The organism is Stenotrophomonas sp. STK17_22, from assembly GCF_051983905.1.
GTDB lineage: Bacteria > Pseudomonadota > Gammaproteobacteria > Xanthomonadales > Xanthomonadaceae > Stenotrophomonas > Stenotrophomonas maltophilia_A.
The window spans coordinates 4163405-4394090 of sequence record NZ_CP197010.1 but is presented as its reverse complement, the minus strand read 5'-3'; the positions used below and the strand labels follow the sequence as shown (position 1 = coordinate 4394090).

The window sequence follows — 230686 nt, the reverse complement described above, 5'->3', positions numbered from 1 at the left end:
GCGCGCGCAGCTGGACAGTGGCCGCCGCGCAGCGATGTGGCCGTGGCGGCCTGGCGCAATCTTGATGGCCAGCCTGGCGTCGAATCGTTGCTGCGCCTGCTGGCGCAGCTGGATGAACGGATCAACAAAGGCATCCACGCCGCGCGTGGATAAGCCGACCAAGGTCGGCATCTACCAGAAGCACGCGTGCGCTGACGCGCCGCGCAGGAGAGCACCATGGAACGTATTGAACACCGCGCCTGTTTCGGCGGCTGGCAGGACGTCTACCGGCATCATTCCACCACGCTGGGCTGCGACATGCAGTTCGCCGTGTACGTGCCGCCGCAGGGGGAAACGCAGAAACTGCCGGTGCTGTACTGGCTGAGCGGGCTGACCTGCACCGAGCAGAACGTCATCACCAAGGCGGGCGCGCAGCGCTACGCGGCCGAGCATGGCGTGATCATCGTCGCGCCCGATACCAGCCCACGCGGCGATGACGTGGCCGATGCCGAGGGCTATGACCTGGGCAAGGGGGCGGGGTTCTACCTCAATGCCACCCGTGCACCGTGGGCGAAGCACTACCGCATGCACGACTACGTGGCGCAGGAACTGCCGGCACTGATCGAGGCGAATTTCCCGGTCACCGATGCGCGCGGCATCAGCGGCCACTCGATGGGCGGTCACGGTGCGCTGGTGATCGCGCTGCGCAACCCGGGGCGCTACCGCAGCGTGTCGGCGTTCTCGCCGATCGTTGCGCCCAGCCACGTGCCGTGGGGGCAGAAGGCCTTCCACGCCTACCTGGGCGACAACCCGGCGGACTGGGCGCAGTGGGATGCCAGCGAACTGGTCGCCGTGGCCACTGAGCGCCTGCCGTTGCTGGTCGACCAGGGCGAGGCGGACGAATTCCTGCAGACCCAGCTGCAACCGCAGCGCCTGCAGCAGGCCTGTGATGCCGCCGGCCATCCGCTGACCCTGCGCCTGCAGCCGGGCTACGACCACAGCTACTACTTTATCGCCAGTTTCATCGGCGAGCACATCGCCCACCACGCCCGCGCCCTGCACGGCTGACGGCTTTCCGGTAGTGCCGGCCGCTGGCCGGCAACCTGCAGCCCTGTGATTCCCCGGGATTGCCGGCCAGCGGCCGGCACTCCCATGGGGGGGGCACGCGACGTGTCGTATTGCCGTATTGGATCACGTGGCCGTGGCGCGGGCGGGGCTATCGTGCGTCCATACGGCCTTGCGGATCGGGGGATGCATGCCGGTAGTGCTGGCGCTGCTGTATGTGCTGTGCCACGGCCTGGTCGTGGCCCTGTGGCCTGGCCCCGCCGGGGTCGGCTCCTTCGTTTTCCTGACCGGCGCCCCGTTGCTGGCGGCGGCCGCCTGCCTGTGGCGGGCCCGCCGCGACCGCGCGGCACTGGGGTGGCGCGCCACGGCATTGGCACTGCTGCTGTGGGCCGGCGGCATGGCGTTCAACATGATCGACGCCTTGGGCGCCGGGCGTGCTGATTTCACCCCGCGCGCAAGCCTGTTCCTTTACGTGCTGTATGGCGTGCCCCTGGTGTTCATCCTGGCGCGGGCACGCCGCGAGCGTCTGAGCATCAGCCTGATCGACGCGGCGATGGCGGCGCTGCTGGGTGTGCTGTTCTTCGTGCACACCGCATCGTTCGCCGCCCGTGTCGACATCGACGCCCATGCGATGTCCAACATGCAGCGCATGTTCGACATCCAGAACCTGTGTATCGCCGCGTTCGCCGTGGTGCGATGGCTGGCCGGCGACGTGCCCGAACGGCGCAGGTTCTTCCGCGCACTGGCGCTGTACGCACTGGCCTATCTGCTGGTGGCCTACTACATCAACCACTACACCTCCGATGATGCATTCGGTGCGTTCAACGATCTGCTGATCGACGTACCTTTTCTGCTGATCGCCTGCCTGGCGCTGGACACGAGGCCGGACACAGGCACCACGGCACACCCGCGGCTGGCGAGGACGGTGCAGGCCGCCGGTCCGATCATCCTGCCATTGCTGCTGCTGGTGGTCGGCACGCTGGTGGTCGATCATGCGCGGCCGTTGGCCGTTGCCGGCTTCGTCGTAGCCACCCTTGGCTTCGGCCTGCGCAGCGTCCTGCTGCAGACCGATCTTCTGGAACGCCAGGCAGCACTGGATCAACTGGCGCGGCAGGATGGCCTGACCGGCGTGGCCAACCGCCGCGAGTTCGACGCACGGCTGACGTCCGAGTGGAATCGCGCACGGCGCAGCGGCACCGAGCTGGGCCTGCTGCTGGTGGATATCGACCACTTCAAGGCCTTCAACGACCAGCACGGCCATCCGGCCGGTGATCGTTGCCTGCAGGCGGTGGCCGGGGTGCTGAAGGCCATAGCCGGTCGCGGTGGTGACAGCGTTGCGCGTTATGGCGGTGAAGAGTTCGCCGTCATCGTGCCCGGAAGCCCGTTGTCGGGCGTGCTGGCGCTGGCCGAGCGGCTGCGCGAAGCGGTCGAAGCGCTGCCATTGCCGGAAGGCCCGGTCAGCATCAGCGTCGGCGTGGGTTACCTGCATCCGCCGGCTCTGGCCAGTGCCGATCAGTTGCTGGCAGACGCCGATGCCGGCCTGTATGCCGCCAAGCGGGCTGGCCGCAACCAGGTGATCCTGCATGCGCACGTGCTGGATGACGAGGGCAGCACGCACGGAACGATGGACTGCTGAGCAGCTCTCTGCATGCGATCACACGGGGGGCGCGACGGCTTATCGCTGCCGCAACCAGCCGGTGGGATCGAGCAGCCTCAGCCCGACCGGTGACAACGAGCGCTGGCGCAACGGCAGGTTTGCCGCCTGCACGGCCATCGCACAGCGCGCCAGCTGCTGGCGCAACGGTGCCAGCGTGTCATCTTCGCGCGGGCGTGCATGCCGCCACTGGGCGATGCGCAGCAGGCAGACCAGCAGGTCCAGTTCGCTGGCCGCGATGAACGGTGAACCAGCGGGCAGCAGGTCGATCGGGGCGGTGGGCGTGGCCAGCAGCGGCAGCAGGCCGACGAACGCGTCGCAGCCTTCGGGATCAATACCGAGGCTGCTCAGCTGGGCGAGTCCATCGGCCTGTTGATCAGGATCGTGCAGCTGGCGTATCGCCGCCAGCAGTGCCTGTTCGCCGCGGCCGAACTGGCGGCCGAAGGCGCGGTAGTTGACGCGGGTGGGAAACAACGGGGAACGGGAGGCCATGGTTGCTAGGGTCGTGGGTCGCGGGTTTCCACCAGCACGGGACAGGGCGCGTGGTCGATGGTCCATTGCCCGATCGAGGGTTCGAACAGGCGTTCCAGGCGGGACAGGTGGCGGTGGCCGATGACGATCAGGTCGCACTTCAGGCGCCGGGCCTGCTCGCTGATCACTTCGCCCGGGTCACCCGAGGGAATCTGCGCGATGGCGTCGACGCCGCGCTCGCGCAGCTCGGCCAGGGCTTCGGCCAGCACCGCTTCGGCCCGCGAGCGCTGCCGGGCGGCTTCCGGGTACTCGATGCGGTCGGCTTCGCTGGCATCGGCCGCCAGCGCGAATTCGGGGTCGAGCACGCACAGCAGGTGCAGGCGGCTGTGGGGGCCGGCGATGGCTGCGGCCAGGTCCAGCACGCGTGCGTGCTGGGGGCCACCGTCCAGGGCGACCAGCAGGGTATTGAACATGGATGTCTCCTTGGCAGGCCGGGGATGGTCGCCGATGTCACTGCGCGCACCCATGCCGTGCGCGGCAGTCAATGAATGCGTAAAACGCAATCCGCTGTGGTTACAAGTGTCGTAGAGTCATCTGATTTACTGGAGACTGTCATGCCCCTGCCGGACCTGAACCTGTTGCTGGCACTGGACGTGCTGATTGACGAATGCAGCGTGGCCGCCGCCGCGCGGCGGATGAACCTGAGCGCGCCGGCGATGAGCCGTACCCTGGGCCGGATCCGCACCGCGCTGGGCGACCCGGTGCTGGTGCGTGCCGGCCGCGGTCTGGCCCCCACGCCCCGCGCGCTGCAGCTGCGTGAGCAGGTCCGCGATGTGATCGAGCAGGCCCACCGTGTGTTCAACGCCGGTCGCGAGATCGACCTGCGCACCCTGGAACGCACCTTCAATGTCCGCGCCAACGATGTCTTCATCGGTGGATTCGGCGGACGCCTGCGTGAACTGTTCCGCCAGCAGGCGCCGCGCGCGGTACTGCGCTTCGTGCCCGAGGGCGATACCGACGACGACGCGATGGCGCAGGGCCGGATCGACCTGTACATCAGCACCGCCGGCAAGCATGCACCCGATACCAAGGTGCAGAACCTGTTCAGTACCTCGTTCATGGGCGCCGCGCGCGAAGATCATCCGTTGTTCGATGAGGAGATCAGCGCCGAGCGTTTTGCTGCCTGCGACCACATCGCGGTGTCGCGGCGGGGGCTGCCGCGTGGCCCGATCGATGACGACCTGGCCACGCTGGGCCTGCAGCGGCGGGTGGCGCTGATCAGCCCGACCTTCCACGGCGCGATCTTCGCTGCCGCCGAGTCGGACCTGATCCTGCCGCAGATGCCGAGCGTGATGCTGGAGCGGATCGTCAGCATGCGCCTGCCGCTGCGCCTGTTCCCGCTGCCGATCCCGGTGCGCACCGCCGCCATCGTCCAGGCCTGGCACCCGCGGCTGGACAACGATGCTGCGCACCAGTGGCTGCGGCGCTCGATCAAGACCATGTGCGAAAGCGCAGGGGAGGCTCCGCGCTGACACTTTCATGCGTGCGCGTGACGCACGCCTAGGATGCGGGTTGCGCCATTTTTCGCAGGGTACCAGCTCCCTAGACTGCGCTCCCCGGAGTTTCACTGAGCGCATTTCAATGACCCCCAACATGCCGTGCACTGCACGGATCGGTGCCCGGCGATGAGTACGCCGGCCGCCGCTGTCCCGGCCGCTGCTGCGCCTCGTCCTGCCGCCGCCCCCGGGCTCGACCGCCGCGTTCTGGTCGGCCTGTGTGGCGTGCTGCTGGCGGTGCTGGTGTCGGGCTTCAACGAGAACATCACCAAGGTCGCCCTGGCCGACATCCGCGGTGCGATGGGTTTCAGCGTCGATGACGGCAGCTGGATCGTCGCCCTCTACAGCGCGATGTCGGTCAGCGCGATGGCCTTCGCCCCGTGGTGTGCCGCCACCTTCTCGCTGCGCCGCTTCGCGCTGGCGATGATCGGTGGCTTCATGGTGCTGGGCGTGCTCTGCCCGCTTGCCCCGAACCTGCAGGTGTTCCTGCTGCTGCGCGCGCTGCAGGGGCTGTGTGGTGGTGCGCTGCCGCCGCTGCTGATGAGCGTGGCACTGCGCTTCCTGCCGCCGGGCATCAAGCTGTATGGCCTGGCGGGTTACGCGTTGACCGCTACCTTCGGCCCGAGCATGGGCACGCCGCTGGCCGCGTTCTGGGTCGAGCAGGTGGGCTGGCACTGGGCGTTCTGGCAGATCGTGCCGTACTGCCTGGCTGCCATGGCGATGGTCAGCTGGGGCCTGCCGCAGGACCCGCTGCGGCTGGAGCGTTTTGCCCAGTTCGATGGCGTGGGTCTGGCGCTGGGCCTGCCGGCGCTGGTGCTGCTGGTGCTGGGCCTGGTGCAGGGCCCGCGCCTGAACTGGTTCGACTCGCCGATGATCACCCTGATGATCGGTGGCGGCGCCGGCCTGATGGTGCTGTTCATGATCAATGAATGGTTCCACCCGCTGCCGTTCTTCAAGCTGCAGCTGCTGGCCAACCGCAACCTCAGCTACTCGCTGGTGACGCTGGGCGGCGTGCTGTTCGTGCTGCTGGCAGTGATCTCGATTCCCTCCGGTTTCCTGGCCAGCGTGCAGGGCTACCGGCCATTGCAGACCGCACCGATGCTGCTGTGGGTGGCGCTGCCACAGGTGATCGCACTGCCGTTGGTGGCGGCGTTGTTGAACATCCGCGCAGTGGATTGCCGCTGGGTGCAGGCCACCGGCCTGGCGATGCTGGCGCTGGCCTGCTGGCTGGGCTCGCACCTGGATGTGGCCTGGATCCGCGACAACTTCCTGTGGGTACAGCTGCTGCAGGTATTCGCCCAGCCGATGGCGGTGTTGCCGCTGCTGATGCTGGCCACTGGCGGGCTGGCACCGCAGGACGGTCCGTTCGCCTCGGCGTGGTTCAACACGGTCAAGGGCTTTGCTGCCGTGCTCGCCAGCGGCGTGCTGGATGCCGTCGCCCAGGGCCGCCGTCATTTCCATTCCACCGTGCTGGTCGACCGCCTCGGCGAGCAGCCGTGGCTGGCCGAGGGTCCGCAGCTGGGTGCGCGCCTGCATGCACAGGTGCAGGCGCTGACCTCGGCTGACCTGTACTGGGTGGTCGCGCTGGTGGCGCTGGCCTTCATTCCCCTCATTGCCTGGATGCCCACCCGCATCCATCCGCCACGTGCCGTGGCCTGAACCTTTCGCAGGAACCCCCTCATGACGATCAATCGAACCACTCTCAATACCGGCCTGGGCCTGGGCGTGCTGGCCCTGGCCATCGGTGCCTGGCTGCTGCTGCGCGACGGCGGTCACCAGACCACCAACAATGCCTATGTCGTGGCCGACTACACGCTGGTTGCGCCGAAGATTCCCGGCTTTGTCAGTGCCGTGGAAGTAGAGGACAACCAGTCGGTGAAGGCTGGCGACGTGCTTGCCCGCATCGACGACCGCGACTACCAGGTGGCCCTGCAGGCGGCCCGTGCCGACCTCGCCAACGCCCGTGCACAGCTGGCCAACGCGCAGGCCGCACTGGCCCAGCAGGACTCGCTGATCGAACAGGCCAGGGCCAGTGTCGATGTCAGCCGTTCCGAACTGACCCTGGCCAGTGCCGACCAGCAGCGTTACCGCGAACTGGCCCGTGACGGCGCCGGTACCGTGCAGAACGCGCAGCAGGCGCAGTCGAAGCAGGCCGTGGCCAGTGCGCATCTGCAGCAGGGCCAGGCCGCGCTGTCGACCGCACGCCAGCGCACCGACATCCTCAGCGCGGGCGTGCAGGCTGCACAGGCGGCGGTGCAGCGTGCGGAAGCGGCGCAGGCGCGCGCCGAACTGGATCTGTCGCACACCGTGCTGCGCGCACCGATCGATGGCATGGTCGGTCGCCGCGCGGTGCGCGTGGGTGCCTACCTGACGCCGGGTACGCCGGTGGCCGCGGTGGTGCCGCTGAAGCGCGCCTTCGTGGTCGCCAACTTCCAGGAAACGCAGATGACCCGCATGCAGGCCGGCCAGCAGGTCGAACTGAAGGTGGACGTATTCCCGGGCAAGCCGCTGCGCGGGCACATCGACAGCATTGCACCAGCCACCGGCGTCACCTTTGCTGCAGTCGCACCAGAGAACGCCACCGGCAACTTCACCAAGGTGGTGCAGCGCATTCCGGTGAAGATCGTGCTGGAGCCGGGCCAGCCGCTGCTGGACCAGCTGCGTGCCGGCATGTCGGTGGAAGCCAGCGTTGACCTGGGCGGCCGCGCGCGCGCGCAGAGCGTGCAGCACAGTCCGGGCCACAAGAGCGGGGAGGGCGCATGAGCGCAGTCACCGTGTTCCGCACCTTCGTTGCGGCCAGCCTGTGCACGGCCTTGGCTGCCTGCACGATGGGGCCGGACTTCGTACGCCCGCAGGCGGAACTGCCCAGCCACTGGCAGGGTGAGGCCGTCGCCGGCAACGCCATCGACCAGGACGCGGCCTGGTGGGCCGGTTTCGACGATCCGCTGCTGGGGCAGCTGGCCAACCAGGTGCTGGCGGCCAACCTGGACCTGCAGCTGGCGGCCAACCGCGTGCAGCAGAGCCGTGCTGCACGCGGCATCACCGCCGCCGATCGCCTGCCCAGCGTCAGCGCGAGCGCCAGTGGCGTGCGTGCACGCAACAGCGAGGTGGGCCTGAATGATCCGTCCGGCAACGGCGGCCGTGATGACTACGGGCTGTTCCAGGCCGGTATCGGCCTGAGCTGGGAACTGGACCTGTGGGGCCGCGTGCGGCGGCAGGTGGAAGCGGCCGACGCGCGCGTGCAGATCGCCGAGGAGGATGCACATGCAGTGCGCATCGCGCTGCTGGCGGAAACCGCGCGTGATTACCTGCAGCTGCGCGCGACGCGGCAGCTGCTGGCGATCACCGAGGATAACCTCAGCATCGCCCACGACATCAAACGCCTGACCGAAGCACGCCAACGCCAGGGTGTGGCCAGCACGCTGCAGGTGTCCAGCGCGGCCGCGCAGGTGGCATCGCTGCAGGCACGCATCGCGCCGTTGCAGCATCGCGAATCGCAGCTGCGCAATGCGCTGGCGTTCCTGCTGGCGCAGCCGCCGCAGGCGCTGGACGCGCAGCTGCAGGATGCACGCCGTGACTGGCCGGCGTTGCCGGCCGTAGCGGTGGGGCTGCCCAGTGAACTGGCCGAGCGTCGCCCGGACATCCGTCGTGCCGAAGCGGCACTGCATGCGGCAACGGCAGGCATCGGCGTGGCCAAGGCCAGTTTCCTGCCGCGCATCACCTTGAATGGCGACGCCGGCTTCCAGGCCAAGCAGCTGGATGATCTGGATGGCTGGAACGCGCACCGTTTCAGCATCGGTCCGTCGATCAGCCTACCGATCTTCCAGGGCGGACGGCTGAAGGCCAATCTCGCGCTGAGCAGGCTGCAGCAGCAACAGTCGGCCCTGCAGTTCCGCCGTACCGTGCTGCAGGCATGGCACGAAGTGGATGATGCCATGGATGGCTACAGTGCCGAGCAGCAGCGCACGGTGCAGCTGCACGTGGCGGTGGATGAGAGCGAGACGGCACTGGGGGCGGCGCGCCGGCAGTACCAGGCCGGCGTGGTCGACATGCTGGACGTGCTGACCACCCAGCGCATCGCACTGGACAACCAGGCCGCGCTGGCCAACAGCCAGGCCACCGCCGCGATCGCGCGTGTAGAGCTGTACCGCGCGCTGGGTGGAGGCTGGTAGCGATAGGGAAACGCCGGGCCATGCCCGGCGGTTCGTCGGTAGTTGCCAACCTTGGTCGGCAGTTCTTTTGGAGCGCCAACCAAGGGTGGCGTCTACCAGAGCCCGTCGTGCGCCGGGCCACGTGCTGTGGACCCGGTGGACGCATCAACACCGGTCCGCTACCTCGCCGTAAAACCAGTATTCCTGTTCCAGACCGTCATCGTGGTCGGTGGGAGGAATGCTGACCTGCACACCTCGCTCCTCAACGCCTTGGGGTAGGACGAGCTGCCATTCGGCGGAAAGACTGCGCGAGGTGATGGCGGTGACCTGGCCATCCGCTGTCGAGGCGACGTGGCCCTGGAAGTACGCTTCGTCCAGGTAAAGGCAAATCTCGCTGGAGAACATCCCTGGCTGGGCGATGCAGCAGGTTACCCGCACAGTAGCTTGTGAAGCGGGCCGCGACTGGATCAGATTTGCGCAGGCGCTGATGAGCGATTGGGCGCAGGCACGCTGGATTCTCAGGGTGGTGGCCGGGCCTTCGATCAGACCGGCTCGGGTCGGAACCTTGTAGTTCCAGTAGCGAGCTTGACTGCCCAACTCCTCTGGCGAGGGAAACGCACCACTGAAGCAGTCAGCCCAATGCTGCAGGTCGCGTAGTCGGCGTGGGGCATCGCGCAGCTTCTTCTCGCCGCGCGTACCCGGCCGGGTGATGGCATCTCTGTTTCTCATTCCCACAGTGTGCCAGCCACATGCGCGGCGGGTTGGAAAGCGCCAACCGAGGTTGGCATCTACCGGAGCAGCCCTCGGAAGCGCCGGGCCATGTCCGGCGGCGCGTCAGTAGTGGCCAACCTTGGTTGGCAGCCGTTTGTGCAAGCGCCAACCAAGGTTGGCGTCTACCAGAGCATGGTCATCGGCACCGGGTCGATCACGACACGGGCACGGTAGCGCCGGGCCATGCCCGGCGGGCGGGTGCCTCAACGCACGTCGCGCAGTTCCCAGTGGCTGCCGGCCAGCAGGCGCAGGCGCTGCTTGAACACGTCACTGTCGATGCGGGTGGTGGCGACCAGGTTGATGCGCAGGTCCTTCTGCTCGCCGGTCACGGTGGCATCCGGATCGGTCACGCCCCACTGCGGTTCCACCGCGTCCGGGTCAGGCTGCTTGGCCTTCCAGCGCTCGAACAGCGTGCCGCTGCGCAGGGCGTCCTGCAGCTCTTCGGCGAAACCGGCGGCGCCCTGCGAATGGAAGGACAGGTCAGGATCGTTGCCGCGGGCCTTGGACGGGTCGGGCAGGCTGATGTGGTACTGCGCAGGCATGGAGTTCTCCTTGAAGTGCGGGAAGACTGGCATAACCGCGGTGGAATCGATGTGCAGATCCGCGCCGCGTCGGGGCCTCACTCGAACCGATGCGGCCCATCGGCGAAGCCCACGGTGACCGCGCCCTTGCCGACGTTGACCATGCCGGTCAGGCTCATCACCGATTCGTACACGGTCACGCCATGGGTGGCGCAGACCTCTTTCAGCTGTGCATAGCCGGGCAGGGTGCGCAGTTCTTCCAGCTCACCGCCGTAGCTGACGCACACCGTCGGTGTCATCAGCCCGGCGCGTACGCGCTGGCCAACTACCGCGAACAGCTTCTGCACGGCGTTGTCGAAGCCCTTGATCTTGGCCACCGGTCCGGTCTCGCCGCGGTAACCGTGCAGCACCGGCTTGATGTCCAGCGCACTGCCCAGCGCCGCGCTGAGCAGGCCGACGCTGCGGTCGCCCTTGTGCCGCGCACGCGCGCGCATGTAGTACAGGTCACGGGTGACCATGTAGCCGTGCACGTTGCTGGCCAGCTCCTCCAGCCGCTCGCGGATCTGCTGCACGCTGGCGTTGCTGTCGCGCAGGCGCACCGCTTCCACTGCGGTCACCGCCTGCGCGGCGAACAGGTTCTGGGTGTCGAGCACGCGCAGCGCGAACGGCGAGTTGTAACCCGCTGCCTGCCGCACCGGCTTGTAGTCGTTGAGGATGGCGAAGCTGGCCTGCAGCGCGTTGTCATGGATCGGGCTGCGGGTCTTGGTGATGGTCATGCAGAACACGTGGTCGTAATCGATCACCAACTGCTGCAGGAACAGGTCGCGGATCTGGTTGACGCTGAAGGGGATGGTTTCCGCTTCAGCACCGTGTTCGGCCACGTGCGCGTGCAGGAAGCTCAGTGTGGCCTGTTCATCGCGATGATCGGCCAGCACCGCTTCGCCGATGCGTACGGTGATCGGCAGCAGCACGATGTTGTGGGTGGCGATGAAGTCCGGCGGCAGGTCGCAGGCCGAGTCGACGACGATTCCGATGCGCATCCGCGGCTCCCCCTCCAGGGCGGTTGTAGGTTCGGAAACGTGAAATCTATCTCAAATCCCAGCCAGGCGCGCGAGGGAAACGCGCCACGCCCTGTTCAGCGACTGCGCTGCACCGCCACCGGCAGGGTGGCCAGGCGCAGCCATTCGGGCTGCCGCAGCAGGTCAGGATCGGCCAGAACGGCAGCCATCAGCGGGTGCGCGTCGTTGCCCCAGAACAGCTCCTCATCGATAGCCAGGGTCGGCACACCGAACACCCCGGCGCCAATTGCGGCCTCGGTGTTACGGCGCAGCTGCTCCTTCACCGCCGGGTCGGCGATGGCGCTGGCGACATCGTCAATACCCAGCTGTGCGGCCGGTTCGCGCAGGGCGTCAGGGCTGTCGGCCGCGTTGCCGTCGCGCCAGATCCAGTCGAACAGGACGTCCACCGCCTGCACGCTGGCACCGGCGGCCAGGCACAGGCGCAGGGCGGGCAGCGGGTTGAACGGATGGCCGGGCGGGAATCGCAGCGGTGTGCCCTCGGCCTGCGCGGTCCACAACAGCTGGCGGTAGATGAAGCGGCGCTTGGCCGGAATCTCGGCCGGCCCGAGGTTGCCCAGGTGATGCAGCACCGCACCGAAGGCGATCGGCACGGTCTGGATCTGCGCGAACTGCGGCAGCTGCTTCAGCTTCTGCCAGTGCAGGTAGGAGTAGGGCGAGATGAGGTCGAAGTACCAGCGCAGTATCGCCATCGGTGTGTCCTCGTGTGCGGTCATGGCTGCGCGTTGCGCTGCAGGTAGCGGTCACGCAGTTCGGTCTGGCGCGAGCGCATCGGCATCGCACGGCCGCCCAGCCAGACCTGCTCGGCATAGTGCGCCACGTCCAGCGGATCGCCCTCCCACAGCACCAGGTCGGCGCGCTTGCCGGGCTCGATGCTGCCGATCTGGTCGGCCACGCCGAACGCCTGTGCGGGTACCCGGGTCAGCCCGGCCAGACCGTCAGCCCAAGGCAGGCCGTTGGCCACTGCATTGCCAGCCAGCTGGCGCATCTTGCGCGCGTTGTGGGTGGCGTCGCCGCGCTGCACGAAGGAAACCGCCACGCCGGCACGCTGCAGGCGCGCGGTGCTTTCCAGGGTGGCGCCGATCTGGTCGAAGCTGGCCGGCAGGTTGGCCAGCACGTCAACGAACACCGGCACCTGTGCGGCGGCCAGCTCCGGCGCGACCTGCCAGGCTTCGCTGGCGCCGGCGATGGCGATCTTCACTTTCTCGCGGGCGGCCCAGCGCAGCAGCTGGCGGATATCGGCGGCACGGTCCACTTCCACCACGATGCGGCCCTGGCCGGCCAGGTAGCGGCTGAGCGTGCGGCGCCCGGCCGGGGTCAGCAATGCATGCGGCGAGTCCGCAGCCACCTGGCCACGCGCCTCGTCGATCATCTGCTGCAGCAGCATCCACTGTGCGGCACGCGAATGGCCGGTCAGTTCTGAGGCCGCTGCGCCGATGCGCAGGAACAGGGCACGCGGGCCGATCGGATCGGTGCTGCCATCGAGCCGCATCACGCCGCCCTGGCCGGCCACGAAACCACCGCCGGTGGCAGCGCCCAGCGCGGTGAAGCCGATGCCTTCCAGGCGCGTGACCGGAATCAGCACTGAGGCCGGGTTGTAGGCGAGGGTGACGTCGAATTCCGGGCGCAGTGGCTGCTCACCGAGCTTCAACGAACTGTCCACCGTGCTCGATTCACCGGAAACTTCTTCGATGCCAGTCTCGGTGATGCCACCGAACAGTGCCGGTGTCAGGGGACGGCCATTGGCCTCGACCACGCTGGCGCCGGCCGGCGCCGACAGGCCGTTGCCCACCGCGCGGATGATGCCGCCCTGCACCAGCACATCGGCGTTCTGCAGGCTGCCACGTGCGCTGGCGGTGTGCACCGTTGCGTTGCGCACCAGCAGGTCCTGCGCCGAGGCTGCGGTTGTCATCAACAACAGCGCAACCAAGGTAGCGCCGGGCCATGCCCGGCGACGCTTGCTCAACACGCCCATCAGCGCACCTCCTGGCCAAGCTGGAAATCGGAACGCGGCGTCGCTGCCGGTGCACTGCGGTCGTACAACCTGCGGCCATCAATGAAGACCTGCTCGGCCAGCGCATACGAACTGAAGGGGTTGCCGTTCCAGACCACCACGTCGGCCATCTTGCCGGCCTCCAGGGTGCCGGTCTGGCCTTCAATGCCCAGCGCCTTGGCGGCGTTGGCGGTCATCCAGGTGATGGCGTGTTCGGGCGTGATCTCCGGCATGCGCGCGCGGCGCGCGGACGCCATCACCTTGGCTGCTTCCTGGTTCAGGCGCTGGATGCCCTCGGGTGAATCGGAGTGGACGATGGCGCAGCTGTTCTTCGGCCGGTCGACCAGCGCGATGTTCTCCGGAATGCCGTCGAAGGCTTCCATCTTGAAGCCCCACCAGTCGGCCCACAGCGCACCGCAGACGCCGTCGGCGGCCAGCCGGTCGGCCAGCTTGTAGGCCTCCACGCCGTGGTGGAAGGCGGCTACCTTGAAGCCGAATTCCTTGGCCAGATCGAGCATGGTGGCCATCTCGTCGGCGCGGTAGCAGTGGATGTGCACGCGGATGTCGCCTTCGATCGCACCGGCCAGCGTGTCCAGCTTGAGATCGCGCTTGCCGCCGGCATCACCGGCGCTGTCGCCCTTGTCGCTGCCGAACCAGCCCTTGCGCTTGGCCGGCTTCGGCTTGTTCTTGGCGATGTAGTCGGCGGCATCGATGAAGGCGGCGCGGTAGCCGGCCACGTTGCCCATGCGCGTGACGGGGGCAACGCCCTTGCCTTCGCCATAGACGCGCTTGGGGTTCTCGCCGCAGGCCATCTTCAGGCCCCAGGGCGCACCGGGGAACTTCATCGCCTGGTAGGTCACCGCGGGTACGTTCTTGAGGGTCACGCCGCGGCCACCCACCAGATTGGCCGAGCCCGGCAGCACCTGCATGCTGGTCACGCCGCCGGCCAGCGCGGTGGCGAAGCCCGGGTCCTGCGGCCACACCGAGTGCTCGGCCCAGACGTTGGCGGTGACCGGTGCGGTCATCTCGTTGCCGTCGCTGTGCGCGCCGACGCCGGGGCTGGGGTACACGCCCAGGTGCGAGTGCACGTCGATCAGGCCAGGGGTGACCCACTTGCCCTGCGCATCGATGCGGGTGACACCGGCATCGGACTGCAGCTGGCGGCCGACGGCGACGATGCGGCCCTCGCGCAGCAGCACGTCGGCATTGTCCAGGCGCTGGCCGGTGCCGGTCAGCACGGTGGCGTTCTGGATCAGCACCGGCGCATCGGGATGCGCCTGGTAGGTGCTGGGGTAGGGATCGGCGACGAAGCGCGAGGCGCCCACCGCCGGAGCCGTGCTCAATGAAAGCAGTGCCAGGGCTACCCCAGCGCGCAACAACGTCGATGCCATGCAGTTCCCCTTGCAGCCTGGTCCAACCGTCGACGCTAGCCCGGAGGCGGCGGGCTTGCCAAGTGACCTTCTTCACAGGCCTGCCGACGGTGGCTCGACGGCACCGGCCGGGTGGCTGAAAATACCCGGTCCCCCGCCGTACCGGACTGCCCATGAAGAGCAAGCAGGAAATCGTCGACAACTGGCTGCCGCGCTATACCGGCGTACCGCTGGACCAGTTCGGCCAGCACATTCTGCTGACCAACTTCGGCGGCTACCTGCATACGTTTTCCGAGCTGACCGGCGCGCCGGTCATCGGCCTGGACCGGCCGATGGCCAGTGCCACCATCGATGGCATCACCATGATCAACTTCGGCATGGGCAGTCCCAATGCCGCGATCATCATGGACCTGCTGTCGGCGGTGATGCCCAAGGCGGTGCTGTTCCTGGGCAAGTGCGGTGGTCTCAAGCGCAAGAACCAGCTGGGCGACCTGGTGCTGCCGATCGCGGCGATCCGTGGCGAGGGTACCTCGGGCGACTACCTGCCGCCGGAAGTACCGGCGCTGCCGGCCTTCGCGCTTCAGCGTGCGGTTTCGACCATGATCCGCGACCTCGGCCACGATTACTGGACCGGCACCGTCTACACCACCAACCGCCGGGTCTGGGAGCACGACGAGGCCTTCAAGGAGCGGCTGCGGGCGATGCGCTGCATGGCCATCGACATGGAAACGGCCACGGTGTTTGCCGCCGGCTTCGCCAACCACATCCCCAGCGGCGCGCTGCTGCTGGTTTCGGACCAGCCGATGATCCCGGACGGGGTCAAGACCGAGGCCTCCGATGCCAAGGTCAGCTCCCAGTTCGTGGAAAACCATATCCAGATCGGCATCGAGGCGCTTAAGCTTATCCGGCGCAACGGCAAGTCGGTCCGCCACCTGCGCTTCGACGAATGATGATGAAGGCCGGGCGCGGGGCGTCCGGGCTTGGGAGTAGGTAATGGACGTTGCCGCGCAAGTGGTGGAATTCTGGAAGGAGGCGGGCCCTGCGAAGTGGTTCGCCCGCGACGACGCGTTCGACGCGCAGTTCCGCCAGTTGTTTCTGGATGAGCATTTCGCCGCCGCTTCGCGCGGGCGCGAGCATTGGCTGGGCAGTGCCGAAGGGGCGCTGGCCCTGATGCTGCTGCTGGACCAGTTCCCGCGCAACTGCTTCAGGGGCACTGCCCATTCCTACGCCACCGATGGCCTGGCCCGGCATTACGCCATGCGTGCCATCGAGGAGGGCCTGGACCTGCAGCTGGTGCCGAAGCTGCGCGCCTTCATCTACCTGCCGTTCGAGCACTCCGAGGATCCGCTGGACCAGGACCGCTCGGTGGCGATGTTCGACGTGCTGGGTGACAAGGAATACCTGGAGTACGCCGAACTGCACCGCGACATCATCCGCCGTTTCGGGCGCTTCCCGCATCGCAACGCCGTGCTGGGCCGCATCCCCACGCCGGAAGAACTGGATTACCTGGCCGAAGGCGGGTTCGCCGGCTAAGAAAAAGGGGACGGAGGGGATTAAGTCGTTTTTGCCACAAACGACTTAATTCCCTCCGTCCCCTTTTTCAGTACCGATCAGTACTTCGGCACGCCGTTGTCGACGTCTTCCGACCAGGCGTTGATGCCGCCGGTGACGTTGAACACCTTGGTGAAGCCGAGGGCGCGGAACTGCTCGGCGGCCTGCGCGCTGCGGCCACCGTGGTGGCACATGAAGGCCAGCGCGGTGTCCTTCGGCAGGGCTTCCAGCGCGGCGCGGCCGTTGCCGTCGAAGCTCTTGAACGGCACGCCCACGGCGGCAATTTCACGCTCGTCGGCCGGGCGCACGTCCACCAGGGTGATGTTGCCGGCACGCACCAGGTCGTCGGCGTCGCGCACGCTGATTTCCTGCACCGGCTTGGGCGCGTTCGGGTTGTCGATCGCCAGGCCCTTGCCGCGGATGTCGTCCACCCAGTCGATGGTGATGCCGTTGGCGCGACGCGCGCTGGCCAGGTCGAACTGCACGCGCAGGCCGTTGGACTCGGCGGCAATCGCGCCTTCGTCGTGCGGGGCCAGCTGGAAGTTCGGCTGGAAACCGGCGTCGATGGACAGCTGCAGGGCAGCGCCTGGAGCATCGGCCAGCGCGCCCTTGAGCATTTCCACGGCGGCAGGAGTGACGGTGATGCTCGGCGGGGTACGGTCCGGCGCAGCCAGGCCCAGCACGCTGCTCAGCTCGCCGCTGGCGGCCATCTGCAGCACGATGTCGCTGCCGCCGACCAGTTCGCCGTCGATGTACAGCTGCGGGATGGTCGGCCAGTCGCCGTAGGCCTTGATGCCTTCACGGATTTCCTGGTCGGCCAGCACGTTGACGTGGGCGAACTCGACGCCGAGGTCCTGCAGGGCGCCCACGGCCTTGGCCGAGAAGCCGCACTGCGGCATCGACGGCTGGCCCTTCATGAACAGCACGACGCGGTTGGCGTTGAGGATGGATTCGATGCGCGAACGCAGGGCGGGATCGAGGGACATGGACGTCGGGTTTCCGGGAATTCGAATCATCAATTCTAACCCCCATGGCATCATGGGGGATGAGCAACGCAGGAACATTGCATCGCATCCCGGCCCGCCCCTGGCGCTGGCTGCCCTGGCTGGTGGCGTCGCAGCTGGTCGTGATCCTGGTCTGGGCCCTGGACGGCTGGCATTGGGGTCTGCCGCTGATGGTGGCCAGCCACGCATTGTTCATGGTGCCGGTGTTCCTGCCCAACAGCCGCTTCTATGCGCCGGTGCTGAGCCGACTGCCGGAGGCCGGCAACACGGTATGGCTGACCATCGATGACGGCCCCGGTCCGGAAACCCGCGCCGTGCTCGACCTGCTGGACCGCCACCAGGCACGCGCCACCTTCTTCCTGGTGGGCGAACGTGCGCTGGCGCAGCCGGAACTGGTCGCCGAGATCCTGCGCCGTGGCCACGACCTGGGCAATCACAGCCACAGCCATCCGCAGGCACGCTTCTGGCGGCTGGGCCCGGCGGCGATGCGCGCCGAGATCGAGGGCTGCCAGCATGCCCTGCAGGCGGTAAGCGGCCAGCCGGTGCGCTGGTACCGCTCGGTGGTGGGCATGACCAATCCGTTCGTGGCGCCGGTGCTGCAGCGGTTGGGGCTGGTCCGGGTGGGCTGGAGTGCGCGCGGCTTCGACGGCATCGACTGCACGGCGCAGGGCGTGCTCGATCGGCTGCTGCCCGACCTGCGCCCGGGCGCCATCGTGCTGCTGCACGAAGGTGCCGCCCATGGGCACAACCTGGTGATCATCGAGCGCGTGCTGCAGGCGCTGCACGAGCGCGGGCTGAAGGCGCAGCTGCCGGCCGGATAACCGGTAGCGCCGGGCCATGCCCGGCGAGCGCAGCGGCATGGATGGAATCCGCCGGGCATGGCCCCGCGCTACCGGATGCGGTGCGCCACCAGCAGCCAGCTGTTGAACGGGGTACGCCCGTGCAGCGGCCGGGGCGACGTCACCTGCAATCCGGCCTCGATCAATGTCGCCTGCAACACCTGCGGATCGGGATAGTGGCGCGGTCGTGTGCCCATCCAGCCGATCAGCCAGGCCAGCCGGTCGGCCACCCGCGTGGTGCGGTCGCGGCCATCGCCGGTGGCCAGCGGTGTACGCAGCAACAGGCGGCCGCCGTGGGCCACCTGTGCGCTGGCCGCGCGCAGCAGTGCCTGCTGTGGGCCCGCGTCCAGGTACTGCAGCACGTCCAGCAGCAGGACGTGCCCGGCCTGCGCCGGCAGCGGCGCCTGCACATCCAGGCAATCGAAGCGCACGTCATGCAGGTCGGCGGCAGCACGCTGCGCGCGGGTGATCTTGCCGGCATCCACGTCCACGCCAAGGTAGCGCTGGGTACCGCCGCGCTGGCGCAGTACATGGGCGAACAGGCCCAGCCCGCAGCCCAGGTCCAGCACCGGCTGCCCATCGTCAGGCAGATGCTGCAGCACGCCGTCGTACAGCGGATCGCTGCCGAGCTTGCCGCGGGTGTAGTAGTAGTCGCGGCGGCTGCCCCAGGCCTGCGCCGGGCGGAAGGCCTCGGCAATCAAGCGGGCCTGCGGGGCCGTCAGGGGAGTGCAGGGCAGGGGCGGGCCGTTCCGTGGCGTGCCGTCCATCGCCTCAGTCCGTGCCGCCGAGCAGGTGCGCGGCCACCGGAAGGGCGCGTGCGCTCCACAGCGCGTACATCCGCGCCGAAGGGTGCAGGCCATCCTCGGCGATCATCGTCGGGTCTTCGCCCTGTGCGCGGCTGATATCGGTGATGTCGACGAAGGCCACGCCCTGCTGGGTGCTGATCACCTCGGCTGCCGCGTTGAACTCGTCGGTCTCGATCTCGATCGCGGCCAGGTCGCGGCCACTGCCGGCGCCGAACGGGGTTGCGCCCCAATCGGGGAAGGACAGCACCAGCACGCGGCCGGCATCACCGCCAGCGAAACCGATGGCCCGCTGCAGCAGCGCCTGGAACTGGCTGCGGTATTCGTCCAGCGGACGCCCACGGTACTGGTTGTTGACGCCGATCAGCAGGCTGACGAAATCGAACGGCCCCTGCGGCGCGGCCGCATCGATGCCCGCATCGAGTTCGTCGGTGGTCCAGCCGGTAGTCGCAATGGTCTGCGGATCGGACAGCTCAGTGCCCTGTGCACGCAGCGCGGCAGCCAGCTGGTGCGGCCAGCGGCCTTCGACTGCAACCGCTTCACCGATGGTGTACGAATCGCCCAGCGCCAGGTAGGACAGGGTCACAGGTCAGGCCACCGAACGGCGCGGCTTCAGCGGCACGACCTTGGTCGCGTCCTCGGCACGGCGGGCCAGGGCACGGTCAATGCGCGCGAATACATCGCGCATCACCGAGGCTTCCGGCATCAGGGTCACGCGGAAATGGTGGCGGTAGGGCACGTTGAAGCTCGAGCCCGGCACCACCAGCACGCCCTCGTTGTTCATCAGGTCCAGCGCGAAGTTGTGGTCGTCGAAGCCCTTCGCCGCAGCGCCGACCACGGCCGGGAACGCGTACAGCGCACCGGCCGGCGCGACCAGCGACAGGTGTTCGCTGGCTTCGCAGGCTTCGATCACCGCACGGCGGGTTTCGTACAGGCGGCCGCCCGGCGTGCACAGCTCGGAAATGGTGTCCGGGCCGTTCACCGCTGCCTCGATGGCGTACTGGCCCGGCACGTTGGCGCACAGGCGCAGCGCACCGAGCAGGTCCAGCGCCGCGCGGAAGTCACCCAGGCGGGCATCATCGCCGCTGAGGTGGGCCCAGCCCACGCGCCAGCCGCAGGCGCGGTGCACCTTGCTCAGGCCGCTGAAGGTCAGGCACGGATGATCACCGGCCAGCGGTGCGACCGGCTGGAACACCGCGTCGTCGTACAGGATCTGGTCGTAGATCTCATCAACCAGCAACAGCAGGTTGTGGCGGCGCGCGATCTCCACCACGCGCTCCAGCAGTTCGCGTGGGTAGCTGGCGCCGCTGGGGTTGTTCGGGTTGATCAGCACGATGGCGCGGGTGCGCGAGGACACCAGCGTCTCGATCTCGCTCGGGTCCGGCTGGAAGCCGTTCTCCGGTGCGCAGCGGTAGTACACCGGGCGGCCATCGTTGAGGATGGTCGAGGCCGACCACAGCGGGTAGTCGGGCGAGGGCACCAGCACTTCGTCGCCGGGATTGAGCAGCGCACGCAGCGACAGGTCGATCAGTTCGCTGACGCCATTGCCGAGGAAGACGCGGTCCGGGTGCGCATCGGGCGCGCCACGGCGGGCGTAGTAGCTGGCGATGGCTTCACGCGCGACCGGCAGGCCCTGCTGGTGCGTGTAGGGGTCGGTGCGGCCCATGTCGTCGGCGATCGCACGCTGAAGGTGCTCCGGCGCGCGGAAACCGAAGGCGCCGGGATTGCCGATGTTGAGCTTGATCAGCTTGCGGCCCTGCGCCTCCAGCTCCCGGGCTCGCCGCGCCAGTTCTCCGCGGATTTCGTAGCGCACTTCGGAAAGGCGCTCGCGGATGGCCAGGGGCTTGGGCGAGTTGGTGGACATGGGAGCTGGGCCGTCAAAAGGCATGGGGCTTCCATCCTACCGGAATTGCTGCAATGCATGGCAAGGGCTCCGGGCCCGTCATTGCTGGGCTGGCAGGGCGCCGGCACAGGTAGAATGGCGGCGATGACCCAGACCCCCGATTTCATCGCCCTGCAGACCATTGGCTGGCCCTGGCCGGGCCCGGCGCAGCAGGCCGACTGGCAGGCCGCGATGGCCGCACATCCGCAGGCCCGCCCGGCACGGGTGATCGAACAGCACCGCACCCATTACGTGGTGGCCGATGGCCCGGATGCGTCGATCAAGGCCGAGTCGCTGCCGGAATGGCAGCGACCGCGCTTCCCCAGCCATGAACGGCCAGCGGTGGGTGACTGGGTGCTGCTCGATGGCATCCGCATCGTCGCCCTGCTGCCGCGGCGTACCGCGATCAAGCGCGGTGCGGCCGGCGAGCATTACCACCAGCAGGTGATCGCCGCCAACATCGATACGGTGTTCATCGTCTGTGGCCTGGATGCCGACTTCAATCCGCGCCGCATCGAGCGCTACCTGCTGCTGGTCGGTGGTGGTGGTGCAGAACCGGTAGTGGTGCTGACCAAGGCCGACCAGACCGAGTACAGCGAGGATGCGCTGGCGGTGCTGGAAGAGCTGGAGATGCAGGGCATCGCGCTGCATGCGATCAACGGCCTGGATGCCGACAGCGTGGCGGTGCTGCAGCCGTGGCTGGGCCCGGGCCGCACGGTGGTGCTGGTCGGTTCCTCCGGTGCCGGCAAGTCCACGCTGACCAACACCCTGCTCGGCGAGCAGCGGATGAAGACCAACGCAGTGCGCGCCAACGATTCGCGTGGACGCCACACCACCACGCACCGCGCGCTGATGCCGCTGCCGACCGGCGCCTGCCTGATCGACACCCCCGGCATGCGCGAGCTGAAGCCGACCGGCGAAGAGACCCTGTCCGAGGGTGGGTTCGCGGACATCGAAGCGCTGGCCGCACAGTGCCGTTTCAACGACTGCAAGCACCAGCAGGAGCCGGGCTGTGCCGTGCGTGCAGCGATCGAGGCTGGCGAGATTGAAGAGAGCCGGCTGCTGAACTACTTCAAGCTGAAGGAAGAAGTGGCCGCCGCTGCCGCCAAGCTGGCAGTACGCCAGGCCGAGACCGCGCAGGAACGCGGTGGCAAGAAGGGCAAGGGCCAGCAGTTCCGCCCGGCAGGCAAGCCGCGCAGGCGTTGATCGGTATCGCGGGGTCGGATCCCATTGCACCGCAATGGGCTCTGCCCCCTGCAATGAACCTGCGTCTGCCTGCTTCGGGTGGGTGCCAACTGCCCGCTCCTGGTAGGTGCCAACCTTGGTTGGCACGGATGTATCCGAAGTCCGCCTTCGGCGGATGCCAATCAAGGTTGGCACCTACCCGATCCATTGCACCTACCAACGTGCGGGCAGGGCGCTATAGTCCGCGCATGGAACCGACTGCGACGCTGGACCGTGACGTGGCCCACCATGCAGCGCTCGATGCGCGCCTGGTCGAGGCCGTGGGAGGCATCCGCCTGCTGGGCCTGACCAGCTGGCCAGCCACGGTGCAGGCACCGTTCCTGGACAGCGTAGCGCGCGGCCAGCCGGTACTGCCGAAGGTGGACTACCCGGAGCTGGACTTCAGCGAAGAACGCCGCGCGCTGGCCGCGATCGCCGCCGACTGTGACGACAGCCATCCGCTGGGCCACTACGTGCGGCAGTCGGCACAGAGCTGGGACCTGGCCGCACAGCTGCTGGAAGGGCTGGGCACCGCCGCCGTCGATACCTGTTCGGTGCAGCTGTTTGGCGCACCCGAGCAGCCGCTGCCGGGCAATGGCCCGAGCACGCGCGAAGCGGCGCGCCACTTCATCCAGATTGCCGCCGAACTGGACCACGAACTGCTGGCGCCGGAAGAGCAGGTGCCAGTGTCGGCCATCGCCCTGCAGCTGCAGCTGCAGAACGACCTGGATGCCTTCTTCGAATCGCGCATCATCCAGGTACAGCTCGACCCGGAACTGGTGTCCAAAGCAGCTGCCGGCCCGACCCGCATCCGCCTGCGCACCAGTGCGCGCTTCAGTGCCTACGACCGCGCGCAGCTGTTCCACCACGAAGCGCTGGTGCATTCGCTGACTGCATTGAACGGCCGCGAACAGCCGGTGCTGCCGAGCCTGGCATTGTCTTCGCCGCGGGTGACCGCGACACAGGAAGGCCTGGCCACGTTCGCCGAGCAGATCACTGGCAGCATCGACATCGAGCGCCTGAAGCGCATCAGCCTGCGTACCGAAGCGATTGCGATGGCCCGCGAAGGTGCTGATTTCATCGAAGTGTTCCGCTATTTCTGCGATGCCGGGCAGAACGCGGAAGAGAGTTTCGCTTCGGCGCAGCGCGTGTTCCGTGGGGTACCGCCGAGTGGCGGCCTGGCCTTCACCAAGGACACGGTGTACCTGCGCGGCCTGGTGTCGGTGCACACCTTCTTCCGCCACATGCTGGCCGAGGACCGCCTGCAGGTCTGCCGTTGGTTGTTCGCGGGCAAGATGAGCCTGACCGATGCGATCGCGTTCGCGCCGTTGTTCGATGCGGGGGTGCTGAAGCCGCCGCGCTGGCTGCCGCACTGGATGAGCCGGGCGAACGGCCTGGCCGGCATGCTGGCGTTCTCGCTGTTCGCCAACCGGATACGGATGGACCAGCTGGCGCCGGAATGAAATGCGTTGGCGGACCCGCCAGCGCCTGCCTGCTATCGGTGGGGAGGAGGCGGGGCACCCTGGCCAGGACACGCAAAAGCCCCTCCATGGTGCTCGATGGCGCCTTGCTCGCGTGCGCTGTCCTGCGCACACGGCAAGACCGGGGTTGAGCGTCCTGCCCAACCCGCCAGTCGCATGCGACTGGCCCATGGCGCCAACGGTCCTGACCAGGGTGCCCCGCCTCCTCCAGACAGTTTCCTGCGGGCGCGGTAGCAGGTCCACCAGAGGGATTGCGCTTGAAAAGCAAAGAGCCGGGCAATGCCCGGCTCTTTGCTTTTGCTTTTCATTGCCTCCGCGCCGGCGCAGGAAATTGTCGAGCGCGGTGGGACGGGCCGAGGCAGGACCGTGAGGCGCATGGATGCGCCGACCGAGCCTTATCTGATCGGAATCTGGCAGCGTAGGCGTCGAGAGCCGGCGTGGGCCGCCGTGCGAGCCTAGATCTCGACGATCCGTAACCAGGATCGCGACGATCGCCATGTAGCTTGGCGCCCACGCCGGAATCTCCCTTGATCCGCCCGAACAGTTGCTTGAGCGACCACTCGAAGCGATAAGACTGGGCAAGCGGGGGAGCTCTCGACCCTTCCAGACTATACGGAGTCAGGTGATGAACGGGATCGGGATTGATGTCAGCAAGCGTCAGCTGGATATCGGTACGACGGACGGAGAAACCCTGCAGGTCAGCAACAACCGCTCCGGGTTTTCTGAGCTGGATGTTTGGCTGAAGAAGCGTCCGACCCGCCAGATCGTGCTTGAAGCCACGGGTGGCTATGAGCAGCCGGTGCTGGATTTCCTGCACAAGGCCGGTCATCCGGTGGCCCGTGCCAATGCCTTGCGCGCCCGGAAACTGGCTCAGGGGTTGGGTCAGATTGCCAAAACCGACCGTTTGGATGCCTACGCGTTGGCGCAGATGGCCGCCCTGGTGAAGCTGCCTCCCTATCAGCCGCTGCAGTCTTGGCAGCAGAAGATGCGGGAGTTCGTTCGGGCACGTCGGCAGGCGATGGACGCCCTGACCATCGCGCGGCAGCAGCAGGAAATGGTGCTTGATCGTGAACTGCGCCGACTACTGCAGGGCAACATCACCCGCCTACAAACGTTGGTTGAGCGTCTGGGCAAGCAGATCGTCGAGCAGGTTGGTCAGCAGCCTCAACTGAAGATGCTGAAGTCGATAAAGGGCGTAGGGCCTGTGCTGCAGGCAGTTCTAGCCAGCTATCTGCCAGAGCTTGGCAGGATCACTGGCAAGCGCATCGCCAGCCTGGTCGGGGTAGCCCCGATGTCCCACGACAACGGCACGATGAGAGGAAAACGAAGCATCCACGGTGGAAGAGCCGAAATCCGGCAAGTGCTCTACATGGCGGCAATGTCGGCCATGCGGCATGAACCTCGGCTGCGCGATTTTTACCAGTCGCTACGAGCCCGCGGCAAGGAAGGCAAGGTGGCCATCGTGGCAGTGATGCGGAAGATGCTGGTCATCCTCAACGCCCGTGTGCGCGACGCTAAAAGCGGGGTAGTCCCCGCCTGAGGCGAGCCAGGGCGAAAGACCAAAGGCTGCCGGCCAGCGGCCGGCACTAACGTGCCCGTTTACCTGACGGGCCTGAGACTCTCCAGCAACACAGTTGCTACAGGGACGTACTTGCAGCGTGTCCTGCCTCGGCCCGTCCCACCTCGCCCCGCTGCGGTACTGATGCGCCGCAGCGCCCGCTTCTGACTTAGAACTCCGCCGCCACCGTCATGAACAACTGCCGCGGCGCGCTCGCGTGGATCGCATAGCGCTTGCCCTCCGGATCAGTCGGTGCGAACGAACTCAGCTGGCCGGCATAGCGCTTGTTGGTCAGGTTGGTCGCATTCAACGACACCCGCACATTGCGCAGGCCCAGGCCCGGGCCGAAATCGTAGCCCGCACCGGCGTCGAAGGTGGTCACGCCCGGCACCGACTGGTCGTTGGTGTAGGTGTAGTAGCGCTTGCCGGTGTACTTGGCACGCAGGCTGGCGAAGAAGCCATCGCGGTTCCAGCTGATTTCACTGGAGGCCATGCGCTGCGGCGTATCCACCGTGATCTTGCCAGCCACCGGCACCACAGCGCCGCCGGACAGGTAGTCGTCCTCGTAGGTGGTCTTGTTCCAGGACAGCGCGTTGTACCACTGCAGGCCATCGATCGGCTTGAGAATGAAGGTCAGTTCCGCGCCGTAGCTCTTCACCGAACCGACGTTGATGAAGCGCGTCACGCACTCCGGACGCGTGCCGACTTCGATGCTCGAGCACGGGTTCAGCGACAGCAGGCGGTTGTCGAACTTCACGTTGTAGCCCGCGATCGACGCCTGGTACTTCTCACCGAAAGTACGGAAGCCGGCTTCCAGGCTCTTGGACTTCTCCGGCTCCAGCCCGGCGCTGGCCGCGAACGATTCTGGCGACACCTGCAGCGGGCCGCCGCTGCCCCCACCGACGAAGGCGGCGATGTTCTCGGCGTAGGAGGCGAACAGCTCGTTGTTGGCGTTGAGCTTGAAGCCCAGGCCCAGCTGCGGCAGCACCGATTCCTTGGCGGTCAGCGTGCCCGAGGCGATGCTGGTTTCCACGCCGGGGTTGGCGGTGGCGCGCATGCGGGTGTTCGGGCTCTTGATGCCCACGTCCACGGTCAGGCGCTGGTCCAGGAAGCGCATGCGGTCCTGCACGTAGAACTGGCGCGTGCGGATGTCGAAGTCCTGGTTGAACAGCAGGCGGTCCGGGTTCTTCAGGTACAGGTCGTCCAGGAACGGGCCGCTGATGTAGTAGAAGTTGCGCGACACGTTATGGTCGTTCTGCTCGTACCACAGGCCGGCTTCCAGTTCGTGGATGCCCACCGTCCACGACAGCGCGGCGGTCAGGCCATCGCGGTTGATCGTGTAGTTGGTGCTGCGGATCGAGATCGGCAGCATCTTGTCGGTGCCGGGGTAGGACGGCTGGCCCGGTGCCCACCAGTGGCCCTGGCCACGGTTGTCGTGGTGATAGGCCAGCAGCTTCAGGCGCCCCTGCTCACCCAGGCGCAGGTCGGCATCCACCGAGTACAGGTTGTCGTCACGCAGTGCACGGCTCTGGTAGTAGGCGTCGTCGATGCTGGTGACGCCACCGCTGAACCTGCACTTGCTGCGGTCCAGAGTGCCCGGCGCGCAGTACGCAGCAGCCACGGCTCGATCCCAGTCCGGTGCGTAGATGTTCCAGTCATAGCCCAGGCCGCGGGCCAGCATGTCCTTGGACAGGTAGGCGTAGTTGGCCTGGCTGGCGCGCGAGGTGGCCACGAACGCACCGAAACGATGGTCGCCCACGTTCCACACCGCCTTGGCGTTGAACTGGCGAGTGGTCTGGTTCTGGTACGGCGCAGCCCACATGTCCTGGTCCTGGTGCACGCCGGACACGTAGGCCGAGAAGCCGTTGATGTCGCCGGTATCCACGCGCAGGTAGCCACGGCGCTGGCTGTTGTCGCCAACGGTGACGCTGGCGCGACCGCCGAATTCGGTGGACGGGTCCATCGAGAAGTACTGGATGGTGCCGCCCAGGTTGCTGGTCGAGGCCACGCCCAGCGAACCGATGCCCTGCGACAGCTCGGCACCGGCCAGGTTCTCGGCGATGATCGCGCGGGCGATGCTCAGGCCGTTGTAGTTGCCGTAGCTGTTGTCGCCCAGCGGGATGCCGTCCAGCGTGTAGCCCAGGCGGCTCTTGTCGAAGCCACGCAGGCTGATGGTCTGCGATTCCTCGTTGGCACCGAAGGCGTCGTTGGACTGCACCGACACGCCCGGCAGGCGATCGAGGATCTTCTGGCCGCTGGTGCCCGGCGGCAGCACCTGCTTGTCGACGGCGGTGATGCGCTGCACCTGGCGGGTCTCGCCCTGGCCGATCACGGAGACGGTATCCAGCGTCTGCGCGCTCAGCGCGGCATCGGTGCTGGCGCCGGTATCGGCGGCGGTGGCAGCATGGGCGCTGGCGGCGGCGGAAAGCGCGATCGCCACGGCGATCGTCAGGTGTCGGGTCTGCATGGTGGTCCGTTGCATTGGGGGTGGTCACCGGCACGGGTGCGCGGTGCATGGCCACTATGCGAACGGAACATGAAACCTTCTTTACTAAAAACCAACGAACGATGCAGGGCAGTGGTGCGTGTCCTGCAACATGTTCGTCATGGTGGTAGGCCGGTGGGAATCAGAAGCGCTCCCCAGGCCAGCTCAATTTGAGCTGGTCCATGCAGTCACGGTCATGTTCGGAGAATGAGAACCCGATCTGGATGCCGTTCAGTACCGTGCCGAACACCGTCGACTCGTCCAGGCTATGCCCTGACGGCACGGAAAGGACATTGAAGTCGGGGTAGCGACGACCCATCTGCTTTCGCGAGATGCAGGCGCCGCTCAGCCGCAGCGTAATGCCTTTGATGATTCGCCCCGACGCGTCGGTGTAGATCTGGCCAGAGGGCCCCTTGATCCTCCCAGCGACCGCGAATGGCGCCAGATCGATGGTGGCGCTGTCGCCCCGGCCCATTCTTGCCTCCGAACGCGAGCCGGCCGGAGCCAGGGGTGATAGCTGCGCGACAAGGTCAGAGCGTGACAGCTGCAAGGACCAGCGCTCCACGAGCCGCCAGGTTGCATCCGCCTCTTCCGCAGTGGCAGCGGACGTGGCTGCTGTTGCAGAACCGGCAACCAACAGGCTCAGGATCAGAAGAAGTTCAGGGACGGGCTGCGATCGCTTCATCGTAGATTCTTCCGTAGAAGTCGTTGTAGTTCTCGCCGGTGGTTGAAGTTACGTTGTTGTCGCAGAACAGCTTACCTACCTGCCGGTCCAGGTCTTCACCGCCGGCATCGGCCTGTGCGATGAGGCCAGGACCGTTGGACGCAGCTACGCCGATGTCGTAGTACCCCAGGCTGGTCACCAGAAGCTCACTGCGCGCGGTGAGGTTGTTGAGTACCGCTTTCCCCTCCATGGTGCAGAAGTGCTGGATGAACGCACCTCGGGTGCTCAAGGCGATACCTTCGAAATACAGTGCGTGTCCCACTTCATGGGCAATGGCTGCGATCCGGAAGTAATAGCCTGCAATGTCGGAGGAATCGCAGTCGAAGGACTGGATGTAGATCCGGATGGGATCGCGATTGGTATAGGACGCGGGAGCCCAGGCGAAGGTCCACTCCGGATGGCCGGTGATCTGCGCGTCGAGCGTGGGCGCGCCTGGGATCAGCCAGTCGGGGCAGCCCAGGCCCGTGATCACCCGCATGGGCGGGGGCTCCGCGCGGGTCGGTGTCGCCAGCAGCGTAGTGGCGACCACGAGAAGCGCAATCAGCAATGCACGCATGCCAACCTCCTTGATCCGCGATTCCAGCCGTTCATCCATCGGGCTCGGCGAGCGCTGGCAGGTATAGCACCGGTTCTGCCGATGTATCGGGAAGTGCGTCTCAGAAATGCAGAAACAAAAGGGGCCGGATCACCTTCACAACTGAAGGTGATCCGGCCCCCGCGCACTCCGTGGGGGAGGGCTTAGCCCATGTACAGACCACCGTTGACCGGATAGTCGGCACCGGTCACATACGAGGCTTCATCCGACGCCAGCCACGCGCACAGGCCGGCCACTTCATCGGGGCGGCCCAGGCGGCGCACTGGTACCGAGGCGGCCAGCCGGTCCAGCACATCCGGCGGGAAGCTGCTGATCGCCTGGCTGGCGATGTAGCCCGGCGACAGCGTGTTGACGGTGACCCCGCGTGAGGCCACTTCGGCGGCCAGCGCACGGCTGAAACCATGCATCGCGGCCTTGGCGGTGGCGTAGTTCACCTGGCCGATCTGGCCCTTGTGGGCGCTGACCGAACCGATGTTGATGATGCGGCCCCAGCCCCGCGTGGCCATGCCGTCCACCACCTGCTTGGTCAGGTTGAACAGCGCATTGAGGTTGGAGGCGATCACCGCGTTCCAGTCCTCCACCGTCATCTGCCGGAACAGCAGGTCGCGACTGCCACCGGAGTTGTTGACCAGCACGTCCACTTCACCGACTTCGGCGCGGACCTTGGCAAACGCCGCGCTGGTCGAGGCCCAGTCGGTCGCGTTGCCTTCGGAGGCGATGAAGTCGAAGCCCTGTTCGCGCTGCTCGCGCAGCCAGTTGGCCTTGCGCGGTGAGTTCGGCGCGCAACCGGCGACCACGGTGTGGCCGCTGCGGGCCAGGCTCTGGCAGATGGCAGTACCGACACTGCCCATGCCGCTGGTGACGTAAGCGATTCGAAGCGTCATTGCAGAAGGCTCCTTGGTAAGGGGTCAGGCCGCGAGCGGGTACAGGCCGAACAGCAGGCTGCCGACCATCAGCAGCATCGAGATGGCGATGGCCCACTTCAGGGTGAACTTCTGGTGATCGGCGAACTCGACCTTGGCCAGGCCAACCAGCAGGTAGGTGGACGGCACCAGCGGGCTGAGCAGGTGCACCGGCTGACCGGCCAGCGAGGCGCGCGCCATTTCCACCGGGGTGATGCCGTAGTTGCCGGCGGCTTCGGACAGGATCGGCAGCACACCGAAGTAGAACGCGTCGTTGGACATGAAGAAGGTGAACGGCATCGACGCCACCGCCGTGATCACCGCCAGGTACGGCCCCCACGATTCCGGGATCACCGCCAGGAAGCTGTGCGACATCGCTTCGACCATGCCGGTGTTGTTGAGAATGCCGGTGAAGATGCCTGCAGCGAAGATCAGCGACACCACCGACAGCACGTTACCGGCGTGGTTGACCACGCGGCGGCGCTGCTCGGCCAGGTTCGGGTAGTTGATCACCAGGGCGATGGCGAAGCCGACCATGAACAGCACCGGCATCGGCAGCACGCCGATGATCAGCGCCGTCATCAGCGCCACGGTCAGGGCCAGGTTGACCCACAGCAGCTTCGGGCGCTTGATGTCCTCGGCGTCTTCCACGGTCGGCAGCGCATTGCTGTCGTCGGACACGCTGTTGTCCATCCAGCTGCCACCTTTGGGCAGGGTCACCACGCCCAGGCGACGGCGTTCCTTCAGGCCCAGGTACCAGGCCAGCAGCAGCACGCCGGCACAGGCGATCACCATCGACGGGATCAGCGGCACGAACACATCGGCCGGGTCCACGTGCAGCGCGGTGGCCGCGCGCGCGGTCGGGCCGCCCCACGGGGTCAGGTTCATCACGCCGCCGGCGAGGATGGTCACGCAGGTCATGTTCAGTGCGTTCATGCCCAGCCGCTGGTACAGCGGCAGCATCGCCGAGACGGTGATCATGTAGGTGGTCGAGCCATCACCGTCCAGCGAGATCAGCATCGCCAGCACGGCGGTGCCGAGCACGATCTTCATCGGATCGCCCTTCACGAAGCGCAGGATCACCCGCACCAGCGGATCGAACAGGCCGGCGTCGATCATCACCCCGAAGTAGAGGATGGCGAACATCAGCATCACACCGGTCGGCGCGATCTTCTTGATGCCCTCCAGCATCATCTCGTCGATGTTGGCGCCGAAGCCGCCGATCAGCGCGAACAGGATGGGGATGGTGATCAGGGCGACGAGCGGCGACAGGCGTTTGCTCATGATCAAGTACATGAACGTAATGACCATGCCAAAGCCGAGGATGCTCAGCATCATCTGCGGACTCCTTGCGGAAACAGGACGTGGGGGAGTGGAAGGGGCCCGGGCGGCGTGCCCGGAATGCCGGGCTTAGAAGTCGTACTGCAGGCGGCCGGTGACGGCGCGCGTGCGGTCCACCGTGACCCCGGCCAGGCGGTCGCGGTTGCGGCTTTCGATCACGTTGAGCATGAAGCGAAGGTTGTCGCGCAGGTACCAGTTGCCGCCCAGCGTCCACGCTTCGGTGCTGCCACGGCGCAGGTCGGGTGCACCGTCGAGGTGCTGCGCGCCCCACATCTGGTCGTAGCGCAATGCCACTTCGAAGGCACCGGCCTTGTGGCGGATGTCCTTCACCCGCGCGAAGCGACCGGTCTTGCGGTCATACGCGCGGCTTTCGCCGGTGACGAACCAGCTGAGCATGCCGTAGGCCGCCATCACGTCACCGCGCTGCGCGCCGTCATCGAAGGTGGCACCGCTGAATTCCCCCTGCCACGACAGCGGGCCGCGCACCTGCGCGTATTCCAGCGACCACTTGTTGACGTCGGTATCGCGGCCGGCGGAGAAGTCGACCAGGGTCAGGCGGCTCTCGTCGGACAGGTGGCCGGCCGGGCGCGGGCGGATGCGCAGGCCGGGCACGCCGTTGGCGCCCGGGTTGTCATAGGCCTCGCGGGCCAGCGACAGGCCCAGGTGCAGCACGTCGCCATCGCTGGGCGAGGGGGCCCAAGTGACGCGGCCACCGGCGGCGCGGCCCTTCACCTGCCAGGCGTCGATGCTCTCCAGGCTGTAGAGGCTGGCCGCCCAGGTGAAGTCCCCCGGGTTGGCCTGCCACGACGCACCCAGGCGGTACAGCGGCGCCAGCGTAGTACCGGCGTTGCCGCGCTCCAGGAAGCTGCCGTAGTTGGAGCTGGTGCGGTCATCCAGCGAGAAGTACTGCTTGAACTGGCCCACGGTCAGCTTGCCGGCCTTGCCGAAGCTGCGCGCCAGGTACACGTCCTTGGCCTCGACGCGGTCGCCGGAGAAGTCCGCTTCCAGCTTGTAGTCGACCACGAAGAACTTGCCGGACACGTCCAGCCAGGCGCGGCGGATCTCGGTGTCGTCCTTGTTCGGGGTGCCGCGGTTGTCGTTGTCGAAGGTGGCGAAGTCCAGGTGCAGGCGGCCACCGAGGCTGGCGGTGACCGGGCGGTCGTCTTCGGCGGCAAAGGCCGGCGCCGACAGTGCAGCCAAGGCCATCATGGCGGCAGGACGCCGCCAGGCAAACGTGAATTCCACAAACCCTCCCAGGTGCGCGCCAGGCGCGCGGCAATCGTGGGCACCGGACGGTGCGCGGCCGCAGTCTGGGTCGGGCAAGCTGTCATCGTCCTGTCAACGGTTTGTGCGGTGCAGCGTAAAAGCGGCCGCTGCGCTCCCTGGGCCACGCCCGGCAAGCGCGGCGGCGGCATGCGGTAGCATTCGTTTCCCCTCCCACCCCCGTGCCCATGCGCCTGCTGCTGGTCGAAGACAACCCGGATCTGGCCGATGCGATCATCCGCCGCATGCGCCGCAGTGGGCACGCCGTGGACTGGCAGGCCGATGGCCTGGCGGCCGCCAGCGTGCTGCGCTACCAGAGCTTCGACTTGGTGGTTCTGGATATCGGCCTGCCCAAGCTCGATGGCCTGCGCGTGCTGGCCGGCATGCGCGAGCGCGGCGACAGCACACCGGTGCTGATGCTGACCGCGCGCGACGGCATCGAAGACCGTGTGCAGGCGCTGGACGTCGGCGCCGACGATTACCTGGGCAAGCCGTTCGATTTCCGCGAGTTCGAAGCGCGCTGCCGCGTGCTGCTGCGACGCGCGCGCGGCCAGGCCAGCGAAGTGGTGCAGATCGGTGGCTTCCAGTTCGACAATGCCGCGCACCGGGTCAGCCTCGACGGCGAACCGATCGAACTGCCGAACCGCGAGTACCGGCTGCTGGAGATCCTGGTCGGCCGCCTCGGCCAGGTGGTCGGCAAGGACGAAATCGGCAATGGCCTGTTCGGCTTCGACGATGAAGCCGGCCCGAATGCCATCGAGCTGTATGTGGGGCGCCTGAGAAAGAAGCTGGCAGGTGCACCGCTGCGCATCACCACGGTGCGCGGCGTTGGCTACCTGCTGGAAGCCAGTGATGACAGCGCCGACGCCGATGGCTGACGCGCGTACCGCGAACGCCGCACCGGGCTCGCTGCGGCGCACGCTGCTGCTCTACCTCGGCGCGTTGCTGGCGGTGTTCGCGGTGGCTCTGCTGTTTGCCGCGCGCGGCTATGGCCAGCGCGCCGCCAACCGTTCCTACGATCATCTGTTGGTGTCCTCGGCGTTGTCCATTGCCGATTCGGTGGCCCTGGTCGATGGCCAATGGCAGGTCGATCTGCCCTATGCGGCGCTGGACCTGCTGGCGATGGCCCCGGAAGACCGCGTGTTCTATCGGGTCGCCGACAGCCGCGGCACGCTGATCACCGGCTACGGTGACCTGCCCGCACCGCCGCGCCGGCCTGGTACCCAGCCGCAGCTGTTCGATGCGGCGTACAGCGGTGAGACCGTGCGCTTCGTGGTGGTCGGCCGCAGTTTCGCCGCCGCCTCGGCGCAGGGTGAGGTACAGGTGCAGGTCGGCCAGACCCGGCGTGCGCGTGAAGCGGTCGCGCAGGACATGGTCAATCGTGCATTGCTGGCGATCGGTGTGTTGTCCGGGCTGCTGCTGGCACTGGTGGCGTTCGGCGTGCATCGTGCGTTCCGGCCGCTGGTGCGGGTGGAGCGCGAGCTGTCGCGCCGCGAACCGTCCGACCTGAAGCCGCTGGATGCCCGTGTACCGCGCGAGATGGACCAGATGGTGGCAGCGTTGAACCGCTTCATGGAACGGCTGTCCAGCAGCAACGAGACCTTGCGTGCGTTCATGGCCGAGGCCGCGCACCAGATGCGCACGCCGTTGGCGGCATTGCGTGCGCAGGCACAGCTGGCGCTGGATGACGACGATCCCGAAGACATGCGGCGCAGCCTGCAGGCGATCGAGCGCAACGCCACCCACATGAGCCGGTTGTTGAATCAGTTGCTCAGCGATGCCAGCGTGATCCATCGTTCGCATCTGCAGCGCTTTGCTGCAGTGGATCTGGCCGAGACCGTGCACCAGGCCCTGCATGAAGCGCTGCCGCAGGCCGGCCCGGCGCCGCGCGTGCAGCTGGCGATGACCGCCGAGCCGGTACAGGTGCATGGCGATGCGCTGCTGCTGCGCGAGGCGATCAAGAACCTGGTCGACAACGCGTTGAAGTACGGTGGTGATGGGCCGTTGCAGATCGCATTGACCGTGGAAGGCGGGCAGGCCGTGCTGACCATCGCCGACCACGGTGCCGGCATTGCCGCCGCCGATGCCGAACGCGTGTTCGAGCGCTTTGCCCGTGGCGAGGGCGCGCCGTCCGGCGGCGCCGGGCTTGGCCTTGCCATCGTCAAGCGTGTGGTCGACAGCCACGGTGGCCGCATCGACCTCAGCAATCGTCCTCAGGGCGGGCTGATCGCCACCATCCGCCTGCCCCGGAGCAGTCCATGATCCGTCTTTTCGCTGCTGCCCTTGCCTTGCTGTTGGCCCTGCCGGTGCTGGCTGCGCCCGGCGATGTGCGCCGTTTTCCCGCACAGGCAAAGACCACGGCGCAGCTGCGCATCCACGGCACCACCGACATCGAAGTGTTCGCGGTGGTCATCGCCGACTACCAGCGGCTGCACCCGGGCACCGAAGTGGTGTACGAGGACATCATCACCCAGGACCTGTACGCGCGGTACCTGCACGACCGCGGCGGACCGGCATCGCCGGACCTGCTGATCTCCAGTGGCATGGACCTGCAGACCAAGCTGGTCAACGATGGTCATGCACTGCCGCACCGCTCCGCGCAGACCGCCGCGCTGCCGGCTTGGGCGCAGTGGCGCAACGAGGCATTCGGCATCAGCTACGAGCCGGTGGTGATGGTCTACAACACCCGCGCGCTGACGGCTGCGAGGGTGCCGCACACGCGCCGGCAACTGCTGGACCGGTTGCGCGCCGAAGGCGCACCGCTGCGCGGCAGGGTCGGCACCTATGACATCGAACGCAGCAGCGTCGGCTACCTGCTGTCAACGCAGGATGCGCAGCGTGGCAGCATCGCCGGTGCGCTGCTGGGCGCGCTGGGCGACAACGACGTGGTGCGCGAGGAGCGCACCGGCGTGCTGCTGGACAAGGTCGCCAGCGGACAGCTGTCGCTGGTCTACAACGTACTCGGCTCCTACGCGCAGGCGCGCATCGACGCGGGTGCGCCGCTGGCGATCGTGGAGCCCGAGGACTACACGCTGGTGGTGCTGCGTACCGCGGTGATTCCACGTACCGGCCCACATCCGGAAGAAGCCCGGCGCTTCCTCGACTACCTGTTGTCGCCGCGTGGCCAGCAGGTGCTGTCGCGCGAGGCACGCCTGATGCCGATCGTGACCGGCAACGCACGTGGCGACGATGCGCCCGGCCGCAGCCGCCGCCCGATCCAGCTCGGCCCGGGCCTGCTGGTGTACCTGGACGCGCTCAAGCGCCGCCAGTTCCTGGATGCCTGGCGCAGCAGCGTGGAGCCGGCGGGGCGCTGAGGCTCCGGCCTGCCCGTACAATGGCGGCATGAGCGAATACACCATCCTGATCGCCGATGACCACCCGCTGCTGCGTTCGGCGGTGGTGCAGTCATTGCGGCAGAGCCTGCCGCTGGCGCAGGTGCGCGAGGTGGCCAGTGCCGATGCCCTGGCCGAAGCGCTGGATGCCCACCCGGATGTGGACCTGGTGCTGCTGGACCTGACCATGCCCGGCGCGCACGGTTTCTCCGCCCTGCTGCACGTGCGCGGCTCGCATCCGGACATTCCGGTGGTGATCCTCTCGTCCAACGACCACCCCCGTGTGATCCGCCGCGCGCAGCAGTTCGGTGCTGCCGGTTTCATTCCGAAGTCGGCCCCGGCCGAGACCATTGGCGAGGCCGTGCAGGCGGTGCTCGATGGTGGACTGTGGTTCCCGGCGATGGCCGCCGAGCGCTCGGAGGCCGATGCGCTGCTGGCCAGCCGCCTGGCCCAGCTGACCCCGCAGCAGTTCCGCGTGCTGCTGTGCCTGGCCGATGGCCTGCTCAACAAGCAGATCGCGTATACGCTGGGATTGGCCGAGAACACGGTGAAGGTGCATGTCACCGCGATCCTGAAGAAGCTCGAATGCCATAGCCGAACGCAGGCGGCAGTGCTGGTGAAGGCGCTGGAGCCGGAAGGCGACGCGGGGATCGGGTTGTAGTTTCCAGCCAACGGCGCAGCCCCTCGTGGGTGGGTTTGGGTTGGTCGCTGAAAGCAGAAGCCGCGAGTGGGCCGGTCGGGTCGGGTGCGCGGGGGACGCCGTGAATCCGTCCCTGGAGGCTTGGCAGCCGCTTGCTCGTGTGCGCAGTCCTGCGCACACGGCAAGACCGGGGTTGGGCGTCCTGCCCAACCCGCCGAGGCATGCCTCAGGCCCATGCGGCTGACACCCCCGCGCACCCAACCCGACCGGCCTCTGACAGATTTCGGTGGCCTGCCACCCACGGAGAAGAAAAAAGATCAAAAGCAAAAGCAGGCTGTCAGGCCGCCTTTTGTAGAGCCGAGCATGGGCTCGGCTTTACACGAGCAAGCGCAGCGCGCGATCCGCTTCTGATCTTCTTTTTCTTCTCCGTGGGCGGACGCGCACGGAACTTGTCCGTGGTCGGGTAGATGGGCTGCGCAGGGGCGTGAGCCGCATGGATGCGGCGACCGAGCTTACAGGGACGTACTTGCAGCGCCCCCTGCGCAGCCCATCTACCCGGCCTCACCCATGAACCGCGTTACGCCTCCACCCACGAGGGGCTGCGCCGTTGGCTGGAAACTACCCGCGATGCCGGATCAACAACTGACTCATCAGCGCCCGCAGCGCCGGCGGTTTCACCGGCTTGGCCATCATTCCCCAGCCACGCTCGGCGGCCATCTCACGCAATCCCGCATCGCGCTCGGCAGTGACCAGCACCACCGGCGGGCGGGCCTGCCACAGCTCTGCCAATGTCTCGTACAGCACCGGGCCGTGGTGGTCACCCATGCGCACATCCAGCAGCACCAGCTCCGGCACGGTTGCCGTCGTGGCCAACTGCAGCGCTGCCTGCGGGCCATCGGCCAGCAGCACCTCGCAGCCCCAGCGCTCCAGCAGCGCGCGGCTGGCCGCGCACACGTGCGGATCGTCGTCGATCACCCACACCCGGCGCCCACGCAGCGGATTGTCCGCCGCCGGTTCCTGCACCAGCACGGGCGCGGGTGCCGTGGCGGGAATCGCGCTGGCGTCGCCGATCGGCACACCCACCGCGAACACGCTGCCCCGGCCAAGCTGCGAGCGCAGCCGGATCGGGTGGCCGAGCAGGCGACCGATACGGTCGACGATCGCCAGGCCGAGGCCGGCACCGCGCTGCTGGCCGTCGTGCAGGCGGCGGAATTCCTCGAAGATTTCGCCCTGCAGCGCATCGGGAATGCCGGGGCCCTGGTCGTGCACTTCGATCCACAGCAGGCCTTCGCGGCGACGGCAGCCCAGAAGCACGCGACCGCGCTCGCTGTAGCGCAGCGCGTTGGACAGGAAATTCTGCAGGATGCGGCGCAGCAGCGCTTCATCGCTGACCACCACCGCATCGGTATCGACCCAGTCCACCACCAGGCCACGCGACTGCGCGGCGATGCCGAATTCGCGCGCCAGTGTCTGCAGCAGCGGCCCGAGCCGGAACGCCTGCACACGGGTCGGCAGGCTGCCCGATTCCAGCCGCGCGATATCCAGCAGACTGTTGAGGATCGCATCCTGCGCGGCCAATGCAGCGTCGATGTGATCGCTGGTCTGCTGCTGCGCCGGGTCGCTCAGCTTGCCGCGCAGCACCGAGACGAACATGCGTGCTGCGTTGAGTGGTTGCAGCAGGTCGTGCACGGCCGAGGCGACGAAGCGGGTCTTGTAGCGGTTGGCCTGTTCGGCCTCGCGGCGTGCTTCGTCCAGGTCGTGGGTACGTTCGGCGATGCGGTGTTCCAGTGCATCGGCCAGCGAGCGCAGTTCGCGTGCAGCATTCTTGTAGCTGGTGATGTCGGCGTAGCTGGTGACGAAACCGCCGTCGGGCAGCGGGTTGCCGCGGATTTCCAGCACCGTACCGTCGTCCTTCTCACTTTCGCGCATGTGCGGACGGCCGCTGCGCAGATGGTTCAGGCGACGCTCGATGGCCTCGTCGACCGGGCCGGGACCGAGCAGGCCACGGCGTGCGTTGAAGCGGAACAGTTCCTCGATGGGCCGCCCCACGCGCACCAGGTCCAGCGGGAAACGGAACAGTTCCAGGTAGCGCGAATTCCATGCGACCAGACGCAGGTCCCGGTCGATCACCACCACGCCCTGCGGCAGGTGTTCGAGGCTGCGGCTGAGGCCGCTGTCGGCATCGGTGGCGGCCTGCAGCAGGCCATCCTGTGCGGTGCGCAGTTCCTGTGCATGCTGCTTGAGCAGGGTTTCCAGCTCGCGGCGGCTGCGCAGGCGATGCTTGGCCAGGCGCCGGCGCTGCTGTATGAACAGCACCAGGAAGCCCAGCGCCAGCCATGCGGCACCTCCGGTAAGCGCGGCCGCACGGCCGGCGGCGGTGGCGGCACTGGCGTCGTGCAGCAGGTGCAGGTTCCAGTCTTCGGCCGGCAGCGCAAGGCTCTGCCACAGCATCGGCTGCGGCAATGCCGGATCCAGCAGGCGCACCATGCGGCCGCCATCGGCCAGTACATCCTCGGTACGTGCGCGCAGTGGCTGGAGGGTGCGATCGGCGTACTGGCGGGCGTCCAGCATTTCGCGGCGCTCATCGGCGCCCAGCGGTCGCAGCAGGCGGTAGCGCCAGCTGTCACGGTTGGCCAGGAACACCACGTCGTGGTCGTCACTGGCGAGCACCACGTCAGGGCTGCTCAGCCACTCCTGCTCCAGTGCCGACAGCTCGACCTTGATCACCACCACGCCGAGCCGCTTGCCGTCTTCCTCGATGGCCTGCGACAGGTAGTAGCCGGGCACACCGGTGGTCATGCCGATGCCGTAGAAGCGGCCGCGGCCCTGGGCCAGCGCCTGGCGGTAATAGGGACGATAGCTGTAGTTCTCACCGACGTTGGTGGTCGGCTGGTCCCAGTTGCTCGCCGCCACCGCCACGCCATCGTGACCGACCAGGGTCAGGGTCGAGGCACGGGTGACTTCATTGGCGCGTTGCAGCTTGAGGTTCAGCCGCTGCCGTTCGGTGGGCGAGGGCTGCACACGCAGGGCGTGTAGAAGATCCGGATCCAGTGCCAGTACCTGCGGCAGCGTGCCGAAGCGGTCGATGCGCTGCTGCAGGCCCTGGCCATACAACTGCAGCTGGCGTTGTACCTGGCTGCTTTCCTCACCGAGGGCGCGCCGCCAGGCGTAGTGGCCGGCGGCGACCGCACACAGCACGGTGCCGCCGACCATCACCGCGATGGTCAGCAACAGCATCCGGTGGCGGCTGAGCCAGTACATGGCGGCAGTCTACGCAGGGCCGGCGGGCGTGGCGTACACGCCCGCCGGGATCTGACGTGGAAGGGGTCAGAAGTGCATCTGCGCGCGCAGTTCGAAGATCTCCGGCGTGCTGTGCACGCCGCGACGGCTGGCGTCGACCTTGACGTAGTTGGCCTGGAACTTGAAGTGGCTGGTCAGGTACCAGTTCGCACCCAGAGTGAGGTCGTGCTGGCGGCCGCCGAGGATGCTGCCATCGTCGAGGTCCATGCGGCTGTAACGGGCCACCAGTTCCACCGCGCCGTAGTCGTGCGCCGGCTTGATGTTGGCCACCGCACCGGCGTTGTACGGGCGCGATTCGCCGGTCAGCACCCAGCTCGCCATCGCGTACTGGCCGCTGCCGGTGTAGTCGGGCTTGCCGTCATGGCGGGTGACCGTGGCGCGCAGGGCTTCGGCCTGCACCGAGAACGGGCCGCGGATCCAGATGCCTTCCAGGCCGGTGCGGCGGATCTGGTCGGCGGTGACCAGCGCGCCGGAATCGACATAGCGAATGTCGGTCAGGCCGGCTTCCGGACGTGCGCGCAGGCGCGCGCTGGCCTCGTGGTGCACGTCGCGGCCATCGCTGTAACCGCGCGGATTTTCCTGCGAGTAGGCCAGGCCCAGGTGGATCACGTCACCCGGCGCCTTCACCGGGGTCCACACCGCACGCACGGCCTGGGTGGTGCCCGGGTTGTCACCCTGCAGGTCCTTGCCGCCATAGGCGCCGGCCTGCAGCAGGTACTGCGGGCGCTCCAGCACCCATTCCACACCCGTGCGGCGGCCGGCGTAGAAGGCCTGCACGGGCAGCGCGGTTTCCAGGAAGCTGCCGGCGCGCGAGGACGTGTTCGCGTCCAGACCGACCGGGGTCTTCATGTAGCCGAAGCGGAAGCGGCCGATGTCGCGGCCGAAGAAGGCCTTGCTTTCGAAGCGCACGAACACGTCCAGCCAGGTATCGGACTGGAAGTCGTAATAGACCATCGCGTCGTAGACGCCCTTCTTCTTCAGCGTCGCACCGAACTCCTTGCGGCGCACGGCGTCGTCGTCCTCAAGGCCGCTGCCCGAGGAGAAATCGTTGTAGTCGTAGGCGATGTTGGCGGTAGCGGCCAGCTCGGTGCCGTCGCCGAAGGCGTACTTGGTCGGCCAGTTGTCGAAATCGGCAGCCGAAGCGAAGGCGGGAAGCGCGGCCAGCGACAGGGCCAGCAAGGTGGGAATCGGGCGCATGTTGGGTGCGGCTCTCTCAGATTGCGTGTGGACAGGACAACAACGGCCGCAAGGGCCGGAACTTTCGCAATGACGCGCCCGGCCGTTCAGCTCGGGCCACCGGCCTCCCCGTGATCGGGCGGTGCGGCGCCAGTGTAGGCATCGCGGCCACCTGAACCGGGGGGCTAGTACCAATAGGTTATCTGCGCCAGCGAGCCCGGCGCGTACAAAGGCGTCCATTGGTCGCACCCCCTGCGCGTGCTGCACAGGGCCTGCGGTCAGTTTCCACGGTAACGGTTCCCGTGCAGTCCCGGGGCCGTACGTGCCTGAAAATGCCCCTTCCGGAGTCCGCCATGCACATCCCGACCGCAGCACCGGTGCCTGCAAAGCCGTTGCCGATCTATCGCCAGCTGTACTTCCAGGTGATCGTGGCGATCGTCCTGGGCGCCATCCTCGGCCACTACGAACCGTTGATCGGCGAGAAGATGAAGCCACTCGGCGATGCCTTCATCAACCTGGTGAAGATGATCATCGCACCGGTGATCTTCCTGACCATCGTCACCGGCATCGCCGGCATGACCCACCTGCGCACGGTGGGCCGCGTATTCGCCAAGGCGATGGCGTACTTCCTGTTCTTCTCCACGCTGGCGCTGATCGTCGGCATGATCGTGGCGCACGTGGTGCAGCCCGGCGCCGGCATGAACATCAACCCGGCCGAGCTGGACCAGACCGCGGTGCACAGCTACGTCGAGAAGTCGCATGACCTGACCCTGGTCGGCTTCCTGATGGACATCATCCCGAAGACGCTGCTCAGCGCGTTCGTCGATGGCAACATCCTGCAGGTGCTGTTCGTGGCCGTGCTGTTCGGCATCGCGCTGGCATCGGTGGGCGAGAAGGGCAAGCCGATCGTGAACTTCCTGGAGGCGCTGGTCGCCCCGGTGTTCAAGCTGGTGCACATCCTGATGAAGGCCGCGCCGATCGGTGCCTTCGGCGCAATCGCCTTCACCATCGGCAAGTACGGCGTTGGCTCGCTGATCAACCTGGCCTGGCTGGTGGGTTCGTTCTACCTCACCGCCTTCCTGTTCGTGGCGGTCATCCTGGGCCTGGTCTGCCGCCTGTGCGGCTTCTCGGTGTTCAAGCTGGCGCGCTACCTGAAGGCCGAACTGCTGCTGGTGCTGGGCACCTCCTCGTCGGAGTCGGCGCTGCCGTCGCTGATGGAGAAGATGGAACGCGCCGGCTGCAGCAAGTCGGTGGTGGGCCTGGTGGTCCCGACCGGCTACTCGTTCAACCTGGACGGCACCAACATCTACATGACCCTGGCGGCGCTGTTCATCGCCCAGGCCACCAACACCGAACTGACCCTGGGCCATCAGATTGCCCTGCTGCTGGTCGCCATGCTCAGCTCCAAGGGCGCGGCCGGCGTCACCGGCGCCGGCTTCATCACCCTGGCCGCCACCCTGGCCGTGGTGCCGGAGGTGCCGGTGGCCGGCATGGCGCTGATCCTGGGCGTGGACCGCTTCATGAGCGAATGCCGCTCGCTGACCAACTTCATCGGCAATGCCGTGGCCACCGTGGTGGTCTCGCGCTGGGAGGGGGCGCTGGACCGCAACCGCCTGAAGCTGGCGCTGGATGGCCGCGAAAGCGAACTGCCGCCGCTGATCGATGCCGTGCCCGAGGCGCTGCCGGCCAGGGGCTGATCCAGGTGTGTGGTACCGCGGGGCCGATCACGACAGTGGTACGGCCCCGCGGCGTTTCAAGGCGTCCCATGGCTGTCATGGGACGCACCGAAGCTGGTGTCGCGGTACCGTCGCATACGGCACGGAATTGTGCGGTCGCAGCATGCCTGCGACAGGATAGCGACAGGTCCAGACGCTCCAACGGGGGTATCATCCCCTGTCCCTTCTGCCCATTCATGTAACCCACATCGATGTCCAACGAAGATTTCAAACAGGCCGCCCTCGATTACCACCGGATGTCCCCGCCGGGCAAGATCAAGGTTTCCGCTACCAAGCCCATGCTGACCCAGCGCGACCTGTCGCTGGCGTATTCGCCGGGCGTGGCGTATGCCTGTGAAGCGATCAAGGCCGACCCGCAGCAGGCCAGCGAGCTGACCGCCCGCGGCAACCTGGTGGCGGTGATCTCCAACGGCACCGCGGTGCTGGGCCTGGGCAACATCGGCGCGCTGGCCGGCAAGCCGGTGATGGAAGGCAAGGGCGTGCTGTTCCAGAAGTTCGCCGGCATCGATGTGTTCGACATCGAAGTGGATGAAACCGACCCGGACAAGCTGGTCGACATCATCGCCTCGCTGGAGCCGACCTTCGGCGGCATCAACCTGGAAGACATCAAGGCGCCGGAATGCTTCGTGGTCGAGCGCAAGCTGCGCGAGCGCATGAAGATCCCGGTGTTCCATGACGACCAGCACGGCACGGCGATCATCGTCGGCGCAGCGGTGCTCAACGCCATGGCGATCACCGGCAAGAAGATCGAGGAAGTGAAGCTGGCGACCACGGGCATGGGCGCGGCCGGCATTTCCTGCGTGAACATGCTGGTGCAGCTGGGCCTGAAGCCGGAGAACATCCTGGCCTTCGACCGCGAGGGCGTGATCCACACCGGTCGTACCGACCTGGACCCGGAAAAGCAGCGCTATGCGCGCGACACCGACAAGCGCACCCTGGCCGAGATCGTCGACGGCGCGGACATCTTCCTGGGCCTGTCGGCGCCGGGCATCCTGACTGCCGACATGGTCAAGACCATGGCGCCGGATCCGGTGATCTTCGCGCTTGCCAACCCGACTCCGGAAATCATGCCGGAACTGGCGCGCGCCGCCCGTCCGGACGCGATCATCGGCACCGGCCGTTCGGATTACCCGAACCAGGTCAACAACGTGCTGTGCTTCCCGTACCTGTTCCGTGGTGCGCTGGACGTGGGCGCGACCGCGATCAACGAGGAAATGAAGATCGCCTGCGTGCGCGCCATTGCGGCGCTGGCGCGTCGTGCGGCCACCGACATGGGTTCGGCCTATGGCGGCGAGACCCCGAGCTTCGGTCGTGAATACCTGATCCCGCGCCCGTTCGACCGCCGCCTGCTGGTGGAGCTGTCGGCCGCCGTGGCCCAGGCCGCGATGGACTCGGGCGTGGCCTCGCGCCCGATCGACGACATGGGCGCTTACCGCGACAAGCTGGCCCAGTTCGTCTACCGCACCAGCCTGATGATGAAGCCGGTCTACGACCGCGCGCGCAGCGACAAGCAGCGCGTTGTGTATGCCGAGGGCGAAGAGGAAGTGGTGCTGCAGGCGGTGCAGAACGTGGTCGATGACGGCCTGGCGCACCCGATCCTGATCGGCCGCCCGGAAGTGATCGAGTCGCGCATCGAGCGCCTCGGCCTGCGCCTGAAGATCGGCGAGAACGTTGAAGTCACCAACATCAACGACGACCCGCGCTTCAACGAATACTGGCAGTACTACCACGGCCTGACCGGCCGTCGTGGCGTGACCGTGGCCGCGGCGAAGAACCTGATGCGTTCGCGCCCGACCCTGATCGCTGCAGTGATGGTGGCCCGTGGCGAAGCCGATGCGATGCTGACCGGCATCGTCGGCCGTTTCCACAAGAAGCTGGGCTACGTGCGCAGCGTGCTGCCGCTGGAGCCGAAGGTCACCTCGACCTCGGCGATGACCGGCGTGATCAACCAGCAGGGCGTGTTCTTCTTCGTCGATACCCACGTGCAGGAAGACCCGACCGCCGAGCAGCTGTGCGAAGCGACCCTGCAGGCGGCCTACCGCATGAAGCTGTTCGGCATCGAGCCGAAGGTGGCGTTGCTGTCGCACTCCAACTTCGGCAGCCACGATTCGAAGGACGCGCTGAAGATGCGCCAGGTGCGCGAGCTGCTGCTCAAGCGCAACCCGCGTCTGAACGTGGACGGCGAAATGCAGGGTGACACCGCATGGGACGAAGCGCTGCGCCAGAAGCTGCTGCCGGGCTCGACCCTGCAGGGTCGCGCCAACTTGTTCGTGCTGCCGAACCTGGAAGCGGCCAACATCGCCTACAACCTGGTGCGTGTGTTCACCGACGGCGTGGCGATCGGCCCGATCCTGATGGGCGTGAACAAGCCGGTGCATATCCTGACCACCAGCGCGACCTCGCGCAGGATCCTGAACATGACCGCCATTGCGGCGGTGGATGCGCAGATCCGCAAGCAGCTGGAAGCGGAAAAGAAGGCGTAAGCCTTCTTTCCAGCGTCAGCTGCAGAAGCGCGCCCCCCGGGGCGCGTTTCTGTTTCCGCAAAGCGGAAACGGGTAGTGCCGGCCGCTGGCCAGCAACCGCAATCATGTCCACCACCACCGCAGCCGGCCAGCGGCCGGCTCTACCGCCCGCCGGCCTGTGCCACACGCGCTACGCCGCCCGGTCATGTCCCTGCAACGCCGTTGCGGCCCAATACGCCCACGCGGCCCGGCCGTGGGAAGGGACCGGACCGGCCTTCCCACCCTGGGCCCGACCAACTTTTCATGGGCGAGGGTGTCATGCGCAATCGAGTGACGCGGCGGTACTTTCAGCAGCTGTTCGCGCTCTACGCCGGCTTCGTGCGGTCGCGCTGAGGCAGCGATGTGGTAGCGCCGGGCCATGCCCGGCGAGCGCGCAGCGTGGCGAATCAGGCATTTCGCCGGGTGTGGCCTGGCGCTACTGAGCGAACGTGGCAACCAAGGTGTGCCGCAGTGGTAGCTATTGAGCTACCGAAGTAGCTCCGATGGTCACCCTTCCGCCGCCACCGCCACCGCCACCGCCACCGCCACCATATCCCCAGCCACCTCCGCCACCAAAACTGCCGCCTCCGTCGCCACCGCCACCTCCTCCACCTACGTTGGAGCCAACCCAGTTGCTGCTGTACTCAGAGATCTTTTCCCACAGCACAGTTCCTTTCCCGTAGCGATACTTCGCGCAGACGCTGCCGTTGCAGAGCTCCACAGTCTTGGGGGATCCTTTCGCGTCAATCCAAGAATCAACTTTTGGATTGATCGTTGATCGGAGGAATCCATGTGCTTCACCGTCCTGTAGGTAGGGTCCATCGAAACTGCAAGACTTGCCGCAGTAGAATTTCCCAACCGACGCTGCGATTGCTGCGCCTCCCAGGCACGCGACCACGATCATCAGCCAGCGATTGCGTTTCGACTTTCCTTTCATTTCATTTCTCCTTTTCTTCGATTCGATATCTCGATATGCCATCGGTTCGATTCCCGTTGCTGGTCCGGTGAGAGTTGGCTCCAGAGCCGCTCGGCATAGCGAAGCCCCTTGCCGCCACTGGCCTGGCTGAATGCGCGCGCATAGGCGTGTGCGCGTGCTGCATCGCGAGGCACATGCAGGCCATCCTCAAAGGTGGCCGCAAGAAGCATCAGGGCATTGCTGTCACCCGAGTCCGCGGCTTCGTTGAGGAATCTCACTGTCGCTTCCTTGAATCGCTTGACGAGCTCTTCATCGAACATGGAGTGCTCATCGTCGAACTGATGAGACGCCAGTCCCGAGAACATCAATTTCGCAGTGGAGTCGCCGTCTGACGCCGCGTAGTAGGCGAGGTCATAGATGGAGTGTTCTGATTCAAGAGCGGAGCAGTCTGAGTCACCCAGAACGTTTTCCCGGAACTCACGCTGCTGGTCGGGAGTCAGTCCCGTCGGAATGTCTGTTTCCGCCAAGCTTGCGGCGTTTGTGCAACGCGCTATGTCCTGCGCCAGCAGAAGGGCCTGCTGGGGCGACAACTTTCGGCGAATTGCAATCAACTGAGTCCCGGCGGCGGCAACGCTTGCGGCCTGCGTCGTCTCGATCGCAGCATCTTTTCCGTTGATACGAACCCGTACGGTCTGCTGCTCTTGGGGGGCAACAGCGAGAACGCTCGGCGTGTTGCTTCTCGTCCAGATCGCGGTCGTAATCAGTGCAATGGCTGCTCCTGTCACCAGCACAACGACCGCTTTGCGCCTACCGACCTTGGTTCTGATTTTCATGCAAGCAAGGTTAGCGACCCTCGCTCAGTCACGATGTCGGTTGCTGCCGCGTGCTGTTGTGAACAGGCGCCTATCCGACTTGTCGGATTACTCCGCGCGAGATCGTAATGAGATCCCGTTGGGCAGGTCGTGCCGGGCCATGCCAGGCGAGCGCGCAGCGCGGCGAAACAGGCGTTTCGCCGGGCAAGCCACGGTGCTACCTGCGGTCAGCGCTTGCCGCGCCGTGCCGGCGCCGGCGCCGGTGCATCCGAACGCGGCTTGGCGTACTGGGCCCACAACGCCGGCAGTGCCTTGCCGGTGTGCTTCTGCCACAGCGCCGGTGCATAGCGGCCGTCGCGCAGGGCCTTGTCCAGTGCCAGCACCAGGCCGGGATGTTCCGCCTCCGCCCACTTCAGGAACGCACCGGTCACCCGGTAGCCGCTGTCGACGTTCTGCCCCTTCTCGACCTTCACCGGCAATGCCCAGCCAGCAGCGGCGTTGTCCATGCCGTAGCGGTCGCGCGCGTAGTCGGCGATGCCTTCCACCAGCCAGCCCGGTACCCGTGCATCGCCGTAGCCGGGATACCCCTGCACGATGTGCATCGCCTCATGGGTGACCAGGTCGATGTCGTTCGGATGCTGCGCCAGCCAACCCGGATTGATGGTGATCGTCGCTGCCTGGTCCTTGTCGCCGACGAAGGCGATGCCGGTGTAGGCCGGATCGATCACGATGCGCACCATTGACGGCGCAGCGGGATGGAAGTCCGCACGTTCGCGCAGGTACGCGAAGAAGAACGTATCGATCACCCGCTTGCGCTGCGGTGCGGCCAGGGCGCCACGGGCGTCCTGGTAGTTCAGCGTCACGCCGTCGCGGGTCAGCTGCGTATCGAACGCCTGGGTCTGGCCGAAGCTTGAGAAGGACAGGGCAACTAGGGCCAGAGGCAGTAGACGGAAGCGCATGCAGTTCATTGTACGGTGCCGGGCGCCAGCAGTTCGATCTCCGCCAGCGGCAGCCGTGCCGGTGCCGCCAGGCGCAGGCGGTACTCGCTGTAGCGGCCAGGCTTGGCGATGCGGAACGGACGGGTCTGGCGGGCGGATGCGAAGTCTTCGCCGCTGCGCTGGTCGAGCACGGCCCAGCTGCCGCCGCCGTTGCGCGCCTCCAGCGTCCACTCACCGCCCTGGATGCGGCCGTCACCGCTGGTCAGCGTGTACATCGTCGGGGTGCCCTCGGCCAGGCCGGTCAGCGCGATGGTTGCACCGGCGCCCAGACCCACCGTGGTGCCGGCATCGTCATCGACCAGCGCGGGCAGGGCACGGCCATCGGCCAGCGTCGCCTTCGCGCCGCTGCCGAGCAGGTCGTGCAGCAGCTGCGGGTGCTGGCCGCGCGCGGTCAACGAGCGCGGCACATCGTCCACGCCGCTGCCCCAGCGCGAGGGGCGGGGTCCCATCACGAAGTCGAGGGTCGCGCCCTTGGCGATCAGGTCGTGCGGCACCCAGGTCTTCGTCCACGGCGTACCGTTGATCTTCAGCGACTGCACGTAGACGTTCTCACGCGAGTTGTTGGCCGCGTTCACGGTCAGCACCGCGCCACCCTGCAGCTCCACCCGTGCATGCTCGAATGCCGGCGAGCCGATCACGTACTCCGGGGCGCCCATGCGCAGCGGGTACAGGCCCAGCGAGGCCAGTACGTACCATGCCGAGGTTTCACCGTTGTCCTCATCACCCGGGTAGCCCTGGCCGATCTCGCTGCCGACGTACAACCGCGACAGGATCTCGCGCACGTGCTGCTGGGTCTTCCACGGCTGCCCGGCGTACAGGTACATCCACGGGATGTGGTGCGCCGGCTGGTTGCTGTGCGCATACATGCCCATGCGCACGTCGCGCGCTTCGGTCATCTCGTGGATGGTGCCGCCGTACGAGCCGGCCAGTGCCGGGTCCGCGGTTTCCGGCGTTGCGAAGAAGGTATCCAGCTTCGCCGCCAGCTTTTCGCGGCCGCCATACAACGCGGCCAGGCCTTCGCCGTCATGGGCGGCGGTGAAGGCGAAGGTCCAGCCATTGGATTCGGTGTAGTCGTGGCCCCACACGCGCGGATCGTAGGCCTTTGCGTCCACGCGCCAGCGACCATCAGCCTTGCGGCCCTGGAAGAAGCCTGCCGCCGGATCGAACATCGTCGCGTAACTGGCGGCGCGATGGCGGAAGTAGTCGGCCTCGGTGCTGTAGCGCTCGCGTGCGGCGGGCGCGGTCGCGCGCTTGGCCAGGGCATCGGCCATGTTGGCGATGCCAAAGTCATTGAGTGCGCCTTCCATCGTCCACGACATGCCTTCGTGCACGTCGGCACTGGCATAGCCGCGGAAGGTCGAACGGTTCATGCCCTTGCGGCCGACATGGCGGTCCGGCGGCACCACGGTCGCGTTCTTCAGCGCGGCGGCATAGGCCTCGGCCGGATCGAAACCGCCGACGCCCTTCAGCCATGCATCGGCGAAGGCCACATCGGAGCTGGTGCCGACCATCAGATCGGCGTAGCCCGGCGACGACCAGCGTGCGATCCAGCCGCCGGCGCGGTACTGCTCGATGAAGCCCTGCACCAGCTGCCCGGCATCGTCGGGCGTGAACAGCGCATAGGCCGGCCAGGTGGTGCGGAAGGTGTCCCAGAAGCCGTTGTTGACGAACACCTTGCCGTCGCGCACGGCGGCATAGCTGCGGGTCGCGCTGCCCTCGGTGTTGTCATCGCTGGCGCTGGCCTGGTTGGCGTAGCGCCACTCCGGTGCGGCGGCGCTGCCCACGTTCTCATGGCCGGAATTGGGGTACAGGAACAGCCGGTACAGGCTGGAGTACAGCGTGGTCTTCTGGTCGTCGCTGGCATCGCCGATGTCGAAACGGGCCAGGCGCGCATCCCATGCATCCTGCGCACGGCCGGCCACGCTTTCCAGCGTATCGGCTGCGGCGATTTCCAGGGCCAGGTTGTGCCGTGCCTGCTCCATCGAGATCAGCGAGGTGGCGATGCGCATGGTCACCCGCCGGTCGCTGCCGGCATCGAACTTGATGTAACCGGTCGGTCGGCCGGTGTTGAGGCGCCCACTGCTGCGCCACGGCCTGTCGAAGCTGGCCACCACGTACATGCGGCTGGCGCCGTTGGACAGGCCGCTGCGCGTATCGGTGTAGCCGGACAGTGTCTGCGTGGCAGCGTCCAGGGTCAGGCCACCGCGTGCATCGACATTGTCGAACAGCAGGTTGGCGTCGCCGCCCTCGGGGAACTCGAAGCGGAACAGCGCGGCATGATCGGTCGGCGCGATGGCGGCCGCGATGCCGTTGTCGAAGCGCACGTCGTAGCGATACGGGCGCGCGCTTTCATGGCTGCGCTCGAATGACAGCGCGCGCTTGCGACGGTCGGCCTCCGGCACGCCACGGCTGGCCGAGGGCATCACCTGGAAGGTCTGGCGGTCGCCCATCCACGGGCTGGGCTGATGGCTCAGCGCAAGCGCCTGCAGCTGCGGACGGTTCTGTGCGTCGTTCTGTTCGTTCCAGCGGTACAGCCAGTTCAGTGCGCCAGCATCGGTCACCGGGGTCCAGAAGTTGAATCCGTGCGGTACCGCGGTGGCCGGGAAATTGTTGCCGCGCGAGAAGGTGCCGTTGGCATGGGTGCCACGGGTGGTCAGCACCCAGTCGGAGACGCGCGCTGGCTGCTGACGTGGCACTGTGTCCAGGCGCACGTCATCGATCCAGCCCGAGACCGGTGCACCGTCGGCACTGGCCACCTCCAGTTCGATCGCCACCACGCGGCGGCCCTTCAGCGCGGGCACGTCGCCCAGCCGCACCGCCTTGCGCACCCACTGCTGCGGATACAGCGTCTTCGAATCGCCCTGCGCGCGCGCACCGATGGCCATGCCATGCTGGTCGCGTGCAGCGCTGGCCGAAACGCGGCTGCCATCGTCCAGCAGCAGGTCCAGTGACACATAGGTCGAGGCCACGGTGTCCTTGCCGACGATCTCCGGCAGCACCAGCCACGACAGGGTGGTATCGGCCTCGATGGTCATATCCGCCTTGAACAGCTCGCGTCGCGCGCTGCCGCCTTCGCTGCTGTAGCGCAGTGCATGCAGGCCGCTGTAGCCCGCATTGCGCTTGGCGGCGTAAGGCGCAGCAGGGCCGTTGCCGATCGTGACCTGCAGTGCGCCTGCGGCCGGTGCCGGAGCCGGCTGGCCCGGTTCGAACGAGGTCTGCAGTCCCTGTGCCAGCACCGGCATCGCGGTAGTCGCACAGGCCAGGGCCAGGGCGAGCGGAAGCAGGGCGCGGCGTGGATCGGACAGGGTCATGCAGGGGTCTCCCGGAAGGGCAGGCGGCGGGCAGAACCCGCATCGGCGGACACCACGGACAGCATCGCTCCGCCCGCCGGGATGGCAGTGGAAGAAGCGATACCGGTCCGGTGGGGGCGGGCCATGCGATCGGGTCGGATTGGAGTGGGCCGGTTTACGACCTGGCCCGATCCTGCAACAGCCGTGGCAACCTGACAAGTGCCATTTAGTTCGATCCAAATGCGGGAAATATCGTTGTCGGCGGATTTTCGGCGTGAACCTGCAGGATCGATCGGGAATTTCCGCCGGCACCCCGTCCCGAGGTGGCATGCAAGGCCGCAGGGAATCGTCCCGGTACGCGCAAAGACCCGTTGCGGCGCAATGTCGGGGCGGCCCAGATGCTAGAATCACAGGCCTCGCAACCCGTTCATCGACATCCGCCATGAGCCATACCGCCACTGCGCCCGCCAACGCCGAGAAGCGCTACACCGTGCACCGCAGCGATCTGCCGCTGAGCTGCCCGACCCCGGAAATGGCGCTGTGGAACTCGCATCCGCGCGTGTACCTGCCGATCGAAGACGAGCCCAACGGCGAAGCGCAGTGCCCGTACTGCGGATCCGTGTTCGTGCTGGCCGACTAAGCGGCCGCCCCTTCGATGCGCCGATTGACCGTGGTGCAGTTGCTGCCGGCGCTGCACTCCGGCGGTGTCGAGCGCTCGACCCTGGAAATCGCTGCGGCCCTGGTCGCTGCCGGCCATCGTGCGCTGGTGGTCTCCGCCGGTGGCCGCCTGGTGCAGCCGCTGCTCGATAGCGGTGCCGAGCACCTCACCCTTGATATCGGCCGCAAGTCGCTGCTGACCCTGCGCCACCTGCCGACCCTGCGCCGCCTGTTCGCTGAAGTTGGCGCCGACATCGTGCATGCCCGTTCGCGGCTGCCGGCCTGGCTGGGCCTGTACGCGATCCGCGCGATGACTGCCGCACAGCGCCCGCATTGGGTGACCACCGTGCACGGGTTGAACTCGCCCAGCCGCTACAGCGCGGTGATGACCAGCGGTGAACGCGTGATCTGCGTGTCCAATACCGTGCGCGACTATGTGCAGCGGCACTACCCCACGGTTCCCGAAGCGAGGCTGCAGGTGATTCCGCGCGGCGTCGATGTCGCACAGTTTCCCCGCGTGGCCCGCGCCGACCGTCGGCCACGACTGGCGCTGGCAGCCGATTACCCGTGGCTGGCGCAGGTTGAGGGCCCGCTGCTGCTGCTGCCGGGGCGGGGCACCCGGCTGAAGGGGCATGCTCATGCGCTGCAGTTGCTGGCGGATGTGCGCGCGGCCGGTGTGCCGGCACAGCTGTGGATGCTGGGCACCGATGAACCCGGCCGTGAAGCCTACGTGGCCGACCTGCGCCGGCAGGCGGCTGCTTTGGGCGTGACCGACGTCGTGCAGATCAGCACGCCGACCGCGCGCATCGCCCAGGCCTATGCGGCCAGCGATCTGGTGCTGCAGCTTTCGGACAAGCCCGAAGCGTTCGGCCGCACCGTGGTAGAAGCGTTGTCGGTCGGTCGCCCGGTACTGGGCTGGGACCATGGCGGCGTCGGCGAACTGCTGCAGCAGCTGCAGCCGGCCGGCGCCGTGCCGCTGGGCGATGCACGGGCGCTGGGTGAACGTGCGCTGGCCCTGCTGGCGCAGCCGCCGTCCTTGCCGACCCGCATCCCGTTTACCCTGCAGGCCATGCAGCGCGACACCCTCCGCCTCTATGCCGACCTCGCCGGCTGACCCCGCAACCCTCGTGCGCGAGGACCGCGCCGGACGCTGGGCGCCGTGGTGGGTGCTGGCCTACGTGGCGCTGTGGCCGTTGCCGGGCATCGCTGAAACCGTGCTGGGTCTTGGTGCGCTGTATGCCGCGGTGCGCATGATCATGCGCCGCCTGCAGCGCCGCCCGCACCTGCTGACACCCGCCGCGTGGGCGCTGACCTCGATCCTGTTCCTCGGTTACTGGCTGCCGCAGGCGTTCTCCGCCTTCGATGCGATCGATCCGGCGGCGTCGTGGACCAAGGCGGCCGCCGGCCTGCGCTATCTGCCCTTCATGTGGCTGGTGGCGATCGCCGTGGCCACGCCGGAACGCCGGCGGCTGACCTTCGGTGGCCTCGCATTGATTACCGCTGCGTGGACGCTGGATGCACTGGTGCAGGCGGTCGTGGGTACCAGTCCGTGGTTCTGGTCACTTGAGCAGCTGAAGTTTGCAGTAAGCGGTCACGTGTTGTGCCCGGCCAGCGAGGCAGCATGGGTCGATCGCCTCAGTGGCGCGCTGGGGCCGTGCAACCTGAAGTTCGGCCAGGTCCTGGCCAGCCTTTCACCGTTCCTGCTGCTGCCGCTGGCGCGCCGCTTCGGCAATCCAGGGTGGGTCCTGGCTGCGGCGGCGCTGGGCTGCGTGCTGCTGCTGGCCGGCTCGCGCGCGTCGTGGATCACCTTCGCGCTGGTGCTGGCCTACAGCGGCGTGCGCCAGTTCGGCTGGAAGCGGTTGCTGCTGCTGGCGCTGGTCGCTGTGCTCGGAGCGGGTGTGCTGACCGCCAGCGTGCCGCAGCTGCGTGAGCGCTTCGCACGTACGGCGATGGCCTGGGAGGGGAGCGAACGCGGTGTCGACGAGGCGTTGTCGGGGCGCGCGCGGATCTGGGACGCCGCGGCCTGCATGATTGAAGAGCACCCGATCAACGGGGTCGGCGCGCGCGGTTTCCGCGATGCCTATCCGGCCTGCGTGTCTGGCGACGAACCGGCGGTGTGGGGCGATGCCCCGGCGTTGCATGCCCATCAGATCGTGCTGGAGATCCTGGCGGAAACCGGTGTGCTCGGCCTTCTGCTGTGGTTGGCTGCGGTGGCCCAGGCCTGGCGGGCCTGGCGATATGCACCGGCCGCCGCCCGTGAGCGTGCGCGCCCGGCGATGCTGGCGCTGGCGGTCACCGTATTCCCGCTCAATACCCATCTGGCGTTCTATTCCGCGTTCTGGGGGGGGCTGACGGGGATGCTGGCCGCGTTGTTCGCCGGCAGCCTGTTGGCCCGCGAAACGGACGACACGCCGACGGTGGTGTGATCGTCCATCCACGCATGGCGTGGCTCTACTCCACGTACCGAACAAACGTCCCCATGGTGGATCCACGCCATGGCGTGCATGGGGCGGTCACCGAACGAACGTCGCCGTAGTAGATCCACGCCATGCGTGGATGGGGCTTTACCGACGCAAACACGCGCCAACCTCCACTAGCCGTGCCTCCGTGTGTATCGCACGCTGAGGCCATGGCCAGCCCAAGACTCCGCTACGGTCGTTACTCCTGCACCGGTAACGTCTATTCATTGACTACGGTAACCCTCAATCGTGAACCCTTCTTTGCCGATGCTTCCAACGTAGCGATTCTGGTTGAAGCACTGCGCTTCGTAGAGCGCAAGGGCGTGAGCCACAGCTTCACCTGGGTGGTGATGCCCGACCATCTGCACTGGTTGATGGAATTGCGCGGGGGAACCCTGGCCGAGTGCATGGCCCTGCTCAAATCACGCAGCAGCCGGCTGCTGAATCGGCGATTGGAGCGGCGAGGGTCGCTGTGGCAGCACGGTTACCACGATCACGCCGTACGCAGCGATGAATCCCTTCACGAGAAGGCGATGTACATCCTGGCCAATCCGATCCGTGCGGGCTTGGCGTGCGTGATGGGGGAGTACCCGTACGCCTGGTGCTGCTGGCCGTTGTGAATCCCGGCACGGAATCGAAGAGCATCCACGCATGGCGTGGATCTACTTCAGAATGCCCCACGTCATTGAATCCACGCCATACGCGGATGAAGCCGCACAAGGCAGTAGATCCACGCCATGCGTGGATGAAGCCATCCCTCCCACCGCTACTTGTAGAAATCGCTCCGGCCGCCGGGCTGGCGCTTGAACCGCCGATGGATCCACAGGTACTGGTCCGGGGCTTCGCGCACCATCTCTTCGATGGCCTGGTTGACCCGCGTGGTATCGGCTTCCACATCCTCGCTGGGGAAATTCTCCAGCGGTGCGCCGATCTTCAGGAAGTACTTTCCGCCCTCGCGGCGGTGGAAGTACGGAATCACCGCGCAGCCGGTCATCCGCGCCAGCTGGTGGGTGGCGGTAATGGTGGATGCGGTATGGCCGAAGAACGGCACGAACACGGTGTCCTTGCCACGCATGTCCTGATCCGGCGCATACCAGAGGAAGCCGCCCTTCTTCAGGTGGCGCACGGTCGCGCGGATGTCCTCGTTGGCGAACATCGCCTTGGCATAACGCAGGCGGCCAAACTTCACCGCCCATTCGTACACCGGGTTCTTGTGCTTGCGGTACATGCCTGAAAGATCGACGTAGTCGCACAGCAGGCGGCCGCACATCTCCAGGGTCATGAAGTGGCCGGAGACCAGCAGCACGCCGCGGCCTTCGGCCTGCATCTGCCGCAGATGCTCGAGGCCTTCGATCTTCACCTGCGGGCGGATGCGGTCGATGCTGCCCCACCAGGCGCGGATGCACTCGAGCACGCCCACGCCCAGCGCGTCGAAGCTGTCGCGCACCAGGCGCTGGCGCCAGGCTTCGTCCTTCTCCGGGAAGCACAGCTGCAGGTTGACCTCGGCGGCGCGACGGCGGCTACCGAGCAGGCGCCAGCTGATCCAGCCGACGCCCCGGCCGAGCGCACGCTGCAGCATCCACGGCAGGCGGGCGATGGCGAAGGCGCCGAGCATGGCGGCGAACATCGGCCAGTTGCGGGGATCGCGCAGCGACGGGCGGACGGCGGTGGTGGCATCTGACATGGCGCCATTCTACCAACCCGGCTGCGTGTCTTTCCCGGGGGGCTCCCGTATCCTTGCCGCATGCGTAAAGACCCTGTCGAATGGATCCTGCGCGGCCTGTACTCGGCCGTGCTCTACATCCTGCTGCCGATCACCGTGTACCACCTGGTCTGGCGCGGTTTCCGGGTCCGTGAATACTTCCGGCGCTGGGACGAGCGTTATGCCTCGTATCCGCAGCCGACCGGCCAGCCGCGGGTCTGGCTGCACGCGGTCTCGGTGGGCGAGGTCAATGCCGCCGCGCCGCTGGTGAATGCCCTGCGCCAGCAGCGTCCGGACATCCGCTGGGTCATCACCACCATCACCCCGACCGGCTCGGAGCGCGTGCGCGCGCTGTGGGGAGACGCGCTGGACCATGTCTATCTGCCGTACGACGTACCGGGCAGCGTCAACCGCTTCCTCGGCCATTTCCAGCCCAGCCTGGCACTGATCCTGGAAACCGAGCTGTGGCCGAACATGCTGTTCGGCTGCCGCGACCGTCGCATCCCGGTCTACATCCTCAACGCCCGCCTGTCCGCGCGTTCGCTGCGCGGTTACCGGGTGCTGGCGGCGCTGATCCGCCGTGCGCTGCGCACCGTCACCTGCGTGGCCGCGCAGTCGCAGGACGACGCCGAGCGCTTCGTGCAGCTGGGCGCTGCGCGTGAACAGGTGCAGGCGCTGGGCAACCTCAAGTTCGATATCGCCACGCCGGATGTGCAGGGCTTCGTCGAGCAGTTCCACGCCTGCGTGCCCGCCGGGCGCCCGGTGTGGATCGCGGCCAGTACCCACGATGGTGAGGAGCAGGCGGTGATCGACCTGCATCGGCGCCTGCGCCAGCAGCACCCCGACCTGTTGTTGCTGTGGGCGCCGCGGCACCCCGAGCGCTTCCCGAAGGTGGAGGCGCTGGCGCGCGAGCAGGGCTGGAACGTGACGACCCGTCGCGCGAAGCAATGGCCGGAGGCCGGCACGGATGTATTCGTCATCGACACCCTGGGCGAGCTGATGCCGTTCTATGCCTGCGCGCAGGTCGCTTTCGTCGGCGGCAGCCTGCAGCCGATTGGTGGCCACAATCTGCTGGAACCGGCGGCGATGGGCACTGCCGCTGTGACCGGTCCGCACCTGCACAACTTCGCCGAGATCTCACGGCGCATGCGTGAGGCCGGTGCCTTGCTGATCGGCGAGGACGTGCAGGCGGTAGGTGACCTGCTGCAGCACCTGCTGGGCGACGCAGCGGCGCGCGAGGACATGGCCCGTGCTGGATGCACGCTGGTCAGCAATGGCCGTGGTGCCCTGCAGCGCACGTTGGCGCTGGTCGCGCCACATCTGCCGCCGCCGCGCAGCTGAGCCGGGCAGCAACACCGCCGGGGCGGACACTACGTGGACCGACTGACGTGATCGACTGCATCAATTCTGCTTAGCAGCCGGATTCCTGTCGCAGCAGGACCGGATGCGTGGCTGCGAACGTGTTTGTGGTCACATCGCGATGCGCACGGTACGGATTCTGATACCGCCCTTTGGCGCAGGCTGCCAGCCTGCTGTCGACCGCGCTTGGGCGGAATCAAGAGGGCTTGCGATGGACTGCGACAACCGCCGTGGCCGGCACGCGCTGCTGGGAATGGATCACTTCGCGTTGGTGGCGTTGACCCTGTTGCTGGGGGGCAGCGTGATCGCCCTGGTCGGCCAGTACACCGCCGCCCAGGCCGGCCCGGCCATCGTACTGAGTCTGCTGCTGGCCGCACTGGGCACAGCGCCGATGCTGTATTGCCTGCACGTGCTGAACCAGCAGCAGCCGGAAGCCGATGGCCTGCACGGCCCGCTGCGGGCCGCCTGGGGCCCGGCAGTCGCGCGCCTGCTGGGTGCTGTGCTGCTGCTGGAGCTGGTGGTGACCAGCGCCGGCGTGGCGCAGTCCATGGCGGGCCACGCGCGTGCGGTGTTTGCCAGTCGCGGTATTGAAACCGGCAGCGCATTGCCGGATCCGGTGATGGCCGTCACCAGCCTGCTGGTGCTGGGTGCGTTCGTGTTGCTGCCTCCGCGTCGCATCGCGCTGATGGTCTGCGTGCTGTTGACGGTGAAGATCGGTGTTGGGCTGTTGCTGCTGGCGCTGGCGGTCCGCCACGTGCACTACGCGAACTGGATCCCGTGGCTGCCGGACGCCACCGCGCCCTATCGGTTCGGACCCGGCGGGGTGCTGGCGGCAAGCGTGCCCTTGCTGGCGGTGTTTGCCAGTGTGGGTCTGGCATTGGGGTTTCCTGGGCGTGGCCCGCAGGTGCGTGCGCGGTCACCAGGGCTGCTGGCGGCCGCGCTGCTGCTGGCAATGCTGCTGCTGATCGTGCTGGCGGCGTTGCAGGCCGGCCTGGTCGAGTTCCCGGCATTGGCCAGTACGCGGCCGTTGTCGGTGGCATTGCAGGGCCATCCGCAGTTGCAGTGGCTGCTGCCGTTGCTGCCGCTGGCGGGCATGGCTGGGCTGGCAGCACTGCTGCTGGTGCTGTTGTCGTTGGCCACACAGCTGGCAGCGCAGCTCTGGCCTGTGGCCGTGGATGAAGCGCCCGGGTTCCGGACACGGCTGATACCGGTCACCGTGGTGCTGGCGGCGCTGCTGGCGTTGGGAACGCCCGTCGATGCATTGCCGGTGCTGCCAGGTCCGGCAACCCTGCTGGTGATGGCGGCTTTGTGCCTGGCAGTACTGCGTGTGCGCGCGCCGATGCCGGGTGCTGCGATGGTGCTTGCGCCGCTGGCCGCGGCGCTGTGCGTGCTGGCCGCAGTGGAGCGGGCAGGCGCGTGGCCGGGCTGACGGCCGGCGGATCTGCGCCATGTCTGGGTGGGGCCGTACGCGCTGCCCACAAAAAAGCCACCCTCCCGGGTGGCTTCTTCGTTGCCGGCAGGGCGACGACTCAGTGCGTGGTCGTCGACGGGTTGCCCGCGTCCTGGGTCAGCAGGCGGTTCACGTCCTGCAGCTCGGCCACGTCCAGCGCACCCAGCGACTGGCTCAGCAGCAAGCGGTTCTGCAGGAAGGTGTAGCGGGCCTGTGCATAATCCAGCTGCGCCGAGAACAGGATGCGCTGGTTCTGGATCACGTCCAGCACGGTACGGGTACCGACTTCCAGGCCGACCTGCGACGCGTCGTACGCGCTCTGCGCCGAGACCACCGCCAGGCGGCGGGCTTCCACTTCGCTGATGCCCTGCACCAGGGTCTGGTAGGCATTGCGGGTGTTGCGGTCCAGGGCACGCTTCTGCTGCTCGTAGCCGTCCTGGGCGATGTCGCGCTGGGCCAGTGCCTGGCGCACGCCGGACTGGGTGGCACCACCGGCGAAGATCGGCACGCTCAGGGTCAGCCCGATGCTGTTGGTGCGTGCATCCGGCGACAACGAGCCGGCACCGGTGCTGTCGCCCCAGGTGGCGGTCTTGCCCCAGCTGCCGCCCAGCGACAGGGTCGGGTAATGGCCGCCACGAGCGGCCTGCACGCCAGCCTCGGCGGCGCTGACCTTCAGTTCCTGGGCCTTCAGCGCCGGATTCTGGTTGGTGGCCTGGTGCACCAGCTCATCGATGTTGCCACGGTTGGCCGGCACTTCCGGGCGGAAGTCCGCCGGCAGGCCGCGCAGGTTGACCACCGGCTGGCCGGTCAGTTCGGTCAGGGCCTGGTAGTTATCGGCCAGGGTGTTCTGCGCAACGATGGTGTTGGCACGTGCCTGGTCGTACTGGGCGCGTGCTTCGTGCACGTCGGTGATCGGCGCCAGGCCCACTTCCAGGCGCTTGTCGGCGAAGTCGAACTGCTTCTTCGCGGCCGCTTCATTGGTCTGTGCGGCGTTCAGCGATTCGATCGCCACCAGCACGTTGAAGTAGGCCGCCGAGGTGCGCACGATCAGGCTGTCGTTGGCCGAATCGAGGGTGAAGTCCGCCGCCTTGCTCAGCTCGCGCTGCGAACGCAGGTTGTTGATCTGGGTCCAGTTGAACAGCGTCTGGCTCCCTTCGATCGTGTAGTTGCGGCGCTTGCTGGTCACGGTGCCGGAGTTGGCGTCATGGTCCGCCTCGCTGCGCGAGCGGTTCAGCGTGGCCTGGCCGTTGATCTGCGGCAGCAGGGCAGCGCGGGCCTGCACGGCGCCTTCCTTGTCGTACAGCCGGGTGGATTCGGCGGCGGACAGCTGCGGATCGCCATTGCGCGCCATTTCGTAGACCTGCAGCAGGTCGGCGGCATGGGCGGACAACGGCAGCAGGGCAGTGGCCAGCGCAACAGCGAGGGATCGGCGGATCATTGCGGCTTCCTTGGACTCAGAGGTGGAACTGGGGGGCCGGGGCGGCACCACGCAGGTAATCAATATCGGTCTCGAACAGGGACTCGCTGCTGCCGTCGGCCTTGACCAGCAGGGCCTCCATCGCCGGCGAACGGCCATGGATCACGAACAGGCGACCACCCGGACGCAGCCACGAGGCGAACTGTGACGGCACCACGTCGACCGCACCAGTGACACAGATCACGTCAAAGCGGCGTTCGGTCTGCCAGGACAGGGCGTCGGCCACTTCCACGCGGACGTTGGTGCCCAGGCCGGAAGCGTCCAGGCGGGCACGCGCGGCGGCGGCCAGTTCCGGGTCGATCTCCAGGCTCAGCACGTCGCGCGCCAGCGCGCCGATGCAGGCTGCCAGGAAGCCGCTGCCGGTGCCGATTTCCAGCACTTCGTCACCCGGCTGCAGGTCCAGTGCCTGCAGGGTACGGCCCTCGATGACCGGCTTCATCATCTTCTGGCCATGGCCGATCGGGAGTTCAACATCGGCATAGGCCAGTGCCCGGTGTGCATCGGCGACAAAGGCCTCGCGCGGCAGGCGGGCCAGGACGTCGAGCACCTTGATGTCCAGCACGTCCCAGGGACGGATCTGCTGTTCCACCATCAGTTCGCGGGCGTGGGCGTAATCAATCGTCATGAGGTTCAAATCCAGCGCAGTGGGCCGGCCATTTTACCGGTGCCGGAGGCCGGCGGCGCGCCCAGAGCATCAGCTGCCGGGTGGCCGGGGTCGCAGTGCCGGAAGTCATCGCGACCTCCGGTTCGTTCAGTTTTGGTTATCCGGCCGTCCCGGCCCCTCTTGGCGCGTAGGCGCGCAGGAAGAAGTCGATGCTGGCGGTCACATGGGCAAGAGGGTCGCACTCCACCGGTGACAGTGGCATGCCGCACATCATATGCATGTGCACTTCGCCCTTGACCAGGGTCAGGAACTGCTGGCCAGCCAGGTAATAGTCGGGGATGTCCAGTTCGCCGCGTTCGCCGCGCGCGCGCAGGAAATCGGCCAGGGCCTCGCAGGTACGTTCCGGGCCGGCCTGCCAGAACAGCTCGCGCAGGCGTTCGTCGGTCTCCGGCGCCATCATCATGCGCTGGATCGAGATCGCTGCGTCGGAGGTGATCAGCTCGAAGAAGGCCAGGCCGATGCCGATCAGCTGGTCGCGCAGGGGGCCGTCCGCGTCGGCCACGAACAGCGCATCAGGCAGCATTTCAATGCATTTTGACTGCACGGCCTCGGAGAACAGGGTCTCCTTGTCGCCGAAGTGGCTGTACACAGTCAGCTTCGAGACGCCGGCCTGAGCGGCGATGGTGTCCATGCTCACGCCGGTATAGCCCTGTTCGATGAACAGTGCCTTGGCTGCTTCAAGGATCGCCGCGCGCTTGCCGAGGTCCTTGGGACGCCCGGGTCCGGCGGCCTTGGCAGCGGGCTTGGCCGACGGCTTGCGGGAAGTGTGAGAACTCATCACGACAATACTAGACCAAGCGGTTCGATATTTATACTATACCGGCCGGTTTATTAAATTGGGCCGGCAGTCGCGGCTCCCCCCTTAGTTGCAACCCTGCGTTTTCAGGACGTTGACCGATGAAGATCGTGCGCTGGATGGGCGGTATGGTGTGGATGGCTGCGCTGGCAGCCTGTTCGGGACAGGAACAGGCGCCGCAGGCGGCCGTGCCGGTGCTGGTGGTTCACCCCGGCGAGCAGGCCGGGCAGGCGCCGGCGGCGTTCCCGGGCACGGTGCGTGCACGGCAGGAAAGTCCGCTGTCGTTCCGCGTCGGCGGCAACCTGGTCAAGCGCCACGTCGATGCCGGGCAACGGGTGAAGAAGGGCGACGTGCTGGCCGAGCTGGACGTGGCCGACTTCGCGCTGCAGGCGCGCGCCTCGCAGGCGCAGCTGGCGGCGGCCGAAGCCGATCTGGTGCGTGCCCGCGATGACCTCAAGCGCTACCAGGTGCTGGCCGACCAGCAACTGGTCAGCCGTTCGCAGCTGGACCAGCAATCCGCCGCTTTCAAGGCCGCGCAGGGGCAGGCCAACGCGGCCCGCGCCAACCTCGATGTGCTGCGCAACCAGGCCGATTACGCCCAGCTGCGCGCACCGGCCGACGGCGTGATCGCCAGCCGCGAGGCCGAGGCCGGGCAGGTGGTGTCGGCCGGCCAGACTATCTTCAACCTGGCCGCCGATGGCGGGCGCGAAGTGCTGATCGACCTGCCCGAGGCCACCATCCGCGACTATGCGGTGGGCCAGCCGGTCGAGGTGGAGCTGTGGAACCGTCCTGGCCAGCGCCTGCCGGGCACGATCCGCGAGATCGCCGCCGCCGCCGATCCGCAGGCACGTACCTACGCGACCCGGGTCAGCCTGGCCGCCGATGCGCTGGCCGATGTCGAACTGGGCCAGAGCGCACGCGTCTACAGCAGCGCCGGCCGCCACGGCACCCTGCAGCTGCCGCTGGGCGCGCTGCAGCGCGGTGCCAACGGTACCGCCAGCGTGTGGCTGGTCGACCCGGCCAACAGCACGCTGAAGGCTGCAGCGGTCACCACCGGTGCGTTTGGCAGTGAGACCGTGCCGGTGCTGTCCGGCGTGAGCGCAGGTGACTGGGTGGTTGCTGCTGGTGGCCATCTGCTGCGTGCCGGTCAGCCGGTGATCGCCGTGGACCGGCAGAACCGTCCGGTGCTGAAGCCGGCCGCGCCGGCCGCTGCCGCCAAGGCCAAGGAGTAAGCCGGTGCGCCGCTTCAATCTCTCCGAGTGGGCGCTGGCCAACCGACCCCTGGTGCTGTTCGCGATGCTGGCGTTCGCGCTGATCGGCGCGTGGTCGTACAAGCATCTGGGCCAGTCCGAGGATCCGCCGTTCACCTTCAAGGCGATGGTGGTGCGCACGCTGTGGCCGGGCGCTACCGCCGAACAGGTCTCGCGGCAGGTGACCGAGCCGCTCGAGAAGGCGCTGATGAATACCGGCGAGTACGAGTTCATCCGCTCGTATTCTCGGCCGGGCGAGTCGCAGATCATCTTCATGGCGCGCGACAGCCTGCGGTCCAAGCAGATCCCCGACCTCTGGTACCAGGTGCGCAAGCGTGTGGGGGACATCCGCCCGACACTGCCGCGTGAAATCGTCGGTCCGTTCTTCAACGATGAGTTCGGCGACACCTACGGCAACATCTATGCGTTGACCGGCAAGGGCTTCGACTACGCGGTGATGCGCGACTACGCCGACCGCATCCAGCTGGAACTGCAGCGCGTGCCCGATGTCGGCAAGATCGACCTGGTCGGCCTGCAGGACGAGAAGGTGTGGATCGAGCTGTCCAACACCCGCCTGGCCACGCTGGGTGTGTCGATGCAGCAGGTACAGCAGGCGCTGGCCGACCAGAATGCGGTCACCGGCACCAGCTTCTTCGAGACCGCCACCGACCGCGTGCAGCTGCGCGTGACCGGCCAGTTCAACGACATCGAAGCGATCCGCCAGTTCCCGATCCGCGCCGGTGACCGCACCGTGCACCTGGGCGACATCGCCGAGGTCAAGCGTGGCTTCGCCGATCCGGCGTCGCCGAAGATGCGCTTCATGGGTGAAGAGGCCATCGGCCTGGCAGTGGCGATGAAGGATGGCGGTGACATCCTCAAGCTCGGCGCCAATCTCGATGCCGAGTTCGGGCGCCTGCAGAAGACCCTGCCGGCGGGCATGCAGCTGCGCAAGGTGTCCGACCAGCCGCAGTCGGTGGAAGAGTCGGTCGGCGAGTTCGTGCAGGTGCTGACCGAAGCCGTAGTGATCGTGTTGCTGGTCAGCTTCTTCTCGCTGGGCCTGCGCACCGGCCTGGTGGTAGGTGTGACCATCCCGCTGGTGCTGGCGATGACCTTCTTCGTCATGCACTACTTCGACATCGGCCTGCACAAGATCTCGCTGGGCGCGCTGGTGCTGGCGCTGGGCCTGCTGGTGGACGATGCGATCATCGCGGTGGAGATGATGGCCACCAAGATGGAGCAGGGCTACGACCGCCTGCGTGCGGCCAGTTTCGCCTGGGAGTCGACCGCGTTCCCGATGCTGACCGGTACGCTGATCACGGCGGCCGGCTTCCTGCCGATCGCCACGGCGGCATCGAGCACGGGTGAGTACACCCGCTCGCTGTTCCAGGTGGTGACCATTGCGCTGGTGGTGTCGTGGATCGCGGCGGTGCTGTTCATCCCGTACCTGGGCGACAAGATGCTGCCGGACCTGTTCAATCCGCAGCCGCCGAAGCCGGGCAGCCTGTCCGCGCGCTGGCTGGCCAAGCGCCAGCAGTGGGCCGACCGCTATCCGGCGCTGGCCAACCTGATCGCGCCGCCGCAGCACGGGCACGACCATGATCCGTACCAGCGCCCGTTCTATCGCAGCTTCCGTCGCTTCCTCGATGGCTGCCTGCGCCACCGCTGGTGGGTGATCGCCGCGACCATCGCCCTGTTCGTGTTCTCGCTGATGATGTTCCGCTTCGTGCCGCAGCAGTTCTTCCCGGATTCGACCCGGCCGGAACTGATGGTGGACATCGAGCTGGCCGAGGGCGCGTCGCTGCGCTCGACCCAGGCCCAGGCCGAGAAGCTGGAGAAGCTGCTGTCCAACCGCGATGGCATCGCCAACTACGTGTCCTACGTGGGCACCGGTTCGCCGCGCTTCTACCTGCCGCTGGACCAGCAGCTGCCGGCCACCAACTTCGCCCAGTTCGTGGTGCTGGCCAAGGACATCAAGTCGCGCGAAAGCACCCGCGACTGGCTGCTGCATGAGGTGATCCCGAAGTTCCCGGACGTACAGATGCGCGTCACCCGCCTGGAGAACGGCCCACCAGTCGGCTATCCGGTGCAGATGCGTATTTCCGGCGAGCACATCGAGAAGGTGCAGGCGATCGCACGGCAGGTCGAGGCCAAGGTGCGTGAAAACCCGCACGTGATGAACGTCAACCTGGACTGGAGCGAGCCGAGCAAGGTGGTGCGGTTGGTGATCGACCAGGAGCGTGCGCGCGCGCTGGGTGTGAGCAGTGCCCAGGTCAGCCAGTTCCTGTCCAGCTCGCTGGCCGGGCAGTCAGTGAGCGTGTATCGCGAAGGCAACCGCCAGATCGAGATGCTGCTGCGCGGGCCGGCCGATGAACGCAACCAGCTGGAGCTGCTGTCCAGCCTGTCGATGCCGACCGCCAACGGCGGCAGCATCACGCTGTCGCAGGTGGCGACGATGGAGTACGGCTTCGAGGATGGCATCATCTGGCACCGTAACCGTCTGCCGACGGTGACCGTGCGCGCCGACATCAGTGATGGCATGCAGCCACTCGACGTGGTGCATCAGATCCTGCCGACGCTGGATGGCATCCGTGCCGAGCTGCCGAATGGCTACCTGCTGGAAACCGGCGGTACCGTGGAGGATTCGGCACGTGGCCAGAACTCGATCAAGGCCGGCATGCCGCTGTTCCTGATCGTGGTGGCCACGCTGCTGATGCTGCAGCTGCGCAGCTTCTCGCGCGCGGCGATGGTGCTGGTGACCGCGCCGCTGGGCATCATTGGTGCCACGTTGTTCCTGCTGCTGTTCCGCGCGCCATTCGGCTTCGTGGCGCTGCTGGGCACGATCGCGCTGGCGGGCATGATCATGCGCAACTCGGTGATCCTGATTGACCAGATCCAGCAGGACATCGATGCCGGGCATGACCGCTGGCATTCGATCATCGATGCGACCGTGCGCCGTTTCCGCCCGATTGTGCTGACCGCGCTGGCGGCCGTGCTGGCGATGATTCCGCTGTCGCGCAGCGCGTTCTATGGCTCGATGGCGATCTCGATCATGGGTGGCCTGATCGTGGGCACCGTGCTGACCCTGGTGTTCCTGCCGGCGCTGTACGCGGCGTGGTTCCGGGTCAAGCCGGACGAATCCGGGGCGTAACGCCCCGGGTTCTGCGGCCACTGCCCTGGTAGGTGCCAACCTTGGTTGACACTGATGCACGCATCCACGCATGGCGTGGATTTACCGCAGCGGGTCTTGGCCCTGGTAGGTGCCAACCTTGGTTGGCACTGATGCACGCATCCACGCATGGCATGGATTTACCGCAGCGGGTCTTTGCCCTGGTAGGTGCCAACCTTGGTTGGCACTGATGCACGCATCCACGCATGGCGTGGATCTACCGCAGCGGGTCTTGGCCCTGGTAGGTGCCAACCTTGGTTGGCACTGATGCGTGCATCCACGCATGGCGTGGATCTACCGCAGCGGGTCTTGGCCCTGGTAGGTGCCAACCTTGGTTGGCACTGATGCGTGCATCCACGCATGGCGTGGATCTACCGCAGCGGGTCTTGGCCCTGGTAGGTGCCAACCTTGGTTGGCACTGTTGCACGCATCCACGCATGGCGCGGATTTACCGCAGCGGGTCTTCACCCTGGTAGGTGCCAACCTTGGTTGGCACTGTTGCACGCATCCACGCATGGCGTGGATTTACTGCAGCTGCAGGCCGCTCCGCAGCACCGGCAGCAGCCATTCGATGAACACCTGCACGCGTTGCGCGCGGTGCTGCCGATGCGGTTGCAACAGGGTCACCGGCAGCGGTTGCGCCACGTGCTGTGGCATCACTTCCACCAGCGCACCGGATTGCAGTTCGGCCTGCACGTCGTAGCGCGGAATCTGCAGCAGGCCGAGCCCCGCCAAGCAGCACGCGATCGAGGCCTCGGCGCTGTTTACCCGTACCCAGCCAGGCATTGGCAGCGTGCGCAGCTGGCCACCGTCCTGCCATTCCCACGGTTCCACCCGCGCCGTGGTCGGCGATGCGTAGTTCACCGCGCGGTGCTGCTGCAGGTCGGCAGGATGCTGCGGTACGCCGTGTTCGCGCAGGTAGGCCGGCGCGGCGACGTTGACGAAGTCGAGCTGTCCCAGCATGCGGGCCACCAGGCTGGAGTCACCCAGCTGGCCGACCCGCAGCACCGCATCACAGCCGTCTTCGATCAGGTTCACCGCGCGGTCGGTCATGCCCAGGTCCACTTCAACCTGCGGATGGCGCGCGAAGAAGTCGGGCAGGGCCGGGGCGAGGATGCGGCGGCCGATCCGGCTGGGCACATCGATCTTCAGCAGGCCCACCGGCTGCGCATCGTCTTGCCGGAACAGCGATTCGGCGTCTTCAACTTCGGCGATCAGGCGCAGGCAGCGGGCATGGAACACGTCGCCGTCGTGGGTGGTGGAGACCCGCCGGGTCGAGCGCTGCAGCAGGCGGGTACCGAGCCGCTGCTCCAGCTCGGCCACCGCCGCGGAAACGGTGGAGCGGGGCAGGCCGAGCTGGTCGGCGGCGCGGGTGAAGCTGGCGCATTCCACCACCCGGGTGAAGATGCGGAAGCGATCGATCCGGTCCATTGTTCGCCTACTCTGGAAAGTTAAGTCAATGTGGCGGGCTTTATCCGCATTTTCTGCACGATATCGTCGTCAGGGCAGGGTTGCCACCCCGGGCAGCCCCCTCCTGAGACAAACGCCATGACCGACCATTCCCTCAAGGGCAAGACCGTGCTGATCGCCGGTGGCGCCAAGAACCTGGGCGGACTGATCGCCCGCGACTTCGCCAGCCAGGGCGCCAAAGCCATCGTCATCCACTACAACAGTGCCGCCACCCAGGCTGATGCGGAAGCAACGGTCGCCGCCGTGCAGGCCGCTGGCAGCAAGGCGGTGGCGCTGCAGGGCGACCTGACTTCGGCCGCAGCGATGGAGCGCTTGTTCGCCGATGCCGTGGCTGCAGCCGGCCGGCCGGACATCGCCATCAATACCGTCGGCAAAGTGCTGAAGAAGCCGATGCTGGAGATCAGCGAAGCCGAGTACGACGAGATGAGCGCGGTCAATGCCAAGGCTGCCTTCTTCTTCCTGAGGGAGGCCGGCCGCCACGTCAACGACGGCGGCCGCATCTGCACTCTGGTCACCTCGTTGCTGGGTGCGTTCACGCCGTTCTATTCCAGCTATGCCGGCACCAAGGCACCGGTCGAGCATTTCACCCGCGCGGCGTCCAAGGAGTTCGGTGAGCGTGGCATCTCGGTGACCGCGATCGGCCCCGGTCCGATGGACACGCCGTTCTTCTATCCGGCCGAGAGTGCCGATGCGCAGGCGTACCACAAGACCGCGGCGGCACTGTCGCCTTTCACCCGCACCGGCCTGACCGACATCGCCGACATCGTGCCGTGGATCCGCTTCCTGGTCACCGACGGCTGGTGGATGACTGGCCAGACCATCCTGGTCAATGGCGGTTACACCACCAAGTAGAGACGAATCACCCGCGATTGCGGCGGACCTGAAGCGTCGCGCCATGCTCGACGCTTCATCCTGTAGGCCGTCCACGGGCACAATAGCCGGCTGTTCTGGGCCCGGAGTGCCAGCATGTTCCCTCGCACGTTCCAAGCTTTCACGTTGATGTTGATTGCCTCCAGCGGCGTTGCCGATGCAACGCCCGCAGGAACCGATGCCCAGCAGTTCCAGCAGAACCTGATCGCAGTGCTGGAATGCCGCGCGACACCTGCGGTGCGGCAGGCACTGGGCAGCCAGCTGCGGGTCGTCCGCTATGGCTCTGCAACGGAACGACCGGCGCACCTGCGTGGCTGGCGCTTCATCGCAGCCGATCACCCCGAGATCGAGAGCGCGGTCACGCGCATCGAACTGCCTGCGCCCATCACCGCCAACGGCATCACCACCCGCGAGCTGCTGGCTGACGACCTCGGTCTGGGCATGTTCCTCGATGCGGTGCAGCGTGAGCGCATCGTGGCCGAGGACGGCCTGCAGATGCGGACCAGCACGCTGCACGAGCCGTTCCGGGCCTGGTGGCGACCAGCGTCGGATGTTGCTGCGGCGGCACAGGCCTGGCGGGTGATACGAAGCGAGGGCGCAGGCAACCGCCTGTCGTGTGATTACCGGGAGCGATATCAGAAACTGGACGACCAGCAGGCGGCCGACCGCCTGCGCGAGGACCTGGTAGCGGTTCTGGAGTGCCGCGCGGACGCGGCGGCCTGGCAGCGCTTTGGCGAATTCTGGACGCGTGTCAGCGCGCACAGCCCGCTTGGGTGGCCGGCGCAGGTACGCGCGCTGGACGCACCTGCATGCATGGCTCGCGAAGGCGGCTCCCGTTGTGAGCGGATGACGCTCGATGCGCCGATCACCGTGCATGGCCTGACCGTGTCTTCGGTGATGATCGAGCCCAGCTACGCGTCAGGCCATGTTGCAGCGGACCTGGGCATGGTGCCCGTCGACGATGCACTTCAGGCGGCGATTCCAGGTGCTAAGGCGGCCGGGGAAATCATCTGGACCTTGCCGGCATCACCTCTGCAGGAGCGGCCGCGCGAGCGCTTCGTGGTGCGCACCGCCGATGGGCGCACACTGATGGGGTGTGCGACGTCCAAGGCGGTCCACAGAGGACGGTAGCCCTATGCGTGCGCGCCGGTGCCGGGCAATGCCCGGCACCGTCATGCATCAGCCCAGCTTCGCCAGCACCGCATCTGTCGCGGTGGCGGTACTCACCGCCTGGCCCTTGGCGGCCAGGTCGGCAGTGAACACACCATCATCCAGCACGGCGTGCACGGCGGCTTCCACCGCGGCGGCTTCCGCTTCCAGCCCCAGCGAATGGCGCAGCAGCATCGCGGCGCTGAAGATCGTCGCGTATGGGTTGGCGATGCCCTTGCCGGCGATGTCCGGGGCCGAACCATGGATCGGCTCGTAGATGCCGACCGCACCGGGTTCGCCGAGCGAGGCCGAGGGCAGCAGGCCCAGCGAGCCGGCCAGCATCGACGCCTCATCGGTGAGGATGTCGCCGAACATGTTCTCGGTGACGATCACGTCGTACTCGCGCGGCTTGGCCAGCAGGTGCATCGCCATCGAATCGACCAGCTGGTGCTCCAGCGCAACGTCCGGGAACTCCTCGCGGCCGATGCGCGCGGCCACGTCACGCCACAGGCGCGAGGTTTCCAGCACGTTGGCCTTGTCCACCGAGGTGACCTTGCCGCGACGCTGTTGCGCCAGGCGGAAAGCGCTGCGCAGCACGCGCTCGATCTCGGCTACGGTGTAGCGGCACAGATCGCTGGCGCTGTCGGCGTCGCGGGTCTTGTCGCCGAAGTAGATGCCGCCGGTCAGCTCGCGCACGACCACGAAGTCCACGCCCTGCAGCAGCTCGGCCTTGATCGGCGAGGCGTGCAGCGCGGCTTCATGGGTGCGCACCGGGCGCAGGTTGGCATACAGGCCCAGCGCCTTGCGGATCGCCAGCAGGCCCTGTTCCGGGCGCACCTTGGCGTTGGGATCGGACCACTTCGGGCCGCCGACCGCACCCAGCAGCACCGCGTTGGCGGCCTGGCAGGCGGTCAACGTAGAGGCCGGCAGCGGCTCGCCATGGCGGTCGATGGCGATGCCACCGATGTCGTGCTCGCTGAAGGTGAAGGTGTGGTTGAAGCGTTCGGCGACGGCCTTCAGGACGGCGACTGCCGCGGCGGCCACTTCCGGGCCGATGCCATCACCGGGCAGGACAACAATTTCAGCGTGCATGCTCACTCTCGTAGCGTTCGATTTCAGGGACACGGCCCAACAGATACCCCAACTGGTCGACGCCTTCCAGCAGGCAGGTCTGCGAGAAGCCATCCAGCGGGAAGGAATAGACGCGCCCATCGGGCGTGCGCAGCTCGCGCGCGGCCACGTCGATGGTCAGCTCGTCGTCCGGGCGCTGCATCAGCGCCTGCACGTCGGCTTCGTCCAGCACGATCGGCAGCAGGCCGTTCTTCAGCGAGTTGCCGCGGAAGATGTCGGCGATCTCGCTGCTGACAATGGCGCGCAGGCCCAGGTCGGTCAGTGCCCACGGTGCATGCTCGCGCGACGAGCCGCAGCCGAAGTTGCGGCCCGCCAGCAGGATGCTGCGGCCGGCGTTGTGCGGCTGGTTGAAGGCGAAGTCGGCCACCGGCGAGCCGTCGGCCTGCCAGCGCCAGTCATTGAACGCGTTGCGGCCCAGGCCGGCGCGTTCGGTGGTGGACAGGAACCGCGCCGGAATGATCTGGTCGGTGTCGATGTTGGTCTGGCGCAGCACCACGCTGGCCGAGGTCAGGGTACGGAAACCGGCCATCACGCCACCTCCTGTGCGAACAGTTCGCGGGTATCGGCGACGTGCCCGTTCACCGCGGCCCACGCCGCGCTCATCGGTGAGGCCAGCAGCGTGCGCGAACCGGGTCCTTGGCGGCCTTCGAAGTTGCGGTTGCTGGTGCTCACGGCCAGCTGCCCGGGCGCGACCAGATCGCCGTTCATGGCGATGCACATCGAGCAGCCCGGCTCGCGCCACTCGGCACCGGCCGCGCGCACGATCTCATGGATGCCTTCGGCCTCGGCCTCGCGCTTGACGATCTCCGAGCCCGGCACCACCAGCATGCGCACCCGCTCGGCGACGCGGCGACCGCGCAGCACCTGGGCCACTTCGCGCATGTCGCTCAGGCGGCCGTTGGTGCACGAGCCGACGAACACCACGTCCACCGGCGTACCTGCCAGCGCCCTGCCGGCCTGGAAATGCATGTAGTCCAGGCCTTTCTGTGCGGCAGCATCGTTGGCCGCCGGAATCGGCGCATCCACTGCGATGGCGGTGCCCGGATGGGTGCCCCAGGTCAGGGTCGGGCGGATATCGGCAGCGTCGATGTGCACTTCACTGTCGAAACGCGCGCCCTCATCGCTGCGCAGCTGCTGCCAGCGCGCCACGGCAGCGTCGAAGTCGGCGCCCTTGGGACCACGTGGGGTCGCGGCGACGAAGTCGAAGGTGACCTGGTCCGGCGCCACCATACCGGCGCGTGCGCCGGCCTCGATCGACATGTTGCACAGGGTCATGCGCTGTTCCATGTCCATCGCTTCGATGGTGCTGCCACGGAATTCGATCACGTGGCCGGTTCCGCCGTTGACGCCAATCACGCCGATGATGTGCAGGACCACGTCCTTGGCGCCAACGCCGGGAGCCAGCGGCCCATCAACAGTGATCGCCAGCGTCTTCGCCTTGCGCTGCAGCAGGCACTGCGTGGCCAGCACGTGGCCGACTTCACTGGTACCGATGCCGAACGCCAGCGAGCCGAAGGCCCCGTGGGTGGAGGTGTGGCTGTCGCCACAGACGATGGTCATGCCGGGTTGGGTGAAGCCTTGTTCCGGCGCGATCACGTGGACGATGCCGCGATTGTCCGAGGCCATGTCGAACAGCTCGATGCCGTGCTCGGCGCAGTTGCGTGCCAGCGTGGCGACCTGGGCTTCGGAGGCGGCGCTGGCATAGGGCAGCGTGCCATCGGCGGCAGCCGGCAGGGTCGGCGTGGAGTGGTCCATCGTCGCCTTGGTGCGATCCGGGCGGCGCGGCGACAGGCCGCGCTCGCGCAGTTCGGTGAACGCCTGCGGCGAGGTCACCTCGTGGATCAGGTGCAGGTCGATGTACAGCACGGCGGGCGCGCTGGCGGATTCAGGGACAACCACGTGGGCGTCCCACAGTTTGTCGTACAGGGTGCGGGGTGCGGAAGTCATGCGTGTGCCTGGCAGAAGTACGAAGGTGCGGACATCAGGAAAGATAGCGAAAAGGTCATGTCAGCGACGGCGGGCGAGCACCCGCAGCCGCACGTAGTCGGCCAGCGGCTGGCCGGCGGCATTGCGCGGCAGCTCGGCCAGCAATGCGGTGGCGGCCTCGCGCACGGTGGCGCGTGCCTCGGCCGGCAGGTCGTCCAGCAGCGGCGCAGCGAATACCCGCAGCCAGCCGGCAACGCCGGTAGGCAGTGCGGTCGGGCGCGGCGTGCACTCGATCAGCTGCACCTGGAAACCATGCTGGCGCAGGCGGTCGGCATAGGCATCGGCAGTGGGGAAGTACCACTGGAAGGCACTGGCGCCGTGGCCGTGGGCCACGCGCGCGGCCTGCACCGCCGCGATGATGGTGGCCACGTTGCCATGGCCGCCGAATTCGGCGACGAAGCGGCCGCCGGGGCGCAGGGCGCGGCGCACACCTTCCAGCACCTGGTCGGGGTTACCCATCCAATGCAGTGCCGCATTGCTGAACACCGCATCGAACTCGCTGTCGAACGACAGCGCGTGCCCATCCATCACCTGCGCATCGACACCGCGCGCGCGGGCGGCGATCACCAGTTCCGGTGAGGCATCCACACCGTGGATGTGCGCGCCGCTGAGCGCCAGCTCGGTGCTGAGCACGCCATCGCCACAGCCCAGGTCGAGGATGCGTTCACCGGCGCGCGGGTCGAGCAGGCGCGATACCGCGCCGCCGAGCAGCGGCACGAAGCTGGCGTCGATCGCATAATCCTGGGCGTTCCACTGCTGGCCAGCGGCGCTGGCCGGGGTGGGGGTGTCGAAGGCGCTCATGGCGGGGTCCTCAGGCGGTGGCGGGGGTGGCAACGTCGGTGTTGCTGTGGGCGGCAGCCTGGCGCTGGCGTAGCAGGCGGTTGGCCACATCCAGCCAGGCCAGCGCGGAGGCTTCGATGATGTCCTTGCTGGTGCCGGTGCCGTCGTACTCCACGCCCTCGTGGCGTACGCTCAGATTGGCTTCGCCGCGCGCATCGGCGCCGATGCCGACGCTGTGCACGTGGTAGCTGTCCAGCATCAGCTGCACGCCGGTAGCGGCCGACAGCGCGCCGAACAGTGCATCGACCGGGCCATCGCCCTGCGCGGTCTCGGCCACGCGGTTGCCGTCCGGGTCGGACAGTTCGACCAGTGCATTGGCGCGGCTGCCGACGTCGCTGATGGTCATCGACGCCAGGCGGTAGCCCTGCGCGTTGGAGCCGCCCTGCATCAAGGTTTGCAGGTCGGCATCGGTGACCACGCGCTGCTGTTCGCACAGACCCTTGAACTGCTCGAACACCAGCTTCAGTTCGTCTTCGTCCAGCCAGAAGCCCAGCGCACGCAGGCGCGCTTCGACGGCGGCGCGGCCACTGTGGCGGCCCAGCACCATCTGCGAATCTTCCCAGCCCACGTCTTCCGGACGCATGATTTCGTAGGTGCCGCGGTGGCGCAGCATGCCGTGCTGGTGGATGCCCGATTCGTGGGCGAAGGCATTGGCACCGACGATGGCCTTGTTGCGCTGTACCGGCATGCCGACCAGGCGCTGCAGCAGCTGCGAGGTGCCGACGATGCGCGGGGTGTTGATCGAACTGTCCTGCTCGTAGAAGGCCTGGCGCACCTTCAGCACCATCGCGATCTCTTCCAGCGAGCAGTTGCCGGCGCGCTCGCCGATGCCGTTGATGGTGCATTCGACCTGGCGCGCGCCGCCTTCGATGGCGGCCAGCGAGTTGGCCACGGCCAGGCCCAGGTCGTTGTGGCAATGCGCGCTGAAGATCACGTTGGCGGAATTCGGCACGTCGGCGACGCCGGCGATGACCTGCTGGAACATCGCGCGGATCTCTTCCGGCGTGGTGAAGCCGACGGTGTCGGGCAGGTTGATGGTGGTGGCGCCGGCAGCGATGGCCACGCGCGCGACTTCGATCAGGTAGTCCAGCTCGGTGCGGGTGGCATCCTCGGCCGAGAATTCGACATCGTCGATATAGGACCGGGCCAGCGATACGTGCTTGCGTACCGACTCCAGTACCTGCTCGCGGGTCATCCGCAGCTTGTGCTCGCGGTGCAGCGGGCTGGTCGACAGGAACACGTGCAGGCGCGGGTTGGCAGCGGCCTCCAGCGCACGTGCCGAGGTTTCGATGTCGGCCTGCAGGCAGCGCGACAGCACCGCCAGGGTCAAGCTCGGGCGGCGCAGTTCGCGGCCGATCAGTGCCATCGCCTCACGGTCGGACTGCGAGCTGGCCGGGAAGCCGGTCTCGATGATGTCCACGCCCAGTTCGTCCAGCGCACGCGCCATCACCAGCTTCTGCGGCGGGCTCATGCTGCAGCCGGGGGACTGCTCGCCGTCACGCAGGGTGGTGTCGAAGATGCGGATGCGCGGGGTGGTAATTCGTTCGATGGTGGTCACAGGGAAATCTCCTCGACAGCGGGTGCGACGGCTTGCAGGGGGGAAGGGGAAGAGGTGGGGGAAGCGATGGCGCTGGGCTTGGCGGGCGAGCGCGGTGTTTCGCTGCGCCGTCGCCGTGGTTTGCGTGGCGGGCGCGGGCGGATGTCGGTGAGCAGGCCGGCGAGGACGCCGGCATCGATGTTGCCGCCGGAGACCACCGCACACTTGCGGCGGCCGGCGACGCGGCGGCCGGCGGCCAGTGCCAGCGCACCGGCGCCCTCGGCGATGATGTGTTCTTCCAGTGCCAGGCGGACCAGGGTTTCGCGCAGTTCGGCTTCGCGCACGATCACCACATCGTCCAGCAGCGAGGTGCACAGGCGGCGGGTCAGGAAGCCGGGAATCTTCACCCGCACGCCGTCGGCCAGCGAAGCAACGGGGGCGATCTCGCGCACGTCACCGTGGATCGCGCGGGCCATCGAATCGACGCCTTCCACCTGCGCGCCAACGACGCGGACGCCCTGCGATTTCAGTGCCAACGCAACGCCGGAGGCCAGCCCGCCGCCGCCGATCGGCACGATCACCACGTCCGGCGCGTGTGCGGCCAGCTCGATGCCGACCGTGCCCTGGCCGGCGATCACGTCGGCATCGTCGAACGCGGACAGGAAGCGGTAGCCGTGGCGTTGTGCCAGTTCGACCGCGAAGGCGTAGGCCTCGTCATAGCTGGTGCCGTGCTGGCGCACGGTCGCGCCCCAGTGGGCGACGCCGGCGATCTTGGTGGCGGGCGCGCCATGCGGCATCACGGTGATGGCCGGCACGTCCAGGCGGTAGGCCGCCCACGCCACGCCCTGGGCATGGTTGCCGGCCGAGGCGCAGATCACTGGCCGGGTATCGCCGCGCTCGCGGCCGGCCAGCAGCGCATTCAATGCGCCGCGTACCTTGTAGGAACCGGTGCGCTGCAGGTTCTCCAGCTTCAGCCAGGTACCGAAGCGTTCGGCATGGTGCAGCGGGGTGGGCGGCAGGAAGCGGCGCAGACGAGCCTGCGCCGCCAGTACGTCGGCGACGCTTACGTCGCCGACATCGCTTTCCTGGCTGGTGTCAGCGGCCGGCATGGGCCACCAGCGCAGTGCAGAAGACCGCCGCATGCGGGCACGGGCGGCGAAGAAGACGCCTCCGTACCGGCACCGTGGTCGCTACGGTACGGGTGTTCATACGGATGCTCCTTCCACGGCGGTGACCTGCACGGACACGCAGTCGTAGATCTTCTCGATCTGCCGGCACAGCGTTTCCGCCGGACGCTGGCCATCCACCACCAGCTGCAGGTGCCAGCGGCCATCGTCGGCGGCCACCGGCGCACCACTGATCGCACGCGGCGCGAAGCCACGGCGTTCGGCCATGCCGATCACGCGCAGCAGCGCGCCTTCGGCCGGGTGCAGCACCAGGTCAAGCCGGTATTGCATTGGGGGTCTCCTGGCGGGCATGGGCGGGGTTGCTTTCCAGCATCGTGCTGTTGGCGGTGTTCGGCGGCACCAGCGGCCACACGTTGGCGCGTGCATCGATGGCCACGTGCAGCAGCGCCGGGCCTGGTTCGGCCAGCAGTGCGGCCAGGCCGCCTTCCACGTCGTCGCGGTTGTCGATGCGGGTGGCGGCGATGCCGAACACCTGTGCCAGTGCCACGAAGTCCGGGTTGTCAGACAGGTCGATCTCGCTGTAACGCTCGGCGAAGAACAGCTCCTGCCACTGCCGCACCATGCCCAGCGAACTGTTGTCCAGCAGCACGATCTTCACCGGCAGGCGGCAACGCGCGATGGTGGCCAGCTCCTGCACGTTCATCATGAAGCTGCCGTCGCCGGAGACCAGCACCACGGTGCGCTCGGGGCATGCGAACTGCGCACCCATCGCGGCCGGCAGGCCGAAGCCCATGGTGCCCAGCGCGCCACTGGTCAGATGATTGCGCGGGTGGTTGAAACGGCAGTGCTGGGCGACCCACATCTGGTGCTGGCCGACATCGCAGGCGATCACTGCATCGGCCGGTGCCAGCTCGCTCAGGCGCTTCAGCAGCGCCGGGGCGTAGATATGCTGGCCGGGGGCGTCGTAACGCGCAGCGAAACGATCACGATGCTGTGCACAGCGCTTGCGCCATGCGTCCTGGTGGGCCTTGGGGGAGGGGAAGGCCGCACGCAGGGCGCGGATGGCATGGCTGACGTTGCCGGGCACGGCGACGTCGGCGCTGCGCAGCTTGGAGATCTCGTAGGCGTCGGCGTCGATGTGGACGACGCGGGCGAACGGTGCGAACTCGGCCAGCTTGCCGGTGGCACGGTCATCGAAGCGCGCACCCAGCACCAGCAGCAGGTCGCTTTCCTGCACCGCCATGTTGGCCGCGCGGGTACCGTGCATGCCCAGCATGCCCAGCGACTGCGGGTGGTGGGCCGGCAACGCGCCCAGCCCACGCAGGGTCATCACCGTGGGGATGGCGCTGGCCTCGACGAAGTCGCGCAGGTCCTGCACCGCGTCGCCCAGCGCGATGCCACCACCGGCGTAGACCACCGGCTTTTCGGCGGCTGCCAGTGCGGCGATGGCCTCGGCGATGGCCGCTTCGGCCGGCGCAGGCGGCGGCTCGATGCTGCTCGGCACGTGCGCTGGCAGATGACTGGCATCGGCCAGCTGCACGTCCTTGGGCAGGTCGATCAGCACCGGGCCGGGCCGGCCTTCGCGGGCGATCCGGAATGCATCGGCGACCACGCGCGGCAGGTCATCGACGCTGCGCACCAGCCAGCTGTGCTTGACGATCGGCATCGTCAGGCCGAACACATCCAGTTCCTGGAAGGCGTCGGTGCCCAGCAGCGGCGTGCCGACCTGACCGGTGATGCAGACCATCGGTACCGAATCCAGCATCGCATCGGCAATGCCGGTGACCAGGTTGGAGGCGCCCGGGCCGGAGGTGGCCACGCAGACACCCGCCTGGTTGCTGGCGCGGGCAAAACCGTTGGCGGCCAGCGCCGCGCCCTGCTCATGGCGTACCAGGATGTGCTTCAGCGACGAATCCACCAGCGCGTCGTAGAACGGCATGATGGTGCCACCGGGATAGCCGAACAGCGTGCGGACGCCTTCGGCCTCCAGCGCCTGGGTCAGCCAGCGCGCGCCGTTGGGCGGCGCGCTGCGATGTGTCGAAGAGTTCATGGGGGAACCTTGCAAAGCGGGTGGGGGAGGGCCGCGCGGTTACGCGGCCTGTCCTTGCAACCAGACCATCTTGGCGCGCAGTTCCTTGCCTACCTTCTCGATCGGGTGCTCCAGGTCGGCCTGCTTGAACCTGTTGTAGTTCGGCAGGCCCGCTTCGTACTCGGCCACCCAGTTCTTGGTGAAGGTGCCGTCCTGGATGTCCTTCAGCACTTCCTTCATGCGCGCCTTGGTGCCGGCGTCGATCACCCGCGGGCCGCTGACGTAGTCGCCGTACTGCGCGGTCTCGGAGATGAACTCCAGCATGCGCGAGATGCCGCCTTCGTAGAACAGGTCCACGATCAGCTTCAGTTCGTGCAGCACTTCGTAATAGGCGATCTCCGGCTGGTAGCCGGCTTCGACCAGGGTTTCGAAACCGGCCTGCACCAGCGCCGAGGCGCCGCCGCACAGCACCGCCTGCTCGCCGAACAGATCGGTCTCGGTTTCTTCCTTGAAGGTGGTCTGGATCAGGTTGGCGCGGGCGCCGCCGAGGCCGGCCGCATAGGCCTGCGCGTGCTGCGCAGCCTTGCCGCTGACATCCTGGTAGACCGCCCAGATGCACGGTACGCCGCGCCCGATCTCATACTCACGACGCACCAGCGCACCCGGGCCCTTCGGCGCAACCAGCACCACGTCCAGGTCGGCGCGCGGCTCGATCATGCCGTAGTGCACGTTCAGGCCATGCGCGAACAGCAGGCAGGCGCCCTGCTTCATGTTCGGCGCCAGCACGTCGTTGTAGAGCTTCTTCTGCACCATGTCCGGGGTCAGCACGGCGACCAGGTCGGCGTCTTTCACCGCTTCAGCGGGCGCGATCACGGTGAAGCCATCGGCCTGCGCCTTGGCTTCGGTCGGGCCGCCCGGACGCAGGCCTACCACCACATCGAAGCCGGATTCACGCAGGTTCAGCGCGTGGGCGCGGCCCTGGCTGCCGTAGCCGATGACGGCGATCTTGGTCTGGGGCAGGTCGTTGGTGCTCATGGGGGAGGTTCCTTGCGGTGGGAAGAAAAAGAACGGCCGGTCGTCGAGGTGACGTGCCGGCCGGTCAGGGGAAAGCGGTGGAGGAGGCGCCGCGCGTTGCACAGGCACAGCCACCACGAGGCGTCGCGGTGGTGCAGGTCCGGGTTGTGCGATCGGCGTTGTGCATGGTGGTTGCGTCTGAAACCAGGTCCTGAAATGAAAAAACCCGCACCGGGGCGGGTGCGGGTTTTTGAAGAGTTCCGGTGTGTTTGTTGCTTACACGCTGGCTCGTCCCGCACCTGTTGGTTGGGTAATAAGTACGAGCACAAGAATCGAACGCAGCGAGGCGGCGCCGGTGTCGGCGGCTTCGATGTGGGTTCGCGGTGGCGTGTTGTGATGCAACATGTGATCGAGAGGAACACAACCGTTTCGGCGCTGTCAACCCTCGCAACGGATTTTCCATCGGTTTCCGCTGCATCCAGCGCAATCGCTTGCGGCACAAGGATGGTTGCCACTGAAAGTGTTTCGGTGAACCCGAATTCACTCCTTTCAGGGCAGTTTTTGCGCGGAATTAGGCGGATTTTCGCCTTGGTGGGGGCGGACCTTCCGCACCCACCCCAGGATCAACGTCCATGACCTCTGCCCGATACCGCATGCCGGCCGCAGCGGCGAAGATCGAGGGACCACCCTTCCATCGGAACCCGACCGTGTCCCGACGCCTTGCCCGTTCCCTGCTGGCCGCTGCTCTGCTGGCCGCTGTGCCCGCACTGTCTTCCGCCGCCGACCGCATCACCGGCCACACCTTTGCCACGCGTTCGGAGGTAATCGCCCCGCATGCGATGGCTGCCACTTCACAGCCGCTGGCCACCCAGATCGCGCTGGACGTGATGAAGGGCGGTGGCTCGGCGGTGGACGCGGCGATCGCCGCCAACGCCGCGCTTGGCCTGATGGAGCCGACCGGCAACGGCATCGGCGGCGACCTGTTCGCCATCGTCTGGGACCCGAAGACGCAGAAGCTCTATGGCTACAACGGTTCGGGCCGTTCGCCGAAGTCACTCACCCCGGCCGAGTTCCAGCGCCGTGGCCTGAAGGACATCCCGGCTACCGGCCCGCTGCCGGTCTCCGTGCCCGGCGCAGTCGATGGCTGGTTCGCGCTGCACGACCGCTTCGGCCGCAAGCCGATGGCCGACAACCTGGCGCCGGCGATCCGCTACGCCCGCGAGGGCCATCCGGTGGCCGAGGTGATCGCCTACTACTGGGACCGCTCGGTGCCCAAGCTGTCGCAGTACCCGGGCTTCAAGGAACAGTTCACGATCAACGGCCATGCCCCGCGCAAGGGCGAGATGTGGAAGAACCCGAATCTGGCCAGCACGCTGCAGAAAATCGCCGACGGCGGTCGTGATGCCTTCTACAAGGGCGATATCGCCCGCACCATCGGCGACTACTTCAAGGCCAACGGCGGCTTCCTGAGCTACCAGGACATGGCCGACCACCACGGTGAGTGGGTCGAACCGGTCAGCAGCAACTACCGTGGCTACGACGTGTGGGAGCTGCCGCCGAACAGCCAGGGCATCGCCGCGCTGCAGATCCTCAACGTGCTGGAAGGCTACGACTTCTCGAAGATTCCCTTTGGTTCACCCGAGCATGTGCACCTGTTCGTGGAAGCGAAGAAGCTGGCCTTCGCCGACCGCGCGCGCTTCTATGCCGACATGGCGTTCCAGCCGGCGCCGGTGCAGAAGCTGATTTCCAAGGACTACGCCGCACAGCGCCGCGCGCTGATCTCGATGGACAAGGCGCTGAAGGAAGTGCAGCCGGGCACGCCGAAGCAGCTGGAAGAAGGCGACACCATCTACATGACCGTGGCCGACGCCGACGGCATGATGGTGTCGCTGATCCAGTCCAACTACCGCGGCATGGGCAGCGGCATGGCGCCGCCCGGTCTGGGTTTCATTCTGCAGGACCGTGGCGAGATGTTCGTGCTGCAGAAGAACCATCCCAACGGCTACGCACCGGGCAAGCGCCCGTTCCAGACGATCATCCCGGGGTTCATCACCAAGGGCGGCAAGCCGTATGCCAGCTTCGGCGTGATGGGTGGCGCGATGCAGCCGCAGGGCCACGCGCAGATCGTGATGAACCTGGTGGACTTCGGCATGAACCTGCAGGAGGCCGGTGATGCACCGCGCATCCAGCACGAAGGCTCGACTGAACCGACCGGGCAGGCCACGGCGATGACCGACGGTGGTGAAGTGAATCTGGAAACCGGCTTCCCGTATGAAACGGTGCGTGCGCTGATGCGCAAGGGGCATCGCATCGTGTTCGCCGATGGTCCGTATGGCGGGTATCAGGCGATCATGCGTGATCCGGAATCCGGCGTTTACTACGGTGCGTCTGAGAGTCGAAAGGATGGGCAGGCGGCGGGGTATTGAGGTTTCCCGGCCACCGGGCGGAGCCCCCTCTGCGGTGGATTCCGTAAAGCTGGGTTTGGCCGGGCGGGTGGATTGTCTGGGGGCCGCTGCAAGTACGTCCATGTAAGCTCGGTCGCCGCATCCATGCGGCTCACGCCCCCAGCCAATCCACCCGCCCGGCCACGGACAGTTTCCTGTGGCTGCCACCGCAGGAAGAGAAAGAAGAAGATCAAAAGCAAAGGCAACAGCAACAGCCGCGTGCTGTGGGTTGGGGGCGGATCCGTTTTCCACAGGAAAACGAATCCGACCCCTTCTTGTTTTCCGATACACCTCATCCACGCATGGCGTGGAAGACCAACCGTCACCGAGAAATTGTCGGAGGCGGAGAGGGGGCAGATGGCGGGACCGTCCACGGCATGGATGCCGTGGCCGAGCCTACAGGGACGTACTTGCGGCGTGTCCCGCCATCTGCCCCCTCTCCGCCAAACCAGCAGCAACCCAGAGCCGCTTGTGAAGTTGCTGTTGCAGTTGCCGTTGCTTGAGAAAAGCGGTGCAGCCGCAGGCTGCAAAACCCCCTCAATCCTGATCGTGCGCGCGCGCCGCCTCCGCCTGGGTCTCCTCCTGCGCCGCCATCTCGCGCGCGATCCACGCATCGATCATGTGCCGCTGGCGCTGCGCCTGCCGCCGCTCGCGCGTGTACTCCTGGTCCAGCACCCGGTACAGCGACACCATCACCAGCACCATCAGCAGCGCGAATGGCAACGCCGCAATCGTGATCATGCCCTGCAGTGCATCCAGGCCACCGGCCAGCAGCAACGCCGCTGCGATCAGCGCCACCGCGATGCCCCAGGCCAGCTTGCGCTTCAACGGCGGATCGCCTGCCTCGTCAGTGGACATGCTGGCCAGCACCAGCACCGCCGAATCGGCTGATGTCACGAAGAAGATCATCAGCAGCACCAGTGCGATGCAGGAAAGCAGCAAGGGCAGCGGCATGCTGTCAAACAGGGTGAACAGCACCGTTTCATAGCCGTTGCCCAGCGCCTGCACCAGGTCGGCGTGGCCGAAGATCTGCGCCCACAGCGCAGTGCCACCAAACACCGCGAACCAGAAGAAGCCCAGCACCGTGGGGGCCAGCACGACGCCGATGACGAACTCGCGGACGCTGCGCCCACGCGAGATGCGCGCGATGAACGAGCCGACGAACGGGGCCCAGGAAATCCACCACGCCCAGTAGAAGATGGTCCAGTCCGCTACCCATGTGCTGCCCGAGAACGGCGACATGCGCAGGCTCATCGTCACCAGCTGGTTGAGGTACGACCCCAGTGTGGTGGTGAACGTATCGAAGATGAATCCGGTTGGACCCAGCACCAGTACGGTGGCCGCAAGAAGCGCGGCCAGCGCAAGGTTGAAGTTGGACAGCCACTTCACCCCGCGCTCGACACCGCTGGCGGTGGAGGCCATGTACAGCACGAACGCGATGGCGATGATGGTCAGCTGCAGTGGCACACCCGCGTGCAGGCCGAACACGCGTTCCATGCCGGCAGCGATCTGGATGGTACCGAACCCCAGCGTGGTGGCCACGCCAATGGCAGTGGCAACAACCGCGGCGATGTTGACCACGCGTCCGATCCAGCCGCGATGGTGCCGGCCGATGATCGGTTGCAGCATGTCACTGACCAGTCCACGGCCATTGCGGTTGAACTGGAACCAGGCCATCGCCAGGCCGATCAGCGCGTAGATTGCCCATGGATGCAGACCCCAATGGAAGAATGCATAGCGCATCGAAGCCCGCGCCGCGTCCATGCTCTGCGGTGCGAGGCCTTCTGGAGGCTTGGTGAAGTGGGAAATCGGCTCGGCGGCGCCCCAGAACACCAGGCCGATGCCCATGCCGGCGGCGAACAGCATCGACATCCAGCTGGCGCGCGAGAACTCCGGCTCGGCATCTTCACCGCCGATGCGCAGGTTGCCGAAGCGACCGAATGCCAGGTACATCAGGAAAGTCAGCGCCAGGAACACGACCAGAAGATAGAGCCAGCCGACACTGCGGATGACATCGGCCAGTACCGACTGCACCACGGTATTGAAGGGGCCGGGTGCAACACCGGCAAGCAGCACCAGAAGCAGAACCAGTGCGATGGAAACGCGAAACACCATGAAGGAGCTTCTCCGATCAAGGGATTGAGGGGAGCGAGCAGAGCTTGCTGCGAGGGGCCGGCGACATGCAGCACAGACCGGGCAGGGGCCGCGAAGGCGGCGGGGAAACACCGACCGCAGCGGCACGATGCGCGTGCACGTTACTGAATGCGATGTCACGGTTCTGTTAATACAGAAACAGCAGATCCACGCCGTGCGTGGATGGAACCACCAGGAGCTGCAGTGCGTTCTATGCTCTAATGCACACCAAGAAGCGGGGGTACCGCGGCCATGTGGCCACGGTTGAGACAGTCCCTTGGAACCTGATCCGGCTCATACCGGCGTAGGGAAGCTTTGCAGTGCAGCCATGCCCGGACTCCGCCCAAGGACCGTCCGGGCGCGGCAGCAGTGCGCCGCCGCTTCGTCCCTGACCTTCCTGGACGATGCCCGATGAACGCACAGCTCTCCGCCCTGCAGCAACAGGCCCAGCAACTCTCCGAATCCGTGACCCGGCCCATTCCCGGCTCGCGCAAGATCCACGTGCCCGGTTCACGCCCGGATCTGCAGGTGCCGATGCGCGAGATCGCGCTGACCCGCACGCCGACCTTGTTCGGCGGCGAAGAGAATGCACCGGTGACCGTTTACGACACGTCGGGCCCGTACACCGATCCGGAGGTGCGCATCGATCTGTCCGCTGGTTTGCCGGCACTGCGTCGCGGCTGGGTGGAAGAACGCGGTGATACCGAGCGGCTGGAAGGACTGAGTTCTTCGTTCGGTCGCGATCGCGAGCATGACCCGAAGCTCGATGCGGTGCGCTTCCCCGCGCGCAGCCTGCCACGCCGTGCGCGTGCAGGTGCCAACGTCACCCAGATGCACTACGCGCGCCGCGGCATCATCACGCCGGAAATGGAATTCGTCGCCATCCGCGAGAACCAGCGGCTGGACGCGATCCGCGATGCCGGGCTGCTGCAGCAGCACCCGGGCGAGGCGTTCGGCGCTTCGATCCAGAAGATCATCACCCCGGAGTTCGTGCGCGACGAAATCGCCCGCGGCCGTGCGGTGCTGCCCAACAACATCAACCATCCGGAAAGCGAGCCGATGATCATCGGCCGCAATTTCCTGACCAAGATCAACGCCAACATCGGCAACAGCGCCGTGTCCTCGGGCATTGCCGAGGAGGTGGAGAAGCTGGTGTGGGCGATCCGCTGGGGCGGTGACACGGTGATGGACCTGTCCACCGGCAAGCACATCCATGAGACCCGCGAGTGGATCATCCGCAACTCGCCGGTGGCGATCGGTACCGTGCCGATCTACCAGGCGCTTGAGAAGGTCGATGGCCGCGCCGAAGCACTCACCTGGGAGATCTTCCGCGACACACTGATCGAGCAGGCCGAGCAGGGCGTGGACTACTTCACCATCCACGCTGGCGTGCTGCTGCGCTATGTTCCGCTCACCGCCAAGCGGGTCACCGGCATCGTCAGCCGCGGTGGCTCGATCATGGCCAAGTGGTGCCTGGCACACCACAAGGAGAACTTCCTCTACACGCATTTCGAAGACATCTGCGAAATCATGAAGGCCTACGACGTGACCTTCTCGCTGGGCGATGGCCTGCGCCCGGGCTGCATCGCCGATGCCAACGATGCCGCGCAGTTCGGTGAGCTGGAGACGCTGGGTGAGTTGACGAAGATCGCCTGGAAGCACGACGTGCAGACCATGATCGAAGGCCCCGGCCACGTGCCGATGCAGCTGATCAAGGAGAACATGGACAAGCAGCTGCGCGAGTGTGGCGAAGCGCCGTTCTATACGCTGGGCCCCCTGACCACCGATATCGCACCGGGCTACGACCACATCACCAGCGCGATCGGTGCGGCGATGATCGGCTGGTTCGGTACGGCGATGCTCTGCTACGTGACGCCGAAGGAACACCTCGGCCTGCCCAATCGCCAGGACGTGCGCGACGGCATCATGGCCTACCGTATCGCCGCGCATGCGGCGGACCTGGCCAAGGGACACCCCGGCGCGCAGGTACGCGACAACGCGCTGAGCAAGGCGCGCTTCGAGTTCCGCTGGGAAGACCAGTTCCATCTCGGGCTGGACCCGGAGAAGGCCAAGGAATTCCATGATGAGACCCTGCCGAAGGATGCGCACAAGCTGGCGCACTTCTGCTCGATGTGCGGCCCGCACTTCTGCTCGATGAAGATCACCCAGGACGTGCGCGACTACGCCGAGGCCGGCATGAAGGAGAAGTCGGAAGAGTTCCGCGCCGCCGGCGCCGAGGTCTATCACCAGGGCTGACGTGTAACGGGTAGTGCCGGCCGCTGGCCGGCATTCCGTCGTGCGTGGGACCGGGGAGAGTGCCGGCCAGTGGCCGGCACTACCGCTCATCACGCCGCTCCCGGCTATCCTCCGCCCATCACCCTGGGGAAAGGACGCCATGCCCGTTGCCATCACCACCCGCTGGCTGGCCATTGCCCGCCGCCATCCTTCGGCCTGGCTGCTGGGTGCCCAGTTGATCGCGGTGCTGCTGTATCCCGCACTTGATGACACCGCCGGCGGCCGTGCGGCACTGGGCATGTTCGGCATGGCGGTACTCGGCCTGGCGCTGTGGGTGGTCCAGCGCAGTCCGCTGGGCACCTGGCTGGCACTGCTGCTGGCCATTCCTTCGGTGGTGTTCTCGCTGGCCGGCGCACTGCTGGATCGCAGTGCGCTGGTGACCACCGCGCAGCTGCTGGAAAGCCTGCTGTACTTCTATACGGCCGGTGCGCTCATCGCCTACATGCTCCAGGACCATAAAGTCACCCGCGATGAACTGTTCGCAGCAGGTGCGACATTCACGTTGCTGGCGTGGGCCTTCGCGTTTGCTTTCGCCGTGTGCCAGCAATGGTATCCGGGCAGTTTCCAGGGCACCGGTGGTGGCGCGCAGCGCACCTGGATGGAGCTTCTTTATCTGAGCTTCAGTTTGCTCTCGGGTGTTGGCTTGAGCGACGTCGTGCCACTGCATCCGCAGGCGCGCGCCTTGGTCATGCTGGAGCAGTTTTCAGGCGTGATGTACGTAGCTTTGGTGGTTTCGCGACTGGTTGGATTGACCATGCTGCGGCGCATGTGAAAATGAACGCCAGATAAAAATTTCGCGCCCCGCAGGGCGCGAATGGTGCAGCAAATTATGTGAATGCGTCGGCGAGAGAGAGCCTGGATGTCGACCACGCGATAGGCGAGGTAACCCGCATAGGCTAGTATTCGCCCGCTTCATTGTTTTTGCGGTATGCGCCGATGCTTTGTGCGGAGTCTGGCTTTTTGCTGTTCCCAGGACGGGAGGGTATCGAAGGCAAACGCTGCCCCGGACCTGTCTCTACTGTGTAGCGGAAAATGAACAGCAGTGAAAACCAGCCCCCCGGATTCGATCGGATCCGGATAGGAGAGTGCACTGTCACTCTGTCCTCGCGTGAAGTCGAGGTCGTGGGTGCGCGTCGCCCGCGTCGGCTGACGCCGAAGGCGCTGGGCGTGCTGCGTGTGCTGCTGCGCCAGCCGGGGCGTGTTGTCACCCGCGATGAACTGTTCGCGGAAGTCTGGCCGGACACGCTGCCGACCAATGATGTGCTTACCCAGGCCGTCACCCAGCTGCGCAAGGCGTTCAGCAACGACGACGACAACGGCCAGGCCTATATCGAGACCATCGCCAAGACCGGCTATCGCCTGCTGGTGCCGGTGCAGGTACTGGACGATGTCGAGCCGGCGCCGCCGGCGGGAGCCGATGACGAAATCGTGGACATGCAACCGGCGATGGCCATCGCCGAGATGATGCCGCCACACGTGCAGGCATCGCGCCGCCGCTGGCGCCACGTCCGCCGGCGCGTACTGCTGGTGCTGGGCGTGCTGATGCTGACCACGGTGGTGGTGCTGACCGCGCTGCTGCTGCGGCGGGCACCGGCCAGCAGTTCAGCTGTGGACGCGGCCGTGGAGAACGGCACGCGGGTGATCGGCAGCCCGCAGCGTCCCTATCGGTTGATCACCGCGACCAGCGGCTTTGAAACCTATCCCACGCTTTCACCCGATGGTTCATTGGTGGCCTATGAGGGCGCCAACGAAGACGGGCAGGGCGGTGGCGCGATCAAGGTGCAGACCTCCGGCAACGCGCCTGCGCGGCAGCTGCTGGCTCCGCCGGCCGGCTCGGTCGATCGCTTCCCGAGCTGGTCGCCGGATGGACGCGAGATCGCCTTCGCGCGGTTCAGCAACAACGGCGGTTGCCAGGTGCTGATCGCCAGCGCGACCGGTGGTGCCCTGCGCCAGGCCACACGGTGTGATGGCACCGAGCTGCTCAGTTTCGACTGGACGCCGGACGGCCGTGGTCTGGTGTTCGGCAGCATGGTGGGGCGCTATGCGCATCGCGGCATCCGCAAGCTTGATCTGGCCAGTGGCCAATGGGAGGCGCTGGACTACGGTGTCGCCGAGGATGACTTCGACTATGCGCCGCGCTACTCGCCTGATGGCAAGTGGCTGGTATTCGTGCGCAATCCGCAGCTGGGCGACCTGTGGCGCATGCCGGCCGCGGGTGGCACGCCCGAGCAGCTGACCAACGAGGCCGCTGAACTGCGTGGCTGGGCCTGGTTGCGTGATGGCCGGACGATCGTGTTTGGACGCCGTGTCGACAGTGAGGTGCGCCTGTACTACCTGGACGTCGAGAGCCGCACGCTGCGCGACGCCGGGCTCGACGACGCACAATGGCCGGCGACGGCGCGCCGCGCGGGCATGCTGGCCTTCGTTCACCGCCGCGCGCAGTTCGGCATCTTCAAGGTGCCGATGGAGGGCGGTTCACCCCCGCAGCGCCTGTTTGCGTCCAGCGGCCGGGATGGGCAGCCGATGGCGGCGCCGGATGGACGCCAACTGGTGTTCACGTCCGATCGTTCAGGCAGCTTCGCGCTGTGGTGGGCGGACATGGAGCGCCCCGATTCGCTGCGGCCTATCGAAGGATTGCGGCCTGAGGCACGCCAGGCACCGGACTGGTCGGCCGACAGCCGGCGGTTGCTGGTGGTCGGGCGCGACGAACACGGACGCACGGTGGTCTATGAGATCGCCCCACGTGACGAACGCGTCCAGCCGTTGCCGGTACCGTCGGAGCAGCCGCTGCAGGCACTGTACGGCGCAAACCCGGACCAGCTGCTGGTAGTCGAGCGCGATGACCAGCAACAGACCCGGCTGAGCCTGTTTGATCGAAGCGTGCAGCCTTGGCGCCGCCTTGCCAGCATCGAGGGCGTGTCTCAGGCGCGGTTCGATCGCAGCAGCGGGCGTGTGCTGTTCACCCGCCTGGCCGCAGGTGGCCTGTGGTCGGTGGATGCGGCGCTGGCGCCAGGCAGCGTGCAGCAGATCAGCGATGACCAGCCCAGCCGGTGGCGGTACCGGGCCTGGACCGTGGCCGGCAACAGTGCGATCGGCTATCTCGGTACGTCCACCCGCTGCGGTACGACACTGGTGCTGATCCAGGCCGGGCGCGAGGAACCGGAACGCTGCCTGGATGCGGAACGCCTCAGTGCCGGCAACGGGCTGAGCGCCGGCGCCGATGGGCGCACCCTGTTCGTGGCAATGGCGGTCAGCGACGGTGCCGACATCGGTGTGATGCGTTTGCCCGAGCGCTCGCCGACGCTGCTTCCGGCGTTCTCCAAGTTGTTGCTGTTCAACGGAAATGGGCCTTCGTAATTTCTTCGTGGCGACCTCGCCGCGAATTCGTGGCGATCTCGTCTGACTTTCCTGACGTGGTGCCGCCTGATTTGGCAAAACGGAGGCCTGTACTAGGCAAATCCGTGGTGCCCCCATGCGTCAACTCTCGCTGGCCGATCGCGGCCAAACCGTCTCTCTGGACCGGTCGCTCGACGATGCTGCGCCGACCTGCCTGGGCGTGGCCCGGCTCGGCAGCCTGCAGACCGCAGGCAGCAGCTTCACTGTGTGGATGCAGGTGCGCGGCAGCTCCTGGGTGGAAGCCAAGGAAGGACGCTTCCGCTTGCGCCAGGGCGAGTGGATCGCCTTCGAGAAGGAGTCGCGGCCGCTGGTGCAGGCCGGTCGCAACGGCTTGTGCGTTGGCCTGAACCTGACGGTCGAAGCGCTGCGCGTGCTGGCCGAGATGGCCGATTGCGGTCTGTATGCCGGGCGTGGCCGCATGAACCGTGGCGATGCCCGCGTTGCGCTGCGCCTGTGGCGCGATGCGCTTGCCAGTGGCCAGCCGGCACAGGCACTGCGCCCGCTGCTGCTGCACCTGGCGGGCCTGCAGCGTGGGCTGGCCGACAACGTGCAGCGTTGCCCGGGGCGCTCGCGCAGCCGCAAGCGCCAGGTGTTCGGCCGCATGCAGCGCGCCCGCCTGTACCTGGAAGGCAACAGCCACCGCGTGGTGCGCATCGGTGAACTGGCCGAGCTGACCAACTTCTCCAGCTGGTATCTCTCCAAGACCTTCCAGAGCCTGTACGAGGAAAGCCCGCAGTCGCTTTCGGCGCGGCTGCGCCTTGAGCGCGCTGCCGACCTGCTGCGTGACACTGACATGATGGTCGGCGAAGTTGCTGCAGCCAGTGGCTTCGACAACTGCTGCAGCTTCGCGCGTGCGTTCCGCGCCCGCTACGGCCAGTCCGCATCGCGCTTCAGGGAGAACGGCGGCTTGCTGCCGCCACAATCTGCAAAGTCTCCGGTTGGTTCGCGCAAATACAGCGCTGCAACGCAATCGTAACGTGCTGGGGTGTTTTAACACGCTGCTAACACGTACCTTGGAGAGATAGATGAACGTTCGTAATCCCGCAGTGCGGCTGGGCCTTCTGCCGGCTGGCATTGCGTTGGCGCTGACGCCCGCCTTTGCTTCTGCACAGGAAGCAAAGGATGCGACCACCCTGGATCGCATCGAAATCACGGGCTCGCGCATCCGCGGCGCCTCGATGGAGACCCAGCAGCCGGTCCTCACCCTGAGCCGTGAGAACCTGGAAAAGCAGGGCTACACCACCGTCGCCGATGTCCTGCAGAACCTGACCTCGGCAGGTTCGCCGGCCATTTCCCGTGCGGACTCGCTGTCCTCCGGCGAAAACGTTGGCGGCTACTACGTCGACCTGCGCAACCTGGGCGCGCAGCGCACCCTGGTGCTGATGAACGGCAAGCGCCTGGGCGCGACCACTGCCGGCTACCAGGATCTGAGCCAGATTCCGATGGCCGCCGTCGAGCGCATCGAAGTGCTGAAGGATGGCGCCTCCGCCATCTACGGTTCGGACGCCATCGCTGGCGTGGTCAATGTGATCACCCGCAAGCGCTTCGACGGTGCTGAAGCCAGCGTCTACGTCGGCCAGTACGGCCGCGGCGACGGCGACACCAACACCTACTCGTTCACCCTCGGCTCCGAAGGCGAGCGTGGCGGCGTGACCTTGTCGGCCGAATACTCCAAGCAGGATCCGGTGTGGGCGAAGGATCGTTGGTTCAGCCGCGACGGCGGCCTGGGCCCGAACACCACCTCCGGTGATTGGAGCCCGCTGAGCCAGAACAGCACCTGGTGCGACCCGCGCGTGTGGGGCGACTGCAAGCCGCGCGCTGCAGGCCAGCCGCAGCCGGAGTGGATGACCCTGAATCCGGGCGGTGACCCGAAGAATGCGGCCGACTACCACCAGCTGACCCCGGCCGAGTACTCCAATGCCAACCAGCAGATGATGGTGCAGACCGGCATCGAGCGTAAGTCCGTGTACGTCAACGGCAGCTACGATCTGGCCGACTCGATCACCTTCAATGCTGACGTGCTGTACAACCAGCGCACCACCGACCAGCAGATCGCGGGTTACCCGTACCAGTCGCTGTCGTTCGGTACCCCGCTGTCGAAGGACAGCGCGTTCAACCCGATCGGTCAGGACGTCGAGTTCCGTCGCCGCCTGTGGGAAGTGCCGCGTACCACCAAGAGCGACCTCAAGACCCTGCGCTTCGCGCCGAGCCTGAGCGGCTTCTTCGAATTCGCTGGCAAGACCTGGGATTGGGACGTCGGTGCGCTGTGGAACCGCAACGAGCTGACCAAGACCGGCTACGGCGACATGAGCCTGATCGCATCCGAGCAGGCACTTGGCAAGTCGTTCATCAACGGCCAGGGTGTTGCCCAGTGCGGCACCGCCGCCAACCCGATCCCGCTGAGCCAGTGCCGTCCGTGGAACCCGCTGCTGCCGTATGGCGTCAACGGCCAGGGCTCGCTTGCCGACCGTGATCTGCAGAACTTCCTGTTCCCGACCTACACCGACACCGGTGTGACCAAGACCACCAGCTACACCGCCAACCTGTCCGGTTCGCTGTTCGAGCTGCCGGCCGGTGACCTGGGCGTGGCCATGGGCTACGAGCACCGCAAGGAAGAAGGCCGCTTCGTGCCGGACGCCTTCCGTCAGTCGGGCCAGTCGACCGGCCTGGCGTCGACCACCACCTCGGGCAACTACTCGCTGGATGAGTTCTACCTGGAACTGAACGTGCCGATCCTGTCGGACCTGCCGTTTGCCAAGGAACTGACCTTCAACGTCGCCAGCCGCTACTCCGACTACAGCAACTTCGGTGACACGATCAACTCGAAGTTCGGCCTGGTGTGGCGCCCGATCGAAGAGCTGCTGGTCCGCGGTACCTACGCAGAAGGCTTCCGCGCGCCGACCGTCGACGATCTGTACGGCGGCACCAACTCGAGCTTCGAGCGTTACACCGATCCGTGCGGTTCGACCTCGCCGGGCAACGTCGCTGGCAATGCTGCCTGCGCCGCGGCTGGCGTGCCGGCCAACTACGTGCAGGTCGGCCAGGGCTTCGCGCCTTGCAGCACCTTCCCGTGCGCGACCCCGGACCAGTTCGTCAGCGGTTCGAATTCGGCTCTGAAGCCGGAAACCTCCAAGAGCAAGACGGTTGGCCTGGTCTGGAGCCCGCGTTGGGTGCAGGGCCTGGACATCTCGCTCGACTGGTACCGCTACGAGCTGAAGAACATGATCATCGCTGACAGCGTTGATCGCATCCTGCGTGACTGCTACGTGCTGGGCAACGCAGCTCGCTGCGAAGGCGTCACCCGTGCCGCCGATGGCCATATCGAGGCGCTGACCTACGGCCTGGCCAACCTCGGCTCGATGGAGACCGAAGGCTACGACCTGGGTGTCAAGTACCGCCTGCCGGAACTGTCGATCGGCAAGTTCAGCATCGACTGGCAGACCAGCTACCTGGCCAAGTACGACGAAGCCGGCCAGAACAAGAAGGGTGAGAACATCACCATCGGTCGCGTTGGTGAGCCGGGCCTGTTCCGCGTCCGTTCGAACCTGGGCGTGAACTGGGAGCTGGGTGACTTCGGTGTCAACTGGACTGCTCGTTACTACTCGGGCATGAAGGAAAGCTGCATCGACGACGCATGGTGCGACGCCCCGAACCACTACGCCAATGGTGAGCCGGATCCGCTGCGCCACACCGGCTCCAACACCTTCCACGACGTGCAGGTCAGCTGGAAGGCTCCGTGGGATGCCACCATCGCCCTGGGTGCGAACAACGTGTTCGATCACCGCGGTGCGCTGCAGTACTCGGCGCCGAACTCGAGCTTCGCCTACTACGGTGGCTTCGACGTCGGTCGCTTCCTGTACATGAAGTACACCCAGCGCTTCTGATCGTTCGAAGTGCGATAGCAATACCGGGAGGGCGGACCGCAAGGTCCGCCCTCTTTTTTTTTGTAGGGGAATTCCGAAATGTCGTGGAAGGTGAGCAGAGTCACGTTCCTGTCGTGTCGTAATCAACACAGTTGCTGGGTCCACTTGCGGACACTTGCACATGGAGAGAGCGATGAAGAGCACGCTGTTGCACAAACTGTCTGCTGCTGCACTGATCTATGCAACATTGGTGGGTGCGGTGTTCGCCCAGACCGGTGGCGTCTGTGGGGGCGGGCTGTACTGCGAAGAGCTGCGCCAGCAATGCCTGGCTGCAGGCAATTCGAAGGTCATGTGCGATCTGCAGTATCGCCACTGCGTGCAGGACGCCTGCGGCGCGCGCTGATGCAAAAAAAGGCGCGCCTTTGGGCGCGCCTTCGAGGTTGTTCCTGCGTTGACAGCTCAGGCCTCGCTGGGTACCAGTCCCATCAACGCATTGGCATGCTCGCGCCACTGCGGCAGCCTGTTGAGTACACCTGCGCGCTGCAGGTAGTCCTCATCCACCGGATCGCCGTTGACCAGCGCCAGCGCCACATGCACCGCACCGGTCACCCAGAAGCTGCGCGTATTGGCGCGCTGCGGCTGCAGGTGGAAGGCAACCGCTTCGATGATCGGCATCGGCAGGCCCCACAGGCCCAGCAGGTAGGCGCCGGCCTCGGCATGGCCGGGGCGGGTGTCACCGGCCAGCGACGGTTCGCTGCGCTCGTTGCGTACGCCGGGCAGCAGCAGGCCGATGTCGGCCAGCAGAGCGGCGGTCGCGCCCAGTTCGGCACTGGATTCGGGCAGCAGGCGCGCGGCCAGGCGCGAGGCGAGCAGGGCGCGCTGCTGCAGTGAATTGCGTTCGGCGGTGGACAACGTGGGTGCGGAAAACACCTCGCTGGCCAGCACCAGGTCGCGCAGCGTCGACAGGCCCAGGCGGGTCACGGCCGTGCGCAGGTCAGCGATGGTGCGTCCCTGGCTGAAGAACGCCGAGTTCGACAGCTGCAGCACCTTCGCGGCAATGGCCGGGTCGGCCGCCACCAGCTTGGCGACGTCGGCGCTGTCGGCGTCGTCGTCATGCTCCAGCGCCTGGGTCAGGCTCAGGTACAGGTGCGGCGGCGAGGGCAGCTTCTCGATACGGCCGATGGCATCGCGCAGGCGTGGGCTGTCCAGTACTTCGCGCAGCTCTTCCAGGCTGGTCAGCGCTTCCAGCAGCACTTCCGGTGCCAGTGGCAACGGCAGGAAACGGTGAGCGACACCGATCAGGCGTGCCGGCGGCGGCCGGTTGCCGTGCTGGGCATCGATCAGCGCGATGCGGATGGTTTCCGGGCGCAAGGTCCGGATCTGACCCAGCAGCGTGGTGGCATTGAGATCCGGCAGCTGCGGGCAGACGATCACCGCATCCACGCCCTGCGTGGCCACCGCAGTCATCGCGGTCTGGCCATCGGTGGCGGTCAGCGGCTGCCAGTCTTCCCCAAGATCGGCAATGAATTCGGTCAGCTCGGCCGGCAGGCTGGCTGCATCCCCAACAAGCAGAATACGCACGACACATTCCCCTGGCTGTCTCGACGATGGATGTCGACGACGTGTGAAGTGACGCAATTTACCTAATACGGCGGCACGTGTGATGTGCCGTCGTCATGAAACGTGACCCGCATCGCTCCGGCGGGGTGCCGCCGGAGCGATCCGGTTCAGGCTCAGGCCTTGCTGTCGAGATGGCGCTGGTGCGCCTCGATCAGGATCTGCTTGGCCTCAGCGGCGCCGCCCCAACCGTCCAGCTTGACCCACTTGCCCTTCTCCAGGTCCTTGTAGTGCTCGAAGAAGTGGCCGATGCGCTCCAGCCAGTGGCTGGACACCTGGGCGATGTCTTCGACGTGGGCATAGCCACTGAAGATCTTCGACACCGGCACGGCCAGGATCTTCTCGTCGCTGCCCGCCTCATCGCTCATCTTCAGCACGCCGACCGGACGGCAGCGCACGACCGAGCCCGGCACCAGCGGCAGCGGCAGCACCACCAGCACGTCGGCCGGATCGCCGTCGCCGCACAGGGTGCTCGGCACGTAGCCGTAGTTGCAGGGGTAGCGCATCGGGGTGGACAGGATACGGTCGACGAAGATCGCGCCGGTTTCCTTGTCCACTTCGTACTTCACCGGCTCCGAGTCCTTCGGGATCTCGATGATGACGTTGATTTCTTCCGGCGGGTTCTTGCCGGGCGAGACGAGTTCCAGACCCATGGTCGTGCTCCAGGTGGGGGATATAGACGGATAGCCCCCCATTTTATGCCTTTGCCGGGCGCTGTGCAGAGGGATGGGCCGACGGCGCTGTGGGGCGGGGGCCTACCTGGCAGGCCGGGATTGGCTGATGGGGGCGGCCGGCATGGGAGCGCAGGCTGGACCAATCTTCCCAAGGAGTCTGCCCATGAACGTGTCTGCCCTGCCGTTTGGCCTGACCTGCATGCTGCTGGTTGCGCCTTTGGCCCAGGCGTCCCCTTATGTCGACCTGATCGACTACCCGCACCAGGAGGCCAACTGGGACCGCTTTTTTGCCCTGGAAGGCCGTTTGCAGCATGGCTTCGACGCGATCTGTGGCGACACCTTCTGCGAGGGCGAATACAGCGACATCCGGGCGCTGCGCCTGCGCTGTTCGGTGGATGCGGTGCGGGGAACCATCCATGAGTGCCTGTGGGCATTCGCCGCCAGTGATCTGGAGGTGTCCCGCAACGATGGCGCGATCGTTGCCCGGCAACCGACCTGGCTGTGCCGCCTGCCGCTGGTGGCGGGAACGCCGGTGGAAGCCTTCCATGCCGCGCTCGCCGCGCGCATTCCACTGCATGACCCGCTGCCGGGGACCTCGCAGAGCGTCTATGACGGGCTGACCGGCTGCATCCATTGATGAGAACGTGACTGATTCTCATTAACGGAGTAGCATGCGCGGCGCCTTCCGTCTGTCGTCCCGGTTCCGCGCATGTCCTCCAATGCCGCCTCCCTCACCGAACTGCTGATCCGCGAGCGGCCTGCGTTGCTGCGCCGGGTGCAACGCATCCTGGGGGGCGACAACGGCGCCGAGGACGTGATCCAGGCGGTGTGGTTCAAGGCACGTGGCGTCGATGACAGCCAGGCCATCGACAACCCGCGCGCCTATCTGTACCGGCTGGCCGCCAACCTGGCCACCGACCATGGCCGCGAATCGACCCGGCGCAACCGTCTGCTGGCCGACCACTACCTGTGGGGGCCGGACGAGGTGATCTCGACCGAAGAGCAGGCGATGGCACAGGACGAGCTGCAGCGGGTGCTTGACGCGGCGGGGCACCTGCCGGAGCCGACCCGCACCATCTTCCGGCTCAACCGCCTGCAGGGCCTGACCCAGGCTGAGATCGCACGCCGTCTGGGGGTGTCGGTGACTACCGTCGAGAACCATGTGCGCACGGCGCTGCAACGCCTGGCCTGGGCGCGCAGCGGCCGATGATCGCCCCGCCTTGGGGTTGGCCCTCGCTGAAACGTCTTGATCACTGGACCGCGGATGCGGTCTAGTTCCTCCGCCCGCGCTTGAATGCGCCTGTCCGCCAGCCGATGAGCCCGCCGAACACGCTGCCCGCCGCCAATGACGATGCCCTGGCCGAACAGGCCCGGGGCTGGATCGCGTGGCTGGCCTCGGGTGACATCGGCGAGGGGCGCATGCATGAGTTCGAACGCTGGCTGGCACAGCCGGGGCACCGTCGGGCCTTCGAGCACGAGCGCGCGCTGTGGCGCAGCGTCGGACCACGCCCGCAGGCCCGGCCCGTCGAACGCCGGCGCCCGCGGCGGCTGCGCTGGGCAATGGCCGCTGCAGCTGCGCTGGCGATGCTGGTGGCATGGCCGGAGGCCTGGTTGCGGCTGCAGGCCGACCATCGCAGTACGCATGTCGTGCAGAACGTGCAACTGCCCGATGGCAGTCGAGCCGTGCTGGATGCGGACAGCGCGATCGCCGTGCGGTTTGATGCCGATGCACGCCGGATCGAGCTGTTGCGCGGGCGCGCCTGGTTCGAGGTCAGCCCGGATGCCCAGCGGCGTTTCAGCGTGCGCGCGGGCAATGGCGTGGTCGAGGACATCTCGACCGCGTTCTCCGTCGCACGCGACAACGATCAGGTGGAAACCCAGGTCGGACAGGGCAGGGTGCGCGTGGCCAGCCCGGCCGACGGTGGCTGGACCTACCTGCAGGTGGGACAGCGCGCGGCCTATGGCGAGCGCAGTGGCGTGACGCGTCTGCAGGATGTGGCGGCCGACAGTGTGGGCGCGTGGCGGCAGGGTGAACTGCTGCTGGAGCAGGCCAGCGTCGCCGAGGCCGTGCAATGGGTCGGGCGCTATCGCGCTGGCCCGACCTTCGTGCGTGGCGATCTGTCGCAGCTGCCGGCCGTCAGTGCAGCGTTGCGCATTGATCGCCCGGAGCAGGCGCTGGATGCGTTGGCGGCAACAGCAGGTCTTCGGGTTACTCGTCTTCCATTCGGCGTCGCCATCGTGCAGTAGATCCACGCCATGCGTGGATGATCCGTGCCTCTGTGCCGACCAACGGTCGGCACCCACCACTGCAAGCAGCCGACCAACGGTTGGCACCCACCGCGGCAACCAGCCGACCCACGGTCGGCACCTGTCGCGGCCGCAAATCGCTCTTGGGGTTGCCGCGCTTTCATCCGTCTTACTCCGCGAACGTACCCGCCGCCGCCAGTACGTCGCCGTGTCCGCCCGTGTTGCGGATGTCGCCGCGCCCGCGGCACCGATTACCTGACAGGTTCCCCCATGTTCGATCTCCATCGTCCGGGCCGCATGCCGCGCCCGTCCCGCCTGTGCATCGCCCTGCTGGCGGCCGGCCTGGCCAGCGCCGCGCCCTCCGTACTCGCGCAGGATGCCAGCGGTGACCACGCTGCCGTGCAGCGCTTCGATATCCCCGCGCAGCCACTGGACGAGGCGCTGCGCAGCTACATGCGCCAGTCCGGCGTGCAGGTCGTGTACCCGGCCACCCTGGCCCGGGGTGTGACCTCGCGTGCGGTCAGCGGCAGCCTGTCGGCCAGCGAGGCTTTGCAGCACCTGCTGCAGGGCAGTGGCTTGGCGGTGCGCCGGGTCAGTGCCGATGCGGTGACCTTGGAAGCGGCAGCGTCGGCGCAGGCCGACAGCGGTGTGATCGTCACCGATACGCTGAGCGTGGCCGGCGACCGTATCGACAGCGGCGCAACCAGCGACGAGGCGCGCCTGCTCGACGGCTATCGCAGCGTCGGCTCCACCACCACGCTCAACCGCACGCACCTGGAGCGATTCCGCGGTACGTCCAACGGCGACATCGTCAAGGGCGTGGCTGGCGTCACCGCCGGTGATCCGCGCGTGGGCAACGGCTTCGACGTCAACATCCGTGGCATCCAGGGCCAGGGCCGTGTGCCGGTGATCATCGACGGTGGCCAGTCCAGCATGGATACCTACCGTGGTTATGCCGGCCAGTCGCAGCGCACCTACCTCGACCCGGACCTGATCTCCAGCCTGACCATCACCAAGGGCCCGAGCCTGCAGGCCAATGCCTCCGGTGGCATCGGCGGCGTGGTCGAGATGGAGACGCTGAAGATCGGTGACGTGCTGCGCGAAGGCCGGGACTTCGGCGTGCGCGTGCGTGGCGGCCTGGCCAACAACAGCGCCAACAACCTGCCGTCCTACAGCGCCGCGCCGCGCACCGACCGCAGCGCCACCGGTAGCCAGTTCTTCAACGTGGCCGCTGCGGGACACTGGGATCGCTTCGATCTGGTTGCCGCCTACGCCTACCGCGACAACGGCAACTACTTCTCCGGCAAGCATGGCTACGATGACTTCCCGCAGACCCGGCGCACGCTGGCGCCGCTGAATCCGCCGCGTACCGAGGTCTTCAATACCTCGGCGCGCTCGAAGTCGGCGCTGCTCAAGGGCACCTGGCGCATCGACGATGCACAGACCCTGGAAGCGGGCTACCGCCGCTACGAGGGCACCGCCGGCGAGATCATGGCCTCGCAGATCATCCGTGTGGATCGTGACCGCATTCCGCAATGGGACCCGGGCCACGTCGACATGGACAGCTACACCCTGCGCTATCGCTTCAACCCGGACAGCGAGCTGGTCGACCTGCGCGTCAACGCCACGTACACCGATACCGACAGCGTGATGTACAACAGCCTGACCGGCATCACCCCCTGGTACTTCGATCGCCGCACCGAGTGGTACGACGCGCCCAGCTTCAGTGGCGACCCCGGTTACAAGGATGCCTACCGCAATCCGCTGCGGCAGAAGCGCTTCGGCCTGGATGCCAGCAACACCTCGAAGTTCGATACCAACGCCGGTGCATTCACCCTCGACTACGGCCTGTCCTACAGCGATGAGGACATTGCACCGGGCAGTTCGGGGCCGGTCATGCACGATGACCTGATCAACAACCGCTTCCTGCGCAACGCCGAGCGCAAGGAATACAGTGCCGTGGCCTCGCTGAAGTGGCAGCCCGATGAGCATTGGGAACTGCTGGCCGGCGGCCGCTGGAACCGCGTGGATGTGCATGACCGCAACCGCCTGGCCACGCCCGATGCCTACGAGGTGCAGGGCCAGTACCGCTACACCGAGTTGCTCAATGGCAACCCGGCGCTGCCGTCGTGGCGGGCCAAGCGCATCGCGCTGCTGAACTGGTATCCGGATGCCAACGGCAACTTCACCCAGGAATCGCTGCTGGCTTCACCGTACAAGAAGGGTACGGTGGGCGACATCGGTGGCTGGAACTTCTACGACGCCGGCAAGGCGCAGGACCTGGAGGTGCCGGTCAGCTGGACCTGGTCGCAACCGATCCGCCGTCGTGACACCGCGTTCTCGCCGACCGCCAGCGTGGCCTACCGCTTCAGCGAAGACACCATGGTCTACGTGAAGTACGCCGAAGGCACCAAGCTGCCGAGCCTGTTCGAGACCACGCTGGGCCTGTTCACCGCCGCCAAGCCGGTGGGCGAGCTGAAGCCGGAGCGTGCGCGCAGCTGGGAGATCGGTGCCAGCACCATCCGCTATGACCTGTTCACCGCCGGCGACCGCCTGGCGCTGAAGCTGGCGTACTTCGATACCCGCATCGACGACCTGATCACCCGTGACTACCGCACGCTGTCGGCAGGCCTGATCCGCAACGTCGACCAGTTCAAGGTCTCGGGCATGGAGTTCCAGTCCAGCTATGACAGCGGCAAGGTATTTGCTGATCTGTCCGCGCACTATTACTTCAAGGCCAAGACCTGCGCACCGGACATCGCCGCCGAGCGCCGTGCCTATGGTGCACAGCGCAGGAACGATGAACTGGCCAACACGCCCAACTGCGTGGACGGCGGCTTCGAGGGCTCGTACACCAATACCCAGAACCCGCCGCGCTACATGGTCAACCTGACCCTGGGCTCGCGCCTGTTCGACGAGCGCCTGACCTTCGGTACCCGCGTGGTCCACAACGCCGGCCCGATCAGCAAGCTGGACAAGGACTGGAACGTGGGCCTGTCGGCGATCCAGCAGCTGTACCGGCCGACCACCCTGGTCGACCTGTTCGCCAGCTGGAGCTTCAACGACCAGCTGTCGGTGGAGGCGGGCGTGGACAACGTCACCGACCGCTACTACCTGGATCCGCTGGCGCTGGGCGTGATGCCGGCCCCGGGCCGCACCGCGCGCCTGGCGTTGACCTGGAAGTACTGATCGTCGGGGTCGGATCCCTTTCCTGCAGAAAGGGCTCTGACCCCAGCGGGAGACAACGGTAGCGCCGGGCCATGCCCGGCGCCTTCCTCCAGCCAGTTACAGCCCGGTCGCCGCCTTCACGGCATCTTCGTGCAGCGACTCGTTCAGCTCATCCACCACCGTGGTCCATGCCGCATCGGCCTGCAGCGACTCGGACAGGAACTGGCGCTGGGCATCGTTCCAGTACGGTGCTTCGACCACTTCCACATCGGTGGCCAGCTGGTGTTCGCGGATGAAGCGGGCGATGCCCTCGGCGCTGGCATCCAGGCCCAGCTGCAGGAACAGGTTGGTCATGCGCGGTTCGGTGGTGATCATCGTCGGTTCCTGCGGGAAGAAGGGATACGCCATTATCGGTGCACATGGCCTTGGGGAAAGCCCCATGGCGAACGTCTACAGCAGGACGACCCCCTTGGCATTCCCCATGAACGCACACATCGCCCCTGAAGACAGCCGCAGCCTGCGGCTCAAGGCCGCCACCCGCGACAGCCATGGCGCGCTGGACAAGCGCATCATGGCCGGCGACATCTTCGCCGACCGCAGCAACTTCGCCCGTTTCCTGCGCGTGCAGTATCGCTTCCACCGCAGTATCGATGCGCTGTATGCCAACCCTGCGCTGGATGCACTGCTGCCGGACCTGGGCGAGCGCCGCCGCCTGACCCAGGTGGCGCGCGACCTGCAGGATCTGGGGCAGACCCTGCCGGGGGCCGACATCGCGGCGTTGCCTTCCGATCTGGACCTACCCGCCGCATTGGGGTGGCTGTATGTGGCCGAAGGCTCCAATCTCGGCGGCACCATTCTGTACAAGATGGCTGCCAAGCTCGGCTTGGACCGCGATTTTGGTGCCCGCCACCTGGCCGCACACCCGGATGGCGCGGCGCGCCACTGGCGTGAATTCACCGCAGCGCTGGATGCGGTGCCGCTGAGCGCCGAGCAGGAGCAGCAGGTGATCGATGCTGCGGACGCCGCCTTCCGCAGCGTGCACGGCCACGTCGAAGTGGAATTCGCCTGATGCACGCCTCCCGCCTATCGGCGCAACGCTGATGCGCTGGCTCTGGTTCGCGCTGGGCTGGCTGATGGTCGGCCTCGGGGTGATCGGCGCGCTGCTGCCGGTGATGCCGACCACCATCTTCCTGATCCTGGCCGTGGGCTGCTTCGCGCGCAGTTCGCCGAGGTTCGAGCAACGCCTGCTGGCGCACCCGCGCTACGGCCCGTCACTGCGGCTGTGGCGCGAGCAGGGCGCGGTGTCGCGCAAGGGCAAGGCGTTTGCCAGCGCCGGCATGGCGGTGGGCTTCGCGCTGTTCTGCTGGGGCGCACATCCGTCCTGGCGGCTGCTGCTGGGCGTGGGCCTGTTCTTCGCGGTCAGCGCCGGCTACGTGCTCAGTCGGCCCGCACCGCGGCTGGAGCCCAACCCGGTCGTGGAAGTGGACGACGCCAATGATCCGCGCACGACACGCCGCCGTGCAGCGACCCCTGATGCTGATGGAAAACGAGACGATGCTGCCTGCTGACCTGGCCCCCGTGGCTGCCCCTGCACTGACGCCCTGGGGCATGTATCTGGCCGCCGACGTGGTGGTGAAGACAGTGATGATCGCGCTCGCGCTGGCGTCGCTGGCCACCTGGACCGTGCTGCTGGCCAAGGGCTGGGAACTGGCCCGGCAGGCACGGCAGCTGCGCGCAGCGCGTGCGCTGCTGCTGCAGGCGCCGAGCCTGCCCGGCGGGAGCGTGGAGGCCAGCCTGCAGCAGGGCACCGCGCTCGCCATGCTGGACGCAGCGCGCACCGAACTGCGCCTGTCGCAGGAACTGGATAGCCGCGACGGCATCAAGGAGCGCGTGGCCTCGCGCCTGGACCGCATTGAACTGGAAACCGCGCGCGTGCAGCGACGCGGCATCGGCGTGCTCGCCAGCATCGGCGCGGTGGCGCCGTTCGTCGGCCTGTTCGGTACGGTGTGGGGCATCATGAACAGTTTCATCGGCATCGCCCAGAGCAACACCACCAACCTGGCGGTGGTTGCGCCCGGCATCGCCGAGGCTCTGCTGGCGACCGCGCTGGGTCTGGTCGCAGCGATTCCCGCCGTGCTGGTCTACAACCACTTCAGCCGTGTGCTGGCCGGCCTGCGGGGTCTGCTCGGCGATCTGTCCGCGGCTGTGCAGCAACTGGTCTCACGCGATCTCGATCGTGCCGTTCCGCGTACCGCAGCGGCGCCGCTGCGTGCGGTGCACTGAGGCGCGACGATGGCGATCAGGACCGCGTCCGACCGTGACGATGCGCCGGAAGAAGCGCATGAGATCAATGTCACGCCCTTCATCGACGTGATGCTGGTGCTGCTGATCATCTTCATGGTGGCCGCACCGCTGGCCACCGTGTCGGTGCCGGTGCAGCTGCCGGCCAGCAGCGCCAGCGCCACGCCGCCGGAACAGGCACCGGTGTATGTGACCGTGCAGGCCGATCTGTCGCTGCGCGTTGGTGAACAGGCCGTAGCGCGCGACGGGCTGGCGGCTGCATTGCAGGCGGCCACTCACAGTGACACCACGCAGCGCATCTTCCTGCGTGCCGATACCCGTGTGCCCTATGGCGAACTGATGGCCACGCTGGATGCGCTGCGCGCGGCCGGCTACCTGAAGGTGGCACTGGTCGGCCTGGAGCAGGGCGCACGATGAGTGGACTGCGGCGCTGGGCGACCAGCCTGGCGATCGTGCTGCTGGTGCATGCGCTGTTGATCGGCGCGGCCTGCTGGTGGGCGGCCCGTGCGCCGGCGCTGACGGCTGCGGTTCCGCCTGCGGCGCTGATGCTGGAACTGGCGCCGATGGCACAGGCACCGCCGGTGCCGCCGCGCGAGGTCGCGACCGGGCCGCTGCAGCAGCAACAACAGCGGCAGGCGCCGACGCCGGCCCTGCGTGAACAACCCAAGGCGCCGGTGCAGCCGCAGGGTGACCTGCCACCGCCGCGTACACCGGAGCCGACGCCGTCGCCGGACACCGCTGACGCCAACGTCGCGCAGACCAGCGCACCGCCGCAGGTGGCGGCTGATGCGGCTACACGCTACACCGCACCGCAGACCACGGCGGGTGAGCGCAGTCGTGCCGAGGCGACCTGGGAAGGACGCCTGCTCGGGCACCTGCAGAAACACCGCCGCTATCCGCGCCAGGCCGAGCGGCTGCGCCAGCAGGGTGTGGTCTACGTGCGCTTTGCGGTTGCCCGCGATGGCGCGGTCTCGGGGTTGAAACTGGGCCGCAGCAGTGGCTTCGCGCTGCTCGACCAGGAGACGCTGGACACCGTGCAGCGGGCCAGCCCGGTACCGGCGCCGCCGGCCGAAGTGGCCGGCGACCCGGTGGAAGTGATGGTGCCGGTGTCGTTCTTCCTGCGCGGGCGGTGACCGCTTTGGTAGACCCGGCCCCATGCTCGACTGCTCTGCTCTTGCTGCCCTTGTAGAGTCGAGCTTGCTCGACTGCTCCTGCGGTGCGGGCCAGAAGCAGTCGAGCAAGCTCGACTCTACGGGTTTGCGCAAGGCGTGGATCTACAGCAGGGGCACCAGCAGCAGTGCCACGATGTTGATGATCTTGATCAGCGGATTGATCGCCGGGCCGGCGGTGTCCTTGTAGGGATCGCCGACGGTATCGCCGGTCACCGCAGCCTTGTGCGCCTCGCTGCCCTTGCCGCCGAAGTGGCCATCTTCGATGTACTTCTTGGCGTTGTCCCAGGCGCCACCGCCGGTGGTCATCGAAATGGCCACGAACAGGCCGGTCACGATCGTGCCGATCAGCAGGCCGCCCAGTGCGCGCGGCCCCAGCAGCAGGCCGACCACCACCGGCACCGCCACCGGCAGCAGCGAGGGCACGATCATTTCGCGGATCGCCGAGCGGGTCAGCATGTCCACCGCCTTGTCGTACTGCGGCTTGCCGGTGCCCTGCATGATGCCGGGGATCTCGCGGAACTGGCGGCGCACTTCTTCCACCACCGCACCGGCGGCGCGGCCGACCGCTTCCATCGCCATCGCACCGAACAGGTAGGGAATCAGGCCGCCGATCAGCAGGCCGATGATCACCGTGTGGTCGCTGAGGTCGAAGCGGAATTCCTGCCCCGGATGTGCTGCCTGCAGGTTATGGGTGTAGTCGGCGAACAGCACCAGTGCCGCCAGTGCCGCAGAGCCGATCGCATAACCCTTGGTCACTGCCTTGGTGGTGTTGCCCACCGCATCCAGCGGATCGGTGATGTCGCGGATCTCCGAGGGCAGCTCGGCCATCTCGGCGATGCCACCGGCGTTGTCGGTGATCGGTCCATAGGCATCGAGGGCGACGATCATGCCGGCCATCGACAGCATCGCGGTGGCGGCGATGGCGATGCCGTACAGGCCCCCAAGCGCGAACGCGCCCCAGATTGCCGCACACACCGCCACCACCGGTAGCGCGGTGGACTTCATGGAAATGCCAAGGCCGGCGATGATGTTGGTGCCATGCCCAGTGGTCGAGGCCTGTGCCACGTGCTGCACCGGCTTGTACTGGGTGCCGGTGTAGTACTCGGTGATCCACACGATCAGGCCGGTCAGCACCAGCCCGATCAACGCGCAGCCATACAGCGCCATCGGCCCATGCACGTTGTCACTCATCAACCCGGTGGTGATCGGGTAGAACGCGATCGCAGCCAGCACGCCCGAGACGATCACGCCCTTGTACAGCGCGCCCATGATCGAACCGCCCGGCTTCACCTTGACGAACAGCGCGCCGATGATCGAGGCGATGATCGACACGCCGCCCAGCACCAGCGGATACAACACCGCATTGGCGCCGGCCTCGGCCAGCATCAGGCTGCCCAGCAGCATGGTGGCGATGACGGTGACCGCATACGTCTCGAACAGGTCGGCGGCCATGCCGGCGCAGTCGCCGACGTTGTCACCGACGTTGTCGGCGATCACCGCCGGGTTGCGCGGGTCGTCCTCGGGAATGCCGGCTTCGACCTTGCCAACCAGGTCGGCACCGACGTCCGCGCCCTTGGTGAAGATGCCGCCGCCCAGGCGCGCGAAGATCGAGATCAGCGAGGAGCCGAAGGCCAGGCCGACCAGGGCATGCAGCGCCTGTTCCATCGGCAGGCCCATGCGCAGCAGCAGCGCGTAGTAACCGGCCACGCCCAGCAGGCCCAGACCGACCACCAGCATGCCGGTGATCGCACCGCCGCGGAAGGCGACGTCCATCGCCGCGCTGATGCCGTGGCGGGCAGCTTCGGCGGTGCGCACGTTGGCGCGTACCGACACGTTCATGCCGATATAGCCGGCCGCGCCGGACAGCACCGCACCGACCGCGAATCCAATCGCGGTGTACCAGCTGAGGAAGATGCCGACCAGCACGAACAGCACCACACCGGCCACGCCGATGGTCAGGTACTGGCGGTTGAGGTAGGCACGCGCACCTTCCTGGATCGCGGTGGCGATCGCGATCATGCGTTCATTGCCGGTGGGTTGGCGCAGGATCCAGCGCGCCGAGACGATTCCGAACAGGATCGCGAGAATGGCGCAGCCCAGCGCCAATGACAGCCCGTGACGTTCCAGCATTAGACCCCTCCGCAGAATGGATGTAGGCATCCAGTGGCGATGAACGGCACCACGAGGGGGACGACGGGCTGCAGCCTGGAACCAACCCGTACCGACCTTGGTGGTCGTCCGACGTATGGCGGTGTTCAGCATTCCCTGGTGCCCGCAGTATGCGTGCCGCCACCTGTAGAGTCGAGCTTGCTCGACTGGTTTTTACGAGCCCCGCCGCATGCCGCCAGTCCATGGGCATGATTCGAAAGCCACAGGCCTTTGCACCCCGTTAAGCCAGTCTCTGCAAGCCTGCGCACAGTCCCGTAGGAGATCCCCCATGCGCCTGTCCTTGTTGATGCTTGCCGCCCTGGCCCCGGCCCTGCCGGCACTCGCCGCGGAAACCCCGGAACTGCAGCGTGCCGTGGGCGCGCCCCAGGCGGTGGGCGCGGTGCATACCCTGCGCCAGATTCCCGAGGCCTGTGCGCGCCTGGAAGGTGCGTTCACCGGCGACGCCGCTGCGCCGTACCGCTTCTCCGCCGTGCGTACCAGCGAGCAGTGCCAGCCGCGCGCGCGTTTCGTCGATTACACCAAGGCACAGCCGAGTACCGACAAGGGCTGGAAGCTCAATGATGTGATCCGCGTGCCCAGCGCCGCCTGCCCGGCACAGCAGGCCGTGGTGCGCGTGTGGCGCCTGCCGTCGAGCAACAAGGTCGAGCTGGACGGGCAGGGCCAGTCGCGCATCTATCTGGAAGAGGCCAAGAAGCAGGCCGCCGCCGGCCAGATCCCGCAGGTGACGATGTTCGCCGCGCAGCTGCAGATGGAAGGCAAGGCCTGCAATTGAGGCCGTCCAGCAGCGCGCATCCACGCACGGCGTGGATCTACTGACGTTCCCGGCGCTGCGCATCCACGCATGGCGTGGATCTACTTCGCTGCGCATCGGTAGTGCCGGGCCATGCCCGGCGGGCAACCTGGTAGTGCCGGCCGCTGGCCGGCAACCCTGCAATCATCACTCCGCCAGCGTCGCCCCGCGCGCCACCAGCAGCTCTCGCAGGGCCCTGCGATGGCAATGCGCTTCATCCTCGCAGTAGCATCCCACGCTGATGTCGCTGTGCTGTGACATCGCGGCCAGAAGATCCAGCGCGTGGGCCGCGTCCGGCGCCTTCATCTCGGCCTTGTAGTGGCGGAAGAACGCATTCCAGTCGGCCGCGGTTTTCGCTTCGTGCGCCCGCTTTACCAGTTCCGCGCTGGGTGACAGGGTCGGGAACCAGACGTCGTACCAGTCCTGTGTCGCGAATTCGCTGCGTGGTACGCCGCGCGGTGGTCGCCGCACGGTACCGATACGCAGCCCTTCGCCAGGGTGGCGCGGCGTACCCAGTCGAACAACACGCAGTGCCATGATGACCTCCGGACGGGGTATCCATCATCCTGCGATGCACGTGCGCCAGGTGTGAACCGCTGTGGAAACGAAAAGGCCCGGGCGCCTGCGCACCCGGGCCTTTTCCCATGCTGGCAGCGATCAGTTGCCGCGGCAGTCCTTCAACCACAACACACGACCAATCTGGTCGTAGCTGTCGACCACGCCGGTCAGCGTCACCTTCTCGCGCGGGCGCAGGGCCAGCGCATACGCGGCCTGATTGGCTGCAAACGAGCAGGAAATGGCCACGCGCTCAAAGTCGATGCTGCCATCGCTGGGCAGGTCGAAGCTGGTGTTGTAGGTGCCGCCACTGCGCAGCACGGAGGTGATGCGACCGGTGATGGCGTAGGTCTTGCCCTTGTAGCGCGGCTCGACCGCGGCCGGGTTGTCCTTGTTCTGGTTGCGCAGCTGGAAGCCGAAGCGGTCGGCGGCAATCGTCACCACCGACGCCTGCGGAGTGGCCTTGGCCGCCTGTTCGCCAGCCTTGCCCGGCTTGATCTGGTTGAGCAGCTTGCACATTTCTTCGCGCACGCCGTCGGCCGAGGCAATGGCGCCCTTGTTGACCTTCACCACCATGCCGACGGTGCCCTGGCCGCCTTCGGAGGTGGCACTGATGATCATCGGAATCGGCTTGTGGGCCATGGATTCCGGCTCTTCGATCAGCATCGAGCCGCCTTCCACGTCCTCGCTGAGGACGTCCATGTTGGCGTTCTTGGCGATCACCCGCATCTGGCCGATGGCACTGGCCACGGTCAGGTCCGGATGGGTGACCGATGAGGTGAAGGTCGTGCCGACGAAGGGATTGCCCTTCTTCTGGAAGTTGCTTTCGCAGGTCGCAGCGAAGGCCGGCGCGGCGGCACCGGACAGCAGCGCGGCGATCAGGATCGGGTGCTTCATGGTTACAGTCCTTGTGAAATGGCAGCACAGGCCCGGGCCTTGAAGGCCGGGCAGCGTCGAATCTGGCTTGCGGCGGCCCCTTTGCCCCGGGCCGGAGCCCGATTGTGGGGTGCTTCGGCGGCCGCCGCAATGTGCCCTGCGCTCCGCACAGGGCTCAGCACAGAGGGGCGTATGCGACTTAATCCCCTCCGTCCCCTTTTTTGGCTCAGCCCTCGAAGGCCGGCAGCTTCTGCTTCACGGCCACGTTCTTCAGCGTCACGTACTTCGGCAGGCCGTCGGTGCCGTACGGCAGCGGGGCTTCGCCCTTGATCAGCGGCGACAGGTAGGCCCGCGCCTTGGCGGTGATGCCGAAGCCGTCGCGGCGGATGAAGCCGGCCGGCATCTTCTTCTCGTGGTTGGCGATCTTCGACAGCGGCGCCGCTTCGATCTTCCAGCGATAGGGCGCATCGCTGCTGCGCACGATCACCGGCATCACACCGTTCTGGCCCTTCAGCGCCAGCTGCACGGCGGCCTTGCCGACCGCCTGCGCCTGCTCCCAGTCGGTCTTGCTGGCCAGGTGGCGGGCCGAGCGCTGCAGGTAGTCGGGCAGCGCCCAGTGCACCTTCAGGCCCAGCTGGTCCTTGACCCGGCCGGCCAGGTGCGCCGCCACGCCGCCCAGCTGCGAGTGACCGAACGAGTCCTTGCCGCCGCCCGCGTCGGCGACGAAGCGGCCATCGGCGGTGGCGATGCCTTCCGACGCCACCACCACGCAGTAGCCGACGCGCTCGACCACCGCCTTGACCTTGGCCAGGAACGCCGCTTCGTCATAGGCGCGTTCGGGCAGCAGGATGATGTGCGGCGCTTCGACATCGCCGTTGCCGGCCAGACCGGCGGCCGCAGCCAGCCAGCCGGCGTGGCGGCCCATGGCCTCGTAGATGAAGACACGGGTGGAGGTCTCGGCCATTGCTGCCACGTCCAGCGCCGCCTCGCGCACCGACACGGCGGTGTACTTGGCCGCCGAGCCGAAGCCCGGACAGGTATCGGTCACCGCCAGATCGTTGTCGATGGTCTTGGGCACGCCGATGCAGGTCAGGTCGTAGCCGGAGGCCTTGGCCAGCTGCGAGACCTTCAGCGCGGTGTCGGCCGAGTCGTTGCCGCCGTTGTAGAGGAACCAGCGCACGTCGTGCGCGCGCAGCACTTCCAGCAGGCGGTCGTAGCGGGCACGGTCGGCGTCCAGCGATTTCAGCTTGACCCGGCACGAACCGAAGGCGCCGCCCGGGGTGTGGGCGAGGGCGCGGATGGCCGCAGCACTCTCCTTGCTGGTGTCGATCAGTTCCTCGCGCAGCGCGCCGAGGATGCCGTTGCGGGCGGCCAGGACCTTGATGCCCTTGGCCCGGGCCTGCTCGATCACCGCCGCTGCCGTGGCGTTGATGACCGCGGTGACACCGCCGGACTGGGCGTAGAGGAGAGTACCGTTGCGCATGCTTCTACCTGCTCGGGCGAGGGGACATTGCAGGGACATTACCCGGATGCGGTAAAGTGGCGCTATTGCGGTGCAGCGATACCGGTCCGTCCGGGACGCGAACCTTCTTTGTTTTCAACACGTTGGAGTCAGGTCAATGCGATTGGTTCTGTTGGGACCGCCCGGTTCGGGCAAGGGGACACAGGCGACGCGCCTGAAGGAAAAGCTGGGGATCGCCCACATTTCGACCGGTGACATGCTGCGCGCGGAAATCGCCGCGGGCACGGAGCTGGGCAAGCAGGCCAAGACGGTGATGGATGCCGGCAACCTGGTGTCGGACGACATCCTGCTGGGCATGCTGGAGTCGCGCCTGACCCAGGCCGATGTCGCCAAGGGCTTCATCCTCGATGGCTACCCGCGCAATGTGGCCCAGGCCAATGCGATGGACGGCCTGCTGGCCAAGATCGGCCAGCCGCTGGATGCCGTGGTGCAGCTGGACGTGGCCACCGAGCTGCTGGTCGAGCGCATCGCCGGTCGTGCCAAGGAACAGGGCCGCGCCGATGACACGCCGGAAGCGGTGCGCCAGCGCCTGCAGGTCTACAACGACCAGACCGCCCCGGTGGTCGACTTCTACGCCGGCCGTGGCACCCTGGCCCGCGTCGACGGCGTCGGTGAGCTGGACGAGATCGAAGCCCGCATCCTGGCGGCGATCAAGGGTTGATCCTGCAGGGCCGGTGCACTGCCGGTCCTTCGGGCGCAAAAAGCACAGGCCTGGTCCGCGAGGACCAGGCCTGTGTCGTTTGATAGGCGCCAGCAGAGGGCTTGCTCAGGGCCCCGCAGCATGAGCTCCCTTGGGGATGGCCTCTTGGGGAGTAGGACCGGTTCGGGTACTGCGGCTGGCAGTTCGAATTGTGTCCGGGTTCACAGAACATCGCTATCGGGATTTCCCTGACAGATGATTGGAGTTTTCTCACATCCTGTGTAGGACTTGTCTTACCCCGGATCGGACATTGGCCCTATACAGCCGTCATCGGTCACAATCCTCGGTCATGAGCAGCGTACATATCCTTGCAATCGCCGGCACCTTCATGGGCGGCGTGGCCGCCCTGGCGCGGGAACTGGGCCATACGGTCAGCGGCAGCGACCAGGCCATCTATCCGCCGATGTCGACCCAGCTCGAACAGCTGGGCATCACCCTGGACCAGGGTTACCGCGCCGACAGCGTGCCGGCCGGCACCGACGAGGTGGTGATCGGCAACGCGCTCTCGCGCGGCAACCCGGCCGTGGAGGCCGTGCTCGACGCCGGCCAGCGCTACATCTCCGGCGCCCAGTGGCTGTCCGAACAGGTGCTGCCGGGCCGCGACACCCTGGCCGTGGCCGGTACCCACGGCAAGACCACTACCACCACCATCCTCACCTGGCTGCTGGAAAGCGCCGGTCGTTCACCCGGTTTCCTGATCGGCGGCGTCGCCGAGGATTTCGGCGTCTCCGCCCGCCTGGGGCAGGGCCGCGAATTCGTGGTCGAGGCCGACGAGTACGACACCGCCTTCTTCGACAAGCGCAGCAAGTTCGTGCACTACCGGCCGCTGGTGGCCATCCTCAACAACCTTGAATACGACCACGCCGATATCTTCCCCGACGTGGCCGCGATCCAGCGCCAGTTCCACCATCTGGTGCGCACGGTGCCGGCGCGTGGCCGACTGATCGTCAACGGCGAGGATCAGCAACTGGCCGAAGTGCTGGCGATGGGCTGCTGGACGCCGGTCGAACGCTTCGGATTCGATCCGTCGCTGGAATGGCATGCCGAGCTGCTGGCCGCCGATGGCAGCGCGTTTCGCGTGCATCACCGCGGGCAGGCAATGGGCGACGTGCAGTGGTCGTTGCTGGGCCGCCACAACGTGCTCAACGGCCTGGCTGCGCTGGCCGCCGCGCATGCAGTGGGCGTGGCGCCGGCCGAGGTGATTCCGGCGCTGGCGCGCTTCCGCAGCGTCAAGCGCCGCATGGAAGTGATCGGCCAGCATGACGGCATCACCATTTACGACGACTTCGCCCATCACCCGACCGCGATCGCCACCACATTGGAAGGCCTGCGTGCCAAGGTGGGTGATGCGCGCATCGTGGTCGCGATGGAGCCGCGCAGCAATTCGATGCGACTGGGCGCACACGCGCAGGCGCTGGCTCCGTCGCTGGCGCTGGCCGATGAAGTGGTGTTCCTGCATCGCCCGGAACTGGCCTGGGATGCCGCTGCGGTGATCGCCGCGGTGCGTGGCGAAGCGCACGCGGTGCCCGATACCGACGCGTTGCTGGCGCAATTGCAGGCCAGCGCGCGCAGTGGTGACCACGTGGTGTTCATGTCCAATGGTGGCTTCGACGGCGCGCCGCGCCGTTTCCTGGCCGCGCTGCAGGCCCGATGAGCGTCGACGGTTCGCTGCCGCTGTTTCCGCTGCACACCACGCTGGTGCCGGGTGCGGCGGTGGGCCTGCGTGTATTCGAGCGGCGCTACCTGGACCTGGTCCGCGACAGCGGCCGCAGTGGTGAGGGGTTTGGTGTCTGTCTGATCCTCGATGGCGAGGAAGTCGGCGCACCAGCGACGCCGGCCGCCTATGGCGTGCAGGTACGCATCGAAGACTTCGATGTCGGCGCCGACGGCGTGCTGCAGTTGCGCCTGCGTGGTACCCGCCGCTTCCATGTCGAGCGCACCCGCGTACGCGACAACGGTCTGGTGGTAGCCGACGTGCGTTGGTGCGACGAAGATCCGGACGATGAGCTACGGCCGCAGCATGCGCTGCTGGCCACGGTGCTGGGGCACATCATCGAACAGGCCGGCGAGGCCTATGCGCCGGCCAACCCGGCGTTGCTGGACCAGGCCAGCTGGGTCGGCTGGCGGCTGGCCGAACTGCTGCCACTGAGCGAGCAGCAGCGCCTGCAGCTGCTGCAGATGGATGACCCGCACCAGCGGTTGCAGCAATTGCTGGGCTGGATGCCGTAACCGGAAAACGCCAACCAAGGTTGGCCACTACCAAGGCGCAGCGGAACCGGGAAACGCCAACCAGGGTTGGCGACAGCCAGAGCGCGCCGGAACCGGGAAACGCCAACCAGGGTTGGCGACAGCCAGAGCGCACCGGAACCGGTAGCTGCCAACCTTGGTTGGCGACGGCCAGAGCGCGGCGGAACCGGTAGATGCCAACCTTGGTTGGCGACGGCCAGAGCGCGCCGGAACCGGTAGATGCCAACCTTGGTTGGCAGCCTTCACCCGAAGCGCCAACCAAGGTTGGCGACTACCAGAGAAGCACCGGCTCGATCACGGCATGGTCTTCAACCGCAACACCGGCAGCCCGGTTTCGCTGTGCACATCCTCCCGCTGCGGCAGGTCCTGCACGGCGTCCTTCACCGCGTTCAGCGCCGGGTCGACACCCCGCAGCGGGTGCCACATGCCGATCCATTCGAAGTGGCGCTCGTAACGCAGGGTCTGTGCACTGCCCAGCCACAGCGGCGTGTTGCCCGGCTGCAGCTGCGCGGGTGCCGGCCACAGGCGCAGCACATAGCGCTCATCCGGCTTCGCGCCCTGGCGCACCATCAGCAAGGCTTCCACGCGGGTGTCCAGCGTTGCCGGCAATACCGGCAGCTCATCGGCGCCGGTGTTCTTGTCCAGCATCAGCAGCGCCTGCTGCCAGCCGGCCTGCTCCTGCCGCTTCCAGCCGCGGGCTTCCAGCTGCGCCTGCAGCGGCGCCAGCGGGCCCGCCACCTGCACGTCCAGCGGCCAGCGCTGGTCGTCGTCGAACTCGTTGCGGCGCGCCGGCAGCGTGGCCCAGTCGTGCTGCCACCAGGCTTGCGCATCCATCGCCTGCGGTGCCGGCAGGGTCGGCTCGAACCGCTCCAGCTTCACCGGAATGTGGCGCGGCGCGTACCACATCGCCGCCATGGCGAAGACGCCGTAGAACAGCCAGGCCACCGGCTTCACCCAGAACGAGCGGTTGAAGCGGCGGCGATAGGCGATGCCCAGCACCAGCAGCCAGAACGTGCCGAACAGCATGCCGCCGATCACATCGCTCAGCCAATGCGCGCCCAGGTACAGGCGCGAGAAGCCGATCAGGCTGACCACGATGCCCGACACCAGGTACGGCCAGACGCGGGTGCGACCGGGCATCTCGCGGGCGATCAGCACCGCGAAGAAACCGAAGGTGATGGTGGCCATGGTCACCGACACCGACGGGAAGCCAAAGCCGCTGCTGGCATCGACCGGGCGCACCACATCCACGGTGGCGCCGAGCAGCATGGTCAGGGCCAGGCCGAAGGCAAGCGCGGCCAGCCAGTGCGCGGCTGCCATCCAGCGCCGGCGCCAGATCAGATAGCCCATCGCCGCCGCGGTGGCCGGCAGCAGTACCTGCCAGGCGCCCAGCGATGCCAGCGCGGCCATCGGGTAGTCGGCCAGCGGATTGCGCAGCGCCAGCATGGCCTGGTGCACCAGCAGGTCGATCGCCAGCGGCTCGCCGTGTGCGACCACCACGGTCAGTAACGCGAACCAGCCCCAGCCCAGTACCAGCAGCATCAACGCCAGCATCGCCAGCGGCACCGATTCGCGGCGCTTGGGATCAAGCACGCCGACGGTGTAGCGACCCAGCGTTGGGTGGCGGTTGGACCAGTCCAGCAGGCGTGCCAGCCAGTTGTCCATGCGCGCGGCCGACCAGCGATAGCCGTACAGCACGATGGCCCAGACCAGGCCGAGGATCACCGCCAGCAGGCCGACCACCACCACCAGACGCCCGGCCACCGCCGCGACTGCGTCGTAAGCTTCGCCAAGAATCCAGCCCGGCGCCAGGAACAGTACGGCCCAGGAGATGCTGGCGATGCCGCTGGCCTGCACGTAGCGGCTGGCCGGCATCTTCATCATGCCGGCGATGGCCGGCACGAACGGGCGGATCGCGCCCACGTAGCGTGCGATCAGGATGCTTTTGAAGGCGTTGCGGCGGAACAGGTTCTCGCCGCGGTCGAGCAGCTGCGGGTAGCGGCTGAACGGCCAGATGCCGCGCAGGCGGTCGCCCCAGCGTCGGCCGATCCAGTAACTGATACCGTCGCCGGCAAATGCGCCCAGGGCTGCAGCCGCCACCGCGTACGGCCCGGAGATCTGGCCCAGGCCGATGAACACGCCCACCGCGAACAGCAACGGCAGCGCCGGCACGATGGCGCCAAGAATGATCACCGCATCGCAGAAGGCGATGAGGAAGATAACGGCACCCGCCAGCACGGGGTGAGCGGCAATCCACGCGAGCGTGGCGTCGATCCATGAAGAGTCCATTGCCCGATTATAGGGGCGTGAAGGTGACTGGTTCCCAGCCGCTTCGTGACCGTTTGCAACCGGCGCCTTCGCCTAGAATGGCCCCATGCCGCATACGCCAGACGCTCCATCGCATGCTTTGAAGGCCGACAGCTTCGGCCAGATCCTTCTTGTGAAAGGGCCCGATGGCCCCTTCGTGCGCCGTGATCTGGGCGCCACGCCGCTGTGGCTGCGGCTGCCGGCCTGGTGGCTGGCCCGCCGCGAAGCACGCGCGTTGCAGCACATCCACGGCATGGCCGATGTGCCGCAGCTGCTGGCGTGGGATGGCCGTCACCTCGACCGCAGCTTCATGGCCGGCGATGCCATGTACCAGCGTCCACCACGCGGTGACCTGGCTTGGTTCCGCTCGGCGCGTCGGCTGCTGCAGCAGCTGCACCGCAATGGCGTGGCCCACAACGATCTGGCCAAGGAAGCCAACTGGCTGGTCACCGAAGACGGTCGTCCAGCGCTGATCGACTTCCAGCTGGCGGTGATAGGCAACCCGCGCTCGCGCTGGATGCGGCTGCTGGCCCGCGAGGACCTGCGCCACCTGCTCAAGCACAAGCGCATGTATTGCCGCGAGTCGCTCACCCCGGTGGAGAAGCGCGTGCTCAAGCGCACCTCGTGGGTGCGCGAACTGTGGTTCGCTACCGGCAAGCCGGTCTATCGCTTCGTCACCCGCCGCATCCTGCATTGGGAAGACAACGAAGGGCAGGGGCCGAAGCCGTGAGCAGTGCGTCCGTCGTGAGCAGGCCGCCAACTGCCTGCAGCGTGCTGCATGCGCAGTTGCCCGGTGCCGACTTCGTGCACGCCTGCCAGGCGACGACCCGTCGCGATGGGCGCTCGGCCCTGCAGGCCTATCGCGATATGGCGGCGACCATTCCCGGCTGGTTCGATGGGCTGATGGCACTGCGCAATCGCGGCATGCGCCTGCTCGGCATGAAGCACCTGGGCTCGTTGCGTGCGGTGCAGGATGTTGCGGATCCTCAACCCGGCCAGCGGCTGGGCATCTTCACCCTGCAGTCGCTGGACGACGATGCCATCGTGCTGGAAGACGACGACCGCCACCTGCGCGTGCAGCTGGCGCTGCAGTGGCAGGGCGACGTGCTGGAAGTGGCGACGGTGGTGCATACGCACAACGCGTTCGGGCGCGTCTACATGCTGCCGGTTGCGCCCGTGCATCGGCTGATCGTGCCGCATCTGCTGGAGAAGCAGGTGCGGTTGTACCGGTAGATCCAGGCCATGCGTGGATGTGGTTTGTGATCCGTGGGCTGCTTAACGGCTAAACGGCTCATTGCCAAGTGCCGCATAAATGTGGATTCCGCTGGCAGCAGAAGGCTCGCGACATCCAAACCAGGGACAACCCGCAAAGGAATCATTGAGGTGATGCATGTGGTATTGCGCACACGCCATTTTCTACTACGAGAGTCCAGGACAGGGGGCGTTCCGGGTGCATGAGAACGTGTATCTGATCAGTGCCGACAACGATGAACACGCTCTTGAGAATGCAGAAGCGCTTGCTTCCGGGTATGAGGATCTGACCGGTCGCCTGGTGGGTGAAGACGGTAGGCCTTCCCTCTATCGATTCGCCGGAATTCGCAAGCTGATATCAGTGGCGAGTGATGAGGACACTGCCGAGGGACGCCTGCACTCGGGTGTGGAGGTCACGTACTCCGTCATGGCGGTGGATACGTTGGACCAGGTGAAGCGGCTTGCCCGTGGTGATGGCGTGGCAGTGCTGTACCAGGAATAGAAATGTAGAGCCGAGCCATGCTCGGCTCTATAGGGGGCGGTGGCTTTACGGCGTCGCCGGCACCACCTGCTGGCCAATGAAGTTGCGCTTGGCATCGAAGTCATAGGCGATCTGCAACTGCCCCACATCCGGGCAGGCGTGGCAGTCGCGCAGCGGCGTGCGGTACAGCAGGCGGATGCCGCCGTTGTCCAATGGCGAAGCGCCTGCCGACTGTGCCGGCGCGAACGGCGTGGCCTGCGGGTTGGCCTTCAGCAGCTCCTGCACAGTGGGGTCGGCACGCAGGGTGTCGTCCAGCTGCACCGCATCCACGTCGATGCGCTTGCCACCGGCATCGACCAGTCGCGTGCCTTCATTGGTGTTGGCGCGGAACGGATACTCGACCGTGGCAATGCCCAGTCCTTCGTTCTCGTGCCAGGCGGTCACATAGGCCAGCTCACCGCCGCTGGACAACTGCTCGGCGGCGGTAACGGCATCGGTACTGGCGCCACCGGCGCGCATCGCATCACGCAGGCAATCGCGGGTCGCAGCATTCTCGCCCTGGCGGCAGGCGTTGAGATCGCCATCCCAGACCACCGCCTCGCTCCAGCGCATCTTGCCGTCGGCGGCGGCCTTCTCCGCGCTGGGCGCGTCACCGGCGGGCGGCTCCTTTCCGGGTTCCGGCGAACGGCCCTGGCAGGCGGTCAGCAGGGCAAGCCCCAGGGCAGGCAGCAACAGGCGGAAACGGCGCATGGCGTGGACCTCGTGCGTTGTCTGGAGGCCCGAGTATCGTCAAGGACAGGTGAACTCCGCGTCGGCGCGGCATACTAGCGGCTCATTGCATACGCTGGAGTGTGGAACGTGGGCAGTCTGCAGGGCAAAACGCTTTTCATCACTGGTGCCTCGCGCGGCATCGGCCTGGCCATCGCACTGCGCGCTGCGCGCGACGGCGCCAATGTGGCCATTGCAGCCAAGTCGTCGGTGCCGAACCCGAAGCTGCCGGGCACCATCCATACCGCGGCCGAAGCGGTAACGGCGGCTGGCGGCCAGGGCCTGGCCCTGAAGTGCGACATCCGCGAGGAAGAGCAGGTGCAGGCGGCGGTGGCGGCCACGGTCGATACCTTCGGTGGCATCGACATCCTGATCAACAACGCCAGCGCGATCTGGTTGCGCGGCACGCTGGATACGCCGATGAAGCGCTTCGACCTGATGCAGCAGGTCAATTCGCGTGGCAGCTTCCTGTGTGCGCAGGCCTGCCTGCCGTACCTGCTGCAGGCGCCGAACCCGCACATCCTCACCCTGGCGCCGCCGCCGAGCCTGGAGCCGAAGTGGTGGGCACCGCACACCGGCTACACGCTGGCGAAGATGGGCATGAGCTTCGTCACCCTGGGCCTGGCCGCCGAATTCGGTCCGCAGGGCGTGGCGGTGAATGCGCTGTGGCCCCGCACGGTGATCGCCACCGATGCGATCAACATGATTCCGGGCGTGGATGCGGCTGGCTGCCGCACGCCGCAGATCATGGCCGATGCCGCACATGCGGTGCTGGTGCGTGAAGCGGCCGGCTTCCACGGCCAGTTCCTGATCGACGATGAAGTGCTGGCACAGGCCGGTATCACCGATCTTTCCGGATACGCGGTGGATCCGTCGCGGCCGTTGCTGCCGGATCTGTTCCTGGATTGACCGCGCGTCGCTGGAAGAGGCCGAGGGCTGCGACCCTCGGCCTGCTGCGCTAGAATGCGTGGCTGTAATCGTTTTCAACAAGGATGTGAGCACATGTCACGCACTCTTTCCGTGGCGGCGCTGGCCGCTTCGCTGTCGTTGATCCTGACCGCCTGCGGTGGCAAGGCACCCGCAGCTGCGGGCGGCGCCTCTGCCTCCGGCACGCCGGACGCCAGCACGGCCCCGTCCGATACACAGCAGCAGTTGACCGCCAAGCTCAACGCCTACATCGGCTGCTTCAACGCGCTGGATTCGAAAACCCACGGCAGCATCCAGTCCTACACGCGCTGGATCAAGGATGTCGACGCTGGCCCGACCGGACGCGAGACGCACGTGTACGGCCCGTTCGAGATCAGCGACTACGACATGAAGCAGTGCGACGCCCCGGTGACCGAGGCGATCGCTGCCAAGCCGGCGCTGGCCGAACTCGATGCGGCTGCAGGTCACTACCAGCAGGCGCTGAAGGCGCTGGTGCCGGTCAGCAAGGACGCGCATGACTACTACGATCGCCAGGACTACGAAGACGACCAGTTCGCCAAGGGCAAGCAGCTGCACGCGCCCTTGATGGCCGCCTTCAAGGATTTCGTGGCTGCCAGCGAAACGTTCAATGCCGAGCTGGAGCGCCAGAACGACGCCGCCCAGCGCGAGCAGCTCAAGGCGCTGGAACAGGCCGAGGGGCGCACGCGCGAGTACTACCGTCTGGCGATGATGCTGGAAGCCAAGGCGATCATGGATCTGATGAGCGAGGATGATTTCGATCAGGCCAAGGCCCGCGAACGCCTGGATGCCTTCAACCGCATTTCCGATGAAGCGCACGCCAAGGTTGCCGACCAGGAACCGGGCAAGTCGGACTGGGAAGGCTTCGAGCGTGGGGCCGAGAATTTCCGGCGCGAAGGCAAGGAGCGGCTGCAGCGCGTCAGCGAGAAAAAGCCTTACACCGATTTCGAACGACGCATGCTTGATTCGCCGTCGATGGCGCCGCGTGGCTCTGCCAGCAAGCTCATGCAGGAATACAACACGCTCGTTTTCCAGAGCAACCGCCAGTGACCGGCGCGCCAGCACCCATGCGAGAGACCATGACGACTTCCTGTCTGCGTATCGCGCCGCTGCTGCTGATCGGCGCTGTGGCTGGCCTGAGCGGCTGCAACAAACCGGCAGGGTTGTCGCTGGCCGACCCCAGCCTGGAGAAGGTGAACGCCTACATCGAGTGCTACAACGGCGTTGAACAACCCATTCACGAGGGTTTCCAGACCTACACCAGCTGGATGAAGGACCCTGAAGCCGGCCCGACCGGCAAGGAAGCGCAACCGCGTTCGCCCGGTAAGGTGCTGTCGCACCGCGTCGAGTACTGCGGCCAGCCACTGACCGACGCGCTGGCGAAAACCCCGGCCCTGCCGATGGATGGCCCCGCGCGTGACTATCAGCAGGCCTTCCAGGCATTGAACACCCTGGTCGAGCGCGCCGATGGTTACTTCACCCGCGAGGATTATCGTCGTGATGGCGGTGAAGGGATGCGCAGCCAGCATGCCCCGCTGATGCAGGCCTATGCTGATTTCTTCAAGGCCAGCGAAGCGATGGATGTGGCGCTGGAAAAGAACGAGAACGATCGCCGTGCCGCGCAGCTGAAGCAGATCGAGGAGAGCGAAGGGCGCTCGCTGGCCTACTACCACCTTCGCCTGCTGGGCGATGGCAAGCTACTGGCCACGGCGTTCCAGGACGACGCACCGGACGTTGCGGCGCTGCGCGTGCAGCTGGCTGACTATCAGGCACTGGTGACGGAAATCCAGAACGGCGGTGTCGGCAAGGACGACCCGATGTGGGGCCACGTGCAGCGTTCGGCGGACAAGCTGGTGCGTACTGCGGGACGTGGCGTCGAGCGCCTGGAGCAGCACAAGCCGATCACCGCCGAAGCACTGGCGGCAGAGCGGAAGGCGTCGGGCAGTTGGCTCACCACCGACCCGGAAGGGGCGCAGTCAACGATCCTCGCCGCATACAACGATCTGGTGACCACCAGCAACCGCATGCGGTGAGCAACGGCACACGCATCCATGCGTAACCGCCGAGAGGTAGTGCCGGCCGCTGGCCGGCATCTGCCTCAATGGTTGAACGCATCCGGCAGCTTGCCGCCGCACTTGCGGCAGTGCAGTGCATCCGGTTCATGGCCTTCCAGCCCACAGTCCGGGCAGCCACGCGCATCGCGGCGCGCGGCCTGCTCGGCTTCACGCATGGTGCTGGCCAGCTCGGCGGTATAGATGCCGGTGGGCACGGCGATGATGCTGTAGCCGATCAGGATCAGCACCGAGGTGACGAAGCGGCCGAGCACGGTCTGCGGCACGATGTCGCCGAAACCGACCGTGGCCATGGTCACCACCGCCCAGTACATGCTAGCGGGGATGTTGGTGAAGCCGTGTTCGGGGCCCTCGATCACGTACATCAGCGCACCGGCGATGATGGTGATGGTGATCACCGTGAACAGGAACACCAGCACCTTGCGCCGGCTGCGCCACAGTGACGTCATCAATACGCCGCTTTCCTCGATGTAGCGGGTCAGCTTGAGGATGCGGAACACGCGCAGGATGCGCAGCGCACGCACCACCAGCAGGCTCTGCGCGCCGGGGATGAACATCGACAGGTAGGCGGGCAGGATCGACAGCAGGTCGATGATGCCCCAGATGCTCACCGCGTAACGCAGCGGGCGCTTGACCACCGCCAGACGCAGCAGGTACTCGGCGGTGAAGATGATCGTGAAGCCCCATTCCAGGATGTACAGGCCGGTGGACCATTCGGCATGCAGGTGCTGCACGCTGTCGATCATCACCACCAGGATGCTGGCGATGATCGCCACCACCAGGATCAGGTCGAAATTGCGCGAAGGCCGGGTGTCGTGGCGGTAGATGATGTCGAACCACCGACGGCGCCAGCCGGTCTCGGTGGCGGGGTTCAGCTGGGGGGCGGAAAACGGTCGCATGGGCGCATTGTGCCGCAGGGGTTCCGGCGCGAGAATGGGGATTCCTGAACCCTGCCGACTGCCATGACCGCCGCTACCGATCCGCTGATCTCCCTTTCGCACTATTACCTGCCGGTCTACAAGCCCCGCCAGGTGGTACTGGAACGAGGCCAGGGCGCCCGCGTGTGGGACAGCCAGGGCCGTGAGTTCATCGACCTGGCCGCCGGCATCGCCGTGTGTGGCCTGGGCCACAACGATCCGGACCTGGTCGCCGCGCTGGTCGAGCAGGCCGGCAAGCTCTGGCACACCAGCAACGTGTTCTACAGTGCACCGCCGCTGCACCTGGCCGAGGAGCTGGTGAAGGCCAGCCGCTTCGCCGAGCGCGTGTTCCTGTGCAACTCCGGCGCCGAAGCCAACGAAGTGGCGATCAAGATGGTCCGCAAGTGGGCCTCCAGCCAGGGTCGCCCGGCCGACAAGCGGGTGATCATCACCTTCCGTGGCAGCTTCCACGGCCGCACCATGGGCGCGGTGACCGCCACCGCCCAGCCGAAGTACCAGGAAGGCTACGAGCCGCTGCCCGGTGGCTTCCGCTACATCGATTTCAACGATGAGGTGCAGCTGGAAACCGCGATGGCCGCCGGCGACGTGGCTGCAGTGATGCTGGAGCCGATCCAGGGCGAGGGCGGCGTGATGCCGGCCAAGTCCGGTTTCCTCAAGCGCGTGCGCGAACTGTGCGACCAGCACAACGCGCTACTGGTGCTGGACGAGATCCAGGCCGGCATGGGCCGCACCGGCACGCTGTTCGCGCACTGGCAGGACGATGTGGTACCGGACATGGTCACCCTGGCCAAGGCGCTCGGCGGTGGCTTCCCGATCGGCGCGATGCTGGCCGGCCCGAAGGTGGCTGAGACCATGCAGTTCGGCGCGCACGGCACCACCTTCGGTGGCAACCCGCTGGCGGCCGCAGTCGCGCGCGTGGCGCTGCGCAAGTTGGCCTCGGCGGAGATCGCCGCCAACGTCAGCCGCCAGTCGAAGGCGCTGCGCGATGGCTTCGCCCGCATCAACGACGAGTTCGGTGTGTTCAGCGACGTGCGTGGCCGTGGCCTGATGCTGGGCGCGGTGCTGAGCAAGGACTTCGCCGGCCAGGCCGGTGCGATCCTCGACCACGCCGCCGAGCAGGGCCTGCTGACCCTGCAGGCCGGCCCGGACGTGCTGCGCTTCGTGCCGTCGCTGAACATCACCGACGAAGAAGTGGCCGAAGGCCTCAAGCGCCTGCGCGCGGCGATTGCCGCGTTCATCGCCGCGCGCTGAATCTGCTGAGGTCGGACCCCTCTCCTGCGGAGAGGGCTCTGACCCCGATCAGCTCACCGCGTAACGCTTCAACACCTTGCCCAATCCCCGGCCATCGCGCACGGTTTCCGCGTGCAGGCCGGCGGCGCGTGCGCCGCGCACGTTGGCGAACAGATCATCGACGAACAGCGTGCGCGCAGGTGCCACGCCGAGTACCTCAAGCGTGCGCAGGAAGACTTCCGGCGCCGGTTTGCGCAGGCCGAAATCGGCGCTGCAGAACACGCGGTCCTGCAGGGCAGGGAACAGTTCCGGTAGCAGGTTGGGCAAGGCCTGTTGCATCAGCGCGCCGTTGTTGGTCAGCACTGCCATCGGCAACTGCAGGGCCTGCAGCCGCTGCAACACGGCAGCCTGCGGATGGCTGGCGGCCCGCCGCGCCGCGGTCCAAGCAGTCACATCGACCGTCGTGCCTAGAAGCTCTCCCAGCTGCGCCAGATAGGCCGGGCCATCCAGCGTGCCATTGTCATGTGCCGCTTCCAGCCCGCTGTCGTACAGCGCGGCCTGCACGGTTTCCGGCGCGACGTCCAGCGCCTGCGCAAGGTGCAGTACGCGCTGCGCGCGCTGGTACTGCACCAGCACGCCATCCACGTCCAGCAGCAACAGGTCGATCCGCATTGGTCGAGCATGCCATTGCAGTGAACACGCGGGAAACCCTGGAGCAGCCATGCGACAGACGGTCGCAGACGCGGCCGCAGGGGCCTGCCTAGAATGGCGCTTGAATCCGCAGGAGACGCAACGATGAAGGCTTGGATGGTGGCAGTGGGACTGGGCGCGCTGATGCTGGCGCCGTCGGCGATGGCGCGGGTGTGTGCGGTGAGCATCGACAGCACCGACCAGATGAGCTTCAGCAGCCGCGAGATCAAGGTGGCCGCTGATTGCACCGCCGTGGATCTGACCCTGCGCCACACCGGCAAGCTGGCCGCTACCGCGATGGGCCATAACTGGGTGCTGACCCGCAGCGCGGATTACCAGCCGGTGGCGATGGCCGGCATGCGCATGACCCTGGCCGACAGCTACCTGCCGAAGGCCGACAAGCGCGTGCTGGCGCACACCAAGGTGATCGGCGGTGGTGAAACCGCGCGCGTGCGCTTCTCTACCCAGGGCCTGCAGAAGGGTGGGGATTACACCTTTTTCTGCTCGTTCCCCGGTCACTTCGCGATGATGAAGGGCAAGTTCGTCTTCGGTTGAGCAGCCACGCATGGCGTGGCTCTACCAGGAAAAAAAGGGGACGGAGGGGATTAAGTCGTTTGTGCACAAACGACTTAATCCCCTCCGTCCCCTTTTTTGTGCAGAGCGGGCTCAGCCCTTGGCGGCCTTGAATGCCATGCGTGCGGCGGCCAGCGTGGCCTCGATCACGGCGTCATCGTGAGCGCTGGACAGGAAGCCGGCCTCGTACGCCGACGGTGCCAGGAACACGCCCTGGTCCAGCATCGCGTGGAAGAAGCGGTTGAACGCCGGGATGTCACAGGCGGTGGCCTGCGCATAGGTCTCCACCTTCTCGCTGGTGAAGAACAGGCCGAACATGGCGCCCACGTGGGTGGTGGTCACCGCCACGCCGGCGTCGGCAGCGGCCGCTTCCAGGCCGGCACACAGGCGCGCGGTGCGCTCGGCCAGGTCGGCGTGGAAACCCGGCTGCTGGATCAGTTCCAGCATCGCCAAGCCGGCGGCCATCGCCACCGGATTGCCGCTCAGCGTGCCGGCCTGGTAGATCGGGCCGGCCGGGGCGATCTGCTGCATCAGTTCGCGGCGGCCGCCGTAGGCACCCACCGGCATGCCGCCGCCGATGATCTTGCCGAAGGTGGTCAGGTCCGGGGTGATGCCGTAGTGCGCCTGTGCACCGCCAAGGGCAACGCGGAAACCGGTCATCACTTCGTCGAAGATCAGCAGCGCGCCATGCTTCGTGCACAGTTCGCGCAGGTGCTGCAGGTAGCCTTCGCGTGGCGGAATGCAGTTGGCGTTGCCGACCACCGGTTCGATGATCAGGCCGGCGATGTCGTCACCCTGCTGTTCGAACAGGGCAGTGGCCGCTTCGAAGTCGTTGTAGGGCAGGGTCAGGGTCAGTTCGCTCAGGCCGGCCGGGACGCCCGGCGAGGTCGGCACGCCCAGGGTCAGCATGCCGCTACCGGCCTTGACCAGGAACGAGTCACCGTGGCCGTGGTAGCAGCCTTCGAACTTGACGATGCGGTTGCGGCCGGTGGCGCCGCGCGCCAGCCGGATCGCCGACAGCGTGGCTTCGGTGCCGGAGTTGACCATGCGCACCATCTCGCACGACGGCACCAGTCGGGTGATGGTCTCGGCCATGGTCACTTCGGCAGCGCAGGGCGCGCCGAAGGACAGGCCATTGTCGATCGCCTTCTTCACCGCCTGGCGGACGGCCGGATGGTTGTGGCCGACGATCATCGGGCCCCAGGAACCGACATAGTCGATGTAGCGGTTGCCGTCGACGTCGTACAGGTAGGCGCCGTCGGCACGCTCGACGAAGAACGGTTCGCCGCCGACCGATTTGAACGCGCGCACCGGCGAATTGACGCCGCCCGGCAGCAGCTGCTGGGCGCGGGAGAACAGGGCGTGGGACTGGTCGTGGTTCATGCGGATTTCCTGGGCATTACGCGAACTGGGCGAGGTAGGCGCGCTGGATCGCAACCGGGTCTTCGGCGGCGAACACGCTGCTGACCACGGCGACCAGATCGGCGCCGGCGTCGATGATGGGACCGACATTGTCCGGCGTCAGGCCGCCGATCGCCACCCGCGGCACGCCCAGTGCGGCGCTTTGCCGCAGCAGGTCGGTATGGGCGCGGCTGCTGGTGATCTTGGTGGTGGTCGGGAAGAAGGCGCCGAAGGCCACATAGCTGGCGCCGGCCGCCACGGCCTTCTCGGCATTGGCCAGCTGGTCGTAGCAGGAGGCGCCGATGATGGCCTCGGCACCGAGCAGCGCGCGCGCGCTGGGGATGTCACCGTCGGTGCCGCCCAGATGCACGCCGGCGGCGCCGACCGCCTTGGCCAGCGCCGGGTCGTCGTTGACGATCAGCGGCACGCCGTGTTCCGCGCACAGCGCCTGCAGGGCGGTGGCCTGCTCCCGCCGCAGCGCGTCACTGGCGGTCTTGTTGCGGTACTGCAGCCAGGTGGCGCCGGCGGCCAGCAGCGGCGCGGTGCGGGCCAGCAGGCGTGCGGTATCGGGCTCGTCCGGGGTGATCAGGTAGACGCCGCGGGGCGCCGGGGAAGCAGAAGTCATCGATGGCTACCGGTGAGTGGACCGCGATGGGACAATGGCGGCCCGTGAATCCAGCCCTGATTATCTGATGAGCGATGCCACCCCCACCACCTTGCGTACCTGGATGTGCGTGGTCTGCGGCTTTCTTTACAGCGAAGCGGAAGGCTTGCCGGAAGAAGGCATCGCGCCGGGGACGCGCTGGGAAGACATTCCCGAGACCTGGACCTGCCCGGATTGCGGCGTGACCAAGGCCGATTTCGAGATGGTCGAGGTCGATTGATGGCGGGGCCTGCAGGCCCTTCTGTGGGTGCGGACCGTTGGTCCGCACACCGGACACCCTCAATGCAGCCGCGGCACTGGCCCGCCGAGGTCGATCAGCTTCTCGCGCAGCCACTGCGCATCGCTGGCTTCCGGGTTGCGCTTCAGATACTGCCCCAGGTCGTGGCGGGCACCGGCCAGATACTCCAGCTGCAGGTAGGCCAGGCCACGGTCACGCAGCGCGTCGTCCTGCTCCGGGGCCAGCTTCAGCAGGCGGTCGGCACTGCGTGCGGCACGGTCCCATTCGCCCGCTTCGGCATACACACCGTGCAGGTTGCGCAGCATCCGCATCAGGATCGCGCGCGCAGGGGCCGGGTCGAGGATCTGCGCCAGCACCTGGTCGTCGGGCATCTGCCCGCCCAGGTGTGACTTGGCCCGCTCGCGCAGTTCGTCCACGTCCAGCGGGCGGCCGCCATTGAACGGGTCCATCACCAGCACACCGTCGTCCACCGGCAGGCGCACCAGGAAGTGGCCGGGGAAGGACACGCCGTCGAGCGGGATTCCCAGCCGGCGCGCGACTTCCATCTGCACCAGTGCCAGCGAGATCGGGTTGCCCAGGCGGCGCTCGAATACCTGGTTGAGGTAGCTGTTGCGCGGGTCGTAATACTCGTCGTGGTCGCCGCTGTAGCCCAGCTCGTCGAACAGGTGGCGGTTGATCGCCGCCATCTTCAGCGGGCTGTTGTCGATGCTGTCCACTTCCGAGCGGAGGTGGTCGACGTGGCTCTGGATCAGCGCGACGTAGGTGGACGGCTGCAGATCGGGGTATTCATCGCGCGCGATCAGCAGCGCGGTCGGCAACAGTGGCAGCGCCTCGTCTTCGAGGTCGGCCAGTGCATCCCAGTCGGGGAGTGAGATCTGGTCCTGCATGACCACAGACTGGCGGCAATTGCAGGCGGTTTCAAGCGGTGTCGCGTGAAAAATCCGGGGGGCAGATCCCTTTCGCGTGCGAAAGGGATCTGACCCCTGCAGGGTTGCCGGCCAGCGGCCGGCACTACCGCGGGCAGAACCCTGTTACTCGATGCCTGGGCCGAATTTCAGCTCCGTGCCGTCCTTCAGCTTGAGCTTCTCGGCCTGACCGGCGTTGAGCTCCAGCACATAGCGCGCCGGTCCACCGCTGGGGTAGGGCGGGCACATGTCGCCGGCCGAGCACGGCGGCACATCGCGCTGCTGGCTGACCAGCTTGCGCTGGCTGTCGAAGTACAGGATGTCCAGCGCAAGCTTGGTGTTCTTCATCCAGTACGCCTGCATTTCCTCGCGGTCGTGGATGAACAGCATGCCGTGATCGGCGGCCATCTGGTCGCGGAACATCAACCCGCGCGCGCGGGTTTCATCGTTGGTGGCCAGCTCCACCTGGTAGCGGGCGCCATCCAGCTCGACCCAATGGCGGGCCGCGTCGGTAGCACAGCCGGCCAGGGCCAGCAGCGGAAGCATCAGCAGCGAACGCAACAGCGACATCGTCAGGATCCTTCGGAAGGGTCAGAGCACGACCGGTGGCTCGCCGCCGACGATCACCACATCGGCGCGACGGCGCGCGAACAGGCCGACGCAGACCACGCCCGGCAGCTGGTTGAGCTCGCGCTCCAGCTTTTCCGGATCGGTGATCTGCAGGTTGTGGATGTCCAGGATCTGGTTGCCGTTGTCGGTGACCACGCCTTCGCGCCAGGTCGGCTGGCCGCCGGTCATGTCGCGGATCTGGCGGGCGACCAGGCTGCGCGCCATCGGGATCACTTCCACCGGCAGCGGGAACTTGCCCAGCACCGGCACCTGCTTGCTCGGGTCGACGATGCAGATGAAGCGCTCGCTGGCCTCGGCGATGATCTTCTCGCGGGTCAGTGCGGCGCCGCCACCCTTGATCAGGCACTTGTTGGCATCGCACTCATCGGCGCCGTCCACGTACAGCGACAGGTTGCCGCTGTGGTTCAGCTCGATCACCTCGATGCCGTGCTGCTTCAGGCGCGCGGTGCTCTGTTCGGAGCTGGACACGGCACCCTTGATGCGGTGCTGGATGCGGGCCAGGGCATCGATGAAATAGGCCACGGTGGAACCGGTGCCGACACCGACGATCATGCCGTCTTCAACGTACTCGATGGCTTTCTCGGCGGCCAGGCGCTTGGCTTCGGACATGGGAGAACTCTCAGGCAGGGAATCAGGATTTCTTTTCCAGCGACAGCAGCAGCTTCCACTGCGCGGCGGTCACCGGGAACACCGACAGGCGGTTGCCCTTGGCAACCAGCGGGAAGCCCTCGCCGAGCTCCTCGGCGTGCAGCTTGATCTCGTCCAGCGCGATCACCTGCTTGAGCTTGCGGTCGAAGGCCACGTCCACCAGCATCCAGCGCGGGTTCTCGCGCGTGCTCTTGGGGTCGTGGTAGTCGGATTTCGGGTCGAACTGGGTGTCGTCCGGATAGGCCGGGCTGGCGACCGTGGCCAGGCCGACGATGCCGGGCACCTTGGTATTGGAGTGGTAGAACAGGATGCCGTCGCCCACCTGCATGCCATCGCGCATGAAATTGCGCGCCTGGTAGTTGCGCACCCCGTTCCAGGGTTCGACCTTGACCTTGGCCAGGTCATCGATGGAGAAGGCGTCCGGTTCGGACTTCATCAGCCAGTAGCGCTTGCGGGCGGTCATGCGTTCACGGGGGCAGCGGAGGGGAACAGGGGGCCGTCTTCGGTGCAGATCGCATCCACCGGCACGTCCCACGACGCCACCGGCAAGGACTCGACCTGCTGCACCGCGAACGCAGCACCGACCAGCCAGGGCGGCGCCGGCCGGTCGTGGCGGAAGGCGAAGCTGCGATCATACCAGCCGCCCCCCATGCCCAGCCGCCGGCACTGTGTGTCGAAACCCACCAGCGGGGTCACGACCAGCGCCATCTGCGCCGGTTCCAGGGTGTCTTCCACCGCCACGTCCGGCTCGGGAATGCCATAGCGGTTGCTGGTCAGCGGCTGCCCGGGGCGCCACGGTGCGAAGCGCAGCACGTCACCCGCCAGTACCGGCAGGCAGTAGGTCAGTGTGTCGGGTAGCTGCAACTGCCAGCGGTGCAGGGCAATTTCGCCATCCAGCGCCCAGTAGCCGGCCACGGCGCCTTCGCGCGGGGCGAACGGCAGGGCCAGCAGGGCATCGGCAAGCGATTCGGCGGCGGCGATGCGCTCAGCGGCGGAAAGGTCGCGGCGGCGTTGCCGCAGGTCGTGGCGCAGGGCCTGGCGCGGGTCGGTCATGGCAGCGTGCGGCAAGGATCAGCCGTCATTGTGCCGGAAAGAACAAGGGCGACGCCCGAAGACGCCGCCCTTGCTGGAATATTGCATTCTCCGCAATGTCGATGCATGCGAAACGACCTTGAACCCGGGGGCTCAAGTGGGAACGCTGGAGAACCATCGGGCTTCCCGCTACAAGGCGGACCTGCACTCCCGGCGCTGTCGCGCTCCCGGTGTCGTTCTTAAGGGACAAGGCGAATGTTTGCACATGCCGTCGAGTACCGCAGAGAACGCGTGGCCATTATAGCCAGCACGCAGGATCTGGATAGGCCGTTCGTCGGCAACAGTCCGTGCCAATTCAGATATGAGAAAAGGGGACGGAGGGGATTAAGACGTTTCCGGCACGGAAGGGGCGAATGCGCCTTGATTCCCTCCGTCCCCTCTTCTACGGGGTGCCGTCGATCGCGCGGTCCAGGCGCCGGTTCAGGTCGGCCAGCGTCTGCTGCAGGGCGACTGCCTGGCGGGCGTTCTCGTCGCGCAGCAGTTGCAGTTCATGGGCCAGGTTCAACGCCGCCAGCACGGCGACGCGGTCGACCGCGGCCATGCGGTTGCTGCCGCGGATTTCGCGCATGCGCGCATCGAGCAGGCGCGCGGCCGCCATCAGGCTGTCGCGTTCATCGCCGCCGACACCCACGGTGTATTCACGATCGAGGATGCGGACACTGACCGGTTCGGCGCTCATGTGTGCTGCTCCAGGGATTTGAGCCGGCTGATCATTGCTTCCACCCGCGAACGTGCCTGCTCATTCTTCGCCAGCAGCGTCGAGCGCTCGGCCACCAGCTGTTCCTGCTGGTGGCGCAGGCTGCGGTTCTCCTCGGCCAGGCGCTGGTTGCGTTCAAGCAACGCTTCCACGCGGGCAGCGAAGTCCTGCAGCTGGGCAAGGGGATCGGCGGGTTCCATACGGGCACGATAGGCAAGCCGGGTAAGGGCGGTCAAGCGTTGTCGCAGCAAGGCCTGACGGTCGCAGAGAGGATGCCGTCGGGTTGCTACACTACGGGGTCTCACGGGCGCGCGCGTGCGCGCCCCGGGTTTCCTTTCCGAACGAGCCGCACGATGACCGAACTTCCCTCCGTCGACGACGTTACCCGCGCCAGCCAGGAACTGGGCCTGGGCGCCACCGCTGCCGAGCTGCACGGCGCACTGTGCGGCTGGCTGGCCGCCGGTGGTGCCCCCGGCAATGATTGGCCGGCGCGTGTGCTGGCCGACGACAACCTGCCGCCGGTGGCCGCCGACAGCGTGCTGGGGCAGCTGCTGCAGGTCACCATCAAGCAACTGGAAGACCGCGATTTCGCCTTCGAACTGCTGCTGACCGATGGCGACGACGTGTCCGCGCAGGCTGATGCCATGTTCAGCTGGACCCGTTCCTTCCTGGGCGGCTTCGGCCTGGGCAGCGGCGGCCGCCGCCCGACCCTGTCCGAAGAGGGCGAAGAAGCGCTGACCGACATGGCCAGCCTGGCGCGTGCCTCCAGCGAGGATTTCGAGGCCGGTGGCGATGACGATGACGAAGCCCTGTCCGAGATCGAGGAATTCATCCGCGTGGCGGTACTGCTGCTGCACGGTGACGTGGTGCTGGCCTCGCGCCATCGGCAGCGCCTGAACTGATGGACATCAAGCAGCGCACCGGCATCGCGGCCGGCGAATACAAGCGTCGGCGCCGCCAGCTGATGGACATGGCCGGCGAGGATGCGATCCTGGTGCTCCCCGCCGCGGCCGAGAAGGTGCGCAGCCTCGATACCCATTACCCGTTCCGGCAGGATTCGGACTTCCAGTACCTGAGCGGCTTCCCGGAACCGGAGGCGGTGCTGGTGCTGATCCCGGGGCGACGCCACGGTGAGGCCATCCTGTTCTGCCGTGAGCGCGACGCCGAGCGCGAAGCCTGGGACGGCAGCCGCGCCGGCCAGGAAGGTGCGGTGGCGCAGTACGGCATGGACGATGCGTACCCGATCGACGATCTGGACGACATCCTGCCGGGCCTGCTGGAAGGGCGTTCGCGCGTCTATTACCACTTCGGTCGCGACGCCGATTTCGACCTGAAGCTGATCGGCTGGGTCAACCGCGTGCGTTCGCAGGTGCGCCACGGCGCGCAGCCGCCGCATGAGTTCCTGGAGCTGGGCCACCTGCTGCATGAGCAGCGCCTGTTCAAGTCCGGCGCCGAAGTGGCGCTGATGCACCACGCCGCGCAGATCAGCGTGCGTGCGCATCTGGCGGCGATGAAAGCGGCGAAGGCCGGCATCCACGAATACGAACTGCAGGCGGAGCTGGAACGCGTGTTCCGCGCCAACGACGCGGTGCCGGCCTATTGCAGCATCGTCGGTGCAGGTCGCAACGGCTGCATCCTGCATTACCGCGACAACAACGCACGTTCGCGCGATGGTGAGCTGGTGCTGATCGACGCCGGTGCCGAATACCGCGGCTATGCCAGCGACATCACCCGCACGTTCCCGGTGAACGGCCGCTTCAGCGCCGAGCAGCGCGCGCTGCACGACCTGGTCGGTGACGCGCAGGCCGCTGCACTGGCCCAGGCCAAGCCGGGCGTGGCCTACGAGATGGGTCACCTGGCGGCGGTGCAGACCCTGACCGAAGGCCTGCTGCGGCTGGGTCTGCTGAAGGGCACGCTGGAAAAGAACCTGTCCGAGGGCCTGTACCAGCGTTTCTACCGGCACAAGACCGGGCACTGGATCGGCATGGACGTACACGACGTGGGTGACTATCGCCTGGCCGGCGATTCGCGCCTGCTGGAGCCGGGCATGGCATTCACCATTGAGCCGGGGCTGTACATCGGTGTGGACGATACGACGGTGGAGCCGCGCTGGCGCGGTATCGGCATCCGTACCGAGGATGACGTGCTGATCACCGATGACGGGCATCGCGTGCTGACCGAAGGCCTGGCGCGCAGTGCCGACGAGATCGAAGCGGTGATGGCGGGGTAAAGGGTTTCGGCAGGGCTTGCAGCCCTGCACCTGCTGCAATCAACGGCAACGTCAAAAACCGAAGCGGCATTCCGTGGGAGGGCGGGGCACTGTGGGTTTGCGGGGACGCCGCAAGTACGTCCCTGTAGGCTTGGTCGCCGCATCCATGCGGCTCACACCCCGCAAACCCACCGTGCCCCGCCTTCGACAGGTTCACGCGGCTGTTGGTGGGTGCCGACCGTTGGTCGGCACATCTGTCAGATATCGAATGAATCCTCCACGCATGGCGTGGATCTACTGGCGACTGCGGCCGTTGGAACGCGCGGCTGTTGGTAGGTGTCGACCTTGGTCGACACAGAGCGAGCGCAGCGAGCGACCCGCTTCTGCTTTTCTTTTTCTTTTCCGTGGTTGAACGCGGCAGGAAACTGTCAGAGGTGGGGCGGGTGGGCCATGCAGGGGCGTTGGCGCCATGGATGGCGCCATCGAGCTTACAGGGACGTACTTGCAGCGTCCCCTGCATGGCCCACCCGCCCCGCCAAACCCATGAACCGCTTTCCGCGACCAACCACGAGGGGCTCAGCCGTTCGCCGCCGCAAACTCCGGCCGCGTCAGGTTGTCCGCCTCGCCTTCAGTGCACAGCACTTCGTCTTCAATGCGGATGCCGCCATACGGACGGAAGAAATCCACGCGGTCCCAGTTGATCGCATCGCCATGGCCGGCATCCTTCACTTCATTCAACAGCATGTCGATGAAGTACAGGCCCGGTTCGATGGTCACCACCATGCCGGGCTCCAGCACGCGGGTCAGGCGCAGGTACGGGTGGCCCGCCGGGCGCTCGATGCGGCCACCCTCGTCGCTGGCCGCGAAACCGGCCACGTCGTGCACCTGCAGGCCGATCAGGTGGCCGATGCCATGCGGGAAGAACGCGGCGCTGACGCCGGTTTCCACTGCGGTCTGCGGCGAGACCTTGATCACGCCGAAGTCCTTCAGCACGCCCATCAGCGAAAGATGTGCGTCCACGTGCAGCTGCTTGTAGTCGAAGCCCGGGCGCACCGCCGCGCACATCTGCTGCTGGGCAGCGTCGACGGCGGCGATCATCGCGGCGAACTCGTCGTGGCCGTGCGCGGCGTAGGTGCGGGTGATGTCGCTGGCGTAGCCGTGCGCGCTGGCACCAGCATCGATCAGGAAGCTGCGCAGCGGCTGCGGTGCCTTGCGGCCCAGCTCGGTGTAATGCAGCACGGCGGCATGTTCGTTCAACGCCACGATGTTGCCGTAGGGCAGCTCGTTGGCGTCCTGGCCGACGGCCTGGCAGTACGCCATGTGGATGCTGAACTCGTCGGCGCCGTTGCGGAACGCGGCTTCGGCGGCACGGTGGCCGCGCACGCCCAGCACCTGCGCCTGGCGCATCAGCGCGATTTCATACGGCGTCTTGCTGCCGCGGTGCCATTCCAGGTAGTTCACCACCGATGCCGGGTTGTTCGGCACGTAGTTGCCCTGCGTGCTCTGCGGCTCGCCGAGGATCGCGCAGCGCGACGGGTCGGCCGGCAGCAGCGCCAGCGCCTCTTCGGGCTTGCGGATGATGTGGATGTCGAAGTGCTCCACCCACCAGCCACTCGGTGCGTCCGGTACCACGTGCCAGTAATCGAACGGCTGGTGGAAGATCACCGCCGGGCGCTTGCCGGGGGTGAACACGATCCAGCTGTTGGGCACGCGGGTCAGCGGCAGCCAGGCCTTGAACTGCGGATTCACCGCATACGGGTAGTCGCGGTCGTCGAACACCTGGTAGTGCAGGGTGCCGCTGGGCACCACCAGGTGATCGAAGCCGCCGCGGGCCAGCGCCTGTTCGGCGCGTCGGCACAGCACGGCCAGGTGGTCGGAATACAGGGCGCCGGGGTCTTGCTGGATCATTGCGGTGGCTCGACACGGAAAACGGCCCTAGATTCTGCCGCATACCGCGAAAAACCGCTGTGCCGGAACCGGCACTCAGGCCGTCGAAACCGGTCCCTCGTCGCTGTCCTCGCCCACCCACTGGCGCAGCAGCTGCCGATGTTCGCGTGACAGGGTCAGGAAGCGGAAGCCGGTCCAGCTCTGGCCGGGTGCGTGTGCGGGCTCGCTCCACAGCAGGTGCACGCCCACATCGATGGCCTGCTGACGGCCATCACCCAGTGGCAACGGGAAGCGCAGCTGGTACAACGCATCCTCGCGCAGCGGCACGCTGGCCAGCATCAGCATGCCGGTTTCGGAGACATTGCCGAGGCGTCCGACCACGCACTCGCGCATCTGGTCGGTGACCGGCACCAGGTCCGAGACCTGGCGGCGCGGCGCGCGGCGGGTGTCCTGCGGCGGTACGGCTTTCATGCGGGGGTCTCCTGTGCGCGGCCCGTGGCCAGTGCGCGCAGCGCACCAAGGCTGGCTTCCCAGGCACGGTCGACCAGCCGGCCCTTGTCTTCGGTGACCAGTTGCGCGCGCCCGGCACTGATCTGCCGTGCCAGCGTATCCAGGTCGGTATCGGTGATCTTCTGCCCGCGTGGATTGACGAACAGGGCGTGGCCGGTCAGCAGGCTGTACCAGGACAGGCGCTGCCGGCGCAGCGTGCCATCACCGGTATCGATGTCGAACCAGCTGCCGAACGGCAGCGTGGACAGCTGCTGGTAGGCGGCTTCCTCGGCACTGCTGCGGGGCGTTGCAGGCGCCGTGCCGGTGGGCGCGCCGGCGTGTTCGCCCAGGCGCGCACGTGCCTTCAGGCGGGCACTGAGTTCGGTACGCGAGGTGCTTTCATCCTCGCCGCCGGGCGTGGCCAGCCTGCGCGCGACGGCGGCGGCTTCCTCGGCGTGGTAGCCGACCTGCAGCAGTGCGGCCTCCACGTCCGCTGCCAACGCGGTATCGGTGCCGCCGGGGGCGTCGATGGCCTGTGCGGTGATGGCAGCGATGCGCTCGGTCTGTTGCAGGCGTTCCTGCCACTGTGGCGAATCATCGCCATGGCGCAGGCGGGTGAGGGTCAGTGCATCGGCCCAGGCCTGGCGCAACAGGGTCTGCACGAAGCGCGGTGGCGACTGCGTGTCGCAGCACTGGTCGATCTGTGCGGTGGCCTGGCGGCGGGCCAGTTCCAATCGTTCCTTGCCGCGCGCGGCTTCCACGTGGCGGCGCTCGGCCAGTTCGGCACGATGGGCCGCCGCGCGCTGGTGCTGCTGCACGTCTTCGTTGGCAGCGGCGAAGGCTTCCGGCGCGCGTGCATCCTGGCCGAGCAGGTCCTGCACGCTCTGCGCCATGCGCTGCAGCAGCTGCGGGTCGACATCGTCGTCGCCCAGCCAGTTGGCGCCGACTTCGGCAATCTGGTTGAGGAGCTCGCGCGCGGGATGTTCGTCGCGTACGAAGAAGCCCGGATCGGCCATTGCCGCACGTGCCAGGGGCACCTGCAGGCGGGCCAGCAGGGCGGCCGGCACCGGATCGGGACGCTGCTGCTGTTGCACCTGCTGCATCAGCATGCGCAGCAGGTCCAGGTTGTCCCGATCGTGACTGCCCAGCTGGGCCTGCGCACCATGCTCGCTGCGCAGCTGCGCGACCACGGCGGCCTGCAGGTCGGCCACGCCGGTTGCCGCGCTGGACTGAGCCTGCAGACGCGCGAGTACCGCGTCGACTGCCGCACTGGGCACTGCGCCGCTGTCCGCCGGGGCAGGGTTGGCGTGCCGGGCCTGCTGCAGCAGCTCATGCAAAGCACTGCCGGTGGATGTGGTCACGCCCGGCGTGGCGGGGCCGGCTGCGCCACCCTCGTGGAAGGCGTCCTGTACCAGGCTGGACCAGGAGCCGGCCGGTGCCGAACCGTTCCAGCCGGTCAGTGGGGCCGCGCTGCGCTTGGCCGGCTGCGTGGTGCGGCCGCCACCCACCGACTGGGTGATGATCCGCCGCGTGCTCGACGAGCGTGCCAGGTAGGGGGTGTAGACCAGCCCCGGCAGTACGCCGGACTGGGCCAGCAGGGCATTGGCACGGTCAAGGATATCGCCCAGCCGTTCCAGCACCTGTCGTTCGAAACTGCGATACAGCGCCAGCTGTACCTCGACGCTCAGCGCGTCCTGTTCGGCAATCCGGCGCACCATCGCGCACAGTGCCTGCGGCGCCAGCGGCAGGGTGTCGGCCTCGAAGGCCGGCGCCGCCGCCAGTACCCCCAGGCGTTGGCCGAGCAGGTTCAGTGTGTTGGTTGAACGCAGGGTTTCCCGCCGCACCATCTCGGTCAGCAGCAGGTCGCGATCCACTTCGTGCTCATCAACCAGCGACAGCCCGAGCATGCCCGGCAGCGCTGGCGGCGTAGCGCTGGTGCTGACACCGCTACCCGGTTCGCGCAACCGTGCGAGGGCGTCGGCAACGGCATCGAGCATGCGGTCGGCGAAGTGGCCGGCGAAGGCGTGCAGCTGTCCACGCTGGGCCATCAGTTCGGCCTGCTGCTGCGGATTGCGTGCGCGATCGGCGTCGTGCAGCAGGGTCTGCTCCAGCGCTTCGACAGTCAGGATCAGGGGCGCGGCCAGCGTCTGCCGGCACAGGCCGATCAGCGCGCCCAGCAACTCACGTACCCGCGGTGGCAGGTCGCTGGCGGCCAGGCGGTTCTTGTCGGCAGGAGTGATGGAAAAGACAGCTGACATCGGCAGGCGGTATCCGGATTCCCGCGGATCGATCTGGTGAATCTACCGTGTCGGCCGCTGTCGGCGCTACTTTAGGGCGAATGTGCATCCCGTTCGCCAGGCATGGCCCGACCGATGAACGGTAGTGCCGGCCGCTGGCCGGCAATCCCCACCGATCGAGCTGCCGGCCAGCGGCCGGCACTACCCGTTACTGCAGGACGCTCACTCCTCCAGGAACAGGCTCACCACATCGTTGGTGAATCGGCGGCCCAGCTCGGTCGGCTGCACATGGCCATCCGTCACCTCCAGCCAGCCGCGCTGCACGGCCTCGGCCAGCGGTGCATCCAGCACGCGGCGCGACAGCCCGGTACGCGACTCGAAATCGCGCAGGCCGAAGCCTTCGTGCAGGCGCAGCAGATTCAGCATGTACTCGAAGGGCAGGCGCTCAGGCGCGATCACATCGTCACCCCCGAACGAGGCCGGGGTGCCCGCGCTGTCCAGATAAGCCTGCGGATGCTTCAGCTTCCAACGTCGCAGCACGTGTTCCTCGGCGCCCGAGCTGATCTTGCCGTGCGCGCCGGCACCGATGCCCAGGTAATCGCCGAAGCGCCAGTAGTTCAGGTTGTGCGCGCTCTGCCGGCCAGGGCGTGCGTAGGCGCTCACCTCGTACTGGCCGAAACCGGCCTGCGCCAGCAGCGCCTGGCAGTGTTCCTGCATGTCCCAGGCGTTGTCTTCATCGGGAATGCCCTGCGGCGGCCGCGCGAAGAACACCGTGTTCGGTTCCAGGGTCAGCTGGTAGTGCGAGATGTGTGCCGGCTGCAGCGCGAACGCGCGTTCCAGATCAGCCTCGGCACCGGCCAGGGTCTGTTCCGGCAGCGCGTACATCAGGTCGATGTTGAAGTTGTCGTAACCCGCGTCCTGCGCCATCTTCACCGCGCGCTCGGCTTCGCCACTGTCGTGGATGCGGCCCAGGCGCTTGAGCATCGCATCGTCGAAACTCTGGATACCGAAGCTGAGGCGATTGACGCCGGCCGCGCGATAGCGGTCGAAGCGGCCATGCTCGGCGGTGCCCGGGTTGGTTTCCAGGGTGATTTCGGCGTTGGGCGCGAAGCGCAGGCGCGCGCTGGCCTGCTGCAGGAAGCGGTCGATCGCTTCCGGCGGGAACAGGCTGGGCGTGCCGCCACCGAAGAACACGCTGTGCACCACCCGGCCCCAGACCAGCGGCAGGTCCTGGTCCAGGTCGCGCAGCAGCGCATCGATGTAGGCATCGAACGGCAGTTCGCCCTTGGCCTGGTGCGAATTGAAATCGCAGTACGGGCACTTGCGCACGCACCACGGCAGGTGCACGTACAGCGACAGCGGTGGCGGTACCAGCCGCGGCGAGGTGTCGTGGTCAGCGGAGCAGGCTTCGCCGGGCAGGTGGTTGCAGTGGTCGTGGGCGTGCGGCATGGGCTTCATCGGTAGTGCCGGCCGCTGGCCAGCTTCCCTGGTTCGATCGGGTGGCGTCAGTACAGCGTCGCCAGCTGCTGCTTGAGCTGTTGCAGGGCAATGGCACGGTGGCTGATGGCGTTTTTCAGGGCCGGCTCCATCTCCGCGGCGGTCAGGCCGTGGGTGGTGTCCAGGAACACCGGGTTGTAGCCGAATCCATTCGTGCCGCGCAGTTCACGGATGATCTGGCCCTCCCAGCGACCTTCGCAGATCAGCGGCTGCGGATCGGTGGCGTGGCGCAGCAGCACGATCACCGCATAGAAGCGGGCGCCGCGCTGGCCATCGGGAACGTCGGCCATCGCCTCCAGCAGCTTGGCGTTGTTGGCCGCGGCATTGGTCGGGTGGCCGGCATAGCGCGCGCTGTACAGGCCCGGTGCACCGCCGAGGGCATCGACGATCAGGCCCGAATCATCGGCCAGCGCCGGCAGGCCGGTCGCTTCGCAGGCCGCGCGCGCCTTCAGCAGCGCGTTCTCGACGAAGGTCAGGCCGGTTTCTTCCACGTCGCCCAGGCCCAGCTCGGCGGCCGAGGTGATCTGCAGCGGCAGGTCGGCGAGGATCTCCTGCATCTCCACCAGCTTGCCGGCGTTGTGGCTGGCCAGTACCAGTTTCTTCATTGACGGGGCTCCAGCAGGTCCCAGGTGTTGCCATACAGATCGCGGAACACCGCGACCGTTGCATAGGGTTCTTCGCGCGGCGCTTCCAGGAATTCGACCCCGGCGGCCAGCATCGCCGTGTGGTCGCGGTGGAAGTCGTCGGTGTTGAGGAAGAAGGCGACGCGGCCACCGGTCTGGTTGCCGATGCGGCTGCGCTGTTCCTCGTCGCTGGCACGGGCCAGCAGCAGGGCGGCAGCGCTGCCGTCGGTCGGCCCCACCACCACCCAGCGCTTGTGGCCCTGGTCGATGTCCTCCAGCAGCGCGAAGCCGAGCTTGCCGGTGTACCAGGCAATGGCTTCGTCGTAGTCGGCCACCACCAGGGTGGTCAGGGCGATGCGCCGGTTCATGCCGACAGCGCCGCCTGCTGTGCGTCCAGCAGCTCGCGCACGCCCTTCTCGGCCAGGCCCAGCAGCGCGTCCAGTTCATCGCGGCGGAAGGCATGGCCTTCGGCGGTGCCCTGCAGCTCGATGAAGCCACCGCCGTCGTTCATCACCACGTTCATGTCGGTGTCGCAGTCGCTGTCTTCGGCGTAGTCCAGGTCCAGCACCGCGGTGCCGCGGTAGACGCCCACCGACACCGCTGCCACTGCACCCAGGATCGGGTTGCGCTTGATGTCGCCGCGCTTCATCAGCACATTCACCGCATCGACCAGGGCCACGTAGGCGCCGGTGATGGCGGCGGTGCGGGTGCCGCCGTCGGCCTGCAGCACGTCGCAGTCGAGGGTGATGGTGCGTTCGCCCAGCGCGTTGCGGTCCACGCACGCGCGCAGGCTGCGGCCGATCAGGCGCTGGATCTCCAGCGTGCGGCCGCCCTGCTTGCCACGGGCCGCTTCACGGTCGCTGCGGGTGTGGGTGGCGCGCGGCAGCATGCCGTATTCGGCGGTCACCCAGCCTTCGCCCTTGCCGCGCAGGAAGCCCGGCACGCGGTTCTCGACGCTGGCGGTGCACAGCACACGGGTTTCACCGAAGCACACCAGCACCGAACCTTCGGCGTGGCGGGTGAAGCCGCGTTGGATGACGACCGGGCGGAGCTGGTCGGGCTGGCGGCCGCTGGGGCGGGAATCGGACATGGTGCGGGTTCCGTAATGGCGAGGGAGTACGCCGCCACGCCCGCGGCCTTCACGGGGCGGGCAAGGGGGCTCTGGTGAGGACGCTAGGGTACCATTCCCCCTTTGCACGCACCGGACACAATCCATGATTCGAAGCATGACCGCCTATGCCGGCGGCGAGCGGGTCACCCCGTGGGGCACGCTGGGCTGCGAGCTGCGCTCGGTCAACCACCGCTTCCTGGAGGTCGGCACCCGCCTGCCCGAGGAACTGCGGGCGCTCGAGCCGCAGCTGCGCGAGCGTATCGCCGCGCGCCTGAGCCGCGGCAAGCTGGATCTGGTGATGCGCCTGCGCGCGCCGGAAGCGGCCGCCAACCTGCAGGTGGACGAGGCCCTGCTGGGCCAGCTGGGCCGCCTGGCGCACCGCCTGACCTCCGATTTCCCCAATCTGCAGGTCAGCTTCACCGATCTGCTGCAGCTGCCGGGCGTCACCCGTGGCGAGGCCACCGATGCCGCCGCCCTGCAGGTCGAGGCGCTGGCGCTGCTGGATCAGGTGCTGGATGGCTTCGTCGAGGCCCGTGAGCGCGAAGGCGGCAAGTTGGCTGCGGCCATCAGCGAGCGCGTGGACGGCATCGAACGCATCGCCACCGAAGTGCGCACGCTGATTCCGGCCATTCGCGACGGCCAGCGCACCAAGCTGGCCGCACGCCTGGCCGACCTGCCGCACCCGGTCGACCCCGGCCGCGCCGAGCAGGAACTGGTGCTGTGGCTGCAGAAGCTGGACGTGGATGAAGAGCTGGACCGCCTCGGCAGCCACATCGTCGAGATCCGCCGCGTGCTCAAGCAGCGCGAGCCGGTCGGCCGCCGCCTGGACTTCCTGCTGCAGGAGTTCAACCGCGAAGCCAATACGCTGGGCTCGAAGTCGGTGGACAGCCGTACGTCCAATGCCGCGGTGGAGCTGAAGGTGCTGATCGACCAGATCCGCGAACAGGTGCAGAACATCGAGTGATAGGGCGTGGCCGGGCGTGCCGTCAGGTCATCGAAGATGCGTGCCCTGGCGGTTGGGACGAGCGTGTGATGGGTGATCATTGATCCGCCTGGGTACGCATTTGGGGGATATTCAACGTCTCCCCTTCGATGCGCGGGCTGCGCCTACCTCCCTAGCGCTGCAGCAGTTCGGTGTATTGCTTGTAGCTGAACTGCTGGTTCCGTTTCTGATTCCCGGTACCGACAAGGACGTCAACGCTTTGCAGGACTTTGACAGCCGCGCTGGCGGTGGGAAATGTCACCCCCAGCCTTTCAGCTGCAAATGTAATGGTGAAGCGCGGCATCGTAGGCAGCATTTCGAACAAGCGGATCGCCTGCACCGTGCCGTCTTTCGCAGCCATGACCTTTCTCCGGTCGGCTGCGATGAGTGAGGCGATGTCGATGATGTTTCTTTGGGCGTTCTCGGCGGCTTCGGTCGTGCAGTCGAGGAAGAAGCGGATCCAACTCTCCCAGTCGCCATCGGCGCGGATGGCCGACAGGAGCCGGTAGTACTCGTCTTGATGTTTCTTGAGTTCGCCAGAGACATAGAGCAGTGGCTCCGGCAGCAGCTTCCAGTCTTCCAGCAATGCTGCAATCAGCAAGCGGCCTATGCGCCCATTGCCATCAAGGAACGGGTGGATCGTTTCGAACTGTGCATGGATCAAGGCAATGCGGACCAGAGGAGGAAGGTCTGTCGTAGGCTCGTGGATATAGCGCTCCATCTCACCCAGCAACCGTCCGACTTCCATGTGAGGAGGGGGGACGTAAAGAGCATTGCCTGGCCGGGTACCTGCGATCCAGTTCTGGGAGCGGCGCACTTCACCAGGTAACTTCTGCTCGCCGCGCGCACTGTTCAAAAGGATGCTATGTGCTTCGCACAGCAGGCGCGTTGAGATCGGCAGGCCCCAATCGTGTTTCAGCTGGTCTCGCACATACGCGAACGCTTGCAGGTAATTCGTCACGTCGCTGACGTCTGTGGTACTGGCCACGTCGATTCCGGATTCTTGATCCAGCAGATCCGTCAGTGTCGCCTGAGTGCCCTCCATCTGGGAGGTCAACAAGGCCTCCTTGCGGATGGAGCTGTAGATCAGCCATTCAGCAGAAGCGACCAAACCTGACATGGCGGAGAGCCGTCCCAGCGCCGCCTCGGCTGCCGCATTGGCCATGTAGCAAGCAGGATCAAGGGGCGGCATCGTGGGCGGCAATGGATGGGGCACGAAGGCCTTGACAAGCTCGCCGCCCGAATCGGTGGTGGTGTAAGTGCCGGTGGTCCTGGGCATTTGCGCTCCTGGCGAGGCGTTGTTAAAGGGATCTTTAAGAATCCCGGCCGCTATTAAAGCATGCTTTAATAGTGCTGAGGTTGCTCCCAGTGGCACGTTATCCGAGCAAACCGATGAAGTGGTGCCGCCGCCATGGCTGCGGATCTCAACGACGGGGGATGCGCGCCCGAGGCAAGAACATCTCAAACCACCCTGACGCCCGCCGCTCCCTCGCTCAAGCGCCCCAGCACGGCCGCCTGGCCGAACCCCGCATCGTTGAAGCAGGCCAGCACTGCATCCACCGCCTCCGGAGCGCACGACACCAGTAGTCCGCCGCTGGTCTGCGGATCGGTCAGCAGTGGCTGCCAGTGTGCCGGCAACCCATCGGCGAAGCGCACCTCGGTGCCATACGAGGCCCAGTTACGGTTGGAGGCGCCGGTCACGCAGCCACGCTGCAGCAGCTCCAGCGCCTGCGGCAGCAGCGGCACCTGTGCACTGTCCACCTCGGCAGCGACACCACTGGCGCGGCACACTTCCAGCAGGTGGCCGAGCAGGCCGAAGCCGGTGACGTCGGTCATGGCATGCACGCCGTCCAGCGCGGCAAGGGGCAGGCCCACGCTGTTCAGGCGGGTGGTCGACTCGACCATCTGCCGGTAGCCCTCGGCATCCAGCACTTCTTTCTTCAGCGCCGACGAATACACGCCCACGCCCAACGGCTTGCCCAGCACCAGCACGTCACCGGCGCGGGCATCGGCATTGCGCTTGAGCCGTTGCGGGTCGAGCACACCGATCGCGGCCAGGCCGTAGATGGGTTCCACCGAATCGATGCTGTGGCCACCAGCGACCACGATGCCGGCATCAGCGCAGGCACGTTCGCCGCCCTGCAGGATGCCGCGGATGGTGTCCTGCGGCAGGTTGTTGATCGGCATGCCGACGATGGCCAGCGCGAACAGTGGCCGCGCGCCCATCGCATACAGGTCCGACAGCGCATTGGTGGCAGCGATGCGACCGAAGTCGAACGGGTCGTCGACAATCGGCATGAAGAAGTCGGTGGTGGCGACGATCGCCTGCCGGTCATCGAGGCGATACACCGCGGCGTCGTCGCTGGTCTCGCGGCCGACCAGCAGTTCGACCGGTGCGGGAAGTGCCGGAACCCCGCGCAGCAGTTCGGTCAGCACACCCGGCGCGATCTTGCAGCCGCAGCCACCGCCATGCGCGAGAGACGTCAGTCGTTGCGGGGCATCGGCCGTTGAGGGGGCGGGGGACTGCGCGTGCGTGGCCATGCCGACATCTCCTGCGGAAACACGAATGGCGGAAGGCAGCAGGAGTCGAACCTACCAGGGAACGATCGACGCCCCCTACTGGGTTTGAAGCCCAGCCGCATGCCCGGATGCGCATGCCTTCCGAAAGTATGGCGGTACCGGTGGGCTCAGTCGCGGGCTGCGTTCCACTGCAGGTCGCCGCGCGGCCGATGCTGGTCACCGACGCGTCGAGTGTAGCCAACGCGATTGAAGAACTCCAAGATCTGGATGCTGCGTTTGCGGCCCAGACCGATGGCATCGCGGAAGGCCGCCGCATCCACCGTGCCGCTGGCCTGTGACAGCTGCGCGACGATAGCAGCGAGTTCCCCAATGCGCGCGGGTGAATAGAACAAGTCCGGTATCACCTGGAACATTTCACCACGTGCCGCGGCGCGGCGCAGGACGGCGCGGACCTCGTCTTCGGCCAGTCCGGCGTCGGCGGCCAGGGTGCGCACCCACGGTGGATTGAAGCCACCGGCATGCAGTTGCGGCAGCACGCGTTCCAGCAGAAGGCGTTCGCGTTCCGGAGGCGCATGGTCATGGCCGGGCAGGCGCCACCATGCGCCCACGCGCTGCACCGTGCCATCGGCCAGCAGGTCCTGCAGCAGCGCATTCCAGAGGCTCGCTGCAAGCGAGGGCAGGGTACTGCGCTGCAGGCGCCCGCTGTCGACACCGGGTTCGTCCGGGCGTCGCTCGTGCCAGCCGCGCAGCGAGGTGATCACCTGCTCGCGCAGTGCCTGCCAGTGCGGTGCGAGGATGATCACTGTATCATCGCGGGTCGCGATGCGTCGCGCGTCCTCGGGCAGGTCGATGCGGTCGGCGGCGCGTCGGCAATAGCGTTGCAATGCGGTGAGGGGAATGCCGGCAGGTGCCTGCTGCAGCAGCGGGACAACTCCGGCACCGGCCGCCAGCTGCTCCAGTGCCCCCAGCCAGGCCAGCCGCGCAGGACTGCGCCGACGCCGCTGCGGAGGATCCGGATCGAGCACGACGCCACCGCCCAGCGTGTGGGTCGCGGCGGAATCGCGGGCGATGAAGCGATCGCCACACATCGCGCAGACCTCTGCATCGAACACCAGCTGCACCAACTGACCATCGCCTTGGTCGTGGTCTTCCAGCAGCACTACATGGGCCTGCCGGTGCATCGTGCCCCAGTGGATGTGCAGCGGTGACCAGTCGCGCAACGGTGCGGCCAACGCGGACAGCCGCAGTCGCACATCAACGCGGGTAGTGGCCAGCAGTCCGCGCGCGTCGGCAATCCAGTCGCCACGGCGGATGTCGTCGCGGGCGATGGCGGCCAGGTTCAGCGCGCAGCGTTGCCCAGCCATCGCGTGCTCGCTGGCCTGGTTCTGCGCATGGATGCTGCGCACGCGCACGTCGGTGGCGGCTGGCATCAGCTGCAGATGCTCACCCACCGCGGCGATGCCGCCATGTACCGCGCCGGTCACCAGCGTGCCGTGGCCGGGCAGCGAGAACACGCGGTCCACCGGCATGCGGAACAGTTCGCTGCGCAGTTCGGCCTGGCGTGTGCTGGCATCGTCCGCCGCCCACGCGTGCAGCTGGGTACGCAGTGCGCTGATGCCGGCATCGTCGGGTGCGGTGCTGTTGCAGGCGAACAGAGGGGAATCCTGCAGCGGTGTCGCGGCCAGCAGCGCGGCAATCTCGATCTCGACCCGGGCGAGGCGCGCCGCATCCACACGGTCGATCTTCGTCAGGGCCACCGCACCACGATCCACGCCCAGCAGCTGCAGGATGGCCAGATGCTCGCGGGTCTGTGGCATCACGCCGTCGTCGGCAGCGATCACCAGCAGGGCGACATCGATACCCGTGGCGCCGGCCACCATCGTGTGCACGAAGCGCTCATGGCCTGGCACGTCGACGAAACCCAGCGTCGCAGCCGGGCCTTCGGCGTCCCTGCTTTCCACCGGGACATAGGCGTAGCCCAGTTCGATCGATATACCGCGCGTTCGCTCTTCCTGCAGGCGATCGGTTTCGATGCCGGTCAGTGCGCGCACCAGACTTGTCTTGCCATGATCGATATGCCCGGCGGTGCCGACGATCATGCCTGCAGCGTGCTCCACTGGGCGAGGAAGTCGGCTTCGTCGGCCGGTTCCAGGCAGCGCAGGTCCAGCCACAGCGCGTCATCGGCAATGCGGCCCAGCACGGGCCGCGGCAGCTGACGCAAGCGCTTGGCCAGGCGATCCAGTCCGCCACGGCGCGCGCTGGTAATGCGCAGTCCGGCGCTGGCCAGCTGCGCCTGTGGCTGGGCGCCGCTGCCGATCTGGCTCTGCATTGGTGACCGTTCAAGATCGTAGTCGGCCGCGAGCACGGAACGCATCGGCTGCAGCAGGCGCTGGGCCTGCACATCGAGGTCCTCCTGCGTGCGTGACAGGGTGCGCAGGGTCGGCAGTCGCTGTGCCAGCAGCTCCGGCTCGCGGTACAGGGCCAGCACCGCTTCCAGTGCGGCCAGGCCCATCTTGTCCATGCGCAGTGCCCGCTTCAGCGGGTTGCGGTTGATCCGCGCGATCAGGTCGGCGCGGCCGGCGATGATGCCGGCCTGCGGACCACCCAGCAGCTTGTCGCCGCTGAACGACACCAGGTCGGCGCCGGCCGCCAGCGTTTCCTGCACGGTGGCTTCGTGCGGGAGGCCGAACGTGGCCAGATCGCACAGGCTGCCGCTGCCCAGGTCCACCACCAGCGGCAGGCCATGCTCGTGCGCGATCGCGGCCATCGCCGCGGTGTCGACCTTGGCGGTGAAGCCGGTGATCGCGTAGTTGCTGGCGTGCACCTCCATCAGCAGCGCGGTGCGCGTGCCGATGGCATTGGCGAAGTCAGCCGGATGGGTACGGTTGGTGGTGCCGACTTCCAGAAGCCGCGCACCGGCACTGCGCATCACGTCGGGAATGCGGAAGGCGCCACCGATCTCCACCAGCTCGCCGCGTGACACCACCACGTCGCGGCGGTTGGCCAGGCTGTTGAGCAGCAGCAGGACCGCCGCCGCATTGTTGTTGACCACAGTGGCGGCTTCAGCGCCGGTCAGTTCGCAGATCAATGCCTGCACCCTTGCATCGCGGTCGCCGCGACGGCCGCGGCTGATGTCGAATTCAAGATCCACCGGCGCGGTCATCGCGCGGGTGACCGCGTGCACGGCGGCATCCGGCAGCAAGGCGCGGCCGAGATTGGTGTGCAGCACGGTGCCGGTCAGATTGAACATCGGCTGCAGATCCTGCCGTGCGTCAGCGGCCAGTGCGGCCTCGACTGCTGCCACCAGCGCCGGGCCGTCAACCGCTTCCTGCAGCTGCGTGGCCGAGAGCTGGCCGGCGCTGATACGGTCGCGCAGCACCTGCAGGTGCGAACGCAGCAGCTGGGTGATACGGCTGCGGCCGTGGCCCTCGATCAGTGCTGCCAAGGCAGGCAGACGCAGCAACCGGTCCAGCGAGGGCAGGGCGGAAACCGATGCCGGGGTGGGGGGCGTGGCTGTCATCGCCTCACTCGCCGTCGGATTGCCACAGCAGCGGATTCTGGCTGGCGCGCGCATACCCTTCCTCGCCCAGCAGCAGGTCCAGCGCCAGCGTGCCGAGGTCGTCGGCCACCGGCTCCAGCGACGGGTCTTTTTCCAGATACAGGATCTTGCGGTAGCTGTGGCAGTGGTCGCAGGTCTCGGCACGGACCGCGCTCTCGCGCACCGCCTCGCCGCTGTCGCCGTCCACATCGGCCAGGGCGCGATAGGCGATGTCCTTGCCGGCGGCACCACACTGGCTGCACTGCACGCGTACGTAGTGCCACTGGCAGGCACACAGCGAGCACGACAGGTAGCGGTAGGAGGCATAGGGCGGCCGCGCCTGCACCACGCTGACCACCGGCAGGGTGCCGCACAGCGGGCACAGCCCCGGTGCATCGGCCAGCGGCTTCAGCTCGGTGGGGCGGAAGCTGTCCGCCAGCACCGCCCAGTAGACCTGCAGCGCGTTCATCACCAGCAGCGCAGCCACCGCATCCACCGACGGCGCGTCATCACGCTCCAGCACCGCATGCGCCTGCGCATCCAGCCACCCGTCATCGGCAGCAGCAACGCGCTGCAGTTCCTGGCGGGTTTCCGCCGGCAGGCCGGCTTCTTCAGCGCAGTGCTGGCATAGCGTGCGCAGCCAGCCGCGCCAACAGCCATCCAGCTGAAGTGTGTTGGCCGGCCGCAACGGCATCCCGGCGCCGGCCGCCGCACTCGACTGCTGTGCACGCGCCTGTGCCTGAAGTTCCTCGCGTTGCTGCGGTGTCAGATCCTCCAGCAGCGCCTGCTGCGCATCGGCCAACGCCGCCAGCAGCTGCAGGTAACCACCGATGGCACTGTGTGCAGCCAGACTGCGCAGGCGGTCCGCACGTCCGGCAAACAGGGTCGTGACATCGGGCAGGATGATGCGCGGAACATCGCGCGAGGCCAGCGTCTCGATCTCACCGGGTTCAAGGATGCGTTGCGCCATGCAGGGCCAGCCAGAAGAACCAGGCTCCATCCTCGCCGTTGTCGTCGCTGGCGTCCAGCGTGTCGAGGCAAAGCAGTCGAGCATCGCTCGACTCTACAAAAGCCGGTTTCGATCATTGCCATGTTCATCGTGTCGACCAAGGTCGACACCCACCAAAAGCACCGGGGACCTGTCGAGGGGGACCGGACCCACCCCGCCATCCCTCAGGAAACCCGCTCTTGACGTTGATGTTGACGTTGATCCAGCGGGTGCAGGGCCGCAGGCCCTGCCGCTACCCCTCTTCCCGCCGTCCGCGCAGGATGTCCCGGAACCACTGCCGGTGATGCTTGTACGCCCACCCGTAGGTCACCTTGCCCTGGGTCATCGCCCGCACCGAGCCCTTGATCCAGATCGCTGCATAGATGTGCACCACGATCGCGCACACCAGCACCCAGCCGAACAGCGCATGGGCCAGCATCGCGAAGCGGATCACCCCGATCGGGAAGAAGTGGCTGAAGTACTGCCGCCAGATCACGAAGCCGGTCAGCAGCAGCGCCGACAGGCAACCGATGATCGCCCAGAACAGCAGCTTCTGGCCGGCATTGAAGCGACCCACCGGTGGCAGCTTCTCGTCCTCGTTGCGCAGTACATCGCGCATGCCGCGCATCCACTTGCCATCGTCGGCGGTCGGCAGATTGTCGCGCCACATGCGGAACGCCAGCAGCGCAAAGCCCACCACCATGGCCAGGCCGATGAACGGGTGCAGGATGCGCGTCCATGGCCCACCGCCAAACAACTGGGTCAGCGGGAACAGGGCAGGGTGGAACAACGCCAGCCCGGACAGCGCGGTCAACACGAAGCAGATCGCCACAATCCAGTGATTGATGCGGGTCGGCGCGCGGTAGCGGATGATCTGCCGCGGGTGCGGGGCGTACTTCATGGCCGCTGCTCCTCTTCGATCTTCTTCGCCTCGTGCTCGGCTTCCTCTTCTTCCTCGTCATTGACCGTGTTGCGGCCGATGCCGATGTAATGCAGGAAGCCGGCGAAGGCGGTAGCGGCAATCGCCAGCACGCCCAGCGGCTTGGCCACGCCCTTCCACACCTCCACCATCGGGCTGATGCGCGGGTCCTTCGGCAGGTCGGCATACAGTTCCGGCTTGTCCACGTGCTGCAGCACGTACATCACATGGGTGCCGCCCACACCCTGCGGGTCGTACAGGCCGGCGTTCTCGTAGCCGCGCGATTTCAGGTCTTCCACGCGGCCGGCGGCATGCTCGGTCATTGCCTGCTTGCTGCCGAAGGTGATCGCGCCGGTCGGGCAGGTCTTCACGCAGGCCGGTTCCTGGCCCACCGCCACCCGGTCCGAGCACAGCGTGCACTTGTAGGCCTTGTGGTCCTTCTTGGAGATGCGCGGCACGTCGAACGGGCAACCGGTCACGCAGTAGCCGCAGCCGATGCAGTTCTCTTCCTGGAAGTCGACGATGCCGTTGGCGTACTGGATGATCGCGCCCGGCGACGGGCAGGCCTTCAGGCAGCCCGGATCGCTGCAGTGCATGCAGCCTTCCTTGCGGATCAGCCACTCCAGCTTGCCCTTCTCGTCCTCGTACTCGCGGAACTTCATCACCGTCCACGACTGTTCGCTCAGGTCGGGCGGGTTGTCGTAGCTGCCAACGCAGCTGCCGACCCCGTCGCGCAGATCATTCCACTCCATGCAGGCGACCTGGCAGGCCTTGCAGCCGATGCACTTGCTCACATCGATCAGCTTGGCGACCTGGCCGGTGTGCGCGCCACGCGCCTCCGGCGAGGGCGTGGTGGTGGCCGAGCGGCGGATGATGTCCAGGGATTGCAGTGACATGGCGTGTCTCCTACACCTTCTCGACCTTGACCAGGATGCACTTCGATTCGGGCGTCTGCGAGTTGCCGTCACCGATGGCGTTGGTCAGCGTATTGGCGATGTATCCGGGCTTGGCCGCACCGAGGAAACCCCAGTGGATCGGCACGCCCACCTGGTGCACGGTTCTGCCATCAATCTGCAGGGCCTTGATGCGCTTGGTCACCATCGCCACCGCTTCGATGTGCCCGCGCTTGGAACTGACCCGCACGCGGCTGCCGTTGTTGATGCCCAGCTCATCGGCCAACGCCGCGCCGATCTCGACGAACTGCTCGGGCTGGATGATGGCGTTCAACTTGCCGTGCTTGGTCCAGAAGTGGAAATGCTCGGTCAGGCGGTAGGTGGTGGCTACATGCGGGAACTCGTCCGGCGAACCGATCTGTGCGCGATCGCTGGCGAACACGCGCGCCGCCGGGTTGTTCAACGTCAGTGCCTGGCCCGGGCTGAGCGGGTTGCTGCGCAGCGGGGTATCGAACGGTTCATAGTGCTCCGGGAACGGGCCCTCGGCCATGCCGGCCTTGGCGAAGAAGCGGGCGATGCCTTCCGGATTCATGATGAACGGGCCCATGCCCCCAGCGGGATCTTCATCGGCCTTGAAGTCCGGCACGTCCACGCTGCCCCAGTTCTTGCCGTTCCAGGCCAGCAGCGTGCGCCGCGGATCGAACGGCTGGCCGGCCACGTCACACGAGGCGCGGTTGTACATCACCCGGCGATTGGCCGGCCACGCCCAGGCCCAGCCCAGCGTGTTGCCGATGCCGGTGGGGTCGCTGTTGTCACGTCGCGCCATCATGTTGCCGGTCGGGCCCCAGGCGCCGATGTAGATCCAGCAACCGGAGGACGTGCTGCCGTCGTCGCGCAGGTCGCCGAACGCCGCCAGCTGCTCGCCGGCCTTGCGCACCAGCTTGGTCGGGTCCTTCGGATCGAACACGTCGGCCAGTGCCTTGCCGTTGTATTCCATCGCCAGTTCTTCCGGCGTCGGCAGTTCCGGGTTGGAGTACTTCCAGGCCAGGTCGCGCACCGGCTCCCACCACGCACCGCCGTCCTTCTCGTACATCGCTTTGATGCGATGGAACAGCTCGGACATGATCTCGATGTCGCTGCGCGCTTCGCCCGGCGGGTTGGCCCCCTTCCAGTGCCATTGCAGCCAGCGCGAGGAGTTCACCACCGCGCCGTTTTCCTCGGCGAAGGAAGTGGTCGGCAGGCGGAATACTTCGGTCTGGATCGTGCTCGGGTCGACGTCGTTCAACGCACCGTGGTTCTGCCAGAAGGCAATGGTCTCCGTCTCCAGCGGGTCCATGCTGACCATGAACTTCAGCTTGGAGAACGCGCTGATCAGCTTGCCCTTGTTCGGCGCCGAGGCCAGCGGGTTGAAGCCCTGGCAGATGTAGCCGTGGATCTTGCCCTCGTTCATCAGCTCGTACGCCTGCAGCATGTCGTACGGCTTGTCGAGCTTGGGCAGATGGTCGAAGCACCAGTTGTTGTCGGCGGTAGCGGCGTCGCCCCACCACGACTTCATCAGGCTGACATGGAACTTCGGGTAGTTCTGCCAGAACGACATCTGGTTGGCGCGCAGCGGCTTCTGCGTGCGCTTGGCGATGTAGGCGTCGTAGTCCTGCTCGTCCTGTTTCGGCAGCGTCAGGTAGCCGGGCAGCAGGTCGGACATCAGGCCGATGTCGGTCAGGCCCTGGATGTTGGAATGCCCACGCAAGGCGTTCATGCCACCGCCGGCCACGCCGATGTTGCCCAGCAGCAGCTGCACCATGGTGCCGGCACGCACGTTCTGCGCACCGATCGAATGCTGCGTCCAGCCCAGCGCGTACAGGATGGTCATCGCCTTGTCCTTGCCGGCGGTGGACGCGATCATCTCCCAGACCTGGCGGATGCTGTCGGCCGGCGTGCCGCAGATGCGTTCGACCATCTCCACGGTGTAGCGCGCGTAGTGCTGCTTGAGCAGGTTGTAGACGCAGCGCGGGTCCTTCAGCGTCGGGTCGCTGCGCACGAAGCCATCGTCACCGTAGGCGTAGTCCCAGCTGGAGCGGTCGTAGCTGCGCTTCTCTTCGTTGTAGCCCGAATACAGGCCGTCCTTGAAGGCGAATTCATCCTTCACCAGGAACGACATGTCGGTGTAATTCAGCACGTACTCGTGCTGGATGCGGTCCTCGGTCAACAGGTAGTTGATCAGACCGCCCAGGAACACGATGTCGGTGCCGGTACGGATCGGCGCATACACGTCGGCCACTGTGGCCGAGCGGTTGAAGCGCGGATCGACCACGATCAGCCGGGCCTTGTTGTGTGCCTTGGCCTCGGTCACCCATTTGAACCCACACGGATGCGCCTCGGCGGCATTGCCACCCATGATCAGGATCAGGTCGGCATTCTTGATGTCGACCCAGTGATTCGTCATCGCACCACGGCCTAGCGTCGGGGCAAGACCTGCCACCGTCGGGCCGTGTCAGACACGTGCCTGGTTGTCGAATGCCAGCATGCCAAGGGAGCGCACGACCTTGTGGGTCAGCACCGCGGTTTCATTGCTGGTCGCCGAGGCGGCGAGCATGCCGGTGGTCAGCCAGCGGTTGACCGTCTGCCCGGCCTCGTTCTTCTGCACGAAGTTGGCATCGCGGTCTTCCTTCATCAGCCGCGCGATGCGGTCCAGCGCATCGTCCCAGCTCAGCCGCTTCCACTCGTTCGAGCCCGGCGCGCGGTACTCGGGGTAGAGCAGGCGCGACTTGCTGTGGATGATATCGGCCAGGCCGGCACCCTTCGGGCACAGCGTGCCGCGGTTGACCGGATGGTCCGGGTCACCCTCGATATGGAAGATGCTCGGCTCGGCGTTCTTGGCGCCATCGCCGAGGCTGTACATCAGGATGCCGCAGGCCACCGAACAATACGTACAGGTGTTGCGGGTCTCGGTCGCACGGGTCAGCTTGTACTGCCTGACCTCCGCGAGCGCGATGCCGGGCGCGAAGCCCATCAATGCCAGGCTGGAGCCGACCAGGGTTGTCCCGGTCACTTTCAGGAACTGGCGGCGGCTCATCGATGGCATGCCGTTCTCCTGGGATGGCGGGGAGGCGCAGGCCTCCGGGCTGTCGTTGGGTACGGCCCGGTTATAGCACAGGCCCCCGCACGCCCATGTGGCACAAGGCCCGGCGCCTGCCGGACGGGCGCGCAACGCGGCCGCTCTGGTAAAGTTGCGTGCCCGCCCCCCGGGGAAGCGTCTGCCGGGCCTGGTTCCAGGATGTTCCGCGCAGCCCCCGCCGTCCTGGCGCGATCCTCCGCGCCGGATCTGGAACACCGAGGAAAAATTTTGCGAAATCAACCCGTTGGACTCCGCGCATGAGCGCCCCGTCGAAGCCGTCGGACGCCGTTGCGCGCGGCACGCTGTACATCGTTGCCGCCCCGTCCGGTGCCGGCAAGAGCAGCATCGTCAATGCCACCCTGGCGCGTGACCCGCAGATCGCCCTGTCGATCTCCTTCACCTCGCGCGCGATGCGCCCGGGTGAGGTGAATGGCCAGCACTACCATTTCGTCTCTGCGGAGAAGTTCGAGGAAATGATCGCCGCCGGCGACTTCTTCGAGCATGCCTGGGTGCACGGTGACTGGAAGGGCACCGCCCGCCAGTCGGTGGAGCCGCAGCTGGCCGCCGGCCAGGACGTGCTGCTGGAAATCGACTGGCAGGGCGCGCAGCAGGTACGCCAGCTGGTGCCGGGCACGGTCACCGTGTTCATCCTGCCGCCGTCCAAGCAGGCCCTGCAGGACCGCATGCGCAAGCGCGGCCAGGACAGCGAGGCGGTCATCGCCCAGCGCCTGGGCGCGGCCCGTGACGAGATGCTGCACTTCAACGAGTTCGACTACGTCATCGTCAACGAGGTGTTCGACACCGCCGTGGACGAGCTGTGCGCCATCTTCACCGCCAGCCGCCTGCGCCGGGAGGCCCAGAAGGTCCGCCACGCAGGCCTGATCCAAGCCTTGTTGACCCCCGATCCGGGCGCAACTGACTGATTCCAAAAGAATCGGGTAGGGGTTGGCTTGATTTTGTCCAGCCCCTGCCAGTACACTCCGTCCCCTTTCCCTCATTCGACTGAGCGGCCGACCGGTCGCCGGGAGCCCGTATGGCCCGCATCACCGTAGAAGATTGCCTGGAAGTCGTTAACAACCGTTTCGAACTGGTCATGATGGCTTCCAAGCGTGCCCGCCAGCTCGCCAACGGCGTGCAGGCCACGCTGGACAACAGCGAGACCGAGGACAAGCCGACCGTGCTGGCGCTGCGCGAAATCGCCGCCCGCAAGATCGACAACGCGCTGATCGACGAAGTCGAGAAGGCCGAGCGTGAGCGCGCCGAGCGCGAAGCGCTGGAGTGGGCTGCCGCGGAAGTGGTCGCCGACGAAGACATGTCCAAGAACGACGATTGATCGCATCGATCAACGTAATCGTTGGATGTGCCGAACAGCCCGCCCCGTGCGGGCTGTTTCGCATTCAGGATTTGCCGTAAACGTCGCGCTGGAATAGGCTTCGGGCATGAACCCAGGCCCCACTGCCAAGGTCGCCGCAGCCCCCGCTGCCGCCGTACCCGACTACGTCCTCCAGCTTGAACGCGCCGCCCATTACCTGCCGCCGGAACAGCTGCCGCTGTTGCGCCGTGCCTGGGAAGTCGGAGCCGCCGCACACGCCGGGCAGACGCGCAAGTCGGGCGAGCCCTATATCACCCATCCGGTGGCCGTGGCCCAGGTGCTGGCCGAGCTCGGCTTGGACGTGGAGGCGCTGATCGCCGCGATCCTGCACGACACCATCGAAGACACCCCGCTGACCCGTGAAGCGCTGGCTGCCGAGTTCGGCGAAGCCGTGGCCGAACTGGTCGACGGCGTGACCAAGCTGGACAAGCTGAAGTTCCGCGACCGCCAGGAAGCGGCCGCCGAGAGCTTCCGCAAGATGCTGCTGGCGATGTCGCGCGACCTGCGCGTGATCATGATCAAGCTGGCCGACCGTCTGCACAACATGCGCACGCTGGGCGCGCAGAGCCGCGAAGCGCGCGGCCGCATCGCCCGCGAGACGCTGGAGATCTACGCGCCCATCGCCCAGCGCCTGGGCATGAGCCTGGTCAAGAGCGAGCTGCAGAACCTCGGCTTCAAGGCGCTGTATCCGTGGCGCCACGCGATCCTGGAAAAGCACATTCGCAGCCAGCCGGTGGTCCGCCGCGAAGCGCTGGCGCAGGTGGAAGTGCAGCTGTCGCAGCGGTTGGCGAAGGAAGGCATCGAGCACCGCCTGGTCAGCCGCATCAAGACCCCGTGGAGCATCTACAACAAGATGCGCGACGAGAACAAAACCTTCGACCAGGTGATGGACGTGTTCGGCTTCCGCCTGGTGGTGCGCAGCGTGCCCAGCTGCTACCACGCGCTGGGTTCGGTGCATGCCACGTTCAAGCCGCTGGATGGGCGTTTCCGCGATTTCATCGCCATTCCCAAGGCCAACGGTTACCAGTCGCTGCATACGGTGCTGTTCGGGCCGTATGGTTCGCCCATCGAAGTGCAGATCCGCACCGAAGAGATGGACCTGATCGCCGAACGTGGCGTGGCCGCGCACTGGACCTACAAGTTCGGCGGCGATTCACCGAACAGCGCGCAGAGCCGCGCACACGCCTGGATCGTTGAGCTGATCGACTCGCAGCGTGCCGCCGGTTCCTCGCTGGAGTTCCTCGACAACGTCAAGGTCGACCTGTTCCCGGACGAGGTCTACCTGTTCACCCCGAAGGGCAAGATCCTGGCCCTGCCGCGCAATTCCACCGCGCTGGACTTCGCCTACGCCGTGCATACCGACGTCGGCAACATGGCCGTGGCCTCGCGCGTGGACAAGAAGCTGGTGCCGTTGCGCACCAAGCTGGTGTCGGGCCAGTCGGTGGAGATCATCACCGCACGCTCGGCCACGCCGAAACCGCAGTGGCTGGAATTCGTGGTTACCAGCAAGGCGCGCACCGCCATCCGCCACCAGCTCAAGCAGCTGGAGCATGAAGACGCCGTGCAGCTCGGCCACCGCATGCTCGACCGTGCGCTGGAGGCGATGGATTCCTCGTTGGAGCGGCTGCCGAAGGGGCGCCTGGATGCGTTCCTCGCCGAGCACCGCTTCCCGCGCCTGGAGGCGCTGCTGGCCGAGGTCGCACTGGGCAACTGGATGCCGACGCAGGCTGCACAGGCGCTGATGGCCTACGCCGAACTGCGTGGCGGCCCGCATTCGCGCCACCACTCGCAGGAAAAGATCCTGATCAACGGCAGCGAGCGCGGCGTGGTCACCTTCGCCGGTTGCTGCCAGCCGATTCCCGGCGACGAGATCATGGGCTACCACACCGCCGGCAAGGGCATCGTGGTGCACCGCATGGACTGCCCGAACCTGGCCGAGCTGCGCAAGTCGCCCGAGCGCTGGGTGCCGATCGGCTGGGACACCACCGTCTCCGGCGACTACGACACCTCGCTGGTGGTGGAAGTGGAGAACGGCACCGGCGTGCTGGCGCAGCTGGCCGCGGCCATCGCGCAGAGTCACTCCAACATCGAGCGCGTGGACTATCTGGACCGCGACTTCAACGCCGCCGTGCTGGCGTTCAACATCCAGGTGCGCGACCGCAACCATCTGGCCGAAGTGATGCGCCGCCTGCGCCGCCTGTCGGTCGTGCAGTCGGTACGCCGCCAGTAACGCGAACCCGGTAGTGCCGGCCGCTGGCCGGCAACTTCGCGGTGCTTCCGACGTTCATGGATTTGCCGGCCAGCGGCCGGCACTACCGAAGCGGCGCGGTAGATCCACGCCATGCGTGGATGCGCCCCCACCCGGTACAATCACCGCTCTGTTTTCCCCCAAGCACCGGAGCGACCCATGTCCCGCCAGATCATCAACACCGAAAAGGCTCCCGCCGCCATCGGCCCGTACTCGCAGGCCGTGCGCGCCGGCAACACCGTGTATTTCTCCGGCCAGATCCCGCTCGACCCGGCTACCGGCGACGTCGTCGGCGCCGGTGACGTCGAAGCGCAGGCCCGCCGCGCCTTCGACAACCTCAAGGCCGTGGCCGAAGCCGCTGGCGGCTCGCTGGACAAGGTCGTGCGTCTGGGCCTGTACCTGACCGACCTGGGCGAGTTCGCCAAGGTCAACGCCGTCATGCAGGACTACTTCCAGGCCCCGTACCCGGCCCGTTCCACCATCGAAGTTTCCGGCCTGCCGAAGGGCGCCAACTTCGAGGTCGACGCGGTGATGGTCATCGACTGACCGCCACGTGGCACGCAAGGCGGCGGTCACCCCGGTCCTGTCACCGTCCGGCGAAGCATCCCTGGCGATGCTTGCGGGCGTGGGCCCGGCCGTGGCCGCCAAACTGCAGGCGCGTGGCCTGGCCACCCTGCAGGATCTCTGGCTTCATCTGCCGCTGCGCTATGAAGACCGGACCCGGCTGACCCGCATCGAAGACCTGCGCAACGGCGTGCCGGCGCAGGTGGAAGGGCGGGTGGTCGCGGTCGAGCGCGGCATGCGCTACCGGCCGATGCTGAAGGTCGCCGTGGAGGATGAAGGGCAGGGCACCCTGGTGCTGCGCTTCTTCCATTTCCGCCAGCAGCAGGTCGGCCAGTTCGCGGTCGGCAACCGGCTGCGCTGCTTCGGCACCCCCAAACCCGGCCATCTCGGCCTGGAAATCGTCCATCCCAGCTACCAGGTGCTGGGCCGCAATGACGATCCCGAACTCGGCGACCGCCTCGACCCGGTGTATCCCACCGTGGAAGGCGTTGGCCCGATGACCATGCGCAAGCTGATCGGCCAGGCGCTGGACCGCCTGCCCGAGGAAAGCACGCTGGAACTGCTGCCCAGCGGCTGGCTGGATGGCCTCGGCCTGCCGTCACTGCGCAGCGCGCTGCTCACTGTGCACCGGCCGCCGCCGGATGCCGATCTGGCCGCGCTGGCCGCAGGCACCCATCCGGCGCAGCGTCGTCTGGCAATGGAAGAGCTGCTGGCCCATCACCTCAGCCTGCGCCGCCAGCGCATTGCCTTGCAGGCGCACCATGCGCCGCCGCTGGCCGGCCCCGGCAAGCTGGCCAAGGCGCTGCTGAAACAGCTGCCGTTCGCGCTGACGGGTGCACAGGCGCGTGTGTTCAAGCAGATCCGCGAAGACCTCGCACGGCCCAGCCCGATGCTGCGGCTTGTGCAGGGCGACGTCGGCTCCGGCAAGACCGTGGTCGCCGCACTGGCCGCGATGCTGGCAGTCGAGCAGGGTAAGCAGGTCGCATTGGCAGCGCCCACCGAACTGCTGGCCGAACAACACCTCAACAACCTGCGCGGCTGGCTGGAACCGCTCGGCGTGCGTATCGCTTGGCTGGCCGGCAAGGTCACCGGCAAGGCGCGCGCCAAGGTGATGGAGCAGGTCGCCAACGGCGAGGCGCAGGTGGTGGTCGGCACCCACGCGCTGATGCAGGAGGCGGTGGTATTCCAGGATTTGGCCCTGGCCATCGTCGACGAACAGCACCGCTTCGGCGTGCACCAGCGGCTGGCCCTGCGCGACAAGGGCGCGGGCGGCAACAGCGTGCCGCACCAGCTGGTGATGACCGCCACGCCGATTCCACGCACGCTGGCGATGTCCGAATACGCGGATCTGGATGTCTCGGCCATCGACGAACTGCCGCCGGGCCGCACCCCGGTGCAGACCGTGGCACTCAACAACGACCGCCGTCCCGAACTGATCGAGCGCATCGCGCTGGCCTGCCAGGAAGGGCGGCAGGTGTACTGGGTGTGCACGCTCATCGAGGAAAGCGAAGAACTCGACGCCACGCCGGCACAGGCCACCTACGAATCGCTGCAGGCGCTGCTGCCGGGTGTGCGCGTGGGGCTGGTGCATGGCCGCCTGAAGGCCGCCGAGAAGCTGGCGACGATGGTGGCGTTCAAGGCCGGTGAGATCGACCTGCTGGTGGCGACCACCGTGATTGAAGTGGGCGTGGACGTACCGAATGCCTCGCTGATGGTGATCGAGAATGCCGAGCGCCTCGGCCTGGCCCAGCTGCACCAGTTGCGCGGCCGCGTGGGCCGCGGTTCGGCGGTGTCGCGCTGCGTGCTGCTGTACCAGGCGCCGCTTTCGCAGATGGCGCGCGAGCGTTTGCAGACCATGCGCGAAACCAACGATGGCTTCGTCATCGCCGAGAAGGATCTGGAGCTGCGTGGCCCGGGCGAACTGCTGGGCACCCGCCAGACCGGCCTGGCCGGTTTCCGCATTGCCGATCTGGCCCGCGACGCCGGCCTGTTGCCCGGCGTGCATGACCTGGCCGAGCGCCTGCTGGACCAGCAACCCGCGCTGGCCGATCGCGTGGTGCAGCGCTGGATCGGCACCGCCGTGCGTTACGCCTCGGCGTAATGCCGCATTGGTGGGTGTGGACCCTGGTCCACACATCCACGCATGGCGTGGATCTACTGCGCGCCGCGCGCGTGAGTCGAGCATGGCTTGTATGTTCCTCCCGGCTCCTACGCGGTATGTAGGAGCCAGGGTGGAGGGACCGTCAAGCATGCATCTGCGGATACTAGCCGACAGACGAGTCGAGCGATCCCCATCCCGCACACGAACGTCGATAAAGGATCGTACGGCCCCCAAAGGGGATCGTCGATGTAGGCAAGCTAACGTCGGTGCGGTACCACCCCAGCCCCTTAAAGATAGCTGGGAGCCGTACAAATGTCTGATTCTCTCGATATTGGCGTGGACGTGGACTCCAAGGAGTTCGTACCGGCAGTGGCCGACCGCAAGGCCGGCGACAGGATCGCCAACACCCGGGCCGGCATAGCCCAGTGGCTCAACACCTTGCCCCAGCGATGCCGGATTGGCATGGAGGCGACGGGGCGGTACTACGAGTTGTTGGCTCGGATGGCTGGCCAGGCAGGCCACGTTGTCTATGTGATCAATCCACGTCTGATCAAGCACTACGGCCGGGCGACGGGCTCGCGTGGCAAGACGGACGCCATGGACGCCGAAGCGATCGCCCGGTACGTGAAGAAGGAGAACGATCGCCTGCGTGAATACGTACCGCGTACCGATGAGCAGCAGCAGATGCACGATTTGCTGCGCAAGCGGCAGACGCTGGTAAAGACACGCGCGCGCCTGGAGCAATCCTTCGGGGTAAGCAAAAGTGCCCCCGGGGAGCTGTCAGATCTGTTCTGCGCTCTGGCTGGGACGCTGTCCGAGCTGGAAAGCGAACTGCAGCGCTTGGGTCGCGATGGAGAGCATGGCACGCTCTACAAGCGCCTGTTGACCATCCCTGGTATCGGCCCCGCCGTCGCCGCTCACCTGATTTACTACATGACGCGCTGGCCGTTGGCCAACGCCAACGCGTGGATCGCCTGCACCGGCCTGGATCCCCGGCCTAACGAGTCTGGCGGCAGAACGGGACGGCGTCGGCTGTCCAAACAGGGCGCGCCAGTGCTGCGCCAGATGCTCTACATGGCCGCCATGGGGCTCAAGCGGTGTCGTCGGGGGCAACCGCTCTACGACGAGCTGTCAAAACGCGGTCACCCCAGCACCGCCGTCTTCAACATCCTGGCCAGAAAGCTGGCCAGGATCGCCTGGGGTGTCTTCAAAAGCGGCCGGGACTTCGATCCGGCGATGCTGAAGGTGGGTCAAGCCTGCTTCCAGCAGGCTTGACCACGAACATAGGATCTCGACTCTACAGACAGCGCTTTCGATCACCTTCCCGTCATCCCCGCATGGCGTAGATCTACAGCGCCAAACGTTCCGACAGACCGGGTAGCACGAGATACTCGGACGCCTTCCCGACGCGCTCTTTGCTGACAAGCCCGGAAGCCACCAATCCGTTCAGATCCTTCAACGCGGTCGGATAGGTAATGTTGTGTGCCGCCTGGTGGCTGGCGACGGTGTAGGTCCGGTCAGGATCCTTCAGCGCGTTGGCCAGCAACGCGCGCTGACGATGATTGAGAGGCACACCGCCAAGCCGGGCGGTTCGCAGCACGCGTCGCGCTGCCTGATCCTCCGCATGCTTCCTGGCGATGTAGGCATGCAAACCCTGGATCGATTGCTCAATCGCCTCCAGTTGTTGCGCCACGAAGTAGCCAAGATCCCGGTTGTCGCTTTCGGTGTAGAGGTAGGCCCGCATGTACTTGCCTGGCGACTTCTTCAACACGCTGGAAATGGAGAAGTACTCGGTCATCCAATATCCGGCATTCATCATCGCCCAGTAGAACAGTGCGCGTGCCGTACGGCCATTGCCATCCACGAAAGGATGGTCATAGCCAATCTGGAAATGCAGTGCGATGGCTTTGGCGACAGGATGGATGAACGGTGTGCTTTCCTCATTGATGAACGTGCACAGCCGCTCGATCCGTGCGGGCACTTCCTCGGCCGGAGGAGGGATGTGCAGCAGCGTAGGTGGTGAGCCTCGATCGAAGATCGCAACGTTGTCTTCGGCGGTTCTGAAACGCCCGCTGTCGGTTGGAAGCTCCAGCGTGCCGTCGGTGAGGATGCTGTGCAGCTCCAGAATCTCGCCGGGAGTGATCGGGCGTATGCCGCGCTCGCGGATCACGTTCATTGCCACGTAGTTGTTGTAGATCATGCGCTCGGACTGGTCGCGCGGCGCACGGCCTGTGCTCAGCATTTCCTTTGCCACCGCCCGCGTGGTCGAGGCGCCCTCCAGCTGCGATGAGGTCATCGCTTCCTCGATCAGCGAGCGGATCAGGAACCGTCCTTGGCCGCTGGCAGCATCCACACCCTTCACCGAGCCTGCGGCCTCCCGATCAATGTAGTGCAGGTGCCGCTGCATTGAATCGGTAAGTGCCAGCTTGAAGGGTTGCTGCGTCTTGTCCAGCAACAGCGGTAGCGGCTTCAGCAATGCTGCGCGCGTCCACGTGATGCCCAGCCACCACTGCTCCGCGTTCAGGCCCGCCGGTGGCGCTCTGTGGCGGACTTTGTCCCAGTGCTCATAGGCGCCGTTCACCTCGGGCCCGATCCGGGCGTCCAGGATGGTACCGAAGGTCTCCATGTACTTCCGGGTGAGGGTTGCCAGATCGGGAGCTGGCGCGGGCAGCTTCATGGTTGTTTTCTATAAAATGTTCAACACTTTTTATAGCAAATGATGTTGGGCGCTCCAAGCGACCCGAACTAGAATCTGTTCATGTTCGTGAGTGCGTTGGGCGGGGGCGTTGGTGGGGGCAACGGATCCAACCCTCTCCACTACATCTTTGCCGCCGGGGCAGACCGGTATTGCAACGGTCATCATCCCGGTCCACACTTCGTTGCCGATCTGAAGACGGCAACGATGACCCACAAGATCCCCCTGTTGATCGACACCGACCCCGGTGTGGACGACGCCCTGGCCCTGCTGATGGCCTTTGCCGATGAACGGCATGACGTGGTCGCCCTGACCATCGCCGCCGGCAATGTCGGCCTGCAGTACACCGTCCGCAACGCCCTCAAGCTCTGCGACATCGTCGGCCGCGCCGACGTACCGGTGTTTGCCGGTAGCCCGGATCCGCTGCTGCATCCCTCCGTTGACGCCGCCCACGTGCATGGCCGTGACGGCTACGGCGACGTGGACCTGCCGCCGCCGAGCCGCCAGGCTGAAGCCGAGCACGCCGCACTGGCCATCCTGCGCCTGTCGCACGAGCACGCCGGTGAACTGATGCTGGTGATGCTTGGCCCGCTGACCAACCTGGCCCTGGCACTGAAGCTGGACCCGACCCTTCCCGAGCGCATCAAGCGCATCGTGGTGATGGGCGGTGCGGTCACCTGCCACGGCAACATCACCCCGGCGGCCGAATTCAACATCGCGTTCGATCCGGAAGCGGCGCACGTGGTGTTCACTTCGTTCAAGCACCTGCTGGTGTCGGACTGGGAGGCCACCGTCGCCCATGGCCTGCCGCTGCAGGATGCTGAAAAGTGGCTGCAGGCTGATTCCGATCGCGCCCGTTTCTACGAGCTGATCTCGCGCAAGACCCGTGGCCTGTCCGAAGACAGCAAGGGCGGCCGCTGGTACACCGCCGACGCGGTCGCCATGGCCTGGGCGCTGAACCCGGAAGGGCAGCAGCAGGTCGAATCACGGCCGCTGAACGTGGAGCTGAACGGCACGTTCAGCCGCGGCGCCACCATCGTCGACTGGAACCGCCAGACCGGCCAGCCGGACAACTGCGATCTGCTGATGGCCTACGACCAGCAGCGTTTCGAGGCCCTGGTACGCCAGGCCCTGGGCGCGGACTGAAGCCGATCGACCGGCACCGGTTGCCCCGGGCGGCAACCGGTGCTTATAATGCCGCTCTTGACCACCAGCCCATTTACGGTGTGAGCCCATGAAGGCCGATATCCATCCGAACTACCGCGACGTCGTCTTCCATGACGTCACCTCCGATTTCAAGTTCCTGACCCGCTCGACCATGGGCACGAAGGAAACCATCCAGTGGGAAGACGGCAACGAATACCCGCTGGTCAAGGTTGAAATTTCCTCTGCTTCGCACCCGTTCTACACGGGCAAGCACAAGGTCATCGACACCTCGGGCCGTATCGACAAGTTCCAGAAGCGCTACGCGCGCTGATCTGTCGATCCAGCTTCGAACCGACGGCCGCGCTCTGCGCGGCCGTTTGTTTTTCCCCAACGCCAACCCAACAGGCGTTTGGATGGACGGAACACTGCGTTCGTGTGACAACACTTTTGCCGATCCGGGCCGCTCAACGGCCGGCGTCTGGCCGCCTGTCGTATACGACTTCTGTCTAGCGCCGGGCAAATGCTGCTGTGCGATAATGACCTGATCCCCGGCACAGGCCGAGGACGTCATTCACGTGCCTGACCAATGCGCTTGGGCAGGCGCCTTCCCATGAAGGAGCGCACACAGTGTCCGATCTTGATCAGGTCACGCTCAACGCCGGCGATAAGTCGGTCGTTCTGCCCGTCATCAAACCCACCCTTGGCAACGACTGCGTCGACATCGCGAAGCTGACCAAGGAAACGGGGTATTTCACCTACGATTCCGGCTTCACCGCGACGGCCAGCTGCAAGTCCGCCATCACCTACATCGACGGCGACAAGGGCGTGCTGCTGTACCGCGGCTACCCGATCGAACAGCTGTCGGAAAAGTCGAGCTACGTCGAAGTGGCCTACCTGCTGATCAACGGCGAGCGCCCGAGCGCCGAGCAGCTGAAGGCCTTCACCGACGAGCTGGCGGCTGAAGCCAACGTCGATCCGTCGATCAACACCCTGATCGGCAGCTTCGCCAAGGATGCTCATCCGATGGCCATCCTGACCGCCGCCATCGCGCAGCTGTCGGGCATCTACCACGCCTCGCTGGACCTGTCCGACGCCGAACAGCGTCGCCAGGCCGCTGTGCGCCTGATCGCCAAGGTGCCGACCCTGTCGGCGCTGATCTACCGCCACGGCAAGGGCCTGCCGGCCAACAAGCCGGACACCTCGCTGGACTACGTCAGCCGCTTCCTGAAGCAGACCTTCGAGTCGGCTGATGGCCAGTACGATCTGAACCCGGACGTGGTCAAGGCGCTGGACCTGCTGTTCATCCTGCACGCCGACCACGAGCAGAACGCCTCGACCTCGACCGTGCGCCTGGTCGGCTCGACCGGTGCCAACCCGTACGCGTCGGTCGCCGCTGGCGTCACCGCGCTGTGGGGTCCGGCCCACGGCGGTGCCAACGAAGCCGTGCTGAAGATGCTGGAAGAGATCGGCAGCGCTGACAACGTCGAGTCCGCCGTGGTCAAGGCCAAGGACAAGACCTCCGGCTTCCGCCTGATGGGCTTCGGCCACCGCGTCTACAAGAACTTCGATCCGCGCGCCAAGGTCATCGGCGAGATGACCAGCAAGGTGCTCAAGCAGCTGGGCGTGCAGGATCCGCTGCTGGACGTGGCCGTGAAGCTGGAACAGGCCGCGCTGCAGGACGAGTACTTCGTCGCCCGCAAGCTGTACCCGAACGTCGATTTCTACAGCGGCATCATCTACAAGGCGCTGCAGATCCCGACCGAAATGTTCACCGTCATGTTCGCCCTGGGCCGTACCTCCGGCTGGGTCTCGCATTGGCTGGAACAGCAGGTTGACCCGGAAATGAAGATCGGCCGTCCGCGCCAGGTCTACACCGGCAGCGACGTGCGCGACTACCAGGGCTGATCGCCCGCGTAGGTTGTGCCGAGAACGCCCCGCATCCGCGGGGCGTTTTTTTGCTTCGGCTCTGGTAGCTGCCAACCTTGGTTGGCACGCTTTCGACACTCGTGAAAAATCATCCACGCATGGCGTGGATCTACTTTGTCCTCGCCCTTGGTTGGCACGCTTCCCCATCCACGCATGGCATGGATCTACCGCGTTCCCGCTTTTTGGTAGGTGCCAACCTTGGTTGGCACGCTCTTCACCGCGCCAAGACCGCGTGATTCAAGGGTCTCGCCAGCTTCACAAGCGCTCGCGCAGCCTCAGGACGCCAGCTGCATCCGCAGCATCTGATCCGGAGCGTCCGTCCCATGAGTACCCGATTCGACCCACCCGAGCGCGGCCCGCTCGGCCCTGACGTCGCCACTGTCGTCGCCGCCCCCATCGTTGCCCCGCCAAGCGAAAGCGCCGTGTCCTGGGGTGCAATCTTCGCCGGTGCCGCCGCCGCCGCCGCGTTGTCCCTCATCCTGCTGATTCTCGGCGTGGGCCTGGGGCTGTCCTCGGTGTCGCCGTGGTCGTTTGAAGGCGTCAGCAAGGAAACCTTCGGTTGGTCCAGCATCATCTGGCTCACCTTCACCGCGCTGGCGGCTTCGGGTCTGGGTGGCTATCTGGCAGGACGCCTGCGTACCAAGTGGACGCAGATCCATGGCGATGAAACCTACTTCCGCGATACCGCACATGGCTTCGTGTCGTGGGCGGTGGCCACGCTGCTCACCGCCGGTCTGCTCACCTCGGCCATCGGCGGCGTACTCGGCACGGGCGCGAAAGTGGCCGGTGCCACTGCAGGCGCCGCTGCCTCCACGGCAGGCGTTGCCGCCGCGAGTGCCGGTAGCGCCGCCTCGGCTGCGCCGGAAGGCGACCTCAACTACTGGGTGGACTCGCTGTTCCGAAGTGCCACCAGCGCAGGGCCGTCTGATCCTGCAACGCCGCCTCCGCCGGGTGCGCCGATGGATCCGAATGCGGCCCCGTCGCCGCCGGTCGCAAGCGTCGGCCCGCGCGACGCGCGCATGGCCGCACCGCCGCGTCCGATGCCAGGCAATGGCCCGGTGGCTGACCGCCGTGAAGTGCGTGCCGAGGTGAATCGCATCATCGTCAACAGTCTGCAGGGAGATGGCCTGGATCCGGCCGACACCCAGTACCTGTCCCAGCTGATCGCGCGCGAGACCGGCATGAGTCAGGCCGAAGCGCAGGCGCGCGTGACCGATGTGCAGACGCGCATGCGTGCTGCGCTGGAGAAGGCCAAGAACACTGCCAAGCAGGCGGCCGACGATGCCCGCAAGGCAGCAGCGTATGCCGCGCTGTGGCTGTTCATCACGCTGCTGATCGGCGCGTTCTTCGCCAGCCTCAGCGCCACCTGGGGCGGCCGCCGTCGCGACCTGTAACCCCGTTCCATGCAAGGAGACCTGCCATGAAAATGATTCTGCTCTGGTTGTTGGGCGTACCGATTCCGCTGCTGATCCTGTACGCGATCTTCTTCTGATCACGCGCCAACGCGAAGTCCACGCATGCGTGGATGGGTATTTGTAGAGTCGAGCCGTGCTCGACTCTACAAAACCTTGCTTCAGGATCTGAACGAATTCTGACACTGAGTGTCGCTTTCACATCTCTCGGATCTATTGCATAGGCATCACATCCGGGGCGATAGAACCTGAGGGCACTTACTCAGCCACGGAGAACACCATGAACCGACTGCTTGCCATTGCCCTCATCGCCACGCCGCTCACCCTGTTGAGCCCGCAGGGGTTTGCGCAGTACACCGGCCCAGGCGCAGGAGTCGCTGCCAGCACCGTGGCCGATGCGCGCGCCCAGCGGGATGACCACCCGGTGGTGCTGCGTGGCACCCTGGTCGCCAAGCTTGGCCACGAGCGTTACCAGTTCCGCGACGCCAGTGGCCAGATCGAAGTGGAGATCGATGACGACGACCTGCCGCCGCAGGCCATCGGTGCGGACACCGTGGTGGAACTGCACGGCAAGGTCGACACGCATCGGCTCAAACCGACCGACATCGATGTTGATCGCGTGACCGTGGTGCCCGCAGGCTGAGGCTCGCGGCAGCCGAGCATGGGCTCGGCTCTACAGTAGAGCCACGCCGCGCGTGGATGGCGTGGAAATGACCGGAGAAGCTGTCTCTACAAAGGCGATGCAATGAGGTTTTTTGCATTCAACGAATGAGGGAAATTGCATAACCCTCAAACATTGAGCGCCTTCAAGAATCCTTCTTAACGTTCAACGTTTTAGGAATGCTTGAATGGCCTGCAGGACAATGGGTTCCTAACATTCTCTCCGTCGCCCGTAACCACCTCTGCGGGCGGCGCCTCCCTCCCTTTCTCCTTAGGGGAGGGGGGCTTTCTCATTCCCCCTTGTCCGAGAGAGACAACCCATGAACGCCATTCTCAAGAAGGCCGCGCTCGCTGCAGCGCTGGCTACGGCTTCGCTGTCCGCGCACGCCGTGGAAACCAAGATCACCGTCTATGCCGACGTCGACCCGACCCTGGCCCTGCTGCGTGATGACGGCAGCGCACTGCCGGACGCCGTCACCCTGACCCACGATCCGCTGCGTGGCCTGATTCCGGATACCCAGCACGTGCGCATCCACTCCAACGATGACGCCGCCGATATCGAAGCCAAGATTGGTGGTGCATTCGTGCTGGCCAACGGTGACGGTACGGTCACCGTGCCGATGAAGGTCAGCCTCAACGGTCGCGATCTGGGCCTGACCCCGATTGAGTACGCTGCGGCCGATCTGTTCACCGGTGCCGGCTCCACCCCGGGCGCGTCGATCTCGATGCCGCTGGTCATCGCCCAGACCGCTCCGGCACCGCTGACCACCCAAGGTCGCTACACCGGCGTCGTCAATATCGTGCTGAACCAAAAAGCCACCACGCCGTAATCCCCGCGCCGGCCCGCACGCCGGGCCGGCTGCCTTTCCAGCGGTACCCCCATGACCCCACACGCCCCCGCCATCACCCGGCTGGCGGTCGCGCTCGCCCTGGCGCTGGCAACGCCGCTGGCGGCGGCGCGCGGCGTCCCGCCCGGCTTTGAGGATCTGGTCGAAGGCCAGACCGAACAACTCGACATCCAGCTGTTCGGCCGCTCGGCCGGGCTGTCGCCGGTGCGTGTGACCCTGGAGCACGTACAACTGGAAGATCCAGCAAGCGTGCTGCAGGCGCTCGACCTGCCCGCCGAGGCGCAGGCCACGCTGCTGCCCGCATTGTCGCAGCCCATGCCGCGCAACAGCCATCTGGCCTGCCGCTTCGGTGGCGCCACCGCCGGCTGCGGCTATCTCGATCCACCGGAAGACCCCGCCGCCGTGCGCGCGCTGTACGACGAAGGCGAGGGCGCGGTGCGCCTGTTCGTCGCCCGCCAATGGATTCCCGGCAAGCCGGCCGCAGAGCGCTTCCACACCGTCAGCGCCAACGCCGAAAACGCCTTCCTGCACCAGCAGGTGATCAACGTCAGCGGCAGCCGCGACTACCAGACGCTGTCCGCGCGTGGCACCGGCGTGCTGGGCCTGTTCGACCGCGGGCATGTCTCCGCCGAATGGAACTTCAACCAGCAGCGCTACCGCAGCCGTGGCAGTGACAGCACGTTCCAGTTCGACAACGTCTACTACCGCCACGACCTGGGTCAGGCGCACTACCTGCAGGCCGGGCGCATGGACCGCCGCAACCTGTCCAGCCCGCAGGGCGGCACCTTCAGCTTCAGCATGCTGCCGCTGGACCGCCTGCAGGGCCTGCGCGTGGGCACCACCCAGGCCTATGTGGATGCCGATGCCGCCGTGCAGGCCACGCCGCTGACTGTTCTGCTGGCGCGCGACGCACGCGTGGATGCCTACGACGGCACGCGGCTGCTGCAGACCTCCTACCTGCAGGCCGGCATCAATCAGATCGACACCCGCAACTTCCCGTTCGGCAACTACAGCGTCACCCTGCGCATCTACGAAGACGGCGTGCTGGTGCGCAGCGAAGACGCGCCGTTCGACAAGGGCGGCGACTGGACCAACAGCCAGTGGCAGTGGTTCGTGCAGGGCGGCAAGCGCAACGAGCGCCGCAGTGATCGCTTCGATGGCGAACGCGTGGCCGTGGCCGGCATGCGCGTGCCGCTGGGCCGCGACGTGGCGATGTTGGCCGGTGCCGCCGACCTCGGCGGCTTCCGCTATGGCGAGCTGCGCGTGGACCTGCGCCGCCTGTACGCCACCCAGGAACTGCGCGCCAGCTTCGGCGGCATGCGCGGCAACGATGGCAGCACCGGCCAGCAGCACCAGCTGTCGTACCGCCGCACCGCGTCCTGGAACATCTACCAGCAGCGCATGCGCGGCAAGGCCTGCCAGTTCGAGGCTGAAGCGCGCGACCAGCTGGGCTGCGCCAACTCGCTCAGCGCCTCTATGGCGCTGCCGCTGGCCGGTGGCAGCGCCTATGTGGGCTACACGCGGCGTCAGACCTGGCGCGCGGGACGGATCCTGCCGGGTGCGGAAGACGATCCGCTGGCCGGGCTGGACCCGTTGCTGCCGCCGCCGGCGCCATGGCAGCCACGACGCGAGCCGCAGCTCAGCCGCACCTGGCAGGCCAGCTTCAGCCGCAGCCATCGCTGGCAGGATTTCAGCGTCTCCACGCGCGTGGGCGTGTGGCAGCAGCGCGCCAGCGACAGCCTGCGCGGCAGTGACCAACGCGACCGCGGCATCTACTTCAACCTGAGCTTGACCCGTCTTGTCCGCGGCACCGCCGGCGGTGGCCAGCGCCGCTACAGCGTGGACGTGCGTCAGCCGCAGCACCAGCGTCCGGACATCAACTACAGCGTCGGCCACAGCCTGCGCCAGGACGTGGACGCACAGTACCGCGAGATGTCCGCCGAACTGCGTGCCAACAACAGCGACCGCTACAGCGCCACGCTCAGTGGCCAGTTGCAGAACAGCCTGGGCCAGAGCGGCGCCACGCTGGCGCACTACCAGCAGCGCGGCCGCAGCGAGACCGCTTACAGCGGCATGCACAGCTCCGGTTTCGCACTGGGCAAGCGCGGTTTCTACTGGAGCGGCAGCAGCGGTGCCGACGCCGGCCTGGCCGTGCAGGTGGCCGACACCGACGATGTCGACCTGCGTGGCGTGGCGGCCGAACTGCAGGTGGGCGGCCTGCGCCATCAACGCCTGCAGATCGGTGAGCGCCGGTTGCTGCCGTTGTCGTCGTACCAGTCGCACCGTGCCGAAGTGCAGGACGCCAGCACGCTGGACAGCATCGCCGCCATCCGCGTGACCGGCGTGGGCGGTGCACGGCCGATGTTCCTCAGCCCCGGGCGGCTGATGCGCATGCCGGTGCCGATCGAGGTGACCTACACCTTCATCGGCAACGCCAAGGATCTTGCCGGAGCGCCGCTGGGCGGTGCCCGCATCCTCAACGCGCCGGTGCCCGGCACCAGCGCCAACGGCGGCTTCGTTGCCGATTTCCCGCGTCGCGAGACAACGCTGTACCTGCTGCAGGACGACCGCCTGCTGCACTGCCCGCTGCAGGTGCGCGAGCGCCGCCAGGTGGTGCTGCTGGTGGGCGCCGAGCATTGCGAGCCGCTGGCCGTGGCCCAGCTGCCGGCCGAGATCCGCCAGCAGGCCCGCGTGACGCGCCTGCTGCAGGAACGCGCATTGATTGCCGCAACGCCCCAGACCGCTGCTGCAGGAGGAACGCCATGAACCGGCGTGTGTTGTTGGTGTTGATGCTGGTGTGTGCGCTGCTGGTGCTGGCGCCGAGGGCGTGGGCGCAGTGGCCGCCGGAAACGCATCCGGCGGATCAGAGCCGGGACATCGTGATGTCGTGGGATCGCTCGGCGGTGCCGGGTGATGTGGAGCTTTGGGCGCCGCGGACGGTGTTGGGATTCAGTCACGACCTGGCGATGAAGTATGGGCAGATCCATGTGGTTTGTGGGTCTGCTTCTGATCCTGAGTTTGGACGGTGTCCGACGGAAGGAACTCCGGCGATATCTACAGGAACAACTGAGATCGCATTGCGCCTTGTAGAGCTGCGGACGGGGCTGCATGCGGAGATTCGGGCATTGGGAAGCCTGCAGCGGGCTATGTCGGGCTATCGCTGTGGTTTCGATTACTGGGACGGTGAGCAGCGCAAGCTGAACGCAACCTACTGGTACCGATGTGGAGCGGATGAACCGATCGGTACAGGTGCGGCTATGACTGTTCCGGCGTCTGAGCTTGCGAGGCTCGTCGCAGGCCACTGGAAGGCCACGATGCGCCTGAACGTCAAAGCCGACCCCGCCGCCGCACCGGTAGCCACAGCCACCTTCAACTTCGACTTCACCGTCACCGACTACGACGCGATTTCAATCTACTTCCCCGGCTTCGACGGCGTTGCACCCCTGGTCAACATGGACCTGCGCTACGACCCCATCCGCAAGGTCGTCGCCGGGCGCAAGGAAGTAGACATGTGCCTGTACGACGGCGTGGGTTCGCAGAGCGAATTCCTCGGCGTCACCGTGCGTGATAGCGGGCCTCGGCCACCGCCCGGGCGGGACTTCGCGGTCTGGCATCAGGACGGCGGCAGCGACGACACCCAGCGTCTCGACTACCAGGTCGGCCTGAACTACGGCGGCAACCTGCTGGCGATGAAGCACGGCGAAGAACAGCTGCTGCGCGGCATCGACAGCGCACAGCTGCGCATGGTGCTGCTGCCGGGCATCAGCCAACCCGTGTACTGCGTGCCCACGCCACTGACGCTGGAAACACCGCCTACGCCCATCGCCAGCAAACGCCCCGGTCTCTACGACGGCGAGCTGACGGTAGAGCTGCGCGTGCCGACCGCCAAACCCTGATCCCCCCGGAGGCTCATCATGAAGAAGCTGCTGTTCTGCCTGTTGCCGTTGAGTGCACTGCTGGCTCCGCCGGCACAGGCCAATCTGTCCATTCATCCGATGCGCGCAGCGGTGGATGCCAAGCACGGCACGAAGATCCGCGTGTACTCGCAATCCACCCAGCCGCAGTACGTGCAGGCACGCCTGCTGCGCATCACCAACCCGGCGCAGGTGGGTGAAGAAGAGATCGAAGTAGAAGCCGCCGATGCGGCGATTGCCATCACCCCCGGCAAGTTCGCACTCAGCGGTGGTGGCAATCGCCTGATCCGGGTGATTCCGCTGCAGTCAGTCGAGAAGGAGGCGGCCTACCGCATCTACTTCGAGGGCGTGAATGGCCCCGACGGCGCCATTCTGGAAGGCGACGAGCAGGCGGCGCAGGCCAACGTCGGCGTCAGCCTGGTCTGGGGGGCGCTGGTGAACGTCGTACCTGCCAAGGGCAGCGTGGATCTGAAACTGCAGGGCAACACCCTGCGCAATACCGGCACGTTGCGCGTGGGCATCACCGGTGCGTCCGAGTGCAATGCCGGTGGCGTGTGCACGCCGCGCGAGCTGTCCACAAGTCTTTACCCCGATGCCGCGCTGACCTTGCCGTTCCAGCTCCAGCCGGGCAGCAGCCTGCAGTTGCAGTACCGCCTGTCGAACGACGGATATCGCGATCACGTAACGACCCTGGCGCCGAGCGCCTGACCTTCTATCGCCCCGCGTAAGCGCGGGGCTTCACTTCCCTTTGGTGTTAAGGAGAACAAGCATGAATCGAATCTATCGACGTATCTGGAGTGTGGCCAAGCAGTGCTGGGTGGTGGGCAGCGAGTTGAGCAGTCCACGCGGGAAATCCTCCCGGACCAAGCCGCGGTTGCTGGTACTGGCGGCTGTTGCATCGGTCGGGATGTCTGCATCAGCCCAAGAGCGCCCGAAGGATGAGTATGAGAACGGAGAGCCTCAGGAAGAGGTGACCAGGTTCCTGGCCAGCTCTCCCATGATCTCTTCGCTGTTCGCTGCGCAACCGCGCAAGATCGTGGTGCAAGGCGCCATCGTCAATGATGCCTACTACAAAGACTCAACCCTCAACGGTGACATGCAGATGATTCTGGGCTCGAGATCCAGCATCAGCGGTTGGGGTTCGGTGGCCGTCGGCACCGCGTCGGCGCTGTCAGGGAAGGGGAGCGTACTCCTCGGAAATGAGGCGATTGCAAAGGGTGACAGGAACGTGGTGGTTGGGTACAAGTCGGAAGCCACAAGCGGCTACTCGACGGTGCTGGGTGCGAGTTCGGTTGCGTCGGGCGTCGGCACCACTGCTATCGGTCACGATGCTCGCGCCTACGCTCAGAACTCCATAGCAGTAGGTAGTGGCGCCCGCACAGTTGAAAGCACGGCGGGTGTGTCCCGCATCGCGATCGGAGGGAATGCATTTGCGGGAACCGCTGGCTACTCGGGAGCAATCGCCTTGGGCGGAAACTCGCGTGCAGAGTTCAGCGGCGTTGCGCTCGGTCATCATGCGAAGGCACTGGCTGATGGATCGGCCGCCATCGGCGCCAACTCTGAAGCGACCGAGGCGAACTCGGTCTCCGTTGGCAACGCGTCGACCAAGCGACGAATCGTCAACGTGGCTGATGCGCGCTTGAGTGCGACAAGCACGGATGCCGTTACCGGCAAGCAGCTGTTTGCAACCCAAACCCTTGCGCAATCGATCAACAATCGGGTGGATGCGACAGCACTGGCGCTTGGCAAGGGGGCATTGGTAGAGTCGAATACCACCTATGGCGCAAGCACGGCAGTCGGCAACAACGCCAAAGGCTACAACGGAGCGAGCGTTGCGCTAGGCGATGACGCGCGCGCCGGCGTCGATGTGGCTGGAAACAAGGCCAATGGCAGTTCAGGCGGTGTCTCGGTAGGTTCCGGCACCCGCAGTGCGCACGGCGCCGTTGCCATGGGTCACAAGGCCGTTGCGGGTGGCAATTTCTCCGTTGCGATCGGCTCCGATGCCGTCGCCAATGAGGAGTTGAGTACCGCCTTTGGAAAAACCAGTGTCGCAGGTGCCCAGCAGACGACGGCCTTGGGGAGAGGGACACAGGCAACGGCGAAGTTCGCCACCGCAGTCGGCAATCTTGCCAGGGCAACGGGCATCAATTCGCTGGCACTTGGAAACAGTGCACATGCAGGTCACGAGGACGCTGTTGCGATTGGCGCCGGGTCGGTGACCGCATCGGCCAGCTCCGTTTCGGTCGGCAGCGCCAGCAGGAAGCGGAAGATCCAGTACATCGCCGATGGTGTGGTGGGTGCCGGCAGCACCGATGCCATCACTGGAAACCAGTTGTTCCAGACCAATACCCGGCTCACGGCCGTGGAAAAGATCGCAGGCGATGTCACGGGTGAGCTGGCCGCAGTGAAATCAGTTGCGCAGGCCGCCACGAACCGCATAGATGCGACGACCTTGGCTTTGGGTAGGGGGGCCACCGCAGAGAACGGCAGCTTCGGTATCAGTACAGCACTCGGCAACAATGCCAAGGCCTACAATGGCCGTAGCGTAGCGCTGGGCGACGATGCGCGCGCTGGTGTTGATGCGGACGGCAACAAGGTGGCCAACCAGAACGCAGGCGTCTCGGTCGGCGCCGGAACCCGTAGCGCCAACGGCGCCGTTGCAACCGGCTTCCGTGCAAACGCAAGCGGCAACTTCTCCATTGCCATAGGCGGCGACGCCAAGGCCGAGGCAGAGCACGCTACGGCGGTCGGTTATCTGAGCAAGGCCAGTGCCAGGCAAGCCACCGCACTGGGGCGCGGCAGCGAGGCGACGGCGCAGTTCGCCAGCGCACTGGGCAATCTGGCCAAGGCTACGAACACCAGCGCCGTGGCGCTGGGTGACCGCGCTCAGGCCTCGCATGAGAATGCCGTTGCGCTGGGTGCAGGTGCAGTGACCGCCTCGGCCAATTCGGTATCGGTTGGCAGCGCCAGCAGGAAGCGGAAGATCCAGTACATCGCCGATGGTGCGGTGGGTGCCGGCAGCACCGACGCCATCACCGGCAACCAGCTACATGCGACCAACCAAGCCGTGACCAAGGCCCAGACAGCAGCTGACGGCGCGACGTCCACCGCCAATGCCGCAAAGCTGGAGTCGGGCAAGGCACTGGCCGAGACGGTGGTGCTGGGTGGCCTCGTCAACCAGGCCGCTGTCAATGGCAGTGTTCGTCTGGGTGAGAAGAACAGTGGCACGCAGCTGGATGTGCGCAACAGCGCCAATGCGAATCGCAGGATCATGGGCGTCGCCGACGGGGCCATCAGCGCCACCAGCAACGAGGCCGTGACCGGCAAGCAGCTCCATGAAACCAACGCGAACGTGACTGCGGCACAGACGACAGCCAGCGCAGCGAAGGTCAGTGCGGACAAGGCGTTGGCTGAAGCCGGAGTGCTAAGTGGTCTTGTCGGTCAAGTCGCTGTCAATGGCAACGTGCGTGTTGGCGAGAAGAACAGCGGCACCGTGTTGGATGTACGTAACAGCGCGAATGCGAATCGGAAGCTGACCGGCGTAGCCGATGGAGCGGTCAGTGCCAGCAGCTATGAGGCCGTCAACGGCAGGCAGCTCAACGCGACCAATGACAAGATGGCGACGGTGGAGGGCATTGCCAGGGCTGCGGGCACGGAGGCTGCCGTGGCAAAGAGGGATGCAGCCACGGCGCTGGGCGAGGCTGCAGTGCTGGGCGGGCTGGTGGCGCAGGTATCCGCGACTGGCAATGTGCGCCTGGGTGAGAAGAACAGTGGTACGACGTTGGATGTGCGTAACAGTGCCAATGCCAATCGGAAGATCAGTGGTGTGGCGGATGGAGTCTTGAGCGCCAGCAGTGCCGAAGCTGTGTCTGGTAGGCAGCTGTATTCAACCAATTCACGGGTCTCAGATCTTGAGGGTGTCGCGCAGTTTGTGAGTATCGGGTCAGCTCCCATCAGTGAACGCGCACAAGCGGGTATGGCAGGCGTTGCGGTCGGAAATTCAGCAAAGACGGGCCTGGAGGGAGGAACCGCGGTGGGTACTCTTGCAGAAGCGATGGGCAGGAACTCCACTGCGATTGGTCGAGGGGCAACTGTGTCCGTTGGCTCCGAGAATGGATTTGCAATGGGAGCCGGCGCAGAAGTTGGCGGAGCCGCTGGCGGCGCGAGTGGTGGCGTCGCGATCGGTGCTGGCGCAAGAGTTGAAAGCGGGGCTCACGGCTCGCTGGCACTTGGAAGTAGCTCTCAGGCGAATGAAGAAGGTGTTGCGTCATTTGGGAATGCAGGCATGCAGCGCCGGCTTGTAAACATTGCCCGAGGCACCGCCGATCACAATGCCACCACCGTCTCCCAGCTCAAGGATTCCCTCGCCACCCTCGGCGGCGGCGCAGGCATGGATGCCAGCGGCAACATCATCGCCCCGACCTACGCGGTGCAGGGCGGAACGCAGAACACCGTCGAGGATGCACTGATGGCACTCGATGGCGCGGTTGTCACCGCCGGTCGTCGCGCGGACAAGGTGGAAGGTCAGCTGAGCTCGATCTTCCAGGATTCACCTTCGGCCCGCGCCGACGGCATGAACCAGATCGCGCTGAATGGCGTGAACGGCATGGTGCTGACCAATCTTGCCGATGGCCGAGTGGCACCAGGAAGCCGCGATGCCGTAACAGGCAACCAGCTGTACGCCGCAGAGCAGAAGATCTCGCAGAATCGGAATGATCTGGACGCGATGCGCAAGGAGCGGGAGATGGGGCAGCAGGCAATGCGTGGGTTGGATGCAAACGGCCCAATCGACTTCGGTGGTGCGCTCTTGACTGGCGTGGCCGATGGCTCCATTTCGGCAGATAGTCGAGACGTAGTTACTGGGCGCCAGTTGTTTGGCGTCAGTGATCGGGTATCCAATATTGAGCATCAAGGACGCTTCCTGAAGATCAATACGGATGAGCTAAGTAAAGATGCCTTTGCTGGCTTCTTGGGCGTGGCAATCGGCGATTCTGCAATGACTGGGGTCGACGGTGGTACGGCACTGGGGGCCTACGCGAGCGCGCTTGGCGTTAGCTCTGTCGCTCTTGGTCGTGGCTCGGGCGTCTCGGCTGACGCTCCTTACGGTTTTGCGGTCGGCACTGGATCTCAAGTGCACTCCGCACGAGGTGTTGCGATTGGCAGTGGCTCGGTAGTTGACTCAGATGCAGCAGGATCTCTCGCTTTGGGCGCCAACTCTGCGGCTACAGAAGTTGGAGTTGCTTCCTTTGGCAACGCGACCGCGCGGCGCCGCCTCGTAAACATCGCCAACGGCACCGCCAACCACAACGCCGCCACCGTCGGCCAGCTGCGCGGTGCGCTCTCCGCCCTTGGCGGCGAGGTGGATGCCAACGGCAACATCGTCGGCCCGCGCTTCAACGTGCAGGGCCAGGCGCGGTCCACGTTGAATGGTGCACTGGAGGCGCTGGATGGCGCGATCGTCACCAACACCTCGCGCGTGGACAAGGTTGAAACCCAGCTCCGCTCCGTCTTCCAGGACGCCCCCTCGGTCCGCGCCGATGGTGTCAACCAGCTCACCCTCGCCGGTGCTAATGGCATGGTCATCTCCAACGTGGCCAACGGCCTGATCGCGGCCGGCAGCCGCGATGCGGTCAACGGTGGCCAGCTGCATTCGATGCAGCAGCAGCTTAACGGCCGCATGGATGGGCTGGAGCAGCGCATCGACGATGCCCGGGCACCGCGTGCACTGGCGTCTTCCTCGGTGCCGAAGCCGCAGGCCGAGGAAACTCCGGTGGTACCGGAAGGCAAGGACTCCCAGCAGGTCGCCTCGGTAGGCGAGGGCGACAAGCCCGCACCGCAGCCGAAGGCCAACAAGGACGACTCGCCGAAGCCGCAGGTCGACACCGCCGAGCTGGAGAAGATGCTGGCCCGCGCCAACGAGTACACCGATGGCGCGATCAGCAACTTCGAGCGCCGCCTGGATAAGATGGACAAGCGCTTCAACCGCATGGCGGCGATGAGCAGCGCGCAGACGGCGATGGCGATGAACACCGCCGGCCTGGCCACCTACAACCGCCTCGGTGCGGGTGTGGGCTACAGCGAGGGTGAGTCGGCCATGGCGGTGGGCTACCAGCGCGTGCTCAACGAGAAGGGCTCGGCCACCTTCAGCCTCAATGGTGCGTTCACCAACAGCGGTGAGCGCAGCATGGGCGTCGGTGTGGGCATCGGCTGGTAAGCCATGGAGCCCCGGCGTGACGCGCGTAATCCACCCCGCCGCGCCGGGGTCCTCGCCCAGGAGATGGCGATGTACAGATGGGTAAAGGGAATCATCAGCTATCGCACGTTCTACATCTGGCGGGCGCGCTATCGCTACTACACACGGAACCTGGATCTGTGGACGCTGATGAGCGGGCTGTGCATCGCCGGTCTGTTGCTGGTGCTGTGGTACATGTGGCGGATGCTGAGCGTGCCGACGCCGCGCGTGCACCCGGAGACAGCGGCGCTGCGCATCGAGGGTGTCACCAGGGAGGCGATCCATCGCATCGTGCTGGTGCGCCACGCGGGTAGCACGCCGGGTGCTCCGTTCACTACGCCGGAGGAGGTGCGGGCAAGCACGCTGCGCACGATACGGGTACGGCAGGTGATGGACAGCGAAGTGGTGTGGCGGCTGAAAGCCGACATGCTGGCGGACATCGCTGACTACATCATGGCCACAGGTGGGTGCTTTCCCTACGATTGCCGGCGGGTGCTGGATCGGTTGGACTACGTGCGCCAGGCGGGTGTTGAGAATGCGCAGATCAACGCGGCGCTGGCGACGATCCTGGAGGTGTCGTTGGACCAGATGCCGTCGTTGGAGGCAGACGAGCATGAGCGGGTGAAGAGTGGTTGGTCGGATGGGTTCAACGACATCTACTACCAGTCCTGGGTGTTGCGGGACCTGCAGGCCATGCACGCACAGATGATGCGGGAGTATCCGCAGCGTGCCCCCGCACCGTGGTTGCCGCGGCTGCTCAGCGACCCGCTGCGCGATACCCGTTTTGTCTGGTAGCGGGAGCAAGATGGGCATCATCTGCCAGAGCAGGTAACACCGCTTTTGTAGAGTCGAGCTTGCTCGACTGCTCTCCGCTCAGCCATCGAAATGCACGAAGCACAGTGCGGACCAGCGGTCCGCACCTACCAAACACGGGTGCAGCGCCCCTGTAGAGTCGAGCCATGCTCGACTGCTCTCCGCTCAGCCATCGAAATGCCCGAAGCACAGTGCGGACCAACGGTCCGCACCCACCCAAGGCAGGCACCGCTGCGCTCGCCGGCCATGGACCGGCGCTACCGTCACCCGCCGATATACGCGGTGATCTCCGCCTCGGCCAGCACCTGCCGCAACTGCGCCACCGACGCGCGCCGCATCGGCTTCTCATCCACCGGTGACAGTGGTGCCTGGCGCAGGGCGTCGTACGGCAACACCGCCAGGTCGAAGGTCAGCTCCTCGGCACTGAACACCCACACCGGCACATCCAGGCAGCGCTCGCGGTCCATGCGCAGGCGGCGGGTTCGCGATTCGGCGGGGATGCCGTGTTCGTCCAGGAAGCGGTGCACGGCTTCCGGGTCGTCACTGTGGAGGTGCAGCTGCACGGGGCTATTGGCGTCGGCGGTGCCGTCCAGTACGGGACCGGCCAGGCGCGGGGCGAAGCCGTGCAGGAACTCCAGAGCACGCATGGCGGCTTCGCGGCGGCGCTGCAGTTCGTTGCCGTGCTGGGGCCCGGAGAACAGCCGCTGGTACTCGCGCAGGGCGTCTTCGATCTCGGTATTGCGGGGCAGGGAGGCATCGTCGTGGATGCCGAGCCGGCTGGCGGCCTTCAACTTGGCCTGGTGGTAGTCGCGGATGCCGCCTTCGGCCATCAGGCGGGCGGCTTCGTGGGCGAGGCGGTGGCGCCGCTCGCGGGTCTGGCTGGCAGCATGCTGACGGGCGCGATGCATGCGATGACTCCTTGTTGCGACCTGGCTACAGACTAGCGCACGGATGTGACATCTGCGTGGGTATGGCGGATGCAACCGCTTTGGTGGGTGCCGACCTTGGTCGGCACGGGGCGCCAACCAAGGTTGGCAGCTACCGGGGCCGCATCGGTGCCAACCAAGGTTGGCCCCACCCACGCTTTGGTAGATGCCGACCTTGGTCGGCACAGGGCGCCAACCAAGGTTGGCAACTACCGGGGCGGCATCGGCGCCAACCAAGGTTGGCATCTACCAGAGCGGCACCCGCCGAACCCTTCCTCAGAAGATATCGAACGCGGCGGCGTCGGCCTGCGGCGTATTGAGGTTCAGGTCGTAGTCGGTCAGGCGGTCCATGTCTTCCACCTTCACCCACTCGGTGGCGCCGTTGAGGGTGGCCTGGACCATGCCGCTGGGCGGTTCGTTCTGCGCGATCGGGGTGTCCTTCAGCGCGGTGCGCATGTAGTCGATCCAGATCGGCAGCGCGGCCTTGCCACCGTATTCGCGGTAACCCAGCGAGCGGAAGTCGTCGCGGCCCACCCACACGGTGGTCACGTACGGGCCGCCGAAGCCGGAGAACCAGGCGTCACGGTGGTCGTTGGTGGAGCCGGTCTTGCCACCCACGTCCTCGCGGCCGAGCACCTTGGCCTGGGCACCGGTACCGCGCTGGACCACGTCGCGCATCATCGACACCAGCTGGTAGGCGGTGCGGGCGTCGATCGCGCGCGGGGCGGTGCGGGCATCGGGGTTGACCGGCGCGGCCGGGGTTTCGGTCTTGGCTTCGGCCTTGGCGGCAGCAGCCGGGTCCACCTTCGGGGCCGGGGCACCGAAGTTGAAGCCGTCCACCACCTGGTTGACCGGCTGGTCGCTGCTGCCGGCGCAGTCGCGGCAGGCCAGCGCCGGGTTTTCTTTGAACACCAGGTTGCCGTCGCGGTCATTGACCTGGTCGATCAGCCACGTATCCACGCGCGAGCCGCCGTTGGCGAACACGGCGTAGCCGCGGGCCACCGACAACGGGGTCAGCGAGGCGGTACCCAGCGACATCGACAGGTTCGGCGGCAGTTCCGATTCGGCGAAACCAAACTCGCTGATGTACTTGCGCGCATAGTCCACGCCCATGCCATCAAGCAGGCGCACCGAGACCAGGTTGCGCGACTGCACCAGCGCTTCACGCAAGCGCATCGGGCCGCGGAAGCCGCCACCGTCGTTCTGCGGGGCCCAGGTCTTGCCGCGGCGGTCGCGGAACACGACCGGGGCGTCGAGCACGATCGAGGCCGGGTTGTAACCCTTGTCGAAGGCAGCCGCGTAGACGAACGGCTTGAAGCTCGAACCCGGCTGGCGACGGGCCTGGGTGGCGCGGTTGAACTTGTTGCCGGAGAAGCTGAAGCCACCCACCAGCGCCTTCAACGCGCCGTTGTGGGCATCCAGCGAGACCAGTGCGGACTGGCCGCGCGGGATCTGGTCCAGCAGCCACTCACCTTCCTTGGCACCGGCGCGCACGCGCACGATGTCGCCGCGCTGTACCAGCTTGCCCGGGGTCTTGTTGGTCCACTTGGCGGCGCCGGCCGGCAGCACGATCTCGCTGCGGTTGGCCAGCACCACCGTTGCGCTGCCATCGGCACCGGTGCTGGCGACGATGGCCGGCAGCAGGCCGGCCTGGCCGTACATGCCACGCAGGTGCTCGGCCAGGGCGGCAGCGTCTTCGCCGGCACCCACCTGCACCTGCTTCTCCACGCCGTGCCAGCCGTGGCGGTGGTCGTACAGCAGCAGGCCGTCGCGCACCGACTGGTTGGCGGCGGTCTGCAGGGTGGCATCGATGGTGGTGGTGACGTGGTAACCCTTGTTGACCACATCGCCGCCGAAGCGGGCGATCATTTCCTGGCGCACCAGCTCGGCCACGTAGGGGGCATCGACCTGCACCGGCGGTTCATGCGCGGTGGCGTGCATGGGCACGGCCTTGGCCGCGTCGGCCTCGGCCTGGCTGACGAACTTCAGGTCGGCCATGCGCTGCAGCACGTAGTTGTCGCGGCGCTGGCGGGCACGTTCCGGGTTGGAGATCGGGTTGCCCGAAGACGGGAACTTGGGGATGCCGGCCAGCGAGGCCATTTCATCCAGGTCCAGCTCGTTCAGCTTCTTGCCGTAGTAGAACTCGGCGGCGGCGGCCACGCCGTAGGCGCGGTTGCCGAAGAAACTCTTGTTCAGGTACAGCTCGAAGATCTCGTCCTTGCTCAGCTCGGACTCGATCTTCCGCGCCAGCAGGATCTCGGCCAGCTTGCGGGTGTAGCTGTACTCGGAGCTGAGGAAGAACTGGCGGGCCACCTGCTGGGTGATGGTGGAGCCACCCGGCACGCGCTTGTCGTTGGTGGTGGCCAGCAGCCACACCGCTCGGCCGATGCCCATGTAGTCCACACCGCCATGCTCGTAGAAGCGGGCATCCTCGGTGGCCAGGAACGCCTGCTTCAGGCGCTCGGGCACGTCCTTCATGGTGATGGGGGTACGGCGGGTCTCGCCGAACACCGCCATCAGCTTGCCGTCGGCAGCATAGACGTACATGGGCTCCTGCATTTCCACGTCGCGCAGGGTCTGCACGTCGGGAAGCTTGGAGGACACGGCGTAGTACAGACCGCCCACGGCGGCCGCGCCGATCAGCGCCAGGACCAGGACAATCAGGAAGATCCAGCGCAGCCAGCGGCGGAGTCGAGTCATCGGGTTCAGATTCCGATTGCGAATTTCGTGGTCGCAGAGTATAGATTACGCAAGGTGGCGGCTGGGGTCGGCACCGGGGAGCGCAAGGGGAACAGTCAGGGGCTGCATGGTGAATCCGTGAGGGACTTCACAGCAGGGCCGTTGCCATTTGCTAAGAATACGTTATTAATGCTCGGGCGCAGGTCTTGCGTCCAAGTGCCCGTCGGCAGGGGAGAAACCGTGGGGCTCATCCCAAAAAGTCAGTCGCCGCTTGTAGGCGTCGACATCAGTTCGACTGCGGTAAAGCTTTTGCAGCTGTCCCGCAGTGGCAATCGTTTTCGTGTGGAACATTACGCTGTGGAACCTCTTCCGCCGAATGCGGTGGTGGAGAAGAACATCGTGGAAGTGGAGGCCGTGGGTGAGGCCATCCGCCGCGCGATGAACCGCTCGGGGAGCAAGGCCAAGCTGGCCGCTGCCGCCGTCGCTGGGTCGGCGGTGATCACCAAGGTGATCCCGATGCCGGCCGAGCTCGACGAGAACGACATGGAAGCCCAGATCGAGCTGGAAGCGGTCAACTACATTCCGTACCCGATCGAGGAAGTGAACCTGGACTTCGAGGTGATCGGGGCGATCCCGAACAACCCGGAGATGGTCCAGGTGCTGCTGGCCGCGTCGCGTTCGGAGAACGTGGAACTGCGCCAGTCGGCGCTGGAGCTGGGTGGCCTGCAGGCCAAGGTGATGGACGTGGAGGCCTTCGCGGTCGAGAACGCCTATGCCCTGGTCGCCAGCGAGCTGCCGGTATCCATCGAGGGTGTGGTCGCGCTGGTCGACATCGGTGCCACCATGACCACCCTCAATGTCCTGCGCGGCGGCCGCAGCCTGTACAGCCGCGAACAGGTGTTCGGTGGCAAGCAGCTGACCGACGAGATCATGCGCCGCTACGGCCTGAGCTACGAGGAAGCCGGACTGGCCAAGCGCCAGGGCGGGCTGCCGGAAAGCTACGAGATGGAAGTGCTGGAGCCGTTCAAGGAAGCCACGGTCCAGCAGATCAGCCGCCTGCTGCAGTTCTTCTACGCAGGCAGCGAGTTCAACCGCGTTGATCACATCGTGCTGGCCGGTGGCTGCGCCGTGCTGGGCGGTCTGCCGGAAATGGTCGAGGAGCAGCTGGGCGTGCCGACCGTGGTCGCCAACCCGCTGGCGCAGATGACCCTGGGGCCGAAGGTGAACGCGCATGCGCTGGCCCAGGATGCCCCCGCGCTGATGATCGCAACCGGTCTGGCGCTGAGGAGCTTCGACTGATGGCACGCATCAATCTATTGCCCTGGCGCGCCGAGCGGCGCAAGCAACGCCAGCGCGAGTTCTACGCAATGCTGGGCATGGCCGCGATCGGTGGCCTGCTGCTGTCGCTGGTGATCTGGTTCTACTACGACCGCCAGGTGAGCGGCCAGATGGACCGCAACGCCTATCTGGAAGCCGAGATCGAGAAGGTCAAGGAACAGAACAAGGAGATCGACCGCCTCGACGCGCAGAAGGAACGCCTGCTGGCCCGCAAGAAGGTGATCGAGGAACTGCAGGCCAAGCGCTCGCAGATGGTGCACCTGTTCGATGCGCTGGTGCGCACGATTCCCGATGGCCTGGTGCTGACCGCGCTGAAGCAGGAAGGCGACGTGCTGACCCTGGAAGGCCGTACCCAGTCCAATGCCCGTGTTTCGGCCTACATGCGCAACCTGGAGACCTCCGGTTGGATGACCAACCCGGAACTGTCGATCATCGAAGCGCGTGATCCCGAGAAGGACAAGGACGGCAAGGTGGGCCCGCTGGCCGACATCAAGGCGCTGCCCTATGTGTTCGTGGTCAAGGTGAAGCTGCCGGCTCAGAGTGAGGAAGTGGCCGGTACGCCAGGCCTCAACGCCGATGGTTCGGTGGCAACGCCGGCTCCGCCCGCAGTGGCACCGCTTGCAGCCGGCCCGGATGCAGCGGCACCTGCTGCACCGGCCGCAGGCCAGCCCGCTGCTGCACCGGCTGCACCCGCACCCGCCGCCGCGCCGGTCAACGCACCTGCTGCCACCCCGGCCCCGGCTACGCCGAACCAGCCGGCAGCCCCGGCTGCAAAGCCTGCGCCGAAGCCCGAGGGCAGCCGCCTGGCGCAGCCGCCGCAGGCCTTCAACGCCCCGCTGCAGGGGGATCGCGCATGAGCCAGAAAATCGATCTGAAGAACCTGGATTTCAATGACATCGGCAACTGGCCGCAGAAGGCCAAGATCGTCTTCTGCTCGCTGTTGGCGCTGGTGATCATGTTCGTGGCGTGGATGCTGCTGATCAGTGGCAAGCGCGAGGAACTGGCCGGCCTGGAATCGAAGGAAGTCGAGTTGCGTTCGGAGTTCACCAAGCAGCAGGAGCGTGCGGTGAACCTGGCGCCGCTGAAGCAGCAGCTGGCACAGATGGAACAGGTGCTGCAGCAGATGCTGCGGCAGCTGCCCAGCAAGACCGAAATGCCGGACCTGATCATCGACATCTCGCAGACCGCGCTGTCCAGCGGCCTGACCAACGAGCTGTTCGAGCCGGAACAGGAGCAGGTCAAGGAGTTCTACGCCGAGAAGCCGATCAAGCTGCGCATGGTGGGCAGTTACCACCAGTTCGGTGCCTTCGTCAGTGGCGTGGCGTCGCTGCCGCGCGTGGTCATCCTGACCATGCACGACATCAACCTCAAGCCCAAGGACAAGACCAGCGGCAACGCCCGCAGCGGTGCGCTGGAGCTGTCCGGCACGGTCAAGACCTATCGCTATCTGGATGAGACCGAAGTGCAGGCACAGCAGGCGGCTGACGCCGGCAAGGAGGAGAAGAAGTGATCCGTTCCCTCTTTGCGCGTTGTGGGATGGCTGCCGTCGTGCTGATGCTGGCCGCGTGCGGCCGCGATGTGACTAGCACGCCGGGTGATGCACCGAATCTTGAAAAGTGGGTGGAAGGCGAGCGTGCGCGACCGGCGCAGCCGCTGGAGCCGCTGCCGGTGATGCAGCAGTTCGAAACCTTCGAATACTCCGCACAGGGTCTGCGCGACCCCTTCACCGATGCCTGGACCAATCCGCAGCAGGGGAATGGCGGATTGCGTCCGGATCCGAACCGGCGCAAGGAGCCGCTGGAAGGCTTCCCGCTGGACGCACTGGACATGGTCGGCACCATCGGCACCGGAGCCGCCACCGTGGCGCTGGTGATGGGGCCGGACAAGGTGACCTACCGGGTACGCCCGGGCGGCTACCTGGGGCAGAGCGACGGGCGGGTCACGGCGGTCTTCGAAGACCACGTGGAGCTGATCGAACTGGTGCCGGATGGCGCGGGTGGCTGGCTGGAACGGCCGGCAACGCTCTCGCTTGAAGATCAATGATCGTTTACTGGGGATAGCACGATGACCTTTCACCAAGCCAAGGGGCTGCGTCCCATCCGGCGCTTTACCTTGAACCGTGTCAGCGCGTTGGGAGTCGCGCTGATGCTGGCCTGCGCTCCGGCGCTGGCCGCCGCACCGGCGGAAAAGCCGGTGGGCGCCACCGTGGCACCGGCGGCAGCGCCGGCCGGCCTGTCGGTGGCCAAGATCGATTTCAAGCGCGGCGATGATGGCGCCGGGCGCCTGATCGTCCAGTTCGACGGCCAGGGCGCGGTTCCGGACCTGCGTACGCAGGGCAACAGCGTGGTGGTCGATGTCGGTAACGCCCGACTGCCGGCCAACCTGCAGAAGCCGATGAACGTGACCGACTTCGCCACGCCGGTGCAGCGCATCGACGCCAAGCCGTCCGGTGCCGGTACCCAGCTGGTGCTGAGCACCGGCGGTGCGGTCGAATCACTGGCCTACCAGAGCGGCAACGAATACGTGGTCGAGATCAGCCCGCGGCAGGCGCCGGCCGCTGTCGGTGCAGTCACCGCCGGCAGCGTCACCCAGGCTGCCAAGGCTGTTGGTCAGCGCGGTTTCACCGGCAAGCCGGTGACCTTCAACTTCCAGGACGTGCCGGTGCGCACCGTGCTGCAGTTGATCGCCGAGGAATCCAATCTCAACGTGGTGGCCTCCGATTCGGTACAGGGCAATGTGACCCTGCGCCTGGTCAACGTGCCGTGGGACCAGGCGCTGGACATCGTGCTGCGTGCCAAGGGCCTGGACAAGCGTCGCGATGGCAGCGTGATCTGGGTCGCTCCGCAGGCTGAGCTGGCCAAGTTCGAGCAGGAGAAGGAAGACGCGCGCATCGCCATCGAGAACCGCGAAGACCTGGTCACCGATTACGTCCAGATCAACTACCACAGCGCCACGCAGATCTTCAAAGCGCTGACCGAGGCCAAGGGCATCGGTGGCGGCAGTGGTGGCGGCAATGGCGGTGGTGGCGGCTCGTCGCAGGAGGAGAGTGGCTTCCTGTCCGGGCGTGGCCGCATCGTCGCCGACGAGCGCACCAACACGCTGATGATCAGCGACATTCCGAAGAAGATCGCGCGCATGCGCGAGCTGATCAGCGTGATCGACCGCCCGGTCGACCAGGTGCTGATCGAAAGCCGCATCGTCATCGCGACCGACACCTTCGCCCGCGAGCTGGGTGCGAAGTTCGGCATCAGCGGCAGCCGCGACAACGTGTACTTCAGCGGCAGCCTCGCTGCCAACGAGGAAACCCGCAAGTCGCAGGTCGATACCGCACTGGCCAACGCCAAGGCGGTCCGTGAGTGGCAGGCCGGTGGCAGCGTCGGCCCGGCGCCGGTTCCCAGCGGCCCGACCATCAAGCGTGGCCTGAACTGGAACCTGCCGGTGGCTACGGCCAGCAATCCGGGTTCGCTGGCGCTGTCGATCCTCAACGCAGGCTACCTGCTGGACGTGGAGCTGTCGGCCATGCAGGAAGAGTCGCGGGGTGAGGTGATCTCCAACCCGCGCGTGGTCACCACCAACCAGCGCGAGGCGATGATCAAGCAGGGTAAGGAAATCGGCTACGTCACCATCAGTGGCACCGGTGCTGCCGGTGGCGCCGGTTCCACCCCGAACGTGCAGTTCAAGGAAGTGGTGCTGGAACTGCGGGTGACCCCGACCATCACCAACGACAACCGCGTGTTCCTCAACATGCAGGTGAAGAAGGACGAAGTTGACCGCCTGATCGAACTGCAGGGCTACGGCACGGTACCGTCGATCAACCGCCGTGAGGTCAACACCGCGGTGCTGGTCGAGGATGGGCAGACCGTGGTCATCGGTGGTGTGTACGAGTTCACCGACCGCAGCAGCATCAGCAAGGTGCCGTTCCTGGGCGACGTGCCGTTCCTGGGCAACCTGTTCAAGAAGCGCGGCCGCAACAAGGACAAGGCCGAGCTGCTGGTGTTCGTGACCCCGAAGGTGCTGCGCGTGGCCAAGCAGAACTGAGCCCGCGCCTCTGCGAAACGCAGAAGGGCCGCCCTGCGCGGCCCTTCTGCGTTTCCGCCCGTAGATCTACGCCGCCCATGTCCAGTGGATCCACGCCATGCGTGGATGGGCCGTTCAGCCGTTCTTGATGCCATTCGCAGGGCACCCTGCGATGATGTCGGGAACCCGTGCCGTCCCGCGCCGGTCAAAGGCCACCATGAACCTGCCACCGCCGATGCCCGAAACCGTCTCGCCGCCGTCCGCGCCGGCCACCTCCCGCCTGCATGCCGCTTTCAGCCAGCTGCGCGACGCATTGTCGGCCGAGATCGTCGGCCAGGCCGCGCTGGTCGAACGCCTGCTGATCGCGCTGCTGGCCGATGGCCACCTGCTGGTGGAAGGCGCTCCGGGCCTGGCCAAGACCACGGCGATCCGCGCGCTGGCCTCGCGCCTGGAGGCCGACTTCGCCCGCGTGCAGTTCACCCCGGACCTGCTGCCGGCCGACCTGACCGGCACCGAGATCTGGCGCCCGCAGGAAGGCCGCTTCGAATTCGTACCCGGCCCGATCTTCCATCCGATCCTGCTGGCCGATGAAATCAACCGCGCGCCAGCCAAGGTGCAGTCGGCACTGCTGGAAGCGATGGGCGAGCGCCAGGTCACCGTGGGCCGCCACACCTACGCGCTGCCGCCGCTGTTCCTGGTGATGGCCACGCAGAACCCGATCGAGCAGGAAGGCACCTTCCCGCTGCCGGAAGCGCAGTTGGACCGTTTCCTGATGCATGTGCGCATCGGCTACCCGGACCAGGCCGCCGAATCGGAGATCCTGCGCCTGGCCCGCGAGCGAGCCCGTGGTGCGTTGGGCGAAGCCGCACAAGCGCCGGACAAGCTGCCGATGCAGGATGTGTTCGATGCCCGCCGCGAAGTGCTGGACCTGCACATGGCGCCGGCGCTGGAACGCTACCTGATCGAGCTGGTGCTGGCCTCGCGTGATCCGTCGCGCTATGACGCCGGCCTTGGCCGCCGCATTGCCTGGGGCGCCAGCCCGCGCGGTTCCATCGCGCTGGAACGCTGTGCACGCGCGCGCGCCTGGCTGGCCGGCCGCGACTTCGTCACCCCCGATGACGTGCGAGCGGTTGCTGCCGACGTGCTGCGCCATCGCGTGCTGCCCAGCTACGAAGCCACCGCTGAAGGCTGGGATGGCGAACGCCTGGTGCAGGAGCTGCTGGCCCGGGTGCCGGCACCCTGAGCCTGCGCATGACCGATCCATCCCTGCACCACGCCTCCTCCGTCAGTGACGGTGACGGGCTGCGCCCGCAACTGTCCGAACTGGTGGCGCTGCGCCGCCTTGCACAGCGACCGCCGCCGCCACGCCGTGGCCGTGCCGGCAACGCCGGGCAGGCGCCGTCGCCGCTGCGCGGGCGTGGCATGGAATATGCCGAGTCACGCGAGTACGTGGCCGGTGATGATGCACGGCATATCGACTGGCGGGTGACCGCGCGTACCGGACGTGCCCACACCAAGCTGTTCCAGGCCGAACGCGAGCGGGTCAGCCTGATCGTGGCCGATACCTCGCCGGCCCTGTACTTCGGCACCCGCGTGCGCTTCAAATCGGTGCAGGCTGCACGCGCGGGCGCCGTCGCCGCGTGGTCGGCGCAGCGTCGCGGCGATCGCATCGGCGCCCTGCGTGGCAGCGACCGTGAACCACCGATTGCACCGGCAGGCGGCCCGCGCGGCGTATTGCGCGTGCTGGACGCGCTCACCCGCTGGTATGCGCAGCCCCCGGCCGATGACCTTGGCCTGGAACGTGCGCTGGACCATGCCGGTCGCGTCCTGCGCCCGGGTGCACGTGTGCTGGTGCTGGCCGATCCGCAGCAGGCCATCCGTATTCCGCCGGCGCGCTGGAGTGCGCTGGCCCAGCACCACGACCTCAGCCTGGTGCTGCTGGTGGATCCATTGGAACTGCAGCCTCCGTCAGCCGCGCTGCAGTTCCAGACCCTGCAGCAGCGCATCGGCCTCGACCTGCGCCGCAGCGAGGTCCAGGCCCATTGGCAGGCGCATTTCGTCGAACCGCTGCAGGACCTGCGGCGCCAGCTGGGAGCGCGCCGCGTCGATGTGCAGGTGCTGTCCACCGACGCGCCCAGTGATGCCTGGCTGGCGCCATCCCCGACCGAGGTGCCGGCATGAGCGCGAACCTGCCGCTGCGCGATGTGCAGGTGCCACCCGCCCCATCATGGTGGCCGCCGGCACCGGGCTATCTGATGATCGGCGGCGTGGTGCTGCTGTTGCTGGTGGTGGCGGCCTTCTTCTGGTGGCAACGTCGCCGTCGCCGCCAACGCTGGTTGCAGCTGTTCGATCAGGAGCTGGCATCTACCGCCGATGCTGCTGCGGAACTGGCAGCCATCGCCGGACTGCTGCGTCGCGCCGCACGCCAGGCGCAGCCCGGCAGTGAATCCCTGCGCGATGACGCCTGGTGGCAGCGCGTGGATCCGAAAGGCACGCTGCCCGCGGCACGTCGCAGTCTGCTGGCGGAAGGCGCCTATCGCCCACGGGTGGACGCCAACGATGTGGCGGCGCTGCGCAGCTGGGCGCGCGAGCGCTACCTGGGCATGCTGCTGGAGCGGCGCCGATGAACCTGCTGGCAAGTTACTGGCCATGGCCGGACCTGCAGCTGGCGTGGCCGCTGGCCCTGCTGGCGCTGCCGTTGCCGTTGCTGATGCGCTGGTGGAAGCGTCGTGCCGATCCCGGCGCTGCGCTGCGGGTGCCCTATGCGGCGACGGAACTGCAAGCGCTGTCCGGTGGCGGCCGCGTTGATGTGTCGTGGCTGCGCACGCTGCTGTTGTGGCTGGGTTGGTGCGCGCTGTGCGTCGCACTGGCTCGCCCGCAACAGCTGGGTGAAGCGATCACGCCGCCGCAGGAGGGCCGGCAGATGATGCTGGCGATGGACGTGTCCGGCAGCATGGGCGAGGGCGACATGGTGCTGGGCGGGCAGGCGGTGGATCGCCTGACCGCGGCCAAGGCCGTGCTGGCCGATTTCCTTGATCGTCGTGCCGGTGATCGCATCGGCCTGCTGATCTTCGGCGACCGCGCCTACACGTTGACGCCACTTACGGCCGATCTGGCCAGCGTGCGCGACCAGCTGCGCGACAGCGTGGTCGGCCTGGCCGGGCGCGAGACCGCCATCGGTGATGCCATCGGCCTGGCGGTGAAGCGCCTGCGCAGCCAGCCTGAAGGCCAGCGCGTGCTGATTCTGCTGACCGACGGCGTCAGCAATGCCGGCGTGCTGGAACCGCTGCGTGCCGCCGAAGTCGCGCGTGCCGAGGGCGTGCGTATCCACACCGTCGCCTTTGGCGGTGATGGCAGCATGCGCCTGTTCGGTATCCCCATTTCCGCCGACCAGGATCCGGTCGACGAGGCTACCTTGAAGAAGATCGCGAGCATGACCGGCGGCCAGTTCTTCCGCGCCCGCGACACTGCACAGCTGGCCGGCATCTATGCCGAACTGGATCGGCTCGAGCCGATCGCTGCGAAGGGACCAAGCCTGCGACCGCGCGAGGAACGCTATGCATGGGCGCTGGGCCTGGCCTTGCTGCTGGGCGCATTGGCCTGGCTGTGGCCGGAGCGTCGCCGATGATCGCGCTTGCTTCGAATCTTCCCGACTGGAACGCGCTGCACTTCCTGCGTCCGGAATGGCTGTGGGCGTTGCTGGCGCTGCCGTTGATCATCGCTGTGGCGTTGTATCGGCAGCGGCGCAGCGACGTGTGGCGAACAGCGGTGGATGCCCACCTGTTGCCGCATCTGCTGGCTGCGGGCACGCGCCGCCGTGCACGCCTGCCCTGGGCCGTGCTGCTGGGCTGGACCCTGGCAGCGCTGACCATGGCCGGGCCGAGTTGGCGGCAGCAGGCACAACCGATGTTCCAGGCCAGCGCACCGCTGCTGGTCGTGCTGGATCTGTCCAGCCGGATCAATGCCACCGATCTGCCGCCGTCGCGCCTGCTGCAGGCTCGGGCGAAAGTGGGCGAGCTGCTGCGTGCCCGCCAGGGGGGCCAGGTGGGCCTGGTGGTCTATGCCGAGGATGCCTACACCGTGGCACCGCTGACCGATGACGGCAGCAACGTCGCGCTGTATCTGGACGCGCTGTCGCCGGATGTGATGCCGCGCGACGGACAACGCGCCGACCGTGGCATCGACTGGGCGACGCGGTTGATGCGCCAGATCGGGGCATTGCGGGGGCAGATCCTGCTGGTCAGCGATCAGGCGGATGATGAAGCGGCACTGGCCGCAGCGCAGGCACGCAGCCTCGGCATGCAGGTGTCGGTACTGGGGCTGGGCACATCTGCCGGTGCGGCGTACCGGGATGGCACTGGGCAGATCCGCCAGGCCGCGCTGGATGAAGGCAGCCTGCGTGCGGTGGCGACCGCAGGCGGAGGCCGCTATGCCCGCATCGCCACCGATGACAGTGATCTGCGTGCGCTGGGCGTACTTGATGCACGCGAGGGTACTGCGGCGCAGCGGCCCGGCGAGGGCAAGCAATGGCGTGATGAAGGGTTCTGGCTGCTGCCACCGGTGATGCTGCTGGCGCTGCTCGCTTTCCGTCGCCGCGCGCTGCTGGCGGCGGTGCTGGCGGTGGGCCTGCTGCCATGGATGAGTGATGTGCAGGCGCAGGCGCCTGCGGTGCCGGCTGCACCGCCGGCGCAGGGCACGCTGTGGAAGCGCGCCGACCAGATGCAGCACCAGCGTCTGGCCGAAGGTGCGCAGGCTTACCGCAACGGTGATTTCGCCAGTGCTCGCAAGCAGTTCGAGGGCATCGACAGCGATGCGGGCTGGTACAACCTGGCCAATACGCTGGCCCGCCAGGGCCACTACGACGAAGCCATTGCCGCCTACGACCGCGCGCTGGCACTGCATCCCGGCATGGCCGATGCGGTCGCCAACCGTGCCGTGGTCGATGCCGCGCGCAAGCGCAAGCCGTCGGGTGGCAAAGGCCAGGATCAGCAGAAGCCACCGCAGAACGGACAGCAGAAGCAGCAGAACGATTCACAGGGCCAGCAGAATCCGCAGGGCCAGCAGCCGCAGCAGGGCCAGCAGAATCCCGGTCAGGGACAGCCGCAGTCGGGTCAGCAGGGCCAGCCCAATCCCGGTGACGACAAGAACCAGTCGAGCCCGCAGCCCGGCGAGCGCGGCCGCGATGGACAGCAGGCGCCGCCACAGGTGGAGGATGCCAAGGCGCAGGCCCAGGCTGATGAGCAGCAGCGCCAGCGCATGCAGCAGGCCATGCAGCAGGCACGTGAGGGCAAAGGCGATCAGGATGGCATGCCCGTTCCAGGCAGCGACGGCACCACCCCACGCCAACGCGAGGAGCAGCAGGCGGTGGAGGCGTGGATGCGGCGCGTGCCGGATGATCCGGGCGCATTGCTGCGGGCCAAGTTCCAGCTGGAAAACGAACGCAGGAAGAGGGAAGGGCGATGACGCGGGCGATCAACATGCACGGGCACTGGCCCCGACAGGTACTGGCGGCGCTGCTGCTGTGGCTGCCGCTGCTGGCCTGGGCGCAGCCGCGTGCGTGGCTGGACCGCGACCGCATCGCGATGGGCGACACGGTCACGCTCAACGTCGAGAGCGACCAGGGCGCCCCTGACTTCACACCGTTGCGCACCGACTTCGACCTCAGCGGGCAGACCAGCAGCCGCCAGGTAGCGTGGAGCAACGGCAGCATGCAGCAGCGCAATCTGTATGGCGTGGCACTCACGCCACGGCGTAGCGGTGCACTGGTGGTGCCGGGCCTGCAGGTGGGCAGCGTACGTACCGCACCGTTGACCCTGCAGGTGGATGCCGCTGCCGTGGCCGGTCCCGACAGCAATGCGGTGGCGTTCATCGAAACCGCTGTCGATGACGAGACACCGTATGTGCAGCAGAGCGTAGGCGTGGTGGTGCGGTTGTATTTCGCTTCGCAGCTGGCCTCCGGCGAACTGGTGCTGGATACACCGGCCGGCGCGTCGTTGCAGCGGGTGGGCGATGACCGCACCGATGTGCGACAGGTCAACGGCCGCCGCTACAACGTGGTCGAGCGCCGCTTCCTGCTGATCCCCGAGCGCAGCGGTGCACTTCGGCTGGCCGGTGCGCGCTTCAGCGGGCGCAGTGCCGGTGGCTTCTTCGACGATTTCTTCGGCGGCGGCGACGGGCGCATGAATGCCACTGGCGCCGATCGCACGTTGCAGGTGCAGGCGCAACCGGCACAGGCGCCGCAGCCATGGCTGCCGCTGCAGGGCCTGCAGTTGCGCTACACCAGTGCACCGACCAGCGCCCGTACCGGCGAGGCGGCCAACGTGGTGGTGGAGGCGATTGCCGAAGGCGCCACCCGCGCGCAGTTCACCGATCTGCCGGTGCCCGACGTCGGCAACGCCGCGCAGGTGTTCGCCGAACCTGCGCAGTACGAAGAGACCTTCAATGGCAGTACGCCGCGGCTGAAGATCACCCGCCGCTATTCGATCGTGCCGCGCCAGCCAGGTTCGCTGGTGGTGCCGGGGCCGCGCCTGCCGTGGTGGGACGTGCGCAATGGCAAGGCACAGGAAGCGAAGCTGCCGGACCTGACGCTGGCCGTGGTGGCCGGTAACGGGGGAGGCAGTGCGTCACCTGCACCGCTGCCGCCGATCGACACCGATGCGGTGCTGCCGGGTGGCGATGGCCAGGACAGCCGTATCGCGGCGACCGATCCGCGCGCCAGTGGTTTGTCCGAGCGGCCATGGCCGTGGATGGGCGCCGCCATCGGCCTGGCGTTGCTGTGGCTGCTGACGCTGTTGTGGGGCTGGCAGCGAGGCCGTCGCCCGCGCGTGGCGGCCAAGGGCGCTGTGCCGGCTGTGGCGACTGGACGTGCCGGCGTGGCCGAACTGCGCCGCGCGCTGGATGGTGAAGGGTTTGATCAGGTGGAAGCGCAGCTGTGTGCGATGGCCGGTGTCGAACGTATCGAGCAGGTCATCGACCGCCTGGCTGACCCCGGACAGCGACAGGTGCTGCAGGACCTGCAGCAGGCCCGATGGGGCGGGCAGGGCGACCTGGCCTCGCTGCGCGCGCGTCTGCGCGAGCTCTTCCGTGACGGACCGCACTGGTCGGCGGCTACCGGCGCCGCTGACACTGGCCTGGCGCCGCTGTATCCAACGCGGCGAACCTGAACCGGCGCCGCTTGCGCGCTTTGTTAGAGTGCATTCATTTTTCGAGGAAACCCGCGCATGACAGCAGCTGCTGCCGACAAGAAGAAGTTGCCCCTGCATTGGAAGATGGGCATCGGCTTTGCGATCGGCCTGATCCTGGGACTGATCGTGCACGCCCTGGGCGGCAGCGTCGATGGTCTGCAGGCCGGTGCCAAGTGGGTAATGGACTACATCACCACCCCGGCGTCGGGCCTGTTCCTCAACCTGATCTTCATGCTGATCGTGCCGCTGATCTTCTCGGCGCTGATCATGGGTGTGTCGGAGATGGGCGACATCCGCGCCCTAGGCCGCATCGGCTGGAAGACCCTGGCCTATACCGTGCTGCTGTCCGGCATTGCCGTGGGCATCGGGCTGGTGCTGGTGAACCTGCTCAAGCCGGGTGTCGGTGTCGACCCGCAGGTCGCTGCGATGATGCTGTCGGAGAACGCCGAGCGCAGCAAGGAGATTGTCGCGGGCATCCACGGCACGCCGAAGGGCATGGACATGCTGCTGTCGATCGTGCCGAGCAACGTGCTGCAGGCCGCGTCCGACAACGGCGCGATCCTGTCGCTGATGTTCTTCGCGCTGATGTTCGGCATCGGCATGGTGCTGACCGACGATGAGAAGGTCGCGCCGCTGCGCCGCGCCATTGAAGGCGTGTTCGAAATCTCGATGACCCTGATCAACCTGGTCATCCGCCTGGCCCCGTATGCGGTGGCCTGCTTCATGTTCAACCTGGCCGCGCTGTTCGGCTTCGAGCTGATCATCCGCCTCGGTGCCTACGTGGGCGTGGTGGTGTTGGCACTCGGCCTGCACATGGTGGTGAGTTACGGTACGGCCGTATGGCTGTCCGGTCGTTCGCCGCTGTCGTTCTTCCGCGATACCCAGGAAGCGACGGTGATGGCGTTCTCCACCGCCTCCAGCAACGCCACCCTGCCGACCGCGCTGCGCGTGGCCGACCAGATGGGCCTGCCGCAGCGCGTGTCGCGCTTCGTGCTGACCGTGGGCGCCACCGCCAACCAGAACGGCACCGCGCTGTTCGAGGGCGTGACGGTGATCTTCCTGGCCCAGTTCTTCGGGGTGGACCTGAGCATCGGCCAGCAGATCATGGTGATGGCGGTCTGCATCCTCGGTGGCATCGGCACGGCCGGCGTGCCGTCAGGCTCGCTGCCGGTGGTGGCGATGATCTGCGCGATGGTGGGCGTGAACCCGCTGGGCATCGGCCTGATCCTGGGCGTGAACCACTTCCTGGACATGTGCCGTACCGCGCTGAACGTGACCGGCGACCTGGCCCTTACCACCCTGGTGGCCAAGGGTGAGTCGCACGATGGCCCGGCGCTGGGCCCGCAGCAGGACTGAGTCCGGATTCCCGTCCCCGGACTCCGGGGACGGGTAGTGCCGGTCGCTGGCCGGGTACGCGTCATCGCATGCGCGCTGCCGCTCCCACGTTTCGCGATGCGAATCGCGGGCCCCCCTTACCGGCCTCCACACCCCGGCGCCTATGGTGCAGCCCCCGGACTCCGGGGGCGGGTAGTGCCGGCCGCTGGCCGGGTACGCGTCATCGCATGCGCGCTGCCGCTCCCACGTTTCGCGATGCGAATCGTGGGCCCCCCCTTACCGGCTTCCACACCCCCGCGCCTATGGCGCAGCCCCCGAACTCCGGGGGCGGGTAGTGCCGGCCGCTGGCCGGGTACGCGTCATCGCATGCGCGCTGCCGCTCCCACGTTTCGCGATGCGAATCGTGGGCCCCCCCTTACCGGCTTCCACACCCCCGCGCCTATGGCGCAGCCCCCGAACTCCGGGGGCGGGTAGTGCCGGCCGCTGGCCGGCAACTTCATGATCTTCATTGAATTCTGCGCAACTGCCGGCCGGCGGCCGGCACGACCGGGCAAGGTGAACCGACCCCCCGCCCGGCGACTATGGGACAATAGGCCGCCCGCACGTCCGCGGCCGCCTCCCGATTCCGACAGAACCATGACGCAGCCTACCCGTCGCCAGTTGGCCAACGCCATCCGCTTCCTTGCCGCCGATGCGGTTGAAACCGCAAAGTCCGGCCACCCCGGCATGCCCATGGGCATGGCCGACATCGCCGAAGTCCTCTGGAACGACTACCTCCGCCATAACCCGAGCAACCCGCACTGGTTCAACCGCGACCGTTTCGTGCTGTCCAACGGCCACGGTTCGATGCTGCAGTACGCGCTGCTGCACCTGAGCGGTTACGACCTGCCGATCGAGCAGCTGAAGCTGTTCCGCCAGCTGGGCAGCCACACCGCCGGTCACCCGGAGCGCCACGAGACCCCGGGCGTGGAAACCACCACCGGCCCGCTGGGCCAGGGTTTCGCCAATGCCGTGGGCTTCGCCCTGGCCGAGAAGCTGCTGGCACAGCGCTTCAACCGCCCGGAGCTGGAAGTGGTCGACCACCGCACCTGGGTGTTCATGGGCGATGGCTGCCTGATGGAAGGCGTGTCGCATGAAGCCGCTTCGCTTGCCGGTACCTGGGGCCTGCACAAGCTGGTCTGCTTCTGGGACAACAACCACATCTCCATCGACGGCAACGTCGAGGGCTGGTTCACCGACAACACCCCGGAGCGTTTCGAGGCCTATGGCTGGAACGTGGTGCGCGATGTCGATGGCCATGACCCGGAGAGCATCAAGGCCGGCATCGAGGCCGCGCTGTCGCAGAGCGACAAGCCGACCCTGATCTGCTGCCGCACCACCATTGGCTTTGGTTCGCCGAACAAGGCGGGCAAGGAATCCAGCCACGGCGCTCCGCTGGGCAAGGACGAGCTGGAAGCCACCCGCAAGCAGCTGGGCTGGGAGTACGGTCCGTTCGAGATCCCGCAGGCGATCTACGACGGCTGGCGCGCCAATGGCGCTGGCACCCTGCGCCAGGCCGAGTGGGAACAGCTGTTCGACAAGTACGCCAGCCAGTACCCGGCTGAAGCGGCCGAACTGACCCGCCGCTCGCATGGCGAACTGCCGGCCGACTTCGTTGCCAAGGCCGATGCCTACATCGCCCAGGTGGCCGCCGAAGGCCCGACGATCGCCTCGCGCAAGGCCTCGCAGCTCGCTATCGAAGCCTATGCACCGCTGCTGCCGGAAATCGTCGGCGGCTCGGCTGACCTGGCGCACTCCAACCTGACCCTGTGGAAGGGCAGCAAGTCGGTTGCCAGCGACGACGCCAACGCCAACTACGTGTACTACGGCGTGCGCGAGTTCGGCATGACCGCCATCGCCAACGGCCTGGCCCTGCACGGTGGCTTCATTCCGTTCGACGCCACCTTCCTGGTGTTCAGCGACTACGCCCGCAACGGCGTGCGCATGAGCGCGCTGATCCCGGCCCACGCCATCCACGTCTACACCCACGACTCGATCGGCCTGGGCGAAGACGGTCCGACCCACCAGCCGGTGGAGCACCTGGCCTCGCTTCGTTACATCCCGAACAACGACGTGTGGCGTCCGTGCGATGCGGTCGAGTCGGCGGTGAGCTGGAAGGCCGCGATCACCCGCCAGGACGGCCCGAGCTGCCTGGTGTTCAGCCGCCAGAACCTGCCGCACCAGCCGCGCAACGCCGAGCAGATCGCCCAGATCGAGCGCGGTGGTTACGTGCTGGCCGACGCTGCCGGTACCCCGGACGTGATCCTGATCGCCACCGGTTCGGAAGTCTCGCTGGCCACCGAAGCCAAGGCCCAGCTGGACGCGGCCGGCCTCAAGACCCGCGTGGTCTCGATGCCGTCCACCGACGTGTTCCTGCGCCAGGATGCGGCCTACCGTGAATCGGTGCTGCCGAACGCCGTGCGCAAGCGCGTGGCAGTGGAAGCCGGCGTCACCGGTTTCTGGCGCCAGTTCGTCGGCCTGGACGGTGCCGTGATCGGTATCGACACCTTCGGTGCCTCGGCCCCGGCCGACCAGCTGTACAAGCACTTCGGCATCACCACCGCCCACGTGGTGGAAGCCGCCAAGGCGCTGTAAGCAGCCTCTCGGCGCAACAAAGGAAAGGCCGGCGCAAGCCGGCCTTTCTCGTTCTCCAGAGTAGAGAAAAAGGGGACGGAGGGGATTAAGTCGTTTGTGCACATGCGACTTAGTCCCCTCCGTCCCCTTTTCCTTTGCCCGGAATGTTCCACCCGGCGGCACCAGTGTCGCGTTGGCCTCTTCATCTGAGCTGCATTCCTTGCGAAAAGGAGGACCTGCCGAGGCACCCTCAGAAGTGGTCATGGACAAGAAGATCGGCGCAGAAACCCATGGTGGATTTGCGGGGTGTAAGGTGATGCCTTACACTGGCGCCGCATGATCGTCAGCTTCAGGCATAAGGGCCTGAAGGCGCTCTATGAGCGGGGCGACATTTCCGGAGTCCGTGCCGATCATGTGGCCCGGTTGCGGCGTTTGCTTCTGCAGCTGGATCAGGCCCGCGTGCCTGGGGACATGGGGCTGCCCGGAAATCGCCTGCACCCCCTGCGCGGGAGCTATAGCGGCTACTGGGCTGTAAGTGTCTCGGCGAGTTGGCGACTGGTGTTCCGCTTTCGTGGGCTCGACGTCGAATTGGTCAATTACCTTGATTACCACTAGGAGTCTGCCCGATGCCGTTGCATGATCCGCCGCATCCCGGGGAATCGCTGCGCGAAGACATCCTGCCAGCAATCCATATGTCGATCAGTGCGCTGGCGCAGCATCTTGGCTACTCGCGCGGACAGCTGTCGACGATCATCAACGGGCACGCCGCCATCTCCGCGGAACTCGCATTCCGCCTTGAGCTTGCAGGTCTGGGCAATGCCCGCATGTGGCTGGCGATGCAGGCGGCATACGACCTGTGGCAGGTCGAGCATCGAGCGCATCCACCGATTGCCCGCCTGTATCTTGAGGATGCAGTGAGGATAGAGCGGTAGATCCACGCCATGCGTGGATGTAAAAAGGGGACGGAGGGATCAAGTCATTTGTGCACAAACGACTTGATCCCTCCGTCCCCTTTTCTCAGGCGGTGCGTGCCAGTGCGAGGCGCAGCAGTCGCGCGTCCAGGCGCTCGGCGAAATCCTTCGGGGCCTGCAGGCCCATGCGCTGCAGGTACACCGCATCGCCGTCGCCGGCCGGTTGCCGCAGAGCCGCCCAGACCGTGCGCATCTTGTCGCCGCGGGTCTGCGTGTTGGCCTTCAGCCAACCCAGCGCCTTCACCAGCACCTGCTCGATCTCGTTGAAGTCGCTGCCCAGCGGATAGTCCGGCAGGCTGCCGTCGGCGCGGAACGGTGCCAGCGCCGCGGCCAGCGCCTGTGGCGTGTTGCGCTGCTGGCGCTCCGGATCCGGTTGCGTGGCTGCCAGCAGCTTGCGCGAGGCCTGTGCCTGCTGCAGCAGGCCGCTCTGGAACGGGGCTTCGGTGATCGCCGTCATCGCATGCACGCAGTCCTCGTCGGTCAGGCCGCGCAGATCGGCGATGCCGTATTCGTTGAGGTAGATGTCGCGCAGGTGGCGGGGGATGGTGGTGTGCCCGTAGTTCCAGCGCACGTTGGATTCGCGCTGGCCCTTGTCATCGCGCGCCGCGCGGAACATCAGGACGCTGCGCGCTTCCGGCAGGGCATGTGCCATCGCCACGAAGTTGTACTGGCCACCCACGCCGGACACCACACGTCCGTCGTCCAGCGCATCCGACACGGCCGCGCCCAGTGCAGTGGCCATCATGCAGGAGTTGAAGAAGCGCGCATGGCGGCGTTGCAGGCGCTCCAGCGTCTCGTTGCCGCCATACAGCTGGTTGATTTCGCTGATGCGGCGCATGCCGATCGCACGGCATTCGTCTTCCGGCAGCGTGCGCAGCCACTCGTAGAACTCCGGCGAGCCCAGGTAGAACGCGCCGTGCAGGTACTCGCCCTCGGCCGCCAGGGTGGCGTGGTCGATGGACAGCGTGCTGCCGTTCTCGATGCGCTGCATCAGCGCCAGGTCGTCGTGCACCTTGCGCTTGATCACCCCGGTCTGCACCAGCCGGCGGAAGCCTTCGTTGAGCATCTCGCTGCAGCCGTACAGGCCCACCTCGAACGGATCCAGTCCGCCGATCTCCTGCACCAGCGGGTGGCTGGCCAGCTGTGGATCCAACGCATGCAGCATGCGGCGGTAGCGCGCGTTGTCGGTGTGGCGCAGTACCAGTGCATGGCTGAGCGCGTCGGCCAGCGTGCCGATGCCGATCTGCAGGGTGCCGCCGTCGCGCACCAGCGTGCTGGCGTACAGGCCGATGGCGTAGTCGGCATCGCCCACCGGCTGCCGCGGCAGCCCGAACAGCGCCGGGTACGGCGGCGGCGGGGTGATCACCAGATCGAAGAACGACACATCGACCGTGGCCGAGCCGCCCATGTAAGGCAGCTGCGGATCGATCTCGGCGATCAGCAACGGTCGCGGCAGCCCGCGCGCGGTCATCGCATCCAGCGTGTCCTGGGTGATGTCGTTGTTGCACGACAGCGAAAGCCGGCGATCGTTCGGCCGCATCGCCACCTTCTGCACGATCACCTGCGGCGCGCGCTGCGCGACCGCATCGGCGGCGTGGGTGTAGTTCAGGCTGGTATAGCTGGATTGCGCCTGGCGCGAACCGAGCAGGGCGCCGGACTGCATGTAGAACTCTTCCACCTGCACATGTGCCGGCAGCGCATCGCGCGCGATCGCATCGGCATAGGCCAGGCGCGGGAAATCGTCTCCGAAATGGCGCTGCACGAACGGCGCCATGAAGCGCGCTTCCAGGCCGTTGCCGCGCGCCTTCGGCGGGTTCAGCGACAGCGCGGTATACAGCTGCAGCGGTCGCGATGGATCGTGCTCGACGCGTGCATAAAGGGCATTGAGCAGCCGATGCGGCTTGCCAAGTGCCAGCGGTGCCCCGATCCGCAGCGGCCCGTCCACGCGCGCAAACAACCAGTCGACGGCGGCGTCCAGGTCGGTGAGGTGTTCGGTCATGCGCGGCGGTCCTGCGTGTGGGGGAGTGCGGGCATTACAGCATGTCGGGCTTGAACCGCCGTCGACGCGAGACTTCGGCGCCGGACACCATGAACTGCCCATCGCCCCGGTAATGCATCGTGCGCGGTAGTTTCGGCCGGGGCGCAACATGGGCGCGCACGATTTCCCAGATGAACAGGTTGTTCGACGCCACCTGGCTGTCGTCGTACAAGCGGCATTCGAAGCACGAATGACACTGCCCGACCAGCGGTGCGCCAACCTCACGCGCGGGCTGCGCATCGAGCCCGAAACGGGCGAACTTGTCGACCTCGCGGCCGCTGCAGTTGCCGATGTCCACGACGGTATCGAGCAGTTCAACCCCCGGCACGTTGATCACGCATTCGCCGCTGCCGCGCGCCAATGCGTGGCTGTGGTTTTCGTGCCACAGGTAGGTGGCGACCAGCGAAGGCGACATGCCCATCACCATGTGCCAGCCCATCGTCATCAGGTTGCGCTGGCCACGCCAGGCGGTACTGACCAGCACGATCGGGCCAGGTTCGAGGAAGCGGCGGGCCTGCTCGACCGGGAAATCCTTCTTGGGCAGCGCTTTCATCCGGGGCCTGGAGCGGGAGGCATCGATGCTGGCGCAGCCAGGATGAACCTGGAGTCGAGGGGCTTGACAGGCGACTCGATTACGCGCGTAATCGGTTTGTCGATTACGGACGTAAACAATGACCCCGATCAGCGAAGCCGAAGCCGTTGTGATGGAGGTGCTGTGGCAGCAGGCACCGCGTAGCGCCGATGAAGTGGTCGCCGCACTGGCCCACCGCGACTGGGCCGAACCGACCATCAAGACCCTGCTCAATCGTCTGCTGACCAAGGGCGCGATTACTGCCGAGCGCGATGGCCGGCGCTACCTGTACCGGCCGCTGCTGCAGCGCCAGGCGTGGGTGGAGGCGCAGAGCCAGGACTTCATCGGCCGTGTCTTCGAAGGGCGCGTTGCGCCGTTGGTCGCGCACTTCAGCGAACGCGGCCAGTTGAGTGCGCAGGACATCGCCGAACTGAAGAAACTGATCCAGGAGCTGGACCATGACTGAGCTGCTCAACGGAGTGTGGCAGGCCAGCCTGTGGTTGGCGGTGGGCGCGGTCCTGCTGGCGGTGCTGCGACCCTTGCTGGTGCGGCTGGGGGGCGTGGCGTTGGCCTACCGCAGCTGGTGGCTGCTGCCGTTGCTGCTGCTGGCACTGATGCTGCCGTTGCCGCAGGTGGCACTTCTGGAGCATGTGCCGACGCTGCCGCTGAAAGTGGTACCCGGCGCCGTCGAAGGCATGGCAGGGCAGTCGTTGCCGTGGGCCGGGCTGCTGCTGCTGGCATGGATGGTGGGAGCGGTCCTTTGTCTGCTACGCGATCTACGTGCGCAGTGGCGCTTTGAACGTGGCATGGGCCAACTGTGTGCACGCGCCGATGGCAGCTGGCAGGCCAGCGCTGACCCGGGCCTGCCCGCGCTGGTCGGCCTGTGGCGGCCGCGCATCGTGGTAGGCCCGGATTTCGACCAGCAGTTCACCGCACAGGAGCAGGGCCTGATCCTGCAGCACGAGCGCAGCCACCGTCGCAATGGCGATCACTGGGCCAATGGGGCGCTGCTGATGGCACGCGCGGTGTTCTGGTTCCATCCGCTTCTGCCGTGGGCCTCCCGCCGATTCCTGCGTGACCAGGAGCTGGCCTGCGATTCCCGCACCATTGCCCCGCAGCCTGCGCTGCGCGGTCTCTACGCCAGCACGCTGCTGAAGGCGCAGCTGGTCCATCCGGTTGCGCCAGCGGTCTGCCATTGGCGCAGCCAACCCGTGTTGAAGGAGCGTATCGCCATGTTGAAGCAGTCCAAGCGGAAGGCATTGCCGTGGGTGTCGGGGCAGGTGCTGGTGGTCGGGTTGTGTCTGGGAATGGGCGCGGTGGCGTGGGCCAGCCAGGGCGGTGCAGCCGCAGACGGCCAGACAGTGGCCGCCATGGATCGGGAGATAGAGGTCGACAAGATGTCGCCGCCGTCCTATCCGAAGTCCGCGTTCGAACAGCGACAGGTGGGCGTGGTGAACCTGCGCGTGGAAGTGGATGCCAAGGGCCATCCGACTGACGTCCAAGTGCTCAGCGCAACCAATCCGGGTGTGTTCGATGCGGTGTCGATCGCCGCTGTGCGGAGCTGGACCTATCGTCCGGCGATAAAGAACGGAAAGCCCGTTGCAGGGGCTGTGAAGATTCCGATCACCTATGCCATGGACAACACCGAGGACTCCCAGTGAAGACCGCGCCGCTGTTGATGATGGCGGCGCTGTTGGCAGGATGCGCGACCCAGGATCGCCTGACCACCGTTGATACCCGCAGCGAGAATGTCGGCCATCAGCGCCTGCAGCCGCAGGCCGGTGGCGGCAGCGGGCAAGTGCAGACGTATTCGCTGGGCGCGAGCGAGGGCTACCGGATGCCGCAGTTGTACGCGGCGCCGGATCCGGAGGTCGGTGATCGTGACCCGCGTGCGGAGCTGGCACCGACCACCATCTGCCTGCAGGTGGTGGTTGATGCACAGGGCAGTGTCGAACGCAGCGTGCCGCTGACCGATCGCCCTGAGTGCGCGGCAGGTGCTGCAGGCGAGAATGCGCCCCTGCTGCAGGCGGCGCAGGAAGCCGTGGCGATGTGGAAGTACTCGTCCGCAGCGGTCTGCCACTTCGCGGCTGGCAAGGTGCCTGCCGACCGTGGCGACTGTCGCGGCGCCGAGCGCGTCGAGCCGGTGGCGGTCACCCTGCAGTATGCCTTTACCTTCGAGATCGTGAAGGGACAGCACATGGTGCGTACGCAGGGAAAATGACCGCTTGCGATGACCGAGGCAGCGCCGGGCCATGCCCGGCGAGCGCAGCGGCGTGGATCAGGCCCCGCCCTGGATGTTGGCCTTCACCGCGGGCTGCATCAGCTTGGGTTCTTCCAGCGTCGCGTCGCGTGCCTGGCGCACGCTGACGAACTCCGCCTCGGCCACGCCGTCATGCACGTGGATGTTGTGTGCGCGCTGTTCGCCGATGGTGGTCTCGTTGGCGAATGCACGACCACCCGGACCGTAGTCGTGGCAGACGAACACGCGCGTCGCATCGGGCAGCGCCAGCAGGCGCTGGATTGAACGGTACAACTGCGCGGCATCGCCACCCGGGAAGTCGCAGCGGGCGGTACCGCCGTCGGGCATGAACAGCGAGTCACCGGTGAACAGCGCATCGTCGATCAGGTAGGCGATGCTGTCGCTGGTATGGCCGGGCACGGCGATCACCTGACAGCGCAGTTCGCCCAGAGCAAAGGTTTCGCTATCGCTGAACAGGTGATCGAAGATGTCATCGGCCGCCGGAAGCTGCAGCCCATAGCGCGGTGCGAAGGTGGCCTGCACCGCGCGGATGCCTTCGCCGATGGCCAGCGTGGCCTGCGGGAAGCGCTCCTTCAGGCGGCGCCCGGCCGACACATGGTCGGCGTGGGCGTGGGTTTCCAGCAGCCAGCGCAGCTGCAGGCCCTGTTGTTCGATGGCCTGCAACGCGGCATGCAGCGGCGCTTCACTGCTGGCGTCGGTATCCGGGTCGTAGTCCAGGACCGGGTCAATCAGCGCCGCTTCGCCGCTGGCCGGATCACTGACCAGATAGCTGAAGGTATTGCTGTCACGGTGGAAGAACGACTGCACCTGGACTGACATTGGAACGCTCCTCAGCGCGTGCCCAGCACGCGGTTCAGCAACTGCGCCAGGTTCTCACCGGCCAGTCGCAGCTGCGCTTCGGCCAGCGGCCGGTAGCGCTCGGTGTATTCATCACCGATTTTACGCGAGGCCGGATAAACGCCAGCTTGCATGGAGATGCGGCAGCTGGCTTCGGCCCACGTCTGCGGGTCGCGCTGCGGGTTGGACTGGCGCGCCAGCTTCGGCGCGCGCTGGCTCTGCAGCAGCGGGAGATAGCCTGCGTCGTCCAGCTTGCGGGTGTTGAGCATGCCGCTGTCCCACAGCGAGTGCAGGTTGGTACCGCGGTTGCCGAACTGCAGCTGGAAGTCGTTGCCGCCCTTGTCGTGGGCGTAACCGGCATGCATCGGCTGGTGGATATCGCCGACCAGGTGCACGACGAACTTCAGCGCCTGCAGGCGCTCGCCGTCGGTCAGGCTGCGGTCGCCGAGGATGGCGCTCTGTGCCTTCAGGGCCTCGACGATGCAGTTGCCGTTCTTGCAGTGCTTCGGTGCTTCGTAGTGGCAGTTGTCTTCGGCGATGTTGACGTAGTGCCAGCCGGCCGAGCGACGGCCCAGGCCCGGGTCTTTGGCGCGCAGCTGGTCGGCCCACGGCGCGATGCTGGCCAGGGTGGCATCCGGTTCGGTAGCCAGCAGGCGGTCCACTTCGGCGCGGGCGGTGGGGTTGAGGCGGGCGTCGGCGACTTCGGCGACCAGACGGTGGCCTTGCGCGCCCCAGGCATGGGCGGGGGCGGAGACGGAGAGCAGGGCCGGCGCCAGGGCGGCGGCGAGGAACAGGGAGTGCAGGGCTTTCATGCGCACATTCTAGCGGGGGCAGGTGGATTGAAGAGCGGCGCGTTCCTGTTCCGAAGTGGGAGCGCAGCGGGAGGGGCGGCGGGACACGCCGTAAACCCATCCATGGGGGCTCGATGGCGCCATCCATGGCACCAACGGTCCCGCCGCCCCTCCCGCTGCGCTCCCCTCCAAACATGGCCGCGAAGACGGATGCAAACGTCAAAGGCAACATCAAAAACAAATGCAGGATCAAAATCGGCCTCCTGCAATTACAGGCAACCACTACGCCTCGGATGTTCAGGTTCTGTTTCTGCTCTTGCCTTTGCTTGAGCTGGCACGCGCGCGCAGATGGGAAGGGTGGAGAGGGTGGGGTGATCGGGACCGTTCGCCGCATGGATGCGGCGATCGAGCCTACAGGGACGTATTTACGGCGTGTCCCGATCACCCCACCCTCTCCGCCCAATTCCAGATGCCGGTGCTTTTCGCGCAGACAAAAAAAGCCCCGGCAATCACCGGGGCAACATGCTGCGAGGGTTTTGCATGTAGCGGGGGAGCGGGGGCGAAGCCCCCGCGCTCAACACACCGCTTAGAACTTGAAGACGTACGAAGCGCCGTAGACCAGCGGATCGATGTTGACCGTGCCGATCTTCTCGCCATTCAACTTCACCTTGCTGTCGATGTCGATCCAGCGCATGTCCACGCGCAGTGCGCCCTTCTCGCCGATCGCGAAGTCCACGCCCGCATGCGCGGCCAGGCCCCACGAATCCTGCAGCTTCAGGCGGCTGTCCTTCAGCGCACCGGTGGTGTCTTCGCTGAAGAAGGTCGTGTAGTTCACGCCCGCACCGATGAACGGCGACACCTTGCCCTTGCTGTTGAAGTGGTACTGCACGGTCACCACCGGCGGCAGCTGCTTGGTGCTGCCCACGCGGCCGAGGCCGTTGATGTTGATGTCGTGCTTGAACGGCAGCGCGGCCAGCACTTCGATGCCCAGGTTGTCGGCAATGAAGTACTCACCGGTGATGGTCGGCTTGACGTCGTTGTCGACGTCGACCTTCAGGGTGTGGTTGGCCAGCCAGCCGTTGTTCGACTTCGGGGCCACCTGGTGCACGCCGGCGGAGAGGGTCCAGTCGCCCTTGGACTGGGCCATGGCCGGGGCGGCGGCGAGGGACAGGGCGGCGGCCAGGCTGGCCACGATCAGGGGGGAGGTCTTGCGCATGGGGGTGATCTCGTTGCTGGGTGGATGCGGCCAGTCTCGGCCTCACATCGCGCTAACGCTTTGATCCGGATCAAATCCTGTCCGCCGGCCTGCTGCCTGCCGGGGCTGGCCGGCGGTGGCCAGCCCCGGTTTGCTAGACTTGTGGGCCCTATCCATCCCGCCGCACCCGTCGCGGCCGCAGGAGCTTGAGAACATGGCAATCAAGGTTGGTATCAACGGTTTCGGTCGCATCGGGCGTAACGTCCTGCGCTCGGCGGTGCTGAACTTCGGCGACGACATCGAAATCGTGGCCATCAACGATCTGCTGGAGCCGGACTATCTGGCGTACATGCTCAAGTACGACTCCGTGCACGGCCGTTTCAAGGCTGACGTGGCGGTGCAGGGCAACGACCTGCTGGTCAACGGCAAGAAGATCCGCCTGACCCAGGAACGCGACCCGGCCAACCTGAAGTGGAACGAAGTGGACGTGGACGTGGTGATCGAATCCACCGGCCTGTTCCTGACCAAGGAAACCGCGCAGAAGCACATCGATGCCGGCGCCAAGAAGGTCATCATGTCGGCCCCGTCGAAGGACGACACCCCGATGTTCGTCTACGGCGTGAACGACAAGACCTACGCCGGCCAGGCGATCGTCTCCAACGCGTCGTGCACCACCAACTGCCTGGCCCCGCTGGCCAAGGTCATCAATGACAAGTGGGGCATCAAGCGTGGCCTGATGACCACCGTGCATGCGGCTACCGCTACCCAGAAGACCGTCGATGGCCCGTCCAACAAGGACTGGCGTGGTGGCCGCGGCATCCTGGAGAACATCATTCCGTCGTCCACCGGTGCGGCCAAGGCCGTCGGCGTGGTCATCCCGGAACTGAACAAGAAGCTGACCGGCATGAGCTTCCGTGTCCCGACCTCGGACGTGTCGGTGGTCGACCTGACCGTCGAGCTGGAAAAGGAAGCCACCTACGCCGAGATCTGCGCCGAAGTGAAGGCACAGAGCGAAGGCCCGCTGAAGGGCATCCTGGGCTACACCGAAGACAAGGTCGTGGCCACCGATTTCCGCGGCGAGACCTGCACCTCGGTGTTCGACGCCGAAGCCGGTATCGCCCTGGACGGCACCTTCGTCAAGCTGGTCACCTGGTACGACAACGAGTGGGGCTACTCGAACAAGTGCCTGGAAATGGCCAAGGTCGTCGCCGCCAAGTAAGGCCGGCCAAGATCGCACGCGGACCCCGGCCTGGCCGGGGTTCGTCGTTTATGGGGCCAGCCCTGTCGTAGCATGGGGCGGTCGACCGCTGCCGCTGGGGCGCGGGATTGCAATGGAAGCATGCAATGGAAGCATTGATAGCCCTGGTGGTACTGGTTCTGCTGGCCATCCCGCTGCTGCTGGTGGTAGCGCTGGTGATGATTGCCGGCCTGCGCCGCCGTGTGGCCGCGCTGGAAGGTGCCTTGGCCGCCGCGCCGGCCGCCCGCCCGGCTGCAGCCGAGCCTGCGCCGGAACGGGCTGCGCCCATGCCTGCGGCCAGTGCCGATCCACCGTTCCTGCGGCCGGTCGCCGTTGCTGCACCGCCCCAGCCAACGCCGCCGCCGGTGCACGAACCGGTGCCTGCGGCAGCGGAGGCGCTGCGCCCGGTCGCACCACCGCCGGTGCCACCCGTGCCAGTGCAGCCGCCGTTGCCTTCCGAACCGACGCTGCCGAACTTCATCGAGCGCGGCATCGGAGCGGTCAAGCGCTGGTTCACCGAGGGCAACGTGCCGGTCAAGATCGGCATGCTGGTGCTGCTGGCCGGTGTTGCCGCGCTGTTGAAGTACGTCAGTGACCAGGGCTGGCTGGTGCTGCCGATCGAGCTGCGCCTGGCCGGTGTCACCGTGGGTGCGCTGGGCCTGCTGGCGTTCGGTTGGCATCAGCGCGACCGCCGGCGCTTGTTCGCACTGGCGCTGCAGGGCGGTGCCATCGGCGTGCTGCTGCTGACCATCTTCGCCGCGTTCAAGCGGTTCGAGCTGCTCAACCCCGGGTTTGCCTTCGCCAGTTCGATCGCGCTGGTGGCCGGGCTGTGCGTGCTGGCGGTGGTGCAGAACTCGCGCACGCTGGCGGTGCTGGGCATCCTCGCAGGCTTCATGGCACCGCTGTGGCTGTCCACCGGCAGCGGCAACCACGTGGGGTTGTTCAGCTACTACGCGGTGCTCAACGCCGGCATCTTCGCCATTGCCTGGTTCCGGCCGTGGCGCGCGCTGAACCTGCTGGGCTTCGCCTTCACCTTCGGCATCGGTACGTTCTGGGGCGTGCTGCAGTACGCGCCGGACAAGTTCAGCAGCACCGAGCCGTTCCTGCTGCTGTTCTTCGCCTTCTACCTGCTGATCCCGCTGCTGTACGCACGCCGGCAGCCCGCCGGGCGGCGTGACCTGGTCGACGGCAGCCTGGTGTTCGGTACGCCCTTGGTCGCCTTCTCGCTGCAGGCCGGCATGCTGCACGAGCAGCCGATGACGCTGGCGCTGTGCGCACTGGGCCTGGCGGCGATCTACGCCGTACTGGCGCGGGCACTGATTGCGCGCGCGTCGTACACCGTGCTGGCGCAGTCGCATGCGGTGCTGGCGGTGGGCTTCGCCACGCTGGCGGTGCCGCTGGCCTTGTCGGCGCGTGCCACCGGCGCGGTGTTCGCGCTGGAAGGTGCAGGCCTGGCCTGGCTGGGCCTGCGCCAGAAACGCTGGCTGCCGCAGGTGTCCGGTGCGTTGTTGCAGATGGGCGCGGCGTTCGCTTTCGTGGCCGGTGGCGATCACTGGCATGAGGACCTGCGCTTCCTGCTCAACCCGACCGCGATCGGTGCACTGCTGCTGGCCGTTGCCGGCTTCGCGTCGGCCTGGAGCTACCAGCGCAGGCAGCGCCACGAGATTGCCCTGGTCTACTACCTGTGGGGCCTGCTGTGGTGGCTGGGTGGCCTGGTGCACGAGATCACCCGGTTCTTCCCGTACCGCACCGAAGTGGATGCACTGCTGGTGCTGGCTGCGGTGACCGCATGGCTGGCCGCCGAGGTGCAGCGCCGCCAGCCGGCGCGTGCGCTGGGGATGACCGCACTGACGATGCTGGCGCTGGGCTTCCCGCTGGCGCTGATGCAGAGCGATGCGCACCAGCAACCGTTCGCCGGCTACGGTGCGCTGGCCTGGGCGGCGTTCGCGGTACTGGGTGTGCGCACGCTGCTGTGCCTGCGCCAGGGCGGCGACACCGTGGCACGCATCGCGCAGTTCCTGTGGTGGCTGCTGTGGCCGTCGCTGCTTTCGCTGCTGGCCCTGTGGGGCGGTGGTGAAGCCGGGCTGGCACAGGGCTGGACCACGTTGCTGGTGACGCTGCCGTGGCTGCTGATGGCGGCGCTGTCGCTGTGGCGCTGGAATGCGCTGCGCTGGCCGCTGGGTGAGGCGTTCGATCGCGTGCGCCAGCCGCTGCAGTGCGTGCTGTTCGGCCTGTTGTCGATCGGCTGGCTGTCCGGCCAGCTGTTGCCGGGCGATGCCGCGCCGCTGCTGTGGCTGCCGGTGTTGAATCCGGCGGAGATCGGGCAGTGGCTGAGCCTGCTGCTGCTGGCGCGTTGGCTGTACAGCGATCAGGCGCCGCAGGCGCTGCTGGGTATCCGCGTGCCGCTGCTGTCACTGGCAACCTTCGTCGCGCTGACCAGCGTTGTGCTGCATGGCGTGCATCAGTGGGGCGGCCTGTCGTGGAACGCGTCGATGATGCGCTTCAGCCTGGCGCAGACCAGCCTGACCGTGCTGTGGAGCGTGCTCGGCGTGATTGCCTGGGTGTGGGGCTCGCGCCGTGGCCAGCGCGTGTTGTGGATGGTGGGTGCGGTACTGATGGGCGTGGTGCTGGCCAAGCTGGTCATCGTCGATCGCCAGCACCTGGGCAACCTGCTGGGCATCGCATCGTTCATCGCCTACGGCCTGCTGTGCACGGTCGTGGGTTATCTGGCACCGGCACCGCCGAGCGCGGCGCCGACCGTGGAGGAAAAACAATGAAGACGTGGAGCAGGGCGCTGCTGCCGGCGATGTTCGGCATGCTGGCCGCCGTCACCGCACAGGCCGCCGATTACCGTACCCAGTACGCCGAGCAGTGGCCGCTGACGTTGTCCAGCGCACAATCGGGTGCCTACCGTGTTGTGCTGGAACCGGCGATCTACCGTCGCGCCGGTAGTGCGGACCTGGGCGATGTGCAGGTGTTCAATGCCGCCGGCCAATCGTTGCCGTCGGCATTGCTGGCGCCGGACCAGCCGCTGGCACAGCCGCCGGTGCAGCGTGAGCTGCCGTGGTTCGCGTTGCCGCCGCTGGCCGAAGCGCAGCGCAACGACCTGCAGTTGCTGACCGAGCGCGATACCGATGGTCGCGTACGCCGGGTCGAGGCGCGTGTGGGTGGTGGTGCGGTAGCGAACGGGCAGGGCGGTTGGCTGATCGATGCCAGCGTGCTCGGCCAGCAACCATTGGCGGCACTGGTGCTGGATTGGGCGGACAGTGGCCAACCGTTGCAGGCACAGGTGCAGCTGGACGTCAGCGACGACCTGCAGCACTGGCGTGCGATTGGCCGCGACATTCCGCTGGTGGATCTGCAGCGCGCCGGCAAGCGCCTGCTGCAGCGCCGTCTGCAGGTGGATGGTGAAGCGCGCTATCTGCGTGTGCTGGCGCAGGGCGATGCCCGTCTGCCAACGTTGCGTAGCGTACTGGCCGAGCTGCCACCGGCACCGGCCACACTGCCGTGGGAGTGGTTGTCGCTGGAACCGACCTCGAAGCGCAAGGGCGAATACACCTTCGAGATGGATGGCCGCTTCCCGGCGGCGCGCGCTGACGTGGCCAGCACCGACAACAGCCTGGTGCAGTGGACATTGTTCAGCCGCGATGACGAGAGCGCGGAATGGCAGCGCCGTAGTGCACCGTGGATTGCCTATCAGCTGCAGCAGGGCGCCCAGGGCCAGCGTCAGCAATCGGCCGCGCAGCCGCTGGGCGGCGTGCATCGGGATCGTTACTGGAAGCTGGTAGCGAATCCGGCTGAAACGGCGACGGCTCCAACCCTGCGTCTGGGTTATCAGCCGGAAGTGCTGGTGTTCCTGAGCCAGGGCGCGGCGCCGTATGCCCTGGCGGTGGGCAGCTCGACTGCGCGCCGGATGGAGGCGCCGATCGGTGTGCTGATCGAGGAGCTGCGGCAACGCAATGATCCGTCGTGGCAGCCGACGCTGGCGCGCCTGGAAGGCAGCCCGGAGCCGCTGGCCGGTGAGTCGGCACTGAAGCCGCAGCACGACTGGAAGTCGTGGCTGCTGTGGGCGTTGCTGGGGCTGGGTGTGTTGGTTGTTGGCGGCCTGGCGGTCAGTCTGCTTCGGCAGAAGCCGGCGCCTTCGGCGTAGGTTCCGGCGAACGGCGCAGCCCCTCGTGGGTGGGGTTGGTCGTGTAAAGCAACAGCCGTGCTTGGCCGGGCGGGTGGGCTGGGAAGGGGACGCCGTGAATCCGTCCCTGGAGGCTTAGCCGCGCCATCCATGGCGCGGATACCCCTGCCCAGCCCACCCGCCCGGCCTCTGACGGTTTCCGTGTGCGTCCACCCACGGAAGAAAAAAATGAAGAGCAAAAGCAAAAGCAGCTTGGCTGCGCGCTCTTTGTAGAGCCGAGCCCACGCTCGGCTGCTGTTCGCGGAGACGGCCATCGGGGTCAGATCCGTTTTCCGCAGGAAAACGGATCTGACCCCTTCTTTCTCCATCCGACATCAGAAACTGCTTTTGCCTTTGCCATCCGCATCACCTCATGAACCTGTCTAGGCCGGGGTGGTGTGGGCTGGCAGGGGTATCCGCGCCATGGATGGCGCGGCTAAGCCCCCAAGGACGGGTTTACGGCGTCCCCTGCCAGCCCACACCACCCCGGCCCAGCCCCAGCATCACAAGGCGCCAGCGCTTTGGCTTCGGCCGTTGCTGTTGCCGTTGCCGTTGCCGTGCGCCTCTGCCTGCCGCAGGCATCGGCCCTCCCACCACCCGCACCCGATACAATGGCCGTCTGCCGTAGCCCGGCATCCCGTCCCTGAGCCAAAGAGTTGCCCATGTCCATCGTCCGCATGACCGACCTCGACCTCTCCGGCAAGCGCGTGCTGATCCGCCAGGATCTGAACGTGCCGATCGAGAATGGCCGCATCACCTCCGAACAGCGCATCACCGCTTCGCTGCCGACGCTCAAGCGCGCGCTGGAGCAGGGTGCGGCGGTGATGGTCACCTCGCACCTGGGGCGCCCGAAGGAAGGCGTGTGGAGCGAGGCCGATTCGCTGGCGCCGGTGGCCCAGCGCCTGTCCGAGCTGCTTGGTCGCGAGGTTCCGCTGGTGCGCGACTGGGTCGACGGTGTCGACGTGCAGCCGGGCCAGCTGGCGCTGCTGGAAAACTGCCGCATGAACGTCGGCGAGGGCAAGGACGATGAAGCCCTGTCGAAGAAGTACGCCGCCCTGTGCGATGTGTTCGTGATGGATGCCTTCGGCACCGCGCACCGTGCGCAGGCCTCGACCCATGGCGTCATCCGCTTCGCCCCGGTCGCTGCCGGTGGCCCGCTGCTGATGGCCGAACTGGACGCGCTGGCGCAGGCGCTGGATGCACCGGCCAAGCCGCTGCTGGCCATCGTCGCCGGCAGCAAGGTCAGCACCAAGCTGGAACTGCTGGCCAACCTGGTCGGCAAGGTCGATCAGCTGATCGTCGGTGGTGGCATCGCCAACACCTTCATCGCTGCCGCCGGCTACAACGTCGGCAGGTCGCTGTACGAGCCGGACCTGCTGGACACCGCGAAGAAGATCGTGGCCGATGCCAAGGCGCGTGGCGCCGATATCCCGCTGCCGGTGGACGTGGTCACCGCCAAGCAGTTCATGCCGGACGCGGTTGCCGAAGTGAAGGCGGTCGACGCCGTTGCCGAAGACGACCTGATCCTGGACATCGGCCCGCAGACCGCGGCGCAGTACGCGCAGCTGATCGGGAAGGCCGGTACCGTGGTCTGGAACGGTCCGGTCGGTGTGTTCGAATTCGAGGCCTTCAGCAAGGGCACCGAAGCGCTGGCCCGTGCCATCGCCAGTTCGCCGGCGTTCTCCATCGCCGGTGGCGGCGACACCCTGGCCGCGGTCGACAAGTTCGATATCGCCCAGCAGGTCAGCTACATCTCCACCGGTGGCGGTGCGTTCCTGGAATTCCTGGAAGGCAAGACCCTGCCGGCGGTGGCCGCACTCGACGCGCGCGGCGCATGAGTGCCGATCGCAGCAAGGATGTCCTGTTCTTCGACCTGGACGGCACGCTGATCGATTCGCAGGTGGGTATCACCGCCTGCATCGCCTATGCGCTGCAGAAGATGGACCATCCGGTGCCACCGCAGGAGACCCTGCTGGGCTGGATCGGTCCGTCGCTGCGCACCACCTTCGCGCCGCTGTTCGGTGAACCGGCGCGGGTGGAACAGGCGGTGGGCTACTACCGTGAGCGCTTCGACGTCGAGGGCTGGCGCGAGCACACGGTGTACCCGCAGGTGGAAGACACCCTTCGCACGCTGCATGGTCGTGGCCATCGCCTGGCGGTGGTCACTGCCAAGAACGAGCCGCACGCGCGCCGCATCCTTGCCCACCTGCCGTTCGGCGGGCTGTTCGAGGAGATCGTCGGTTCGACCCTGGATGGCTCGCGCAGCCACAAGCCGGAACTGGTCGGCGAAGCATTGCGTCGGTTGCAGGTGCAGCCTGCGCAGTGCTGGATGATCGGCGACCGCCGCATGGACATCGAAGGCGCACGCCACCACGGCCTGCGCAGCGTCGGTGTGTTGTGGGGCTTTGGCGGTGAGGCCGAACTCACCGAAGCCGGTGCCGGGCAGCTGGCCCGTGAACCGCCGCAGCTGGAAACGCTGCTGGCGTGATGCGCCGTTGATCGGTAGCGCCGGGCCACGCTCGGCGCCACCACCACCCTGCGCCAGCGTATGTCCGGCCGATGTCCGTTCCATGACCCGCGAAGTCAGGCGGCACAAGGCTGTAACCGTATACATGCGGCGTGAAGGATGTGCTAATTTCCGTTCTTTATCGGGAGAGGCCCATTCACCATGTTCGAGCGTCAGCGTCGCACCAAGATCCTTGCCACCCTCGGTCCGGCCACTGATCCGCCGGGCGTGCTGGAGGATCTGTTCCGCGCCGGCGTCAACGTGGTGCGCCTGAACTTCAGCCATGGCGATCCCTCCGGCCAGGCCAAGCGTGCTGCCGAAGTGCGCGCTGCCGCGGCCCGCGTGGGCGTGGAAGTCGGCATCCTGGCCGACCTGCCGGGCCCGAAGATCCGCATCGAGCGCTTCGCCGAAGGCAAGGTACAGCTGAAGGCGGGCAACCGCTTCGACCTGATCGCAAGCACCAGCGCCGGCCCGGGTGACGCCACCCAGGTGGGCGTGAGCTACCTCGGCCTGCCGCAGGACGTGGGTCCGGGCGATGTGCTGCTGCTCGACGACGGCCTGATGCAGCTGCAGGTGGTGGAAGTGCAGGGCGAACGCATCATCAACACCGTACTGAACGACGGTGTGCTGTCCGACCGCAAGGGCCTGAACAAGCAGGGCGGTGGCCTGTCGCTGGGCGCGCTGACCGAGCGCGACAAGGAACTGATCGGCATCGTCGCCAAGATCGGTGTCGACTTCATCGCCGTGTCGTTCTGCCGCAATGCGCAGGACATGAACGACGCGCGTGAGATCGCCCGCTCGCACGGCTGCGATGCCGCGCTGGTGTCGAAGATCGAGCGCACCGAGGCGATCGAGAACCTGGAAGAGATCGTCGAGGCCAGCGACGTGGTGATGGTGGCCCGTGGCGACCTTGGCGTGGAAATCGGCGATGCCGAACTGCCGGGCCTTCAGAAGAAGATCATCAAGGCCTCGCTGGCGCAGAACAAGGTGGTGATCACCGCCACGCAGATGCTGCAGTCGATGGTCGAAAGCCCGATCCCGACCCGTGCCGAAGTGCTGGACGTGGCCAACTCGGTCATCGATGGCACGGACGCGGTGATGCTGTCGGCCGAGACCGCTGCCGGTGCCTGGCCGGTCAAGGCGGTGGAAGCGATGGCGCGCATCTGCCTGGGTGCAGAGCGCCAGTTCCAGACCGAGACCGACTTCAACGCCTCGCCGCGCAACCTGGAACGTGCCGACCAGGCCATTGCCATGGCCACCATGTTCCTGTCGCAGCACGTGGGCGTGCGCGCGATCGTGGCGATGACCGAATCCGGTGGCACCGCCCGCTACCTGTCGCGTTTCCGCGCCAAGGCGCCGGTGTTCGCGGTCACCCGCCACGACGGTGCACGCCGCCAGATGGCGCTGATGCGCGATGTCTACCCGATCAACTTTGACAGCCGTGGCCTGACCCCGCGTGAAGCCGCACGCGGCAGCATCCGCCTGCTGGTGGAAGCCGAACTGCTGCAGGCCGGTGACCGCGTCGTGTTCACCAGCGGTGAGCACATGGAAACCCTGGGCGCGACCAACACCCTGCGCCTGCTGGAAGTGGGCGAAGACGGCCGCGCCAGCGGCCTGGGCGATCTGTAAACCCAGGCGGCCCCGGGTCGGAGCCGCTGCGCGGGTCCGACCCGGGGTCAGATCCCCGAAGGGGGCGTGACCCGGCGCAACAGGACATCGCCTGTCCGGTGCGGACATTGGAATCGTTTCCAGACCGCCCTGCACGTCGGTGCAACGGGCGGCGGGGCTATACTTACGTTTTTCCCGCACCCGCCACAGGAAGTACATGAGCATCGAACAGCTGGCTGAAACCGCCCAGGCCATGGTTGCCCCGGGCAAGGGCATCATCGCGATCGACGAATCCACCGCTACCATCGCCAAGCGTTTCGCAGGCGTCGGTATCGAGAACACCGAGGAGAACCGTCGTGCCTACCGCGAACTGCTGCTGACCACGCCGAAGCTCAACGAGCACATTTCCGGCGCGATCCTGTTTGACGAAACCATCCGTCAGTCGACCAAGGACGGCGTGCCGTTCGCCAAGTACATGGCCGACCACGGCATGATTCCGGGCATCAAGGTGGACAAGGGTGCGCACCCGCTGGCCGGCTGCCCGGGCGAGCTGGTGACCGAAGGCCTGGACGGCCTGCGCGAGCGCCTGCAGGAGTACTACAAGCTGGGTGCGCGCTTCGCCAAGTGGCGTGCGGTGATCAACATCGGCGAAAGCATTCCGTCGGGCACCTGCATCGAGTCCAACGCCCACGCGCTGGCCCGCTATGCCGCCCTGTGCCAGGAATGCGGCCTGGTGCCGATGGTCGAGCCGGAAGTGATCATGGACGGCGACCACGACATCGAGACCTGCTACGAAGTCACCGAAGCCACCCTGCGTTCGCTGTTCGATGCCCTGTACCAGCAGAACGTGCTGCTGGAAGGCACCATCCTGAAGGCCTCGATGGTCATCTCCGGCAAGGGCTGCGATGAGCAGGCCGACGTCGAGGAAGTGGCCGAGTCGACCGTGATGTGCCTGAAGAGCACCGTGCCGGCCATCCTGCCGGGCGTGGTGTTCCTGTCCGGTGGCCAGAGCGACGAGCAGTCCACCGAGCATCTGAACGCGATGAACCAGCTGGGCAACCTGCCGTGGCCGCTGAGCTTCTCCTACGGCCGCGCCATGCAGCAGGCCGCGCTGAAGCTGTGGGCCAAGGACATGAAGGGCAACTACGCTGCCGCCCAGAAGACCGTGTACGAGCGCGCCAAGGACAACGGCCTGGCCGCGCTGGGCAAGTGGAACGGTTGATCCGTCCCATCGCAGGATGAACAGGGCAACGCCGGCATCACGCCGGCGTTTGCTTTTGCGGGTATCTTTTCCGCCCCCACGCACCGGGCCGGTGTGCGGGACATACATGGAAGGCCAAGGAGAAAAAACATGCGTTTGGCAGCAATCACACTGGCCGTCGCCACGGTCCTGATCGCCGGCGGTTGCAACCGCATCGGTGGCGGTGGTGACGCAGGCAAGGCCGCGTCGCTCGATTTCGACAAGCCGGTGTCCGGCGAGATCACCTCGCGCAGCGGCATCAACTTCAACGACGGCAGCCATCACCAGCTGTACCAGATCAAGCTGGAAGACAGGGAACTGGTCGGCCTGAAGCTCACCGGGGCACTGACCGGTTCGATCGCCGTGTTCAACAACGGCAGCCTGGTGTCCACCAGCAATACCGGTTACGAACGCGAAGGCGATGTCTCGCTGGCCTTCCGTGCCAACGGTGGCGGCACCTACCAGGTGGCGGTCAACGCCAACGGTCCGAGCGCCTTTGGTCCGTACCGCCTGCGCGCCGAGAAGCTGAAGCCGTACGACGGCAAGCCGCTGGTGGGCAGTGGTGAGATCGTCGATATGCTGGCCAGCAACTCGCAGGACTACACCCTGCAGGTGGAGAAGGCGGGCCTGTACGAGATCCGCCTCGTCTCGGATGTCTTCGATCCGGTGCTGAAGCTGTCCGGCCAGGGCGTGGATGACGAGAACGATGACGGCGGCGACAGCACCAACTCGCGCCTGAACCTCTCGCTGAAGCCGGGCAAGTACACCCTGACTGCACGCGGCCTCGGCGACGGCGTCAATGGCATGTTCACCCTGTCGGCCACCCGCATTGAACTGCCAGGCAACCTGGTGGATCGCGATGGCACGGCACTGCCGAAGTCGGGCAGCGCGTACACCATGCTCGACAACGAAGGCCGCCGCCGCTTCCTGCTGACCCTGGATCGTCCGGCCGACGTGCGTCTGGATGCGATTTCCAGCCAGGTCGATACCGTGCTGCGCGTGGTCGGCGGCGACGTCGAGCTGACCGACGACGACGGTGGCAATGGCACCAATGCACGCCTGGAAGAGACGCTGCCGGCCGGTCACTACACCGTCGACGTGTCCAGCCTGAACAACGGTGCGGGCCTGGTGGAAGTGCGCGTGCAGGTCGAAGGTGCCAGCGCCGACGGTGCTGCCGCCTCGGCCGCACGCGCCGCTGCGGATGCAGCTGCTGCCGTGGCCGATGACGCCGCTGCTGCGGTGGAAGCAGCCAGCCGTTGAGGTGATCCACACGTAGCGTGGATGACCTCAAGGCCGCAACGGGAAAGGCCGGGCAATGCCCGGCCTTTCCTTTTACCGGAAGTGCTGCGGTTCAGTGCGCAGCGGCGAAGCCCGCATCGCCCAGAGGCGGCAGCATCGATCCGCGCGGTTCGTTGTCCGTGCTTTGTCCCGCGGCGCTCAATGCCTGCTGGTAGGCCTTCGCCGTAGCAGTGTTGAACGCCACCAGCACGATGCGCATCGGCTGTGCATGGCTGCGCTGCCACGCCAGTGTTTCCGTCACTGCGATCTGTGCGGCCTGGTACAGCGGATAGCCATACACACCGCAGCTGATCGCCGGGAACGCGATCGACTTCACGCCCAGCGACTCGGCCAACTGCAGCGATTTCCAGTAGCAGTTGGCCAGCAATGCCGGTTCGTCGCGCTGGCCGTCGTGCCAGACCGGGCCCACCGTGTGCAGTACATGCCGCGCAGGCAATGCGTAAGCGTCGGTGGCGCGCACTTCGCCGGTCGGGCAACGCACGCCCGGACGCAGTTCCGGCAACTGCTCGCACTCGGCCAGCAATGCCGGCCCGGCAGCGCGATGGATCGCGCCGTCGACGCCGCCGCCGCCGAGCAGTGTTTCATTGGCCGCGTTGACGATCGCATCCACCGCCAGGGTCGTGATATCGCCCTGCCAAACTTCGATCTTCATGCGTCCGTCTCCTGCCTGTGAGGTGTTCCGCGCAGCATCTGCGCCGGCTGTTCCCACGGTAGGGGACAGGGCATCGATACTGCGTCATGACCGTCTCACGCGCTGCGATCCGACGGCCTTCACGCACGATGGCGGGCGACGCCTTCACGCAGGCTGAAGCAGAAAGGGCTCAGAGCTTTTTCCCGCACGAAAAAGGCTCTGACCCCTGCGATCCATGGTTCTGGCAAACCGGGTCAGAGCCCTTTCCCTGCAGGAAAGGGATCCGACCCGATGCATCACGGCAGGCCGGCCAGCCAGTCGTCGTCGGAACCCTCATTCACATCGGCGAACAGCGGTGTGGAGAAATAGCGCTCGCCGGTATCGGGCAGCATTGCCAGGATCACCGAGCCCGGTTCAGCGCGGGCGGCCACGTCCAGCGCGCTCGCCACGGTGGCGCCGGCGGAAATGCCGACGAAGATGCCTTCCTCCGCAGCCAGGCGACGCGCGGTGGCGATCGCGCGGTCATCTTCTACCGAGACCAGTTCGTCCACCACATCGCGGTTGAGCACGTCCGGCACGAAGTCCGGGGTCCAGCCCTGGATCTTGTGCGGCTTCCAGTCATCGCCCTTCAGCAGCGCGGCGCCGGCCGGTTCGGTGGCGATGATGCGGGTCTGCGGGCGCGCGACCTTCAGCACTTCGCCCACGCCGGTAAGCGTGCCGCCAGTGCCCCAGCCGCTGACGAAGTAGTCCAGCCGCTTGCCGGCGAAATCGCGCAGGATCTCGGCGGCGGTGGTGTTGCGGTGGTAGGCCGGGTTGGCCGGGTTGGCGAACTGGCTGGCCAGGAACCAGCCGTGCTGCTCGGCTAGTTCGGCCGCCTTGCGCACCATGCCGCTGCCGCGCTCGGCGGCCGGGGTCAGGATCACCTTGGCACCATAGGCGCGCATCAGCTTGCGGCGCTCCACCGAGAAGGTCTCGACCATGGTGGCCACGAACTTGTAGCCGCGCGCGGCGGCGACCATCGCCAGTGCCACGCCAGTGTTGCCTGAAGTGGCTTCGACAATGGTGTCGCCCGGCTTGAGCAGGCCGCGTGCCTCGGCGTCGAGGATGATCGCCAGCGCCAGACGGTCCTTCACCGAACCGCCCGGGTTGAACGACTCGACCTTGGCGTAGACGCTGACCTGCGGGGGCGCCAGGCGCTGCAGCCTGACGATGGGGGTGTTGCCGACGGTATCGAGGATGGAGTCGTACAGGGCCATGGAAGCGCTCCGGAAACGGGGCCGCGCCGGGCTTCGGCGGGCGAAGGGGGAGGGCTGGCTGTTCAGGCCAGCGGCTGCCGGCTGACCGTAGCGCCGGCATATGACGCCCGGAAATGACCAGATACCTTTCTTAAACAACCTTTGGTTATAAGCTGGTGACGGCAATTGACCCTAGAGTGGACCTCCGCCCCACGCCGCCTGCCTCCCATGACGCTGACCCAGCTGCGCTACCTGGTTGCCATCGCCGACGCCGAGCTGAACATCACGCTGGCCGCCTCGCGCGTGCACGCCACCCAGCCCGGTCTGTCCAAGCAGCTCAAGCAGCTGGAGGACGAGCTGGGTTTCCTCTTGTTCGTGCGCAAGGGCCGCAGCCTGGAGTCGGTCACCCCGGCCGGCACCGAGGTCATCGCCCGCGCCCGCGCGGTGCTGGCCGAGGCCAACAACATCCGCACCTACGCGGCCAACCAGCGCCGCGAGAGCCAGGGCCAGCTGATCCTGACCACCACCCACACCCAGGCGCGCTTCGTGCTGCCGCCGGCGGTGGCAGCGATCAAGCAGGCCTATCCCCAGGTGAGCGTGCACCTGCAGCAGGCCGGTGAAGCCGACGCGCTGGACCGCCTGAACCAGGGGGATGCCGATATTGCGATCATCAGCACCGCTGGCGGTGAGCCCACCGATGGCATCGCGGTGCCGCTGTTCCGCTGGCGGCGCCTGGTGGTGGTACCGAAGGGCCACCCGCTGGACCGCGCCGGCCGCGCCCCAGACCTGGCCGCGCTGGCCCGGCAGCCATTGATCAGCTACGAATCCTCGACCCGGCCGAATTCCTCGTTGCAGCGCGCCTTCGCTGCGAACGGCCTGGTGCCGGATCTGGCGCTGACCGCGCTCGATGCCGACCTGATCAAGACCTACGTACGTACCGGTCTGGGCGTGGGCCTGCTGGCGGAGATGGCGGTCAGTTCCAACGACGAAGACCTGAGGTCGTGGCCGGCCCCGGAGCCGATCACTGAGTGCATTGCCTGGGCGGTGCTGCCTCGCGATCGCGTGCTGCGTGATTACGCGCTGGAGCTGGTGCACGTGCTGGCACCGCAGATCGATCCGCGTGATCTGCGCAGGGTGCTGGATGGCAACCAGGCGGCGGCGTGGCCGGTGCCACCGACGTGGGAGTCACTGACCCAGACCATCACGGTGTGAGGGGTTGGTCGAGCAGGGCTTGCAGCCCTGCACCTGCTGCGGACAAAGGCAACAGCAACAGCAACAGCAGAAGCGGCATTCCGTGGGTTGGCGGGGCGGTGTCGGAGTGCGGGGACGCTGCAAGTACGTCCCTGTAAGCTTGGCAGCCGCATCCATGCGGCTGACACCCCGCACTCCGACACCGCCCCACCTCTGACAGATCCTGGCGGCTGTTGGTAGGTGTCGACCTTGGTCGACACGGTAGATCCACGCCATGCGTGGATGCATTTCGATTCCAATTCGAAATATTCGATTCCGATGGAGATTCATCCACGCATGGCGTGGATCTACTGCAGATCGCAGAAATCTGTCGAAGGCGGGGTGGGTCCGGTTGCGGGGGCGTGAGCCGCATGGATGCGGCGACCGAGCTTACATGGACGTACTTGCAGCGGCCCCCGCAACCGGACCCACCCCGCCTACTCACAGGAAGCCAGCTTTTGATGTTGCTTCGGCTCTTGCCGTGGACGTGGCCTCTGCGGGTGCAGGGCGCAGCCCTGCCGAAAAACCCCTCCTGCGACGGTTCGTCGCACGGGCAACCCTGGACCCGGCTCTACACTAGCGGGGTGACCCGCCTGTCCCGCCCGCAGCGCCTCCTGCTCCAGCTCGCCGTCCTGGCGACGCTGTTGATGGTGCTTGCGCCGCTGGTCAGCCGCGCGCTGCAGGCGCAGCCGATGGAGCATGCCGCGATGGCAGGCATGGACCACGCCGCCATGGGCCATGACATGCACGACATGGCCATGGCCGGGCACGATCAGCACGGCGCCGCGCCGGCCGCGCCCAGCCGCCCGCCCGACCCCCACGCCATGCACGGCGAAGCCTGCGAATACTGTGTGCTGGCCATGCGCCTGCTGCCGTGGCTGGCGGTGCTGGTGCTGCTGTTGCCGCTGCTGTGGCGGCCGCGGCTGGTGTTCCCGTGGTCGCAGCAGGTGCTGCCGGCGCTGCGTTGGCCGGCGCATGCCGCGCGCGGGCCGCCGCGCCTCTCCTTCGTCCGCTGATATCCCTATCGAATCTGCCGCACGACGCCTGACCGGGCGCCGTGCGCGCGTGCGTACTTTGGAGCTGTTCCGATGAAAATGACTTCCCGCCCCGCGGGCGCCTGCGCGCGCCTGCCGGTTGCCCTTGGCCTGGCCGTGGCCGCGTCACTGGCCCACGCTGCGCCTGCCGAAGAGGCACGTACCCTCGACACGATGGTGGTCACCGCCGCCGCACCGTCGTCCCCGCTGCACTGGGTGACCGACCCGCGCCTGCCGCGGCAGCCGGTGCCGGCCAGCGACGGTGCCGATTACCTGAAGACCGTTCCCGGTTTCTCCGCCATCCGCAACGGCGGCACCAACGGTGACCCGGTGCTGCGCGGCATGTTCGGTTCGCGCCTGAACATCCTCAGCAACGATGGCAACCTGATCGGTGCCTGCCCGTCGCGCATGGACAATCCGCTGTCCTACATCGCGCCGGAAAGCTTCGACCGGCTGACCATCATCAAGGGCCCGCAGAGCGTGCGCTGGGGGGCGGGCGCGTCGGCCGGCACCGTGCGTTTCGAGCGCGATACGCCGCGCTTCGAGGAGCCGGGCCTGCGTGCCGATGCCAGTGCGCTGGTCGGTTCGCGCAACCGCAACGACCAGGTGCTGGACCTGACCTTGGGTAACCCGACAGGCTACGTACGCGCCAGCGGCAACCGTTCCGAAGCCGATGACTACAAGGACGGCCACGGTGACGTGGTGCCATCGAAGTGGCGCAAGTGGAACGGCGACGTGGCCATCGGCTGGACGCCGGATGCCGACACGCTGCTGGAAATTTCCGCCGGTGCCGGTGATGCGATCGCGCGTTACGCGGGCCGTGGCATGGACGGTGCCGCGTTCGAACGCACCAGCTACGCGGCGCGTTTCGAGAAGCGCAACCTGCCGGGGGCATGGGACACGTTGCAGGCCAACGTGTACTACAACAACGCCGACCATGTGATGGACAACTACACGCTGCGCACGCCGAACCCGAACAGCATGATGCCGATGCCGATGGCGTCGAACGTGGATCGCCGTACCCAGGGCGGCCGGGTCAGTTCCGAGTGGCGCTGGCAGGATGTGCAGCTGGTGGCGGGTATGGATGGCGAAGACAGCCGCCATCGTGGCCGCATGGGCATGGGCCGCGACACCTACCGCCAGGCCGCCTGGGAAACCGATGCCAACTTCCGCCGCTATGGCGTGTTCACCGAGTTGACCCTGGGTGCGGGCACCGACCAGCGCTGGATCAGCGGCCTGCGCATCGACCGCGCCAGCGTCCGCGATGAGCGGCAGTCGGTGCGCGGGATGATGGGCAACCGACCCAATCCCACGGCCGGGCAAACGCGCAAGGAATGGCTTGGCAGCGGCTTCCTGCGCTACGAGCAGGACCTGGCCGATGGCCTGACCTGGTACGCCGGCCTCGGCCACAGTGAACGCATGCCCGACTACTGGGAGCTGTTCTCGCCCAACCACGGCCCGGCCGGTGCGGTGAACGCGTTCACCGGCGTGCAGCCCGAGCGCACCACCCAGCTTGATGTGGGCATGCAATACAAGGGGCCCCGTGTGCAGGCCTGGGTCTCGGCGTACGCCGGGCAGATCCAGGACTACATTCTGTTCACCTACCACGGCAGCGGCATGATGGGCATGAGCCAGGCCCGCAACGTTGATGCACGTATCGCTGGTGCCGAGGCGGGCCTGGAAGTGAGCGTGGCCGAGCAGTGGAAGCTGGGCGGCACGCTGGCCTATGCCTGGGGCGAGAACCGCGACCAGCATCGCCCGTTGCCGCAGATGCCACCACTGGAAGCACGCCTGAGCGCGAACTGGGAAGGCCAGCGCTGGAGTGCCGGTGCGCTGCTGCGCGCGGTGACCCACCAGCATCGTGTCGCAAATGGCCAAGGCAATGTGGTCGCGCAGGACCTGGGGCCGAGTGCCGGCTTCGCCACCTTCGCGCTCAACGCTGCTTACCGCTTCAGTTCGCAGCTGCAGCTCAGCGCGGGCGTCGACAACCTGTTCGACCGTGCCTACAGCGAGCACCTGAATCTGGCCGGCAGCGCCGACTTCGGTTTTCCGGCTGACCCGGTGCGCATCAACGAGCCGGGCCGCAGCATGTGGATGAAGGTGAACTACCGGTACTAATCCGCCGGGTGTAAAAAAAAAACCGGGGCCGGATCCCCGCCAGGATCCGCCCCCGCCCGACGCCCTCTGCCGGGCAGCTTCGACTCTACGATGGCAACGCCTGCGGTGCACGGCTGGATACACCTCGACACATGCCGACACCGCTGCGGTCAGCCTTGCACGGAACGGGTTCACGGCGCTATCGCGACGCCGGTTCCACGCCAGTAAACGCTTGGCACATATCGCTTCTGTGGGCGCTTGCCTACACTCGGCGGCCGTGGATCACTCAGGACCGTTCATGTTGGCTCGCATCGCTTCGACCCTGGCCCTTGGCCTCAGCCTGGCCGTGCTGGCCGGGTGCGCGGGCAAACAGGAGGCCGCCGCCCGTCGGCAGGGAGAAGCGGTGCCGGTCACCGCGCAGGTCGTGCAGTCCACGCAGTGGAATGACACGCTGCAGGCACTGGGTACGGCCAAGGCGCGCGAATCGATCAGCGTCACCGCCAAGGTCAGCGAGATCGTCGAGAAGGTGCACTTCGAAAGCGGCCAGCATGTTGCCGCTGGTGCGCCGATCGTGACCCTGCGCGGGCAGGCCCAGGAGGCCGCGCTGGTGCAGGCGCAGGCCACCTTCCATGAGGCCGACCAGCTGTACAGGCGCCAGCGCGAGCTGGCCACGCAGCGGCTGGTGTCCAGCGCCACGCTGGATACGCAGAAATCGATCCGCGATGCCGCCGAGGCGCGTGTGGCGCAGATGCAGTCGGACATCGGTGACCGCCGCGTGCGTGCACCGTTCGCCGGTGTGCTCGGCATCCGCCAGGTCAGCCCGGGCACGTTGCTGACGCCGACCACGGTGATCGCCACGCTCGACGACATCGAACACATGCACATCGATTTCCAGGTGCCGGAAGTGGAACTGGCCGCGCTCGGCGTCGGTGACAAGGTCAGTGCCACCAGCGTGGCGTGGCCGGGCCGTACCTTCGAGGGCGTGGTCAGCACCGTCGACGCACGCATCGATCCGGCTACCCGTGCGGTGACCGTACGTGCCGACTTCGCCAACGGCGACCATGCCCTGCGCCCGGGCATGCTGCTGGACGTGCGCCTGTTCCACCCCGAGCGCCCGGCGCTGGTGATTCCGGAAATCGCCGTGGTGCAGGTCGGTCGCGATACCTTCGTGTACCGCATCACCGCCGACGACAGCGTCGAGCGCGTGGATGTGGTCACCGGCGCGCGCCGTGCCGGCGTGGTCGAGATCAGGCAGGGCCTGGAAGCGGGCCAGCGCATCGTGGTCGATGGCACCGGCAAGCTGCGCCCGGGCCTGAAGGTCGCAGCCAAGGACGCGGCACCGGCTACGGGTGCCAAGCCGGCTGATGCACCGGCGCCGGTCGCGGCCGAGGGCCACGGCGGATGAAGCTGTCCGACATCTCCATCCAGCGGCCGGTGTTCGCCGTGGTGATGAGCCTGTTGCTGCTGGTGCTGGGCGTGATGTCCTTCACCCGCCTGACACTGCGCGAACTGCCCGCCATCGATCCGCCGATCGTTTCGGTATCGGTGGATTACACCGGCGCTTCGGCCGCGGTCATCGAAAGCCGCATTACCCAGGTGCTGGAAGATGCGCTGGCCGGCATCGAAGGCATCGATACGATCAACGCGCGCAGCACCAACGGCCGCTCGCAGGTCAGCATCGAATTCACCTCCAACCGCGATATCGAAGCGGCGGCCAACGATGTGCGCGATGCGGTCAGCCGCGTCGCCGACCGCATGCCGGAGGAAGCGCGTCCGCCGGAGATCGCCAAGGTCGAGAGCGATGCCGACCCGATCATCTGGTTCAACATGGTCTCCTCGACCATGGACACGCTGGAGCTGAGCGACTACGCCGACCGCTACGTGGTCGATCGTTTCTCCAGCCTCGATGGCGTGGCCCAGGTCCGCATCGGCGGCCGCCAGCGCTATGCGATGCGGATCTGGCTGGACCGTGACCAGCTGGCGGCGCGCGGGCTGACCACCGGCGACGTGGAAACCGCGCTGCGCAACGAGAACGTGGAACTGCCGGCCGGCCGCATCGAATCGACCGACCGCGATTTCACCCTGCGCGTGGAGCGCAACTACATCAAGCCCGAAGACTTCGCGACCATCCCGCTGGGCAAGGGTCGTGACGGTTACGTGGTGCGCATGGGCGATGTGGCGAAGATCGAGCTGGCCTCGGCCGAGCGCCGCGCGTACTACCGCAGCAACGGCGAGCCGGGCATCGGCCTGGGCATCGTCAAGACCTCCACCGCCAACTCGCTGGACGTGGCGCGTACTGCGCGCGCTGAAGCCGAACGGGTCGCGCTGACCCTGCCCAAGGGCACGCAGATCTTCGTTGCCTTCGACAACACCACCTTCATCGAAGCCGCGGTGGACCGCGTCTACGCCACGCTGGTGGAGGCGATGATCCTGGTGCTGGCAGTGATCTGGCTGTTCCTCGGCAGCTTCCGCGCTGCGCTGATTCCGGCGGTGACGGTGCCGGTCTGCCTGGTCGCCGCGTTCATCGCGCTGTATGCGTTCGACTTCTCGATCAACCTGCTGACCCTGCTTGCCCTGGTGCTGTGCATCGGCCTGGTGGTGGACGATGCGATCGTGGTGGTGGAGAACGTGCAGCGCCGCATCGACCTGGGCGAGCCCCCGCTGGTCGCCTCCAAGCGCGGTACCACGCAGGTCGCCTTTGCGGTGATCGCCACCACCGCGGTGCTGGTGGCGGTGTTCCTGCCGGTCGGGTTCCTGGAAGGCAATACCGGGCGCCTGTTCCGCGAACTGGCAGTGGCGCTGGCGGCGGCGGTGGCGTTGTCCGCCTTTGTGGCGCTGACGCTGACGCCGATGATGGCCTCCAAATTGCTCAAGCCGCATACCGGGCAGGCACCGCGTGGCCTGCATGGCTTCATCAACCGCAACCTGGAACGCCTGGCCGGGGCCTATGGGCGGGTGCTCGACCACCACGTGGACCGCACCTGGATCTACCTGCTGGTGATGGTGGCCGCACTGGCCGCCAGCTGGGGCCTGCTCAAGCTGCTGCCGTCGGAACTGGCGCCGGCCGAAGACCGCGGTTCGTTCCAGATCATGATCGACGGCCCGGAAGGCGCCGGCTACGACTACACCGTGCAGCAGGTGCAGCAGGTGGAATCGATGCTGGCACCGCATGTTGGCCCGGACAAACCGATCGTGCGCGCCAATCCACGCGTGCCCGGTGGTTGGGGTGCCAGCGAGGAAATGCACACCGGCCGCGTCAGCATCTTCCTGCAGCCGTGGCGCCAGCGCAGCGAAGGCACGCCGGAAGTGGCCAACGAACTGCAGAAGGAACTGGACACCATCCGCGGCGTGCGCGTGCGTACGCAGGTGGGCGGTGGCCTGGTGCGCAGCGGCGGGCAGCCGTTCCAGATCGTGCTGGGCGGCCCGGAATATGCCGAGATCGCGCAGTGGCGCGACCGTATCCTGCTGCGCATGGCCGACAACCCCGGCCTGGTCGGCCCGGACTCGGATTACAAGGAAACGCGGCCGCAGATGCGGGTCAACATCGACCGCCAGCGTGCGGCCGACCTCGGCGTGCCGGTCACCGCGATCGGTTCGGCACTGGAAACCATGATGGGCTCGCGCCGCGTCACCACCTTCGTCGACAACGGCGAAGAGTACGACGTGCTGGTGCAGGCCGGTCGCGATGGCCGTGCCAGCCCGGCCGACCTGGCCGCCATCCGCGTGCGCGCGACGTCCGGCGAACTGGTGCCGCTGTCCAACCTGGTCACGCTGAGTGAGGTGGCCGAGGCCGGCACCCTGAACCGCTTCAACCGCCTGCGCTCGATCACCATCAACGCGGGCCTGGCGCCGGGCTATCCGCTGGGTGAAGCCATTGCCTGGGCGCAGCAGGTCACGCGCGAGGAGCTGCCGCAG

At 66.7% G+C, this 230686-nt stretch carries 193 protein-coding genes, 1 tRNA gene, 1 other RNA gene and 1 riboswitch (2 of these 196 cut by a window edge); of the genes, 109 read left to right on the top strand and 86 right to left on the bottom strand.

Annotated features, from left to right (window positions below; translation table 11 throughout):
- From ACSYS9_RS20485 to ACSYS9_RS20475, 3 genes are all read left to right on the top strand, one after another.
- Positions 1–153, top strand: partial view of a YqcC family protein gene (locus ACSYS9_RS20485; RefSeq protein WP_049421830.1) — the final stretch only. The gene continues 207 nt to the left of window position 1, outside the view; only the last 153 of its 360 coding nucleotides appear in the window; the start codon falls outside the window, past its left edge; the stop codon is at positions 151–153.
- A 63-nt stretch (positions 154–216) separates the two neighbouring features.
- Positions 217–1047 carry an S-formylglutathione hydrolase gene (gene fghA, locus ACSYS9_RS20480; protein WP_071229622.1) on the top strand — a complete coding sequence of 277 codons (831 nt, stop codon included), beginning with the start codon at positions 217–219 and terminating at the stop codon, positions 1045–1047.
- Positions 1048–1234: 187 nt separating this feature from the next.
- Positions 1235–2680 carry a GGDEF domain-containing protein gene (locus tag ACSYS9_RS20475; RefSeq protein WP_071229623.1) on the top strand — a complete coding sequence of 482 codons (1446 nt, stop codon included), beginning with the start codon at positions 1235–1237 and terminating at the stop codon, positions 2678–2680.
- A gap of 39 nt (positions 2681–2719) precedes the next feature.
- Here the strand turns inward: ACSYS9_RS20475 and ACSYS9_RS20470 are convergent, their stop codons facing one another.
- Together ACSYS9_RS20470 and ACSYS9_RS20465 are read right to left on the bottom strand one after the other, a co-directional pair.
- Positions 2720–3190, bottom strand: coding sequence for a hypothetical protein (locus ACSYS9_RS20470; RefSeq protein WP_049400257.1), 471 nt, complete (start codon positions 3188–3190; stop codon positions 2720–2722).
- 5 nt (positions 3191–3195) lie between these two features.
- Positions 3196–3642 (bottom strand): universal stress protein, encoded by a 447-nt coding sequence (locus tag ACSYS9_RS20465; RefSeq protein ID WP_071229624.1) that lies wholly within the window; start codon positions 3640–3642, stop codon positions 3196–3198.
- A 141-nt stretch (positions 3643–3783) separates the two neighbouring features.
- On the opposite strand from ACSYS9_RS20465, the gene ACSYS9_RS20460 reads away from it, so the two are divergent.
- From ACSYS9_RS20460 to ACSYS9_RS20445, 4 genes are all read left to right on the top strand, one after another.
- Positions 3784–4701: a LysR family transcriptional regulator gene (locus ACSYS9_RS20460; RefSeq protein ID WP_032129879.1), complete on the top strand. Its 918-nt coding sequence runs from the start codon at positions 3784–3786 to the stop codon at positions 4699–4701.
- A 153-nt stretch (positions 4702–4854) separates the two neighbouring features.
- Entirely contained in the window at positions 4855–6384 is a 1530-nt protein-coding gene (locus ACSYS9_RS20455; RefSeq protein WP_032129878.1) for an MFS transporter, read from the top strand.
- A 21-nt stretch (positions 6385–6405) separates the two neighbouring features.
- On the top strand, positions 6406–7488 hold the full coding sequence (locus ACSYS9_RS20450) for an HlyD family secretion protein (protein WP_071229625.1): 1083 nt from the start codon (positions 6406–6408) through the stop codon (positions 7486–7488).
- Positions 7485–8897 carry an efflux transporter outer membrane subunit gene (locus tag ACSYS9_RS20445; protein WP_071229626.1) on the top strand — a complete coding sequence of 471 codons (1413 nt, stop codon included), beginning with the start codon at positions 7485–7487 and terminating at the stop codon, positions 8895–8897. Before ACSYS9_RS20450 ends, ACSYS9_RS20445 begins: the two co-directional genes overlap by 4 nt.
- A 144-nt stretch (positions 8898–9041) precedes the next feature.
- On the opposite strand, the gene ACSYS9_RS20440 is transcribed toward ACSYS9_RS20445, so the two are convergent.
- The 6 genes from ACSYS9_RS20440 to ACSYS9_RS20415 all read right to left on the bottom strand — a co-directional run bounded on the left by ACSYS9_RS20440 (position 9042) and on the right by ACSYS9_RS20415 (position 14628).
- On the bottom strand, positions 9042–9605 hold the full coding sequence (locus ACSYS9_RS20440) for a DUF3916 domain-containing protein (protein ID WP_081352368.1): 564 nt from the start codon (positions 9603–9605) through the stop codon (positions 9042–9044).
- 245 nt (positions 9606–9850) lie between these two features.
- A complete protein-coding gene (locus tag ACSYS9_RS20435; protein ID WP_005414449.1) occupies positions 9851–10189 on the bottom strand; it encodes a hypothetical protein in 339 nt (112 codons plus the stop codon).
- Positions 10190–10266: 77 nt separating this feature from the next.
- On the bottom strand, positions 10267–11208 hold the full coding sequence (locus tag ACSYS9_RS20430; protein ID WP_032129875.1) for a DegV family protein: 942 nt from the start codon (positions 11206–11208) through the stop codon (positions 10267–10269).
- 95 nt (positions 11209–11303) lie between these two features.
- Entirely contained in the window at positions 11304–11936 is a 633-nt protein-coding gene (locus ACSYS9_RS20425; RefSeq protein ID WP_071229635.1) for a 2-hydroxychromene-2-carboxylate isomerase, read from the bottom strand.
- Positions 11937–11956: 20 nt separating this feature from the next.
- Positions 11957–13219 (bottom strand): amidohydrolase family protein, encoded by a 1263-nt coding sequence (locus ACSYS9_RS20420; protein WP_071229627.1) that lies wholly within the window; start codon positions 13217–13219, stop codon positions 11957–11959.
- On the bottom strand, positions 13219–14628 hold the full coding sequence (locus ACSYS9_RS20415) for an amidohydrolase (protein WP_071229628.1): 1410 nt from the start codon (positions 14626–14628) through the stop codon (positions 13219–13221). Before ACSYS9_RS20415 ends, ACSYS9_RS20420 begins: the two co-directional genes overlap by 1 nt.
- A 152-nt stretch (positions 14629–14780) precedes the next feature.
- Between ACSYS9_RS20415 and ACSYS9_RS20410 the strand changes: the two genes are divergently transcribed.
- Positions 14781–15557, top strand: coding sequence for an AMP nucleosidase (locus tag ACSYS9_RS20410; RefSeq protein ID WP_005414446.1), 777 nt, complete (start codon positions 14781–14783; stop codon positions 15555–15557).
- A gap of 43 nt (positions 15558–15600) precedes the next feature.
- Complete coding sequence (locus ACSYS9_RS20405) at positions 15601–16140, top strand: DUF924 family protein (RefSeq protein WP_071229629.1); 540 nt, start codon at positions 15601–15603, stop codon at positions 16138–16140.
- A 77-nt stretch (positions 16141–16217) separates the two neighbouring features.
- On the opposite strand, the gene grxD is transcribed toward ACSYS9_RS20405, so the two are convergent.
- On the bottom strand, positions 16218–17144 hold the full coding sequence (gene grxD / locus ACSYS9_RS20400) for a Grx4 family monothiol glutaredoxin (protein WP_032129871.1): 927 nt from the start codon (positions 17142–17144) through the stop codon (positions 16218–16220).
- A gap of 59 nt (positions 17145–17203) precedes the next feature.
- Between grxD and ACSYS9_RS20395 the strand changes: the two genes are divergently transcribed.
- Positions 17204–17983 carry a polysaccharide deacetylase family protein gene (locus ACSYS9_RS20395; RefSeq protein WP_071229630.1) on the top strand — a complete coding sequence of 260 codons (780 nt, stop codon included), beginning with the start codon at positions 17204–17206 and terminating at the stop codon, positions 17981–17983.
- Between the two features lie 68 nt (positions 17984–18051).
- Here ACSYS9_RS20395 and ACSYS9_RS20390 read toward each other — a convergent pair whose 3' ends face one another.
- Genes ACSYS9_RS20390 through ACSYS9_RS20380 form a run of 3 tightly spaced genes read right to left on the bottom strand, consistent with a single transcriptional unit; the run spans position 18052 to position 20668 of the window.
- Positions 18052–18768: a class I SAM-dependent methyltransferase gene (locus ACSYS9_RS20390; RefSeq protein ID WP_071229631.1), complete on the bottom strand. Its 717-nt coding sequence runs from the start codon at positions 18766–18768 to the stop codon at positions 18052–18054.
- Positions 18769–18772: 4 nt separating this feature from the next.
- Positions 18773–19390 (bottom strand): SGNH/GDSL hydrolase family protein, encoded by a 618-nt coding sequence (locus ACSYS9_RS20385; protein WP_071229632.1) that lies wholly within the window; start codon positions 19388–19390, stop codon positions 18773–18775.
- 3 nt (positions 19391–19393) lie between these two features.
- Entirely contained in the window at positions 19394–20668 is a 1275-nt protein-coding gene (locus tag ACSYS9_RS20380; RefSeq protein WP_032129867.1) for a pyridoxal phosphate-dependent aminotransferase, read from the bottom strand.
- Between the two features lie 114 nt (positions 20669–20782).
- Between ACSYS9_RS20380 and rsgA the strand changes: the two genes are divergently transcribed.
- From rsgA to ACSYS9_RS20365, 3 genes are all read left to right on the top strand, one after another.
- Complete coding sequence (gene rsgA, locus ACSYS9_RS20375) at positions 20783–21892, top strand: ribosome small subunit-dependent GTPase A (RefSeq protein WP_032129866.1); 1110 nt, start codon at positions 20783–20785, stop codon at positions 21890–21892.
- Positions 21893–22119: 227 nt separating this feature from the next.
- Positions 22120–23373 (top strand): flavohemoglobin expression-modulating QEGLA motif protein, encoded by a 1254-nt coding sequence (locus ACSYS9_RS20370; protein ID WP_049421798.1) that lies wholly within the window; start codon positions 22120–22122, stop codon positions 23371–23373.
- A gap of 643 nt (positions 23374–24016) precedes the next feature.
- Entirely contained in the window at positions 24017–24931 is a 915-nt protein-coding gene (locus ACSYS9_RS20365) for an IS110 family transposase (RefSeq protein ID WP_440568482.1), read from the top strand.
- A gap of 187 nt (positions 24932–25118) precedes the next feature.
- On the opposite strand, the gene ACSYS9_RS20360 is transcribed toward ACSYS9_RS20365, so the two are convergent.
- The 6 genes from ACSYS9_RS20360 to ACSYS9_RS20335 all read right to left on the bottom strand — a co-directional run bounded on the left by ACSYS9_RS20360 (position 25119) and on the right by ACSYS9_RS20335 (position 32205).
- Positions 25119–27416: a TonB-dependent receptor gene (locus ACSYS9_RS20360; protein WP_071228130.1), complete on the bottom strand. Its 2298-nt coding sequence runs from the start codon at positions 27414–27416 to the stop codon at positions 25119–25121.
- A 160-nt stretch (positions 27417–27576) separates the two neighbouring features.
- Positions 27577–28119 (bottom strand): hypothetical protein, encoded by a 543-nt coding sequence (locus tag ACSYS9_RS20355; protein WP_071228131.1) that lies wholly within the window; start codon positions 28117–28119, stop codon positions 27577–27579.
- Positions 28094–28714, bottom strand: coding sequence for a hypothetical protein (locus ACSYS9_RS20350; RefSeq protein ID WP_065426815.1), 621 nt, complete (start codon positions 28712–28714; stop codon positions 28094–28096). The genes ACSYS9_RS20355 and ACSYS9_RS20350 overlap by 26 nt, the downstream gene beginning before the upstream one ends.
- 182 nt (positions 28715–28896) lie before the next feature.
- On the bottom strand, positions 28897–29637 hold the full coding sequence (phbB, locus tag ACSYS9_RS20345; RefSeq protein WP_071228132.1) for an acetoacetyl-CoA reductase: 741 nt from the start codon (positions 29635–29637) through the stop codon (positions 28897–28899).
- Between the two features lie 24 nt (positions 29638–29661).
- A complete protein-coding gene (locus tag ACSYS9_RS20340; protein WP_125895106.1) occupies positions 29662–30990 on the bottom strand; it encodes a CitMHS family transporter in 1329 nt (442 codons plus the stop codon).
- Positions 30991–31065: 75 nt separating this feature from the next.
- Positions 31066–32205 carry an OprO/OprP family phosphate-selective porin gene (locus ACSYS9_RS20335; RefSeq protein WP_071228133.1) on the bottom strand — a complete coding sequence of 380 codons (1140 nt, stop codon included), beginning with the start codon at positions 32203–32205 and terminating at the stop codon, positions 31066–31068.
- Between the two features lie 242 nt (positions 32206–32447).
- Here ACSYS9_RS20335 and ACSYS9_RS20330 point away from each other — a divergent pair, with 242 nt between their 5' ends.
- Genes ACSYS9_RS20330 through ACSYS9_RS20315 form a run of 4 tightly spaced genes read left to right on the top strand, consistent with a single transcriptional unit; the run spans position 32448 to position 36252 of the window.
- Positions 32448–33137: a response regulator transcription factor gene (locus ACSYS9_RS20330; protein ID WP_049463657.1), complete on the top strand. Its 690-nt coding sequence runs from the start codon at positions 32448–32450 to the stop codon at positions 33135–33137.
- A complete protein-coding gene (locus ACSYS9_RS20325) occupies positions 33130–34521 on the top strand; it encodes a sensor histidine kinase (protein ID WP_071228134.1) in 1392 nt (463 codons plus the stop codon). Before ACSYS9_RS20330 ends, ACSYS9_RS20325 begins: the two co-directional genes overlap by 8 nt.
- On the top strand, positions 34518–35573 hold the full coding sequence (locus tag ACSYS9_RS20320; RefSeq protein ID WP_071228135.1) for an ABC transporter substrate-binding protein: 1056 nt from the start codon (positions 34518–34520) through the stop codon (positions 35571–35573). Before ACSYS9_RS20325 ends, ACSYS9_RS20320 begins: the two co-directional genes overlap by 4 nt.
- Positions 35574–35601: 28 nt before the next feature.
- Positions 35602–36252 carry a response regulator gene (locus ACSYS9_RS20315; RefSeq protein WP_005410976.1) on the top strand — a complete coding sequence of 217 codons (651 nt, stop codon included), beginning with the start codon at positions 35602–35604 and terminating at the stop codon, positions 36250–36252.
- A gap of 597 nt (positions 36253–36849) precedes the next feature.
- On the opposite strand, the gene ACSYS9_RS20310 is transcribed toward ACSYS9_RS20315, so the two are convergent.
- A complete protein-coding gene (locus ACSYS9_RS20310; protein ID WP_071228136.1) occupies positions 36850–39492 on the bottom strand; it encodes a hybrid sensor histidine kinase/response regulator in 2643 nt (880 codons plus the stop codon).
- Between the two features lie 66 nt (positions 39493–39558).
- On the bottom strand, positions 39559–40728 hold the full coding sequence (locus tag ACSYS9_RS20305) for an OprO/OprP family phosphate-selective porin (RefSeq protein WP_071228137.1): 1170 nt from the start codon (positions 40726–40728) through the stop codon (positions 39559–39561).
- Between the two features lie 332 nt (positions 40729–41060).
- Here ACSYS9_RS20305 and ACSYS9_RS20300 point away from each other — a divergent pair, with 332 nt between their 5' ends.
- A complete protein-coding gene (locus ACSYS9_RS20300) occupies positions 41061–42404 on the top strand; it encodes a dicarboxylate/amino acid:cation symporter (RefSeq protein WP_049398388.1) in 1344 nt (447 codons plus the stop codon).
- Positions 42405–42634: 230 nt separating this feature from the next.
- Entirely contained in the window at positions 42635–44926 is a 2292-nt protein-coding gene (locus tag ACSYS9_RS20295; protein WP_032129106.1) for an NADP-dependent malic enzyme, read from the top strand.
- A 496-nt stretch (positions 44927–45422) separates the two neighbouring features.
- On the opposite strand, the gene ACSYS9_RS20290 is transcribed toward ACSYS9_RS20295, so the two are convergent.
- The 4 genes from ACSYS9_RS20290 to ACSYS9_RS20275 all read right to left on the bottom strand — a co-directional run bounded on the left by ACSYS9_RS20290 (position 45423) and on the right by ACSYS9_RS20275 (position 50981).
- Positions 45423–45881, bottom strand: coding sequence for a hypothetical protein (locus ACSYS9_RS20290; protein WP_177179496.1), 459 nt, complete (start codon positions 45879–45881; stop codon positions 45423–45425).
- On the bottom strand, positions 45878–46693 hold the full coding sequence (locus ACSYS9_RS20285; RefSeq protein WP_071228138.1) for a hypothetical protein: 816 nt from the start codon (positions 46691–46693) through the stop codon (positions 45878–45880). The genes ACSYS9_RS20290 and ACSYS9_RS20285 overlap by 4 nt, the downstream gene beginning before the upstream one ends.
- Positions 46694–46899: 206 nt before the next feature.
- The gene (locus tag ACSYS9_RS20280; protein ID WP_071228139.1) at positions 46900–47640 is read right to left on the bottom strand and encodes a basic secretory protein-like protein; all 741 of its coding nucleotides are present in this window, start codon (positions 47638–47640) and stop codon (positions 46900–46902) included.
- Entirely contained in the window at positions 47637–50981 is a 3345-nt protein-coding gene (locus ACSYS9_RS20275) for a GH92 family glycosyl hydrolase (RefSeq protein WP_071228140.1), read from the bottom strand. Before ACSYS9_RS20275 ends, ACSYS9_RS20280 begins: the two co-directional genes overlap by 4 nt.
- A gap of 421 nt (positions 50982–51402) precedes the next feature.
- On the opposite strand from ACSYS9_RS20275, the gene ACSYS9_RS20270 reads away from it, so the two are divergent.
- The 4 genes from ACSYS9_RS20270 to ACSYS9_RS20255 all read left to right on the top strand — a co-directional run bounded on the left by ACSYS9_RS20270 (position 51403) and on the right by ACSYS9_RS20255 (position 54696).
- Positions 51403–51600 (top strand): zinc-finger domain-containing protein, encoded by a 198-nt coding sequence (locus tag ACSYS9_RS20270; RefSeq protein WP_005410967.1) that lies wholly within the window; start codon positions 51403–51405, stop codon positions 51598–51600.
- A gap of 15 nt (positions 51601–51615) precedes the next feature.
- On the top strand, positions 51616–52731 hold the full coding sequence (locus tag ACSYS9_RS20265; RefSeq protein WP_071228141.1) for a glycosyltransferase: 1116 nt from the start codon (positions 51616–51618) through the stop codon (positions 52729–52731).
- Positions 52712–54043, top strand: a complete 1332-nt coding sequence (locus tag ACSYS9_RS20260) for an O-antigen ligase family protein (RefSeq protein ID WP_071228142.1) — start codon at positions 52712–52714, stop codon at positions 54041–54043. Before ACSYS9_RS20265 ends, ACSYS9_RS20260 begins: the two co-directional genes overlap by 20 nt.
- A gap of 203 nt (positions 54044–54246) precedes the next feature.
- A complete protein-coding gene (locus tag ACSYS9_RS20255; protein ID WP_071228143.1) occupies positions 54247–54696 on the top strand; it encodes an REP-associated tyrosine transposase in 450 nt (149 codons plus the stop codon).
- A 146-nt stretch (positions 54697–54842) separates the two neighbouring features.
- Here ACSYS9_RS20255 and ACSYS9_RS20250 read toward each other — a convergent pair whose 3' ends face one another.
- The gene (locus tag ACSYS9_RS20250; protein ID WP_049398382.1) at positions 54843–55760 is read right to left on the bottom strand and encodes an LpxL/LpxP family Kdo(2)-lipid IV(A) lauroyl/palmitoleoyl acyltransferase; all 918 of its coding nucleotides are present in this window, start codon (positions 55758–55760) and stop codon (positions 54843–54845) included.
- 60 nt (positions 55761–55820) lie between these two features.
- Between ACSYS9_RS20250 and waaA the strand changes: the two genes are divergently transcribed.
- Positions 55821–57119 carry a lipid IV(A) 3-deoxy-D-manno-octulosonic acid transferase gene (waaA, locus tag ACSYS9_RS20245; protein ID WP_049398381.1) on the top strand — a complete coding sequence of 433 codons (1299 nt, stop codon included), beginning with the start codon at positions 55821–55823 and terminating at the stop codon, positions 57117–57119.
- A gap of 229 nt (positions 57120–57348) precedes the next feature.
- Positions 57349–58566, top strand: coding sequence for an amino acid transporter (locus tag ACSYS9_RS20240; RefSeq protein ID WP_071228144.1), 1218 nt, complete (start codon positions 57349–57351; stop codon positions 58564–58566).
- 100 nt (positions 58567–58666) lie between these two features.
- Here the strand turns inward: ACSYS9_RS20240 and ACSYS9_RS20235 are convergent, their stop codons facing one another.
- The 3 genes from ACSYS9_RS20235 to ACSYS9_RS20225 form a co-directional block, all read right to left on the bottom strand.
- Positions 58667–60025, bottom strand: coding sequence for a TolC family outer membrane protein (locus ACSYS9_RS20235; protein WP_032129097.1), 1359 nt, complete (start codon positions 60023–60025; stop codon positions 58667–58669).
- A 16-nt stretch (positions 60026–60041) separates the two neighbouring features.
- Positions 60042–60689, bottom strand: coding sequence for a protein-L-isoaspartate O-methyltransferase family protein (locus ACSYS9_RS20230; RefSeq protein WP_049421767.1), 648 nt, complete (start codon positions 60687–60689; stop codon positions 60042–60044).
- A gap of 136 nt (positions 60690–60825) precedes the next feature.
- Positions 60826–61506, bottom strand: a complete 681-nt coding sequence (locus tag ACSYS9_RS20225) for a TetR/AcrR family transcriptional regulator (RefSeq protein WP_071228145.1) — start codon at positions 61504–61506, stop codon at positions 60826–60828.
- 119 nt (positions 61507–61625) lie between these two features.
- Between ACSYS9_RS20225 and ACSYS9_RS20220 the strand changes: the two genes are divergently transcribed.
- Together ACSYS9_RS20220 and ACSYS9_RS20215 are read left to right on the top strand one after the other, a co-directional pair.
- The gene (locus tag ACSYS9_RS20220) at positions 61626–62756 is read left to right on the top strand and encodes an efflux RND transporter periplasmic adaptor subunit (protein WP_071228146.1); all 1131 of its coding nucleotides are present in this window, start codon (positions 61626–61628) and stop codon (positions 62754–62756) included.
- Positions 62757–62760: 4 nt separating this feature from the next.
- A complete protein-coding gene (locus ACSYS9_RS20215; protein WP_071228147.1) occupies positions 62761–65922 on the top strand; it encodes an efflux RND transporter permease subunit in 3162 nt (1053 codons plus the stop codon).
- Between the two features lie 543 nt (positions 65923–66465).
- Here the strand turns inward: ACSYS9_RS20215 and ACSYS9_RS20210 are convergent.
- Positions 66466–67371 carry a LysR family transcriptional regulator gene (locus ACSYS9_RS20210; RefSeq protein WP_071228148.1) on the bottom strand — a complete coding sequence of 302 codons (906 nt, stop codon included), beginning with the start codon at positions 67369–67371 and terminating at the stop codon, positions 66466–66468.
- 117 nt (positions 67372–67488) lie between these two features.
- Here ACSYS9_RS20210 and ACSYS9_RS20205 point away from each other — a divergent pair, with 117 nt between their 5' ends.
- Together ACSYS9_RS20205 and ACSYS9_RS20200 are read left to right on the top strand one after the other, a co-directional pair.
- Positions 67489–68262, top strand: coding sequence for an SDR family oxidoreductase (locus ACSYS9_RS20205; protein WP_071228149.1), 774 nt, complete (start codon positions 67489–67491; stop codon positions 68260–68262).
- A gap of 147 nt (positions 68263–68409) precedes the next feature.
- Positions 68410–69411, top strand: a complete 1002-nt coding sequence (locus ACSYS9_RS20200; protein ID WP_143048188.1) for a hypothetical protein — start codon at positions 68410–68412, stop codon at positions 69409–69411.
- Positions 69412–69459: 48 nt separating this feature from the next.
- Here ACSYS9_RS20200 and leuB read toward each other — a convergent pair whose 3' ends face one another.
- From leuB to ilvC, 9 genes are all read right to left on the bottom strand, one after another.
- Positions 69460–70521: a 3-isopropylmalate dehydrogenase gene (leuB, locus tag ACSYS9_RS20195; protein WP_071228151.1), complete on the bottom strand. Its 1062-nt coding sequence runs from the start codon at positions 70519–70521 to the stop codon at positions 69460–69462.
- A complete protein-coding gene (gene leuD / locus ACSYS9_RS20190; protein ID WP_005410953.1) occupies positions 70511–71089 on the bottom strand; it encodes a 3-isopropylmalate dehydratase small subunit in 579 nt (192 codons plus the stop codon). The genes leuB and leuD overlap by 11 nt, the downstream gene beginning before the upstream one ends.
- Positions 71089–72507, bottom strand: a complete 1419-nt coding sequence (gene leuC / locus ACSYS9_RS20185; RefSeq protein ID WP_071228152.1) for a 3-isopropylmalate dehydratase large subunit — start codon at positions 72505–72507, stop codon at positions 71089–71091. The genes leuD and leuC overlap by 1 nt, the downstream gene beginning before the upstream one ends.
- Before the next feature lie 60 nt (positions 72508–72567).
- The gene (locus ACSYS9_RS20180) at positions 72568–73347 is read right to left on the bottom strand and encodes a class I SAM-dependent methyltransferase (RefSeq protein ID WP_440568458.1); all 780 of its coding nucleotides are present in this window, start codon (positions 73345–73347) and stop codon (positions 72568–72570) included.
- A gap of 10 nt (positions 73348–73357) precedes the next feature.
- Positions 73358–74944 carry a 2-isopropylmalate synthase gene (locus ACSYS9_RS20175; protein ID WP_071228154.1) on the bottom strand — a complete coding sequence of 529 codons (1587 nt, stop codon included), beginning with the start codon at positions 74942–74944 and terminating at the stop codon, positions 73358–73360.
- Positions 74941–76032 (bottom strand): threonine dehydratase, encoded by a 1092-nt coding sequence (locus ACSYS9_RS20170; RefSeq protein ID WP_071228155.1) that lies wholly within the window; start codon positions 76030–76032, stop codon positions 74941–74943. Before ACSYS9_RS20170 ends, ACSYS9_RS20175 begins: the two co-directional genes overlap by 4 nt.
- Positions 76033–76128: 96 nt before the next feature.
- Positions 76129–76380 (bottom strand): ACT domain-containing protein, encoded by a 252-nt coding sequence (locus ACSYS9_RS20165; protein ID WP_014038403.1) that lies wholly within the window; start codon positions 76378–76380, stop codon positions 76129–76131.
- Positions 76364–78100, bottom strand: coding sequence for an acetolactate synthase 2 catalytic subunit (ilvG, locus tag ACSYS9_RS20160; protein ID WP_071228156.1), 1737 nt, complete (start codon positions 78098–78100; stop codon positions 76364–76366). The genes ACSYS9_RS20165 and ilvG overlap by 17 nt, the downstream gene beginning before the upstream one ends.
- Positions 78101–78139: 39 nt before the next feature.
- A complete protein-coding gene (gene ilvC, locus ACSYS9_RS20155; RefSeq protein WP_032130453.1) occupies positions 78140–79114 on the bottom strand; it encodes a ketol-acid reductoisomerase in 975 nt (324 codons plus the stop codon).
- Positions 79115–79725: 611 nt separating this feature from the next.
- Here ilvC and ggt point away from each other — a divergent pair.
- Positions 79726–81519, top strand: a complete 1794-nt coding sequence (gene ggt, locus ACSYS9_RS20150; RefSeq protein WP_256200916.1) for a gamma-glutamyltransferase — start codon at positions 79726–79728, stop codon at positions 81517–81519.
- Between the two features lie 555 nt (positions 81520–82074).
- Here the strand turns inward: ggt and ACSYS9_RS20145 are convergent.
- Positions 82075–83652, bottom strand: coding sequence for a BCCT family transporter (locus tag ACSYS9_RS20145; protein ID WP_049400562.1), 1578 nt, complete (start codon positions 83650–83652; stop codon positions 82075–82077).
- A gap of 245 nt (positions 83653–83897) precedes the next feature.
- Positions 83898–83999: riboswitch (TPP riboswitch) on the top strand.
- 82 nt (positions 84000–84081) lie between these two features.
- Here ACSYS9_RS20145 and thiC point away from each other — a divergent pair.
- The 6 genes from thiC (at position 84082) to ACSYS9_RS20115 (ending at position 93627) form a co-directional block, all read left to right on the top strand.
- Positions 84082–85926 (top strand): phosphomethylpyrimidine synthase ThiC, encoded by a 1845-nt coding sequence (thiC, locus tag ACSYS9_RS20140; protein ID WP_071228157.1) that lies wholly within the window; start codon positions 84082–84084, stop codon positions 85924–85926.
- Positions 85927–86065: 139 nt separating this feature from the next.
- Positions 86066–86737, top strand: a complete 672-nt coding sequence (locus ACSYS9_RS20135; protein WP_071228158.1) for an ion channel — start codon at positions 86066–86068, stop codon at positions 86735–86737.
- Positions 86738–86997: 260 nt separating this feature from the next.
- Positions 86998–89322, top strand: a complete 2325-nt coding sequence (locus ACSYS9_RS20130; RefSeq protein ID WP_071228159.1) for a winged helix-turn-helix domain-containing protein — start codon at positions 86998–87000, stop codon at positions 89320–89322.
- 115 nt (positions 89323–89437) lie between these two features.
- Complete coding sequence (locus tag ACSYS9_RS20125; RefSeq protein ID WP_032128400.1) at positions 89438–90337, top strand: helix-turn-helix transcriptional regulator; 900 nt, start codon at positions 89438–89440, stop codon at positions 90335–90337.
- A 49-nt stretch (positions 90338–90386) separates the two neighbouring features.
- Entirely contained in the window at positions 90387–93245 is a 2859-nt protein-coding gene (locus ACSYS9_RS20120; RefSeq protein ID WP_071228160.1) for a TonB-dependent receptor, read from the top strand.
- A gap of 172 nt (positions 93246–93417) precedes the next feature.
- Positions 93418–93627, top strand: coding sequence for a hypothetical protein (locus ACSYS9_RS20115; protein ID WP_032128398.1), 210 nt, complete (start codon positions 93418–93420; stop codon positions 93625–93627).
- A 56-nt stretch (positions 93628–93683) separates the two neighbouring features.
- On the opposite strand, the gene ACSYS9_RS20110 is transcribed toward ACSYS9_RS20115, so the two are convergent.
- Together ACSYS9_RS20110 and ppa are read right to left on the bottom strand one after the other, a co-directional pair.
- Positions 93684–94805, bottom strand: a complete 1122-nt coding sequence (locus ACSYS9_RS20110; protein ID WP_032128397.1) for an HDOD domain-containing protein — start codon at positions 94803–94805, stop codon at positions 93684–93686.
- Positions 94806–94957: 152 nt separating this feature from the next.
- Positions 94958–95494, bottom strand: coding sequence for an inorganic diphosphatase (ppa, locus tag ACSYS9_RS20105; protein WP_005410935.1), 537 nt, complete (start codon positions 95492–95494; stop codon positions 94958–94960).
- A gap of 184 nt (positions 95495–95678) precedes the next feature.
- Between ppa and ACSYS9_RS20100 the strand changes: the two genes are divergently transcribed.
- The 4 genes from ACSYS9_RS20100 to ACSYS9_RS20085 all read left to right on the top strand — a co-directional run bounded on the left by ACSYS9_RS20100 (position 95679) and on the right by ACSYS9_RS20085 (position 100951).
- Positions 95679–96152: a hypothetical protein gene (locus ACSYS9_RS20100; protein ID WP_071228161.1), complete on the top strand. Its 474-nt coding sequence runs from the start codon at positions 95679–95681 to the stop codon at positions 96150–96152.
- A 72-nt stretch (positions 96153–96224) separates the two neighbouring features.
- Complete coding sequence (locus ACSYS9_RS20095; RefSeq protein ID WP_014038389.1) at positions 96225–96725, top strand: RNA polymerase sigma factor; 501 nt, start codon at positions 96225–96227, stop codon at positions 96723–96725.
- Between the two features lie 104 nt (positions 96726–96829).
- The gene (locus ACSYS9_RS20090) at positions 96830–97762 is read left to right on the top strand and encodes a FecR family protein (protein ID WP_071228162.1); all 933 of its coding nucleotides are present in this window, start codon (positions 96830–96832) and stop codon (positions 97760–97762) included.
- Positions 97763–98032: 270 nt separating this feature from the next.
- Positions 98033–100951, top strand: a complete 2919-nt coding sequence (locus ACSYS9_RS20085) for a TonB-dependent receptor (protein ID WP_071228163.1) — start codon at positions 98033–98035, stop codon at positions 100949–100951.
- A gap of 96 nt (positions 100952–101047) precedes the next feature.
- On the opposite strand, the gene ACSYS9_RS20080 is transcribed toward ACSYS9_RS20085, so the two are convergent.
- Positions 101048–101305, bottom strand: coding sequence for a DUF2789 domain-containing protein (locus tag ACSYS9_RS20080; protein ID WP_006390068.1), 258 nt, complete (start codon positions 101303–101305; stop codon positions 101048–101050).
- A gap of 106 nt (positions 101306–101411) precedes the next feature.
- Between ACSYS9_RS20080 and ACSYS9_RS20075 the strand changes: the two genes are divergently transcribed.
- From ACSYS9_RS20075 to ACSYS9_RS20055, 5 genes are read left to right on the top strand one after another with little or no spacing between them, the layout of a single operon-like run.
- Complete coding sequence (locus tag ACSYS9_RS20075) at positions 101412–101999, top strand: biliverdin-producing heme oxygenase (RefSeq protein ID WP_071228164.1); 588 nt, start codon at positions 101412–101414, stop codon at positions 101997–101999.
- 31 nt (positions 102000–102030) lie between these two features.
- On the top strand, positions 102031–102498 hold the full coding sequence (locus ACSYS9_RS20070; protein ID WP_071228165.1) for a YbaN family protein: 468 nt from the start codon (positions 102031–102033) through the stop codon (positions 102496–102498).
- On the top strand, positions 102485–103213 hold the full coding sequence (exbB, locus tag ACSYS9_RS20065) for a tonB-system energizer ExbB (RefSeq protein WP_071228166.1): 729 nt from the start codon (positions 102485–102487) through the stop codon (positions 103211–103213). The genes ACSYS9_RS20070 and exbB overlap by 14 nt, the downstream gene beginning before the upstream one ends.
- 9 nt (positions 103214–103222) lie before the next feature.
- Complete coding sequence (gene exbD, locus ACSYS9_RS20060; RefSeq protein WP_071228167.1) at positions 103223–103648, top strand: TonB system transport protein ExbD; 426 nt, start codon at positions 103223–103225, stop codon at positions 103646–103648.
- Positions 103645–104364 (top strand): energy transducer TonB, encoded by a 720-nt coding sequence (locus tag ACSYS9_RS20055; RefSeq protein WP_071228168.1) that lies wholly within the window; start codon positions 103645–103647, stop codon positions 104362–104364. Before exbD ends, ACSYS9_RS20055 begins: the two co-directional genes overlap by 4 nt.
- 141 nt (positions 104365–104505) lie before the next feature.
- On the opposite strand, the gene ACSYS9_RS20050 is transcribed toward ACSYS9_RS20055, so the two are convergent.
- Positions 104506–106533: a sodium-translocating pyrophosphatase gene (locus ACSYS9_RS20050; protein WP_071228169.1), complete on the bottom strand. Its 2028-nt coding sequence runs from the start codon at positions 106531–106533 to the stop codon at positions 104506–104508.
- Between the two features lie 307 nt (positions 106534–106840).
- Here ACSYS9_RS20050 and ACSYS9_RS20045 point away from each other — a divergent pair, with 307 nt between their 5' ends.
- On the top strand, positions 106841–107344 hold the full coding sequence (locus tag ACSYS9_RS20045; protein WP_071228170.1) for a hypothetical protein: 504 nt from the start codon (positions 106841–106843) through the stop codon (positions 107342–107344).
- Positions 107345–107509: 165 nt separating this feature from the next.
- Here the strand turns inward: ACSYS9_RS20045 and ACSYS9_RS20040 are convergent, their stop codons facing one another.
- The 3 genes from ACSYS9_RS20040 to ACSYS9_RS20030 all read right to left on the bottom strand — a co-directional run bounded on the left by ACSYS9_RS20040 (position 107510) and on the right by ACSYS9_RS20030 (position 110276).
- The gene (locus ACSYS9_RS20040; protein ID WP_049462878.1) at positions 107510–107899 is read right to left on the bottom strand and encodes a DUF488 domain-containing protein; all 390 of its coding nucleotides are present in this window, start codon (positions 107897–107899) and stop codon (positions 107510–107512) included.
- Positions 107900–108019: 120 nt separating this feature from the next.
- A complete protein-coding gene (locus ACSYS9_RS20035) occupies positions 108020–108814 on the bottom strand; it encodes a hypothetical protein (RefSeq protein WP_032128387.1) in 795 nt (264 codons plus the stop codon).
- 205 nt (positions 108815–109019) lie between these two features.
- Complete coding sequence (locus ACSYS9_RS20030) at positions 109020–110276, bottom strand: 6-phosphofructokinase (protein WP_071228171.1); 1257 nt, start codon at positions 110274–110276, stop codon at positions 109020–109022.
- A 136-nt stretch (positions 110277–110412) separates the two neighbouring features.
- On the opposite strand from ACSYS9_RS20030, the gene ACSYS9_RS20025 reads away from it, so the two are divergent.
- The 3 genes from ACSYS9_RS20025 (at position 110413) to ACSYS9_RS20015 (ending at position 113244) form a co-directional block, all read left to right on the top strand.
- Positions 110413–110976, top strand: coding sequence for an adenylate kinase (locus tag ACSYS9_RS20025; RefSeq protein WP_032128385.1), 564 nt, complete (start codon positions 110413–110415; stop codon positions 110974–110976).
- A 328-nt stretch (positions 110977–111304) separates the two neighbouring features.
- Positions 111305–112669: a UDP-N-acetylmuramate:L-alanyl-gamma-D-glutamyl-meso-diaminopimelate ligase gene (gene mpl, locus ACSYS9_RS20020; RefSeq protein WP_071228172.1), complete on the top strand. Its 1365-nt coding sequence runs from the start codon at positions 111305–111307 to the stop codon at positions 112667–112669.
- The gene (locus tag ACSYS9_RS20015) at positions 112666–113244 is read left to right on the top strand and encodes an LON peptidase substrate-binding domain-containing protein (protein WP_032128383.1); all 579 of its coding nucleotides are present in this window, start codon (positions 112666–112668) and stop codon (positions 113242–113244) included. Before mpl ends, ACSYS9_RS20015 begins: the two co-directional genes overlap by 4 nt.
- Positions 113245–113556: 312 nt before the next feature.
- Here ACSYS9_RS20015 and ACSYS9_RS20010 read toward each other — a convergent pair whose 3' ends face one another.
- The gene (locus tag ACSYS9_RS20010) at positions 113557–115551 is read right to left on the bottom strand and encodes a bifunctional DedA family/phosphatase PAP2 family protein (protein ID WP_071228173.1); all 1995 of its coding nucleotides are present in this window, start codon (positions 115549–115551) and stop codon (positions 113557–113559) included.
- Positions 115552–115636: 85 nt separating this feature from the next.
- Here ACSYS9_RS20010 and ACSYS9_RS20005 point away from each other — a divergent pair, with 85 nt between their 5' ends.
- The 3 genes from ACSYS9_RS20005 to ACSYS9_RS19995 all read left to right on the top strand — a co-directional run bounded on the left by ACSYS9_RS20005 (position 115637) and on the right by ACSYS9_RS19995 (position 117322).
- Positions 115637–116299, top strand: coding sequence for a serine/threonine-protein kinase (locus ACSYS9_RS20005; RefSeq protein ID WP_071228174.1), 663 nt, complete (start codon positions 115637–115639; stop codon positions 116297–116299).
- A gap of 14 nt (positions 116300–116313) precedes the next feature.
- Entirely contained in the window at positions 116314–116802 is a 489-nt protein-coding gene (locus ACSYS9_RS20000) for a DUF2867 domain-containing protein (protein ID WP_428992368.1), read from the top strand.
- Positions 116803–116959: 157 nt separating this feature from the next.
- Entirely contained in the window at positions 116960–117322 is a 363-nt protein-coding gene (locus tag ACSYS9_RS19995; protein WP_071228176.1) for a DUF4288 domain-containing protein, read from the top strand.
- Positions 117323–117367: 45 nt separating this feature from the next.
- Here the strand turns inward: ACSYS9_RS19995 and ACSYS9_RS19990 are convergent, their stop codons facing one another.
- Positions 117368–118051: a hypothetical protein gene (locus tag ACSYS9_RS19990; protein WP_071228177.1), complete on the bottom strand. Its 684-nt coding sequence runs from the start codon at positions 118049–118051 to the stop codon at positions 117368–117370.
- 108 nt (positions 118052–118159) lie between these two features.
- Between ACSYS9_RS19990 and ACSYS9_RS19985 the strand changes: the two genes are divergently transcribed.
- The 3 genes from ACSYS9_RS19985 (at position 118160) to ACSYS9_RS19975 (ending at position 121047) form a co-directional block, all read left to right on the top strand.
- Positions 118160–118978: an SDR family oxidoreductase gene (locus ACSYS9_RS19985; RefSeq protein ID WP_071228178.1), complete on the top strand. Its 819-nt coding sequence runs from the start codon at positions 118160–118162 to the stop codon at positions 118976–118978.
- 93 nt (positions 118979–119071) lie between these two features.
- Positions 119072–120064, top strand: coding sequence for a YiiG family protein (locus tag ACSYS9_RS19980; protein ID WP_071228179.1), 993 nt, complete (start codon positions 119072–119074; stop codon positions 120062–120064).
- Positions 120065–120081: 17 nt separating this feature from the next.
- Positions 120082–121047: a YiiG family protein gene (locus ACSYS9_RS19975; protein ID WP_071228198.1), complete on the top strand. Its 966-nt coding sequence runs from the start codon at positions 120082–120084 to the stop codon at positions 121045–121047.
- A gap of 65 nt (positions 121048–121112) precedes the next feature.
- Here the strand turns inward: ACSYS9_RS19975 and ACSYS9_RS19970 are convergent, their stop codons facing one another.
- Positions 121113–121985, bottom strand: coding sequence for an ion transporter (locus ACSYS9_RS19970; RefSeq protein ID WP_032128376.1), 873 nt, complete (start codon positions 121983–121985; stop codon positions 121113–121115).
- A gap of 63 nt (positions 121986–122048) precedes the next feature.
- On the opposite strand from ACSYS9_RS19970, the gene ACSYS9_RS19965 reads away from it, so the two are divergent.
- Positions 122049–123275, top strand: a complete 1227-nt coding sequence (locus ACSYS9_RS19965; RefSeq protein WP_006467246.1) for an acetylornithine transaminase — start codon at positions 122049–122051, stop codon at positions 123273–123275.
- A gap of 48 nt (positions 123276–123323) precedes the next feature.
- On the opposite strand, the gene ACSYS9_RS19960 is transcribed toward ACSYS9_RS19965, so the two are convergent.
- Entirely contained in the window at positions 123324–123926 is a 603-nt protein-coding gene (locus tag ACSYS9_RS19960; protein WP_071228180.1) for an HAD-IA family hydrolase, read from the bottom strand.
- A gap of 123 nt (positions 123927–124049) precedes the next feature.
- On the opposite strand from ACSYS9_RS19960, the gene azu reads away from it, so the two are divergent.
- The gene (gene azu, locus ACSYS9_RS19955; protein WP_049460658.1) at positions 124050–124499 is read left to right on the top strand and encodes an azurin; all 450 of its coding nucleotides are present in this window, start codon (positions 124050–124052) and stop codon (positions 124497–124499) included.
- Positions 124500–124610: 111 nt separating this feature from the next.
- Here azu and hemL read toward each other — a convergent pair whose 3' ends face one another.
- Both hemL and thiE read right to left on the bottom strand, forming a co-directional pair.
- Positions 124611–125900 (bottom strand): glutamate-1-semialdehyde 2,1-aminomutase, encoded by a 1290-nt coding sequence (gene hemL / locus ACSYS9_RS19950; protein WP_071228181.1) that lies wholly within the window; start codon positions 125898–125900, stop codon positions 124611–124613.
- Between the two features lie 16 nt (positions 125901–125916).
- Positions 125917–126543, bottom strand: coding sequence for a thiamine phosphate synthase (gene thiE, locus ACSYS9_RS19945; protein ID WP_071228182.1), 627 nt, complete (start codon positions 126541–126543; stop codon positions 125917–125919).
- Between the two features lie 34 nt (positions 126544–126577).
- On the opposite strand from thiE, the gene ACSYS9_RS19940 reads away from it, so the two are divergent.
- Entirely contained in the window at positions 126578–126802 is a 225-nt protein-coding gene (locus tag ACSYS9_RS19940; protein ID WP_081352290.1) for a rubredoxin, read from the top strand.
- A 59-nt stretch (positions 126803–126861) separates the two neighbouring features.
- Here ACSYS9_RS19940 and ACSYS9_RS19935 read toward each other — a convergent pair whose 3' ends face one another.
- The 8 genes from ACSYS9_RS19935 to ACSYS9_RS19900 all read right to left on the bottom strand — a co-directional run bounded on the left by ACSYS9_RS19935 (position 126862) and on the right by ACSYS9_RS19900 (position 130992).
- Positions 126862–127707, bottom strand: a complete 846-nt coding sequence (locus ACSYS9_RS19935) for a SirB1 family protein (RefSeq protein WP_071228183.1) — start codon at positions 127705–127707, stop codon at positions 126862–126864.
- 144 nt (positions 127708–127851) lie between these two features.
- Positions 127852–128295, bottom strand: coding sequence for a DUF192 domain-containing protein (locus ACSYS9_RS19930; RefSeq protein WP_049421686.1), 444 nt, complete (start codon positions 128293–128295; stop codon positions 127852–127854).
- A gap of 21 nt (positions 128296–128316) precedes the next feature.
- Positions 128317–128964 carry a ribose-5-phosphate isomerase RpiA gene (gene rpiA, locus ACSYS9_RS19925; protein WP_006389802.1) on the bottom strand — a complete coding sequence of 216 codons (648 nt, stop codon included), beginning with the start codon at positions 128962–128964 and terminating at the stop codon, positions 128317–128319.
- Positions 128965–128986: 22 nt separating this feature from the next.
- Entirely contained in the window at positions 128987–129466 is a 480-nt protein-coding gene (locus tag ACSYS9_RS19920) for an EVE domain-containing protein (RefSeq protein ID WP_032128370.1), read from the bottom strand.
- The gene (locus tag ACSYS9_RS19915) at positions 129463–130056 is read right to left on the bottom strand and encodes a 5-formyltetrahydrofolate cyclo-ligase (RefSeq protein WP_071228184.1); all 594 of its coding nucleotides are present in this window, start codon (positions 130054–130056) and stop codon (positions 129463–129465) included. Before ACSYS9_RS19915 ends, ACSYS9_RS19920 begins: the two co-directional genes overlap by 4 nt.
- Before the next feature lie 83 nt (positions 130057–130139).
- A non-coding RNA gene (gene ssrS, locus ACSYS9_RS19910) (6S RNA) lies at positions 130140–130325 on the bottom strand.
- Positions 130326–130477: 152 nt separating this feature from the next.
- Positions 130478–130774: a cell division protein ZapA gene (locus tag ACSYS9_RS19905; protein WP_005410899.1), complete on the bottom strand. Its 297-nt coding sequence runs from the start codon at positions 130772–130774 to the stop codon at positions 130478–130480.
- Positions 130771–130992, bottom strand: a complete 222-nt coding sequence (locus tag ACSYS9_RS19900; RefSeq protein WP_005410898.1) for a TIGR02449 family protein — start codon at positions 130990–130992, stop codon at positions 130771–130773. Before ACSYS9_RS19900 ends, ACSYS9_RS19905 begins: the two co-directional genes overlap by 4 nt.
- A 153-nt stretch (positions 130993–131145) precedes the next feature.
- Between ACSYS9_RS19900 and ACSYS9_RS19895 the strand changes: the two genes are divergently transcribed.
- Positions 131146–131694 (top strand): YecA/YgfB family protein, encoded by a 549-nt coding sequence (locus ACSYS9_RS19895; RefSeq protein WP_032128368.1) that lies wholly within the window; start codon positions 131146–131148, stop codon positions 131692–131694.
- 5 nt (positions 131695–131699) lie between these two features.
- On the top strand, positions 131700–133022 hold the full coding sequence (locus ACSYS9_RS19890) for an aminopeptidase P N-terminal domain-containing protein (RefSeq protein ID WP_100437673.1): 1323 nt from the start codon (positions 131700–131702) through the stop codon (positions 133020–133022).
- A 555-nt stretch (positions 133023–133577) separates the two neighbouring features.
- Here the strand turns inward: ACSYS9_RS19890 and pepQ are convergent.
- The 7 genes from pepQ to rph form a co-directional block, all read right to left on the bottom strand.
- Entirely contained in the window at positions 133578–134909 is a 1332-nt protein-coding gene (pepQ, locus tag ACSYS9_RS19885) for a Xaa-Pro dipeptidase (RefSeq protein ID WP_071228185.1), read from the bottom strand.
- Between the two features lie 75 nt (positions 134910–134984).
- Positions 134985–135359, bottom strand: coding sequence for a PilZ domain-containing protein (locus ACSYS9_RS19880; protein WP_049400720.1), 375 nt, complete (start codon positions 135357–135359; stop codon positions 134985–134987).
- Positions 135356–137635: a DUF1631 family protein gene (locus tag ACSYS9_RS19875; protein ID WP_071228186.1), complete on the bottom strand. Its 2280-nt coding sequence runs from the start codon at positions 137633–137635 to the stop codon at positions 135356–135358. The genes ACSYS9_RS19880 and ACSYS9_RS19875 overlap by 4 nt, the downstream gene beginning before the upstream one ends.
- 201 nt (positions 137636–137836) lie before the next feature.
- Entirely contained in the window at positions 137837–139063 is a 1227-nt protein-coding gene (hemW, locus tag ACSYS9_RS19870; protein ID WP_071228199.1) for a radical SAM family heme chaperone HemW, read from the bottom strand.
- Between the two features lie 56 nt (positions 139064–139119).
- Entirely contained in the window at positions 139120–139716 is a 597-nt protein-coding gene (rdgB, locus tag ACSYS9_RS19865; protein ID WP_014038346.1) for an RdgB/HAM1 family non-canonical purine NTP pyrophosphatase, read from the bottom strand.
- Positions 139713–140102, bottom strand: a complete 390-nt coding sequence (locus ACSYS9_RS19860) for a VOC family protein (RefSeq protein WP_049400723.1) — start codon at positions 140100–140102, stop codon at positions 139713–139715. Before ACSYS9_RS19860 ends, rdgB begins: the two co-directional genes overlap by 4 nt.
- Complete coding sequence (rph, locus tag ACSYS9_RS19855) at positions 140099–140824, bottom strand: ribonuclease PH (protein WP_071228187.1); 726 nt, start codon at positions 140822–140824, stop codon at positions 140099–140101. Before rph ends, ACSYS9_RS19860 begins: the two co-directional genes overlap by 4 nt.
- A 124-nt stretch (positions 140825–140948) precedes the next feature.
- Here rph and ACSYS9_RS19850 point away from each other — a divergent pair, with 124 nt between their 5' ends.
- Positions 140949–141809 (top strand): YicC/YloC family endoribonuclease, encoded by an 861-nt coding sequence (locus tag ACSYS9_RS19850; protein ID WP_071228188.1) that lies wholly within the window; start codon positions 140949–140951, stop codon positions 141807–141809.
- A gap of 151 nt (positions 141810–141960) precedes the next feature.
- Here the strand turns inward: ACSYS9_RS19850 and ACSYS9_RS19845 are convergent, their stop codons facing one another.
- The 9 genes from ACSYS9_RS19845 to fdnG form a co-directional block, all read right to left on the bottom strand.
- Entirely contained in the window at positions 141961–143106 is a 1146-nt protein-coding gene (locus ACSYS9_RS19845; protein WP_071228189.1) for a Fic family protein, read from the bottom strand.
- Positions 143107–143288: 182 nt separating this feature from the next.
- Entirely contained in the window at positions 143289–144368 is a 1080-nt protein-coding gene (gene selD / locus ACSYS9_RS19840) for a selenide, water dikinase SelD (RefSeq protein ID WP_071228190.1), read from the bottom strand.
- Positions 144369–144394: 26 nt separating this feature from the next.
- A tRNA-Sec gene (locus ACSYS9_RS19835) sits at positions 144395–144490 on the bottom strand.
- A gap of 24 nt (positions 144491–144514) precedes the next feature.
- Positions 144515–146446, bottom strand: a complete 1932-nt coding sequence (gene selB, locus ACSYS9_RS19830; protein WP_071228200.1) for a selenocysteine-specific translation elongation factor — start codon at positions 146444–146446, stop codon at positions 144515–144517.
- Positions 146443–147867 (bottom strand): L-seryl-tRNA(Sec) selenium transferase, encoded by a 1425-nt coding sequence (gene selA / locus ACSYS9_RS19825; protein ID WP_071228191.1) that lies wholly within the window; start codon positions 147865–147867, stop codon positions 146443–146445. The genes selB and selA overlap by 4 nt, the downstream gene beginning before the upstream one ends.
- Positions 147868–147871: 4 nt before the next feature.
- Positions 147872–148855: a formate dehydrogenase accessory protein FdhE gene (gene fdhE / locus ACSYS9_RS19820; protein WP_071228192.1), complete on the bottom strand. Its 984-nt coding sequence runs from the start codon at positions 148853–148855 to the stop codon at positions 147872–147874.
- A gap of 271 nt (positions 148856–149126) precedes the next feature.
- Positions 149127–149774 (bottom strand): formate dehydrogenase subunit gamma, encoded by a 648-nt coding sequence (locus ACSYS9_RS19815; RefSeq protein WP_071228193.1) that lies wholly within the window; start codon positions 149772–149774, stop codon positions 149127–149129.
- A complete protein-coding gene (gene fdxH / locus ACSYS9_RS19810) occupies positions 149771–150688 on the bottom strand; it encodes a formate dehydrogenase subunit beta (protein WP_071228194.1) in 918 nt (305 codons plus the stop codon). The genes ACSYS9_RS19815 and fdxH overlap by 4 nt, the downstream gene beginning before the upstream one ends.
- Before the next feature lie 10 nt (positions 150689–150698).
- Positions 150699–153767, bottom strand: coding sequence for a formate dehydrogenase-N subunit alpha (fdnG, locus tag ACSYS9_RS19805; protein WP_143048189.1), 3069 nt, complete (start codon positions 153765–153767; stop codon positions 150699–150701).
- 290 nt (positions 153768–154057) lie between these two features.
- Here fdnG and gmk point away from each other — a divergent pair, with 290 nt between their 5' ends.
- The 6 genes from gmk (at position 154058) to ACSYS9_RS19775 (ending at position 161360) form a co-directional block, all read left to right on the top strand.
- Positions 154058–154723: a guanylate kinase gene (gene gmk / locus ACSYS9_RS19800; RefSeq protein WP_014038334.1), complete on the top strand. Its 666-nt coding sequence runs from the start codon at positions 154058–154060 to the stop codon at positions 154721–154723.
- Positions 154724–154833: 110 nt separating this feature from the next.
- Positions 154834–155133, top strand: a complete 300-nt coding sequence (rpoZ, locus tag ACSYS9_RS19795) for a DNA-directed RNA polymerase subunit omega (RefSeq protein ID WP_005410877.1) — start codon at positions 154834–154836, stop codon at positions 155131–155133.
- A gap of 106 nt (positions 155134–155239) precedes the next feature.
- Positions 155240–157402: a RelA/SpoT family protein gene (locus ACSYS9_RS19790; RefSeq protein WP_019661980.1), complete on the top strand. Its 2163-nt coding sequence runs from the start codon at positions 155240–155242 to the stop codon at positions 157400–157402.
- A gap of 177 nt (positions 157403–157579) precedes the next feature.
- Positions 157580–157966 carry a RidA family protein gene (locus ACSYS9_RS19785; RefSeq protein WP_049461736.1) on the top strand — a complete coding sequence of 129 codons (387 nt, stop codon included), beginning with the start codon at positions 157580–157582 and terminating at the stop codon, positions 157964–157966.
- A 7-nt stretch (positions 157967–157973) separates the two neighbouring features.
- Complete coding sequence (gene recG, locus ACSYS9_RS19780; RefSeq protein WP_032127835.1) at positions 157974–160085, top strand: ATP-dependent DNA helicase RecG; 2112 nt, start codon at positions 157974–157976, stop codon at positions 160083–160085.
- A 312-nt stretch (positions 160086–160397) separates the two neighbouring features.
- Positions 160398–161360 carry an IS110 family transposase gene (locus tag ACSYS9_RS19775; RefSeq protein WP_132808894.1) on the top strand — a complete coding sequence of 321 codons (963 nt, stop codon included), beginning with the start codon at positions 160398–160400 and terminating at the stop codon, positions 161358–161360.
- Positions 161361–161433: 73 nt separating this feature from the next.
- Here the strand turns inward: ACSYS9_RS19775 and ACSYS9_RS19770 are convergent, their stop codons facing one another.
- The gene (locus tag ACSYS9_RS19770) at positions 161434–162762 is read right to left on the bottom strand and encodes a Fic family protein (protein WP_071229181.1); all 1329 of its coding nucleotides are present in this window, start codon (positions 162760–162762) and stop codon (positions 161434–161436) included.
- 225 nt (positions 162763–162987) lie between these two features.
- On the opposite strand from ACSYS9_RS19770, the gene ACSYS9_RS19765 reads away from it, so the two are divergent.
- The 11 genes from ACSYS9_RS19765 to ACSYS9_RS19715 all read left to right on the top strand — a co-directional run bounded on the left by ACSYS9_RS19765 (position 162988) and on the right by ACSYS9_RS19715 (position 179713).
- Complete coding sequence (locus ACSYS9_RS19765; RefSeq protein ID WP_071229180.1) at positions 162988–163926, top strand: nucleoside hydrolase; 939 nt, start codon at positions 162988–162990, stop codon at positions 163924–163926.
- 88 nt (positions 163927–164014) lie between these two features.
- Complete coding sequence (locus ACSYS9_RS19760; RefSeq protein WP_005418951.1) at positions 164015–164257, top strand: type B 50S ribosomal protein L31; 243 nt, start codon at positions 164015–164017, stop codon at positions 164255–164257.
- A gap of 296 nt (positions 164258–164553) precedes the next feature.
- Positions 164554–165831 (top strand): citrate synthase, encoded by a 1278-nt coding sequence (locus ACSYS9_RS19755; RefSeq protein ID WP_071229179.1) that lies wholly within the window; start codon positions 164554–164556, stop codon positions 165829–165831.
- A gap of 344 nt (positions 165832–166175) precedes the next feature.
- On the top strand, positions 166176–167246 hold the full coding sequence (locus ACSYS9_RS19750; protein WP_071229178.1) for a hypothetical protein: 1071 nt from the start codon (positions 166176–166178) through the stop codon (positions 167244–167246).
- 298 nt (positions 167247–167544) lie between these two features.
- Positions 167545–167907 carry a NirD/YgiW/YdeI family stress tolerance protein gene (locus ACSYS9_RS19745; protein WP_081352351.1) on the top strand — a complete coding sequence of 121 codons (363 nt, stop codon included), beginning with the start codon at positions 167545–167547 and terminating at the stop codon, positions 167905–167907.
- A gap of 337 nt (positions 167908–168244) precedes the next feature.
- On the top strand, positions 168245–168754 hold the full coding sequence (locus tag ACSYS9_RS19740; RefSeq protein ID WP_071229177.1) for a CS1 type fimbrial major subunit: 510 nt from the start codon (positions 168245–168247) through the stop codon (positions 168752–168754).
- A 51-nt stretch (positions 168755–168805) separates the two neighbouring features.
- Complete coding sequence (locus tag ACSYS9_RS19735) at positions 168806–171538, top strand: TcfC E-set like domain-containing protein (RefSeq protein WP_071229176.1); 2733 nt, start codon at positions 168806–168808, stop codon at positions 171536–171538.
- Positions 171535–172668, top strand: a complete 1134-nt coding sequence (locus ACSYS9_RS19730; RefSeq protein ID WP_071229175.1) for a CfaE/CblD family pilus tip adhesin — start codon at positions 171535–171537, stop codon at positions 172666–172668. The genes ACSYS9_RS19735 and ACSYS9_RS19730 overlap by 4 nt, the downstream gene beginning before the upstream one ends.
- An 18-nt stretch (positions 172669–172686) precedes the next feature.
- Positions 172687–173394, top strand: coding sequence for a pilus assembly protein (locus ACSYS9_RS19725; RefSeq protein ID WP_071229174.1), 708 nt, complete (start codon positions 172687–172689; stop codon positions 173392–173394).
- A 61-nt stretch (positions 173395–173455) separates the two neighbouring features.
- Complete coding sequence (locus ACSYS9_RS19720) at positions 173456–178900, top strand: ESPR-type extended signal peptide-containing protein (protein ID WP_071229173.1); 5445 nt, start codon at positions 173456–173458, stop codon at positions 178898–178900.
- A gap of 69 nt (positions 178901–178969) precedes the next feature.
- Positions 178970–179713, top strand: coding sequence for a hypothetical protein (locus tag ACSYS9_RS19715; protein WP_071229172.1), 744 nt, complete (start codon positions 178970–178972; stop codon positions 179711–179713).
- A gap of 281 nt (positions 179714–179994) precedes the next feature.
- Here ACSYS9_RS19715 and ACSYS9_RS19710 read toward each other — a convergent pair whose 3' ends face one another.
- Both ACSYS9_RS19710 and ACSYS9_RS19705 read right to left on the bottom strand, forming a co-directional pair.
- Positions 179995–180639 (bottom strand): hypothetical protein, encoded by a 645-nt coding sequence (locus tag ACSYS9_RS19710; protein ID WP_012511978.1) that lies wholly within the window; start codon positions 180637–180639, stop codon positions 179995–179997.
- Between the two features lie 294 nt (positions 180640–180933).
- Positions 180934–183357: a penicillin-binding protein 1A gene (locus tag ACSYS9_RS19705; RefSeq protein ID WP_071229171.1), complete on the bottom strand. Its 2424-nt coding sequence runs from the start codon at positions 183355–183357 to the stop codon at positions 180934–180936.
- A gap of 219 nt (positions 183358–183576) precedes the next feature.
- Between ACSYS9_RS19705 and ACSYS9_RS19700 the strand changes: the two genes are divergently transcribed.
- The 15 genes from ACSYS9_RS19700 (at position 183577) to ACSYS9_RS19630 (ending at position 200755) form a co-directional block, all read left to right on the top strand.
- Positions 183577–184635 carry a pilus assembly protein PilM gene (locus ACSYS9_RS19700; protein WP_010484061.1) on the top strand — a complete coding sequence of 353 codons (1059 nt, stop codon included), beginning with the start codon at positions 183577–183579 and terminating at the stop codon, positions 184633–184635.
- On the top strand, positions 184635–185531 hold the full coding sequence (locus ACSYS9_RS19695) for a PilN domain-containing protein (RefSeq protein WP_049422632.1): 897 nt from the start codon (positions 184635–184637) through the stop codon (positions 185529–185531). The genes ACSYS9_RS19700 and ACSYS9_RS19695 overlap by 1 nt, the downstream gene beginning before the upstream one ends.
- Complete coding sequence (locus ACSYS9_RS19690) at positions 185528–186184, top strand: type 4a pilus biogenesis protein PilO (protein ID WP_049400744.1); 657 nt, start codon at positions 185528–185530, stop codon at positions 186182–186184. The genes ACSYS9_RS19695 and ACSYS9_RS19690 overlap by 4 nt, the downstream gene beginning before the upstream one ends.
- Before the next feature lie 26 nt (positions 186185–186210).
- Positions 186211–186717 carry a pilus assembly protein PilP gene (locus ACSYS9_RS19685; protein ID WP_010484064.1) on the top strand — a complete coding sequence of 169 codons (507 nt, stop codon included), beginning with the start codon at positions 186211–186213 and terminating at the stop codon, positions 186715–186717.
- A gap of 21 nt (positions 186718–186738) precedes the next feature.
- Complete coding sequence (locus ACSYS9_RS19680; protein WP_071229170.1) at positions 186739–188712, top strand: type IV pilus secretin PilQ; 1974 nt, start codon at positions 186739–186741, stop codon at positions 188710–188712.
- Positions 188713–188908: 196 nt separating this feature from the next.
- Complete coding sequence (locus ACSYS9_RS19675) at positions 188909–189934, top strand: AAA family ATPase (protein ID WP_071229169.1); 1026 nt, start codon at positions 188909–188911, stop codon at positions 189932–189934.
- A gap of 8 nt (positions 189935–189942) precedes the next feature.
- Positions 189943–190872 carry a DUF58 domain-containing protein gene (locus tag ACSYS9_RS19670; RefSeq protein WP_049422629.1) on the top strand — a complete coding sequence of 310 codons (930 nt, stop codon included), beginning with the start codon at positions 189943–189945 and terminating at the stop codon, positions 190870–190872.
- Positions 190869–191318, top strand: coding sequence for a DUF4381 family protein (locus ACSYS9_RS19665; RefSeq protein ID WP_071229168.1), 450 nt, complete (start codon positions 190869–190871; stop codon positions 191316–191318). The genes ACSYS9_RS19670 and ACSYS9_RS19665 overlap by 4 nt, the downstream gene beginning before the upstream one ends.
- The gene (locus ACSYS9_RS19660) at positions 191315–192319 is read left to right on the top strand and encodes a vWA domain-containing protein (protein ID WP_032127855.1); all 1005 of its coding nucleotides are present in this window, start codon (positions 191315–191317) and stop codon (positions 192317–192319) included. Before ACSYS9_RS19665 ends, ACSYS9_RS19660 begins: the two co-directional genes overlap by 4 nt.
- The gene (locus tag ACSYS9_RS19655; protein ID WP_071229167.1) at positions 192316–194154 is read left to right on the top strand and encodes a VWA domain-containing protein; all 1839 of its coding nucleotides are present in this window, start codon (positions 192316–192318) and stop codon (positions 194152–194154) included. Before ACSYS9_RS19660 ends, ACSYS9_RS19655 begins: the two co-directional genes overlap by 4 nt.
- Positions 194151–195854 (top strand): BatD family protein, encoded by a 1704-nt coding sequence (locus ACSYS9_RS19650; RefSeq protein ID WP_071229166.1) that lies wholly within the window; start codon positions 194151–194153, stop codon positions 195852–195854. The genes ACSYS9_RS19655 and ACSYS9_RS19650 overlap by 4 nt, the downstream gene beginning before the upstream one ends.
- A gap of 57 nt (positions 195855–195911) precedes the next feature.
- Complete coding sequence (locus ACSYS9_RS19645; RefSeq protein ID WP_071229165.1) at positions 195912–197231, top strand: dicarboxylate/amino acid:cation symporter; 1320 nt, start codon at positions 195912–195914, stop codon at positions 197229–197231.
- A 615-nt stretch (positions 197232–197846) separates the two neighbouring features.
- The gene (gene tkt, locus ACSYS9_RS19640) at positions 197847–199844 is read left to right on the top strand and encodes a transketolase (RefSeq protein ID WP_071229620.1); all 1998 of its coding nucleotides are present in this window, start codon (positions 197847–197849) and stop codon (positions 199842–199844) included.
- 315 nt (positions 199845–200159) lie between these two features.
- Positions 200160–200438, top strand: a complete 279-nt coding sequence (locus ACSYS9_RS19635; RefSeq protein ID WP_049442707.1) for a type II toxin-antitoxin system RelE/ParE family toxin — start codon at positions 200160–200162, stop codon at positions 200436–200438.
- An 11-nt stretch (positions 200439–200449) separates the two neighbouring features.
- Positions 200450–200755 carry a HigA family addiction module antitoxin gene (locus ACSYS9_RS19630; protein WP_071229621.1) on the top strand — a complete coding sequence of 102 codons (306 nt, stop codon included), beginning with the start codon at positions 200450–200452 and terminating at the stop codon, positions 200753–200755.
- Between the two features lie 85 nt (positions 200756–200840).
- On the opposite strand, the gene ACSYS9_RS19625 is transcribed toward ACSYS9_RS19630, so the two are convergent.
- A complete protein-coding gene (locus tag ACSYS9_RS19625; protein ID WP_071229437.1) occupies positions 200841–202793 on the bottom strand; it encodes an acetyl-CoA hydrolase/transferase C-terminal domain-containing protein in 1953 nt (650 codons plus the stop codon).
- Between the two features lie 34 nt (positions 202794–202827).
- The gene (locus ACSYS9_RS19620) at positions 202828–203385 is read right to left on the bottom strand and encodes a flavin reductase family protein (RefSeq protein ID WP_071229436.1); all 558 of its coding nucleotides are present in this window, start codon (positions 203383–203385) and stop codon (positions 202828–202830) included.
- A 118-nt stretch (positions 203386–203503) separates the two neighbouring features.
- Between ACSYS9_RS19620 and ACSYS9_RS19615 the strand changes: the two genes are divergently transcribed.
- From ACSYS9_RS19615 to ACSYS9_RS19605, 3 genes are read left to right on the top strand one after another with little or no spacing between them, the layout of a single operon-like run.
- The gene (locus ACSYS9_RS19615; RefSeq protein ID WP_071229435.1) at positions 203504–203869 is read left to right on the top strand and encodes a BlaI/MecI/CopY family transcriptional regulator; all 366 of its coding nucleotides are present in this window, start codon (positions 203504–203506) and stop codon (positions 203867–203869) included.
- Complete coding sequence (locus tag ACSYS9_RS19610) at positions 203862–205064, top strand: M56 family metallopeptidase (protein ID WP_071229434.1); 1203 nt, start codon at positions 203862–203864, stop codon at positions 205062–205064. Before ACSYS9_RS19615 ends, ACSYS9_RS19610 begins: the two co-directional genes overlap by 8 nt.
- Positions 205061–205624, top strand: coding sequence for a hypothetical protein (locus tag ACSYS9_RS19605; RefSeq protein WP_071229433.1), 564 nt, complete (start codon positions 205061–205063; stop codon positions 205622–205624). The genes ACSYS9_RS19610 and ACSYS9_RS19605 overlap by 4 nt, the downstream gene beginning before the upstream one ends.
- Positions 205625–205681: 57 nt before the next feature.
- On the opposite strand, the gene ACSYS9_RS19600 is transcribed toward ACSYS9_RS19605, so the two are convergent.
- The 3 genes from ACSYS9_RS19600 to ACSYS9_RS19590 form a co-directional block, all read right to left on the bottom strand.
- Positions 205682–206482: an MBL fold metallo-hydrolase gene (locus ACSYS9_RS19600; RefSeq protein WP_071229432.1), complete on the bottom strand. Its 801-nt coding sequence runs from the start codon at positions 206480–206482 to the stop codon at positions 205682–205684.
- 11 nt (positions 206483–206493) lie between these two features.
- Positions 206494–207312, bottom strand: coding sequence for a S1/P1 nuclease (locus ACSYS9_RS19595; RefSeq protein ID WP_049461819.1), 819 nt, complete (start codon positions 207310–207312; stop codon positions 206494–206496).
- A gap of 565 nt (positions 207313–207877) precedes the next feature.
- The gene (locus ACSYS9_RS19590; protein WP_019338734.1) at positions 207878–208507 is read right to left on the bottom strand and encodes an OmpW/AlkL family protein; all 630 of its coding nucleotides are present in this window, start codon (positions 208505–208507) and stop codon (positions 207878–207880) included.
- A 193-nt stretch (positions 208508–208700) separates the two neighbouring features.
- Here ACSYS9_RS19590 and gap point away from each other — a divergent pair, with 193 nt between their 5' ends.
- The 8 genes from gap to ACSYS9_RS19550 all read left to right on the top strand — a co-directional run bounded on the left by gap (position 208701) and on the right by ACSYS9_RS19550 (position 220505).
- Positions 208701–209705: a type I glyceraldehyde-3-phosphate dehydrogenase gene (gap, locus tag ACSYS9_RS19585; RefSeq protein WP_032127866.1), complete on the top strand. Its 1005-nt coding sequence runs from the start codon at positions 208701–208703 to the stop codon at positions 209703–209705.
- A gap of 125 nt (positions 209706–209830) precedes the next feature.
- Positions 209831–212500 (top strand): DUF2339 domain-containing protein, encoded by a 2670-nt coding sequence (locus ACSYS9_RS19580; RefSeq protein WP_071229431.1) that lies wholly within the window; start codon positions 209831–209833, stop codon positions 212498–212500.
- Positions 212497–213873, top strand: coding sequence for a DUF3999 domain-containing protein (locus ACSYS9_RS19575; RefSeq protein ID WP_049422663.1), 1377 nt, complete (start codon positions 212497–212499; stop codon positions 213871–213873). The genes ACSYS9_RS19580 and ACSYS9_RS19575 overlap by 4 nt, the downstream gene beginning before the upstream one ends.
- A 680-nt stretch (positions 213874–214553) precedes the next feature.
- On the top strand, positions 214554–215729 hold the full coding sequence (locus ACSYS9_RS19570; protein ID WP_071229430.1) for a phosphoglycerate kinase: 1176 nt from the start codon (positions 214554–214556) through the stop codon (positions 215727–215729).
- On the top strand, positions 215726–216379 hold the full coding sequence (locus tag ACSYS9_RS19565; RefSeq protein WP_071229429.1) for an HAD hydrolase-like protein: 654 nt from the start codon (positions 215726–215728) through the stop codon (positions 216377–216379). The genes ACSYS9_RS19570 and ACSYS9_RS19565 overlap by 4 nt, the downstream gene beginning before the upstream one ends.
- 180 nt (positions 216380–216559) lie before the next feature.
- Entirely contained in the window at positions 216560–218026 is a 1467-nt protein-coding gene (pyk, locus tag ACSYS9_RS19560) for a pyruvate kinase (RefSeq protein WP_032127871.1), read from the top strand.
- Between the two features lie 196 nt (positions 218027–218222).
- Complete coding sequence (locus ACSYS9_RS19555) at positions 218223–219227, top strand: class I fructose-bisphosphate aldolase (RefSeq protein WP_010481439.1); 1005 nt, start codon at positions 218223–218225, stop codon at positions 219225–219227.
- A gap of 129 nt (positions 219228–219356) precedes the next feature.
- Entirely contained in the window at positions 219357–220505 is a 1149-nt protein-coding gene (locus ACSYS9_RS19550; protein ID WP_071229428.1) for an ABC transporter substrate-binding protein, read from the top strand.
- A gap of 91 nt (positions 220506–220596) precedes the next feature.
- On the opposite strand, the gene ACSYS9_RS19545 is transcribed toward ACSYS9_RS19550, so the two are convergent.
- Both ACSYS9_RS19545 and cysK read right to left on the bottom strand, forming a co-directional pair.
- On the bottom strand, positions 220597–221196 hold the full coding sequence (locus tag ACSYS9_RS19545) for an O-acetyl-ADP-ribose deacetylase (protein WP_032127873.1): 600 nt from the start codon (positions 221194–221196) through the stop codon (positions 220597–220599).
- 275 nt (positions 221197–221471) lie between these two features.
- Positions 221472–222431, bottom strand: coding sequence for a cysteine synthase A (gene cysK, locus ACSYS9_RS19540; protein WP_014038293.1), 960 nt, complete (start codon positions 222429–222431; stop codon positions 221472–221474).
- 207 nt (positions 222432–222638) lie between these two features.
- On the opposite strand from cysK, the gene ACSYS9_RS19535 reads away from it, so the two are divergent.
- The 5 genes from ACSYS9_RS19535 to ACSYS9_RS19515 form a co-directional block, all read left to right on the top strand.
- On the top strand, positions 222639–223622 hold the full coding sequence (locus tag ACSYS9_RS19535; RefSeq protein ID WP_043403003.1) for a LysR family transcriptional regulator: 984 nt from the start codon (positions 222639–222641) through the stop codon (positions 223620–223622).
- Between the two features lie 602 nt (positions 223623–224224).
- Positions 224225–224656: a DUF2946 domain-containing protein gene (locus tag ACSYS9_RS19530; RefSeq protein WP_032130216.1), complete on the top strand. Its 432-nt coding sequence runs from the start codon at positions 224225–224227 to the stop codon at positions 224654–224656.
- Positions 224657–224728: 72 nt separating this feature from the next.
- Entirely contained in the window at positions 224729–226792 is a 2064-nt protein-coding gene (locus ACSYS9_RS19525; RefSeq protein ID WP_071228523.1) for a TonB-dependent copper receptor, read from the top strand.
- 277 nt (positions 226793–227069) lie between these two features.
- Positions 227070–228176, top strand: a complete 1107-nt coding sequence (locus tag ACSYS9_RS19520) for an efflux RND transporter periplasmic adaptor subunit (RefSeq protein WP_071228524.1) — start codon at positions 227070–227072, stop codon at positions 228174–228176.
- Positions 228173–230686: the 5' portion of an efflux RND transporter permease subunit gene (locus tag ACSYS9_RS19515; protein WP_071228525.1), read on the top strand. The gene runs 612 nt beyond the window's last position; only the first 2514 of its 3126 coding nucleotides appear in the window; its start codon is at positions 228173–228175; its stop codon lies off the right edge, out of view. Before ACSYS9_RS19520 ends, ACSYS9_RS19515 begins: the two co-directional genes overlap by 4 nt.

Coding starts and splice junctions, on each gene's coding strand:
- pepQ (WP_071228185.1), bottom strand. CDS start 134,909: ATGATCCAGCAAGACCCCGGCGCCCTGTATTCCGACCACCTGGCCGTG.
- ACSYS9_RS19550 (WP_071229428.1), top strand. CDS start 219,357: ATGCGTTTGGCAGCAATCACACTGGCCGTCGCCACGGTCCTGATCGCC.
- ACSYS9_RS20050 (WP_071228169.1), bottom strand. CDS start 106,533: ATGCTGGAACGTCACGGGCTGTCATTGGCGCTGGGCTGCGCCATTCTC.
- ACSYS9_RS19790 (WP_019661980.1), top strand. CDS start 155,240: ATGAACCCAGGCCCCACTGCCAAGGTCGCCGCAGCCCCCGCTGCCGCC.
- mpl (WP_071228172.1), top strand. CDS start 111,305: ATGAGCAGCGTACATATCCTTGCAATCGCCGGCACCTTCATGGGCGGC.
- ACSYS9_RS19610 (WP_071229434.1), top strand. CDS start 203,862: ATGACTGAGCTGCTCAACGGAGTGTGGCAGGCCAGCCTGTGGTTGGCG.
- ACSYS9_RS19630 (WP_071229621.1), top strand. CDS start 200,450: ATGCCGTTGCATGATCCGCCGCATCCCGGGGAATCGCTGCGCGAAGAC.
- ACSYS9_RS20080 (WP_006390068.1), bottom strand. CDS start 101,305: ATGATCACCACCGAACCGCGCATGACCAACCTGTTCCTGCAGCTGGGC.
- ACSYS9_RS19535 (WP_043403003.1), top strand. CDS start 222,639: ATGACGCTGACCCAGCTGCGCTACCTGGTTGCCATCGCCGACGCCGAG.
- ACSYS9_RS20335 (WP_071228133.1), bottom strand. CDS start 32,205: ATGATGGCCTTGGCTGCACTGTCGGCGCCGGCCTTTGCCGCCGAAGAC.
- ACSYS9_RS20325 (WP_071228134.1), top strand. CDS start 33,130: ATGGCTGACGCGCGTACCGCGAACGCCGCACCGGGCTCGCTGCGGCGC.
- ACSYS9_RS20315 (WP_005410976.1), top strand. CDS start 35,602: ATGAGCGAATACACCATCCTGATCGCCGATGACCACCCGCTGCTGCGT.
- ACSYS9_RS19900 (WP_005410898.1), bottom strand. CDS start 130,992: ATGGAACCCGCCGATCCCCTTGCCCAGCTGCAGGACTTCGCTGCCCGC.
- ACSYS9_RS20220 (WP_071228146.1), top strand. CDS start 61,626: ATGAAGATCGTGCGCTGGATGGGCGGTATGGTGTGGATGGCTGCGCTG.
- ACSYS9_RS20360 (WP_071228130.1), bottom strand. CDS start 27,416: ATGCAGACCCGACACCTGACGATCGCCGTGGCGATCGCGCTTTCCGCC.
- fdhE (WP_071228192.1), bottom strand. CDS start 148,855: ATGGCGCAACGCATCCTTGAACCCGGTGAGATCGAGACGCTGGCCTCG.
- ACSYS9_RS20305 (WP_071228137.1), bottom strand. CDS start 40,728: ATGCGCCCGATTCCCACCTTGCTGGCCCTGTCGCTGGCCGCGCTTCCC.
- ACSYS9_RS19750 (WP_071229178.1), top strand. CDS start 166,176: ATGAGTACCCGATTCGACCCACCCGAGCGCGGCCCGCTCGGCCCTGAC.
- ACSYS9_RS20460 (WP_032129879.1), top strand. CDS start 3,784: ATGCCCCTGCCGGACCTGAACCTGTTGCTGGCACTGGACGTGCTGATT.
- ACSYS9_RS20475 (WP_071229623.1), top strand. CDS start 1,235: ATGCCGGTAGTGCTGGCGCTGCTGTATGTGCTGTGCCACGGCCTGGTC.
- gmk (WP_014038334.1), top strand. CDS start 154,058: ATGAGCGCCCCGTCGAAGCCGTCGGACGCCGTTGCGCGCGGCACGCTG.
- ACSYS9_RS20115 (WP_032128398.1), top strand. CDS start 93,418: ATGAAGAGCACGCTGTTGCACAAACTGTCTGCTGCTGCACTGATCTAT.
- ACSYS9_RS19650 (WP_071229166.1), top strand. CDS start 194,151: ATGACGCGGGCGATCAACATGCACGGGCACTGGCCCCGACAGGTACTG.
- ACSYS9_RS19725 (WP_071229174.1), top strand. CDS start 172,687: ATGAAGAAGCTGCTGTTCTGCCTGTTGCCGTTGAGTGCACTGCTGGCT.
- ACSYS9_RS19570 (WP_071229430.1), top strand. CDS start 214,554: ATGTCCATCGTCCGCATGACCGACCTCGACCTCTCCGGCAAGCGCGTG.
- ACSYS9_RS20010 (WP_071228173.1), bottom strand. CDS start 115,551: ATGGACTCTTCATGGATCGACGCCACGCTCGCGTGGATTGCCGCTCAC.
- ACSYS9_RS20005 (WP_071228174.1), top strand. CDS start 115,637: ATGCCGCATACGCCAGACGCTCCATCGCATGCTTTGAAGGCCGACAGC.
- ACSYS9_RS20390 (WP_071229631.1), bottom strand. CDS start 18,768: ATGGACGGCACGCCACGGAACGGCCCGCCCCTGCCCTGCACTCCCCTG.
- ACSYS9_RS20205 (WP_071228149.1), top strand. CDS start 67,489: ATGACCGACCATTCCCTCAAGGGCAAGACCGTGCTGATCGCCGGTGGC.
- ACSYS9_RS20170 (WP_071228155.1), bottom strand. CDS start 76,032: ATGCCGGCCGCTGACACCAGCCAGGAAAGCGATGTCGGCGACGTAAGC.
- cysK (WP_014038293.1), bottom strand. CDS start 222,431: ATGGCCCTGTACGACTCCATCCTCGATACCGTCGGCAACACCCCCATC.
- ACSYS9_RS20165 (WP_014038403.1), bottom strand. CDS start 76,380: ATGCAATACCGGCTTGACCTGGTGCTGCACCCGGCCGAAGGCGCGCTG.
- ACSYS9_RS20090 (WP_071228162.1), top strand. CDS start 96,830: ATGAGCCCGCCGAACACGCTGCCCGCCGCCAATGACGATGCCCTGGCC.
- leuC (WP_071228152.1), bottom strand. CDS start 72,507: ATGACTTCCGCACCCCGCACCCTGTACGACAAACTGTGGGACGCCCAC.
- ACSYS9_RS20280 (WP_071228139.1), bottom strand. CDS start 47,640: ATGAACTGCATGCGCTTCCGTCTACTGCCTCTGGCCCTAGTTGCCCTG.
- ACSYS9_RS20380 (WP_032129867.1), bottom strand. CDS start 20,668: ATGTCCACCAACTCGCCCAAGCCCCTGGCCATCCGCGAGCGCCTTTCC.
- ACSYS9_RS19975 (WP_071228198.1), top strand. CDS start 120,082: ATGCGAGAGACCATGACGACTTCCTGTCTGCGTATCGCGCCGCTGCTG.
- ACSYS9_RS19785 (WP_049461736.1), top strand. CDS start 157,580: ATGTCCCGCCAGATCATCAACACCGAAAAGGCTCCCGCCGCCATCGGC.
- exbD (WP_071228167.1), top strand. CDS start 103,223: ATGGCGATCAGGACCGCGTCCGACCGTGACGATGCGCCGGAAGAAGCG.
- ACSYS9_RS20370 (WP_049421798.1), top strand. CDS start 22,120: ATGGAACCGACTGCGACGCTGGACCGTGACGTGGCCCACCATGCAGCG.
- ACSYS9_RS20350 (WP_065426815.1), bottom strand. CDS start 28,714: ATGCGTGCATTGCTGATTGCGCTTCTCGTGGTCGCCACTACGCTGCTG.
- ACSYS9_RS20035 (WP_032128387.1), bottom strand. CDS start 108,814: ATGAAGCACCCGATCCTGATCGCCGCGCTGCTGTCCGGTGCCGCCGCG.
- ACSYS9_RS20310 (WP_071228136.1), bottom strand. CDS start 39,492: ATGTACTGGCTCAGCCGCCACCGGATGCTGTTGCTGACCATCGCGGTG.
- ACSYS9_RS19735 (WP_071229176.1), top strand. CDS start 168,806: ATGACCCCACACGCCCCCGCCATCACCCGGCTGGCGGTCGCGCTCGCC.
- ACSYS9_RS20450 (WP_071229625.1), top strand. CDS start 6,406: ATGACGATCAATCGAACCACTCTCAATACCGGCCTGGGCCTGGGCGTG.
- ACSYS9_RS19660 (WP_032127855.1), top strand. CDS start 191,315: ATGAACCTGCTGGCAAGTTACTGGCCATGGCCGGACCTGCAGCTGGCG.
- selA (WP_071228191.1), bottom strand. CDS start 147,867: ATGACAGCCACGCCCCCCACCCCGGCATCGGTTTCCGCCCTGCCCTCG.
- ACSYS9_RS19575 (WP_049422663.1), top strand. CDS start 212,497: ATGAAGACGTGGAGCAGGGCGCTGCTGCCGGCGATGTTCGGCATGCTG.
- azu (WP_049460658.1), top strand. CDS start 124,050: ATGAAGGCTTGGATGGTGGCAGTGGGACTGGGCGCGCTGATGCTGGCG.
- ACSYS9_RS20300 (WP_049398388.1), top strand. CDS start 41,061: ATGCACATCCCGACCGCAGCACCGGTGCCTGCAAAGCCGTTGCCGATC.
- ACSYS9_RS20445 (WP_071229626.1), top strand. CDS start 7,485: ATGAGCGCAGTCACCGTGTTCCGCACCTTCGTTGCGGCCAGCCTGTGC.
- leuD (WP_005410953.1), bottom strand. CDS start 71,089: ATGGCCGGTTTCCGTACCCTGACCTCGGCCAGCGTGGTGCTGCGCCAG.
- ACSYS9_RS19915 (WP_071228184.1), bottom strand. CDS start 130,056: ATGACCGACCCGCGCCAGGCCCTGCGCCACGACCTGCGGCAACGCCGC.
- ACSYS9_RS19720 (WP_071229173.1), top strand. CDS start 173,456: ATGAATCGAATCTATCGACGTATCTGGAGTGTGGCCAAGCAGTGCTGG.
- ACSYS9_RS19880 (WP_049400720.1), bottom strand. CDS start 135,359: ATGAAAGCCGTACCGCCGCAGGACACCCGCCGCGCGCCGCGCCGCCAG.
- ACSYS9_RS19850 (WP_071228188.1), top strand. CDS start 140,949: ATGATTCGAAGCATGACCGCCTATGCCGGCGGCGAGCGGGTCACCCCG.
- ACSYS9_RS19695 (WP_049422632.1), top strand. CDS start 184,635: ATGGCACGCATCAATCTATTGCCCTGGCGCGCCGAGCGGCGCAAGCAA.
- ACSYS9_RS20355 (WP_071228131.1), bottom strand. CDS start 28,119: ATGAAGCGATCGCAGCCCGTCCCTGAACTTCTTCTGATCCTGAGCCTG.
- ACSYS9_RS20180 (WP_440568458.1), bottom strand. CDS start 73,347: ATGAGCGCCTTCGACACCCCCACCCCGGCCAGCGCCGCTGGCCAGCAG.
- ACSYS9_RS20365 (WP_440568482.1), top strand. CDS start 24,017: ATGAACGGGATCGGGATTGATGTCAGCAAGCGTCAGCTGGATATCGGT.
- ACSYS9_RS20055 (WP_071228168.1), top strand. CDS start 103,645: ATGAGTGGACTGCGGCGCTGGGCGACCAGCCTGGCGATCGTGCTGCTG.
- ACSYS9_RS19580 (WP_071229431.1), top strand. CDS start 209,831: ATGGAAGCATTGATAGCCCTGGTGGTACTGGTTCTGCTGGCCATCCCG.
- ACSYS9_RS19845 (WP_071228189.1), bottom strand. CDS start 143,106: ATGCCCAGGACCACCGGCACTTACACCACCACCGATTCGGGCGGCGAG.
- thiE (WP_071228182.1), bottom strand. CDS start 126,543: ATGACTTCTGCTTCCCCGGCGCCCCGCGGCGTCTACCTGATCACCCCG.
- ACSYS9_RS20405 (WP_071229629.1), top strand. CDS start 15,601: ATGGACGTTGCCGCGCAAGTGGTGGAATTCTGGAAGGAGGCGGGCCCT.
- ACSYS9_RS19690 (WP_049400744.1), top strand. CDS start 185,528: ATGAGCCAGAAAATCGATCTGAAGAACCTGGATTTCAATGACATCGGC.
- ACSYS9_RS20470 (WP_049400257.1), bottom strand. CDS start 3,190: ATGGCCTCCCGTTCCCCGTTGTTTCCCACCCGCGTCAACTACCGCGCC.
- ACSYS9_RS20435 (WP_005414449.1), bottom strand. CDS start 10,189: ATGCCTGCGCAGTACCACATCAGCCTGCCCGACCCGTCCAAGGCCCGC.
- ACSYS9_RS20255 (WP_071228143.1), top strand. CDS start 54,247: ATGGCCAGCCCAAGACTCCGCTACGGTCGTTACTCCTGCACCGGTAAC.
- ACSYS9_RS19555 (WP_010481439.1), top strand. CDS start 218,223: ATGAGCATCGAACAGCTGGCTGAAACCGCCCAGGCCATGGTTGCCCCG.
- ACSYS9_RS20235 (WP_032129097.1), bottom strand. CDS start 60,025: ATGATCCGCCGATCCCTCGCTGTTGCGCTGGCCACTGCCCTGCTGCCG.
- rpoZ (WP_005410877.1), top strand. CDS start 154,834: ATGGCCCGCATCACCGTAGAAGATTGCCTGGAAGTCGTTAACAACCGT.
- ACSYS9_RS20210 (WP_071228148.1), bottom strand. CDS start 67,371: ATGGACCGGATCGATCGCTTCCGCATCTTCACCCGGGTGGTGGAATGC.
- ACSYS9_RS20420 (WP_071229627.1), bottom strand. CDS start 13,219: ATGGGCGTGTTGAGCAAGCGTCGCCGGGCATGGCCCGGCGCTACCTTG.
- ACSYS9_RS19740 (WP_071229177.1), top strand. CDS start 168,245: ATGAACGCCATTCTCAAGAAGGCCGCGCTCGCTGCAGCGCTGGCTACG.
- ACSYS9_RS20410 (WP_005414446.1), top strand. CDS start 14,781: ATGAAGAGCAAGCAGGAAATCGTCGACAACTGGCTGCCGCGCTATACC.
- pyk (WP_032127871.1), top strand. CDS start 216,560: ATGTTCGAGCGTCAGCGTCGCACCAAGATCCTTGCCACCCTCGGTCCG.
- phbB (WP_071228132.1), bottom strand. CDS start 29,637: ATGACGCTTCGAATCGCTTACGTCACCAGCGGCATGGGCAGTGTCGGT.
- ACSYS9_RS20120 (WP_071228160.1), top strand. CDS start 90,387: ATGAACGTTCGTAATCCCGCAGTGCGGCTGGGCCTTCTGCCGGCTGGC.
- ACSYS9_RS19875 (WP_071228186.1), bottom strand. CDS start 137,635: ATGTCAGCTGTCTTTTCCATCACTCCTGCCGACAAGAACCGCCTGGCC.
- ACSYS9_RS20240 (WP_071228144.1), top strand. CDS start 57,349: ATGGACTGCGACAACCGCCGTGGCCGGCACGCGCTGCTGGGAATGGAT.
- tkt (WP_071229620.1), top strand. CDS start 197,847: ATGACGCAGCCTACCCGTCGCCAGTTGGCCAACGCCATCCGCTTCCTT.
- fdxH (WP_071228194.1), bottom strand. CDS start 150,688: ATGTCACTGCAATCCCTGGACATCATCCGCCGCTCGGCCACCACCACG.
- ACSYS9_RS19710 (WP_012511978.1), bottom strand. CDS start 180,639: ATGCATCGCGCCCGTCAGCATGCTGCCAGCCAGACCCGCGAGCGGCGC.
- ACSYS9_RS20145 (WP_049400562.1), bottom strand. CDS start 83,652: ATGGTGTTTCGCGTTTCCATCGCACTGGTTCTGCTTCTGGTGCTGCTT.
- ACSYS9_RS20070 (WP_071228165.1), top strand. CDS start 102,031: ATGCGCTGGCTCTGGTTCGCGCTGGGCTGGCTGATGGTCGGCCTCGGG.
- ACSYS9_RS20340 (WP_125895106.1), bottom strand. CDS start 30,990: ATGCTGAGCATCCTCGGCTTTGGCATGGTCATTACGTTCATGTACTTG.
- ACSYS9_RS19545 (WP_032127873.1), bottom strand. CDS start 221,196: ATGAAGATCGAAGTTTGGCAGGGCGATATCACGACCCTGGCGGTGGAT.
- ACSYS9_RS19680 (WP_071229170.1), top strand. CDS start 186,739: ATGACCTTTCACCAAGCCAAGGGGCTGCGTCCCATCCGGCGCTTTACC.
- ACSYS9_RS19905 (WP_005410899.1), bottom strand. CDS start 130,774: ATGAGCGCCGAACCGGTCAGTGTCCGCATCCTCGATCGTGAATACACC.
- ACSYS9_RS20275 (WP_071228140.1), bottom strand. CDS start 50,981: ATGACCCTGTCCGATCCACGCCGCGCCCTGCTTCCGCTCGCCCTGGCC.
- ACSYS9_RS19590 (WP_019338734.1), bottom strand. CDS start 208,507: ATGCGCAAGACCTCCCCCCTGATCGTGGCCAGCCTGGCCGCCGCCCTG.
- ACSYS9_RS19770 (WP_071229181.1), bottom strand. CDS start 162,762: ATGAAGCTGCCCGCGCCAGCTCCCGATCTGGCAACCCTCACCCGGAAG.
- ACSYS9_RS20230 (WP_049421767.1), bottom strand. CDS start 60,689: ATGACGATTGATTACGCCCACGCCCGCGAACTGATGGTGGAACAGCAG.
- ACSYS9_RS19685 (WP_010484064.1), top strand. CDS start 186,211: ATGGCTGCCGTCGTGCTGATGCTGGCCGCGTGCGGCCGCGATGTGACT.
- ACSYS9_RS19595 (WP_049461819.1), bottom strand. CDS start 207,312: ATGAAAGCCCTGCACTCCCTGTTCCTCGCCGCCGCCCTGGCGCCGGCC.
- ACSYS9_RS19775 (WP_132808894.1), top strand. CDS start 160,398: ATGTCTGATTCTCTCGATATTGGCGTGGACGTGGACTCCAAGGAGTTC.
- ACSYS9_RS19895 (WP_032128368.1), top strand. CDS start 131,146: ATGACCGAACTTCCCTCCGTCGACGACGTTACCCGCGCCAGCCAGGAA.
- ACSYS9_RS19860 (WP_049400723.1), bottom strand. CDS start 140,102: ATGAACCGGCGCATCGCCCTGACCACCCTGGTGGTGGCCGACTACGAC.
- waaA (WP_049398381.1), top strand. CDS start 55,821: ATGCGTAAAGACCCTGTCGAATGGATCCTGCGCGGCCTGTACTCGGCC.
- leuB (WP_071228151.1), bottom strand. CDS start 70,521: ATGCACGCTGAAATTGTTGTCCTGCCCGGTGATGGCATCGGCCCGGAA.
- ACSYS9_RS19995 (WP_071228176.1), top strand. CDS start 116,960: ATGTGGTATTGCGCACACGCCATTTTCTACTACGAGAGTCCAGGACAG.
- hemW (WP_071228199.1), bottom strand. CDS start 139,063: ATGCCGCACGCCCACGACCACTGCAACCACCTGCCCGGCGAAGCCTGC.
- exbB (WP_071228166.1), top strand. CDS start 102,485: ATGCTGCCTGCTGACCTGGCCCCCGTGGCTGCCCCTGCACTGACGCCC.
- ilvC (WP_032130453.1), bottom strand. CDS start 79,114: ATGAGCACCAACGACCTGCCCCAGACCAAGATCGCCGTCATCGGCTAC.
- ACSYS9_RS19705 (WP_071229171.1), bottom strand. CDS start 183,357: ATGACTCGACTCCGCCGCTGGCTGCGCTGGATCTTCCTGATTGTCCTG.
- selD (WP_071228190.1), bottom strand. CDS start 144,368: ATGGCCACGCACGCGCAGTCCCCCGCCCCCTCAACGGCCGATGCCCCG.
- ACSYS9_RS19930 (WP_049421686.1), bottom strand. CDS start 128,295: ATGTCGCTGTTGCGTTCGCTGCTGATGCTTCCGCTGCTGGCCCTGGCC.
- ACSYS9_RS19765 (WP_071229180.1), top strand. CDS start 162,988: ATGACCCACAAGATCCCCCTGTTGATCGACACCGACCCCGGTGTGGAC.
- ACSYS9_RS19980 (WP_071228179.1), top strand. CDS start 119,072: ATGTCACGCACTCTTTCCGTGGCGGCGCTGGCCGCTTCGCTGTCGTTG.
- selB (WP_071228200.1), bottom strand. CDS start 146,446: ATGATCGTCGGCACCGCCGGGCATATCGATCATGGCAAGACAAGTCTG.
- ACSYS9_RS20265 (WP_071228141.1), top strand. CDS start 51,616: ATGCGCCGATTGACCGTGGTGCAGTTGCTGCCGGCGCTGCACTCCGGC.
- ACSYS9_RS20465 (WP_071229624.1), bottom strand. CDS start 3,642: ATGTTCAATACCCTGCTGGTCGCCCTGGACGGTGGCCCCCAGCACGCA.
- ACSYS9_RS20125 (WP_032128400.1), top strand. CDS start 89,438: ATGCGTCAACTCTCGCTGGCCGATCGCGGCCAAACCGTCTCTCTGGAC.
- ACSYS9_RS19565 (WP_071229429.1), top strand. CDS start 215,726: ATGAGTGCCGATCGCAGCAAGGATGTCCTGTTCTTCGACCTGGACGGC.
- ACSYS9_RS20425 (WP_071229635.1), bottom strand. CDS start 11,936: ATGGCGATACTGCGCTGGTACTTCGACCTCATCTCGCCCTACTCCTAC.
- rph (WP_071228187.1), bottom strand. CDS start 140,824: ATGTCCGATTCCCGCCCCAGCGGCCGCCAGCCCGACCAGCTCCGCCCG.
- ACSYS9_RS19645 (WP_071229165.1), top strand. CDS start 195,912: ATGACAGCAGCTGCTGCCGACAAGAAGAAGTTGCCCCTGCATTGGAAG.
- ACSYS9_RS19655 (WP_071229167.1), top strand. CDS start 192,316: ATGATCGCGCTTGCTTCGAATCTTCCCGACTGGAACGCGCTGCACTTC.
- ACSYS9_RS20440 (WP_081352368.1), bottom strand. CDS start 9,605: ATGAGAAACAGAGATGCCATCACCCGGCCGGGTACGCGCGGCGAGAAG.
- ACSYS9_RS19620 (WP_071229436.1), bottom strand. CDS start 203,385: ATGAAAGCGCTGCCCAAGAAGGATTTCCCGGTCGAGCAGGCCCGCCGC.
- ACSYS9_RS19940 (WP_081352290.1), top strand. CDS start 126,578: ATGGCGGCCCGTGAATCCAGCCCTGATTATCTGATGAGCGATGCCACC.
- ACSYS9_RS19965 (WP_006467246.1), top strand. CDS start 122,049: ATGACCGCCGCTACCGATCCGCTGATCTCCCTTTCGCACTATTACCTG.
- ACSYS9_RS19970 (WP_032128376.1), bottom strand. CDS start 121,985: ATGCGACCGTTTTCCGCCCCCCAGCTGAACCCCGCCACCGAGACCGGC.
- ACSYS9_RS20430 (WP_032129875.1), bottom strand. CDS start 11,208: ATGCGCATCGGAATCGTCGTCGACTCGGCCTGCGACCTGCCGCCGGAC.
- ACSYS9_RS20135 (WP_071228158.1), top strand. CDS start 86,066: ATGCCCGTTGCCATCACCACCCGCTGGCTGGCCATTGCCCGCCGCCAT.
- ACSYS9_RS19625 (WP_071229437.1), bottom strand. CDS start 202,793: ATGACCGAACACCTCACCGACCTGGACGCCGCCGTCGACTGGTTGTTT.
- ACSYS9_RS19670 (WP_049422629.1), top strand. CDS start 189,943: ATGACCGATCCATCCCTGCACCACGCCTCCTCCGTCAGTGACGGTGAC.
- ACSYS9_RS19920 (WP_032128370.1), bottom strand. CDS start 129,466: ATGACCGCCCGCAAGCGCTACTGGCTGATGAAGTCCGAACCGGACGCC.
- ACSYS9_RS19990 (WP_071228177.1), bottom strand. CDS start 118,051: ATGCGCCGTTTCCGCCTGTTGCTGCCTGCCCTGGGGCTTGCCCTGCTG.
- ACSYS9_RS20025 (WP_032128385.1), top strand. CDS start 110,413: ATGCGATTGGTTCTGTTGGGACCGCCCGGTTCGGGCAAGGGGACACAG.
- ACSYS9_RS19960 (WP_071228180.1), bottom strand. CDS start 123,926: ATGCGGATCGACCTGTTGCTGCTGGACGTGGATGGCGTGCTGGTGCAG.
- grxD (WP_032129871.1), bottom strand. CDS start 17,144: ATGTCCCTCGATCCCGCCCTGCGTTCGCGCATCGAATCCATCCTCAAC.
- ACSYS9_RS20200 (WP_143048188.1), top strand. CDS start 68,410: ATGTTGATTGCCTCCAGCGGCGTTGCCGATGCAACGCCCGCAGGAACC.
- hemL (WP_071228181.1), bottom strand. CDS start 125,900: ATGAACCACGACCAGTCCCACGCCCTGTTCTCCCGCGCCCAGCAGCTG.
- ACSYS9_RS20250 (WP_049398382.1), bottom strand. CDS start 55,760: ATGTCAGATGCCACCACCGCCGTCCGCCCGTCGCTGCGCGATCCCCGC.
- ACSYS9_RS20260 (WP_071228142.1), top strand. CDS start 52,712: ATGCCGACCTCGCCGGCTGACCCCGCAACCCTCGTGCGCGAGGACCGC.
- ACSYS9_RS20045 (WP_071228170.1), top strand. CDS start 106,841: ATGCGCCTGTCCTTGTTGATGCTTGCCGCCCTGGCCCCGGCCCTGCCG.
- ACSYS9_RS20075 (WP_071228164.1), top strand. CDS start 101,412: ATGAACGCACACATCGCCCCTGAAGACAGCCGCAGCCTGCGGCTCAAG.
- ACSYS9_RS20455 (WP_032129878.1), top strand. CDS start 4,855: ATGAGTACGCCGGCCGCCGCTGTCCCGGCCGCTGCTGCGCCTCGTCCT.
- gap (WP_032127866.1), top strand. CDS start 208,701: ATGGCAATCAAGGTTGGTATCAACGGTTTCGGTCGCATCGGGCGTAAC.
- ACSYS9_RS20290 (WP_177179496.1), bottom strand. CDS start 45,881: ATGAAAGGAAAGTCGAAACGCAATCGCTGGCTGATGATCGTGGTCGCG.
- ACSYS9_RS20040 (WP_049462878.1), bottom strand. CDS start 107,899: ATGGCACTGCGTGTTGTTCGACTGGGTACGCCGCGCCACCCTGGCGAA.
- ACSYS9_RS20100 (WP_071228161.1), top strand. CDS start 95,679: ATGAACGTGTCTGCCCTGCCGTTTGGCCTGACCTGCATGCTGCTGGTT.
- ilvG (WP_071228156.1), bottom strand. CDS start 78,100: ATGAACTCTTCGACACATCGCAGCGCGCCGCCCAACGGCGCGCGCTGG.
- ACSYS9_RS20295 (WP_032129106.1), top strand. CDS start 42,635: ATGTCCAACGAAGATTTCAAACAGGCCGCCCTCGATTACCACCGGATG.
- ggt (WP_256200916.1), top strand. CDS start 79,726: ATGACCTCTGCCCGATACCGCATGCCGGCCGCAGCGGCGAAGATCGAG.
- rdgB (WP_014038346.1), bottom strand. CDS start 139,716: ATGAAGAAACTGGTACTGGCCAGCCACAACGCCGGCAAGCTGGTGGAG.
- ACSYS9_RS19815 (WP_071228193.1), bottom strand. CDS start 149,774: ATGAAGTACGCCCCGCACCCGCGGCAGATCATCCGCTACCGCGCGCCG.
- ACSYS9_RS19615 (WP_071229435.1), top strand. CDS start 203,504: ATGACCCCGATCAGCGAAGCCGAAGCCGTTGTGATGGAGGTGCTGTGG.
- ACSYS9_RS19635 (WP_049442707.1), top strand. CDS start 200,160: ATGATCGTCAGCTTCAGGCATAAGGGCCTGAAGGCGCTCTATGAGCGG.
- ACSYS9_RS20320 (WP_071228135.1), top strand. CDS start 34,518: ATGATCCGTCTTTTCGCTGCTGCCCTTGCCTTGCTGTTGGCCCTGCCG.
- ACSYS9_RS19730 (WP_071229175.1), top strand. CDS start 171,535: ATGAACCGGCGTGTGTTGTTGGTGTTGATGCTGGTGTGTGCGCTGCTG.
- ACSYS9_RS20030 (WP_071228171.1), bottom strand. CDS start 110,276: ATGCGCAACGGTACTCTCCTCTACGCCCAGTCCGGCGGTGTCACCGCG.
- fghA (WP_071229622.1), top strand. CDS start 217: ATGGAACGTATTGAACACCGCGCCTGTTTCGGCGGCTGGCAGGACGTC.
- ACSYS9_RS20285 (WP_071228138.1), bottom strand. CDS start 46,693: ATGAAAATCAGAACCAAGGTCGGTAGGCGCAAAGCGGTCGTTGTGCTG.
- ACSYS9_RS20415 (WP_071229628.1), bottom strand. CDS start 14,628: ATGGCATCGACGTTGTTGCGCGCTGGGGTAGCCCTGGCACTGCTTTCA.
- ACSYS9_RS19745 (WP_081352351.1), top strand. CDS start 167,545: ATGAACCGACTGCTTGCCATTGCCCTCATCGCCACGCCGCTCACCCTG.
- ACSYS9_RS20225 (WP_071228145.1), bottom strand. CDS start 61,506: ATGAGTTCTCACACTTCCCGCAAGCCGTCGGCCAAGCCCGCTGCCAAG.
- ACSYS9_RS19600 (WP_071229432.1), bottom strand. CDS start 206,482: ATGTCAGTCCAGGTGCAGTCGTTCTTCCACCGTGACAGCAATACCTTC.
- ACSYS9_RS20015 (WP_032128383.1), top strand. CDS start 112,666: ATGAGCGTCGACGGTTCGCTGCCGCTGTTTCCGCTGCACACCACGCTG.
- ACSYS9_RS19665 (WP_071229168.1), top strand. CDS start 190,869: ATGAGCGCGAACCTGCCGCTGCGCGATGTGCAGGTGCCACCCGCCCCA.
- ACSYS9_RS19715 (WP_071229172.1), top strand. CDS start 178,970: ATGTACAGATGGGTAAAGGGAATCATCAGCTATCGCACGTTCTACATC.
- ACSYS9_RS20395 (WP_071229630.1), top strand. CDS start 17,204: ATGAGCAACGCAGGAACATTGCATCGCATCCCGGCCCGCCCCTGGCGC.
- ACSYS9_RS20270 (WP_005410967.1), top strand. CDS start 51,403: ATGAGCCATACCGCCACTGCGCCCGCCAACGCCGAGAAGCGCTACACC.
- ppa (WP_005410935.1), bottom strand. CDS start 95,494: ATGGGTCTGGAACTCGTCTCGCCCGGCAAGAACCCGCCGGAAGAAATC.
- ACSYS9_RS19675 (WP_071229169.1), top strand. CDS start 188,909: ATGAACCTGCCACCGCCGATGCCCGAAACCGTCTCGCCGCCGTCCGCG.
- rsgA (WP_032129866.1), top strand. CDS start 20,783: ATGGCGGCGATGACCCAGACCCCCGATTTCATCGCCCTGCAGACCATT.
- ACSYS9_RS20330 (WP_049463657.1), top strand. CDS start 32,448: ATGCGCCTGCTGCTGGTCGAAGACAACCCGGATCTGGCCGATGCGATC.
- ACSYS9_RS19525 (WP_071228523.1), top strand. CDS start 224,729: ATGAAAATGACTTCCCGCCCCGCGGGCGCCTGCGCGCGCCTGCCGGTT.
- rpiA (WP_006389802.1), bottom strand. CDS start 128,964: ATGTCCGAAGCCAAGCGCCTGGCCGCCGAGAAAGCCATCGAGTACGTT.
- ACSYS9_RS20085 (WP_071228163.1), top strand. CDS start 98,033: ATGTTCGATCTCCATCGTCCGGGCCGCATGCCGCGCCCGTCCCGCCTG.
- ACSYS9_RS19935 (WP_071228183.1), bottom strand. CDS start 127,707: ATGCAGGACCAGATCTCACTCCCCGACTGGGATGCACTGGCCGACCTC.
- ACSYS9_RS19760 (WP_005418951.1), top strand. CDS start 164,015: ATGAAGGCCGATATCCATCCGAACTACCGCGACGTCGTCTTCCATGAC.
- ACSYS9_RS20130 (WP_071228159.1), top strand. CDS start 86,998: ATGAACAGCAGTGAAAACCAGCCCCCCGGATTCGATCGGATCCGGATA.
- ACSYS9_RS19520 (WP_071228524.1), top strand. CDS start 227,070: ATGTTGGCTCGCATCGCTTCGACCCTGGCCCTTGGCCTCAGCCTGGCC.
- thiC (WP_071228157.1), top strand. CDS start 84,082: ATGAACGCACAGCTCTCCGCCCTGCAGCAACAGGCCCAGCAACTCTCC.
- ACSYS9_RS20095 (WP_014038389.1), top strand. CDS start 96,225: ATGTCCTCCAATGCCGCCTCCCTCACCGAACTGCTGATCCGCGAGCGG.